Here is a 230686-nt window from a genome sequence, read left to right as displayed (position 1 = left end):
GCTCAGCCCCGTCCTTACAAGCCCCGGACGAGGCCTCCGCTCCGTCCAGACGAGAAACAGGTACGAGAAGTGGTTTACGCAGTTGTGCGCGCCGGCGGTCGGCAGGAGAAGGTCGAGGTCGGCACCATCGTGACGATGGACCGCGTCAAGGCCGACGAGAACGGCACCGTGCAGCTTCCTGCCGTGCTGCTCGTCGACGGTGAGTCGATCACCTCGGACGCGGCGACCCTCGCGGGCGTCACCGTCACCGCCGAGGTGCTCGAGGACCTCCGCGGTCCGAAGATCATCATCCAGAAGTTCAAGAACAAGACCGGTTACAAGAAGCGCCAGGGGCACCGTCAGGACCTCACGCGCGTCAAGGTCACTGGCATCAAGTAGTCCTGCAAAGGAATTGAGCTGACCTGCGGAGCGAGCCATCGCCCTGCAGGGCAACAGCACGGGGCTGCGGCCCCCCGGTCTCGAGGAGATGAGAAATGGCACACAAGAAGGGCGCGAGCTCCACTCGCAACGGTCGCGACTCGAACGCGCAGCGTCTCGGCGTCAAGCGCTTCGGCGGCCAGGTCGTGAACGCGGGCGAGATCATCGTCCGCCAGCGCGGCACCCACTTCCACCCCGGTGCGAACGTCGGACGCGGTGGCGACGACACCCTGTTCGCCCTCTCGGCGGGCGCTGTCGAGTTCGGCAGCAAGGGCGGCCGCAAGGTCGTCAACATCGTGGCGGCCGCCCAGTAGGGTCGACCTCCTCGGCCGCACAGGCACAGGACGCAAGGGGCGGGCTTCGGCTCGCCCCTTGCGCGTTTACCGGGGCACAGCCCCCCGGCGCCGGCATCCCGGCGCCGCACGCACTCACGGACGGATTCACACCATGGTCACCTTCGTCGACAACGTCACGCTGCATCTGCGTGCCGGCCACGGCGGCAACGGCTGCGTCTCCGTCCGTCGCGAGAAGTTCAAGCCGCTCGCCGGCCCCGACGGCGGCAACGGCGGGCACGGGGGCGACATCGTCCTCGTCGCCGACCCGCAGACGACGACGCTGCTCGCCTACCACCGCCACCCGCACCGCAGCTCCGAGAACGGCGGTCCCGGCATGGGCGACCACCGCGCGGGCGGGAACGGCGAGCTCATGGAGCTCCCCGTCCCGGTCGGCACGGTCGTCAAGTCGCCGGACGGCGACCAGCTGATCGACATGGACGAGCCCGGCCTCCGGTTCGTCATCGCTCCGGGCGGGCAGGGCGGGCTCGGCAACGCCTCTCTCGCCACCACGAAGCGCAAGGCGCCCGGCTTCGCGCTGCTCGGCACGCCGGGCTGGGAGGGCGACGTCGTCCTCGAGCTGAAGACCGTCGCGGACGTCGCGCTCGTCGGATTCCCCTCGGCGGGCAAGTCGAGCCTCGTCGCGGCGATCTCGGCGGCCAAGCCGAAGATCGCGGACTACCCGTTCACGACCCTCGCGCCCAACCTCGGCGTCGTGCAGGCGGGGGAGTCGCGGTTCACCGTCGCCGACGTGCCCGGTCTCATCGAGGGCGCGAGCGAGGGCAAGGGCCTGGGTCTGGAGTTCCTCCGCCACGTCGAGCGCTGCACCGCGCTCGTCCACGTGCTCGACTGCGCCACGCTCGAGCCCGGCCGCGACCCGCTGACCGACCTCGACATCATCCTCGGGGAGCTGGCGGCGTACCCCGTCGGCGACGGACAGGTGCCGCTGATCGAGCGCCCGCAGCTGATCGCGCTCAACAAGGTCGACGTGCCCGAGGCCCAGGAGCTGGCCGACTTCGTCCGGGCCGACCTCGAGGGCCACGGCTACCGCGTCTTCGAGATCTCGACGGTCAGCCACTCGGGACTCCGCCAGCTGACGTTCGCCCTCGCCGAGATCGTCGAGAAGCACCGCCTCGAGCTCGCCGCTGTGCCGCGGGTGGAGCGCATCACCATCCGCCCCCGCGCCGTGGACGAGAAGGACTTCGAGATCCGGGTCGAGGGCGGCTCGTACGGCAACGTCTACCGGGTCCTGGGCACCAAGCCCGTGCGCTGGGTGGCGCAGACCGACTTCACGAACGACGAGGCCGTCGGCTTCCTCGCCGACCGCCTGGCCAAGCTCGGAGTCGAGAACGGCCTCTTCTCGGCCGGAGCGGTCGCCGGCTCCACCGTCGTCATCGGCCCCGGCGACGGCGTCGTCTTCGACTGGGAGCCGACCCTCACCTCGACGGCCGAGCTCATCACCGCGCCCCGCGGAACGGACCTCCGCCTCGAGGACAACCGGCGCAAGACCCGCAACGAGCGTCGCGAGGACTACTTCGAGCGGATGGACGCCAAGGCCGAGGCGCGCGCGGAGCTCGAGCGCGAGCGCCAGGGCGGCGTCTGGCGCGTCGCTGACGAGGGCGACAGCACGGAGGCCGGCGAGGAGAGCTGACTCCCGCCGCCGGGGTCGTCTGCCTCTACACTGGCCGGATGCCGCAGACGACCCCCGACAGCAGTGCGCTGACCGAGCGGTTCGCCGCTTCCCGTGCCGCGTCGCGCTCCCTCCGCAGTGCGACCACCGACCTCAAGAACCGGGCTCTGCTCGCCATCGCCGACGCGGTGCGCTCGAGCGCCGAGCGCGTCGTCCCGGCGAACGAGCTCGACCTCCAGCGGGGTCGCGAGAGCGGGATGAGCGCGGGCCTGCAGGACCGCCTCCGCCTCGATGCGGCGCGCCTGGGGTCCCTCGCCGACGCCGTCGTCGCGGTCGTCGGGCTCACCGATCCGGTCGGGCAGACGGTGCGGGGATCGAACCTGCCCAACGGCGCCTCCCTCACCCAGGTGCGGGTCCCGTTCGGCGTGGTCGGAGCGATCTACGAGGCGCGCCCGAACGTCACCATCGACATCGCGGCGCTCTCCCTCAAGAGCGGGAACGCCGTGATCCTGCGCGGAGGCACGGCCGCGGAGAACACGAACCGCGTCCTGGTGGAACTGCTGCAGGAGGCCGTCGCCTCCGTCGGCCTGCCCGCCGAGCTGGTGCAGACGGTCGACGACCACGGCCGCGAGGGCGCGAAGGCCCTCATGCGAGCGCGCGGCTACGTCGACGTCCTGGTGCCGCGGGGGAGCGCGGGCCTCATCGAGTCGGTCGTGACGGAGTCGACGGTCCCTGTGATCGAGACGGGCGCCGGAGTCGTCCACGTCTTCCTCGACGCCAGTGCCGACGAGCAGTGGGCCGTGGACATCGTCCACAACGCCAAGGTGCAGCGTCCGAGCACCTGCAACGCCCTCGAGACCCTCCTCGTCCACCGCGACGCCGCCGAGCGCCTCCTCCCGCCCGTCCTCGGCCGGCTCGCGGAAGCGGGAGTGACCGTGCACGGCGACGAGCGCGTCGCGGCGCTCTGGCCCGACGCGGTGCCCGCCACCGATGAGGACTGGTCCGCGGAGTACTACTCGCTCGACGTCGCCGTCGCTATCGTCGACGACCTCGACGCCGCGATGGCCCACATCGACCGGTACTCCACCCACCACACCGAGTCGATCGTGACGAACGACCTCCGGAGCGCCGAGCGCTTCCTCGCCGAGGTCGACTCCGCGGTCGTGATGGTCAACGCCTCCACCCGCTTCACCGACGGCGGGGAGTTCGGGTTCGGCGCCGAGGTCGGCATCTCGACGCAGAAGCTGCACGCTCGGGGCCCCATGGGCCTTCCCGAGCTGACCAGCACGAAGTGGCTGCTGCGCGGCGCGGGACAGGTCCGCGCCTAGCGCCCGGACCGGCGATCCGGCGTCGAGCGGCGTCCGGGTAGACTCGTCGGAGCCCCGCCGGGGCGACCACGACCTCCAAGGAGCACTGCATGTCCCTCGCGACGACCGTCCTCGCCGAAGCAGCGGCCCACACGGAGCTGCCGTTCCCCCCGATCGTCTTCGGCCTGATCGCCGCCGTCGCTTTCACGGCCCTCGGCTTCGTCACCTGGAGCTACCGCGACGTGGCGAACCGCCACTCGCACAAGACCGGCGCCGGCTCCCACGACCAGCACGGTCACGGACACTAGGCGGGGAGCCCAGCGATCGTGACGTCCGCCGCGAGCGGAGGCCCGCGGCGTCCGCGCATCGGCGTGATGGGCGGCACCTTCGACCCGATCCACCACGGTCACCTGGTCGCCGCCTCCGAGGTGGCCCAGTCGTTCGACCTGGACGAGGTCGTCTTCGTGCCCACCGGCCAGCCGTGGCACAAGAAGACGGTGACCTCCGCCGAGCACCGGTACCTGATGACGGTGATCGCGACGGCGTCGAACCCGCGCTTCACCGTCAGCCGCGTCGACGTGGACCGGATCGGCACGACCTACACGATCGACACCCTGCGCGACATCCACGCCGCGCACCCCGACGCCGAGCTGTTCTTCATCACCGGCGCGGACGCGGTCGCTCAGATCCTGAGCTGGAAGGACTACGACGAGCTGTGGGAGCTGGCCCACTTCGTCGCCGTCAGCCGGCCGGGGCACGTCCTCAACGTTTCGGGATTGCCGGCCCAGGACGTATCCTTGTTGGAGATTCCGGCACTGGCGATCTCCTCGACCGACTGTCGGAGCCGCGTCAACCGGGGTCATCCGGTCTGGTACCTGGTTCCCGACGGTGTCGTCCAGTACATCTCGAAGCACCACCTGTATCGGAGCACGTCATGACAGTTCAGCCCGAGGAGAAGCCGCTCACCCGGCGCGAGATCCGCGAGCGCGAGAGGCGCGAGGCCGGTGCGGCCACGTCCGCCGCCGTTCCGACGACGTCCCGCCGAGCTGCCACCGCGACCGCCACCACCGCCGGCGACATGCCGGTGCTGACCCCCACCCAGGCCCTGCGGATCACCCCCGTCGAGCCGAGCCCCGCGAGCGAGCCCGACCTGCGCACCTCCTCGATGGAGATCGTCGCCACCGAGAACGCCACGGGCCGCCAGCTGACCCGTCGGGAGCTGCGCGCACTGCTGGCGCAGCAGCAGGCGGAGAAGGTCGCCGCCGCACCGGAGGCGGAGCCGCCCGCCGACGAGGAGCGGTCCGACGACGAGCGCTCCGACGACGTCGAGGGCGCCCTCGAGCGCGCCTCGGCGCTCCCGCCGACCGGGGCGGTCCCCGTGATCGAGGCGGCCGACGAGTCCCGTGATGCGGAGCCGGTGCCCGAGGGCGCAGCGGAGCAGGAGCCGGAGGGCGACGAGGACGTCGTCACCGAGGACGCCCCCGAGGCGTCCGAGGAGGAGGCGGACGAGTCCGCCACCGATGCGACCGCGGACGCCGACGAGGCCGAGGTGCACGAGGCCGAGATCGAGAGCTCCTCCTCCGACGACGAGACGCCGTCCGCGGACGCCTCCGACGAGCGGGACGCGGACGACGAGCAGCCGACGGCCGGCGAGCAGCCCGAGCAGCCGCACCTGAACACCGCGCTCTTCGCGTCGGTGGGCGGATCCCTCGATATCGCCGACGAGAAGGCCACCGAGATCACCGGGAGCTTCGAGCCGCCGATCGAGCACCTCGCCATCACCGAGGAACTCGACAGCAAGTCGAAGGAGGAGGTGGACGCCTCGTTCGACTCCCTCATTGCGAGCGGAGTCGCCGCCACCGGTGCCGTCACCACCACCAACGCGCTGATCCTGCCGACCACGGGCCCCGGCGCGACCGTCGGCACGGACACGGGGGAGATCCTCGTCACCGGCTCGTTCGACCTCCCGCGCAGCCTCGGCTCCACGGGCCAGCACCCGAACCTCTACGACTCGCCCGATGTGGACCGCTACGTCGACCGCATCGACCGCGAGCAGCCCGTCGGCGAGTCCGAGCCGGTCCGGGCGTCCAGCGCCGTCTCCACCCACGCCGCCGGCACTTCGATGATCGCGCCGCAGAAGCGCGCCGGCGTGAGCGTCCCGGTGGTCCTCGCGATCACCGCGGCCGTCCTGCTGGTCGGCGCGATCGCGCTGTTCATCGGCGGCTTCGTGCTCAACATCTTCTGATCTCCACCACCGACACTGAAGGCTTCATGACTGCGACCGATTCCGCCCGCGCCCTGCTCCAGCTCGCGGCCACCGCCGCCGACTCCAAGGGCGGTGAGGACCTCGTCGCCCTCGACGTCTCGGGGCCGCTGCCGCTGGTCGACATCTTCCTCCTCGCCACCGGCCGCTCCGAGCGCAACGTGGTCGCGATCGCGAACGAGGTGGAGGACCGCCTGAACGACTCCGGCGCCAAGCTGCTGCGCCGCGAGGGCCGTGCGGAGGGCCGCTGGATCCTCCTCGACTTCGGCGACCTCGTCGTGCACGTCTTCCACGAGGAGGACCGCATGTACTACTCGCTCGAGCGCCTCTGGAAGGACTGCCCGACGGTGCCGTTCACCCTCGAGCAGCCCGTCGCCGTCGACTCGTCGACGTCCTCGAACTGACGAACACGCCCGGCGACAGCGCTCGATTTCACTTCACGCGAATCGTGTTGTAGTTTATTCGAGTTGCTTCCGCCGGGCGGAGACAGCGCAGGACAGCACGAAGCAAGACAGAACACAACATGGGTCCGTGGCGCAGCTGGTAGCGCACCTGCATGGCATGCAGGGGGTCAGGGGTTCGAATCCCCTCGGATCCACCGAACAGGTCCGCACTCCTCCGGGAGTGCGGACCTTCGTCGTTCCCGGCGATACAGGGTCCGGCGCCGTCCTGTCCGGCGCCGTCCTGTCCGGCTCAGGCCGGTCAGGCCAGCCAGGACCGTGCCCGTCCGGCCGCCAGGTCCCCCTGCTGGTCACGCACGCGTCGGCCCGACCGGCTCCACATGGCCGCCGCATCCGGCGAGGAATCCGGAGAGCTCGCCCCAGGCGTCCTCCCCGATCGTGGTGCTCGGGCGTCGTGCGAGGTCGGCCAGAGCGTCCGTCAGCTCGTCGACTCCCGTCATGATCCTCGTCCGTGCCGCTCCCGTACCCTGCCATCCGGGCGCGTACGTCCTGACGTCGGGGTGGCTGTAGAGCACGGCCGTCTCGAACCACGGCGTGGGCAGTCCGTGCAGGGCCAGGTGCTCCTTGAACCTCGCGGCCTGGATCCGGACCTGCCGGGCCGGGACGTGCTGCTCGACATGGGTGCGCACCGTCCAGCGCGACGCCGTCCCCGGTGCGATCTGAACCGCGAAGGCCTCGGGCAGGGCGTCCTCGTCGAGGAGGACGCCGTAGGAGGGGTGGACGGTACCGGGTCGCACGCCGTCGAAGACGACCCCCTGCCAGTACTTGGCCTCGATGATGAGCGCGCCGTGCCGGGTGAGCAGCAGATGGTCGATCTGCGCGAGGAAGCGGCGCGTCGTGCGCGGGTCGACCGGTACGAAGACGACGTTCGTGGCGAGGACGCCGGACAGCCCCGCCGAGGCGCACGCCTCCCGGATCAGGGTGTGCGAGACGGCCTCGCTGCTCCAGGTCCTGGCAAGCGCGTCACGGGTCTGCTCGGCCTCCTCCTGCGCCGTCTCGAGCTCGGTCCGACTGAGGTCGCGCTCGGCGTCGCGCGCGCCCGTCAGTGCCTTCAGCGCCGCCTCGTGGCTCCGGTCGCGCTCGGTGATCGTTCGCTGGTGCTCCTCCGAGGCCTCCTTCGCGGCCTGCTCCGCCGCCGCTCCCGCCGCAGTGCGCCGTCGGCGGCCGACGACGACCGTGATGAGGAGGGCCAGGAGCAGGGCGGCCGCGACGGCCCAGGGCAGGTACTCGTTCATGGTCCCCAGGCAAGCACGGACCACCGACCGTGCGCCGCGACGGCTCCCGATCGCGCCGCTCGGCAGACTGGCCGCAGTGCGCTCGCTCGTGCCAACTCCGGACGTCTTCGTCGGCGTCCGCCTGCGCGCGCGGGCGGAGACCCCGACCCTGCGCCGGCCGATCGCGCGGGCGGAGCCCTACCGCCGCCCGGCGGACGCGATGCGTGACCAGCACGAGGTCCGGCGGACCGGCGTCGAGGGCACGCTGCTGGGCATCGTCGGCCCGCAGCCGTTCCAGGGGATCAGCGTCGCCGGCCTGCACACGCATGTCGTCGACACCACCGGCGGGATCGGCGGTCACGTGCTCGCCGCCTCCGGAGTCGCGGGCCTGATCGAGATCGAGCAATACGGCGGCATCACCGTCCGCCTGCCGGAGTCGGACGACCACCTGCGAGCCGACCTCGACGCGGCGGCCGACGCAGACGCCGCGATCCGCGCCGTGGAGACCGACCACCCGCGCTGAGCGGCCCTACCCTGGACGCATGCCCTCACTGCGCGACGTCCATGCCGTCATCGACCGTCTCTGGCCGGAGGCGGCCGCCGAGAGCTGGGACGCGCCCGGCCTGGTCACCGGCGACCCCGACGCCGCGGTGGAGCGGATCCTGCTCACGGTCGACGTGGTCTCCGACACCGTCGCGGAGGCCGTCGACGGCGGATACCAGCTCCTGGTCGCGCACCACCCGCTGCTGCTGCGCGGCGTCACCTCGATCGCCGAGGACGGCTACAAGGGCCGCCTGCTCGCGGACCTCATCCGGGGCGGCTGCGCACTGATCTCGGCCCACACGAACGCCGACATCGTCGCGGACGGGGTCTCGGACGTGATCGCCACCCGCCTCGGCCTGACCGGCGCGACTCCGCTCGTCCCGGGCGCCGACCCGTCGGTCGGGCTCGGCCGAGTGGGCGACCTGCCCGAGGAGGTGACGCTCGGACGCCTGGCCGGAGCCGTGGCCGAGCTCCTGCCGGCCACCGCAGGGGGAGTGCGGGCCGCGGGCGCCTACGAGACGCCCGTGCGCCGCGTGTCGCTCTGCGGGGGAGCGGGGGACTCCCTCCTGGACGCCCCCGCCGTCCGCACGAGCGATGTCTTCATCACCGCCGACCTCCGGCACCACCCGGCCTCCGAGGCGCGCGAGAAGGCCCTGCACGGCACCGGCCCCGCCCTCATCGACGTCTCGCACTGGGCGAGCGAGTGGCTGTGGCTCGACGTCGCCGCGACCGCGCTGCGGGAGGCCCTGCCCACGGTCACCGTCGAGGTGAGCGAGACCCGCACCGACCCGTGGGATTTCGCGATCGTGCACTGACCCGCCGCGGGCACGGGAGAATGGACGCGGCGCGCCCGTACTGCGCGCCGGGAACGAGGACCGCCACGTGAAAGCCAGCCCCGCACACCAGCGCGAACTCCTGACTCTGGCGAGTCTGGACACGAGGGGCGCGCAGCTGCGCCACGCCCTCGCGACGCTCCCGCAGATCGCGCGGATCCAGGCGATGCAGGCCCGCGACAACGAGACCCGCCGCTCCCTCGCCGAGCGCACAGGGCGCCTCGAGGACGTGCGCACCGAGCTCGGGCGCATCGAGTCCGACGTCGGCGTGGTCGAGAAGCGGCTCACCCGCGATCGCGACCGCCTGCAGACCGCATCCGCGGCCAAGGACATCGCCGCGCTCGAGAGCGAGATCACCTCCCTCGTGAAGCGGCGGGGAGACCTCGAGGACATCGAGCTGACCCTGATGGAGCGGATCGAGGGCATCGAGTCCGAGGTCGCCGCGGCTCAGGCCGAGCGCGACGAGGTCGTCGCCTCGCTCGGGACCCTCGCCGAGGAGCGCGACGCGCAGGCCGAGAAGCTCCGCGACAAGCAGGAGGCGCTCGCCCGGGACCGGGCGGACCTGGTGACGACCCTTCCGGAGGACCTGGTCGAGCTGTACGAGAAGCAGCGCGCCCGCTACGGAGTCGGCGCGGCCCTCCTCCGCGGGAAGGTGTCGGAGGGGAGCGGCGTGGCCCTCACCGAGTCGGACCTCTCCTGGATCCGCGCCTCCGCTCCCGACGAGGTCGTCCTCTGCCCCGACAGCGGCTGCATCCTGGTGCGCGGCGAGGAGTCCACCCTCGCCTGAGACGTACACTGGACGGGCGAACGGGCCGGCAAGACGGTCGCGTCACCGCGGCGAGAGTCGTGGTGCCGAGGAACGTCCGGGCTCCGCAGAGCAGGGCGGTGGGCAACACCCACCCGGGGCGACCCGCGAGACAGTGCCACAGAGAACAGACCGCCGTCGGCTCCGGCCGGCGGTAAGGGTGAAACGGTGGTGTAAGAGACCACCAGGGGCCGGAGTGATCCGGTCCGCTCGGTAAACCTCGCCCGGAGCAAGGTCAGACAGAGGACGATGCGGCTGCTCGTCGGGTCCTCGGGTAGACCGCTGGAGGGTCACGGCGACGTGGCTCCGAGAGAGATGGCCGTCCAGCGCCCGCCGAGAGGCGCGGCGTGAACAGAACCCGGCGTATCAGCCGACCCCTTCGCCACGAGATGCCCCGCCCCGGCGGGGCATCTCGCGTCTCCGCCGGTTTCTTCGCGCTCCCGCCCGCAGTCAGCGCGACGGCCTGCGGGGGCGGTTCCCGGGTCTCGATACACCCTTGCGCGGCTACTCGCTGAGACTGGCGCAGTCCATCTCTCCCGCTGCCTCCTGCGGACGAAGCGGTGCATCACGACGTCCGGCAGGCGACGATCCCGGAGGACGGTCCCGAGACGCCGCTGCGGATCGACCGCCGAGGACCAGGTGCCCCGCCCCGTCGTGGCTCACCGCGACGACTGGACCCCGAAGGTCCGATCACGCCCGTGCTCCACGGCGCCACGCACGAGGCGAACCGGCGAAACGCGTGCCGGCGTTTCGCCGTAGCCGTCCGCACCCCGCTCCCCGGAACGCGTCACCTCCCGAGGCCGACCGCGCCTCGGCGGGCGGGGACCGCCGAGGAAGAAGACTCAGCCCCGCCCTGCGAGCGCGGCCGCGCCGAGGATGCCGGCGTTGTTGCGGAGCGCCGCCGGGATGATCGGGGTGCGCAGGTCGAGCAGCGGGAGGAACTCGTCGTGGTGCTTGGAGATGCCGCCGCCGACGATGAAGAGATCGGGCCAGAGCAGCGCCTCGAGGTGGGAGTAGTAGCGCTGCAGGCGCTTCGCCCAGTGCTTGTAGTCGAGGTCGTCGCGCTCCTTGGCGGCGAACGAGGCCTTCTTCTCGTAGTCGCCGCCGTGGATCTCGAGGTGGCCGAGCTCAGCGTTGGGGATGAGGATCCCGTCGTGGATCTGCGCCGTCCCGATGCCGGTGCCGAGGGTGGTCATGATGACCAGGCCCTCCTTGTCCTTCGCCGCTCCGAAGCGCGACTCGGCGTAGCCCGCCGCATCGGCGTCGTTGACGAAGAAGATGTTCCGGCCGATCGCGTCCTCGAACAGCTTCTCGGCCTCGAGGCCGATCCACTCGTCCGACACGTTCGCCGCCGACATCGTCCGTCCGTGGACGACGACGGCGGGGAAGCAGATGCCGACCGGGGTGTCCGAGGGCAGGTCCGGGATCTTCTCGAGGATCTGCTGGACGGTGGCGACGATGTCCTTCGGCGTGCCGCCCGGGGGAGTGGCGAGCTTCATCCGGTCGCTGAGCAGAGTGCCCGCGGCCAGGTCCACCGAGGCCCCCTTGATGCCCGTTCCCCCGATGTCGATTCCGATGGCGGTCGCCGCAGCAGTCATAGCGGCCATGCTAGCGAAGGGCGGGGGTGCGGACCGACGCGGGCTGCGGCGTAGGATCGCGGCATGGCTGACGGCGACGCGAACTCCTGGTGGTACAACCTCAAGGCCGGCACGGTGGAGCAGGGATTCGTGTCCCCCTCCGTCGACCGGGTGGGACCCTTCTCCTCTCGCGAGGAGGCGGAGCACGCCCTCGAGCGGCTGCACGAGAACAGCCGCAAGTGGGCCGAGGAGGACGCCGCCGAGGACCGCTGACCGCGGCTACTCGTAGCTGTGCTCGGCGCCGGGGTAGGCGCCGGACTCCACGTCGTCCCGGTACGCGGTGACCGCTCCGGTGAGCACGCCGCGCAGATCCGCGTACTGCTTCACGAAGCGGGGGATGCGGCCGGTGGTGAATCCGGCGAAGTCCGTCCACACGAGCAGCTGTCCGTCGACGTGCGGTCCCGCTCCGACTCCGATCGTCGGGATGCGCAGCTCCTCCGTCACCTGACGTGCCGCGTCCGCGGGCACCATCTCGAGGACGACGGCGAACGCCCCGGCCTCCTGGACGGCTCGCGCGTCGGCGAGCAGCTGCTCGATGCCCTCGCCGCGCCCCTGGACCATGTGGCCGCCGAGCCCGTGCTCGCTCTGCGGCGTGAAGCCGATGTGCGCCATCACGGGGATGCCCGCCTCGACGATGCGCCGGATCTGCTCGGCGGAGCGGACCCCGCCCTCGAGCTTCACCGCGTGCGCGTGCGTCTCCTTCATGAAGCGGAACGCCGTGTGCAGCGCGTCGTCGGCACCCGACTCGTAGGAGCCGAAGGGCATGTCGGCGACGACGAAGGCGCGCTCGACGGCTCCGGCGACGGCACGCGCCAGCGGGATGAGCTCGTCGACGGTGACGGGCAGAGTGGTGTCGTAGCCGAGCACCGTGTTGCCGGCGGAGTCGCCCACGAGGAGGAAGTCGATCCCGGCGTCGTCGAAGATCTTCGCCGTCAGCTGGTCGTAGCTGGTCAGCCCGGTGATGCGGACACCGGAGTCCTTCGCGTTCTGGAAGTGGCGGGTTCGAACGCGTTTCACGGGCTGCGCTGACATGGGCGCCAGTCTACGGCGCGCCTCGGGCGCCCCGCGGGCCCCGGTCGGAGGCAGTAGCCTGAGGGTCGAAACAGGAGGGGTCTGGATGGACAAGCAACGGGACTTCGTTCTTCGCACCATTGAAGAGCGAGGGATCAAATTCGTTCGCCTCTGGTTCACCGACGTCGTCGGCACGCTGAAGTCGGTCGCGATCGCGCCGGCCGAGGTGGAGGGCGCGTTCGCGGAGGGGCTCGGCTTCGACGGCTCCGCCATCGAGGGCCTCACCCGCTCCTTCGAGGCCGACGTCCTCGCGCATCCGGACCCGTCGACCTTCCAGATCCTCCCGTGGCGCGGAGAGATCGACCCGACGGCGCGGATGTTCTGCGACATCACCACGCCGGACGGCCAGCCCGCCGTCGCCGACCCGCGTAACGTGCTCAAGCGCACGCTGGCGAAGGCGGCCGAGCGCGGGTTCACCTTCTACACGCACCCCGAGATCGAGTTCTACCTCCTCAAGTCGTCGTCCTTCGGCGCCGAGGGTCCGGAACCGGTCGACTCCGCCGGGTACTTCGACAACGTCCCCGGAGGCACGGCGCACGACTTCCGCCGCCGCTCCGTGCGCATGCTGGAGGATCTGGGCATCTCGGTCGAGTTCAGCCACCACGAGGCGGGCCCCGGCCAGAACGAGATCGACCTCCGCTACGCGGATGCGCTCACGACGGCCGACAACATCATGACCTTCCGCACCGTGATCAAGGAGGTGGCGATCGAGCAGGGCGTCTACGCGACGTTCATGCCGAAGCCGCTCTCCGGGCACCCCGGCTCGGGCATGCACACGCATCTCTCGCTCTTCGAGGGCGACGTGAACGTGTTCTACGAGCAGGGCGCCCAGTACCAGCTCTCGAAGCTCGGCCGTCAGTTCATCGCGGGCCTGCTCAAGCACGCCCCCGAGATCACCGCCGTGACGAACCAGTTCGTCAACTCCTACAAGCGGCTCTGGGGCGGCGACGAGGCGCCCAGCTACGTCTCGTGGGGCCACAACAACCGGTCCGCCCTCGTGCGCGTCCCGCTCTACAAGCCCAACAAGGGGCAGTCGTCGCGCATCGAGTACCGGGCGCTGGACTCCGCGGCGAACCCCTACCTTGCGTACTCGCTGCTCCTGGCGGCCGGGCTGAAGGGCATCGAGGAGGGCTACGAGCTCCCGGCCGAGGCCGAGGACAACGTGTGGGCCCTGTCGGACGCGGAGCGCCGGGCGCTCGGCTACGGCGCCCTGCCCGCCAGCCTCGACCGCGCCATCTCGCTGATGGAGGAGTCCGAGCTCGTGGCCGAGACGCTCGGCGAGCAGGTGTTCAACTTCGTGCTGCTCAACAAGCGGAAGGACTGGGCCGAGTACCGCGCCCAGGTCACGCCGTACGAGCTGCGCAGCAACCTCGAGATGCTCTGACGCCTCGGCCATGCCCCGCGAACGCTCCCTCCGCGATGTCGCACGCCTCGGCTTCGCCGCGCTCGGCGAGACCGGGGCGCGGCTGGCCGAGGCGGAGGAGCTCGCCGGGCGGCAGCTCGAGTCGGTGCTGCCCTCCTTCGCCCGGGTGGCGGATCCGGACGAGGCGCTGCTCGCTCTGATCGACCTGCTGCGACGGCACCGCGACAGCATGGACGCGGTCCTCGCCGACGACGAGGCCCTGACCCGGCTGCTTCTGGTGGTGGGGGCCTCCTCCGGCCTCGCCGACTTCCTCCAGCGCCGGCCCGACGAGCTGGCCAGCGTGCTCGAGCCGGTGCGCACGCTCCCCGGGCGCGCCGAGATGAAGGCCGAGCTGCTCGAGTCGGTCGGCGCCGTCGACGGCTTCTCGTCGGTCCGGGAGGAGGCGGGCTGGACGGCGCTGCGCGTGCGGTACCGCCGCCTCCTCACCAGGATCGTCGTCCACGACCTGAGCCAGGCCGACCCCGTCGCGGCCATCGACCGGGTGACGAGGGCGCTGGCCGACCTCGCCGGAGCCACGCTGGAGGCGTCCCTCGCCGTGGCGCGGACCGAGCTGGTCGAGGGCACGGGCCCGGGCCGCTTCGGCCGGGACGAGGTCGCCGCCACCCGCTTCGCCGTCATCGGCATGGGCAAGGCGGGAGCGTCCGAGCTCAACTACGTCAGCGACGTCGACGTGATCTTCGTCGCCGAGGGCGACCCGGAGAAGGAGCTGACGAACGCCCGTGCGATCGACGTCGCCACCCGGCTCGCCGTGCTCCTCATGCGCGGAACCTCTGCGCTGGCGATGGAGCCGGAGCTCTGGGAGGTCGACCCGAACCTGCGCCCGGAGGGCAAGCAGGGCGCGCTCGTGCGCACCCTCGAGTCGCACATCACTTACTACGACCGGTGGGCGAAGAGCTGGGAGTTCCAGGCGCTGCTCAAGGCGCGTCCGCTCGCCGGCGACCAGGAGCTGGGGCGGGCGTACGTCGACGCGGTCGCGCCCAAGGTCTGGTCGAGCGCCTCCCGCGAGAACTTCGTCGAGTCGGTGCAGCGGATGCGGGAGCGGGTCACCGAGAACATCCCGCAGAACGACGTCCACTACCAGATCAAGCTCGGGCCCGGCGGCCTGCGCGACATCGAGTTCACGGTGCAGCTGCTCCAGCTCGTCCACGGGCAGACCGACGACGAGATCCGCATGCCCGGGACTCTGCTCGCCCTGGGCGCCCTCGCCGACCGCGGGTACATCGGCCGCTCCGCCGCGGAGGAGTTCGCGCAGGACTACCGAGCACTCCGGCTGCTCGAGCACCGCCTCCAGCTGCGGCGCCTGCGACGCACGCACCTGATGCCGCGGGACGAGCACGAGCTGCGGACCCTCGCCCGCTCCAGCGGGCTCGCCCGCACGGCGGAGGAGCTGCTGAGCGTCTGGAACGGGATCAAGCACCGCGTCCGGGGCCTGCACGAGCGCCTGTTCTACCGTCCGCTGCTCTCCGCGGTCGCCGCGCTCTCCGACGGCGGCGCCGAGCTGTCCACCGGCCAGGCGGAGGCGCGCCTCGCCGCCATCGGCTTCGCGGACGCCCGCGGGGCGCTCGGCCACATCGCCGCGATGACCTCGGGCGTCTCGCGTCGCGCGAGCATCCAGCGCCACCTCGTGCCGGTGATGCTGCAGTGGTTCGCCGACGGACCGGACCCCGACTACGGCCTGCTCGCGTTCCGGCGCCTCAGCGACGCACTGGGCGGGACGCCCTGGTTCCTCCGGATGCTGCGCGACTCGTCCGGAGCCGCCAAGCGGCTCACCACGGTGCTCTCCGGATCGCGCTTCGTCGGCGAGCTGCTCGACCGCATCCCGGAGTCGGCGGCCTGGCTCGAGGACGACGACGCCCTCCGCCCCCGTAGCGCCGCCCAGCTCGCCGAGGAGGTGCGCGCCGTGCTCGCCCGGCACGAGACGCCCGACGCGGTCGCCTCGGTCCTCCGCTCGATGCGCCGGCGCGAGGTGCTGCGGACCGCCATGGGGGGCGTGCTCGGTCTCAGCTCGATCGAGGAGATCGCGACCAGCCTCACCGACATCATCAGCGCACTGCTGGGCGGCGTGCTCGCCGCCATCCGGCGCGGCAGTGCGACCCGGCCCGGCGCCGACGCGGAGTTCGCGATCATCGGCATGGGCCGGTACGGGGGAGCGGAGCTGGGCTTCGGCTCCGACGCCGACGTGATGTACGTCCAGCGCCCCGGAACCGCCGAGCCGCACCAGGCACAGCTCTACTCGCAGTTCGTCGTCGCCGAGCTGGTCCGGCTCACGGAGGACTCCCGCCTGCCGCTCGACCTCGACGCCGACCTGCGGCCCGAGGGCAAGAACGGGCCTCTCGTGCGCTCCCTCGACTCCTACCGCGCCTACTACGCCCGCTGGTCGCTGACCTGGGAGGCTCAGGCGCTGCTCCGGGCGCGGGGAGTGGCGGGGGACCAGGCGCTCATCGAGGACTTCGAGGAGCTGGCCGACGGGGTCCGCTACCCGGGAGCGGTCTCCGACCGCGACATCCGCGAGGTGAAGCGGATCAAGGCACGGGTCGAGAGCGAGCGCCTGCCGCAGGGCGCCGACCCCCGCCGTCACCTCAAGCTCGGCCGTGGATCGCTGAGCGACGTCGAGTGGCTGGTGCAGCTCCTCCAGCTGCAGCACGCGCGGCGGACCCCGGCGCTGCGGACCACCTCGACCCTCACCGCCCTCGCGGTCGCGGAGGAGGAGGGCATGGTCGGCCCGCAGGACGCGGAGCGGCTGCGCGCCGCGTGGATCCTCGCGTCCCGTGTCCGCTCGGGCACCACGCTCTGGGGCAACCGCACCAGCGACGTCCTCCCGACCGACCGCCGGCAGCTCGAGGGCGTCGCGCGCCTGCTGGAGTACCCGGCCGGGTCCGCGACGGCGCTCGAGGACGACTACCTCGGCGTGACCCGCCGCTCCCGCGCGGTCTTCGAGCGCCTGTTCTACGGGCCGGCCGCGGGAGACGCTCCCTCCTACCGCTGACGCCCGCGCGCCGGAGACGGCGAAGGGCCGCCCCTCCGAGGAGGAACGGCCCTTCGGCAGTGCTGCGGGATCAGACCCCGTAGTACAGCTCGAACTCGAACGGGTGAGGACGCTGCGCGAGGGGCTTGATCTCCTTCTCGCGCTTGTACTCGATCCAGGTGTCGATGAGCTCCTGAGTGAACACGCCGCCCTGGAGGAGGAAGTCGTGGTCGGCCTCGAGGGCGTCGAGCGCCTCGCCCAGGGTCGCGGGGACCTGCGGGATGAGCTTCGCCTCCTCGGGGGGCAGCTCGTAGAGGTCCTTGTCGACCGGCTCGTGCGGCTCGATGCGGTTCTTGATGCCGTCGAGGCCCGCCATCAGCTGGGCGGCGAACGCGAGGTACGGGTTGCCGGAGGCGTCGGGCGCACGGAACTCGATGCGCTTGGCCTTCGGGTTCGTGCCCGTGATCGGGATGCGGATGGACGCGGAGCGGTTGCCGGCCGAGTAGACCAGGTTGACCGGCGCCTCGAAGCCCGGGATCAGGCGGTGGTACGAGTTGACCGTCGGGTTCGTGAACGCGAGGACGGCGGGGGCGTGCTTGAGCAGGCCGCCGATGTACCAGCGCGCGAGGTCCGAGAGACCGCCGTAGCCGTTCTCGTCGTAGAAGAGCGGCGTGCCGTCGTTCCACAGCGACTGGTGGGTGTGCATGCCCGAGCCGTTGTCGCCGAAGAGCGGCTTCGGCATGAACGTGGCGGTCTTGCCCCACTGCTCGGCCGTGTTCTTGACGATGTACTTGAACTTCAGGATGTCGTCCGCCGCGTGGACCATCGTGTCGAAGCGGTAGTTGATCTCGGCCTGGCCGCCGGTACCCACCTCGTGGTGCGAGCGCTCGAGGATGAGGCCGGCGTCGATCAGCTTGAGGCAGATGTCGTCGCGGAGGTCGGCCTGCTTGTCGACGGGGCTCACCGGGAAGTAGCCGCCCTTGTAGGGCGTCTTGTTGCCGAGGTTGCCGCCCTCCTCGACGCGTCCCGAGTTCCAGGCGCCCTCGACCGAGTCGACGGAGTGGAACGCGGAGTTCTGCGTGATCTCGTAGCGGACGTCGTCGAAGATGTAGAACTCCGCCTCGGGAGCGAAGAACGCGGTGTCGGCGATGCCGGTCGACGCGAGGTACTTCTCGGCCTTCTTCGCGACCTGACGCGGGTCCTTGGAGTAGATCTCGCCGTTGCGCGGGTTGTAGATGTCGAAGACGAGGATCAGCGTGCGCTCGACGCGGAACGGGTCCACGTAGGCGGTGGTCACGTCAGGGATCAGCTGCATGTCCGATTCGTGGATGTTCGCGAATCCGCGGATCGAGGACCCGTCGAAGAGCTGACCGACGGAGAAGAACTCCTCATCGACAGTCGAGGCGGGGATGTTGAAGTGCTGCTGGACACCGGGGAGATCGGTGAACCGGATGTCGAGGAACTTGACGTCCGTGTCCTTGATGAACGAGAGCACCTCGGAAGAATCTTTAAACATGCAAAGGTCTCCAATGGCGTAACGGGGTGCTGCAGAGCGCAGCCGTTCCAGGGTAGTGACGGGGGGTTTCCCCACCGTGTCCCTGTTGTTTCCGACATGTTACGGGGCCCGTCCGGGGTCGGGCTCCACGTCGCCTGCCGGACCACCCGCTCCTCGGTCCGCTCCGAGACGCCGCGGATAGGATCGGAGGATGCCAGCCGCCGACCGCAGGACCTTCGCCGACGCCGCCCCGAGCTCGTACCCGGGAGAGCGTCTCGGCCTCCCCCGAGAGGGTCGCCTCTCGGTCGGACGGTCCGGCCGCCGCATCGCCGCCCTGGCCGTCGACTTCGCCGTCGCCGCTCTGCTGTCGCTCGCGTTCTTCGACTACGACCGCTGGGCGAGCCTGCTGCTGTTCGTCCTGCTGCAGGTCGTCTTCATCCCCACCATCGGCGGCAGCATCGGGCACCGCCTGCTCGGGATGCGCGTCATCCGTCTCGGCGGGGGCTGGGTCGGCGTGTGGCGCCCGATCGTGCGCTCGGTGCTGCTGGCCGTGCTGGTGTCGGCGCTCGTCTGGGACTCGGATCAGCGCGGCTTCCACGACAAGGTGGCCGGGACGGTTCTCGTCCGCTACTGACGGGCGCCGCCGACGGAGCAGGCCGGCCGGGAGAGATCCCGACCGGCCTGTCGCCTCGTGCGTCAGCGCGATCGCTGAGGGCGCACCTTGAAGGGGTCGACGCCCTTCGGGATGGGCAGCGACGTGTTGAGCGAGGAGAGCCGGTTCTTCACCGCGAGGACCTCGGCCTTGGTGAGGACCTTCTTCGTCTTCGAGAGGCGGCTCGGCACCTTGTGCAGCGGAGTCGCATCGGCGTCGGAGCCGACGTGCACGAAGGTGACGGGGACGTTCGGCAGGATCCGCGACACCTTGCGCCGCTCGTCCTCGAGCATGCGCTTGGTCCGGGAGGCGGGGCCCTCCGCGATCAGCACGACGCCTCCGCGGCCGACGGCGCGGTAGACGGCGTCCTGGGTCTTGCCGTTGACGGCGACGGGCATCTCGCCGCCGGTCCAGGTGCCGCGCAGTCCGCTGCGCAGGACGGCGCCGACCGCGCCGGGCTGCCCGGCGATCTGCCCGTAGGCGGCGCGCTCGGCGCGGCGCGAGAGCACGGCGAGTCCGGCGACCAGGCCGGCCATCACGCCCACGATGATCCACAGCGCGATCACGAAGCCGTTGCCGTTGCCGAGCAGGATGCCGAGGAGCACGCCGAGCAGGATCGGGAGCAGGAGCGCGAGGAGGATGATCCAGACGGCGCTGCTGTCGTAGCGGCGGGTCATCTGGAACACCTGCCACATCTGCTTGAGACGTCCGGGTTCCTTGACCGCCTTCGTCGACGGTTCCGTGCTGCGTGCCATGACGTCAAGGATACCGAGCGGGAGCGCGGCGGCGGACCCCGGACGCGGATCCGACTCCTCCACAGAGGGCACGTGCGCCGATCCCTCCACCGATCGGGATCGGCGGGCGTCCTCCGCCCCGACCTGCGGTCAGGCTCGCCTCATGACGAGCAGCGGGACGGTCCAGGGCCGGAGGATCGGCGGAGCGCGGACGGGGAGGCGGCGGACGCCTGCGCCGGACGCCGCACCGTCGGCCGAGCGGACGATGCGGCCGCGGGAGGCCGAGGCGCTGCAGGCGTCGCCGGTGGCTCGGCTCGCCGAGCACCGCCACCGCGAGAGCATCGTCCGGGTGGAGTCGTCTCCAAGGAGGTGCATCGTGTCGACCGCCCCTCCCGTCGTCGCCACGCTCGAGAGGTTCCTGCGGGTCGAGCGGGGGATCGGACTCGGCGCCGCGGTCACCCTCCTCGCCCCCGTGGTGGGCGCGGTCCGCTCGGCCGCGCTCGAGGGAGCATGGCTGGCTCCGACGACGGACGACATCGGCTTGACGGAGGAGGGTCGGCCCCTGCTGCTGCTGACGACGCCCGCCGTCGACACCCCGCGTGCGGCGCGCGACGCGCTGCAGCGGGTCCTGGAGCGCCTCGGGATGCTCTGCCCGGAGCTGCCGGTCGCCGCCCTCGCGCGGCACCGCGACCTTCTGGCGCTGGAAGGCAACCTCTACGGACTCGCGGATCCGCAGGGGATAGGCGAGGCGGTGCGGGCCCTGCCGACGTCCGGCGCGGATGCACGGGGTCGGGAGGCGGTGCCTGCTCCGACTGCCCGGCACCGGCGGGTCCACCCGCTCGACGGCTGGCAGGACCGCCTCCGGGCGTTCGTCGTCCGGCGTCGGGGACCGCTCTCGGTCGGGACGGCGATCGTGCTGGGAGCGGTGCTCGCCGGTTCGCTCGCGGGCGGGCCCGATCGGCAGGTGCAGGATGCGGAGGCGTCGACCGCAGCCGCGCCCGTTCCGGCTCGGTCGGCTCCGCCGGCGGTGGCGACCGCGGCACCGCCGGCTCCGGTCGCGGCGACCTCACTCGACGCCGAGCAGGCGGCGGAGGTGCTGATCGACGCGGTGCGCGCGTGCGGGGACCGGGAGTGCGCCCGCGGTCTGGTCACGGCGGACTCGCCGCTCGGCGACGAAGCGGACGGCCCCGCCTCCGCTGTCCCGGCGACGGGGGAGGCGTCGGCCGTCCTCGTCGACGTGAACGGGGCATCGGCGGTCGTGCAACTCAGGACGGCCCCGGGGACGACAGCGGCCTCCGTCCTGATCATCAGGACGGAGGCCGGCTGGCTCATCCGCGACGTCTACACCGGAGCGGCCTCGTGAGAGGCGCGCTCAAGGGGAGCGCCTCAGATGCCGAGGTCGTTCTCGAACGAGCCCTCCTCGAGGCGCTCCTTGATCGCGACCAGGAAGCGCGCCGCGTCGGCTCCGTCGACCGTGCGGTGGTCGTACGAGAGCGCGAGGAAGACGGTCGAGCGGATCGCGATGGCGTCAGCACCGTCCACCTGCACGACGGCCGGCTTCTTGGTGACGATGCCGGTGCCGAGGATCGCGGTCTGCGGCAGGAACACGACGGGAGTGTCGAACAGGGCCCCGCGTGAACCGGTGTTGGTCAGCGTGAAGGTGCCGCCGGCGAGCTCATCGGGCTTCAGCTTGTTGTTGCGGGTGCGCTCGGCCAGGTCTCCGATGGTGGAGGCGATCTGCGCGAGGTTCAGCTCGGACGCGTTCTTGAGGACCGGGGTCAGCAGGCCGCGCTCGGTGTCGACGGCGATGCTGATGTTCTCGTGGTCCGGGTAGACGATCGACTCGCCGTCGAGGGTCGAGTTGATCACCGGGTAGGCCTTGAGCGCCTCGGCCGCCGCGAGGGCGAAGAACGGGAGGAAGGACAGCTTGGCGCCGGTCTTCTCCTGGAAGCTCTTCTTGACCGAGTCGCGGAAGCGGGCGACCGCCGTGACGTCGACCTCGATGACCGAGGTGAGCTGGGCGCTCGTCTGCATCGACTCGACGGCGCGCTGCGCGAGGACCTTGCGCAGGCGCGACATCGGCTGCGTGGTGCCGCGGAGGGGCGACGTCTCGAGCGGGGTGCGCGCGGCCTTGGCGGCTGCGGCGGCGGGCGCCGAGACCGGGGCGGGAGCCTCGGCGTCGCTCTCGGCGTCCACCGACGGGGTCGCCTCGTCAGTGGCCTCGGTCTCGGCGGCCTGGACCTCGGGGGCCTCCTCGGCGGGAGCCTCGGGCTCGGACGCCGACGCGGCTCCGGAGCCGTTTCCGATGCGCACCAGCTCGGCGCCGACCTCGACGGTCTCGTCCTCCTGGACGAGGATCTCCTCGATCACTCCCGCGACGGGCGACGGGATCTCGGTGTCGACCTTGTCGGTCGAGACCTCGAGCAGGGGCTCGTCCACCTCGACGCGGTCCCCGACGTTCTTCAGCCAGCGGGTGACCGTTCCTTCCGTGACACTCTCTCCGAGTGCCGGGAGGCTGACGGATTCGCTCATGAGCCTGTCTCCTTAAGACGCTTGTGTTTCGATGTCCAGCTTACTGATGCGGAAGCGGCGGGTCGCCGCACCGCAGTGGTTCTACAGGGCGTGCAGCGGCTTCCCGGCCAGAGCGAGGTGCGCCTCGCCGAGCGCCTCGTTCTGAGTGGGGTGCGCGTGCACGAGGGGCGCGACGTCCTCGGGGTGCGCCTCCCAGTTCACGATGAGCTGAGCCTCGCCGATCAGCTCGCCGACGCGGGCTCCGACCATGTGCACGCCGACGACGGGGCCGTCGACCAGGCGCACGACCTTCACGGAGCCGGTGGTCCCGATGATCGTGCTCCGGGCGTTGCCGCCGAGGCCGTAGTCGTACACGGCGACGCGCTCGGCGCCGTACTCGGCGATCGCGCGGGCCTCGCCGAGGCCGACGGAGGCCACTTCGGGGTCGCTGTAGGTCACCTTCGGGACGTTGACGTCCCTGACGACCTGCGGCCCCAGACCGGCGATCTCCTCCGCGACGAAGATCCCCTGCTGGAAGCTCCGGTGCGCGAGCTGGAGCCCCGGCACGATGTCGCCCACGGCGTACACGCCGGGGACGGAGGTCTGCAGGCGCTCGTCGGTCAGCACGTAGCCGCGGTCGAGGCGGACCCCGGCCTCCTCGAGGCCGATGCCCGCGGTCACCGGGCCGCGGCCGACGGCGACCAGCAGGATCTCGCCCTCCACCGTGGCGCCGCTCTCGAGCGACACGGAGACGCCGCCCTCGCTCTGCGAGACCGACGCGACGCGGGATCCCAGCTGGAAGGCGATGCCCCGCTTGCGGAAGGCGCGCTCCAGCTGCTTGCTGACGCTCTCGTCCTCGTTGGGGACGAGGTGGGGGAGGGCCTCGACGATCGTGACCTCGGCGCCGAACGAGCGCCAGACGCTCGCGAACTCGACGCCGATCACTCCGCCGCCCAGGACGACGACGCTCGCGGGCACGTGGTCGAGCTCGAGAGCCTGGTCGCTCGTCAGGATGCGGCCGCCGATCTCGATCCCGGGGAGGGTGCGGGAGGCGGACCCGGTGGCGACGACGACCGACGCGCCGTGGAGCACGTGCTCACCGACCGTCACGGTGCCCGGCGCGGTGAGGCGGCCCTCGCCCGTGACGACCGTGATGCCGCGCGAGGACACGAGGCTCTGGAGCCCCTTGTACTTGCCGGCGACGACGCCTTCGCGGTAGCGCGTGACGCCAGCCATGTCGATCCCGGTGAAGCTCGAGAGCACGCCGTACTTCTCTCCCTCGCGGGCGCCGTCCGCCAGCTCGGCGGCGTGCAGCAGGGCCTTGGTGGGCACGCACCCGCGGTGCAGGCAGGTGCCGCCGAGCTTGTCGCGCTCCACGAGCGCGACGCTCATCCCGAGCTGCGTCGCCCGGAGGGCCGCCGCGTACCCGCCGCTGCCACCTCCGAGCACGACCAGGTCGTAGCGCTCTTCCGACACCCAGTGACTCCCTCGCGACGTGCGGTCCCGCTTCCCGGCCGACCGGCTCCGGCGCTGAGCGCCGAGCGGATCGGGAGGGGGGACGAGGCGGGATCTCCCGCCCCGTCGACCCTACTACGCGCTCGCGAAGCGCTCGGCCAGGGCGATCAGCGCGCGCACCGAGACCCCCGTGGCGCCGGCTCCGGTGAAGCCGTAGCCGCCGCCTCCGTTGCTCGAGGGGCCGGCGATGTCGAGGTGCGCCCACGGGATCGTGGTCGCGTCCTCGCCCTCGCCGCGCTTCCCGACGAACTCGCGGAGGAAGTGGCCGGCGAGGAGCATGCCGCCGGCGGTGTTGCCCGGCTTGACGTTCGCGATGTCGGCGATGTCCGAGTTGAGCAGCGGTCGCAGCTCCGCGGGGAGGGGCATCTGCCAGAAGGGCTCTCCCGCCGCGCGGGCGGCGTCGAGGACGCGGGAGACCAGCTCGTCGTCGCCCAGAGCGCCGACGGTCCGGTTGCCGAGGGCGACCACGGAGGCGCCGGTCAGCGTCGCGACGTCGATGATCGCATCGGGCTGCTCCTCGCTGGCGGCGACGAGGCCGTCGGCGAGCACCAGCCGGCCCTCGGCGTCGGTGTTCAGCACCTCCACCGTGGTCCCGCCGCGCACGGTGAGCACGTCGTCCGGGCGGATCGCGGTCCCGGAGGGGAGGTTCTCGGCGATGCAGAGCCAGGCGGTCGCGCGGAGCGGGAGGCCGAGCTCCGCGATGGCGCGCACGACGGCGTACACGGTCGCCGCGCCCGCCATGTCGGTCTTCATCCCGATCATCGAGGCCGGCGGCTTGAGCGAGAGTCCGCCGCTGTCGAAGGTGATGCCCTTGCCGACCAGGGCGAGGTGGGTGCTCGCGCCCTCGGGCGCGTAGGCGACCTTCACGAGGCGGGGTGGGCGGGAGGATCCGCTGCCGACTCCGAGGATGCCGCCGAACCCCTCCTCCGCGAGGGCCTCCTCGTCCCAGACGGTGACCTCGAGGGGCAGTCCCTCTGCGCCGGTCTGCACGGCCTCGGCCAGCGTCTGCGGGTAGAGGTGCGACGGGGGAGTGTTGACGAGGTCCTTCACCGTGCCGACCGCGCGGCCGAGCACGAGCGCCCGGTCCAGGACGGCGGGGTCGGCCGACTCGCCGCCGCCCAGCAGGACGACGTGCTCGACGGGCGCCTTCGCCGTGGCGGCGGTGCTGCCGCGGAAGGCGGTGAAGGAGTAGGAGCCGAGCGCGGCGCCCTCGGCGACCGCGGCGAGCGTGCCGTCGGAGCCGGCGGGGAGGGAGAGGGCCACGGAGGCGGACCCCGCGAGCAGGCGGACGGCGGCGCCCGCGGCGTTCCGCAGCGCGGTGTCGTCGGGCTCCGCCGAGCCGAGTCCGGCGAGCACGATCACTCCGGCACGGACCGAGGACGGCACGCGCACGAGCGTCTCGGCCGCGCCGGTCGCGCCGAGCGCGCTCAGCGCGGGGGCCAGCTCCTCGAAGCCCTCCGCACCGACGAGCCGGGGACCGTCGGGTCCCGGGGCGACGCCGAGGACGAGGGCGTCGGTGTCGATGTCGGAGGCGGGAACGGTCGAGTACTCGAGAGAGGAGAGGGGCATGGCGGCAATGCTAGGCGCTGTTCGCTGAGGGCTCAGCGGACCCGGCCGGGGCGCCGGGACCCCCGTTTAGACTGGACGCATGCTGGATCCGGAAGACCTGTTCGAGATCGAGGGCGACCTCTCCGAGATCCCGCGCGGGCTGCACCTCGTCGCGGGCCTGACCGGCTCGGCCGACGCCGGGGGAGCGGTGGGGCAGCTGGGGGAGTACCTCTTCGAGACCCTCGAGCACCGCGGGGTCGCGGTCTTCGACCAGGATCAGCTGCTCGACTACCGGGCCCGCCGCCCCATCATCACGTTCGACCAGGACCACCTGACGGACTACCGTCCTGCGATGCTCCGGCTCTCGCTCGCGCACGACGAGCTGCACCAGCCGTTCCTCCTGCTCACCGGCTTCGAGCCCGACTTCCAGTGGGAGCGGTTCACCCGCGCGGTGGTCTCCCTCCTCGAGCGGCTCGACGTCGCCTCGACCACGTGGGTCCAGGCGATCCCGATGCCCGTGCCGCACACCCGGCCCGTAGGCGTCACCGTGAGCGGCAACCGCGAGGACCTGATCGAGGCGATGTCGGTCTGGAAGCCGCACACGCAGGTGCCCTCGAACGTCCTCCACCTGCTCGAGCTGCGCCTCTACGAGCGCGGTCTGACCGTGGTCGGCTTCGCGCTGCTCATCCCCCACTACCTGTCGGACACCGAGTACCCGCAGGCGGCGGTCGCGGCGCTCGAGAGCATCTCGGCGTCGACCGGCCTCATCTTCCCGACGGACCGCCTGCGCGAGAGCGGGCGGGAGTTCCTCGGCAAGGTCGACGAGCAGGTCGGCGGCAACGACGAGCTGCAGAAGCTGGTCTCGGCCCTCGAGGCGCGGCACGACACCTACATGGAGGGGACGAGCCTCCGCTCGCCGCTCACCGACGAGGACGGCTTCGTGCCCAGCGCCGACGCGATCGCCGCCGAGCTCGAGAAGTTCCTCGCGATCCGCCGCCCGGGCGAGGAGCCCACCGCCTCCTGAGCGGCCGTAGGATCGGACGAGTGCGTGATCGTCGAGCCTGGTTCGTCTTCGGTGCCGGAGCGTTCGCCTACCTCGTCGCGGTCCTGGACCGCACGACGCTGGGCGTCGCAGGAGTGGACGCCGCGGAGCGGTTCGGGGTGGCCGCCGCCGTCCTCTCGTCGCTCGCCGTCGTCCAGCTGATCGTCTACGCCGGGATGCAGATCCCGGTCGGGATCCTCATCGACCGGTTCGGCCCGCGGACCCTGATCCTCTCGGGCACGGCCCTGATGATGGCGGGCCAGGTCGTGGTCGCGATCGCGCCGGGCATCGGCGTCGCGATCGTCGGGCGGATCCTGCTGGGAGCGGGGGACGCCGCGATCTTCACCTCCGTGATCCGCCTCACGGTCACCTGGTTCAGCGGACCGATCGTGCCGCAGCTCTCGCAGTGGATCGGCAACATCGGCCAGGTGGGCCAGATCCTCTCCGCACTCCCGTTCGCGGCGATCCTCCACACGTTCGGCTGGGAGCCCGCGTTCCTCAGCGCCGCCGGCCTCGGGGCCGTGTCCTTCCTCGGCGTGCTCCTCCTGGTCGCCGACGTCCCGCCGCGCACCGAGCCGATCACCCTGGTGCCGCCGACGCTCCGGGCGACGATCGCGCAGCTCGGAGTGAGCCTGCGCCGGCCGGGGACGCAGCTCGGCTTCTGGTCGCACTTCGTCACGCAGTCCTCCGGCACGGTCTTCACGCTCCTCTGGGGCTACCCCTTCCTCGTCTACGCGATCGGCCTGCCGCCGACCGTCGCCGCGCCGACCCTCACGATCGTCGTGATCGCGGGGATCGTCGTCGGGCCCGTGCTCGGCGTCCTGACCGCCCGCCACCCCATGCGCCGCAGCAACCTCGTGCTCGGGATCGTCTCGGCGATGGCGGTCGCCTGGACCGTCGTGCTGCTCTGGCCCGGCGTCCCGCCGTACTGGCTCGTGGTGCTGCTCCTGATCGTCGTCGGAGCGGGCGGCCCCGGCTCCATGATCGGGTTCGACTTCGCCCGCACGTTCAACCCCTCGCGGAGCCTCGGCGCGGCGAACGGAGTCGTCAACGTGGGCGGGTTCCTGGCCAGCTTCACGATGATGTTCGCGATCGGCCTGATCCTCGACGCACTGGCCGGTCCCGGTGCCTCCTCCGAGCAGACCTACTCGCTCGAGCACTTCCGCCTGGCGTGGTGCGTGCAGTACGTGGTGGTCGGCGCCGGAGTCGTCGGACTCGTCGTCGCGCGCCGCCGGACCCGCCGCCGCCTGGCCGAGGACGAGGGAATAACCGTGGCCCCTCTCTGGGTTGCACTGAGTGACCGGATGCGCCGCGGCCGCGCGGGGCGCTGACGGTCGTCCCCGTCGATCCGCCCTTCTGCAGACGCGATGTCCCAGCGGAACGGCCCGGATCCCGCCGGATCGAGCCCCACTCGCACCGCACCGCACGGCTGCACTACTCAGACGTGCAATAATTGTCAATAGGACCCGTTCGGGTCGAGGAGCACCAGGCCCACGTCGGGCGTGCGACGTCCTCGACTTGACATGGGTCCTCGTAATGCCCACCGACGGACGACGCCCTCCCGCGCCGCCCGCCCCCGGGACGCAACGGATGGAGAGGTGCCGCCATGGCCACCAGAGCTACCAAGACCGCAACGCTCGACGCCGTCGACGACGACGTGACGACGACCACCAAGAAGCCCGCGACGCGCAAGCCCGCGGCGAAGACCACGGCGGCCAAGACCACCGCGGCCAAGACGACCCGCTCGCGCGCCACGACCAAGGCCGCCGCTCCCGCCGACACCGAGGAGGAGCCGACCGACGCCGTCGAGCCCGACGAGGCAGCGGAGGAGGAGGAGACCGAGGTCGTCGCCGAGGACACCGAGACCGACGCCAAGGACGACGCGGAGACGCCGGAGGCCCCGGCCGCCGCTGCCGTCGCCGCTCCGGCCGAGCCGCTCCCGAGCGGTGCGCTCGTCCTGTCGTTCGGCGGAGAGGACGACGAGGTCCCGGTCTACTCGACCGCGATCACCGGTGCCACCGCCGACCCGGTCAAGGACTACCTGAAGCAGATCGGCAAGGTCGCGCTCCTGAACGCGGCCGAGGAGGTCGAGCTCGCGATGCGCATCGAGGCCGGCCTGTTCGCCGAGGACAAGCTCGCCAACTCGACCGACCTCAGCCCGGAGCTCGTCCGCGAGCTGCGCTGGGTCGCGAAGGACGGCCAGCGCGCGAAGAGCCACCTGCTCGGAGCGAACCTCCGGCTCGTCGTCAGCCTCGCGAAGCGCTACACCGGTCGCGGGATGCAGTTCCTCGACCTCATCCAGGAGGGCAACCTGGGCCTCATCCGTGCGGTCGAGAAGTTCGACTACACCAAGGGCTTCAAGTTCTCGACCTACGCCACGTGGTGGATCCGCCAGGCGATCACCCGCGCGATGGCCGACCAGGCCCGCACCATCCGCATCCCGGTGCACATGGTCGAGGTCATCAACAAGCTGGCCCGCGTGCAGCGCCAGATGCTCCAGGACCTGGGCCGCGAGCCCACGCCCGAGGAGCTCTCGCGCGAGCTCGACATGACTCCCGAGAAGGTCATCGAGGTGCAGAAGTACGGGCGCGAGCCGATCTCGCTGCACACGCCCCTGGGTGAGGACGGCGACAGCGAGTTCGGCGACCTCATCGAGGACACCGAGGCGGTCGTCCCGGCCGACGCCGTGGGCTTCACCATGCTGCAGAAGCAGCTGGAGTCGCTGCTCGACTCGCTCTCGGAGCGCGAGGCCGGCGTGATCCGCATGCGCTTCGGCCTCGGCGACGGCATGCCGAAGACGCTCGACCAGATCGGCGACACCTTCGGCGTGACGCGCGAGCGCATCCGCCAGATCGAGTCCAAGACGATGGCCAAGCTCCGCCACCCGTCCCGCTCGCAGTCGCTCCGCGACTACCTCGAGTAGGCCGGTGATCCGCTACGCGCCGGCGGTCCTCCTCGGGAGGGCCGCCCGGTTCGCCGCGCGGGTCCGGAAGCCCGGCGGGGGATCCGCCGTGCCCGGACTCGTGGTGAACCGCGTCGCGCCCGGATTCCTGCCCGCGGTGCTCGACGGATTCCGGGACGGCCTCGTGGTCGTCACGGGATCGGCGGGCAAGTCGACCACGACCAAGATGCTGGTCGCGGTGCTCCGCGCGCACGGGCTCCGGGTCTTCACCAACCCCTCGACGGCCAACATCGCCCAGGGGCTGACCTCCGCGCTCCTGGAGCAGGCGGACCTCCGCGGACGGATCGACGCCGACATCGCCGTCCTCGAGATGGACGAGGGTCACGGCGCGCGCCTCGCGCCCCGGATGCGCCCCCGCGTCGTCCTGCTGACGAACGTGGTGGTCGACCAGATCGACCGCTTCTTCGATCCGGCCATGGTCGCCCGGATGCTCGGCACCATCGCCTCCCGCGCGACCGGTCCCGTCGTGCTGAACGCCGACGACCGCCACGTCGCCGATGTCGCGACCTCCCTCCCCGGCGAGCGGATCCGCTGGTACGGCGTCTCCTCCTCCGTCCGCGACTCCGCGTCCGGCGGTCTCGGCTACGCCGCAGAGGCGGAGGCCGGGACCGACCGTGCGACCACCGTCGTCGAGAGCACGACGGGAGCGGCCGCGCGCATCATCAGCGACGGCGACCCGCTCGAGGTCCGGCTCCCCGCACGGGGCGTCCACTACGCGGTGGACGCCGCGGCGGCCGTCTCCACGGCCCGCGCCGTGCTCGCTGAGCGCTTCGACCCGGCCCTCGCCGCCTCCGCGCTCTCGAGCATCGACCCCGTCTTCGGGCGGGGCGAGATCGTCACCGTGCGCGGCCACGAGGTCGAGTTCGTCCTGGTCCAGAACCCGGCGAGCTACCGCCTGAACATCGCGGAGATCCCCGAGGGGACCGAGCAGATCATGCTCGCGATCGGCTCCGACGTCCGAGACCCCTCCTACTTCTGGCCCGTGGACACCTCCGTGCTCGGGCACGTCAGAGTCGTCTCGGGGTCGAAGGCGCACGAGGCGGCGCTGCACCTGCGCTACGACGGCGTGCGCGTCGACTCCGTCGACGAGGACCTGGGTCGCGCGCTCGACGCGTTCCTCGCTCTGCCGACCCCCGCCTCCGGCCGGAAGACCATCGTCTTCTCGGCCGATTCGATGCGCCGCACCCGTGCGCACCTGCAGCTCGTCACCAACCGCGAGGAGACCGCGTGACCACCCTCCGCATCGCCGTGCTCGCTCCCGACGTCCTGGACAGCAACGGCGACGCGGCGAACGCCCGGGTCCTCGCGGCTCGGGCGCGCTGGTCGGGCGTCGAGGCGGAGGTGGTGCCGCTGGCGACCGCCTCCGACGCCGAGGTCCGTCCGGACGTCCTTGTCGCCGGGACGGGAGCGGACGAGGACCTCCCGGGCGTCCTGGCATTCCTCCACGAGATCGCGCCGACGCTGCGGGCCTGGGTCGACCAGGGCACCCAGGTGGTCGCGGTCGGGGCCGGCTGGGAGATGCTGGCCGGTTCGATCAGCACGGCCGCGGGCGGCGCCCGGGGGATCGGACTGTTCCCCGGAGACTCGGTCACGGGCGAGCGCGCGACCGACGACCTCCTCGTCGAGACGCCGGGCGGTGTCCTCGTCGGCTTCGAGAACCACGAGCGCCGGATGACCGGGATCCCGCTCGAGCACGCGCTCGGCCGAGTGCTGCACGGCACCGGCGACGGCGCCGGCCACGAGGGCTACGCGGTGGGAGGCCTTCTGGGCACGCACCTGCACGGCCCCGTCCTCGCGAAGAACCCCTCGCTCGCGGACGCGATCCTGCGGCGCGCCCTCGGCGACGCCTACTCCCCGTCGGACGAGCGTCTCCGCCTGGTCGATGAAACGGCACGAGCCGCTCGCGATGTGATCGCGAAGCGGCTCGGTGTCGGTCGGTAGGGCGCTGACGCGCCGTCCGGGCTGATCGGGGACGCGCTAGGGGCGCTGCTCCTCGAAGAGTCGGGCGGACTCGTCGTGCCAGCTCTGGGCGATGCTGGAGAGCTTCTCCTGGTACTTCTTCCCGTGGTGTGCGCAGAACAGCAGTTCTCCGTTGTTCACGACCACTCGGATGTACGCCTGGGCACCGCAGCTGTCGCAGCGGTCGGCGGCGGAGAGCTGGTGGGCACCGGCGAGCTCGTCCACGCCGTTCTGGGTTGCTGTGGTCGACATGACTTGGCCTCCTGCACTCGGTCTTCGATCTCTGCTTAGTGGAACCCATCCAAGCACGCGATTGTTTCCGCACGGAGTCGATCGGTCGGCATTTCGCTCTGCGCGTAGGGGCCCCGCGCCGAGCGGCCATCGTGCTGTCGCCGGGTGCCGCGCCACCGCGGCCGGAGCGGTTCCCGAAAGTAGACTGGGCGGATGGCCTCCACCGACTACAACGCCCGCCACCTCTCCGTCCTCGAGGGTCTCGAGGCGGTCCGGAAGCGGCCCGGCATGTACATCGGATCGACCGACTCGCGCGGCCTCATGCACTGCCTCTGGGAGGTCATCGACAACTCCGTCGACGAGGCGCTGGCCGGGCACGGGACCGAGATCAGCGTGCTCCTGCACGCCGACGGCAGCGTCGAGGTGCGCGACCGCGCGCGCGGGATCCCGGTCGACATCGAGCCGAAGACGGGGCTCTCCGGAGTCGAGGTCGTGTTCACCAAGCTGCACGCGGGCGGCAAGTTCGGCTCGGGATCCTACGCGGCGTCCGGCGGTCTGCACGGCGTCGGCGCCTCCGTGGTCAACGCGCTCTCGGAGCGCCTGGACGTCGAGGTCGACCGCAACGGCCGCACCTACCGGATGTCGTTCCACCGGGGGGAGCCCGGGCGCTTCGCCGACGCGGGCGAGCCCACCCCCGACGCTCCGTTCACGCCGTTCGAGAACGGGTCGGAGCTGACGGTCGTCGGGAAGGTCGCCAAGGGCGTCACCGGAACGCGCGTGCGCTACTGGGCCGACCGCCAGATCTTCACGAAGGGCGCCTCGTTCCAGACGGACGACCTGGTGACGCGTGCCCGGCAGACCGCGTTCCTCGTCCCCGGCCTGACGATCGACATCGTCGACGACCGGGCGGACGAGCGCCGCGCCGAGATGTTCCGCTACGACGGTGGCATCTCGGAGTTCGTCGAGTTCCTCGCCCCCGACGCTCCCGTGACCGAGGTGCTGCGCCTCACCGGCTCCGGCACCTTCACCGAGACCGTGCCGGTGCTGACCCCCGGCGGCGCCATGGTGCCCACCGAGGTGGAGCGCACCTGCGAGGTCGACATCGCCCTGCGCTGGGGCACCGGCTACGAGACGGTGATGCGCAGCTTCGTGAACATCATCTCGACGCCCAAGGGCGGGACGCACCAGACCGGCTTCGAGCAGGGCCTGCTGAAGCTGCTCCGCTCCCAGGTGGAGGCGAACGCCCGCCGCCTCAAGGTCGGCTCGGACAAGCTCGAGAAGGACGACGTCCTCGCCGGGCTCAGCGCCGTGCTGACCGTGCGGCTCCCTGAGCCGCAGTTCGAAGGCCAGACGAAGGAGGTGCTGGGCACGCCCGCCGTCCGCGCGATCGTCGCCTCCACCATCGCCTCGACGCTGGGCGCGGTGGTCTCCTCGACGCGCCGCGAGGACAAAGCGCAGACCTCCCAGCTCCTCGAGAAGGTCGTCGCCGAGATGAAGTCGCGGATCTCGGCCCGCGCGCACAAGGAGACGCAGCGCCGCAAGAACGCGCTGGAGTCCTCCTCCCTTCCGGCGAAGCTGGTCGACTGCCGCAGCAGCGACGTCGAGAACAGCGAGCTCTTCATCGTCGAGGGCGACTCCGCCCTCGGCACCGCCAAGCTCGCCCGAAACAGCGAGTACCAGGCCCTGCTGCCGATCCGGGGGAAGATCCTCAACACGCAGAAGGCGAGCATCGCCGACATGCTCTCGAACGCCGAGTGCGCCTCGATGATCCAGGTGATCGGAGCCGGCTCCGGCCGCTCCTTCGACCTCTCGGCCGCCCGCTACGGGAAGATCATCCTGATGAGCGACGCCGACGTCGACGGGGCCCACATCCGCACCCTGCTGCTCACGCTCTTCTTCCGCTACATGCGGCCGCTCGTCGAGGCGGGGCGCGTCTTCGCCGCCGTGCCTCCGCTGCATCGGCTCGTGGTGATGAACGCGGGGAAGAAGCCGAACGAGACGATCTACACCTACTCCGAGAAGGAGCTGCAGAGCGTGCTCGCGGCCCTCGGCAAGGCGGGCCGCCGCTACCAGGACCCGATCCAGCGCTACAAGGGGCTCGGCGAGATGGACGCGGACCAGCTGGCCACGACGACCATGGACCGCTCCCGCCGCACCCTCCGCCGGGTGCGGGTCGCCGACGCGGAGAACGCCGGCCGGGTGTTCGAGCTGCTGATGGGCAACGACGTGGCACCCCGCAAGGAGTTCATCGTCCGCGGGTCCGAGTCGCTGTCGCGGGACCGCATCGACGTCTGAGCCGCGGGGCTCAGAACACCTCGGGCGCCGCTCCGATCGTCGCGATCGGCGCCGCGAGCGCCACGCCGGAGCCGTCGCGCTTCATCCCGGAGTCGGGCAGCGCGGCGACCGAGCCGTCGGCCTCGAGCGCGTGCGCGGGACCGGGGCCGACCCACGCCACTCCGAGGGCGGTCTCACCCTTGAGGAAGCGCTGCGCACGGACTCCGCCGGTGGCCCTGCCCTTGGCGGGGAACTCCGAGAACGGCGAGACCTTCGCACTGCCGGTGTCGGTCCCCGAGAGGGCCCAGCTGTCGACGGCGACCGTCGCGACGACGGCCTCGTCCCGGTCCTCGGCGGCGACGACGGCGAAGTGCACGACGTCGTCGGTCTCGGCCAGCTTGACCCCGGCCATCCCCGCGGCGGTCCGGCCCTGAGGGCGGACGGCGGACGCGGGGAAGCGCAGCAGCTGGGCCTCGCCGGTGACGAAGACCAGCTCGTCCTCCTCCGCCGACGCGGCCGCGCCCACGACGGCGTCCTTCGGCTTCAGGGCGATGAGCTCGATGTCCGGGCGGTTGGGCAGCTCGCCCGGCGCGACGCGCTTGACGACGCCCTGCTGGGTGCCGAGCGCGATCGGCCGCTCGTCGTCGAGGGCGACGAGCGCGAGCACCCGCTCGTCCTTCGCCAGGTGCGGGAGGTAGTCGCTCATGCGCACGCCCGCGCCCAGCTGCACCGAGGAGGAGGGGACGGCGGGCACGTCGACCGGCGAGAAGCGGAGGAGCCGACCGGCGCTGGTGACCGCGCCGATCTCCGTCCGGCTGGTCGTGTCGAGCACGCTGAGGACGGCGTCGTGCTTCGAGCGGCGCGTGGCGCGCTCGGGGTGGGGAGCGGCCTCGGGGTCGCGGTCGACCCGCACCATGCGGCCGGTGGTGCTCAGCAGCACCCGGCAGGGCACGTCCGCGATCTCGAGCACCGCGGCGGCCTTTCGCCCGGTGGTGGCGACGGAGGGACGCGCCTCGGTGAGCAGGGTGCGCCGCGGGGTCCCGAGGCGCTGGGCGACCTCGTCGAGCTCGTCCGAGACCAGCTCGTCGATCCGTGAGCGGCTGGCGAGGAGGGCCTCGAGCTCGGCGATCTCGGCGAGGAGGGTGTCGCGCTCGGTCTCGAGCTCGATGCGCGAGAACTTCGTGAGGCGGCGGAGCTGGAGCTCGAGGATGTAGTCGGCCTGCAGGGTGCTGAGGTCGAAGACCTCGATCAGCCGGGCCCGCGCCGCCGCGGTGTCGTCGCTCCCGCGGATCAGCTGGATGACCTCGTCGATGTCGAGGATCGCGATGAGCAGGCCCTCGACCAGGTGCAGCCGCTCCTGGCGCTTGCGCAGTCGGTAGCGGGTCCGCCGGGTGACGACCTGCACCCGGTGGCCGATGTAGACCTGCAGCAGCTCCTTCAGGCCGAGGGTGCGCGGGCCGCCGTCGACCAGCGCGACGTTGTTGATCGAGAACGCGTCCTCGAGGGGCGTGTAGCGGTAGAGCTGCTCGAGGACGGCCTCCGGGCTGAAGCCGGTCTTGATCCCGATGACGAGCCGGAGGCCGTTGTCCCGGTCCGTCAGGTCGGTGACGTCCGAGATGCCGCTGAGCTTCTTGTTCTGGACGCCGTCCTTGATCTTGTCGATGACCTTCTCGGCGCCGACGAGGTAGGGCAGCTCGGTGACGACCAGGCCGGACTTGCGCGCGGTGATGCTCTCGACCGAGACGCGGGCGCGGGTCTTGAAGCCGCCCCGGCCGGTCGCGTAGGCGTCGCGCACGCCGGCGAGGCCGACGATCGTGCCACCGCTCGGGAAGTCCGGTCCGGGGACGAACGACATCAGGTCGTCCAGGGACGCGTCGGGATGGGCGATCAGGTGCCGGGCCGCCCCGATCACCTCCACGAGGTTGTGGGGCGCCATGTTCGTCGCCATGCCGACGGCGATGCCGCTGGCCCCGTTGACCAGCAGGTTCGGGAACGCGGAGGGGAGGACCTCGGGCTGGTCGTGCGAGTTGTCGTAGTTCGGGACGAAGTCGACGACGTCCTCGCCGAGGTGCTCGGTCATGGCCGTGGCGGCCGGGGCGAGGCGGGCCTCGGTGTAGCGGGCCGCGGCCGGGCCGTCGTCGAGGGAGCCGAAGTTGCCGTGCCCGTCGACGAGGGCGACCCTCATCGTGAACGGCTGGGCGAGGCGGACGAGTGAGTCGTAGATCGAGGCGTCGCCGTGCGGGTGCAGCTTGCCCATCACCTCGCCGACCACCCGCGCCGACTTCACGTGGCCGTGATCGGGCCGCAGCCCCATCTCGCTCATCATGTAGAGGATCCGGCGCTGCACCGGCTTGAGGCCGTCGCGGGCGTCGGGCAGGGCCCGCGAGTAGATGACCGAGTACGCGTACTCGAGGAAGGACCCCTCCATCTCGGCCGAGACGTCGACGTCCTCGATGCGCTCGGTGAGCGAGGATCCGGAGGAGGGGGCTGCAGCGTTCATGACTCGATTCGGTGGCGGGCGCGGGGCGGCGGCGGGGGACTGCACCGCCCTGCGACGCTCGACGGGACGGGCGGAGCGGAGACGGCGCCTCGCGGACGGGACCGGCCCTCCCGTTCCCGCGGACTCTCCGCCGCACCGGCCCGGCGGGGACGGCGGCGCTGTGCGAAACTGGGCGCGATGACCCACATGCTACCGCCAGCCCCCGACGGGCGGCGGAGCCTCGCCGACGTCCTGCCGGGCGCCCTCGACGCGCTCCTGGGCCGCCCCGGCCTCTTCGGCTCGCCCCGCGTCGAGCGGATCGTGGTCGTCCTCGTCGACGGCCTGGGTGCCGCGAACCTCCGCCAGCGCGGGGGCCACTCGCGCACACTCGCTCCGGCCCTCAACCGCGGCACCACGCTCGTCTCGGGCTTCCCGACGACCACCGCGGCGGCCCTGGCGAGCCTGACGACGGGCCTGCGCCCGGGCGGGCACGGGATGGTCGGCTACCGCGTGCTCGACCGCGCCTCCGACCGCCTGGTCAACCAGCTCTCCGGCTGGGACGAGGGCATGGTGCCCGAGACGTGGCAGCCCCACCCCACGGTCTTCGAGCAGGCCTCGGCCGCCGGTGTCCGGGCCGGAGTGATCGGCCCCGCGCGGTACGCCCGCTCCGGTCTCACGCGGGCTATCCTGCGCGGCGCCGAGTACCACTCCGCCGGCGGCGTCGCCGAGCGCTTCACGGCGGCGCGCGCCCTGCTCGACGAGGGCGGCCGGCAGCTCGTGTACCTCTACGTCCCCGAGCTCGACCAGGCGGCGCACGCGCGCGGCTGGGAGTCGCCGGAGTGGACGGCAGCGCTCGAGCTCCTGGACGGCGAGGTCGGCGGAGCGGTCCGCGGGCTCTCCGCCCGCGAGAGCGTGCTGGTCACCGCCGACCACGGCATCGTGGACGTTCCGGCGTCCTCGCACGTGCTCGTCGAGCGGGGACCGCTGCTCGAGGGCGTCCGGCACCTCGGCGGAGAGCCCCGCTGCCTGCAGCTGCACCTCGAGCCGGGTGTGGACCCCGACGAGGTGGCGCGGCGCTGGATCGAGGCGGAGGGCGCACGCGCCTGGATCGCGACGCGCGACGAGGTCGCCGTGAGCGGCTGGTTCGGCGAGGTCTCTCCGGCGGCGGCCGAGCGGATGGGCGACGTGTTCGTCGCGGCGCGGAGGACCATCGCCTACTACGCGGCGGACGACTCCTCCGGCCGCTCCATGATCGGGCAGCACGGGTCGCTCACGCCGGAGGAGACGAAGGTGCCGCTCCTCCGCTTCGGCGCGCTGGCCTGAGCCGGGCCGGAGGGACGGGGGGCACCGTCCGCCCCGGCGGAGCCGCGCCGGCGGAGGATCAGTCGTCGCTGCGCGCTCCGAAGACGATCTCGTCCCAGCTCGGCATCGACGCCCGCCCCCTGCGGAGGCTCCCGCGCACGCCCGACGGCTGCTCGGGGACCGGGGGAGCGGTGCGCGGCGGCTCCGGTGCCTTCTCGACGGGAGGAGCGGCCTCGGCCTCGGGCTCCGGCTCCTCGCGGACGCGGAGGCTCGAGGCGTGATCGCGCTCGCCCCGGCGGCGCCGCAGGGCGTCGAGCAGGTCGGCGGTGTCGTTGAGGTTGCGCTCGCGCTGCTCCGTCGTGCTCGTGACGGGGCGGGGGAGCGTCGAGATCGGGCGCGGGGTCTCGGAGAGGGCCGGCTGCGGCTCCGTGTCGGAGGGGCGGACGGCGGCCGGCCGGGCGTGCGGCATCGCGGCGGGGCGGCCGGCGGTGGGGTGGTCGGCCCGGGCGGAGCGGCTCGGCGCCTCCGCGGACTCCGTGTCGAAGCGCGTGGCGAGCTCGTCGACGGCTGCGGGGATGACGGCGCGCAGGCGCGGGATGAGGGTCGGCCGGATCTCGCCCTGCTGCGAGAGCGTGATCGCCTCGGAGGTCAGCGGCGACAGCAGCGCCTTCCGCGGGTCGAAGCGCCAGCGGGCGTCGTGGTCGATCTCGTCCGAGCGGAAGAGGAGCTTGACGACCCAGCCCTCCTCCTCCTTCCAGCTCGACCACTGCTCGCCCTCGGCGCCGAGCGACGCGAGGCGGTCGCGGATGACGTCGCCGAAGGGCGTGCCCTCCTCGAGGGGATCGGGGTCGGTGGTCGTGTAGACGCGCACGGCGAGGGCGGACGCGACGATGTGCTCGCGCTCGGCCGTGACGGGTCCCTCGAAGCGCTGGACGTAGCCCAGGTCGGCGCCCGTGAGCTCGGCGACCTCCTCGGCGGAGAGCCCGGAGCGGATGTGGGCCTGGATCTCACGGGGGGAGACGCGCTTCTCGCGCGGCGGGAGGGTGTGGACCCGCGGCCGCAGCTGGCTCTGCAGCGTCTCGTCGATGCGGACCGAGAAGCGCTCGCCGCCCTCGGACACGAGGACGAGCGATCCGCCCTCGACGCCGATCACCTTCAGTTCCATCATCGTGGGGACCCTCCTTCTGGACGCGGACCGGGCAAGGATGCCACGCGCCCGGGCGATCGGCCGGGAATACCCCGGGCGGGTCGAAAGTTGGTGCGGAAGGAGGCGGGGCGAGCGGGTGTCAAGAGCCGTTCGAGGTGGTTTGCGAATCGATGCGTCGTGATGCACACTGACCCCGCCGATTTGTTGAACAGCAGAAATAAGAAGTGGATGGGAATGGCTACGGACTACGACGCCCCCCGCAAGACCGATGACGACTCCGAGTCGATCGAGGCCCTGAAGGAGCGAGTCCCCGACAAGATGTCCGGAGTCGTCGACGTCGATGACGCCGACAACCCGGGCGGATTCGAACTGCCCGGTGCCGATCTGTCCGACCTCGATCTGGACGTCGTGGTCCTTCCGCCCCAGGCGGACGAGTTCACGTGCGTGAGCTGCTTCCTCGTGAAGCACCGCTCGCAGATCGACCACGAGGAGAAGCTCGGACCGATCTGCCTGGAGTGCGCCGCTTAAGCGCCTCCCGGCTCCGAAGGACGACCGCTCCGTCGCCGTGATCCCCGGATCGCGGCGACGATGTCGTCCGGGCGGCGAGTGGAGACCAGCCAGTACGGCGTCGGGTCGGCCGGATCCTCGATCGGGACCCGCACCACCTCCTTCACCCAGCCGCGGATGACCAGGTACGCCCGCGCGTCCAGGCGCGTCCCGCGCTCGGCGAACGCCTGGTCCCCCGAGTAGGAGGACGGCTCGCCCACGAGGTCCAGCGGGATGTGCGCGCGGCCGGCGCGCAGCTCCCCCTCCGCCACCTCGATCACGGGGGAGAGGGCCAGCAGCGACAGCACGCAGCCCGCGTACAGAACGACCGCGACGATCACCCCCACCGCGAGGTCGATGGGCGCGAACACCAGGATGCTGGCGGGGATCACGAGGGCGGTGGCGACGAAGAGCCAGGGCGCGGGCCACAGCCTCTCTCGGTAGGACGGCATGACCCTATTGGATCAGACGTTTGGTCTACCCTCGTCACGTGCCTGCAACCGTCGACGTCCCGATCACCGCGGACCGGCTCCCCTCCTACGCCCGTCCGGGCGACGCGGGAGCCGATCTCCACTCGACGGAGGACGTGGTGCTCGCCCCCGGCGAGCGCGCCTCCGTCGGCACAGGGGTGGCCGTCGCCCTCCCGGAGGGCCACGCCGGCTTCGTCGTCCCCCGCAGCGGGCTGGCCTTCAGGCACGGCATCACCGTCGTCAACGCCCCCGGAACGATCGACGCGGGCTACCGCGGCGAGATCCGGGTGGCGCTGCTGAACACCGACAGCCGCGAGACGTACCGCGTCTCGGCGGGGGACCGGATCGCGCAGCTCGTGATCGTCCCCGTCGTCCAGGCGAGGTTCACGGCCGTCGACGAGCTTCCCGAGTCGGTCCGCGGCACGGGCGGCTTCGGATCCACCGGGTACGCCGCCGGCGCCCAGGAGACCAGAATCCACGAGGAGAGCGCATGAGCGACATCCAGCCCACGGCCGGCGAGGCCGCCGAGCCCGTCCAGCAGGACTTCGAGAAGTCGGCGCCGGAGGACCGCGCGGAGGCCGGGCCCCTGGACGAGCGCGAGGCCAACCCGGTCCGCCCCTACATCGACCTCGGCGGGGTGAAGGTGCTTCCCCGCGAGGGCATGCACATCCGCCTCGAGGTCGAGGAGGGGACCAAGCGCGTCATCGCCGTCGGCCTCGACTACGCCGGGTCGACGCTGCAGGTGCAGCCCTTCTCCGCGCCGCGCTCCTCGGGCCTCTGGCACGAGATCCGCGGCCAGATCGCCGAGCAGATCGGCCGTCAGGGCGGATCGACGACGGAGCGCGACGGCGTCTTCGGTCCGGAGCTCGTCGCCGAGCTCCCGATCGCCGGCGGCCAGACCCGCGTCGCCCGGTTCGTCGGCGTCGACGGTCCGCGCTGGTTCCTCCGCGGCGTGATCGCCGGAGCCGGAGCCGTCGACGAGCAGGCGGCCGCCTCGGTCGAGGAGCTCTTCCGCAGCATCGTCGTGGTCCGCGGCAGCGGCCCGATGCCTCCGCGCGACCTGATCCCGCTGAAGGTGCCGACCGGCAGCCAGACCCAGCAGAGCGCGAGCTGACCGGCATGGAGCCGGTGCGGCCCGAGGACCCGGCCCGATCGGAGGAGCCGGTCCGGCCCGAGGTGGGCGACGCGATCGCGCAGGCCGCCCGCCGCTCGGGACTCGGCGCGGTCGCCGACGGCGAGCCGTTCGACGGGAAGGCGCTGCTGCGCACCATGGGCGGCGTCCGGGGGATCCTCGAGGCCGTCGTGCCCGGCATCGCCTTCGTCCTGCTCTACACGGTCACCTCGGAGCTGGTGCTCTCGCTGGTCGCATCCGTCGGGCTCGCCGTGGCGTTCACGGTGGCGCGGGTGCTCGGCCGGACGCCGGTGATTCAGGCCGTCGGCGGGCTGCTCGCCGTGGTGGTCTCGGCCGCACTGGCGCTGTTCACCGGGCGGGGCGTCGACAACTTCGCCCTGGGGCTGCTCACCAACCTCGTCTACGGGCTCGTCTTCCTCCTCTCCGTCCTCGTGCGCTGGCCCCTGATCGGCGTCGCCGCCGGCTTCCTGATGGGGGACGGCACCTCCTGGCGGTCCGATCGGCGCAAGCGCCGCCTCTTCGGCGCCCTGACCCTCGCGTGGGCGGGGCTCTTCCTCCTGCGCCTGGCCGTGCAGTACCCGCTGTTCCTCGCCGAGGACACCACGGCGCTGGGCATCTGGAAGCTGGCGCTGGGCCTGCCCCTGTACGCGCCGCTGCTGGTGCTCACCGTGCTCGCCGTCCGGGCCGAGTACCGCGGAGCCGGCGAGCGCGCCGATGCGGGCGATGCTCCGGATCGTGCATAGAATTGTCTCGACGTCGAGATAAATAGCGCTCGCCTCCCCGCACCGTCGCGGCGAGGTCGACCGGGCGCCTCGGCGTCGAGGAGTTAGGTCCTCCTTGGTGGCAGGCCGCTGTGCGCGGTCGTCAAGATGAGGACGGAGAGCGGCTCCGCCCGTCGGCGGACGCTGCAGTCAGCGAAGGAGAGGGCGACGTGTCCGCGGTAGACAGCTTTGGATCGAAAGACACCCTGAAGGTCGGCTCGACCGACTACGAGGTGTTCCGCATCGACCGGGTCCCCGGTCACGAGAAGCTCCCGTTCAGCCTCAAGGTGCTGCTCGAGAACCTCCTCCGCACTGAGGACGGCGCGAACATCACCGCCGACCACATCCGCGCCCTCGGCGAGTGGGTCCCGGAGTCGGAGCCCGACACCGAGATCCAGTTCACGCCGGCCCGCGTGGTCATGCAGGACTTCACCGGCGTGCCCTGCATCGTCGACCTCGCCACCATGCGCGAGGCCGTCGCTGCCCTGGGCGGCGACGCGAACCGGATCAACCCGCTCGCGCCCGCCGAGATGGTCATCGACCACTCCGTCATCGCCGACCTCTTCGGCACCGAGGACGCGCTCGAGCGCAACGTCGAGCTCGAGTACGAGCGCAACGGCGAGCGGTACCAGTTCCTCCGCTGGGGCCAGACCGCCTTCGACGACTTCAAGGTCGTCCCGCCCGGAACCGGCATCGTGCACCAGGTCAACATCGAGTACCTGGCCCGCGTCACCATGACCCGCGAGGTGGGCGGCGCGCTGCGCGCCTACCCCGACACCTGCGTCGGCACCGACTCGCACACGACGATGGTCAACGGCCTCGGCGTGCTCGGCTGGGGCGTCGGCGGCATCGAGGCCGAGGCCGCGATGCTCGGCCAGCCCGTCTCGATGCTCATCCCGAAGGTCGTCGGCTTCAAGCTCACCGGCTCGATCCCGACCGGCGTGACCGCGACGGACGTCGTGCTCACCATCACGCAGATGCTGCGCAAGCACGGCGTGGTCGGCAAGTTCGTCGAGTTCTACGGGGCCGGCGTCGCCGCGGTGCCGCTCGCCAACCGCGCCACCATCGGCAACATGAGCCCCGAGTTCGGCTCCACCGCCGCGATGTTCCCCATCGACGACGTGACCCTCGACTACCTGCGCCTCACCGGCCGCAGCGACGAGCAGATCGCCCTCGTCGAGCAGTACTCCAAGCTGCAGAAGCTCTGGCACGACCCCGCGGTCGAGCCGGTCTTCAGCGAGTACCTCGAGCTCGACCTCGGCACCGTCGTCCCCTCGATCGCCGGCCCGAAGCGCCCGCAGGACCGGATCGAGCTCTCGTCCGCCAAGACGCAGTTCGAGTCGGACCTCACCAACTACGCGGACGTCTCGCACGACATCGTCGACCTGACCATCGCGGAGTCGTTCCCCGCCTCCGACCCCGGAGAGCTGCAGCCGCAGGACGAGCACAGCAGCCACGAGCACACCCACCGCTCGCACGCGCCGGCGACCGCCTCCAAGCCGACCACGGTCGAGCTCGGCGAGGGCGGGACCTTCACGATCGATCACGGCGCCGTCGCGATCGCGGCGATCACCTCGTGCACGAACACGTCGAACCCGTCCGTCATGCTCGCGGCCGGCCTGCTGGCCCGCAACGCGGCGCAGAAGGGCCTGAAGGCCAAGCCGTGGGTCAAGACCACGCTGGCGCCCGGATCGAAGGTCGTCACCGACTACTACGAGAAGGCCGGCCTGACCGAGTCGCTCGAGGCGCTCGGCTTCTACACGGTCGGCTACGGCTGCACGACCTGCATCGGCAACTCCGGCCCGCTGCTCGAGGAGATCTCGGCCGCGGTGCAGGACAACGACCTCGCCGTGACCGCCGTGCTCTCGGGCAACCGCAACTTCGAGGGCCGCATCAACCCGGACGTGAAGATGAACTACCTGGCGAGCCCCCCGCTCGTCATCGCCTACGCGCTCGCCGGCTCGATGAACTTCGACTTCGAGGTCGACGCGCTCGGCACCGACTCCGACGGCAACGACGTGTTCCTCAAGGACATCTGGCCCGACGCGGCCGAGGTACAGGCGACGATCGACTCGTCGATCGACAAGTCGATGTTCGACACGCAGTACGCGGGCGTGTTCGACGGTGACGAGCGCTGGCGCGCGCTGCAGACCCCCGAGGGCTCGATCTTCGAGTGGGACGAGTCGTCGACCTACGTGCGGAAGCCCCCGTACTTCGACGGCATGACGATGGAGACGACCCCGGTCACCGACATCGCCGGTGCCCGCGTGCTCGCCAAGCTCGGCGACTCCGTCACGACCGACCACATCAGCCCCGCCGGCTCGATCAAGGCCGACAGCCCCGCCGGCCGCTACCTCGACGAGCACGGCATCGACCGCAAGGACTACAACTCCTACGGCTCGCGCCGCGGCAACCACGAGGTGATGATCCGCGGCACGTTCGCGAACATCCGCCTGCGCAACCAGCTGCTCGACGGCGTGGAGGGCGGCTACACCCGCGACTTCACTCAGCCGGACGCCCCGCAGTCGTTCATCTACGACGCGTCGCAGAACTACCAGGCCGAGGGAACTCCGCTCGTCATCCTGGGCGGCAAGGAGTACGGCTCCGGCTCGTCGCGCGACTGGGCGGCCAAGGGCACGAGCCTGCTGGGCGTCAAGGCGGTCATCGTCGAGAGCTTCGAGCGGATCCACCGCTCGAACCTCATCGGCATGGGCGTCGTCCCGCTGCAGTTCCCCGCGGGCGAGAGCTGGGAGTCGCTGGGCCTGGACGGCACCGAGTCGATCAGCATCTCGGGCATCGAGGAGCTGAACGAGGGCGTCACCCCCAAGACGGTCCACGTCGTCGCCGAGCCGACCGAGCACTCGGCCGAGGGCAAGCGGACCGTCGAGTTCGACGCGGTCGTCCGCATCGACACCCCCGGTGAGGCGGACTACTACCGCAACGGCGGCATCCTGCAGTACGTGCTGCGCTCGCTCGTCTAGATCAGCCGCAGAGCGTGTGCGCCTTCCCTGCGGGGGAGGCGCACACGCGTTCCCGGGGGCCCCGTGCGTAGACTCGGGAGACGTCCCCACCTCGCTCACGACCCCGGAAGGCGGCGCGCATGGCTGTTCTCGAGACCATCGGCGGTCCTCGCGATCTCGATCGCCTGACCGCGGCCGAGCTCGAGACGCTGGCGCAGGAGATCCGCGACTTCCTCGTGCGAGAGGTCTCGAAGACCGGCGGCCACCTGGGGCCGAATCTCGGCGTCGTCGAGACGACCATCGCGATCCACCGGGTCTTCGACTCGCCGCACGACGCGATCGTGTTCGACACCGGTCACCAGTCCTACGTCCACAAGCTGCTCACCGGTCGCCAGGACTTCTCGAAGCTCCGGCAGCGCGGCGGCCTCGCCGGCTACCCGCAGCGGAGGGAGTCGCCGCACGACATCGTCGAGAGCTCGCACGCCTCCAGCTCGCTGTCCTGGGCGGACGGCATCTCCCGCGCCTTCACGATGACCGGCCAGACCGACCGCCACGTCGTCGCGGTCGTGGGCGACGGCGCCCTCACCGGCGGCATGACCTGGGAGGCGCTGAACAACATCAGCGACGACAACTCCCGCGGGCTGGTCATCGTGGTCAACGACAACGGGCGCTCCTACGCCCCGACCATCGGCGGCATGGCCCGCTTCCTCAACGGCGTCCGCACGCGGCCCACCTACCGCACGATGCACCGCGGCTCCCGGGCCGTCTCGGAGCGGCTGGGCGGCCCCGCCGCCGCCGTCTACCGCGGCGTGCGCGGCGGGCTCCACGGCTTCCTCAGCCGCTTCATCAACAACGAGGCGCTCTACTCCAACCTCGACATCAAGTACCTGGGGCCGATCGACGGACACGACCTGACGGCGATGGAGGAGGCCCTCCAGCAGGCGAAGGACTACGGCCAGCCGGTCATCGTCCACGCGATCACCCAGAAGGGCAAGGGCTTCGGTCCGGCCGTGCACGACCTCGCCGACCAGTTCCACGCCGTCGGGCAGATCGACCCCGAGACGGGCGAGCCGCTGAGCGCGGCCGGGGCCCGATCGTGGACCTCGGTGTTCGCCGAGGAGATCGTCACCCTGGCCGACGAGGACCCGACGATCGTCGGCATCACGGCCGCCATGCTCCGGCCCGTCGGTCTCGACCAACTCGCCGAGAAGTACCCGGAGCGCGTCTTCGACGTCGGCATCGCGGAGCAGCACGCCGTGACCTCGGCCGCCGGTCTCGCCTTCGGCGGGCTGCATCCGGTCGTCGCGCTGTACGCCACCTTCGTGAACCGCGCCTTCGACCAGGTCTTGATGGACGTCGCACTGCACCGCGCGGGCGTCACCTTCGTACTGGACCGCGCCGGAGTCACCGGGCCCGACGGTCCGAGCCACCACGGCATGTGGGATCTGGCGATCCTGCAGGTCGTCCCGAACATCCGCCTCGCCGCTCCGCGCGACTCCGTGCGCCTGCGCGAGGAGCTGCGCGAGGCCGTCGGCGTCACCGACGCGCCGACCGTGGTGCGCTTCTCGAAGGGGAGCGTCGGTGACGAGATCGACGCCGTCGAGCGTCTCGGCGACGGGGTCGACGTGCTCGCCCGCGCAGAGCGCAAGGACGTGCTGCTGGTCACGGTCGGGCCGATGGCCGCGATGGGTCTCGAGGTCGCTCAGCGGCTCGCGGCCCAGGGTATCGGAGCCACCGTCGTGGACCCCCGCTGGGTCGTGCCCGTGCCCACCAGCATCATCGAGCTCGCCCGCGAGCACCGCATCGTCGTCTCGATCGAGGACGGGGTGCGCGTCGGCGGGATCGGCACACGCATCCGCCAGGACCTGCGCGAGGCCGGCGTGGACACCGCGGTGACCGAGCTCGGGCTGCCCGACCAGTTCCTCGACCACGCCAAGCGCGAGGAGATCCTCGAGGACGTCGGGCTCACTCCCCAGCACATCGCCCGCGACGTCGTCGCGCAGGTGCTGGGCAGCAAGATCCCGGTCGCCCGCCCGCTCCCGGACGAGGTCGAGGCCCGGGACGACGCCCGCAGCGACTGATCGTCCGTCGGGACCCGTCCCGCAGGCGACGCGCGGAAGGGGCACCGGATCCGATCCGGCGCCCCTTCCGCGTCACTGCACTCCGCGTCAGTCGACGCCGCGGATCGCGGGGTGGTGGAACGTGTCCCCGAACGCCCGCTCGCTCGCGCCGACCCGGTCGAGGTAGGGCGTGAGCCCGCCCATCTGGAACGGGTAGCCCGCGCCGAGGATCAGGCAGAGGTCGATGTCCTCGGCGGCGTGCACGACGTCGTCGTCCAGCATCCGCTTGACCTCGTCCGCGAGACCCGTCTCGACGCGCAGCCGCAGCTGCTCGGCCGTCATCGGCTCCGTGCCGCCGGAGACGATCGCGACCGCGCGCTTGTCGACGCCCTTCACCCGCCCCTTCGCGTCGCGCTCGAAGACGCGGCCGAGCTCGGCGAGGCGGTGCAGGTTGGGGCTGTCGAAGAAGCGGTCGGGGAACGCGGCGTGATGGGTGTCGAGCACGTGCGCGCCGACCTTGAGGCCCACCAGCTCGAGCAGCTCGAACGGGGTCATCGGCAGGCCGAACGGAGCCAGCGACTGCTCGACGACCTCGAAGGGAGTGCCCGTGTCGACCGCGTGCATCGCCTCGCCCAGGACCTTCGCCAGCACGCGGTTCACCACGAAGCCCGGGGTGTCGCGCGTGATGACGGCGTTCTTCTTGAGCTTCGCGGCGGTGACCATCGCCGTCGAGAGGGTCTCGTCGTCGGTGTGCGGCGTCCGGACCACCTCGATCAGCGGCATGACCGCGACCGGGTTGAAGAAGTGGAAGCCGACGAGGCGCTCCGGGTGCTCCAGCCGCTCGCCGATGCGCTCGACGGAGAGGGACGAGGTGTTGGTCGCGAGCACCGCCGTGGGCGAGACGTAGCGCTCGATATCGGCGAACACCTCCTGCTTCACCGACAGCTCCTCGAAGACCGCCTCGATCACCCAGTCGGCGTCGGCGAAGTCGGAGCGATCGGTCGTGCCGGTGATCAGCGCGCGGAGGCGGTTCGCGTCGTCGGGGGAGACGCGTCCCTTCGCCAGCAGCGCGTCGATCTCGGCGCGGATGCCCGCGACGCCCTTGTCGACCCGCTCCTGGTCGAGGTCGGTGATGACCACCGGCACCTGGAGGCGGCGGAGGAAGAGCAGCGCGAACTGCGAGGCCATGAGGCCCGCGCCGACCACCCCGACCTTGGTGACGGGCTTGGCCAGCGCCCTGTCGGGCGCTCCCGCGGGACGCTTGGCGCGCTTCTGCACCAGATCGAACGCGTAGATGCTCGCGCGGAACTGGTCGCCCGAGATCAGGTCGGCCAGTGCCTCGTCCTCGGCGGCGAAGCCCTCCTCGCGGGTGGTGTTCTTCGCGGCCTTGAGCAGCTCCAGCGCGCGGTACGGAGACGCCGCGACCGTGCCGATCCGCGACTCCAGCTGCTTGCGCGCGATCGAGATCGCGACGTCCCACTTGACCAGCCGCTCCAGCTTGCCGGGCGCGTTCGGCCGCTCCACCTTCACGGAGCCGCCGATCACACCGTCGGCCCAGCGGAGCGAGTCCTCGAGGAAGGCGGCGGGCGGGAAGATCGCGTCGGCGATGCCGAGGTCGAACACCTCCTGGCCCTTGAGCGTGCGGTTGTTCTTCAGCGGGTTCTCGACGACGACCTTGAGGGCGTTCTCGATGCCGATCAGGTTCGGCAGGAGCCACGCGCCGCCCCAGCCGGGGATGATGCCGAGGAAGACCTCGGGGAGCCCGAGCGCGGGGATGGAGGAGTCGACGGTGCGGTAGTCGGCGTTCAGGCCGATCTCGGTGCCGCCGCCCAGGGCGAGGCCGTTGATGAAGGCGAAGGACGGCACGCCCAGCTCGGCCAGCATCCCCAGCGTGCGGTGGCCCAGGCGCGCCAGCTGGCGGCCGAGCTCACGGCTCGGGATGGCCCCGACCTTGCTGAGGTCGGCTCCCGCGGCGAGGATGAACGGCTTGCCGGTGATGCCGACCGCCTGGATCTCGCCGCGCGAGGCGCGCTCCTTCTGCGTGAGGAGGACGTCCGCCAGCTCGAAGAGCGACGCCGGCCCGAAGGTGTTGGGGCGGGTGTGGTCGCGGTCGTTGTCGAGCGTGATCAGGGCGAGCGTGCGGCCGCTGGGCAGCGGCACGTCGCGGACGTAGGAGTGGGTGACGACCTCGCCCTCGGCGAGGTCCACGAGGTTCTCGAATCCGTCGAGCATGGGTCAGCGTCCCTTCCGTCGTCCGCGCTTGCCGTCGTAGTGCGGGTTCTCCCAGATCACCGTGCCGCCCTGGCCGAGGCCGACGCAGAGGGCCGTCACGCCGTAGCGGACCTCGGGGTGCGACTCGAACTGCCGGGCCAGCTGGATCATCAGCCGGACCCCGGAGGAGGCGAGCGGGTGGCCGATCGCGATCGCTCCGCCGTACTCGTTGACGCGCGGGTCGTCGTCGTCGAGGCCGAAATGGTCGAGGAAGGAGAGCACCTGCACGGCGAACGCCTCGTTGAGCTCGAAGAGCCCGATGTCCTCGATGCCCAGGCCCGCCTTGCGGAGCGCCTTCTCGGTCGAGGGGACCGGGCCGATGCCCATGATCTCGGGCTCGACGCCGGCGTACGCGAAGCTCACCATCCGCATCTTCGCGGACAGGCCCAGCTCCTGCGCGGCGTCGGCGCTGGCCAGGAGCGACACCGTCGCTCCGTCGTTGAGCCCGGAGGAGTTGCCCGCGGTCACCCGGCCATGGGGGCGGAACGGGGTCCGCAGGCCCGCGAGGCCCTCGAGGGTCGTCTCGGGGCGCGGTGCCTCATCGGCGGTCGCGAGGCCCCAGCCCGCGGCACTGCGCGTGGCGACGGGGACGAGGTCCGGCTGGATGCTGCCGGCGGCGTACGCGGCGGCGAGCTTCTGCTGGCTCCGCAGGGCGTAGTGGTCGGCGCGCTCCTTCGTCAGGTGCGGGAAGCGGTCGTGGATCCGCTCCGCCGTGCGGCCCATGTTGAGCGCGTCCTCGCCGACGAGGCGCTCGGAGAGGAAGCGCGGGTTGGGGTCGGCGCCGAAGCCCATCGGGTGCCGGCCCATGTGCTCCACGCCGCCGGCGAGGACCACGTCGTAGGCGCCGAACGCGATGCCGCCCGCGGTCGCGGTGACCGAGGTCATCGCTCCGGCGCACATGCGGTCGATGGCGAAGCCGGGCACCGACTTCGGCAGCCCTGCGAGCAGCGCGGCCGTGCGGCCGAGGGTCAGGCCCTGGTCGCCCTGCTGGGTGGTGGCGGCGATCGCCACCTCGTCCACCCGCTCCTTCGGCAGCGCGCCGTTGCGCTCCAGCAGACCGATCATCGCCTTGACGACGAGGTCGTCGGCTCGGGTCTGCCAGTACATGCCCTTCTCGCCGGCACGCCCGAACGGAGTACGGACTCCGTCGACGAACACGACTTCGGATCTCTCGGCCACAATGCCTCCCAGGAACTCACGGTCGCCGTCGATCGTAGGAACCGGCACCGCGCAGCCGGAATCCTTTGCCGCTTCCTACGAAGGGGTTTCGGTGCCCTCGGCCGGCGCTTGGGCCGCTTCGACAAACGCGGTGGCGATCGAGCCCGACGTGGCCTCGACCTGCCAGGCGCGGGCGCCGGCACGGGTGAGCTCCGCGGCGACCGACTCCGCGGTCAGCGGCTCGGGCGGGTTCCAGGCCACCCGGCGCAGCAGCTCCGGCGTGAGCAGGTTCTCGACCGGGAGCGAGAGCAGCTCGGCGATCTCGGTGACCACGGCGCGTCCCGCCTTCAGGCGCGCGTCGGCGGCCGGGTTGCGATCGCCCCACGCGCGGGGAGGGGGGAGCGTGTCGGCGGCCGGGCGGGTCGGGCTCGGCAGGTCCTCGGTCGTCGTCCCGCGCTCGATCGCGGCCCACCAGCGCTCGACCTCGCCGCGGCTGGCGCGGCCGGTGAAATCGCGGCGGCCCGAGAGCTGGCCGATGCTGGTCGGGATGTTGCGGGCGACCGCGATGATCGAGGAGTCGGGGATCAGGCGGCCGGGAGCGATGTCGCGCTCGCGGGCGAACGCGTCCCGGGCCAGCCAGAGCTCGCGCGCCACGGCGAGGGGGCGCGGGCCGCGGAGCGAGTGCATGCCGGAGAGGCGGCGCCACGGATCCGGCGGGACCGCCTTCGGGGCGCGCGCGAGCGTCGCCTCGAACTCCTCGCGGGCGATGCGCGTCTTCCGCGCGGCGATGAGCATCTCCTCCATGCGGTCGCGGAGGTCCACGAGGAGCTCCACGTCCTTCGCGGCGTAGACGAGCCAGCTCTGGGGGAGGGGGCGGGTCGACCAGTCGGCGGCCGAGTGCTCCTTGGCCAGGTGGATGCCGAGGAGGTCCTCGACGACGGCGCCGAGGCCCACCTTGGGCAGTCCGAGGAGCCGGGCGGCGAGCTCGGTGTCGAAGATCCGCACCGGGTCCAGGCCCACCTCGCGCAGGCAGGCGAGATCCTGGCTGGCGGCGTGGAGGACCCACTCCTCCTGGCCGATGACCGCCTGCAGGGCGTCCATCCGGCCGATGGCGGGGGGATCGAAGAGGAACGCGCCGGCACCGCGCCGGTAGACCTGGATCAGGTACGCGCGCTGCGAGTAGGTGAAGCCGGAGGCGCGCTCGGCGTCGACGGCGACGGGGCCCTCGCCGGCGGCGAGGGCGTCGACCGCGGCGAGGAACTCGTCGGGCGTGGAGAGGACACGGTAATCAGTCACGGTTGTTCCGTCGGAAGGCGAGCGGGGTCACACCGTCGCTCGATACGGGCGGGAGACCCGCGAGCATGCACAACAGCTCCCCCCACCCTTCCACGTGAGCGGCGAGCTGCGCATCATCCGGGCTCCAGGAGGCGCGGATCTCGATCTGCGCACCGTCCCCCTGAGCGGCCAGCTCGCCGAAACCGGTGGAGAGCACCTTGGTGGCCGTGCCGGACGCGGCGGAATAGGAGGCGCCCCGCGCCCCGAGGGCGTCGATGAGCCAGGACCAGGCGACCTCGGCGAGGAACGGATCGGTGCCGATCTCGACCTCGAGCGGGGCCTGGGCGAAGCAGACGACACGGAAGGGGCCGCCCCACTGCTCGGGCTCCTCGGGGTCGTAGAGCAGGATGAAGCGCCCCGTGCCCAGCTCGGAGTCGCGTCCGTGCGCGTGCGGCGCGACGTCGCCCGACAGGGCGAGGGCCCAGGGCGCGAGACCCGACGGCGAGGCGATCTCGGACACGGTGAGCTCGGCGCGCGTGGCAGCGGCGCGGATCGACTCCGTCGCGACCCGGAACTCCTCGGGGAGCTGGGACGACGCTGGGAATTCGGGCACGGTCGCAGACTAGGGTTCCGACGCGCCCGGGACGCGGAGGCACGCCGGGTGGGCGGCTCTCAGCGCGTGCGGCTCCAGCGGGCGTAGACGGCCCCGGAATCGTCCGCGGCCAGGAGCGTCAGGGCGTAGGCGTCGTCGACGACGGCCGTGCCCGTCGCGACCGGGAGGCCCGGCAGGACGACGCGCGGCGAGGTGGTGAGGCACAGCTCGTCGACCCGGCCCGAGGCGAGGAACTGGCCCGAGAGCGAGGCGCCGCCCTCGCAGACGACGCGGTGCAGGCCGAGCCCGGCGAGAGCCTCCAGGAGCTCGTCGACGCCGATCCGCTCCGAGGAGGACGGGATCGGGACGACCTCGACGCCGGCGGGGAGCCCCTCCACCGCGCCGCGCGACTCCGGCACCAGGAGCAGGACCCGGGAGCCCTCCTGCAGCTCCAGGCGGTGCCCGGCGAGATCGCCCGAGGCGGAGACGACGGCGAGCGGGACCCGCCGGGGGACGCGGTAGCCCTCGGCGCGGACGCTGGCGGCTCCGACGAGGACGACGTCGGCCTGCTCGCGGACGACTCCGAGGATCGTGCGGTCGACGCGGTTGGTGAGCGTCTCGCTGGTTCCGTCGGAGCCGGTGCTGGAGCCGGTGACGCTCGCGATCATGTTCAGGCGCACGCGCACCGCCTCGTCGGGACGCCAGGCGTCTGCGACCGCCGCTCGCGCGCCCTCCTCGCCGATCACGATCGGCGGACCGGCGGGGACGAGCGGCCGGAGGATCATGCGGCCAGGTGCGCGCGGACCTGCCGCTTGGTGCGGCCGAGCAGCGCGGTCATGCCGCGCAGGCGCAGCGGCGAGACCGCCTCCGAGAGGCCGATGGTCTGCGGGAAGTCGTCGGGGACGGCGAGCACCTGCTCGGGGGTGAGCCCGGCCAGGCCCTGCGCCAGGATCGACGCGAAGCCGCGCGTCGTGGGCGCCTCGCGGGGCGCCGTGGCGTGCAGGTGCACGATCCCGCCCTCGACGTCGACGACGATGAAGACGGGCGCCTGGCACTCCTCCACACGCTCGAAGAGGTCCGGGTGGTCGCGGTAGCGCTCGGGCAGGTCGGGGAGCTCGTTCGAGAACTCGAGCAGGAGCTGCAGGCGCTCCGGCTTCTCGAGGGCGAGGAACTCCTCGCGGATGTCGCGCAGAGCGTCGGGGAGCGTGGTGTCGGTCATCCGGTCCAGTGTCTCATCGGGGGAGGGGCGGCGGGCGGTCGCAGCGGAGGCCGGGAGCCCGGATCCGGCCCGTCGACGGGCGGATCGGCGCTCCCGGCCTCCGTCGTGACGCGTCAGCGGGCCGCGGGGGCCTCGCCGGGCTCGGCGCCCTGCACGATCGGGACGCGGACGGCGCTGCCCCACTCGGTCCAGGAGCCGTCGTAGTTGCGGACGCCCTCGAAGCCGAGGAGGTGGGTCAGCACGAACCAGGTGTGGGCGGAGCGCTCGCCGATCCGGCAGTAGGCGATGACGGAGTCGCCGTCCTTCAGCCCCGCGCCCTCGCGGTAGATGCCGTTCAGCTCGTCGAGGGGGCGGAAGGTGCCGTCCTCGGCGGCGGCCCTGCCCCACGGCACGTTCTGCGCGCTCGGGATGTGACCGGCGCGCAGGGCGCCCTCCTCCGGGTAGGCCGGCGCCGTGGTGCGCTGCCCGGTGAACTCCTCCGGGGAGCGGACGTCGATCAGCGGGTTGCCGAAGTGCGCGAGGACGTCGTCCTTGAAGGCGCGGATCTCGGCGTCGCTGCGCTCGACGACGGGGTACTCGGCGGACTCCGGGGAGGAGGCGTCCGTGGTCGTCGGGCGGCCCTCCGCGAGCCACTTGTCGCGGCCGCCGTCGAGCAGACGGACGTCCTCGTGACCGAAGAGGGTGAAGACCCAGAGCGCGTAGGCGGCCCACCAGTTGTTCTTGTCGCCGTAGACGACGACGGTGGTGTCGCGGGCGATGCCCTTGCCGCCGACCAGCGCGGCGAACGCGGCGCCGTCGATGTAGTCGCGCTGCACCGGGTCGTTGAGGTCGGTGTGCCAGTCGATCTTGACGGAGCCGGGGATGTGGCCGGTCTCGTAGAGCAGGACGTCCTCGTCGGACTCGACGACGACGAGACCGGGAGTGCCGAGGCGCTGCTCGAGCCAGTCGGCGCTGACGAGCCGTTCGGGGTGCGCGTAGGAGGCGAACTTCGGCGACGGATCGGTTTCGACGGACAAGGAGGACCTCCAGGATGGTGCGCGGAGCGCGGGCGTGATTCCACGGCGGGCTACGCTGGAGCCCGCCCTTCAGCGACAGTACGCGTCCGCGGACGACGCCGCACGGAGGGCGCCGTAAGAGTTCGACACAGAACCGCGGCGGCTCCGTGCCCGGTGCGGCCGCCGCCACTGAGCGCACGGACCCCGCCGTGCGCAGGATGCGAGACGCGAGTGAGCCCCGACGACGTCCGATCGACGAGCAGCCTGACCGCCCGCTCGCCCCAGATCAGCGGGCACGAGATCGCGTCGACGCTGGTGCCCCCGCGCCAGTTCGAGGGCGCCACCTTCGAGAGCTACCGTCCCGACCCGGAGTACCCCTCGCAGGCCGACGCGGTGGAGGCTCTCCGCGCGTTCGCCGCCGGCGGCGGATCCAAGGGAGGCGGAGGCGGCTTCCTGGGCTTCGGCCGGAAGAAGGCCCCCGCGGTCAAGCCGGGCGTGTACCTCGACGGCGGCTTCGGCGTCGGCAAGACCCACCTGCTCGCGGCGATCTGGCACGCGGTGCCGGGCCGCACCTACTTCGGGACGTTCATCGAGTACACCGCACTCGTCGGCGCGCTCGGCTACGCGGCGACCGTCTCGCTCCTCAAGGGCTCGGCGCTCCTGTGCATCGACGAGTTCGAGCTGGACGACCCGGGCGACACGATGCTGATGACGCGGCTCCTCGGCGAGCTCGTCGCCTCCGGGACCCGCATCGCCGCGACCTCGAACACCCCGCCCAACGCGCTGGGCGAGGGGCGCTTCGCCGCGGCGGACTTCCTCCGCGAGATCCAGTCGATGGCCGCCCACTTCGAGACGATGCGGATCGACGGCACCGACTACCGGCGCCGCGACATCGAGGGCCACGCCGTGGTGCGCACCGACGAGGAGATCGACGCTCTCGTCGCGGCCGCCCCCGCAGGCTCCGTCGTCACCGACGACCCGTTCGCGGACGCCGTGCACCACCTGGGCACCGTGCACCCCTCCCGCTACATCAAGGTGATCGACGGCGTCGACACCATCGTGCTCCGGGGCGTCACCGCTCTGACCGACCAGACCGACGCCCTGCGCCTCGTGGCCTTCATCGACCGGGTCTACGACGCGCAGATCCCGGTCCTCGCCTCCGGGACGCCCCTCGACGAGGTCTTCGGCGGCGACATGCTGAGCGGCGGCTACCGCAAGAAGTACCTGCGCTCGATGTCGCGGCTCATCGCGCTCACCTCGATGGCGCCCCGCTCCTAGGGGCGGATCCGCTCTCCTCCCAGCGTTCCCGGGGTCGTCGTCGTGCCGTCCGCCAGCGCGCCGTAACGCGCTTTTTACACAGGGGCCTCGGCCGTAACCTCCGCGAAACGCGGTGCCTCACGGGACGAAACCTCGCGCCACCAGACTGTCGGCTACCCGAGGTGACCCGACACCCGCGTGTCTCCAGGCCGTGCTCCGACGCAGCGTCCTCGCTCCGGGCTTTTCTCTGCACACTCACGAGAGGTTCAACAATGGATCAAGGCAATACCGCGTTCCTGCTCATCGCAGCCGCGCTGGTCCTGCTCATGACCCCCGGGCTCGCCTTCTTCTACGGCGGCCTGGTGCGTGCGAAGAGCGTCATCAGCATGATGATGCTCAGCTTCGGAGCCATGGGCCTCATCGGGGTCCTCTGGGTCCTGTACGGCTACGCGATCGCGTTCGGCAACGGCCCGTCCGGCCCCGCAGGGACCGACACCTTCGTCGGCATCGACGGCGTCCTCGGCATCGACACCGCCCAGATCGGCCTGCAGGGCATCTACAACGACGCGCTCGGCGAGCAGACGTCGGCCTACCCGACGCTGGCCTTCGCCGCGTTCCAGGCGACGTTCGCGATCATCACCGTCGCGCTCATCTCCGGCGCCATCGCGGACCGCGCGAAGTTCGGCGCCTGGATGGTCTTCGCCGGCGTCTGGGCCACCGTCGTCTACTTCCCGGTCGCCTCGTGGGTCTTCAACTTCACCCTCGGCGACGACGCCACCGTCGTCGACGGCGGCTGGATCGCCTACGGCGTCGGCGCGATCGACTTCGCGGGCGGCACCGCCGTCCACATCAACGCCGGAGCGGCGGCCCTCGCCCTCGCCCTGGTGCTCGGCAAGCGCGTCAACTTCACCAAGGGCGCGCACCAGCCGCACAACCCGCCGTTCGTGCTCCTGGGCGCCGGACTGCTGTGGTTCGGCTGGTTCGGCTTCAACGCCGGCTCCGAGCTCGCCGCCGACGGCATCGCGGCCGTCGCCTTCCTGAACACCATCGCCGCTCCGGCCGCCGCGATCCTCGGCTGGCTCGTCGTCGAGAAGATCAAGGACGGCAAGCCCACCTCGATCGGCGCCGCCTCGGGCGCGGTCGCGGGCCTCGTCGCGATCACCCCGGCGTGCGCCAGCCTGTCGCCGTTCTGGGCGATCGTCCTGGGCGTCATCACCGGCGCCGTCTGCGCCCTGGCGATCGACCTCAAGTACCGCCTCGGCTACGACGACTCGCTCGACGTGGTCGGCGTGCACCTAGTCGGCGGCCTCATCGGAACGCTCTACATCGGCTTCTTCGGCACCGGCGTGGGCCTGTTCCTCACCGGCGACGCGAGCCAGCTCGGCAAGCAGGCCCTCGCGGCCTTCACCGTCCTCGCCTACTCCTTCGTCATGACGCTCCTCATCGGCTGGATCATCCAGAAGACGATGGGCTTCCGCGTGAAGAACGAGGACGAGATCGCCGGCATCGACACGGCCATCCACGGCGAGGCGGGCTACGTCCTGGCGGACTGACCCCCTCCTCCGCAGCACCCGACGGGGTGCCGGCTCTCCGGAGCCGGCACCCCGTCGGCGCGTCCGCGACGGGCGACCGCCGGGCGCGCCCCCGCGGGCGGGCGGCCGCGGATCCGGGCTAGGGTTCCGGGGTGCCCTCCTCGCGCTCGGTCGTGTCCCTGCTCCTCCGACTCCTCGGCCGCGCGGTCGCCCCGCGGCCGGACGCCGGGCCCCGCCCGCAGCGCCCGTACCTGAGCACGACGGCGCCGACGCCGGGCGCGAGCGGAGTGGGCCGCACCGTCGAGGTCGACCCGTCGCGGCTCCGCGGGGTCCGCCTGGGCTACGCGCCCACGCCCGACGGCGACCCGGACCCGGGCGAGGTCGTCTGGACCTGGGTCCCCTACGAGGAGGACGACGGCCGCGGCAAGGACCGCCCGGTGCTCGTGCTCGCGGTCGAGAAGTCGGGGACGGTTCTCGCCGTGCGGCTGAGCTCGAAGGAGCACTCCGACTACCTGGCCGTCGGCACCGGCGGCTGGGACCCGGACGGGCGCCCCAGCTGGGTCGACCCGGAGCGCGTGTTCCGCGTGCACCCCGCCGGGATGCGCCGCGAAGGAGCAGCTCTGGAGCGCGCTCGGTACGACGCCGTCGCCCGGGTGCTCTCGGCGCGGTACGGCTGGCACTGAGCGCTAGAAGCCGTCGAGCGGCCACGAGTGGTCGCCGCTGACCGCCTCACGGGGCGATCCCTGCGCGTCGAACGAGGGCCGTGCTCCTCGGGGGAGGCGTCAGACCGGGTCGATCGGCACGAAGCCCGCGTACTTCGCGGCGCGGCCGTCGCCGGAGGACGTGCCGGTGAGCCTGCGCTGCACCCACGGCGCGACGTGCTGCCGGTAGTACTGCACGGTTCCGCCGCGCCGGAGTGCGGCCTCGGGAGCGTCGGGCAGCGCGGCGGGCGGTGTGAGCCCGAGCGCCTGCAGGACCCGGTCGGCCACCCGCCGGTGTCCCCGCGGGCCGAGGTGCAGGCGGTCCTCCGACCACAGCTCCGGATCGGCGAAAGCGGGGTCGTGCCAGTTGTCGGCGACGACGACGTCGGTCCGGTGGCTCGTCCGGCGCAGGACGGCGTCGGTCAGCGCGTCCCCGCGGCGGCGGATGAGAGAGCCGAGCGGGAGCCGCGGCGACGGGTCGGCGCCGGCCAGGGCGATCAGCACGACGCCCTGCTCGTCGCAGCGCTCGAGGACGCGGAGGTAGGCGTCGGCGATCCGCTCGATGTCGGCGCGCGGGCGCAGCATGTCGTTGCCGCCTCCGTTGAAGGAGAGGTGGGTCGGGCCCAGGGCGAGCGCGGGCTCGAGCTGCTCGGCGAGGATCGGCGCGATGAGCCGGCCCCGGATCGCGAGATTGGCGTACTCGATCCGCTCGCCCGTGGCCGCCGCCCATCCCGCGGCCGTCAGATCGGCCCAGCCGCGCGGGGTGCCGTCCGGCCGCTCGTCGCCGACGCCCTCGGTGAAGGAATCGCCGATCGCGACGTAGCGGACGGCCGTCATCGGCGGGTTCCGGAGGTGCGCATCGTGGCACTGTACCGCTCCGCGGCCGGGCTCAGGCGCGGCGCCTCAGCGGGGTGACAGGTGCCGAGCGGATGCTGCTGGGGCGGGCCGGCGTCGCGGCGCCCGGCGCTGCGGCGAGCAGCTCCTCCTCGGGCCGGGTGCCGGGCCGGTGCTCGCGCTCGGGACGCGGGGCGGCCCGGAACCAGGCGGCCAGCGCGGAGGACCGGCGGTGCCTCCGGTGGTCGCGGTCCAGCTCGGCGGTGCCCCGGTAGCCGGAGCCCCGGGCGATGCGGTCGAGGCCGCCGAGAGCGACGGGGGTGCTCGCCATCAGAACGGCGGCCAGCTCGAGTCGGCGGAGGGCGAGGTGCTCGTCGAGGCCGAGCCCGTAGCAGCGGCGGAACCGCAGCCGCAGCAGCAGGGCGGGCATCCGCAGCTCGGCGGCGAGGTGGTGGACGGTGAAGCGCCGATCGAGGTAGCGCTCGTTGACGAGGGCGGCCGCCGCGATGGCGACGACGTCGAGCGGCCGGCGGGAGGCGGCGAGGCGGGGGGCGGGGGTTCGGGTGTCCAGGGGAGGCATGCACAGGAGACGCGCGAGGTCCCTGTTCGTGACGCGGAGGCGCGGATTGCGTTCGGGTGGCGCAGTGATCGGTGTCGGACCGGCTCGACCGGCAGGGGCTGTGCCATCGTCGGGAGGGGGCGGAGTCCCCGACGATCCGGAACCGACACCCAGGAGACGACCGCATGGCGCACGCCGCGCTGATCATCCACAGCGCACGGAAGGTCGACGCGGCCGGGACGGTGGAGGACCACTGGCTCCGCGCGCGGGACGGCGCGATCACGGCGACCGGCACCGGCACCGGCTGGCAGGCGCAGGCGGAGGGGGCGCAGCTGCACGACGCGCGGGGCCTCACCGCTGTCCCGGGCTTCCTCGACCTCCACGTGCACGGAGGGGGCGGTCACGGCTTCGACGGAGGAGCGGAGGCGATCCGCGCGGGCCTCGCGCTGCACCGCTCCCGTGGCACCACGCGCTCGCTGGTCAGCCTGGTCTCGGCGCCGCTGGAGCAGCTGGAGTCCTCTCTGGACGCGGTCTCGGCTCTCGCGGCCGCCGACCCGCTCGTGCTCGGCGCGCACCTCGAGGGCCCGTTCCTCGCGCCCTCGCGCAGGGGAGCGCACGACCCCGCGGCTCTCGTGCACCCCTCCTCCGGCGCGGTCGACCGGCTGCTGGACGCCGCCCGCGGACGCCTCGCGCAGATCACGCTCGCGCCCGAGCTGCCGGGAGCCCTCGCGGCGGTGGAGCGGCTCGCCGGCGCCGGCACGGTGGTCGCGGTGGGCCACACCGAGGCGGACGCCGACCAGGCGCGGGCCGCGTTCGACCGCGGAGCCCGGCTGGTCACGCACGCGTTCAACGCCATGCCCGGGATCGGCCACCGCTCCCCGGGCCCGATCCCGGTGGCCCTGGGAGACGAGCGGGTCGCGCTCGAGCTGATCCTCGACGGCCGGCACGTGGACGTCGAGGTGGTGCGGCTCGCGTTCGCGGCGGCTCCCGCGCGGATCGCGCTCGTCACCGACGCGATGGCGGCGGCCGGGGCGGGCGACGGAGCGCACCGCCTCGGCCCGCTCGACGTCGAGGTGCTCGGCGGAGTCGCCCGGCTCGCGGGCACCGCTGTGCTCGCCGGATCCACGCTCACGCAGGACGAGGCCCTGCGGCGCGCCGTCGGGCCCGGCCGGCTCGGGCTGGAGGCGTCCGTCGCCGCCCTCACCGCCGTTCCCGCCCGCGTGCTCGGCCGTGGCGACCTCGGCCTGCTGGCCCCCGGGTACCGCGCCGACGTCGTCCTGCTCGACGCGTCGCTCCGCGTGCAGCGGGTCTGGGCCGAGGGGCGCCCGTTCCCCGACTCCGCGGCCGGCGCGTCGCGACCCCGGGTCAGGGCGTCGGCGTGACGGTCCAGGTCCCCTCGGTCTGGACGGCCATGACGCCGGGCAGGTCGGCCTCGAACACCTCGGAGAAGGCGACGGAGTCGCCGAACAGCTGCGGCTGATCGGAGGTCGTGAACACGCGGCCGGAGAACGAGTCGTCCGGACCCGCGGGCGTGTAGTCGACCGTCACGCGCGGGACGTCGTCGGAGAAGAACAGGACGGCCGGGCCGGTGCCGGACTGCGCACCGCTCACCGTCGCGAGATCGTTCCAGCTCTGCAGGCCGAGCGTCCACGGCCCGTCGGCTCGGACGATCACCTGCTGCTCGACGGGGTCGTCGCGGAAGATCCCGGTCAGGAACGACCCCGTCATCGGGGCGGCGGCCTCGCCGAAGGGCGTCATCCGGCCCGCGGCGGTGACGATCGCCGTGCCGGTGCAGGCCGAGCAGTCCAGGCTCAGGACGACCGCGAACTCGCCCTGCCGCTGGAACGACACGTCGGCCGGGCCGGTGCCCGAGACGGTGGCGGGGACTCCCTCGCCGACCGGCCCGGCGTCGACGACGGTTCCGACCGGCTCGGCGGTCGCCGGAGCGGAGGGGGTCGGGCTCGGAGTGATCAGGTCGGTGATGGCGGGTCTCGGCGTCCGCGAGGCGGGCGCGGACGCCGTGGCGACCGCCTCGGCCCCGCCGCCGGCGGTGCACCCGCCCAGCAGCAGGAGCCCCGCCGCTGCCGTCGTCGCCACTGCTGCTGTCGTCCCCCGAGCCCTCATGCGTCCAGACTGCCAGGGCTGGTCCGGATCGTCGTCCCCGGAGGGAGTCAGAGGAGCAGGGTGCCGAGGCCCGCGGCGGCGAGGACGACGATCCACGGGGGCACGGTCCAGCGCGTCAGCGCCACGAAGGCGCCGATCGCGAGCGCCAGGGCGCCGGTCGAGCCGATGCCCTCCGTCAGCACCGGGTCGTAGAGGGCGGCGCCGAGCAGTCCCACCACGCCGGCGTTCACGCCGGCCAGCGCCCTCTGCGCGACCGGCAGGTGCCGCAGCCGCTGCCAGAACGGGAGCACGCCGACCACGAGCAGAGCGCCCGGCAGGAAGATCGCGACCAGCGCGATCGCCGCCCCCGCAACGCCGTCCGGCGTCCCCGCGCCCACCGCGCCGAGGAACGCGGAGAAGGTGAAGAGCGGGCCCGGCACCGCCTGCGCCGCGCCGTAGCCGGCCAGGAACTCGCTCTGCCCGACCGTGCCGGCGCCGACCGTCTGCGCCTCCAGCAGAGGCAGCACGACGTGGCCGCCCCCGAACACCAGAGCGCCCGCGCGGTAGAAGACGGAGGCGAGACCCGCCGCTCCCTCGCCCGTGAGAGCGGCCAGCAGGGGGAGGCCGGCCAGGAGGAGCCCCCAGAGGGCGAGGGCCGAGACCGCGAGCGCCGTCGGGATCCGGACCGCGAAGCCCGGGCCCTCGTCCGGAGCCGCCTCCTCGCCGCGCAGCCACAGGACGCCGGCCAGGCCCGCCGCCGCGATCACCGCCACCTGCAGCGCGGGCTCCGGGGCGAGGAGGACGGCGACAGCCGCTGCGCCGGCGATCGTCGCGCGGCGGCGGTCCGGTGCGAGCGAGCGCGCCATCCCGAGCACGGCCTGCGCGACGACCGCGGCCGCCGCCGCCTGGAGGCCCAGGAGCCAGCCGGCGGAGGCGACATCGCCCGCACCGGCGACGAGACCGGCGACGAGGACCAGGGCGATCGCCGAGGGGAGCGTGAATCCGCACCACGCGGCGACCAGTCCGGCGAGTCCCGCGCGCTGCAGGCCGACAGCCATCCCGACCTGGCTGGACGCGGGTCCGGGGAGGAACTGGCACAGCGCGACGAGGTCGGCGTACGCGCGATCGGTCAGCCAGCCGCGGCGCACCACGAACTCCTCGCGGAAGTAGCCGAGGTGCGCGATCGGCCCGCCGAACGAGGTCAGCCCGAGGCGGAGGAACACGAGGAGCACGGGGAGGGCGCCGCCCCGCTGCAGCCGACCCGTCTCCGACACGGGGGCATCCTGCCAGACGGCGGTGTCCGGCACGCGTCGTGTCACCGGAAAAGGGACGATAAGCGGCCGGATAAGCGATTCCTGGTGCGTTCTCTTCCGGTTGATAAAGCGGTGGGTAGAAATACTGAACCCTTTCTCATCCCCTCTGTTAGCCTGATCCGGCTTCCCTTTCCTTCTCGAGGAGAAGGTGATCCGCATCAGCAGCGCGAGCACTGCCGCTCGTTCACTGAACGCCTTCTCCTCCTCTTTCGATCGGTGTACCCGGAACGGTGACGATCGGAAAGGCTCTCTCTTCCGTGACTCCTCAGGACACTGCCGTAGGCGACTCCGCCGACTCCTCCCGCACCGGCTCCCGGTCGGGCGTCAAGGCCCTCTCCGCTCTCTCCCGCCGCACGATCCTCGCCGGATCCGTCGCCGGCGCGGGCGCGATCGCGTTCGCGACGCCGGCCCTCGCGGCCGGCGACCTCACCGCGGTGCCCCGACTGCCCGGCGAGGTCTCGCGCCTGTCCACCGCCACGTCGAAGACGGGCGGGAAGCGCTACGAGATCATCGACGTCGTCGTCGCGGGGGACCGGGCGCGCCTGTTCGTGCCGCACGCGACGCCTCCGTCGCAGACCAGGGGCGCATCGATGCTCTGGTACTACCACGCCCGCAACGGCACCCACACGGCGCTCTCGAGCGCGTTCGCCTACTCCGCCGACCTCGCCGTGGACCGCGGCATCGTCAGCATCTGCCCGACCTACGGCGGCAGCATCTGGTCGAGCCCGCGGGCGATCGAGATCCAGGCCGCTGTCGCCGCCTGGGCCTCGTCGGTGTGGCGGATCGACGCGAGCCTCCTGCGCTCCGACTCCGGAGGCGGGCCGCTCCTGGCCTGGGCCTACGGGAAGCGGATGGTGCCGAACATCCGGGGCGCGTACCTCTGCAGCAGCTCCTACGACATGGAGGAGCGCGCGGCGAGCGAGCCGGACAAGATCGGCCCCGAGTACGCGGATGCGGCGGCGATCGCCGCCACCAACCCGGCGCGGCTGCCCGCGTCGGTGTGGCGCGGCGCCCGGCTGAGGATCACCGGATCTCCCGACGACGTCATGGTGCCGCTCGCCCTGCACGGCGCCGCCCTGCACGCCGCGGCCCTGCCCCTGGCGAAGGAGGCGACGCTGCGCACCCACCCGGGGGAGGGCACCGACGGCCACAAGGTCCCGAGCTTCACCAACAAGGAGATGATCGACACCTTCCAGCGCTGGATCGCCGAGGGCCCCGTGCCGCAGACGGAGCCCGTGCCCGAGACGCCGCCCGTGTCCACGCTGCCCGGCGCGGGCACCTACGAGAACGGCGCCGCGCAGATCGTCACCACCGGCACCTGGACGACGCTGAAGGCCACCGCGGACAGCGGCGGGAGCATCGCCTACTCGACCAGCTCCGGCGCCTCCGCGACGCTCGCCTTCACCGGCACGAGCATCGCCTGGATCAGCCGACTCACGTCGTCCTCCGGGATCAACGACGTCGAGCTCGACGGCGTGAAGGTCGCCTCCGTCGACCGCTACAGCGCGTCCGCCCGCTCGAAGCAGACGGTGTGGAGCAGCGGACAGCTCGCGGCCGGGCCGCACACGCTGACGATCCGCCGGGGGAGCAGCCGCAATCCGGCCTCGACCGGCAGCAATCTGCTGCTCGACTCCTTCGTGGTCGGCGACGCGACGCCTCCGCCGGCGACGACCCTGCCCGGAGCGGGCACCTACGAGAACGGCGCCGCCCCGATCGTCACGACCGGCACGTGGTCGACGCTGAAGGCGAGCACGGACAGCGGCGGCAGCATCGCCTACTCGACGACCGCGGGCGCCTCCGCCACCCTCGCCTTCACGGGCACCAGCGTGAGCTGGATCAGCCGCCTCACCGGCTCGTCCGGCATCAACGACGTCGAGCTCGACGGAGTCAAGGTCGCGTCCGTCGACCGCTACAGCGCCGCGACGCGGTCCAAGCAGACGGTCTGGAGCAGCGGACAGCTCGCGGCCGGGCCGCACACGGTGACCATCCGCCGCGGAAGCGGCCGCAATCCCTCCTCGAGCGGCACCAACCTGATCCTCGACGCGTTCGTGGTCGGCGACGCCGCTCCGGTCCCCACGGTCACCGTGCCCACGCCGATCGCGGAGTGGTCCTTCGCCGAGAGCGCCGCCCCCTTCGCCTCGGCCGTCGCGGGCGCTCCGGCTCTCCGGCAGGGTGCGGGCTCCTCCGCCCGCGCCGTCGCCACGCCGTTCGGCACCGGAGTCGCCCTCAACGGGACGACGGACCACCTGGTCGTCCCCAAGGGCGAGGTCGGCCCGCTCAACCTGGGCGCCTCGACCGGCCAGGTGACGATCGCGGTGTGGGTGCTCAACTCCGACGCGGACGGCGCCTGCATCGCGGGCGTCTGGGAGGAGTCGACGGTCGGGCCGCTGCGCTCCTACGCGCTGTTCAACAACCTTCCCGAGTACGGCGGCTGGGAGCGAGTGTGCATGCACGTCTCGAAGCTCGGCGGGCCGACGCCCGGCTACCCGTACTCGCGCGACTACTCGGTGGAGCCCCGCCGGATCACGCGCGGCGTGTGGCAGCTGCACGTCGGGACGTACGACGGCGCAGTCGCGGTCTCGTACCTCGACGGCGCCGCCACCGCGTACCCGGTGTACACCGACAAGCTCGGCGCGACCTACGCCAAGAACCCCTACGTCTACCCCGACGGCCTCAACGCGGCTCCGGGCGACTTCGTGGTCGGAGCGGTCGGCCGGGACGGCACGATGATCAACCGCTTCGCCGGCTCCCTCGCCCGACTGCGGGTGTGGGACCGGGCGCTGACCGCGGAGCAGGTGAAGCAGCTCTACTCGGCCGAGAAGGGCGCTCTCGGCTGACGACCCGAGGGCGGTGACACGAGTCCGAGAAGCGGATGATCCGCTTCTCGGACAAGGCCGTGTGAGCGATAGCGGGCGTCCCTCTTTCGAGGGTGGTGTTATCGGTTGAATACAGATCGGCGGGCGTCCGCTTCACGGCTGCTCCGCCGTTCTCCGCCGCCTGGATCCGCTGCGCGGGATTCCGTACTCAGGCGGACGTGCGCTCCCGGAGGGCCGTACGGCGGGGGATCATCGCCCGGCGGCCGCGCAGCCCTGTCCCGGATCTCGGAGTGCGGCCCCGCGCCAGATGCGCACCGGCGCGACCACCTCCCAGCCGAGGGTGAGGTAGAGGGCGCGGCCGTCCGTGCTGGCGACGAGGAGACCGCTCCGTGCACCCTCGGACCGGGCCCAGGCGGTGAGGGCGTCGACGACCCGCCGTCCCAGCCCGCGTCGGCGGAACCGCGCATCGGTCTCGATCCGGTCCAGGACCGCGACCGTCTCGTGCACGGCGGAGGTGCCCTGAGCGGCGACGACTCCGTCGACCAGCAGCCGGACGCTCGCCACTCCGTCGGCGGCCTCGAGCACGGCTCCCTCGAGCAGGGCACCCTCGGCGGTGCGGCCCGGGCCGAGGAGCGCCGCCATCAGGCTCTCGTCGCCCGCGACGAGCTCCAGCCCGGCGGCGGGTGCGAGGCGGGCGTCGTCGCCCCGGCCGATGACCGTCAGCCACTCCTGAGGCCCGGCCATCCGCTCGGCGCCCGCCTGCAGCGCGGAGGGCGACGGATCGACCAGGATCCGCTCCCGCGTGCGCGACTCCGCTCCGACCTCGACCAGCCAGGCCCCGTCCTCGCGGACGCGCTGCACGCCGCGTGCACGGCACCAGCCCTCGATCCAGTCGTCCACCCGCTCCGTCGTCGTGATCACGCCCCGAGAGTAGCCGCGACCGGACGGGCGCGATCGTGGGAAGCGGGCTCTCCCGGCGGTGGCCGTCGATCCCCAGCAGGACCGCGCTCGCCCGGATCGCACCCCGCGCACCGCGAACCGCCGGGTCCTCCCGTTGTCAACCTCAGTGCCACGGCGCCGTCCCCGGCCCTACCGTCGGCGCGAGACATCCGCTGCACCGCCGGGACCCTGACGGCCGTGCCGAGAGTGAGGGGCCGATCCGATGCCCAGGCAGGACGGCGACCCGCGGAGCACCACCCGAGTGCTGCGCGAGCTGGTCGCCGCGTTCGAGGATCCGGGGGCCGTGCACCCGGCGCTGGCCCGGCAGGTGCGGAGCGCCGCCCGCGAGCTGCTCGGCGCGTCGGAGCGGGAGCCGCTGCGCCTGCGCGTGCGGATGCCGACCCTGATGGTTCCGCGCTCGGTCGTGGACGAGGTGCCCGATCCGCCCCCGGTGCCGCCCGCCACGCTCTGACCCGACGGCGCTCGTACACTCGGACGATGCGACACGGCATCGTCATCCTCCCGCAGGACCCGTGGGCCGAGGCCCGCCGGAAGTGGCAGTCGGCCGAGGGCCTGGGCTTCGACCACGCGTGGACCTACGACCACCTCTCCTGGCGCTCCCTCGCCGACCAGCCGTGGCACGCGACCGTCCCCACCCTCACCGCTGCCGCGATGGTGACCGAGACGCTCCGCCTGGGCACGTTCGTGGCCTCCCCGAACTTCCGCCACCCGGTGCCGTTCGCGAAGGAGATCGCGACGCTGGACGAGATCTCGGGCGGTCGGACCATCCTCGGGGTCGGCTCGGGCGGCACGGGCTTCGACGCGCGCGTGCTCGGGCAGCCCGACTACTCGCCCCGGCAGCGGCACGAGCGCTTCACCGAGTTCGTCACGGCCCTCGACGCGCTGCTGCGCTTCGAGGAGCCCGGCTCGGGCGGAGTGGACCTCGAGGGGGAGTGGTTCACCGCCCGCTCGGCGCGCATGGTGGGCGAGCCCGTGCAGGGCCCCCGCGTCCCGTTCGTCCTCGCCGCGAACGGGCCGAAGGGCCTCGCGCTCGTCGCCGATCGCGGGCAGGGCTGGGTCACCACCGGCCCGGAGGGAGTGTCGAGCGAGGAGTGGTGGCGGGCGGTCGCGTCCCTCTCCCGGCGGCTCGACGCGGCGCTCGAGGCGGCCGGGCGCGACCCGCGCACCGTCGAGCGCCACCTCTCGCTCGACTCCGGGAGCGACTACTCCCTCGAGAGCGTCGCCCGGTTCGAGGACATGGCCGGCCGGGCGGAGGAGCTCGGCTTCACGGACGTGATCGCGCACTGGCCGCGGCGCGACGGCGTCTACGCGGGCGACGACGAGGTCCTCTACGAGGTCGCCTCGCGCTTCTGACCGGGCCTCGGGGGCTCTGGAGCGGCCCTCAGACCGCGCGGGCGCTCCCGCGGTCGACGAGACGCGCGGGCAGGAGGCGGATCGACGGCTCCTCGCCGCGGGACGGCTGCTCGATCCGCTCGACGAGCGTGTCGACCAGGTGCGCACCGAGCTCGGCGGCTCCTGTCTCGACGTAGCTGTAGGGGAGCGAGAAGTCGCGGGCGAACTCGGCCGAGTACAGGCTCACGACGGACAGCTGCCCGGGCACGGCGACAGCGCGTCGGCCCAGGATCGCGGGAAGCATCGCGATGGTCCGGTCGCTGTGGACGACCAGCGCGGTGACACCGGGGTTGTCGTCGAGGAACGCCGTGATCATCGGCTCGACGGCGTCGGCGGCGGTGGCGGCCGCGCGCAGCACCAGCTCGATCCCGAGCCGACCGGCGGTCTCGAGAGCCGACTCGCGGAACCGGAGCCCGTAGGTCCCTCCACGGTCGAAGACGCGCTCAGGAGGGGTGACGAGACCGATGCTCCGATGCCCGAGGGCGCCCAGGTGCTCGATCAGCAGGCGGGCCGCGTCGCCGAAGTCGAGGTCGAAGACGTCCACCCCGGAGGCGTCCGCGGGCACGCCGAGGGCGGCACCGGGCCGCCGCGAGGCGCGCAGGACGGGCAGCCGGTCGTCGTCGTCCGCGACGCTCAGGAGGATCAGTCCGTCGACCTGACCGGAGCGCGTGAGCCGGCGGACGGCAGCCGCCCCGTCGGCCTCGGTGGCCAGCAGCACGTCGTAGCCGAGCTCGCGGGCGCGGGCCGTGATGGGGAGCACGTACTCGACCATCGCGGGCGCGAACTCGTCCGGGTCGAAGTGGACGAGCAGGCCGAGCGCCATGGTGCGGCGCGTCGCGAGCGCCCGTGCTCCGGCGTTGACCGTGAAGTCGAGCTCGGCGATCGCGTCCTCGATGCGCTTGCGCGTCTCGGGGGAGATGCTGCGCTTGCCGGAGAGGACGTACGACACCGTGCTGCGCGAGACCCCTGCCGCTTTCGCGACGTCTCCGATCGTGGCCATCTCCACCCCCGCTCGAACCGTGTCGAGAGTGGCAGTGCGGCGCGGCGCACGCAACTCGGGCGCCGCGTCCCCGGAGCGAGGACCGGACGCTGCGGCTCCGGCGCTCTGCTCGTCCACGGCGCGCTCGTCCCCGTCGGGGAACGTCCGGTCCCGACGACACGCCGACGCGGCCGGGCGCACGAGGTGCCCGGCCGCGTCAGGGCGTTCTGGACGGATCAGCCGCAGCGCGCCGCACCGTAGGTCGGTGCCGTGGATCCGCTCGCCGCAGCGCCGTCGACCGTCCCCGCGATCCGCACGTCGAGAGCGCCGGCTCCGACACTCGCAGCGCGGGTGCTGAAGGCGGCTGAGACCGTCTTGCCGGGAGCGACCCCGGTGAAGGTCTTCGTGCCCCAGGCCGAGCCGATCGTGACGTCAGCGGCGACCGCGCTGGTGTTGGTCGCCGTCCCCGTGATCGTGACCTTCCCCGCGGTGCAGCGCGAGGCCGCCGTGCCGCTCACCGTCAGGCCCGTGGTCCGCCCGACGAAGGGCGTGACCGAGATCCTGTCGATGTTGGGCGCGTACTGCGAGGTGAGCAGGACGCCGGGGAAGGTGTCGGAGAGGTAGGTCGTCCCGTCGAAGCCCGGGAGCTCCTTCGAGGTGATCGCGATGGTGTTCGAGCCCTTCCTGAGCGTGACCGGCACGCTCAGGTCCCACAGCTGGTTCTGGTGGAACGTGTGCGGGAAGAGCACGCGCTGCGTCACTCCGTTGACCGTGATGTCCGCGTGGCGGGCGAGCGGGTCGGGGTTGTAGTGCGTCGCGGGGGACTGCTCCTCGTTGGAGTAGCGCAGCGTGAGCGCGTACGTCCCGTCCTGCTCGGCCTTCACGTCGCCGAAGGTCAGGGTCGAGTCGCCGTCGCGTCCGCCCCCGATGTTCCCGACGGCCTTGCCGCCCGACGCGAAGGACAGGTCGCGGACCGTGGCGGGGCCGGTGATCGTGGCCGCCTCCGCCTCATAGCTCGTCGTCGCGGGCGGGTTCGCGCTCGCTCCGACGACGATCCGATCGACGAGGAGCGTGCCGCTCGTGCCGACGACCTCGATCTTGTTCACGCCGCCCGAGAGGAAGACCTGACGGGTCGAGCTCGCGCCCACCGGCCCGACCTTCACATCGTTCACGTAGACGTCGCCGGTGCCGCCGCCCAGGGTGTCCACCGTCACGGAGGACGGCGCGTCCTTCGCGGAGTAGCCCCAGACGGTGGTGGAGGCGCCGCTGGTGAGCTTCGCCGTGCCCGAGCCGGAGACGCCGGCGCGGGAGTAGTCGGCCGTCGCTCCCTTGTCGAGCGTGCCGGTCTCGGCCTCGTGGATCGAGGTCGCGGCGGCCGCGCTGGGGAGGGAGAGCTCGATCTTGTCGACGATCGCGTCGCCCACGGTCGACTTCGTGCCGGCGAGGTTCTTCGCGGCGAGCGAGATCGTGTGGGTGCCGGCGGTCAGCTTCACCTTGGTGTCCGCGTGGTCCCAGACCACGAACTTGTAGGCCAGCGGAAGGAGGATCTCCTGCTCCGCAGCGCCGTCGACGCTCAGGAACGCGTTGATCGGACCCTGCTGGGCGTTGGCGGCGTAGGTGTTGAGGGAGTTGGCGAAGACGCTGAGGTCGTAGTCGCCGTCCTTCGGGACGGTGACCGCGAAGTCGAGCTTCAGGTCGCCGCCGGTGCGGATCCCGCCGACGTTGCGTCCGCCCGAGGTGTAGAAGCCGCCGACGTTGGTCGGCGAGCCCTCGGGTCCGTTGAGGTTCCGCGATCCGGTGTAGCGGGCGTCCTCGGCCTCGTACTTCTGGCGGAAGTCGACGGGCGAGGCGGACGGCGACGACGCGTTGGCGCCCGGGGTCAGGACGACCTCGTAGGCGGAGTCGACGTCGAGCGCGGGCAGGGATCCGCCGAAGTCGAGCGAGAGGGCGCCGTCCACGACGGACGCGTCGAACTCCTTCACCGTCTGCGGGGCTCCCGAGTCGCCGACCTGACCGGTCCAGCGGATCTCGCTGACCTCCACGTGGACCTTCGAGCCGAAGGTGGCGGCTGGGATGCGCTCGAACGCGACCTTCTGCGAGCCGCCGACGCCTCCGAAGAGGGCTCTCGCCTGCTTGGCCGCGGTGTCGAGGGTCGCGACGCCCTGGAGGGTGTAGCTCTGGCCGGGCTTGGGCGGCGTGACCGCGACGGTGTCGCCGGTCATCGAGGCGTAGGCGTTGAGGAGCCACCACTGGCCGTTGGCGCGGTTGGCCTGCACCGCGGAGTCGGAGAGGTTGCCGTCGATGTTCCAGTAGGCGATGTCGCCGTCGACCTTCTTGTCCTCGAGCGCGCTGATCCACTGGACCATCTGGCCGGGCACGGAGGTGTGGTAGTTGAAGGCGTACTCGTTGAGGTTCACCGGCAGGTGCTTCCCGGCGTAGGACGTGCCCGCGTACAGCTCGTCCTCCCAGGCCCGGAAGCGGTCGACATTGGTGCGGATCTCACCCGGGGCGCTCAGCTCGTGCCAGGTCATCACGTCGGGGACGGTGTCCTGCTCGAGCGTGTGGGTCATGAACCCGCGGACCTGGTCGTAGAGGACGCTGGTGTTCGGTCCGGCGATGCGGGCGTCGGGCATCCGGTCGCGGATCAGCGCGTAGGTGCTGTCCCAGGCCGCGAAGAACGCGGTCGGGTCCTCCAGCCAGCTCTTCCCGTCGTAGCTCCACTTCCCGTTGCCGAACATGTTGCCCTCGGGCTCGTTGAACGGCACGAACACGATGTTGTCCTGGTACTCCTCGGGGAGCGCGAGCACCTGGTCGACCTGCGTGGCGATCTTCGCCTGGTAGTCGGCCAGCTTCTCCTGGGGAGTGCTGCCCGGCCACTCGTAGGGGAAGCCGCGGTAGATGTCCGTCATGTAGATGTAGGTGTCGCCGTCCGAGGTGTCCGCGACGGCCTTCGCGACGCTGAGCGCGTCGGCGCCCGGATGCTGCGGCCCGTCCTGCGCCTTGGTCGAGACCGTGCGCAGGTCGATCCCCTCGAGGAGGTTGTCGGAGGGGAGGCCCTCGCCGTAGACCCCGTAGAGGGTGCCGGACGCGCCGCCCATGAACTCCCCGGTGCTCGCGCCGAGGTCGATGGTCATCTCGTCGAGTGCGCGCACCGTGACGGTCGCCGTGACCGCGGTGCCGAGGCCGGTGACGGTGCCCTTCACGGTGAAGGTGCCGCGCTTCGCGTACGCGGAGGCGGGGACGCTCTCCCAGGTGACCGGGGCGTCGCGGTTCACGCCGTCGGAGTAGGTGGCGGGGACCCCCGGCAGGGCCGGCGCGACGCCGATGCCGGTGGTGACCGCGACGCTCGTCGAGAGAACGCCGGTGACGGCCGGCGCGGCGTCGCCCGCCAGACCCCGGACCTGAGCGGCGGTCAGAGCCCGGTCGTAGACGCGGAAGTCGTCGATCGCTCCGTCGAAGTAGGGGTGCACGTTCCAGAGCGCCCGGCCGATGTTGCCGCTCTTGGAGGCGGAGGCGGAGTAGAGCTGCTTCGCGAGGTCGACGGAGGCGGGAGCCGTCGCGACCTGCAGACCGTTGAGGTACAGGGTCACGGTCGTGCCGTCCATCGTCGCGGTGACGTTGACCCACTGGTCCTTCTGCAGCGGCGAGGAGCTGGAGACTCCGGTCTCGCCGCCGTCCTTCAGCTGCTTGATGATCGCGCGGGCGCTGCCGCCGTCGAACGACGGAGCGAAAGCCGACGCGGCGTCGGGGCTGATGCCCAGGCACCACAGCCACTGGAAGCCTCCGGTGCCGGACCACTTCGTCCAGGCGGAGACGGTGGTCTGCGTCACGCCCTGGAAGAGCCCGTTCGGCACGGTCAGGTACGGCGCGGAGGTCGAGTCCGCCGCGCCCCCGGGAAGGTCGATCGCGGTCGTACCGGCCTTCCGACCCGCGACGTACGTCGCTCTCGCGCTGTTGACGACGGTGCCGTCGAGCTTCTTCGACGAGAGGTCGGCGACCGTGGATCCGGACACCTGCCCCTGCTCGAAGTCGTACTGGAGGATGAGCGCGTCGGCGGGGACGGTGGTGTCGGCCGCGGAGGCGGACTCGGCGCTCGGGAGAGCGACGGCGAGAGCCGCGAGTGTCGCGGCACTCAGCGCGAGGGCGAGGGAGCGGGTGCCGCGCCTCGGGGAGGACATCGTTGTCACGCTGGTCACTTTCTGTGGGGACAGCCGGCCGGACGACGGCGGGCGTCGGTCCGGGCTCGGAGCAACAGTGCTTCGAACCGGTTCGACAAAACTAGGTTCCGCGCCTCCGACACGCAAGAGGACCTGAGAAGTTCCTCGTCCGGCTCGCAGGTGCCGGCAGTCGCTCCGGGCTCTCGACGGGACTCGTCAGCCCGCCGGAGCAGCCGTCGCCGCGACGCTCGACAGCGGGCGGACGGGTTCGAGAGGGGCGCGCATCGCCGGGGGAGTGCTGCTGATCGGGATGCTCGCCGGATGCACGGCGGGTCCTTCCGCTCCCGTCGACGACCGGATCATCGTCGCCGCGGAGAACGGCTACCGGCACGCAGGAGGACGGCCTGGACGCGGTCGAGGGGAGCCGCCCGGACTGGCTGAGCCCCGACGGCGTCCTCGCGCGGCGACCCGCGGGACCGCGGCGGCGTGTACCGCGTGCGGGAGGATGAGGGCATGACGCTCCCTCCGCCGACGCTCCTCTCCCCGCCGCTCCAGGACCGGCTGGCCCGGTGGTTCGACGAGGAGGCGCCTCCGGCCCCCTCGGTGAGCTGGGCCCTGTTCGACCGCAGCGGGCTCCTCGTCCACCACGGCCGCGGCGAGCACCGCCTCGACGGCGACGCTCCCGGGCCCGGGACCGTGCACCGCATCGCCTCCATGTCGAAGAGCTTCGAGGCGGTGGCGGTGCTGATCCTGCGCGACCGCGGGCTGCTCCGCCTCGACGACCGCGTCGCCGACCACGTGCCGGAGTTCACCGACCCGCTCGACACCGCGGGCCGGTCGCTGCCCGTGACGGTCAGGATGCTCCTCAGCAACTGCTCGGGGCTCCCGGAGGACAACGGCTGGGCCGACGACGTCATGGCTCTGACGCGGGAGGAGTTCCTCGAGGTCGTCGGCCGCGGGCTGACCTTCACGGAGCGGCCGGGTGAGGTCTACCAGTACTCCAACATCGGCTTCTGGCTGCTCGGCGTGCTCGTCGAGAACGTGACCGGGGAGGACTTCCCGTCCTTCGCGACGCGGACGATCCTCGAGCCGCTCGGCCTCCACGACACCCGCTACGACAGCGGCGACTACCCCGACGGCACCGACCTCGCGGCCGGCTTCAGCACCTTCGACGACGGAGCGACCTGGGTGCCCCGCCCCGTCACCGGCACCGGAGCGGGCGCCTGCGCCGCGAGCATGTTCAGCACGGTCGGCGACATCGCCCGCTGGAGCGGCTGGCTCTCCTCCGCGTTCGAGGGCGAGGACGGCGCGGACGACGACCCGGTGCTGAGCCGCGCCTCCCGCCGCGAGATGCAGCGCGGCTGGACGCCGGTCCCCGCGCTGAGCCCTCGCGCCGTCGAGAGCACGCTCGACGGCTCCGCCTACGGGTTCGGCCTCGTCGTCGAGCACGACGTCCGCTTCGGCGGGATCGCCCACCACTCCGGCGGCCTGCCGGGCTGGTCGTCGAACATGCGGTGGCATCTGGAGTCGGGCCTGGGGGCCGTGGTCTTCGCGACCGCGAACGGGGCGAAGCTCGCCGCCGCCGCGACGGGACTGCTCCGCGCCGCCCTCGAGGACACCGCTCCTCCGGCGCGGACCATCACCCTCCTCCCGTCGACGCTCGCCGCGGCCGCCGCCGTCGAGGCCGCGATCGTCGCGGGAGACGTCACCCGGGCGGGGGAGCCGGGCAGCGGCGCCCTGTTCAGCCCCAACCTGCTGAGCGATGTGCCGGCCGACGTGCGCGCCCGCCGCCTCGCCACGGCGATCGCGGAGATCGGCGGGCTCGCCGAGGACCCGACCGCGAGGCCGCTGGTGGAGCGGCTGCTCTGGAGCGCCTCCGCAGCGCAGGCGGCCTTCCTCCTGCCGGGCCGCGACGGAGAGCTCGAGTGCCGGCTCGAGACCACGCCGACCGTCCCGGCCCTGATCCAGCGCCTCGAGATCGTCGTGCGCGAGGCTCCGACGGCTGCCCTCCCGGTCGTGCGCTTCTACCGCCCTCGGGCCGGCTAGCGGTCGAAGACGAGGCGCGGACGCGGCGGACCTCGACGCTCCCGCACCGAGAACGGCGGGCGGCCCGCGAGGGACCGCCCGCCGTCACGCTCCCGCGGTCAGCGGATCGTCGTGCTCGCCGTGTCCGTGTTGCTGCGGATGGACGGGTCGGGCGTCTTCGTCGAGAACGCCGCCGCCAGCGCGGTCGCCGTGCCCGAGACGGCCGCCCTCACCGTGATCTTCTCCGACACGGTCCGCCCGTCCGCCAGGCCGGCCCGCTGGAACACCACGACGTTCCCGACCCTGGTGTACGAGCCTGTCGCCGAGACGAACTGCACACCCGCGGGCAGGACGACCTGCGAGAAGACCGACCCAGACGCAGCCGGACCGGCGTTCGTCGTGATGAGGGTGTAGGTGAGCGTCCTCCCCTTCACCGCCGAGGCCGGCCCGGAGAGGTCGACGCGCAGATCGGCCTTCGTCGCGACCTGCTTCGGCGAGACCGTCAGCGTGCTCGTCGCCCGAGCCGTGCCCGCCGAGTTCGCGGCCTGGATGCTGAAGGTGGTGGTCCCGGCCGTGGTCGGCGTCCCGGAGAGGCGCCCGGTCGCGTCGAGGGTGAGTCCGGCGGGCAGTGTGCCGGAGACCAGGGAGACCGACGGAGCGGGCGTGCCGCTCACCGCGTAGCGGAAGTCGTAGGCCGAGCCGACGACGCCGGCCGCGACCGTCCCGGAGAGGGTCGGCGCGACCGTCGGCGACGAGACGGTGAGGGTGCTGGTGGTCTCCGCGGAGGCGGTGCCGGCGCGGGCCGCCAGCGTGAACGTGAAGGTGCCCGGCGCGGACGGAGTCCCGGTCAGGCGCCCGGCCGGAGTCAGGGTGAGGCCGGACGGGAGCGCACCGGAGGAGACGGCCACCGACGGCGCGGGGAAGCCCGAGACGGTGTAGCCGAAGTCGTAGGGGGTGCCGACGACGCCCGGCCCGGGGGTACCGGAGATCCCCGGTGCAGCGACGGCGGGGGAGACGACGACGGTGCTGGTGGTCTCCGCGCTCCCCGCAGCGCTCGAGGCCCGCAGAGTGAAGGTGGAGCGTCCGTCGGCGGTCGGCGTCCCGGTCAGGCCGCCACGATCATCGAGGCTCAGGCCGGCGGGGAGCGTTCCGGAGACGAGCGAGACCGTCGGCGCCGGTGTGCCCGTCACGCTGTAGTCGAAGTCGTACGGGGTGCCCACCGTCGCGGCGGGCGGGTCGCCGGCCAGGGTCGGCGCGACCGTCGTCTCCGCCACGGCGAACGTGTGCGGGGCCCCGACGGTGGCGCCGAAGGGGTTCCGCGCGGAGACGGCGAAGGTGGACGTGCCCGCGGTCGTCGGCGTGCCGGAGAGGACCCCGGACGCGCTGAGGGACAGGCCGTCGGGGAGGGAGCCGGAGGCGACCGCGAACGAGGCGGGGCGGTCGGCCGCGAAGGTGTACGAGGCGGCCGCTCCGAGCGGCCCGGACGCGGGAGGAGCATCCGCCGTCAGGACCGGACGCGGGCCCCGCGCGAGCACGTGATCGGGTCCGGCTGCGAGAGCCGTCGTGCCGGCGAGGCCGGCGGGGAACTGCAGCTGCCCGGCCGAGCTCCGGCCCCAGCCGACGATCGTGCCGTCGCCCTTCAGCGCGAGGCTGTAGTCGGACGCGGCGGCGATCGCCACGACCCCGGACAGGCCTTCCGGCACCGTGGTCTGGCCGTAGTCGACGACGACCGAGTCGGAGCTCGCGCCCCAGGCGACGACGGTGCCGTCCTCCTTCAGCGCGAGGCTGTGGGTCTCTCCCGCCGCGACGGCCACCACGCCCTCGAGCCCCGCGGGGACGTCGGTCTGCCCGTAGAGGTCCCAGCCCCAGGCGATCACCCTCCCGCCGGACACGGCGAGGCTGTGGCGCCGGCCCGCGGCGATGGCCGTGACGCCTCCGAGGCCGGCCGGGACCAGGCCCTCGCCCAGCCCGTTGCTGCCCCACGACGTGACGGTGCCGTCGTTGCCGAGCGCGAGGCTGTTGTCGCGGGAGGACGAGATCGCGACGATCCCGGTCAGCGCGGCACTCCTCGAGACCTGCCCGTCGCCGTCGTAGCCCCAGGAGACGACGGTCCCGTCGCTCTTCAGCGCATGGCTGCTGTAGTCGCCGGCGGAGACCGCGACGACCCCCGTGAGACCGTCGGGGACGCTGGTCTGCCCGTACGACCCGCGGCCCCAGGCGACGACCCCGCCGTCGCCGTTCGCGGCGAGGCTGTGGGTCCGGCCCGCGGCGAGGGAGAGGACGCCCTCGACCCCGGCCGGGACCGTGGTCTTCCCGTCGGTGCTGCTTCCCCAGGCCGCCACCCCGAGGACCGGGGCGGACGGAGCGGCGACCGCCGCGAGAGGAACGGCGGTGCCGACGAGGAGCGCGACGGCCGCGATCAGCCCGAGCAGACCCCGCCGGAGCCGCCGCGCCACTCCTGGATCCCGCGGCTGCGACGTGCCGTCCTCGACGGCGGGCGGACGAGGGACGGTGCTGGAGCGCATGTGCTGCCTTCGATCGGGACGGCCCTCATCGGCCGTCCTCGAACCGTGGCACGGCCGTCCCGCCGCTGACAATGTCCTCTAGCGGCCCTGTCCGGAAGAGGGCGCCGCGGAGCTCCGCGGAGGGGACGTAGGCCCGGTCTCACTGCGGCCGAGCGCTCCCGCCGCGGGCCCGTGACGGTCAGCGCATCCCGAGGGACGCCGTCGCGTCCTGTCAGCTCAGCGGGGTCGGAACGGGGACCCCGACCCTCCCTCGTACGGGGCGTCCGCCTGGTCGAAGTCCCAGCGGCCCGCGGTGGACGGGCGGACGACGGGGGTCTTCGTCGGGGTCGGCGTCGCCGACGGCGCCGGCGCGGCGGCCGGCCCGGCGTGCCAGCGGAAGATCGCGTCGATGCCGTCCTGGTTCACCCACGACGGCGCGTTGTGGCCGAGCGCGTGCGTCCGGACGGTCGCCTCCCTGGCCGTGGCCGTCGCCTTCTTCACGAGGGCGAGCCCGTGCAGTGCCGGCGGCACGCTCGGGTCCGGGTGGGCCGTGTCGGACACCACCGCGCGGATGTTCGCGCCGGCCCAGGCGGAGGCGGGCAGCCGCTTCGGGTTGTGGGAGTCGATCTGAGCGGTGCTGCCGCCGAAGGCACCGCCGATCGAGAAGCGGCCCCGCGTCGTGCGGTCGTGGGTGTCGCGGAGGTCGTAGACGCCGTTGACCAGGTAGACGCCGTTGATGCCGGGGAAGACCCGTGCGCCGTAGTTTTCGCAGGCGAGCGCGCCGCCGGCCGACATCGCCCAGAGGTAGCTGGCGGCGATCGGGAACTGGCCGGAGAGGTAGGCGTAGCCGTTCCGCTGGTGCTTCTGCGCAGTGTCGTTGGTCCAGATCGTGCCGCCGAGCGTCTGGCAGATCGCGATGGCGCCCCGCTCGACGGCGAGCTCGGCCGGGTACGCGAAGACGCTGGACAGCGAGGTGTGGTCGGCCTGCGCGGAGTGGATGAACCAGATCACCGGTACCGCCGCGGCCTGCCGCGGCTTCACCGTCTGCGGCACGAAGATCCGCGCGAGGTCGCCCGCGATCGAGACCGTGAGGACGTCGTAGAGCACGCCCCGGTTCTTCGTCCTCACGTTGATCGTGCGGGTCTTCTCCCCGGGCAGGCCGGGCACGGGGGAGGCTGAGGCTGAGGCTGAGGCTGAGGCGGCCGGGAGCGTCGCCGCGCCCAGAGCGAGAGCACCCGTGAGGGCGCCGCCGACGACGGTGCGCCGCCGGAGGCCGGGAGTTCGAGAGGGGGGTCCTGCGGAATCGTCGGGGGACACGGAAGCTCCTCGTGCAGGGACCGCGGGCCGACGAGGTCGGCGGAGCGGTCCGGGTCGGCGGGGGGTGTGCCCACAACGGTAGCCGGAGGACCGGCCGGACGACCCGTCGATGCGCGCCAGTCGCGGGACGGCGGAGGGACGACGCCGCAGGGGCGGAACGGTCGGCGGCTCGGCGACCGCATCGGCGGCGGATCGAGGCGCTCCGGAAGCGAAGGAGAGGCCCGTTCCTGATCGCCCGCCCCGGCGATTCCGACCCTTTCGCTCCGTTCGGGAGCACTTCCCCACCCGGTCCGGCCCCCCGGTGTGAAGGCTCCCGGCTTCCTCGCGCTCGCCGGCTGTCCGGAACGACCACGCCGTCCGAGCCGTCCTCCCGCCGACCCGCCCGCGGATCACTCCAGCACAGGCCCCAGCTCCGCCAGGACCTCCGCGACCCGGGCCCGCGCCCGTGCACCGAGCCCGCGGACCGGACGCGGGAGGCAGCGCGCCTCGGCGAGACCGAGCTGCTCCGCCATCGCCGCGACCACGCGGTAGCTGCCGCCGTGCTCCGCGAAGAGGTCCCAGACGGGCTGCAGGCGTGCCGATCCCGCGATCGCCGCCGCCTCATCGCCCGACTGCGCCGCCCGGGCGATCGACAGCGCCGTCCGCGGGAAGAGGCCGCCGATCACCGAGTACCAGGCGTCGCAGCCGCCGAGCAGCCCGCGCGCACCCGCGGCGTCCCCCGAGACCCCGACAGTGACCCCCTCCGGCACCCGCGCCCGGATCTCGCGGACGCGCGCCGCCGCGGCACCCGGTCCCTCCGGCACGCCGGGGATCTTGAGGGAGGCGACCTGCGGCAGCCGGGCGACGGCCCCGTAGAGGTCGTCGGAGAAGGAGAAGCGCGTCGTCCCGGGGTTGTCGTACACGACGAGCGGCACCGAGAGCTGAGCCGTCACGTCCTCGTAGAGCCCGAGCACGTCCTCGTCCGTCAGCGGCTGGTAGCCGAGCGGCGCCAGGAGCACCGCGCTCGCTCCGGCGCTCTGCGCGTCCTCGGCGAGCGCCAGCACCTGCGAGGTGCGCAGCGCCCCGATCCCGACCACGACCGGCACCGGGCCGGCGCTGCGGACGGCGATCTCGGCGGCGCGCCGGCGCTCGCCGCGGTCCAGGTACGGAGCCGAGCCGGTCGAGCCCAGTGCGCCGATCGAGTCGACTCCCGCCCCCAGCGAACGGACCGACGTGCTCACCGGACTCAGCGCCTTCCCCCTCACTCCGCGTCGAGCACCACTCGGGAGTGGAGTCCGAGCCGGTCGAGGAACGCCTCGTCGTGGCTGACGACGACCAGGCCGCCCCGCCAGGCGGCGAGAACGTCGACGAGGTGGTCGGTCGTGGCGAGATCGAGATCGTTCGTCGGCTCGTCGAGCACGAGCAGCTGCGGAGCGGGCTGCGCCAGCACGAGCCCGGCGAGCGCGACGCGGAACCGCTCGCCGCCCGAGAGCGACGCGATCCTCCGATCGACCACGTCGCCGCGCACCAGGAGCCGCGCGAGGGCGTTCCGCAGCTCGACCGCCGGACGATCCGGCGCGGCCCGGGAGACGTGCTCCCGCACGGTGGCCTCCTCGTCGAGGAGTCCCTCGCGGCGCTGGGGGAGCCAGCCGACCCGCTCCGTCAGCGCTCGGGCCGTGGTGCCGGCGAGCGGATGCTCCCGCGCACCCGGCGCCCCGACGAGGTGCTCGAGCAGGGTCGTCTTCCCCGTCCCGTTCGCGCCGACCACGGCGATCCGCTCCGGCCCCTGGAGCACCGTCGTCCGGCCGCGCACCGTCACCTCCGCCAGACGGCGCCCGGCCGCGACCCCGGGGTCCGGCAGGTCGAGGCGGACCCGGTCGTCGTCCCGGACTGCTCGCGACGCTGCGTCGACCTGCTCGCGCGCCCGCGCCTCCGCGGCCCCGTGCCCGGAGCGCAGCCGTCCCGCGGTCGCCTCGGCTCGTCCTCTCCGCGCGTTCGCGAGGATCGCGGGCATCGACTCCGCCGATCGCGCCCCCGCCCGCGCCCGGCGGGCGATGGTCGTCTCGGCCTCGATGCGCTGCCGCCGCTCGGCGCGGAGAAGCCGGTCGGCGTCGCGCAGATCGCGCTCCGCGGCCGCCTGCTCGAGGGCGAGCCGCTCCTCGAACGCCGAGAACGTCCCGCCCGAGGTGCGGACCGCCCCGTCGCGCAGCTCCGCGATCTCGTCGACGTGCTCGAGCAGCTCCCGGTCGTGGCTGACGAGCACGAGCGTCCCGCGCCACCGGTCGACCAGGTCGAGCAGAAGCCCTCGGGAGCGCCGGTCGAGGTCGTTCGTCGGCTCGTCGAGCACGGCGATCGGCAGGCCGCGCAGCCGGACGCCGGTCACGGCCGTGAGGACGGCCTGCCCTCCGGAGAGGGCCGCGACCGGCCGCAGCAGGTCCGCCTCCTCCAGGTCGAGACCGGCGTCGCCGAGTGCGGCGAGCGCCCGGGCCTCGAGGTCCCAGTCGTCCGCGAGCACCTCGAAGTGCCTCGGATCCGCGTCGCCGCGGAGGATCGCGTGCAGAGCGTCCAGGCGCTGCCGGATCCCGAGGAGATCGGCGACGGTGTCGTCGGGCCCTCGCCGGAGGCGCTGGGGCAGCAGGTCGACGGGTCCCGTCGTCGAGACGCTCCCGGCGGTCGGGGAGAGGCCGCCGGTGACGAGGCGGACGAGGGTCGACTTGCCGGCGCCGTTCGCGCCGACGAGACCGGTGCGCCCGCGTCCGAACGCAGCGGTGACGCGGTCGAGGACGACGGAGCCGTCGGGCCAGGCGAACGTGCAGTCGTGGAGGACGACGGCGGGCGGGGTGGTGCGGGAAGAGGAGGGCACGGTGCTCCAGTGGTCGGTGTCGGCGCACGACGACCACCGGGCTCCGAGGGAGCAGGAGCTCGCCCCTGAGGGGCGGGCACGGGGGACGTCAGTGCGAGAGCAGCTGCTGCGTCGTGGACGCAGTACCGGTGCTGGAGCGCAGGAGTCCGTCTTCCGTGCGGGGAGCCCCCGTGACCGCGAGCCGCTGGATCGGCCGGTGTGGCGGCCGCACCGACGTCGCGGCTCGCGACGAGGTACCCGACGACCGTACGTGCCCGTCGATACACGCGCAACCGTGACCGACTGCTCGTCCGCGGCCTGCGCCCGTCGGCGCCGTCGCGCGGCTCGCGGCGGACGGCTCTCCACCCACGGCGGGACGGCCGGACCGCACTGGTATGCACGCTGCTGACCACCGGTCGAGGGGGTCGCCGGCGGGCCCTCCCGTCGCCGGGCCCTCACTACGCTGAGCCCATGGTGACCATTCGCGACGTCGCGGCCGATGCGGGGGTGGCCCGCAGCACGGTGTCCTACGTGCTCTCCGGCAACAAGAAGCTCCCGGAGGCGACCCGCCTGCGCGTGCTCGCGAGCGTGGAGCGGCTCGGCTACCGGCCCGACCCGATGGCGCGGGCCCTGGCGCTGCGGCGCACGAACATCCTCGGCTTCTTCGCCTCCGTCGATCCGGAGTCGCGGCAGACCGATGTCGACGTCTTCATGCGCTTCGTGCGGGCGGCGATGTACGCGGCCCGCGCCCGCGGCTTCGACCTGCTGATGATGGGCACGGGCGAGGGGGAGCTCGCGCGCGACGTCCTCGCCGATGCGCTCGTCGTGATGGACATCCGCCGGGACGACCCCCGGCTGCCGGTCCTCGCGAGCATCGGCCTGCCGACCGCGCTGGTCGGCTACCCGGGCGAGGGCAGCCCGTTCAGCGCGATCGACCTCGACTTCGACGGCGCGGCGCGGGTCGCCGTCGACCACCTCGCCGACCTCGGGCACGTCGAGATCGCGGTCCTCGGGATGGGCCCCGACGCCTACGAGAGCGGCTACGCCTTCGCCCTGCGGTTCCGCGAGGGCTTCCTCGACCAGTGCCGCCTGCGCGGCGTGCGGGGCGCCGTCATCCCCAGCACCGACGACGTCGACGACTGGTTCGAGCAGGCGCAGGAGCAGCTCCCCGGCCTGAGCGCCGTGGTCACGCACGGGCCGGGCGTGCTCGAGCCGTTCCTGCAGCGCCTCAGCGGTCTGGGCCTGCGCGTCCCGGAGGACTGCTCGATCATGACCATCGCCCCGGAGGCGGTGATGCGGCACGCCGACCAGCCGGTCACCGTGGTGGACCTGCCCGGCGACGAGATGGTCTCGCGGGCGGTCGACCTGGTGCTCGACGAGCTCGCCGGCACCGCGACTCCGGGAGTGACGGAGCTGCTGCCCGCGGTGGTCGTGGACCTCGGCACCACCGCGCCCTTCTCGCCGGGCACCAGCCGGGGCGTCGTCCCCTCGTGGCGGCGGGCGCGCGGCTGACGTCGCCGGGTCGTCCGGAGCGTTCCCCGGGCGATCGGTGAACCGGTTCTCCGAAATCTATTGAACCGGTTCTCCGACTCGGTTAGGCTCGCCACGACTTCCGGACGGACCGCCCCAGCGGGCGCCCCCGGAGGGTCTTCCCGGCGCGAGCGCTCCGCTCGTTCCGACCGTATTCAGAGAGGAATACCGTGAAGAACAGCATCCGACGGGCCGCAGGCGCCGCCTCCCTCGTCCTCATCGCCGGAGTCGCCCTCAGCGCGTGCAGCGCACAGGGAGCGGGCGACGACTCGTCGAAGTCGCTCACCCTCTGGGACAGCTTCACCCAGTACGACGCGTCCTCCCCCTACGGCCAGCTCCTGGCCGGCTGCGAGGCCTCGACCGGGATCACCCTCGAGCGCACCTCCGACCCCGACCTCACCACCAAGCTCCTGCAGTCGGCCGCGTCGAAGACGACGCCGAACCTGGTCGTCCTCGACAACCCCAACGTCGCGAAGTTCGCCGACACCGGCCTGCTCGTCGACAACGCCGCCTCCGGGCTCGACACCAGCGACGTCCTCCCGAACGTGCTCGCCGCCGGCCAGCTGGACGGGAAGACCTACGGCTCGTCGATCGGCTCGAACACCCTCGCGCTCTTCTACAACAAGGCGCTCTTCGAGGCCGCCGGCGTCACTCCGCCGACGACCTGGGACGAGCTGACCACCGCTGCGAAGGCCCTCACCGCGGGCGACGTCACCGGGCTCGGCTTCTCCGCGATCGGCACCGAGGAGGGCACCTTCCAGTTCCTGCCCTTCTTCTGGGGCTCCGGTGCGACCCTCGAGGACATCTCCTCCGACGACGCCGTCTCGGCGCTCGCGCTCTGGACCGACCTGGTGAAGAGCGGCTCGGCCTCGCAGGCGAACGTCAACGCCAACCAGCAGGACGTCCGCGACCAGTTCCTCGCGGGCAAGCTCGGGATGATGGTCAACGGCACCTGGCAGCTCTCCGCCCTCGACGAGGCGGGCATCGACTACGGCGTCGTGCCGATCCCGGCGAAGGACGGGGGAGCGGCACCGAGCCCGCTCGGCGGCGAGTTCGTCGAGGTGGTCGCCTCCGACGCCGCGAAGCAGACCCTCGCCACGGAGTTCGCGCAGTGCGTCATCCAGCCCGACAGCCTGAAGGCCTGGGCGGCCGGCCAGTCGTACATCATGCCGTACGCCGACGCGGCCGCCGAGCAGGCGACCGAGGACCCCGCGCTCCAGCCGTGGGTCGAGGCCATCTCGGTCGCGCAGGGACGCACCAGCGACCTCGGCGTCGCCTACCCGGACACCTCGAAGGCGCTCTGGACCGCGATCCAGGAGTCGCTGACCGGCTCGAAGACGCCGCAGGCGGCCCTCGACGACGCCGCGGCGAGCCTGAAGTAGCGGCCGCATGACCGACCCCGCCGTGCTCACGGCGCCGGTCGCGGGCGGGGCGGCCACCAGGCCGCCCGCCCGCCGCCGACCCCGCTCCCACCTCCGCCTCGCCGCCGCCGCCTTCATGGCGCCCGTGGTGATCTTCCTCGCCGTCTTCTTCGTCTACCCGATCATCCGCGGCGTCGTCCTCAGCCTCCAGGACTTCGGACCGTCGTCCTTCGTGACCGGGATCGCCCCCTTCGTCGGCTTCGACAACTACGTCACGGTCGTCACCGACCCGATCTTCGCGAGCATCGCCTGGCACACCGTGGTCTTCACCGTGGTCTCGCTGGTGGGCCAGTTCACGATCGGCATGGCCCTGGCGCTGTTCTTCAGCCGCCGCTTCCCGCTCTCGGCGACGTTCCGCTCCCTCATCCTGCTGCCGTGGCTCCTGCCGCTGATCGTCTCGGCGACGGCCTGGCGCTGGATCTTCGACCAGCAGTTCGGCATCCTGAACGCCGCGATCGGCACGCCGGTCGGCTGGCTGACCGATCCGTCCGTCTCGCTGTGGGCGGTCATCATCGCCAACATCTGGCTGGGCATCCCGTTCAACATGGTGCTGCTGCACGGAGGCCTGCAGGGCATCCCCGAGAGCCTCTACGAGGCCGCGGCACTGGACGGCGCCTCGCGCTGGCGGTCCTTCTGGAGCATCACCTGGCCGCTGCTGCGACCGGTGACCTCCGTCACGCTCCTCCTCGGCCTCGTCTACACGATCAAGGTGTTCGACGTCATCTGGATCCTCACCAAGGGAGGCCCGGCCAACAGCTCGCACACCCTCGCGACCTGGGCCTACGAGCAGTCCTTCACCGACCTGCAGTTCGGAGTCGGTGCGGCGGCCGGCCAGATCCTCGTGATCGTCGCCCTCGTCTTCGGCGTGATCTACATCCGCGCCCAGCGCAAGGAGGACCTCGGATGAACCGGCACACCACAGGGCTGCGCCGCGGGATCGACGTGGTCATCGCGATCGTGCTCTGCGGCTTCCTCCTCTTCCCGCTCTACTGGATGGTCAACGTCTCGCTGACCAAGCCGCAGAACCTGATCCAGACCCCGCCGAGCCTGTTCCCCGGCGACCCGACCCTCGACGGGTACGTGCAGGCGTTCTCGACGCAGCTGCCGAACCTGATCACAAGCCTCGTGATCTCGATCGGCTGCGTGATCCTGACCCTGGCGATCGCTCTGCCCGCCGCCTTCGCGATGGCGAAGTTCCGGGTGCGGGGGACCGGCGTCGTGATGTTCGTGTTCCTCCTCGCCCAGATGATCCCCGGGATCGTCCTGGTCACCGCGCTGTTCGCGATCTACAACGCGCTGGGGCTGCTCAACACCTATCCGGGCCTGATCCTCGCCGACGCGACCGCCTCCGTGCCGTTCGCGGTGATCATCCTCCGGGCCTTCATGCTCGGCATCCCCGACGAGCTGATCGAGGCCGCGCGGATCGACGGTGCGAGCAACTGGCGCTCCTTCGTCTCGATCGTCATCCCGCTGAGCCGGAACTCGATCGTGACCGCGGGCCTGTTCTCGTTCCTGTTCGCCTGGGCCGACTTCCTCAACGCGAACTCGCTCACCTCGGGCAACAGCATCGTGCCGTTCACCCTCGGCCTCTACCGCTACATCGGATCGACCACCACCAACTGGAACGGGATCATGGCGACCGCCGTGATCGCCTCCATCCCGGCCGCCGTGCTGCTGATCGTGGCCCAGCGCTACGTCGCCGCCGGGGTCACCGCCGGCGCGGTCAAGGACTGAGCGCCGTGCCCGACTCGAGGAAGCAGGAGCACATGGACACCGACGCGTTCGCGCTCGAGGGGGACCGCCTCGTCTGGCGCGGCGACGGCGAGACCGTCGTCGTCGAGCCGTGGGGGAGGGACAGCGTCCGGGTCCGCGCCCGCCGGTCCGGGGAGGTCCTCGACACCGACTGGGCGCTGATCGCCCCCGAGCGCCACGCGCCGGAGGTCTCGATCGAGGGACCGCGGGCGACGCTGCGCGCCGGCGGCATCACCGTCGTCCTCGAGCAGCAGGAGGGCCACGGGTACCAGACCGGCTACCACGAGCTCTCCTGCTCCCTCTCCTTCTACGACCGTCGGGGGGAGCTGCTCTTCCGGGAGCTCGGGAGCGGGGGAGCGCTCAAGCTGCGCGCCCGCGAGCAGCGTCCGCACCTGGGCGGCGACTTCCGGCTGACCGCGCTGTTCGAGACGTCCCCCGACGAGAAGCTGTACGGGATGGGGCAGTACCAGCAGGACCTCCTCGACCTGAAGGGCTGCACGCTCGAGCTCGCGCACCGCAACTCCCAGTCGAGCGTCCCGTTCGTGCTGTCGAGCCGCGGCTACGGGTTCCTCTGGCACAACCCCGCGATCGGCCGCGCGACCTTCGCGGCCAACCGCACGGAGTGGTCCGCCGAGTCCTCCCAGCAGCTCGACTACTGGGTGACCGCGGGGGAGACCCCGGCCGACATCACCCGGGCCTACGCCGACGCGACCGGGCACGTCCCGATGATGCCCGAGCACGGCCTCGGCTTCTGGCAGTGCAAGCTGCGCTACTGGAACCAGGAGCAGCTGCTCGAGGTCGCCCGCGAGCACCGGCGCCGCGGCCTGCCGATGGACGTGATCGTGGCCGACTTCTTCCACTGGCCGCACATGGGCGACTTCCGCTTCGAGGAGGAGTTCTGGCCGGATCCGTCCGCCATGGTCGCCGAGCTGCGCGAGCTCGGGATCGAGCTGATGGTCTCGGTCTGGCCGCAGGTGTCGGTCGAGTCCGAGAACTACATCGCGATGAAGAAGGGGAACCTCCTCGTCAAGGCCGAGCGGGGCCTGGACCTGCACATGCAGTTCGAGGGTCCGAGCGCGTTCTACGACGCGACGAGCCCCGCCGCCCGGAGGTTCGTCTGGGAGGCGTGCCGGCGCAACTACGGCGAGCACGGGATCCGGCTCTTCTGGCTCGACGAGGCCGAGCCCGAGTACGGCGTCTACGACTTCGACAACTACCGCTACGCCGCCGGCCCCGCCGTCCAGGTCGGCAACCTCTACCCGCAGGCGTTCTCCCGCGGCTTCTTCGAGGGGCAGAGCGAGGGCGGGGAGACCGCGATCGTGAACCTCGTCCGCACCGCGTGGGCGGGCAGCCAGCGCTACGGCGCGCTCGTGTGGTCGGGCGACATCCACTCGACCTTCGCGGACCTGCGCCACCAGATCACGGCCGGCATCCACATGGGCGTCGCGGGGATCCCGTGGTTCACGACCGACATCGGAGGATTCGCCGGGGGAGACCCGTCGGATCCGGAGTTCCGTGAGCTCCTCGTGCGCTGGTTCCAGTTCGGCGCGTTCAGCCCGGTGATGCGCCTCCACGGCGACCGTGCGCCGTCGGCCCCGGTCACGGCCGCCGACGGGAGCCGCCGCGCCGCGACCGGAGCCGCGAACGAGGTGTGGAGCTTCGGCGAGGAGGCGACGCCGATCCTCACCCGCCTGCTGCATCTGCGCGAGACCCTGCGCCCGTACACGCGCGAGGCGATGCGGGAGGCGCACGAGCTGGGCCAGCCCGTGCTGCGCGCGGTGTTCCACGAGTTCCCGGGGGACCCGGAGGCCTGGGATCTGGCCGACCAGTACCTCTTCGGCTCGGACCTGCTGGTGGCTCCGGTCACGCACGCCGGAGCCGTCTCCCGACGGGTCTACCTGCCCGCCGGGGCGCGCTGGACGGAGCTCTCGACGGGCGCCGAGCACGAGGGCGGGCAGTGGATCGTCGCCGACGCGCCCCTGGCCGTCATCCCGGTCTTCGCGCGCGACGGTCGGCAGGCGCACCTCGTCGGGCAGCTCTGAGCGGAGGCTCCCCGCTGTCCGGAGGTTCCGCCGCGAGGAGCGCCCCCGCGTCAGCCCGTCCCCTCGAGCCAGAAGTCGACCGCGTCGGGGGACGGGCGTTCGGCGACCCGGACGACGTCGCCGAACTCGAGCACGCTGTCCGGATCCTCCTGGACGGCCGACCACCGCTCGCGGCCGGCGGCGTCCGGATCGCCGTGGGAGACGAATGCGAGCCAGCGCGCGGTCATCTCCTGCTCGAGCCGGCGGTCGACGTCCGTGTAGTCGGCGTCGCCGTCCGCCCCGAGGTTCCCGTACGCGTACATCACCTCGGCGCCGTGGTACGCGCCGAACCGCTCGAGTCCGCTCTCCGGGGGAGTGCGCGTGAAGATGTAGGCGTGGACGCCCGCCCGCCCGGTCCGGGCGGCCGTCAGCGCCCAGAGCCGCATCGGGGCGGTCATCGTCCGGTCGCTGCCGGCGCGCAGCCGGGAGTCGACGACCTGGTCCTCGACGGCACCCGGGTACAGCGCGAGGAATCGGTCCGCGTCGTCTCCGTGCTCCCGGCGCACCTCCTGCTCGTAGGCGTTCGGATCCGGGTCGACGCCTCCCAGCAGATCGAGCGAGGTCTCGTCGGAGTTGCTGCCGAGCAGGAGGGGGACGTCGTTCTGCCGACCGGCCTCGTAGACGGCGAGCGGCGTGTCGGGGAGGACGACGCCGTCGATCGAGGGCCACCAGTGCTGCGAGAGGCCCGCGGCGGCCGCGACGATGCGCTCGGCCGGCAGGGCTCTCATCTCGGCGAGGCTCGCCCCGCCGAGGGCCTCGCTCAGGCGCGCAGCCGCCTCCCGTGCGGTGGCGGCGTCGTCGTAGAGGTCGCCGGCCTCGCGGTCTCCCGCCGACCCCAGGCATCCTCCGCTCTCCCCGATGATCCCGTGGAGGAGGCCGGCCGCGAGGGGCGAGGCCCCGAGGATGCAGGCGCTGCCGGAGCCGGCGGACTGGCCGGCGACCGTCACCCGCCCCGGGTCCCCGCCGAAAGCGGCGATGTTGTCCTGCACCCACTGCAGAGCGGCGACCTGGTCGAGCAGTCCCTGGTTCCCCGGGGTGCCGCCGCCGAGCACATCACCGGCGAGGAAACCGAGGACGCCCAGACGGTAGGCGACGGTGACGACCACCGCGCCCCGGGAGGCGAGCGCCGCGCCGTCGTAGGCGGGGAGGGCGCCGGACCCCGAGACGAACGCGCCGCCGTGGAGGTAGACGAGGACCGGGCTGGAGTCGCCCGCCCCGCCGGCCGGCGTCCAGATGTTCAGGCGGAGGCTGTCCTCGTCCGTCGCGTACCCGCCGAGGAGCGTCTCCTCCAGCGGCAGGTCGAGCACGCGGGTCGCCGCTCGGGAGAGGAACGTCGGCTCCGGCTGAACGGCGGAGGGGCCGAAGTCGTCGGCCACGAGGGTCGCCGACCGCTGCGGGGCCGGGCGGGGCGCCTCCCAACGCAGCGGGCCGACCGGGGGAGCGGCGTAGGGGATCCCCGCGAAGGCGTCGACCCCGGCCGCGGCGTCGTGCACACCGACGACGTCGCCCTGCCGGGTCGTGACCGGGGCGGTGTGCGGACCGGCGAGCGTCCGCGTCGCCGGGAGAGGACCCGCGGCGAGGGCGACGGCTCCGATGAGCCCTGCGGACGCGACCCAGGCCGCCGTACGCAGCATCCAGTGCCGGTGCCGCCAGCTCCTCGAGACGGCCGCGATCAGGACCGCGGCCGCCGCGACGACGAGCCACCCCCACCACTCCACCCGGTTCAGCCAGGCGAGGACCGCCCCGATGAGCACGACGGTCGCGGTCGGCAGCCACCGGGACCGTCCTCGTCGAGATTCGGGCGTTCCAGTTCTCGATACGGTATGCATTGGAAACGAAACGTACTGGAAACGCCCATCCAGCGCAAGGATCCGAATAGGCTGGGGGCGTGGTCACAGGCGAGCAGGCTCCGGTCCGGCGGAGGAGCGAGACGCGACGACGTCTCCTCGCCGCGGCCGCCGAGCTCTTCGAGAGCACGGGCACCATCGGCCAGCGCGTCGAGGACATCTGCGCGCAGGCGGGCTTCACCCGCGGCGCGTTCTACTCAAACTTCGCCGGTGTCGACCAGCTCTTCCTCGCACTCCACGAGGAGCAGGCCGCGAGAGTGTGGGGGAGCCTGCAGGAGGCCCTCGACGTCCAGCTGCAGGAGGAGCACCGCGCGGCGACCCTCGACGGCGCCGTACGCTCCCTCCTCGACGCGCTCCCGTCCAGCCGCGAGTGGTTCTCCCTGCGGTCGGTGCTCCTGGCACGCGCTGCCGCGGACCCGGAGTTCGCCGAGCGGATGATGATCGACGACGACCGCGTCTCGCGCGAGCTGGGCGAGCGCTTCGCCGCCCTCGCCGCCGTGCACGGCCGCGTCCCCGCCGTCGAGTCCGCCGTCCTGGCGAAGGCGGTCGTCGCGGCGCACGTCGGGTCGGTGAGCCAGTGGCCCGTGGACACCAGCGCCGAACTCACGCAGCGCATGGTCGTCGCCGCGGTGATCCGAGGCCTCACCGTCGAAGCGCCCGGTCTGCCATCGGAGCGCAGCGGCGATCGATGACGTCCTGTCGCAGGAGCGTCGAGGGGAGCCGATCGCCATCCCTGCAGAACGGGACTTCGGTCGAACTGACATAATCTCGCTTATGAGAAGCGGCAGTGGGAAGCGCCCGGGGGAGCGCGCAAGCCCTATACCGCCTTCGACGGGCTTGCGTACCGTCGCTGACGACCCGCACCACTCCTCGAGGCACCGGACCGGTGCAGAACAGGTGACAGCACATGACTCGCGAGCAGAACATCGCCTCCCAGCAGGCCTTCGGTGAGGCGGTCAACGCCGGCAACTTCGCCGCGTTCGACGCACTCGTCGCGCCCGACTCGGTCGATCACGACCCGGCGCCCGGCCAGGCACCCGGTCCAGAGGGATACGCCGCGTTCTTCGGCGACCTGCGGACCGCGTTCCCCGACATGGCACTCGAGGTCGAGAAGCTCGTCGCGGACGACGACAGCGTCGCGTTCGCCTACACGCTGACCGGCACGCAGACCGGTGTGTTCCAGGGCCACGCGCCGACGGGCAAGTCCGTGAAGATCCGCGGCATGCAGATCAGCACCTTCGTCGACGGCAAACTCGCCGAGCGCTGGGGAAGCAGCGACGAGCTCGGCATCCTCACGCAGCTCGGCCTCGCACCCGGCGCCTAGCCGGCGGGACTCCGACGGGTTCCGACGCTCGGGTGCAACCACACCTCGGAGCCCGTCGAGTGGAGTGTGTGCGAACAAACTGACATAATGTGCATTATCGGATAACGGCGGAAGGGCCGGACGGACCGTAACCGAGGCCGCCCGACGGTCCGGCACGTCATCAGCGGACAGGCGAATGCTCCACCCACGGCTCGACGTCCTCGTACCACCACGTTTCGGTCGGAGTGTCGAAGTGCGTGACCACCCGCAGCCGCGGATCGACGGTCATCGTGCCGCGGACGCGGCCGTCGCCTCGATCCTCCCGGGCGCCCGCCGCAACGCGCGTCGGCGTTCCTGCGAGCGCTCCCGCCGGTTCACCATCACCGCGACGGCATCGAGAAGGATGCTCACGCCGCCCGGCGTCCGCCGGCGGACGGACTGCGCCCACGACGGCGTCGGACTCCCCCGATGCCGGTCCGCTGCCGTCCATCGGAGTCATCCGTCAAGGCTCGCAGAACCGTGCGCCGGCGTCAGCCCCTGGTGAGGATCAGGCGAAGTCGGAGATGTCGCCGACGAGGCGGGTGTTGTCCGCGGGGATCGGCTCGGCGGCCGCCAGAGCGACCTCGGCCGCGAACTCCTGCACGTTGTAGAGCTTGCCGGCCGACTCGCGACGCGAGCTGATCGCGCCCGGGTTCGCGCGCTCCAGCAGGGTCGCGGTGATGGTGCCCTCGATCATGTCGCCCGAGACGACGACGAACTCGATCCCGCGCTCGGCGAGCTCACCGATCCGCTCGCGCAGGGCGTCCTCGCCGGCGCGCTTGGAGAGCGCGACGGGCTCGTACTCGGGCATCGTGGGCGTGGTCCGGATGAAGTGCGCCTGGTGGCTCGTGACGAACACGACACGGGAGCCCTCGGAGAGCAGCGGCAGCGCCGCGTAGAGCACGGCGACCTGCGAGTCGCGGTTGAGGACCATCGCGTAGTCCTCCCCCATGTTGCTCTCCATGCCGCCGGAGGCGTTCAGGACGAGCACGTCCAGTCCTCCGTACTCCTTCTCGATGCGGGAGAAGAGCTCGGCGCGCGAGTCGGCGTCGGTGAGATCGGCGCCGACGGCGATGGCGGTGCCGCCGGCCTCGACGATCTGCGCGACGAGCTTGTCGGCGCGCGGCGCCTTCGAGCGGTAGTTGACGACGACGCGGGCTCCGGCCTCGGCCAGGTAGCGGACCGTGTCGGCGCCGATGCCGCGGGACGACCCGGTGACGAGAGCGCGCTTGCCGTCGAAGGAGCCGGGGGCGAGGGGATTGGACACGGGTATTCCTCCAGAACGCCGGCTCGGAGACCGGATCGGGCACGATGACGGGCCACGGCCCGACGGAGGAGTCTACCAAGAGCCTCGAGATCGTCGGCGCACCCCCTCTCCCAGCCCTCGTCCGGGGGGCGTTGATAGCCTGGGAATGCTCATCGAGGGGAAGGAGCACACAGCATGGACGCTGTCACCCAGTACGCGTGGATCCTCTGGCTCGCGCTGATCCTCATCTTCGTGATCGTCGAGATGATCACGCTCGAGTTCACGTTCCTGATGCTCGCCGTCGGCAGCATAGGCGGACTGCTGACCGGGCTGATCGGGGCTCCCTTCTGGGTCCAGGTCCCCGTCGCGGCCGTCCTCGCCGCCCTCCTGCTGTTCACCGTCCGTCCGCCGCTGCTGCAGCTGCTGAAACGGGGCGGCGATCCCACCCCCAGCGGAGCGGACGCTCTCCTCGGGCTCTCCGGCAGCGTCGTCCTCGCCCGCCCCGGAGCCGGCCAGGTCAAGCTCGCCAACGGCGAGACCTGGACCGTCCGCCTGTCCCCGCTCGTCGAGGACCGCACACTCGGAGTCGGCGAGAGAGTCGTCGTCACCGCCATCGAGGGCGCGACCGCGGTCATCGTCCCCGCCGAAAGGAGCACACCGTGACACCGTCCTCCGTCGTGACGATCGTCGTCGTCGCCGCCGTCGTCCTCTTCGCCCTGGTCGTCCTCTTCCGAGCGGTCCGCATCATCCCCCAGGCCACCGCCGGGGTCGTGGAGCGCCTCGGCAAGTACCACAAGACCCTGCTGCCGGGCCTCAATCTCGTCGTGCCGTTCATCGACCGGGTCCGCCCGCTGATCGATCTGCGCGAGCAGGTCGTCTCGTTCCCGCCCCAGCCCGTGATCACGGAGGACAACCTCGTCGTCTCGATCGACACGGTCGTCTACTTCCAGGTGACGGACGCCCGCGCGGCGACCTACGAGATCGCCAACTACCTCGGCGCGGTCGAGCAGCTGACCACCACCACGCTCCGCAACGTCGTCGGCGGCCTGAACCTCGAGGAGGCGCTGACCTCCCGCGACAACATCAACGGGCAGCTGCGCATCGTCCTCGACGAGGCCACCGGCAAGTGGGGCATCCGCGTCGGACGCGTGGAGCTCAAGGCCATCGACCCGCCCCTCTCCATCCAGGACTCGATGGAGAAGCAGATGCGCGCCGAGCGCGACCGTCGAGCCGTGATCCTCACCGCCGAGGGCACCAAGCAGTCCCAGATCCTGAACGCCGAGGGTCAGCGCCAGGCCGCGATCCTCGCTGCGGAGGGCCAGGCGAAGGCGGCGGTCCTGCGGGCCGAGGGTGAGGCCAAGGCGATCACCACCGTCTTCCACGCCATCCACGAGGGCCGCCCCGACAGCGAGCTCCTCGCGTACCAGTACCTCCAGACACTCCCCAAGATCGCCGAGGGCAGCGCGAACAAGCTCTGGGTCATCCCGAGCGAGCTCACCGAGGCGTTGAAGGGCATCGGAGGCGCGCTCGGCCAGCGCGGCCAGTCCGCCCCGGCGGTCCGCCCGCAGGATGCGGCACCCCCGTCGGCGCCTGCGGCGTCCGCGCCTGCCGCATCCGGGCCCGTCGGCTCCACTCCTGTCGAGCCCGGATCCGACACGTCCGCCCCCGCGGCGCCCGCGACGACCGACGGAGCCCCCGGCTCAGCGCCCACTCCCCCGCCGCCGGCCGTCTAGCCGCGGACCCGGTCCGCGATGCGCACCCCTGAGCGACCCCTCGCCCTGAGCGGGCCGACCCCCCGGGTGATCGCGCATCGCGGGTTCGGCCCGCAGGCCGAGGGCAACACGCTCGCCGCCTTCGAACGCGCCCTCGCCGCGGGTGCGGACCTCCTCGAGACGGACGCGCGCGCCTCCCTCGACGGGGTCGCCGTGCTCGTCCACGACGCCGAGGTGATCGACCGCTCCGGCCGCCGCCACGTCGTCGCCGCGACCCGGTGGGAGGAGCTCGCCGACCTCCGACTGGCGGGCGGCGCCCGGCTCGCCTCTCTCGAGCAGGCCCTCGCCGCACTCCCCCGCGCGCGCTTCAACATCGACGTGAAGTCGCGGGACGCGATCGACCCGGTCGTCGCGGCGGTGTACGGCGCCGCCGCCGCGGAGCGCGTCCTGATCACCTCGTTCTCCGAGATCCGTCGAGCAGCGGCCCTCCGCCGTCTTCCCGGCGCCGCGACCTCGGCGTCGGCGGTCCGCTTCGTCTTCGCCCTGGTCGCCGCCCACCTCGGCGCCGCCCTCCCCGTGCGTCTCGCTCTCCGCGGCATCGACGCGCTCCAGGTGCCCGAGCGCGCGCTCGGCCTCCGCGTCGCCGAGCCGCGGATCCTCGCCCGGCTGCGGGTGACCGGCTGCGAGATCCACCTCTGGACCATCGACGATCCGGAGCGGATGGAGCAGCTCCTCGCGCTCGGGATCGACGGGCTCGTGACCGACCGCACCGACCTCGCCCGAGCGGCCGTCGACGCCTTCCTCAGCGCCCGTCAGCCACGCCCTCAGGAACCGCGGAATACGCCTCCGACCTGAGGATTCTCTGGCAATGGCAGGGACGGGAAGACCACCTCCAGGTACGACGTTGACACTGGGGAAGCACAGCGAGAGGAGACCACACAATGGCAGATCGAAGCTTGCGAGGAATGCGGCTCGGATCCCAGAGCCTGCAGAGCGAAGAAGGCGTCGTCTTCTCCCCGCGATCGACGTACGAGTACCACTGCGCGAACTGCGGCCACGACACCGACATGGTGTTCTCGGCCGATGCGGAAGCACCGGAGACCTGGGAGTGCCGCTCCTGCGGTCACGAGGCCACTCTGATGGTGAACTCGAAGCCGGTCGTCGTGGACAAGGGCGAGCAGAAGGCTCCGCGCACCCACTGGGACATGCTGCTCGAGCGTCGGACCCGCGCGGAGCTGGAGGAGCTGCTCGAGGAGCGGCTCGCCTATCTGCGCGCCAGGCGCGGCGAGCACAAGATCGGCGCGTAGCGCCGGTCAGCGGTTACGGCGTCGCGGCTCGCGCGTCCTGAAGACGAACGAGACCATGCCGATGAGACCGGCGGCCAGGAAGTACCAGCCGAGGTCTCGCGCCCACACCAGAGCCGGGGTCGTGGTGGAGCTGAGGGGGACCTCGTCCACCATGGCACCCGGCTCGAACCATGTCAGGGAGTCGATCGTCGCGCCGTCCGGCCCGATGATCGCACTCGTCCCGACGGTCGAGATGTTGACCACGCTGCGCCCGGTCTCGATGGCCCGCAGGCGAGCGATGGCGAGCTGCTGGACGCTCTCGTCGGTCCGGCCGAAGTCGGCGTTGTTGGTCTGCCCGAGGATGACCTGGGCTCCCCCGTCGACCATCGCGTTCGTCAGCGCGTCGTCCGAGATGTCGAAGCAGATCGCGATGCCTGCGAGGACGCCGTTCACGTCGAAGACGTTGGGACGGGTGCCGATCGAGTAGTCGCGGCTCACCAAGTCGACCAGGTCCGGAGCGAACATCCGCCAGAACGCCCGGTCCGGCATGTACTCGGCGAACGGGACGGGATGCACCTTGTCGTAGACCTGCGTCGCCCCCTCCCCCGCCTTCCAGAGCAGCGAGCTGTTGTAGAAGACGTCGTCGGAGGGGTTCGTGATCGTGCCCACGACGAACGGCGCGTCCATCGTCCGGCTGAGGTAGTCGAGGACGGCGGCCGACTGGGCGTTCCGGGTCGGATCGATGTCGACGCCGTTCTCGGGCCACACCACCATGTCGACGTCCTGGTCGAGGATCGGCAGCGTCGCCGAGGTGTGGTCCTCGAGGATCTGCCCGCGGTAGCTCTGCGAGAAGAGGCCCGCATCGGAGTCGCCCTGGACGGCGGCGATCCGGGTCGTGCCCTCCGTCGGTGCCGGCCAGGCGGGGAACACCAGCGCCACGATCGCGAAGCCCGCGAGAGCGCTGACCCGGGCGGAGGCCGGGACGGACATCTCGCGGACGGCCTGCGCGAGCACGGCCGCGAGGAACGCCACCACGAAGCCGAGGCCGGCGAAGCCGATCCACGCCGCGAGACCGGCGAGCGGGCCGAGGGACTGCGAGATCGCGAGGCGGCCCCAGGCGAAGCCGCCGTAGGGCCAGACGCTGGTGATCGACTCGCGCCCGATCCAGAGCGCCCCCAGGAGGGCGGGGAGGCCGACCATCCGGCCGAGCGGTCCCGTCCAGACGCGGTGGCCGCGCGTGGAGACGACCGCCATCAGTCCCGCGGAGAGCGCGAAGAAGATCGCCTGCAGGCCGGCGAGGGCCGCCCACGGGACCGGGCCGAGGTAGAGGGTCAGCCACTCGATGTGGACGCCCCAGAATACCGCTCCGCCGACGAGGCCGACAAGGCTCCCGCTCCAGAAGCCGCGCCCCGCCAGCGCGAACAGGATCGCAGCGGAGCCCACGATCGCCAGCGGCCAGACGTCGGAGTCGGGGAAGCCGCGGTCGAGCACGGCGCCGCCGAGGGCGGCGAGGGGCAGCGCCACCCACAGCGGAACGGTCCGCCCGTCGGGCGGAGGAGCGATCGGCGTCATGCGACCGTCGAGTACGCGACGATGCCGCGGCGGACCAGGTCGAGGGCGGTCCGGGCCGCGCGGCCGACCTTGCCCTCGGCGACGACGGAGAGCTGGTCGAGGAGGTCGATGGTCTGCTTCGCCAAGCGCACGAAGTCGCCGGCGGCCATGTCGGACTCGCGGAGCACCATGTCGAGCGGCATGCCCTTGGCCCACATGTTCATCGACAGCGCCAGGCTCGTCGAGATCGGGTTGCTGCCCGGCAGGCGGTGCTCCCGCTCGACGTCGTCGAGCCGGGCCCACAGCAGCTGGGTCTTCTCCAGCGCCTCGGGGAACACGCCGCGGGGCAGGAACTGCTCGCCGAGCGTCCCCTCCTCACGTCGCGGCTCGAAGACCAGGCAGCACGCCATCGCCGCGAGGCCGGCCGGATCGAGCTCCGTCCACGCCTGCTTCCGGAGGCACTCGGCGACGAGCAGGTCCCGCTCCCCGTAGATCCGGCGGAGCGTGCGACCGTTGGGCGTCAGCGAGAGCTCGCCGACCTCGTCCCGGCGGAAGTAGCCGAGCTCGAGCAGCACGTCCGTGATGTGGTCGAAGATGCGGGCGACGGCGCCGGTGCGCGAGCGGATCTGGCGCTCGATCTCGTCGGTCTCGCGGCGCAGCTTCCACCAGCGCTCGGCCCAGCGCGCGTGCTGCTCGCGGTCGGAGCAGGCGTGGCACGGGTGCGCCTTCATCCGACGCCGCAGGCTCGTGAGCTGTCCCTGGCGCTTCTCGCGCTCGGCGTGGGAGGCCGACTCGCCGCGCACCGCGCCCCGGCGCTCGAGGTCGCCGATCTCACGGCGGATCGCCGCGTACTGCTCGAAGTCGCCCAGGTGGCACTGCATCGCCGTGACGTAGCCCGCCATCGACTCCTCCTGCTGGCGGACCCGGCGGGCGAGATCGACGACGGACCGGTCGGCCTGGAACTGCGCGAACGACGACTCGAGGATCTCGCGCGTGCGCGACCGCCCGAACTGCTCGATCAGGTTCGCGGCCATGTTGTAGCTGGGGCGGAAGCTGGAGTTGAGCGGGTAGGTCCGCCGGGAGGCGAGGGACGCGACCGCCTGAGGGTCCATCCCGCCGCGCCACTGGATCACCGAGTGGCCCTCGACGTCGATGCCGCGTCGGCCCGCCCGGCCGGTGAGCTGGGTGTACTCCCCCGGTGTGATCGGGACGCGCGCCTCGCCGTTGAACTTCTCGAGCTTCTCGAGGACGACCGTGCGGGCCGGCATGTTGATGCCGAGCGCGAGCGTCTCGGTCGCGAAGACCACGCGCACGAGCCGGCGCAGGAACAGCTCCTCGACGACCTCCTTGAAGGCGGGGAGCATCCCGGCGTGGTGCGCGGCGACGCCCCGCTGGAGTCCGTCGAGCCACTCCCAGTAGCCGAGCACCGCGAGGTCCTCGTCGCGGATCGTCCGGCACCGCTCCTCGACGATCGCGCGGATCTCGTCGCGCTCGTGGCGCTCGGTGAGGCGCACGCCCGACCGCAGCACCTGGCGCACGGCCTGGTCGCAGCCCGCACGGCTGAAGACGAAGAAGATCGCGGGGAGGAGGTTCTTGCCGCGGAGGATCTCGACGACCTCCGAGCGCAGCACGAGCTCCTCGGTGCGCTGCTCCGGGTAGCGGCCGCGACCGCCTCGGCCGTTGCGGCCGCCCCTGCCGCCGCGCTCGACCCGGGAGCCGCCCTGGGCCATGCGGGCGAGCTCGGGGTTCACCCGGTTCGTCGCCGCCCGACCGGAGGAGTCGAAGAGGTCGACCAGCTTGCCGCCCACCAGGACGTGCTGGTCGAGCGGGACGGGCCGCTCCTCGGAGACGATGACCTCGGTCTCGCCCCGGACGGTCTGGAGCCAGTCGCCGAACTCCTCGGCGTTCGACACGGTCGCGCTGAGCGAGACCAACCGCACGCGCTGCGGGAGGTGGATGATGACCTCCTCCCAGACGGCGCCGCGGAAGCGGTCGGCGAGGTAGTGCACCTCGTCCATCACGACGTAGGCGAGGTCGCGCAGAAGGTCCGAGTCGGCGTACAGCATGTTGCGCAGCACCTCGGTCGTCATCACGACGATGCGGGCGCGCGCGTTGACGTTCGAGTCGCCGGTCAGCAGGCCGACCTCGGAGGCTCCGTAGTCCTCGACGAACTCCTGGAACTTCTGGTTGCTCAGCGCCTTCATCGGCGTCGTGTAGAAGACCTTGGCCGTCGGGTCCTGCATGGCCAGGTGGATCGCGAACTCGGCCACCGCGGTCTTGCCGGCGCCGGTGGGCGCGGCGACGAGGACGCTGTGGCCGTCGTCGAGCGCGCTGCAGGCCTCGTACTGGAAGGGGTCGAGGTCGAACGCGAGGGTCGAGCGGAACGCTTCGACCCTCGCGTGGCCCTGGCGCGTCCGGAACGCGGCGAACCGCTCGGCGGGAGACGGTCCGGTCACGCGGGCAGGTCGGAGGGGCTGCCGTCGAACACCAGCTGGCGCTTGGCGGCGCGCCGGTCGTGCAGGATCGCGATCCCGCAGGCGAGGAAGAACAGGAAGATGATCGGGATGGCCAGGAGGAACATCGAGATCGGGTCGGCCGCGGGGGTCGCGATAGCCGTGAAGAGCACGATCGCCATGATCGCGATGCGCCACGACTTGAGGATCAGCATGCCGGGGAGGATGCCGAGGAAGTTGAGGAGCACCAGGAAGACGGGCAGCACGAAGGCGATGCCGACGACCAGCACGAGCTTGAGAACGAACTCGTAGTAGATCTTGGCGTCGAGGAAGCTCGCCGCGTTGCTGCCGGTGAAGCTCGTCAGGAGCTCCACGATGTGCGGGAACACGAACCAGCCGGCCGCACAGCCCGCGAAGAACAGCGGGATGGCGGTGAGGATGAAGCCGAGGCCGTACCGCATCTCCTTGCGGGTCAGGCCGGGGACGAGGAACGCCCAGATCTGGTAGAGCCAGACCGGGCTCGCCAGGACGATGCCCACCGTGATGGCGATCTGCAGCCGCAGGTCGAAGGCACCGGCGATCGTCGGGAAGTTGAGGATCGCCTCCTTGCCTTGGGTGGAGGCCACCTCGGAGATCGGAGCCTTGAGGGCCTCGAAGACCCACTCCGAGACGAACCACCCCGCGACGCACGCGATGACGATCGCGATCGCCGACTTGAAGAGCCTGTTGCGAAGCTCGACGAGATGCGCCCCGAGCGACATGCGCCCGTCGGGGTTCTTCGTCCGCTTCGTCCGTGGCTTCTTCGGTGCCACGGACGTCATTACTTGAGCGGGGACTCGGGCGGCGTGGTGGTGCCGGTGCCGGTGGTCGTGCCGGTGGATCCGGCGACGGTGCCGGTGGTCCCCTCGGTCGACTCACGGCGCTCGGTGCCGTCCTCGTCCTTCATGGTCTTGACCTCGCTCTTGAAGATCCGCATCGACTGCCCGACACTGCGGGCCAGCTGCGGGAGCTTGGGCGCACCGAACAGGAGGAGGATCACGGCGAGGATGATGAGGAGGTGCCACCCCTGGAGGCCAGCGAACATTGCAGACTCACTTCACTTGTCGGTTGCGGTGTACGAGGAGCTTACCCCGTTCGACCCGTCCTGACCGGCGGAGATCGATCCTGTCGCGACGTGCGTCACGCCGGCCCTCGTGCGCACGCCTCACGTCGTCGCGATCGGCGAACAGCGACGAGGGCGGCCGGGGCGGCAGGTCGTCCGCCACTCCAGGACTCAGTGTCTCGAGTTTCGCGGTGACCTCGGACAGCTGTCCGAGGAGCACCTTCCCCTTGCGCCAGTAGGAGAGGGCGAAGAGGACCAGCATCGCCAGAGCGCCCAGCGCGAGGCCGAGCCAGATCAGGATCCACGACCACCAGGTCACGACGGCTCCCCCTCGTTCGCGGCGAGCGCGGAGGCCGCCCAGTGCGCGACCGCGGTGCGCGCCTCGGGGGGTGCCACCACGGTGACGAGACCCGCCAACGACGCCACCAGGCGCGTCAGTCCCTCCAGATGGGCGACGCGGAGACGGACGAGGACACCGTGGTCCTCCTCCCCCGGCACGGGACCGGGGAACTCGGCGTCGGCCGCGTAGTCGCCCAGCAGCACGACGGCGCTGGGAGCGACGCGCAGGTCCACGACGAGATCGGAGGCGGAGGCCTCGAAGAGCCGTTCCGAGAGGGTCACCTCGTTGCGGCGCCGGACGATCGGCGTCCCCGTGTCGCGGAGGGAGCGCATCCTGTCGACCCGGAACGTCCTGACGCCCTCGCGGAGGTGGTCCCATCCGCGCAGGTACCAGTCCCGGTCGACCGATTCGAGCACGAAGGGGTCGACGAGCCGGGACTCGGTCTCGCCGCGGGCGCTGCGGTAGTCGAAAGCGACCTGCGTCGCCGAGCCCATCGCTGTCCGCAGGAGCGCCACAGCGCTGTCCGCGCCCGTGCCGCGCGAGACCGCCACCGCGCTCGGGGCCGAGGAGGCGCCGCGCGCGAGCTTCCCCATCAGCGAGGCGATCCTGTCGTTGCCCTGGTTCTCGGGCAGCGCTGCGAGGTACTGCATGCCGGCGATGAGGGCGGCGGCCTCCCGCGCCGAGAACCTCGGCGAGTCGTCGATCGCGACCTGGTGGGTGAGGACGACGTGGTCGTTCTCCTCGAAGTCGTCCCAGCCGATGTCGAAGAGATCGTTCGCCTGGTACTGCGCGGTCTCGCCGGGGATGCCCGAGACGGCGATGAGGCGCACCGCGCGCCGCACCTCCTCCTCCGGGATCTCGAAGTGCGCGGCGACCTCGGCGACGGAGACGCGGCCCCGGTCGAGGAGGTAGGGAACGAGGGAGAGGAGGACGGCCAGGCGGTCGCGCGCCTGCAGGGAGCGGGGTCTAGCCACGGGGATACCCTCCATGGTCGTCCAGGGTGCGGCGGAGGCGGTCGAGGACGCGGCGGCGGAGCTCCTCCGGCTCGAGCACCCGCACCTCGGGACCGTGACCGGCGAGCTCGTCCGCGAGCACGTCCGGGTCGGTGTAGTGCAGGCGCAGCAGGCCCTGGCCCTCGCCCTCGGCCTCGGCACGCCCGCCGAGACGGAGGGCGGCGTCGGAGTCGGTGGCGACGCGCAGGAGCGCGCTGTTGCGCTGCAGGATCTCGTCGAGCTGGGCGAGAGCGGTCGCCGCGTGGTCCCCCTCCGCGGGAGGCGCGGTGCGGCCGGTGGACGCGACCGGCCCGACGATCCGCGACAGGAGGAAGGTCCGCGTGCCCTCGGCGCCCTCGTCCCAGCCGTGGAGGTGCCAGCGCCCCTGGTGGTTCACCAGGGCGCGGGGCTGCACGGTGCGCACGCGCGGCTCCTCGCCGCCGGGCTTCAGGTAGGGGAAGCGGACGACCTGGCCGCGGTCGAGCGCGGCGTTGAGCGGCTCGAACGAGGCCTCGCGGACCCGGATCGAGGGGCTGATGCCGATGACGGGGTCGACGGACTCGACCCCGATCGAGCGCAGCTTGATCAGCGCGCGCCGCGACTCCGCCGAGAGCGTCCCCTCGCGCCAGACCGCCCCGGCCAGGCGGAGCAGCGCGAGCTCCTCCGGGTCGAAGGTCAGGTCGGCCGGGAGGTCGTAGCTGCGCTTCGCGATGCGGTACCGGACGGTCTGGGTGTTGCCCGGGTCGCCCGGGGCGTCGACCGTCTCGATCGGGATGCCCAGCTCGCGCAGGTCGTCCTTGTCGCGCTCGAACTGGCGCTCGAGCGAGGTCCGGTCGCCCCGACCCACTCGCTGCCGGTAGCCCTGCACCGTGGAGAGGACGTCGGCCTTCGTCAGTCCGTTCTCGGCCGCGACGAGCGCGAGCACGAGGTTGAACAGACGCTCCTCGGCCGGGACGCGGCTCGAGGACGGGGCGTCGGAAGGCACGCCCTCCAGTCTAGGGCCGGGCCCGGTCAGACCTTTCCGAGGATGTCGGCGACGAAGATCAGCGTCGCGCCGCCGGGGATCCCGCCCTGAGGCGAGCCCTGGTCGCCGTAGCCCTGGTCCGGCGGGATGACCGCGATGACCTGGGATCCGACGGGCTGGCCGATGAGGGCATCGGCGAATCCGGCGATGACTCCGCCCTGGGTGGTCGAGCCGTCGGCGGCCGTGAACACGGCGGGAGCGCCCTTCTCCCAGCTGGAGTCGAACACCTTCCCGTCGCTCCACTGCCAGCCGGTGTAGGCCACGACGACCTGGTCGCCCTCGGCGACGACGTCGCCGTCGCCCTTCTTGAGCTGGGCGATGCGGAGGTCGGACGGTGCGTCGCCCGAGGGCTTCGCGAGCCCCGGGCGTCCGTCGTCGCCGAGCGTCACCGTCGGGAAGCCGTCGGGCGCGGGCTGGGCGGCGCCGTTCGCGCGGGCCAGCGAGGCCTCGCGGACGTCCGCGACGAGCACGAGCGTGTCGTCCTCCGAGATGCCGAGCTGCGACGAGGACTGGCCGAAGCCGTCCTCGGGGGCGATCGCGATGGCGACGCGCGAGCCGACCTGCGTGCAGAGGAGGCCCTCGTTCAGGCCGACGAGCCCGGCTCCGCCGACGCCGAAGCGGGCGGTGCTCGACCCGTCGTAGGGCGAGGTCTCGAGGACGGTGCCGTCCGCGCCGTTGACCAGGGTGTAGTCGATGGTGACGAGCTGGCCCTTCTCGAGCGGTGCGCCCGAGCCCTCGATGAGGGTGCTGACCTGCGTGCCGTCCGCCTTCAGCGGCGTCGGGACGCTGACGTCCGGCTTCGCTCCGAAGTCGCCCGTGGCGCTGACCGCCGCCGAGGAGTCGCCGGAGGAGAACGGAGCGTCGCAGTCCGCCTGCGAGGAGGACGCGGTGCATCCGGTGAGAGCGGCGACGATGCCGATGCCGGCGATGAGCGCGGTGGTCCTGCGCACGGGTCCTCGATTCGAGAGAAGGGGAGCGGTGACGCCCGGGGTGGAGACGGCCCGGAGGCCGGGAACAGCTTAGAGGATGCCCTCGTCGTCGGGCTCCGCGGTCTCCTCGCCGAACCCGCGGGCCCGGGAGAGCTCGGCGCTGGTGGCGGACTCGCGGACCCGCTGGCGCAGGCTCTTGGGGCTCACGGCGCGCTCGCCGAGCGCACCGGGGGTCCAGGCCTCCACGTCCTCGTCGCTGAAGTCCGTCTTCGACGGGCGCCGCTTGAGCTCGGGGAGCACGGTGTCCGGAGCGAGTCGGCGCGCGGTGATGAGGAAGCCGGTGTGGCCGATCATCCGGTGGTCCGGCCGGACCGCGAGGCCCTCGACGTGCCAGCCGCGGACCATGGTCTCGTTCGACGACGGGTTCGTGAACAGGCCCGAGGCGCGGATCGCCTCCGCCGTCCGCGAGAGCTGCGTGACGGTGGCCACGTAGCAGAGGAGCACTCCCCCGGGCGTGAGAGCCTCGGCGGCGACGTCGAGGCACTCCCACGGCGCGAGCATGTCGAGCACGACGCGGTCGGCTTCGCCGGACGGGACCGTGCCGGGCAGCGCCTCGACGAGGTCGCCGACGGTGACGCTCCAGTTGTCGGGCGTGTAGCCGAGGAAGGTCTCGATGTTCGCCCGTGCGACATCCGCGAACTCCTCGCGCCGCTCGAACGACGACAGCCGGCCGGTCGGACCCACCGCCCGCAGCAGCCAGAGCGAGAGCGCGCCGGAGCCGACACCGGCCTCGACCACGCGGGCGCCGGGGAAGACGTCGGCGAGGGCGAGGATCTGGGCCGCGTCCTTCGGGTACACGATCGCCGCGCCGCGGGGCATCGACATCACGAAGTCGGCGAGGAGGGGTCGCAGCGCGAGGTGCTCGACGCCGACGGTGTTGGTCACCACCGAGCCGTCGGACAGCCCGATCACCGTGTCGTGCTCGATGCCGCCCCGGTGCGTGTGGAACACCTTGCCGGGAACGAGCGTGATGGTGTTCATCCGCCCCTTGGGTCCCGTCAGCTGGACGCGGTCCCCCGCGCGGAAGGGTCCGGAATGCTGCAGTGCCTCACCGGTCATCGGCGGGCCTCCGTCTCGGTCGTGGCCGGGCCGGAGCCGCGGTGCTCGGAGGACACCGTCGCGAGGTCCGCGACGGTGCGGCCCGCGAGAGTGGGCCAGAGGGCGTAGGGGGCGGCGGGGTCCAGCTCCAGCTGGTGCGGGACGCCGATCGCCGCGGCTCCGGAGGCGACGGCCGCGCCGAGGCCCGTGAGGGAGTCCTCGATCGCGACGCAGGCGGCGATGTCGACACCGAGGGTGCTCGCGGCGAGGAGGTACGCCTCGGGGTGGGGCTTGCTGCGCTCGACCATGTCGCCGCTGACGACGGCGGCGAAGGCGGGGAACGGGATCCGGTCCACGACGGCCGCGGCCATCCGCGAGATCGACATCGTGACCAGCGCCTGCGGCACTCCCGCCTCGGACACCGCGCGCAGCAGCTCGAGCGCGCCCGGTCGCCACGGGATGCTCACGGCCAGCTGGTCGACGACCTCGTCGGTCATCCGGTCGATGATCGCGTCGACGGAGAGGTCGACGCCCTTGCCCTGCAGGATGCGGGCGGCGGCGGGCAGGCCCGAGCCGACGAGTCCCATCGCGTCCTCGTGGGTCCACACTCCGCCGAAGGAGGAGACGAGCGCGTGCTCCGACGCCATCCAGTACGGCTCGGTGTCGACGAGCGTCCCGTCCATGTCCCAGAGGACGGCGGCGGGGGCGGACGCTCCTCCGAGCGACTCGGAGGACAGCGGCCGGGCGGAGGTCTCGGGAGTCACGAGCGACCATGGTACCGGCAGGGCCGCGCCCCTCCCCGGCCGCGGCCGAGAGCGAACAGCGCGGCCGATCCCGCCGGACGGGACGGGCGCGGCCGGGGGCGGTCCTATCCTGGACGGAGGGACAGGCGCGGTGTGCGCTCCCCGCACATCGAGCCGAACGCGGAGATCCTGCCTATGAACGTGATCACGGGGAACGTCCTGGTCGTGGCCTTCGAGGGCTGGAACGACGCCGGGGACGCCGCCAGCGGCGCGCTGCGGCTGGTCAAGGACGCCGGGGAGTACGTGCCCCTCTTCGCCGTCGACGCCGAGCAGTACTACGACTTCCAGTACACCCGCCCCATGCTCTCGATCGGCGAGGACGGCCGCCGCAGCCTCGCCTGGCCCGGCACCCAGATCTTCGGCCCGGCCGACACCTCGGTCGACGCCGAGAGCGCGCTGTACCTCATGATCGGCACCGAGCCCTCGCGCAGCTGGAAGAGCTTCGCGGCCGAGGTCGTCGACGCCATGCTCGCGATCGACATCTCTGCCGTCGTCTTCCTCGGCGCGATGCTCGCCGACGTCCCGCACACCCGGCCGATCTCCATCTTCGCCTCGAGCGAGAACGCGGAGCTGCGGAGCTCCTTCGAGCTCGAGCGCTCCAGCTACGAGGGGCCGGTCGGCATCCTCAGCGTGATCGGCGAGGCCGCACAGAAGGTCGGCATCCCCGCCGTCTCGATCTGGGCCTCCGTCCCGCACTACGTGCACAACGCGCCCTCGCCCAAGGCGATGCTGGCGCTGCTCGAGAAGCTCGAGGAGGTCGTCGGCCTGGCGATCCCCCGCGGCGACCTCGTCGAGGAGGCGGAGGAGTGGGAGCGCGGCATCGACGCCCTCGCCGCCGAGGACGAGGAGATGGCGTCGTACATCGCCCAGCTCGAGCAGGCGCGCGACACCGTCGACTCGCCCGAGGCGAGCGGCGAGGCGATCGCCCAGGAGTTCGAGCGCTACCTGCGCCGCCGCGGCGACGGCCGCTCCGGCGAGGAGCCCTGGCGGCCGTAGCCTCCGCCGGCGCCCGCTCGTCCGAGACGGTCGTCGATCACGGGACCGCTCCGGCCGATGACCCTCCCGGCCGCCCTGACGGGACCCGCCCCTGACAGGACTCGAGCCGTCCGGCACTCGAGGCTTACGGGACTCGAGCCTGACGGGGTTCAGGCCGGGCGCACCCCGAGCAGGGCGTCGACCGAGTCGCGCAGGAGCGACGGGTCGTCCACGCCCTCGGTCAGTGCGGCGTCGACGACGGCGAGGGCGGCCGGAGTGCCGAGGTCGTCGGCCAGCGCCTCGCGCAGCTGCGCCAGCACCTCGAGCGCCGAGCGCGGTCCGACGGCGGCGAGGGCCGACTCCCAGCGCGCCAGGCGCGCCTCGGCCGACGGCAGGTCCTCGGGCAGCCACTCCCAGTCGGAGCGGTAGTGGTGCGCGAGGAGCGCGAGGCGGATCGCCCGCGGGTCCGCGCCCTCGCTCCGCAGACGGGAGACCAGCACCAGGTTCCCGAGCGACTTGCTCATCTTCTCGCCCTGGTAGGCGACCATCCCGGCGTGCGCGTAGGCGCGGGCCAGAGGACGACCGGACAGCGAAGCGGCGTGGCCGGCGCTGAACTCGTGGTGCGGGAAGACCAGGTCGCTCCCGCCGCCCTGCAGGGTGAACTCGGGTCCGAGCCGGTCGAGGGCGATCACCGAGCACTCGATGTGCCAGCCCGGACGGCCGCGGCCGACCTCGGCGTCCCAGGCGGGCTCGCCGGCGCGCTCGGCCCGCCAGAGCAGCGGATCGAGGGGGTCGCGCTTGCCGGCGCGCTCCGGGTCGCCCCCGCGCAGCGCCGAGAAGCGGGCCATCGACTCCGCGTCGAGCCGGCTCTCGCTGCCCAGGTGCCAGACGGCGCTCTCGGCCGCGGCGATGTCGTAGTAGAGGTCGCTCGCGCCCTCCTCCGCCGCGTCCGGAGCAGCGACGCGGTAGGCGACGCCGTCGCGCTCCAGGCGGGCGACCGCCTCCGCGATGGGATCCACAGTCTCGGTGACTCCGACGTAGTGCTGCGGAGGCAGGACGCGCAGGGCGGCCATGTCGCCGCGGAACAGCTCGACCTGCTCCTCGGCGAGGTCGCGCCAGTCGACACCGGTGGCCGTCGCACGCTCGAGCAGCGGGTCGTCGACGTCGGTCACGTTCTGGGCGTACTCGACCGTGTAGCCCGCGTCGAGCCAGACGCGCTGGACCGTGTCGAAGGCGAGGTAGGTCGACGCGTGCCCGAGGTGGGTGGCGTCGTAGGGCGTGATGCCGCAGACGTAGAGGCTCGCGACTCCGCTGGGCGCGTCGAGCTCGACGGGGCCGGCGGTCGCGGTGTCGTGCAGGCGCGGTGCGCTCCCCCGGCCGGGCAGGGCGGGGACGTCGGCGGCGGTCCAGGCGCGCATCTAGGCGGCGATCAGGCCGGTGGCGAGCGCGACCATGAGGACGACGCCGAGGACGATGCGGTACACGACGAACGGGAGGAAGCTGCGGCGGGAGATGTAGCTCATGAAGAACGCGATCACGACGAAGCCGACCACGAACGCGACGATGGTCGCCACGAGGGTCTCGAGCCCGCCGACCTGGACCTGGTTCGGGAGCACGACCGGGTCGCTGATGCTCTTGTACAGCTGGTAGAGACCGCTGCCGAACACCGCGGGGATCGCGAGGAGGAAGGAGTAGCGCGCCGCCGCCTTGCGCTCGTAGCCGAGGAAGAGGCCGGCGGTGATGGTGCCTCCCGAGCGCGAGACGCCGGGGATCAGGGCGAGTGCCTGCGCGCCTCCGAAGATCAGGCCGTCGCGGACGCCCAGGTCGCGCAGGCGGCGCTTCTTCGCGCCGACCGCGTCGGCGATGCCGAGCAGGATGCCGAAGAGGATGAGGGTGGTGGCCACCACCCACAGAGAGCGGAGGGTCGTCTCGATCGCGTCCTGGAAGACGAGGCCGAGGACGATGATCGGAAGGCTGCCCAGGATGATGAGCCAGCCCATGCGGGCGTCCGGGTCCGAGCGCGGGATCCGGCCGACGAGGGAGCGCGCCCAGTGCGACACGATCCGCACGATGTCGCGCCAGAAGTAGATGATGACGGCGGTCTCGGTGCCCAGCTGCGTGATCGCGGTGAAAGCGGCTCCGGTGTCGCGGCCGCCGAGACCGGGCAGCAGCTCGCTGACGATCCGGAGGTGGGCGCTGGAGGAGATGGGGAGGAATTCGGTCAGACCCTGGACGAGTCCCAGGATCAGCGCGTCGAGCAGGCCCATGCGTCACTTTCGAGGAGGGCTGGGGCGTCGTCGGCCAGCAGTCGGTCGGGATCGGTCGGTGCTGACCCGGTCCGCGGCGCCGTCAGGAGCTCAGCAGGAGATCGGTCAGGACCTTCCTGCCAAACACTAGTGCGTCCAGTGGAACGCGCTCGTCGACCCCGTGGAACAGCGCCGGGAAGTCCAGGGACGACGGCAGCTGGAGCGGCGCGAACCCGTATCCGGTGATGCCGAGCGTCGAGAGCGCCTTGTTGTCGGTGCCTCCGGAGAGCAGGTACGGGAGGACCTCGGCGCCCGGATCGAACCGGCGGATCGAGGCGGCCATGCTCTCGACGAGGGGGCCGGCGAAGGGCACCTCGAGTCCGATGTCGCGGTGCTGGACGAGGATCTCGACGTGCTCGCCCGCGAGGACCTTCAGCCGCTCGAGCACCGAATCCTCCTCGCCGGGGAGGACGCGCACGTCGATGGTGGCCTCCGCGGTGTCCGGGATGACGTTGGCCTTGTAGCCGGCCGACAGCATCGACGGATTGGCGGTGGTGCGCAGCGTCGCGGCGATGAAGCGCGAGGCGGTGCCAGTGGCGAGTGCCAGCTCCTCCGGAGTGCTGCGCTGGGGGTCGTGGCCGAGCAGGCGGGCGACCTCGTCGAGCAGCTCGCGCGTGGTGTCGGTGAGGCGCGTGGGCCACTCCTCGCTGCCGATGCGGGCGATCGCCTGCGCCAGCCGGGTGACGGCGTTCTCGGAGTTGATCTGCGAGCCGTGCCCCGCCGTTCCGTGCGCGCGGAGGGTCAGCCACATCAGCGCCTTCTCGCCCGTCTGCACGAGGTAGGCGCGCTTGCCGGCCAGCTCGATCGAGTAGCCGCCGACCTCGCTGATCGCCTCGGTCGCTCCGGCGAACAGCTCGGGCCGCTCACGGGCCAGGAATCCCGATCCCCGCACGCCGCCCGCCTCCTCGTCGGCGAAGAAGGCGATGACGAGGTCGCGGGAGGGGCGCCGCCCCTCGCGGAGGATGTCGCCGAGCGAGGCGAGGATCATCGCGTCCATGTTCTTCATGTCGACCGCGCCGCGGCCCCAGAGCATGCCGTCCTTGATCTCGCCGCCGAACGGGTCGACGCTCCAGTTGTCGGCGATGGCGGGCACCACGTCGAGGTGCCCGTGGACGACGAGGGCGCCGCGCTCGCGGTCCTCCCCCGCGACCCGCGCCACGACGCTCGTGCGTCCCGGGTCGGAGTCGATCAGCTCCGGCTCGAGGCCGAGGTCGCGCAGCTTCGCCGCGACGTACTCCGCGGCCGGGCGCTCCGGCTCCGCCTTCCCGTCACCGTAGTTGCTGGTGTCGAAGCGGATGAGATCGCGCGCGATGAGCGCCGTCTCGTCGAGGGTGCTGTCGGTCACGGGCGCGCTGTCGATGCTGTCGGACATGCGGGCAACGGTACCGGCGCGGGCTCGACGGCGCGGGGAGGCCGGTGGGCCGCGAGGTGGCGTGAGAGGCTCCGGAACCGTGCTAATGTCTTCTTCGGCCGCGGAAACGCAGGTCGAAGGAAACACTCGTCCGGGTGGCGGAAATGGCAGACGCGCTAGCTTGAGGTGCTAGTGCCCGTATAGGGCGTGGGGGTTCAAGTCCCCCCTCGGACACACTGATCGGAACCCCTCGTCTCTCCTCGGAGAGGCGGGGGGTTCCGTCGTTCCCGGCACCTCCCTCCTCGTGTCGGTGGGAGGGATGCGGCGGGCGGAGAGAGCAGACGCCCCGCTCTTTCCCGAAGAGGCGGGGCGTCTCCTGCAGTAAACGGGCGCTCCTGCACCGCAGGGCCCTCCTGCACAGACCGTGCCTCGGCGTCAGACGCCTGCTGTCGCCGGCGACCAGCCGAGAGCCGGAGCGATCGATTCCACGACAGTGCGCAGGAGCCGCGCGTTGTACTCGACCCCGAGCTGGTTGGGAACGGTGAGCAGCAGCGTGTCCGCCTCCTGCACGGCGGCGTCCGCAGCGAGCTCGGCGGCGACGGCGTCCGGCTCGCCCGTGTAGCTGCGGCCGAATCGGGCGCGGACGCCCTCGAGGGTGGCGACCTGGTCCTGCTCACCGCGGCCGCCGAAGTACAGGCGGTCGAGATCGCTCGTGATCGGGAGGACGCTGCGCGAGACGGAGACGCGCGGGGTGCGCGCCCAGCCCGCCTCGCTCCACGCGGCGCGGTACTCGCGGATCTGGCGGGCCTGCAGCTCGTCGAAGGGCACGCCCTCCTCCTCCAGCAGCAGGGTCGACGACTGCAGGTTCATGCCCTGCTCGGCCGCCCAGCGCGCGGTCGCGAAGCTGCCGGCACCCCACCAGATCCGGTCCTCGAGGCCGGGCGAGCGCGGCTCGATCGAGAGCGGGAGCGACTGGCGCGTCATCGCCGGATCCGACTGCGCGACGGGTGCCCCGGCGAGCGCCTCCCGGAGGATGCGCACCTTCTGCCGGGCGAGGTCGGCGTCGGTCATCCCCTCCGGGGGGACGAAGCCGAACGTTTCGGACCCGCGCAGGGCGGTCTCGGGCGATCCCCGGCTGACCCCGAGCTCGAGCCGGCCGTCGGAGATCAGGTCGGTGGCGGCCGCCTCCTCCGCCATGTAGAGCGGGTTCTCGTAGCGCATGTCGATGACCCCGGTGCCGATCTCGATGCGGCGGGTGCGCGCGGCGATCGCCGCCAGCAGCGGGAACGGCGAGGCGAGCTGCGGCGCGAAGTGGTGCACGCGGACGTAGGCGCCGTCGATGCCGATCTCCTCCGCCGCCTCCGCGAGCTCGATCGTCTGGAGGAGGACGTCGCGAGCCGAGCGGGTCTGAGACCCGGGGACCGACTGGTAGTGGCCGAAGGAGAGGAAGCCGATGCGCGAGACCATGCCTGCCTCAGCGCTCGGGGGTCCCCCGCTATTCCCGGGTGGTGTGCACGGCGGACCCCGAACCGCGACAGCGCTCCCGAGGAGTTCTCAATACACGTATGGTGGTCGCGTGCCCGCTGATCGGGGCGGAGAGGGGTCGTCGTGGAGCCGATGGTCGGTCGCCTCGGGGCGACTCTCGGGGTCGCCATGCAGACGATCAGCGGGTCGCAGGTGCAGGCAGGCGCTCTCCGTCCGCAGCGGAACCGGTCGCCCGGTCGCGTCTCCGCGTCAGTGCGCCTCGAAGTCGGCGGAGACCGAGGCGGTGACCTCGATGTCCTCCGGCTTGAGGGCCAACGGCTCCTCAGGAGAGGAGAACGCCTTGGCGCGGCTCATCATCGCCGAGCCCCCCTCGATGCGCGTGTGCGGCCGCAGTCCCGGCTCGAAGAGGGTCAGCACCCGCACCTCGGTCAGGCCGAGAGCCGCCGCATAGGCCTCGGCCCGCTCGCGCGCGTCGCGGACGGCAGCGGTGCGGACCTCGCGCTCGATGCCCGCCCGTCGCGCCGCCGTCACGTCCCAGTCGACCCCCGAGATCTGGATCCCCGGCACCTCCGAGATCGAGCCGACCCAGCGCCCGAGAGCCGCGAAGTCCCGGTACTTCACCCGGACCCCGGCGGCCGCGACGTGGAACAGCTGCGTGACGTCCGAGTCCTTGATGTACCGGCGGATCGAGGAGACCGAGATCTGATCGGAGGACCACCAGGTGGCGGCGCCGGACGCCTGCTCGGCGGCCGCCTCCTCACGGACCCGCGCGTGCAGGGCGGTGACCTCGGCGAGCGCCTGGGGTCGGGATCGCGACTCGCGCCGGATCTCGAGGCGGACGGTTCCCCGCTCGGCGGGGTGGAAGTGCTGGGCGAGACCGGCGACGGTGATGGTGACCATGGCCCCATGGTGCCGTACGCACCCCGTCAGCTCCGAGCGGCGAGCATCTCCCGGATGCGGTCGGCGAGGGCCCGCTCCGTCGTCAGGTTGCTGACCAGCTGGGCTCGGTGCCCCCCGCAGGCGCCTGGGAGGGGATCTCCGGTGCTCGGGTCGACCCGGCCCAGCAGTGCCCGCTCCCCCTGGGCGATCGAGGCCTCGAGCAGGGCGAGCCGCCGCTCGAGCCGCTCGGTCTCGAAGCTCTCGGGCGTGATGTCGGACTCGCGGAAGTGGCCGGCTGTGGAAGTGGGGACGCTCATCGATGATCCGTTCCGTCGGGGGCGCCCAGGAGCGGCGCCATCACCAGGAAGACACCGGAGAACGGCGATCATGACGCGAAGGCGCGAAATGCTCTGAGACGTGGCGCGCCACCGGCGGTCAGGAGCGGAAGACGGCCAGGTTCTCGTTCTCCACGATGGCGAGGGTGCGGACGAGGCGGGTGTAGCGCTCGACGAGCTCGCCCTCCCCCGCGCCCTGTCCCAGCAGGGCCGAGATGCTCTCGGCAGGGAAGAGGGAGACGATCTCCATCGCGACGGCCCGCGCGTGCTCGGAGGAGAGAGTGCGCGCGTACTCCAGAGCGCGGGTCAGCTGCGGCCTCTCCTCCCCCTCCGGACTCGCCGACGGCGCCGTCGTGGCGGCATGCCCGAGGACCGCCACGAAGACGCGGGCGATCTCGTCGACCCGGAGTGCGCGGACCAGGGTCAGCAGACGCGAGGAGACGCGGGAGACGCCGCGCGCGAGGAGCTCTCCGCTGAGGGCGCGCACCTCGATCACGTCGCCGCCGCCGAACTCGCCGGAGACGCGCTTGATGCCCGAGGCGAACAGGCTCGAGCCGGCTCCGATGCTCCGCTCGGCCTCGAGGTTGATCTCGACGCGACCGCGGCCGGTGGCCACTCCGGAGATCCAGCGCTGCTCCACGGGCGGATGCGCGTGCACGGCGCGGACGAGGGTGCCCGGGCCCGGCCCTCCCAGGGTGCCCAGGATGACCTCGGGGGTGCGCGCCCCGGCGATCCTGGTCGAGACGCCGTTGTGCGCGGCGAGCTCGGCGGCCCGCAGCTTGGAGCGGATGCCCCCTCGGCCGGTACCGCCCTTCTGCACGCCGATGCGGCGCAGCTCCGAGATGCCCAGCTCCTCGAGGTGCACGCCCTCGGCGATGCTGCCGGCGAAGACGCCGGGGACGTCGGTGAGCAGCAGCAGAAGGTCCGCGCCGAGGAGCATCGCCAGTCCGCCGGCGACGCCGTCGTTGTCCGAGCCGGCGGAGTCGATCGTGTCGTTGCCGTTGACCACGGGCACGACTCCGGCGTCGAGGGCGTGGCGTATCGCCTCGGCGACGTGCGCCATCTGCCGGGGAGAGGCGAGGTCGGACTCGCCGATGAGGATCTGCGCGACCAGGGCGCCCGAGAGCTCGGCCACCGAGCGGTAGAAGCCCATCAGGACGGTCTGGCCCACCGCTGCCGCCAGGCGGGCGCTGATCGGCTCCTCCTGCGAGCGGGCGAAGAGCGCCCGGCCCGAGGAGACGGCGCCGGAGGAGACCAGCACGACGTCCCAGCCCAGCGCGCGGGCGGCGAAGGCGCTCTCGAGCGCGCTGGCCAGGAGAACGGGATCCGGACCCGACTGCTTGGTGACCGAGCTGGACCCCATCTTGACCACGAGGGTCCGCCTGCGCGGCGCGGCCGGGGCGGTGGCGTCGGAGTCGGCGGGGTCGGGCAGGGCGTCGGACATGGCTCCCATGGTAGAGGCGCGGGAGGAGGCCCTTCCTCGCCGAGACCCGGTGGAGAACGCCCCAGGACGGGGATGTCGGGGGCGGATGCGAGACTGCCCGGGACGTCTGGTACCTCCTCCTCAGTGCGCCTCGCCGGGCGGTCGCGGAGGGGTCCGATCGGATCGCCGGTGGATGTCGGTGGCGATTGACATACTCGAACACATGTTCGAACATGGGCAGATGAGCCCCCCTTCACCCCTCGTCTCCGCGGAGACGGCCGAGGCCGCAGAGCCCCTTCTGCGGCAGCTCGCGTCGGTGAAGGAGCTGCAGTCCCGCATCCGGGACATGCAGGCGACCACTCTCGAGACCAGGAGCCTCGCCACCCTGCCGGCCTTCTCCTCCGTGCTCCCGGGCGGCTCGCTCAAGCAGGGTGCCGCCTACTCGGTGGAGGGCTCGATGAGTCTGGCGATGGGGCTGCTCGCCGGCCCGTCCGCCGAGGGCTCGTGGTGCGGCGTGGTGGGCGTCCCGGAGTTCGGGGCCGAGGCCGCGGCCGGCATGGGGATCGACCTCGAGCGCCTGGTGCTCGTGCCCGCACCGGCCGAGCACTGGCTCACCGTCACCGCCGCTCTGGTCGATGTGCTGACCGTCGTGCTCACCCGTCCGCCCGCCTCCGTCTCCTCGGCCGACGTCTCGCGTCTGGGAGCACGACTGCGCCAGCGGGGTGCCGCGCTCGTGGTCCTCGGCGAGTGGCCCCAGGCCGAGGCGCGGCTCAGCATCCGCAGCAGCCGCTGGGAGGGGCTCGGCGACGGCCACGGCTACCTGCGCTCCCGGGAGGCGATGGTCGATGTGGTCGGCCGGGCCGGCACCCGGGTGCGCACGGTGCGGATGAGCATGCCCGGCGTCGAGAGCGCCTTCGGCTCCCGGGTCGAGCACGGCCGCCTGCACGAGCGGGCGGTCTGAGATGGCGAGCGCACCCGAGCTGCGGCGGACGATCCTCGTCTGGTGCCCCGACTGGCCCCTCCTCGCGGCCGCCGCCGACGCCGGCCTCGGCGACGAGCACCCCCTGGCCCTCACGGAGAAGAGCCTGGTCTTCGCCTCCTCCCCCGCTGCCCGGGCGGAGGGGGTCCGGCGGGGCATGCGCGTGCGCGAGGCGCAGTCCCGTTGCACGGGTCTCGCCGTCCTCCCGTACGACCCGGTGCTCGACCACCGGGCGTTCGAGCCGCTCATCCAGGCGCTCGAGGAGATCACCCCGGGCGTCCAGCTGATCCGGCCCGGTCTGTGCGCGATCCGCGCCCGCGGTCCGCGCCGCTACTACGGGAGCGAGCAGAGCGCGGCCGAGGCGATCCTGCAGCGGCTGGCCGAGCTGGGTCTCCCCGACGCCCGCATCGGGATCGCCGACGGGCTCTTCGCCTCCGAGCTCGCCGCGAAGCACTCCGGCCGCCCTGTCGCCGTCGTGCCCCCAGGAGCAGCGGCAGGCTTCCTCGCTCCTCTCCCGCTCGACGCCCTCGAGACCGAGTCCGTCGCAGCCCCTGCCCGTGCTCCCCGCCGGGGGGACGACCTGGTGGCGCTCCTGCGCAGACTCGGCGTCCGCACCCTCGGCGCCTTCGCCGCCCTCCCTCGCGAGGACGTCGCCGCCCGGTTCGGACCGGAGGGCGCCCACGCGCACCTCCTCGCCGCCGGTGCGGAGTCGGAGACGGTGGTGCCCCGGCTCCCGCCGGAGCGCCTCGACCGGGCGATGGAGTTCGAGCCCCCTCTGGACCGCATCGACCAGGCCGCCTTCGCCTTCCGCGTCCCCGCGGAGGAGTTCGTCGCCGGGCTCACCCGCGCACAGCTGGTCGCGACCGCCATCCGCATCGAGGTTGTCAGCGAGCGCGGTGAGGTCTCCTCCCGGAGCTGGCTGCACCCGAGATGGTTCACCCCGGGCGACGTGCTCGACCGGGTCCGCTGGCAGCTGCAGGGCAGCGGGGAGATCGACACCGGTCTCGGAGCGCCGATCTCGCGGCTGTGCGTCGAGCCCGAGGCGGTCGACGCGATCGGCAACCACGAGCAGGGTCTCTGGGGCACCGCTCCGGAGGAACGCGTCCACCACGGGCTGAGCCGCGTGCAGAGCATGCTCGGGCACGAGGCCGTGATGACCGCGTCGATCGGAGGGGGTCGATCCCTCCGCGACCGCCAGCACCTGATCCCCTGGGGCGACCGGGAGCCGGGCGACGCACGGCCGAGGACCCTGCCCTGGCCCGGCTCCCTGCCGCCGCCCCTCCCGCCGACGGTCTTCGCGGAGCCCGCGGCCGTGCTCGTCCGCGGACCGAGGGGCGAACCCGTCGCGGTCGACGAGCGCGGCGCCCTCAGCTCCGTGCCCGCCTACTTCACCCCCGGGACCTCTCAGGCACGCCTGGAGCCCCTCGCCGGATGGGCGGGTCCCTGGCCGATCGACGAGCGCTGGTGGGATCCGAGCACCGCCGTCCGCTACGACCGCTTCCAGGTGGTCGACGCCGCCGGTGTCGCCTGGCTGCTGCTCTGCCTCGACGGGGTCTGGGCAGCAGAGGCCCGCTACGACTGAACCGGAGCATCCCTCCACCACCGCGAACGAGCACCGAAGGAGCCCCGATGGGCTGGAACAACCCGCCGATCCCCTGGTCGGAGTTCGAGCGCCGCCTCTCCAGCGGCAAGCGCGCCGACGGCACGGTCGTCCGGGGCGACGGCGGCGACAGTCCGGCCTGGTCGCACAAGCGCCCCGCCTACGTGGCAGGGGACGACGTCCGGCCGCCGGCTCATCCGGTGCCCTACGCCGAGCTGCACGCCCACTCCCACTTCAGCTTCCTCGACGGGGCGAGCAAGCCGGAGCAGCTGGTCGAGGAAGCGGTCCGGCTCGGCATCGACACTCTCGCGCTCACCGACCACGACGGGCTCTACGGCATCGTGAGGATGGCCGAGGCAGCGCAGGGGCACGCCGTCCGCACGGCCTTCGGAGCCGAGCTCTCGATCGGGCTCACCTCGCCTCAGAACGGGGTCGCCGATCCGGAGGGGACCCACCTGCTCGTCCTCGCGCGCCGCGAGGAGGGCTACCACCGCCTCGCCCGCGCGATCACCACCGCTCAGCTCGCCGGAGCCGAGAAGGGCAAGCCGAGCTACGACCTCGAGGAGCTCGCGCGCGCCGCCGACGGCCACTGGATCGTGCTGACGGGCTGCCGCAAGGGAGCGGTCCGTCACGCGCTCGCCGCCGCAGGAATGGCCGCGGCCGAGCAGGAGGTCCGCGAGCTCGTCCGGCTCTTCGGTCCCGCCAACGTCCTCGTGGAGCTGTACGACCACGGAGATCCCCTCGCCTCGCGCGCCAACGACCAGCTGGCGGCGATCGCCGAGAAGCTCCGGCTGCGGACGGTCGCCACCGGGAACGTGCACTACGCCCGGCCGGAGGAGCGCCCCCTCCAGACGGCCCTCGCCGCGGTCAGAGCACGCCGGAGCCTCGACGAGATGGACGGCTGGCTCCCCGCAGCGGGCGGCGCCCACCTGCGCTCCGGCGCCGAGATGGCCGAGCGCTTCGGCCGCTACCCCGGCTCCGTGGAGAACACGGTGCGCGTCGCCGACGAGATCGCCTTCGAGCTCGGCCGAGTCCGGCCCCGGCTGCCGCGCCAGGAGGTCCCCGAGGGGCACACCTCGATGAGCTGGCTGCGCGAGCTCGTGCGCGAGGCCGTGCCGGCCAAGTACCCCCGCGCCGACGCCGACGTCCTCGCGCGCCTCGAGAAGGAGCTCGCGGTGATCGAGCAGAAGGACTTCCCGGGCTACTTCCTGATCGTCCACGACATCGTCCACTACGCCAAGCGGAACGGCATCCTCTGCCAGGGACGCGGCTCGGCCGCCAACTCGGCGGTCTGCTACGTCCTGGGCATCACGGCGGTCGACTCGATCTTCTACGACCTGCCGTTCGAGCGGTTCCTCTCCAGCATCCGCGACGAGGAGCCCGACATCGACGTCGACTTCGACTCGGAGCGACGCGAGGAGGTGATCCAGTACGTCTACCGGAAGTACGGACGTCTGAACGCGGCCCAGGTCGCCAACGTCATCACCTACCGGCCCAAGTTCGCCGTGCGCGACATGGCCAAGGCCCTCGGATACAGCGCCGGGCAGCAGGACGGCTGGTCGAAGCAGGTCGAGCGGTGGGGGTCCGTCACCGAGAGCACCGACCACGACATCCCCGAGGACGTGGTCGCCCTGACCACCCGAGTGCTGGGCACGCCCCGGCACCTGGGCATCCACTCCGGCGGCATGGTGCTGACAGACCGGCCCGTGGGCGAGGTCTGCCCGATCGAGCCCGCTCGGATGGAGGACCGCACCGTCCTGCAGTGGGACAAGGACGACTGCGCCTGGATGGGCCTGGTCAAGTTCGACCTCCTCGGGCTCGGGATGCTCGCCGCCCTGCAGTACACGTTCGACCTCGTCGCCGAGCACGTCGGCGAGCAGTGGGACCTCTCCACCCTTCCCCGGGAGGAGAAGGGCGTCTACGACCAGCTCTGCCGCGCCGATTCGATCGGGGTGTTCCAGGTCGAGAGCCGGGCGCAGATGGGCACCCTCCCCCGGCTGCAGCCGCGCCGCTTCTACGATCTGGTGATCGAGGTAGCGCTCATCCGCCCCGGCCCCATCCAGGGCGGTGCGGTCCACCCCTACATCCGCCGCAAGCTCGGCGAGGAGCCGGTGACGTACCAGCACCCCCTCCTCGTGACGCCGCTCAAGCGCACCCTCGGCGTGCCGCTCTTCCAGGAGCAGCTCATGCAGGTGGCCGTGGCCGTCGGCGACTGCAACGCGGAGGACGCCGACCTGCTGCGCCGGGCCATGGGGTCCAAGCGCGGGACCGAGAAGATCGAGACCCTCCGCGAGCGGCTCTACCAGGGGATGGCCCGCAACGGCATCACGGGCGAGGTCGCGGACGACATCTACCTCCGGATCCAGGCCTTCGCGAACTTCGGCTTCGCCGAGAGCCATGCGATCAGCTTCGCCCTGCTGGTCTACGCGAGCGCCTGGCTGCGCCTGCACTACCCCGCCGCGTTCACCGCCGCGCTGCTGAGGGCGCAGCCCATGGGCTTCTACGCCCCGCACACCCTGGTCGCCGATGCCCGTCGTCACGGAGTGGAGGTCGTCTCGCCCGACGTCAACCGCTCGCTGGCGCCTCCCGGGCTCGAGGCGAAGGAGGACACCCCCGCACGCCGGAGAGGCGGCGCCGCCTACGGGAGCGACGACTGCCTCCGCGCCGATCAGCCGCCCACGGGGCTGTTCGACCGCACCGAGCACTTCCACACGGACGACCACAGGCGCGACAGCGGCTTCGTGATCAGGCTCGGGCTGGCCGGGGTGAAGGGCATCGGCACCGCGCTCGCCGAGCACATCGTCGCGGAGCGCGAACGCGGCGGACCCTACGCGAGCATGTCCGACCTCTCGCGTCGGGTCGGCACGACCGCGGCTCAGCTGGAGGCCCTCGGCGCCGCGGGCGCCTTCGACTCGCTCGGTCTGCAGCGTCGGCAGGCGCTCTGGGAGGCCGGCACCGCCGCAGGCGACCGCGAGGAGTTCCTCGCCGGCTCCACTGTCGTCGTGCAGCCCCCGCTCCTGCCGATGCTCTCCCCTCAGGAGCGCGTGGTCTTCGACTTCTGGGCCACCGGCATCTCGCCCGACGACCATCCGCTGCGCCACCTCCGCGAGGGGCTCGCTCGCCGCGGCGCCCGCTCCTCGGCCGATCTCCCCGGCATCCCCTCGGGGACCCGGATCGAGGTCGGCGGGGTCGTGATCCACCGCCAACGTCCCTCCACAGCCGGTGGAGTGACCTTCCTCAACCTCGAGGACGAGCACGGGATCCTCAACGTGATCTGCTCCGTCGGAGTATGGAACCGCTACCGCCGCGTGGCCCGCGAGGCACCCGCCCTGCTGGTCAGGGGGATCCTCGAGCGCTCCGACGAGGGGGTGACGAACCTCCTCGCCGACAGGTTCGAGACCCTCACGGTCGGCGCTCGCACCATCTCCCGCAACTTCCGATGACCCCTCAGCGGCACCGCCCGCTCGCCCCACGAGAAAGCGACACCATGACCACTCTCGACCACGCCGCTCCCGCTCCGCACCTCGATGCGCCGCTCCTGAACGACCGCGAGCTGCGCGAGCGCGTCTCCTCGCTGATCGGACCGGCCTACCGCCGGGCCCTGTGGCCGATCTTCCTCGACCGCGACGGCGTGCAGCTGCCGATCCTCTACCCGGTGGACGGACTCCCCGTGCACCCCGACGAGGAGAAGACCGAGCGGATCGTCGCCACCCTCGCCAAGGCCGTGGCGCACCAGGACGTGGGCTCTCTCGCCTTCGCCCTGGAACGTCCCGGGCGCGCCTTCCTCGGCGAGACCGACCGGGTCCTCGCCCGTCACCTGGCGGCGGCGTGCCACAAGCGGGCCATCCCCCTCCGCGCGCTCCTGCTCGTCCACGACGAGGGAGTGCGGGTCGTGACCGCGACGGAGTACGCCGCGGTCACGCTCTGAGCGCTCGGGCCCGAGGCGGCCGTTCAGGACAGCGGCGGCCGGCCACCTGAACAGCCGGCCGCCACGGAGCTCAGGCGCTCAGCGTCACCAGCAGCGAGGAACCGCCGAGATCCACCTCGGTGTCCCCGGGCTGCACCGCGTACTCCCCGACGCCGAGCAGCGTCTCCGCCACCTCCGGCAGGGCGATGCGGGCGGCGGACTCGCCGACGTTGATCGCCGCGGTCACCCGACCGCGGCCGAGAGTCAGCCAGCGGGCCTCCTCGTCGAACTCCACGCGGAGCGACCCGAAGCGCGGGTCCGTCAGCTCGGGGTAGCGGCGGCGGATCGCCGCCAGCTCGCGGTACACCTCGAGGGTGCGGGCGTGACGCCCCTCCCCGACCTCGGACCAGTCGAGCCGCGAGCGCAGGAACGTCTCCGGGTCCTGCGGATCGGGCACGACCTCCGGGTCCCAGCCCATCTTCGCGAACTCCTCGATGCGGCCCTTCGCCGTCGCCTCGCCCAGATCCTTCTCCGGGTGCGAGGTGAAGAACTGCCACGGGGTCGACGCCGCCCACTCCTCCCCCATGAACAGCATGGGAGTGAAAGGGCCCAGCAGCGTCAGAGCCGCGGCGATCGCGAGGCGCCCCTCGTCGAGGGTCGCCGTCAGACGGTCGCCGACCGCCCGGTTGCCGATCTGGTCGTGGTTCTGGCTGCAGACCACCAGGCGCCAGGTCGGCATGTGCTCGGTGTCCACCGGACGGCCGTGGTGGCGGCCGCGGAACGTCGAGAGGGTGCCGTCGTGGAAGAAGCCCCGCGTCAGCACCTTCGCGAGGGCGCCGAGCGGCGCGAAGTCCTCGTAGTAGCCCGTGGTCTCCCCGGTCAGCGCGACGTGGACCGCGTGGTGGAAGTCGTCGCTCCACTGCGCGTCGAGCCCGTAGCCGTGCGCCTCCCGCGGAGTGATCAGCGTCGGGTCGTTGAGGTCGGACTCGGCGATCAGCGTCAGAGGGCGCCCGACGTGGGCCGACAGCACGGCCACCTCGCTCGCCATCTCCTCGAGCACGTGCACGGCCCGCTCGTCCGAGAGGGCGTGCACCGCGTCCAGGCGCAGGGCGTCGACGTGGTAGTCGCGCAGCCACATCAGAGCGTTGTCGATGATGTACCCGCGAACGGTGTCCGAACCCTCGCCGTCCAGGTTGATCGAGCTGCCCCAGGTGTTGGCCTTCTCGTTCTTGAGGTACGGGCCGAACTCCGGCAGGTAGTTGCCGCTCGGGCCGAGGTGGTTGTAGACGACGTCCTGAACCACGCCGAGGCCGGCACGGTGGGCGGCGTCCACGAAGCGCTGGTACGCCTCGGGTCCGCCGTACGGCTCGTGCACGGCGTACCAGAGGACGCCGTCGTAGCCCCAGTTGTGCGTTCCGTTCACCGCGTTGACCGGCAGCAGCTCGATGAAGTCCACGCCGATCGAGCGCAGGTGATCGAAGCGCTCCGCCGCCGCGTCCAGGGTGCCCTCGGGTGTGAACGTGCCGAGGTGCAGCTCGTAGATGACGGCGCCGGCGAGCTCGCGCCCGGTCCAGGCGGAGTCGCCCCACTCGTGCGCCGAGGGGTCGAACGTGCGCGAGAGCTCGTGCACGCCCTTCGGCTGGCGACGCGAGCGGGGGTCCGGCAGCGGACCGCTGCCGTCCACCCGGTACCCGTAGTCGACCTCGCCGGTGGCCGGGGCCGACGCGGGCGCCCGCCACCATCCGTCGTCTCCGTGGCGGGTCATCGTCAGCGACGAGTCGTCACCGAGAAGGAGCTCGACCGTCGAGGCCTCGGGGGCCCAGACGTCGAACCGCTCGGGCCCGGTCGTCGGGAGTGCGTAGCGGTAGGGAGTCGTGCTGATCACTGCTGTCTCCAGGAGGGGTCGTATCGGTCTGCGGTGCGGTGGCGGAACCGGTCAGGAGACCGGGGCGAGCAGTGCCACGGGGTAGTCGGCGAGGATCTCGGCGACCGGAGTCACTCCTCCCGCGAAGGTGCGGCCGGTGAGGACGTCCTCCATCGGGTGCCCGGGCAGGACCACGACCGTGCCGTTCCACCCGCCCGAAGCGGCGAGGCCCTCGGGGAGCCTGGTCGCGACGGTCAGCGCGCCGCCGCGGTCGAAGGCGATCGCGTGCTCGGCGGCGGGCCCGATCGCGGGGACGGCGGCGTAGCGGGTGAACAGCTCGGGGCGGTCGCGGCGGAGCCGGAGGGCGCGTGAGGTGACGAGGAGCTTCGCGGCTCCCTCGGCGTCGATCGCGGGCTTCCAGCCGCCGTCGATCCGCTCCAGCAGCGCTCGACGCTGCCCGAAGTCGACCTCGCGGCGGTTGTCCGGGTCGACGAGGGAGGTCTCCCAGAGCTCGCTGCCCTGGTAGACGTCCGGGATGCCCGGGGCGGTGATCTGCACGAGCTTCGCGGCGAGGCCGTTCGACCAGCCGGCGGCAGACACCCGCTCGACGGTCTGCTCGACCAGCCGGCGGACGGCGGGCTCGTCGAACGCCGCGTCGATCGCCGCGTGCATCCGCTTCTCGAACTGCTCGTCAGGAGCGGTCCAGTGCGTCGAGTCGTCGGCCTCGCGCGACGCCTTCTCGGCGTAGGCGTGCAGGCGCTCGCGGCTCGCGGGCCAGGTCCCCACGACGGCCTCCCAGAGCAGGTGCTCGATCGGGCCGTCGCCGAAGCCGACGAGGTCGTGGAGCTCGCGGAGCGTCGCCGCCCACGCCTCCGGGTCCTCGGCCAGTGCGGTGATGCGGGCACGGGTGTCCTCGCCGCGCTTCGTGTCGTGGGTCGAGAGCGTGGTGAGCGAGGCGGGGAACGAGGCCTGGCGCACGGCCTGGCGGCGGTGGAACTCGACCAGGTCGATCGCGAACTCGTCCGGGTCCGCTCCGACCTCGTTCAGCGAGGTGAGGCGGCTGAAGCGGTAGAACGCCGTGTCCTCGACGCCCTTCGCCATCACCATGCCGGAGGTCTGCTGGAAGCGCACGGACACCGGCGTGCCGGTCTCGCCGAGCGCCGCGGCGACCTCGTCGATGGTCGCGCGGATCTCGGGGCGGCGGCGCACGGCGTCGACGCGGGCGTGCTCGAGGTGCTCCGCTCCGTAGGGGAGGTAGCTGCGGTAGACCGGGTAGGTCGCCAGGAGCTCCGCCAGCGCGTCGTCCGCTCCCTCGATGCCGGGGATCAGGCGGGCCAGCCGCAGGACCTCGGAGCGGAGGATGCCGTCAGCGATGCCGCGCTTGGTGTCGTGGATGAGGTCGGCCCACTGCAGCGGGGCGCCCTTCCCCGTGAGCTCGGCGTCGAGGCCCTCCAGCACGGGGCGGGCGTCGGGGTCGACCAGGATGCGGTCGACGTCGGCCAGGGCGTCGTAGCCCGTGGTGCCGACGGTCGCCCAGTGCGGCGGGAGCTCCTCGTCGCCCTCGAGGATCTTCTCGACCCAGACCGGCGCGCCGCCGATCGCGCGGGCCAGGTCGTCGAGGTATCCGCCCGGGTCGGCCAGGCCGTCCGGGTGGTCGACGCGCAGGCCGTCTGCGAGCCCCTCGGTGAACCAGCGGACGATCTCGGCGTGCGAGGCGTCGAACACCTCGGGCCGCTCGACCGTGATGGCGGCGAGGGTGTTCACCGCGAAGAAGCGGCGGTAGTTCAGCGCGGCGTCGGCGCGGCGCCAGTTCACGAGCTCGTAGCTCTGGCGCTCGTGCACCGTGCGGCCGGAGTCGCCGGGTTCGGCGGTGCCGGGCGCGATCGGCAGGCGGTTCTCGTAGTAGTGCAGCTCGTCGCCGACGACCTCGAGCGCGTCGAGCTCGCTGTCGCTGTCTCCCTCGCTCGCACCGTCGCCGAGGATCGGCACGCGCAGCTTCCCGCCCCCTGCCTCCCAGTCGATGTCGAAGGCGGTGGCGTAGCGGGAGGACTTCCCGTTCCTCAGCAGGTCCCACCACCACGAGTTCTCGCTCGGGGTCGCGACGCCCATGTGGTTGGGGACGATGTCGATGAGGACGCCGAGGCCCTCCGCCCGCGCCGCGGCCGAGGCGTTCGCCAGGCCGGCCGCGCCACCGCGGTCGGGATCGACCTCGGTGTGGTCCACCACGTCGTAGCCGTGGTCCGAGCCGGGCTCGGCCTTCAGCAGCGGCGAGAAGTACAGCCAGTCCGCTCCGAGCGCGCGCACGTAGTCGGCGACGCGGGCGGCGTCGTCGAGGTCGAACGCCGACCGGATCTGGAGGCGGTAGGTGGAGGCGGGCAGACGCACGTCAGGCTCCTGTCGAGGGTGCGGTCGCGGAGTCGGTCGACTCGGCGTGGGGGCTGGTGGGTCCCGTCGAGGAGACGATCGGGATGGCCGAGGTGGCGGCCAGGGACGCGAGCGAGGCGGCGACCGAGTGGTCGACCTCGGGCTCGGGCGTGCTGTGCTCCTGGAGGATGACGAGCGACTTCGCCTGGACGGTGAGCATCGCCCCCGCCGGACGCGGGATCGAGTCCGCCTCGGCGCCGGCGGTGTCGACGAGGACGCTCCACTCGAGCGCGTACTCGTCGCTCGGGATCGCGAACTCGACGTCGACGTCGTCGGCGTTGAAGTACAGGAGGAAGCTGTCGTCGGTGACGGGGCGTCCGCGCTGGTCGCGCTCGCGGATCCCGTTGCCGTTGAGGTAGATGCCCACCGATCGGCCGAGACCGGAGTCCCAGTCGGACGGGGACATCTCGGTGCCGGCAGCGGTGAACCAGACGATGTCGGGCAGGGGCTCGCCGTCGCCGCGCAGGACGGGGCGGCCGTCGAAGAAGCGCATGCGTCGGAAGGTCGGGTGCTCGGCGCGCAGGCGGATGAGCGCCGCGGTGAACTCGAGCAGCGGCCGGTCGGCGTGCGCCCAGTCGATCCAGGTCAGCTCGCTGTCCTGGGCGTAGGTGTTGTTGTTGCCGTTCTGGGTCCGGCCCAGCTCGTCGCCGTGGAGGATCATCGGGACGCCCTGGGAGATCAGCATCGTCGCGAGGAAGTTCCGCTGCTGGCGTGCCCGGAGCGCGAGCACCCGCGGGTCGTCCGTGGGCCCCTCCACGCCGTGGTTCCAGGAGCGGTTGTGCGACTCGCCGTCGTTGCCGTCCTCGCCGTTGGCGTCGTTGTGCTTCTCGTTGTACGAGACCAGGTCCCGGAGGGTGAAGCCGTCGTGCGCCGTGACGAAGTTGATCGAGGCGACCGGGTAGCGGCCCGAGTGCGCGTAGAGGTCGGCCGAGCCGGTGAGGCGCGAGGCGAACTCCCCCAGCGTCGACGGCTCGCCGCGCCAGAAGTCGCGGACCGTGTCGCGGTACTTGCCGTTCCACTCCGTCCACTGGGGCGGGAAGTTGCCCACCTGGTAGCCGCCGGGCCCGACGTCCCACGGCTCGGCGATCAGCTTCACCTGCGAGACCACCGGGTCCTGCTGGACGAGCTCGAAGAAGGTGGAGAGCCGGTCGACGTCGTAGAACTCGCGTGCCAGCGCCGAGGCGAGGTCGAAGCGGAAGCCGTCGACGCGCATCTCCGTCACCCAGTAGCGCAGCGAGTCCATGATCAGCTGGAGCGAGTGCGGGTGGCGCACGTTCAGGGTGTTCCCTGTGCCGGTGTAGTCCATGTAGTAGCGCTTGTCGTCGTCGACGAGGCGGTAGTAGGCCTCGTTGTCGATGCCGCGGAACGACAGGGTGGGGCCGAGGTGGTTGCCCTCCGCCGTGTGGTTGTAGACCACGTCGAGGATGACCTCGATGCCGGCCGCGTGGAGCGCCTTCACCATGCTCTTGAACTCCTGGACCTGCTGGCCCTGGTCGCCCGTGGAGGAGTAGGTGTTCTGCGGTGCGAAGAAGCCGATCGTGTTGTAGCCCCAGTAGTTCGAGAGGCCCTTGTCCATCAGCGTGGAGTCGTTCACGAACTGGTGCACGGGCATGAGCTCGATCGCCGAGACGCCCAGGTGCTTGAGGTGGTCGATCACCGCGGGGTGGGCGACTCCGGCGTAGGTGCCGCGGAGCTCCTCCGGCACGTCGGGGTGCATCTTGGTGAGCCCCTTCACGTGCGCCTCGTAGATCACGGTGCTGTCGTAGGAGGTGCGCGGGCGGCGGTCACCGGCCCAGTCGAAGAAGGGGTTGATGACGACGCCCATCATCATGTGCGGCGCCGAGTCCTTGTCGTTCGTCGAGTCCGGGTCGCCGAAGGTGTACGAGAAGAGGGACTGGTCCCAGTCGATCTCCCCCGAGATCGCCTTCGCGTAGGGGTCCAGCAGCAGCTTGTTCGGGTTGCAGCGGTGGCCGGCATCGGGGTCGTACGGTCCGTGGATGCGGAAGCCGTAGCGCTGGCCCGGCTGGACCTGCGGGAGGTAGCAGTGCCAGACGTAGGCGTCCGACTCCTGGATCTCGACGCGCGTCTCGGTGCCGTCCTCCTCGAAGAGGCACAGCTCGACGCGCTCGGCGATCTCGCTGAACAGGGCGAAGTTCGTGCCGCTTCCGTCGAACGTCGCGCCCAACGGGTAGGCGGTTCCGGGCCAGGTCTCCACGAGACTCCTCAGGGGATTGTTCTCGGGCAGTCCGGGAGACGCCGATGTGCGGTCTGCGGATGCCCGACGTCGGGGGTGATGGTCCGTCACTTCCGCGACGGACCGACTGCTCAGCTTAGCGAGCGTGTCTCGAGCATTCCCCTGACGGTCAGCGCTCATCGCGCGGTCCTCCTCCGGTGGTCACGACCGGCGGCCGGAACCGCCGTCCGGTTCGTCCTGCGGGCGCGTGAGCGGGCAGGTCGTTCCGGTGGGTCACGCTCGAACAGTACGGTCGCGCCCGGTCCGCCGGGGAGGGCTGGCGCCGCGCCGGGTGCATCGGCTAGAACGCGCCGGAGGGACTGTCCGGCGCACGCGGAGGGGCCGGTCGGGCTGGGCAGGAGCAGCGATCGGCTCCGTCGTCGAGAGCGCGGCGCCACGTACCGGGGCGCCTCACCGCGATCAGTGCGAGCCGAGCCTTCGCCGCAGGAGGTCGATCCGCGCCTGCAGCTGGGTCACGCTCGCCTGCGCCACCGCGGGTCCGCCGCAGAGCCGGCGCAGCTCGGTGTGCACCTGGCCGTGCGACTCGCCCGTCCCCCGTGCCCACAGGCCGACCAGGGAGTTGAGCAGGCTGCGCTGCTCCTTGAGCGTGCGGTAGAGCGGTGCCGGGATCTCGCTCACCGGCTCGGCCGGGGCCGCAGCCCCCGCGCGGCTGCCGGCGCGCTTGGCCTGCCGCTGCTGCCGGTGCTGGAGGAGCTCCCGCACCTGGTCGGGCTCGAGGAGCCCCGGCAGGCCGATGAAGTCGAGCTCCTCCTCGCTCTCGACCTCGACCTCCATCCCGAACTCGGCGCCCTCGTAGACGACGCGGTCGAAGGTGGCGGCCGAGCCGATCGACTCGAAGCGGCCCTCCTCCAGGAGATCGGAGGACGCCTTCTCGCTGCGCTCGGCGTCGGCCATCAAATCGGCCTCGGGGTACTCCTCGTCGTCGGAGGTCCTGCGGTCGAGGGCGTGATCGCGCTGCAGCTCCATCGAGCCCGCCAGCGCGAGCAGGCCGGGCACGTTCGGGAGGAACACCGAGGCGGTCTCGCCGCGGCGCCGCGCGCGCACGAAGCGGCCGATCGCCTGGGCGAAGAACAGCGGAGTCGACGCCGAGGTCGCGTAGACGCCGACGGCGAGCCTCGGCACGTCGACGCCCTCGGAGACCATGCGGACCGCGACCATCCAGCGACTGGTGTCCTTCGCGAACTCCTCGATCCGGTCGCTCGCCTCCTTCTCGTCGGAGAGCACGACGGTGACGGTCTCGCCGCTGATCTCGCGGAGCATCGCGGCGTAGGCGCGCGCGGTGTAGTGGTCGGTCGCGATGACCAGGCCGCCGGCGTCGGGCACGGCGCGCCGCACCTCGGTGAGGCGGGTGTTGGCGGCGCGGAGGACCGAGGGGATCCAGTCGCCCTTCGGGTCCAGCGCGGTCCGCCAGGCCTGCGAGGTGATGTCCTTGGTGTTGCCCTCGCCGAGCCGCGCCTCCATCTCGTCGCCGGCCTTCGACTTCCAGCGCATCTGCCCGGCGTAGACCATGAACAGCACCGGCCGGACGACGCCGTCCGCGAGCGCGCGGCCGTAGCCGTAGGCGTAGTCGGTGAGCGAGGTGCGGATGCCCTCCTCGTCCGGCAGGTAGCTGACGAACGGGATCGCCGCCGTGTCCGAGCGGAACGGCGTCCCGGTCAGCGAGAGCCGGCGGACCGCGGGCTCAAAGGCCTCGCGCACCGCGTCGCCCCAGCTGAGGGCGTCGCCGGCGTGGTGCACCTCGTCGAGGATGACGAGGGTGCGGCCGGACAGGGTGAGCTCGCGGTGGAGCTCGGCGCGGACGGCGACCTGCGCGTAGGTGACGGCGACGCCGTGGTAGTGGCGGGCGTGGCGGCCCATGCGGTTGGTGAAGGTCGGGTCCAGGCGGATGCCGACGCGGTGCGCGGCCTCGGCCCACTGGCGCTTGAGGTGCTCCGTCGGAGCGACCACGGTGATCCGGTCGACCGTGCGGTTGTGCAGCAGCTCGGCGGCCAGCCGCAGCGCGAAGGTGGTCTTGCCCGCGCCCGGGGTCGCGGCGGCCAGGAAGTCGCGCGGCTCGTGCTGGAAGTAGGCCTCGAGCGCCTCCGCCTGCCAGGCGCGGAGCTTGTTCGCGGTACCCCACGGTGCCCTGCCCGGGAACGACGGGGACAGGTGCTCAGCGGCGGAGGTGCCGACCTGATGACCGAAGCTCGAGGGACTGTTCACGTGGACCGAATCTAGCCGACGCCTCCGACAGCGGCTCGGTCTCCGCGGCCCGCCGGGAGGCGCACGGCGTGTCGCGCCGTGCCACCGGCGGCCGGGTGCGGAGCATGATGGAGGGATGGTCGAGCAGCGTCATCCGTGGTCCCGCTACGTCGCCCTGGGCGACTCCTTCACCGAGGGGATCGGCGATCCCGAGCCCGGCAGCCCCGGCGGGCACCGCGGCTGGGCGGACCGCGTGGCGGAGGTCCTGGGCAGCCAGAACGAGGACTTCGCCTACGCCAACCTGGCGGTCCGCGGCCGCCTCCTGCAGCAGATCGTCGACGAGCAGGTCGAGCCCGCCCTGGAGCTGCGCCCCGACCTCATCACCATCTCCGCGGGCGGGAACGACGTCATCCGCCCGGGGACCGACCCCGACGACATCGCGTCCCGCTTCGAGTCGGGCCTCGCCCGGCTCCGCTCCGACGGGGCGACCGTCGTCCTCTTCACCGGAGTGGATGTGGGCTTCTCCCCCGTGTTCGGGCGGATCCGCGGGAAGGTCGCGATCTACAACGAGAACCTGCGGGCGCTGGCCAAGCGGTACGACTGCATCGTCGCCGACCAGTGGTCCCTCCAGGAGATCCAGGACGTGCGGATGTGGGCGCCGGACCGCCTGCACCTCAACCCGCACGGCCACCACGAGGTCGCGCGCATGGTCCTCGAGTCGCTGAACGTCGAGAACGACCTGCGCCCCCTGGCCCCGGAGCCGCTGCACGCCCGCACCTGGCGTGCCGCCCGCACGGAGGACATCCAGTGGGCGCGGGAGTACCTCGTGCCGTGGGTGCTGCGCCGCGTCCGCCACCAGTCCTCCGGCGACTTCATCACCGCCAAGCGGCCCTCCGCCGAGCGCTGGAGCACCGATCCCGCGGCCTCGGAGCCGGGCTCGGTCGTGCCGGGCAACGCGACGCCGGAGGAGGTCGCCGAGGACATCGCGACCGCGGGCGTGCGGATCATCGACGACCGGGCCGCGGATCCCCTGGCCTGATCCGCTCCCGGGAGGCGGCGGCTCGCCCCGCGCTCAGCCGAACAGCTCGGCCGGGTGGCCGAGGCGCCAGGCGAAGCCCGGGTCCTCGATCGACCCGTCGGCGACGAGGGGAAGCTCGTACGGGGTGCCGTTGACGTCGACGGTCGCGGTCCCCACGCGCTCGCCGTCGGCGACGGTCTCGAGCGGATCGAGGGCGACCGTGGTCGTCGTCGAGACCGCACCCCACACCAGCACGGACCGCGCCTCCGCGGTCTCGGCCGTCGCCGTCTCCCCCCAGGCGCTCGTGAGGGTGCCGTAGTCCTGGCCCTCGACGGTCAGCGGGACGGTCCGGAAGCCCGCCTCGACGGTCGGGACGAGGGTCAGCACGTCCGCGGCGAGCTGCGGGTGCGTGCGCGCGCCCACCACCACGCCGACGAGGGTGACCGGCCGGCCCTCGACGGTCGCGTCGAGCGAGAACAGCAGGCACGAGCCCGCCTCGTCGGTCGTCCCCGTCTTGATACCGTCCACTCCCGAGCGGCCGAGGAGCGAGTTGGTGTTGTCGACCTCGCCGACCCCCGGGATGACCGCGGTCGGCGTCGCGACGATCGGAGCGAGCACCGGGTCCGCGATCAGCAGCTCGCCCAGGCGCACCATCTCGGCCGTCGTGCTGACCGTCGCCGGCGAGAGCCCGCTGGTGTCGGCGAGGGAGGTCCGCTCGAGCCCCTGCCCGTCGAGCCAGCCGCGCGCCGCGGCGAGGAAGGCGTCCTCCGAGCCGTACGCCCAGATCGCGAGGGACTTCGCGTAGTTGTTCGCGGACGGGAGCATCATGGCGGTCAGCGCCTCCCGCTCGGTCAGCTGCAGACCCGCGGTGACCGGAGCGTTCGAGCCGTTCTCGGCCAGGGTGTCGTTGTAGTACTGCACGTCCGCGCTCGTGAAGGTGATGGTCTCCCCGTCCGTCCCCGCCGCGATCGGCTTCGCCGCGAGGACGACGAGAGCGGTGACGACCTTGGCGATGCTCCCCGTCGGCACGGTTCCGGTGGAGCCGTAGCGGGCGAGCAGCCCGTCCTCCTCCGTCCCGTCGATGCCCACGGCCGCCACGGCGCCGGAGCCGTAGGCCGGCCAGGCCGGAGCGGGCGCGTCGACGGTGCTCGAGACGGGGTCCACCGCGACGGCGCTCGCCGTCGGCAGCTCCGCGGTCGCCGCGTTGGTCGCGTAGGCACCGCCTCCACCGACCAGCACGGTCGCAGCGACGAGACCGGCGACGACCGCCCCGCGCCGTCGACGGGGTCGCGGCTCCGGCGCGGCGGGCTCCCCGAACAGGTCGAGGGCGTCGTCGGATCGGGTCGGGGAGGTCACCCCGTCATCGTACGGGCGGGCCTCTCACCCGTCCCGGACGCCGCCCCGTCGTCGGACGCGGCGGGTGACGCGCGGCACCGACCCCGATCCCGCGTCGCGAGCGTCAGCGGCGGGTCACCGCCGGGCCGCCGAGCGCCGGAGCCCGGCGGTCAGCGCCCGCGGGTCAGCGCCCACAGTGCGACGGCGCTCGCCGAGGCCACGTTGAGCGAGTCGACGCCGTGCAGCATCGGGATGGTGACGACGGTGTCCGAGGCGTCCAGCGCCGCGCGGCTGAGCCCGTCCCCCTCGGCGCCCAGGACGATCGCGACGCGCTCGGGGCGAGCCGCCGCGTACTCGTCGAGCGGCACCGCGTCCGGAGCGAGCGCCAGCGCGGCGACCGAGAACCCGGCCTCCTCCAGAGCGCGGCGAGCCGGTGCCCACTCGGGGGTGCGCGTCCACGGCACCTGCAGGACCGTGCCCATGCTCACCCGGACGCTGCGCCGGTACAGGGGGTCCGCGCAGCGCGGCGTCACGAGGACCGCGTCCGCGCCCATGCCGGCCGCGGCGCGGAAGACGGCGCCGACGTTGGTGTGGTCGACCAGGTCCTCCAGGATCACGACGAGGCGCGCGCCCTCCAGCAGCTCGGCCATCGGCCGCAGCGGCGGACGGTGCATCGAGGCGAGCGCTCCGCGGTGGAGGTGGAACCCGGTCAGCTCCTCGATCAGCGGATCCGGCGCCACGAAGACCGGCACCTCGGGGTGACGCTCGAGCACCCCGGCCGCGTCCGGCAGCCGCTTCTCCTGCACCAGGACCGAGCGGGGGCGGTGCCCGGCGTCGAGCGCCCGCTCGATCACCTTGGCCGACTCGGCGATGTACAGACCGCCCTCCGGCTCCAGCACCCGCCGCAGCGCCACGTCGGTGAGGCGGTGGTAGTCGGCGAGGAGCGGGTGGTCGAGGTCGGTGATGTGCACGATCGGCATCCCGGCAATCTAGGGCACGGCGCGGACTAAACTCGTCCAGGGGCCGCTCGAACGGCCCTCGAAGGAGGCGCGGATGGAGTCGAGTCCGACACCGGTCGCCGAGGGCCCCGAGGCGCTCGCGGTCGAGCAGGCCGTCGAACTCCTCAGCGGGCGCCGCATCGCCGCCGTCACCGGCGCGGGCATGAGCACCGACTCGGGCATCCCCGACTACCGCGGAGCCGGGGCACCGGTGCGCAGCCCGATGACCTACTCCCAGTTCGTCGCCGATCCCGACTACCGCCGCCGGTACTGGGCCGGCAGCCAGCTCGGCTGGCGCCGCTTCACCAGCACGCTCCCCAACGACGGCCACCGGGCCCTGGCCCGGCTCGAGGAGCGCGGCCTGCTCACGGGCGTCGTCACCCAGAACGTCGACGGCCTGCACGTCCGGGCCGGCTCGCGCCGCGTCGTGGATCTGCACGGCTCGGCGGACCGTGTGCGCTGCATGACCTGCGGCCAGTACTTCGCCCGCGACGCGGTGGCCGAGCGGATCGAGGCGCTCAACCCCTGGCTCGACGACCCCGACGTCTCCTCCCTCAACCCCGACGGCGACGCCGAGGTCCACGACGTCTCGGCGATGACCGTCCCCGAGTGCACGGTCTGCGGCGGGATCCTGAAGCCGGACATCGTCTTCTTCGGCGAGTTCATCCCGACCGAGCGGTTCGAGGAGGCGCGCGCCATCGTCGCGGGCGCCGACGCCCTGCTCGTCGCCGGCTCGTCGCTCGTGGTCAACTCCGGCATCCGCTTCCTCGAGATCGCCCGTCGCGCCCGGATGCCGATCGTGATCGTCAACCGCGGCACCACCAAGGGCGACTCGCGCGCGAGCATCAAGATCGACGGCGGCACCAGCGAGGTGCTCCGCGAGCTCGCCGAGCGCCTGCCCGCGCGCCGCACCGCCGCCCTCTGAGCTCCCGCCCGCTCCGCACCCGACCTCCCGAGAGGCCCCTGTGACCCAGCTCACCCTCGTCCGCCACGGCCAGACCGACTGGAACGCCGCCCGGCGCATCCAGGGCAGGAGCGACATCCCGCTCAACGCGACCGGGCGCGCCCAGGCGCGGGCGGCGGCGCGGCTGCTCGCCGACCGGCGCTTCGACGCGGTGGTCGCCAGTCCGCTGCAGCGCGCCTTCGACACCGGAGCGATCATCGCGCGCGGTCTCGGACTCGACGAGCCGCTGGCGGTGCCGGGCCTGGCCGAGCGCGCCTACGGCGAGGCGGAGGGGATGACCGGTCCCGAGCTCGCCGAGCGCTTCCCCGGAGGCATCGAGCGCGCGCCGATCCCCGGCTGCGAGACCCGCGCCGAGGTCGTCGAGCGGGCGACCGCCGCGCTGCTCGAGGTGGCCGAGCGCTTCCCCGACGCGTCCGTCGTCGTCGCCACGCACGGTGCGGTCATCGGCAGCCTGATCCGCGCGCTCAGCAGCGAGGACCTCCCCGTGCACGGCGTCTCGGTCGGCAACGGCTCCCGGCACGACTTCGCGATCGTCGACGGGGCACTGCGCATCGTCGGCGTCGACGACTCCGGCGACGTGGTCGTGGCGGACGTCGACCTCGACGACGTGCTCAGCCCGGCCCCGGGAGCCTGACGGCCCGCCTCCGGAGGCGGTCCGATCGCCGGACCGCGTCAGCGCCGGCCGAGGTCCTGCAGGAGCCCGAAGAGCACCCGGGCGGAGTCGCGCCAGGAGAAGGCCGCGGCCCGCTCCCTGGCCCGGGCCGAGTGCGTCCGCCACACGGCGCCGTCCTCGAGCGACCGCACACCGTCCGCGATGCCCTTCGCGCTCGACGGGTCGACGTACACGGCGGCGTCCTGGGCGATCTCGCGGAAGATCGGGATGTCGCTCACCACGACCGGCGTCCCGAGCGCCATCGCCTCGACCAGCGGGATCCCGAAGCCCTCGTCCCTGCTCGCCGTCACGAGAGCGGTCGCCCGCGCGAGCACCGCACGGTACTCCGCGTCCGGCGCCCCCTGGTGGAACACCAGCTCCGCGGTCGGCGCCAGGGCCCGGAGCGTCTCGACGGTCTCGTCGCTCGCCCGGCTCATCAGGTGCAGCTCGTAGTCGGGCAGCAGCCGCATCGCGCGCGCGAGCGTCTCGACGTTCTTGTAGGGCATGAACGAGCCCATGTAGACGAGCGAGCGCGCGGCCGACCGGTCGGGCAGAGATCCCGCCAGGGCGGCGCTCGCCTCGTCGGGCTCGGTCGCCGCGTTCGGGACGACGACCACCGGCCGGGTGGTGAGGCGGTGGGAGCGGATCAGGTCGCGGGTCGTCTCCGAGACGGTGACCACCGCGTCGGCGCGCTGGAGGAGCCTCCGCTGCGGCCACCAGGCGAGGTGGTAGAGCCGCCAGAGCGCGCGCACGGGAGCGGCCAGGTCGCGCGGCGGGGTGCGGTGGCGGTAGTAGATGAGGTCGTGCACGGTCAGGACGAGCCGGTAGCGGCGGCCGAGCGAGCCCATGGTCTGCATCGGCGAGAAGACCACGTCGGGCCGCAGCCGGTTCACCAGCAGCGCGACGAACGGCTCGAACAGGCTGGTCGGCCCGGTCACGCGCTCCCACGGGAGCGACGGGAGCATCGCGAGCTGGCGGCGGTCGCTGATCAGCATGGTCACGTCGTGCAGCTTCGCGAGCTCGCGGACGAGCTCCGCGGTGTAGCGGCTGATCCCGTCGTGCCGCTCGAGCCGGGTGTACCGGCAGTCGACGACGATCCTCATCGGTCGATCCCCTCCTCGAGGGCCGTCCGCAGCACGGCGGCGGCCTCGTCCGGCGTCTCGTAGTGGATCAGGTGGCCGACTCCGTCGATGACGTGCAGGCGGGCGTGCGGCAGCCTCTCGAGCAGGCGGTACTGCGCCGGGAGCGGAGTGATGTCGTCCTGCGCCGCGGCGATCAGCTGGGTCGGCACGCCGATCCGGGAGGCGTACTCGCCGACGTCGTGCGAGACGGAGGCGCGGAACGCCTCGAGGACCGTGTCGCGGGAGGCGAAGGCGCTGAAGTACCGGTCGTGCTGGTCGTGCACGAAGCGTCGCAGCGCCGGCTCCTTCGTCTTCACCATCGCCAGGCTCATCACCCGCACGATCAGCGGGTCGCTGAGCAGGCGGCGTCCGAGGGGCCCCGGCAGGAGCGCGCCGAGCCGGTAGTAGAGGACGGCGAGCCTGGTCAGGACTCCGCGGGGACCCTGCAGGGCGGGCGCGCCGATCGGGTTGACCAGCACCAGGAGCGGAGCGGGCAGCCCGTCGGCGACGGCCGCGGCCGCGACGATCGAGCCGAAGGAGTGGCCGAGGACGGCCGCCTCGCCGCGGAGCCCCAGCGTGTCGAGGAAGGAGCCGAGCCAGGAGGCGTAGCCGTCCACGTCGTGCGGCAGGCGCGTCATCGGGGTCGAGGCGCCGAAGCCGGGCAGGTCGGGAGCGACGACCCGCACGTCCGCTCCCCCGGCGAGCAGACGGGCGACGACGGGCTCGAGGCCGTGGTGCTCGCCGCGGAACCCGTGCACCAGCACGAGGACGGTCGAGGCGTCCGGAGCGCCGTAGGTCCAGTAGGCGGTGCGGGATCCGGCGACGTCCACCGCGGCCTCGCGGACGGGGACACGGCCGAGATCGGAGGCGTAGGGGGAGGGAGTGGTCATCGCGTTCCTTATCGTAGGGAAAGCCCGTCGAAGATCTGGCCGCAACGCCTTGCGTGGCCTCGATCCGAGCCGGGAGCATGATCACGCGCTCGCAACACGGCGCACCGCCCACCCGTCTCGCGAGACGGTCATCCGCTCAGGCAGCAGCAGAAGGAGCACCGTGAGCTTCACGTCGCCGATCCAACTCCCCGGACTCGCCCTCGACCCCCAGTGGTACCGCCGGGCGGTGTTCTACGAGGTGATGATCCGGTCGTACTACGACTCCAACGGCGACGGCGCCGGCGACATCAACGGGCTCGCCTCCAAGCTCGACTACCTGCAGTGGCTCGGGATCGACGCCCTCTGGCTCCCGCCGTTCTACATGTCGCCTCTGCGCGACGGCGGCTACGACGTCTCCGACTTCAAGGCGATCCTCCCCGAGTTCGGCACGATGGAGGACTTCCGCGACCTCGTGCGGAAGGCCCACGAGCGCAACATGCGCATCGTGATGGACTTCCCGCTCAACCACACCAGCGACCAGCACGAGTGGTTCCAGCAGTCCCGGTCCGACCCCGAGGGCCCCTACGGCGACTTCTACGTCTGGAACGACACCGACGACAAGTGGCCGGACATCCGCATCATCTTCGTCGACACCGAGGACTCGAACTGGGCCTTCGACGCCGAGCGCCGCCAGTTCTACTTCCACCGCTTCTTCTCGCACCAGCCGGATCTCAACTTCGAGAACCCCGCCGTGCACGAGGCGATCCACGACGTGGTCAAGTTCTGGCTCGACCTCGGCGTCGACGGCATCCGGCTCGACGCGATCCCCTACCTCTACGAGTCCGACGAGGGCAACGGAGAGGGCGAGCCGCCCACCCACGAGTTCATCAAGAACCTCCGCACCATGGTCGACCGCGACTACCCCGGCCGCATCCTGATCGCCGAGGCGAACCAGTGGCCGCGAGAGGTCGCCGCGTTCTTCGGCACGGAGGAGGAGCCCGAGTGCCACATGGCGTTCGACTTCCCGGTCATGCCGCGCATCTTCTACTCCCTCCGCGCGCAGACGGCGAACGAGCTGAAGAAGGTGCTCTCCGAGACGTTCGACATCCCCAGCGGCGCCGCCTGGGGCGTGTTCCTCCGCAACCACGACGAGCTCACGCTCGAGATGGTGTCCGAGGAGTACCGCCAGGCCATGTACGGCTGGTACGCCTACGACCCGCGGATGCGCTCCAACATCGGCATCCGCCGCAGGCTCGCGCCGCTTCTGGACAACTCGCGCGCCGAGCTCGAGCTGATCAACGCCCTGCTCTTCTCCCTCGCCGGCAGCCCGTTCCTGTACTACGGCGACGAGATCGGCATGGGCGACAACATCTGGCTCAACGACCGCGACGCGTCGCGCACGCCGATGCAGTGGACGCCCGACCGCAACGCCGGCTTCTCGGCCGCCGACCCCGGCAAGCTCGTGCAGCCGATCGTCCAGTCGCTCGTCTACCACTACAACCAGGTCAACGTGGAGGCGCAGCTGGCGCAGTCCCGCTCCCTGCTGCACTGGATGCGGAACGTCCTGCACGTGCGCCGCGGCCACCCGGCGTTCGGCCTGGGGTCGATGCGCGTCCTCGAGACGGACCACGAGTCGGTGCTCGCCTTCGTGCGGGACTACGCCGGCTCGGGCTCCGAGATGGGCGACCAGCCCGAGGAGGTGCTCTGCGTCTTCAGCTTCAACCACAACCCGGTCTCGGTGACGATCACCGACCCCGAGAACCCCGGATCGACGCTGAGCGACCTGTTCGGCGGCGGCCGCTTCCCCGGATTCTCGGACGACGGCACGCTGACGATGACGCTCGGCACGCAGGGCTTCTTCTGGCTCCACGTCGCCAAGGCGCACGAGGCCCGCTGACCCGGCAGCACGCCGAGGGGCCTCCGGCCGATGTCGGAGGCCCCCTTTAGGCTGTCGGCGTGAGCACCACCGGAACGACCGAGACGCAGACCGAGCCGATGCTGTTCGACGACGCCGAGCGGGCGCTCGTCCCCTCCGAGGGGGCGCGGTGGTTCGACCTGCTGGCCGTGTTCGACCTCGAGACCACCGGCATCGACGTCCGCACGAGCCGCATCGTCACCGCGCACGTCGGCGTGATCGACGCGGCGGGCGAGCCGATTGAGGGCACGACCTGGCTCGCCGATCCCGGCGTGGAGATCCCGGCGGGCGCCTCCGCCGTCCACGGGATCAGCACCGAGCACGCCCGCGCGCACGGCCGCCCCGCCGGCGAGGTCGTGGCCGAGATCTCCGAGGCGCTGCGCTCGCTCCTCGCCCGCGGCATCCCGGTCGTCGTCTACAACGCCCCCTACGACCTCTCGCTCCTCGCCCACGAGGCGCGCCGCTGGGGCGTGCCCGTGCTGCTCGACCCGAGCCCCGTCGTCGATCCGCTCGTGATCGACAAGGCGGTGGACCGCTACCGCAAGGGCAAGCGCACCCTGACCCTCGCCGCCGAGCACTACGGCGTCGCCCTCACCGAGGCGCACGACGCGGGCGCGGACGCGATCGCGGCGGGTCGGGTCGCCCAGGCGCTGGGCCGCGCCTTCGCCGACGAGCTCGGAGTCGGCGCGGAGGCCCTGCACGCGCTCCAGGTCGACTGGTGCCGCACCCAGGCCGAGTCCTTCCAGGAGTACATGCGCCGCGTCCGCGACGAGTCCTTCGTCGCCGACGGGGGCTGGCCGGTCCGCCACTGACCCCTCAAGTCAACGTGCGCCCCTCGCGCAGGAGCGCCACGTACTCCGCGATCCGCCGCTCCCGCGTCGCCGCCCGCTTCAGCTGCGAGAGGCGGAAGAGGAACGCGAAGCGCTTCTGCCCGCCGACGGTCGCGAAGAAGGCCAGGGCCTGCGGATCCGCGTCGAGCGCCCGCTGGAAGTCGTCCGGCACCTCCGGATCGCACTGCCGGTAGGCCGCGTCCCAGCGCCCGTCGGCGCGTGCCCGCTCGACCTCGGCCAACCCGCCCGGCAGCATCCGGCCCTCCGCCAGCAGCCGTGCGACGTGATCGCGATTGACCTTGGACCACGGGCTAGCGCGACGCCGCGGGGTGAAGGCCTGGAGCTTGAACTGCTCGTCGAAGGCTCCCGCCTGACCGTCGATCCAGCCGTGGCAGAGCGCGATGTCGAGCGCCTCGGCGTAGGTGATCCCCGGATCGACGGCGGCCTTCTTCCGCAGCTTCAGCCGGACTCCGTCCGGGTCGGGCTCGCCGCGGAGGTAGGCGTCCCACTCTTCAGGAGTCGTGAACGGCAGGATCGGCTTGTCGGCGAAGGACACCATGCCGGGACGCTACCGCGCCGGCTCCCCGACGGCCACGGCCCGCCCGTCGGCGCAAGCCCTCGCTCCGCGGACCGCGGCGCTGTGGGATCGGGTGAGCACGTGTTCCCCCTCCCCCCCCTCTCGCAAGGAGAAGTCATGCCCACGATCCGCACGGTCACCGTCCTCGGCAGCGGAGTGCTCGGCTCCCAGATCGCCTTCCAGTCGTCCTTCCACGGCTTCGCCGTCACCGTCTACGACCTCTCCGACGACATCCTCGAGTCGGCGCGCGAGCGGCTCCGCGGTCTCGCGGGCGTCTACGAGTCGGTGCCCGGCGGCGTCGCCGGCGGACCGCAGGAGGCGCTCGACTCCCTCCGCCTCACCTCCGACCTCGCGGAGGCTGTCGCCGACGCCGACCTCGTGATCGAGGCCGTCCCCGAGGACCTGGGCCTGAAGCAGGAGCTGTACGGCCGCCTGGGTGCGCTCGCTCCCGAGCGCACGGTCTTCGCGACCAACTCGTCCACGCTGCTCCCCAGCGACCTGAAGGCCTCGACCGGCCGACCCGACCGGTTCCTCGCGCTGCACTACGCCAACCACGTCTGGGCGCAGAACACGGCCGAGATCATGGGGACGGCGGACACGGACCCCGCCGTGGTCGACGCCGTCGTGGAGTTCGCCGTCTCCAGCGGCCTCGAGCCCATCAGGCTGCAGAAGGAGAAGGCCGGCTACGTCCTGAACTCGCTGCTGGTGCCGCTCCTCAACGCCGCGTCGGGTCTGCTCATGGGCGGCTACGCCGACCACGAGACCATCGACAAGACCTGGAGGATCGGCACCGGCGCCCCTCTCGGACCCTTCCAGATCTTCGACGTCGTCGGTCTGCGGACCGCCTACAACATCGCCGCCGCGGCCCCGGACGAGGCCTCCCAGGCCTTCGCCGCCCACCTGAAGACGGAGTACCTCGATCGCGGCCGCCTCGGAACGGCCACCGGAGAGGGCTTCTACCGCTACTGAGGACCGCCCCGCGGGAACGACGAAGGGCCCCCGACCGCGAGGTCGAGGGCCCTTCGAGGAGTGCTACTTGCCGAAGTTCTTGTAGCGGCTGTTGAACTTCTCGACGCGGCCGGCCGAGTCCATGATGCGCTGCTTGCCCGTGTAGAACGGGTGCGAGGCGGAGGAGATCTCGACGTCGATGACGGGGTAGGTCACGCCGTCGAGCTCGATCGTCTTGCTGCTCTTCGCGGTCGAACGGGTGAGGAAGGTCTCACCGGACGCGAGGTCGCGGAAGACGATCGCGGAGTACTCGGGGTGGATATCGGTCTTCATGGTCGTGTCCTGTCGTCGATGGTCCTGAACCGCACCTGTCGTCGACGGGAACGGGTGGATGAGGGCGGGCGCACCGCGAACGGGCCCGAACCAGCTACCGAGAATACCAGACCGGCAGCGCGCGCAGAAGTCGCGCCGCGCCCGGACCCCGGAGCCGGGGTCAGCCGCGGGCGCGGGCCGAGAAGCGCCCGTTCTCGCGGGTGAGAGCGATGTCGAGCCCGAAGGTCTCGGCGAGCGTCGCCTCGGTCAGGGACTCGGCCAGCGGGCCCGCCGCCACCACCGCTCCGTCGCGGAGGAGCAGGGCGTGGGTGAAGCCGTCGGGGATCTCCTCGACGTGGTGGGTCACCATCACGATCGCGGGCGACGCCGGGTCCTTCGCGAAGCCGCCCAGCAGCTGGACGAGCTCCTCGCGGGCGCCGAGGTCGAGGCTCGCGGCCGGCTCGTCGAGCAGGAGCAGCTCGGGGTCGGTCATGATCGCGCGGGCGATCTGGACGCGCTTCTGCTCGCCGTCCGAGAGCGTCCCGAAGGTGCGCTCGGCGAGGTGCTCGAGCTTCCACTCGGACAGCACGCGGCGGGCGCGGCGCTCGTCGATCGCGTCGTAGCCCTCGTTCCAGCGGCCGGTGACGGCGTAGGCGGCGGTCATCACGACGTCGAGCACGCTCTCGCCCGCCGGGAGGCGGCGGGCCATCGCGGTCGAGGCGTAGCCGATGCGCGGGCGCAGCTCGAACACGTCGACCCGGCCGAGGGTCTCCTCGAGCAGGTGCGCGGCACCGGTCGAGGGGTAGTTCTGCGCGGCCGCGATCTGCAGGATCGAGGTCTTGCCCGCCCCGTTGGGGCCGAGGATCACCCAGCGCTCGTCCTCGGCCACGTCCCACGACACGTGGTCGAGGATCCGCTTGCCGTTCCGGACGAAGGACACATCGACGAACGAGACAACGCTGGGCATGGGAGCCATTCTAAAGGAGGCGGCCGGGAGGCTCAGACGAGCGAGTCGTAGATCGCCCGGGTGTCCCGCGCGATCTGCGTCCAGCTGAAGTGGCTCTGCGCGCGCTCGCGGCCCGCGGCGCCCATCCGCTTCGCCGTCTCCGGGTCGGCGACGACCTCGGCGAGGGCGGCGGCCAGGTCGGCGACGTAGCGCTCCGGGTCCACGGGGGTGCCGGTGCCGTCGGTGACCTGCTCGATCGGGACCAGACGGCCGGTCACGCCGTCGTCGACGACCTCCGGGATGCCGCCGGTCGCCGTCCCGACGACCGCCGCACCGCAGGCCATCGCCTCGAGGTTGACGATGCCGAGGGGCTCGTAGATCGAGGGGCAGACGAACGTGGTCGCGTTCGTCAGGACCGCGGAGAGCTGGTGGCGCGGCAGGTGCCGGTCGATCCAGACGACGCCGGTGCGCTCCTCCTGGAGGCTGCGGACGAGGGAGGTGACCTCGGCCATGATCTCGGGGGTGTCGGGGGCGCCCGCGCAGAGCACGAGCTGCACCTCGGGAGGCAGGGTCGCCGCGGCGCGGAGCAGGTAGGGCAGGCCCTTCTGCCGGGTGATGCGGCCGACGAAGACCACGGAGGGGCGCGAGGGGTCGATGCCCAGCTCGGCGAGGACGGCCTCGTCCTCGACCGGGTGCCAGGCGTCGAGGTCGATGCCGTTGTAGACCACGTGGACCTTCGCCGGGTCCAGGGCCGGGTAGGAGCGGAGGATGTCCTCGCGCATGCCGCCGGACACCGCGATCACGGCGTCGGCGTTCTCGTACGCCTCCCGCTCGATCCAGCTCGAGACGCGGTAGCCGCCGCCGAGCTGCTCGGCCTTCCACGGACGCAGCGGCTCGAGGCTGTGCGCCGAGACCACGTGCGGGATGCCGTGCAGGAGCTGGGCGAGACGCCCCGCGGCGTTGGCGTACCAGGTGTGGGAGTGGACCAGGTCGGCCCCCGCCGCGTCCTGCGCGATCTGCAGGTCGACCCCGAGGGTCTGCAGCGCGCCGTTCGCCTCGGCGAGCTCCGCGGGGACGGAGTACGCGAACGTGCCCTCCTCCTCGCGCGGCGCGCCGAAGCAGCGCACCACGACCTCCAGGTCGCTGCGCAGCGCCTTGGTGAGCTCGGCCACGTGGACACCGGCTCCCCCGTACACCTCGGGCGGGTATTCCTTGGTCAGCAGATCGACTCGCACCCCCGAACCGTAGTACAGGGCGCTCCCCCGGCGACAGCCGGGGTCCACGGGGAAGCCCGAGCCCCTACTGTGGTGCCATGCAGTCAAAGAAGATCTTCGGCATCGTCCTCGCCGGCGGCGAGGGAAAGCGCCTCATGCCCCTCACGGCGGACCGGGCCAAGCCCGCGGTGCCGTTCGGCGGGCAGTACCGGCTGATCGACTTCGCGCTGTCCAACCTGATCAACTCCGGTCTCACCCAGATCGTCGTGCTGACGCAGTACAAGTCGCACTCGCTCGACCGCCACGTCTCGCAGACCTGGCGCCTCTCCGGGCTCCTGAACTCCTACGTCGCCTCGGTCCCCGCGCAGCAGCGCCTGGGCAAGCGCTGGTTCAGCGGCTCGGCCGACGCGATCCTGCAGAGCCTCAACCTGATCCGCGACGAGAAGCCCGACATCGTCGTCGTGGTCGGCGCCGACCACGTCTACCGCATGGACTTCTCGCAGATGATCGACGCGCACATCACGTCCGGTGCGAAGGCGACCGTCGCGGCCATCCGCCAGCCGATCGAGCTCGCGGACCAGTTCGGCGTCATCCAGCTCGCCGGTGACGAGGCGGGCGACGGCATCGTCCCGACGATGATCTCCGAGTTCCTCGAGAAGCCCAAGGACGCCGTCGGCCTGGCCGACTCCCCGCACGAGGTCCTCGCCTCGATGGGCAACTACGTCTTCGACGCGGACGCCCTGATCGACGCGGTCATCCGCGACGGCGAGTCCTCCACGTCGGACCACGACATGGGCGGCGACATCATCCCCGACTTCGTCGCGCGCGGCGAGGCCGGCGTCTACGACCTCAAGCTCAACGACGTCCCCGGCTCGACCGACCGCGACCGCTACTACTGGCGGGACGTCGGCACCATCGACTCCTTCTTCGAGGCCCACCAGGACCTCATCTCGGCGCTGCCGGTCTTCAACCTCTACAACCAGCAGTGGCCGATCTTCTCGTCGCAGCTGAACTCCCCTCCGGCCAAGATCGTCCGCGACGGCAAGGGCAACATGGGATCGACGGTCGACTCGGTCGTCTCGCTCGGCACCGTGATCTCGGGCGCGCACATCGAGCGCAGCGTCGTCGGGCCCTGGACGGTCATCGAGTCGAACGCGACGGTCACCGACTCGGTGGTCTTCGACAAGGTCCGCATCGGCCCGGACGCGCTGGTCGTCCGCGCTATCCTCGACAAGGACGTCGTCGTCGAGCCCGGTGCTCGAGTCGGCGTGGACCACGACCGCGATCGCGAGCGCGGGTTCACCGTCACCGAGTCGGGCATCACCGTCGTCGGCAAGGGCGTCGTCGTCCACCCGTAGCACCCCCGCGGGTCGAGCTCTGCGCCCCGGCGCGCCCACCCGACCGATCGGACCGGCCCATGAGTGAGCGTCCTGCGACGCCTGCCCGCTTCCTCGTCGTCCTCGACGCGGACTCCACCCTCCTCCAGGACGAGGTGATCGAGCTCCTCGCGGTGCACGCCGGCTCCGAGGAGCGCGTCGCCGCCGTCACGGAGCGGGCGATGCGCGGCGAGCTCGACTTCGGCGAGAGTCTCCGCGAGCGGGTCGCCACTCTCGCCGGGGTCCCGGAGTCGGTGCTCCCCGGTGTGAGCTCGGGCGTCCGCGTCACGCCCGGCGCCGCCGAGCTCGTGGCCGGCGTCCACGCCGCCGGCGGCCGCATCGGTGTGGTGTCCGGAGGGTTCCACGAGGTCCTCGACCCGGTCGCCGGTGCGCTCGGCCTCGACTTCGTCCGGGCCAACCGCCTCTGCTGCGGGGACGGCCTGCTGACCGGAGCGGTCGACGGGGCGGTCATCGACGCCGCGGCCAAGGCGGAGGCGCTCCGCGAGTGGGCGGCGGTCTCGGGCGTCCCGCCGCAGCGCACGATCGCCGTCGGCGACGGTGCGAACGACCTGGAGATGATGGCGGTCGCCTCCCTCGCGGTCGCCTTCAACGCCAAGCCCCTGGTGCGCGAGCGCGCCGACCTCGTCATCGGCGGCCTCGACCTGTCGCAGCTGCTGCCTGTCCTCGGCCTCCGCGGCTGAGACCCGCCTCCCCCGGCCTCAGGAAGGTCAGCGGCCCGCGATCGCGACGAGTCCGGCGCAGCCGAGCGCCAGCGCCCAGCTGACGAGCGAGCCCACCAGGAAGTACTCCGCCTTCTCGCCGCTGCCGCCGTCGCGGGAGATCTCGGGGAAGCGCACGATCCCCTTGGCCGCGAGCACGGCACCGGCGAGGCCGATCGCTCCGGCGAGCGTGAGACCGGCGATCAGCAGCCGCTCCAGCGGTCCGATCGTGCGCCCGCCCTGGAGGTCCGGCAGGCGGGCGTCGGCCGGCTCCCGACGCGCGAACCGCTCGCTCCAGCGCGGACGCGGCGCGGGCTCGGCCTGCGGGAGCTCGCGGAACAGCGCCGCCCGCACGATCACGTTGCCGCTCTCCAGCAGGAAGAGCCCGGCTCCGACCGCCAGAGCGAGCTGCTCGATCGGAGGGAGCGTGCTCGCGACGGTGGTCGGCGCGAGCGGCCCCGTCGGGACGCCGACTGCGCGGTCGACAGCGGTCAGCACCAGGACCGCCGCGACGAGGGCGACGGCCGGACGCAGACCCCCTGGCGGCCGCGCGTTCTCGACGGTCGTGGTCGTCAGCAGCCAGGCTCCGGCCAGGACGACGACGATCGCCGCACCGAGCGGCGGGGCTCCGACGAGGAGCGCTGCGGTCACGGCTGCGGCGGCGAGCACGGGGATCGCGAGGAGGGCCGCACGGCGGCGGAGGTGCGTGCGCGCGAGGTCGCCGAGGCCGATCACGGCGAGCAGCAGCGCCGTCAGCACGTCTCCTCCAGCAGGCGCGCGCCGGCGAGGAGGGCGCCCGCTCCCGCGCGCCGCAGCGCCTGCGAGACGGCGGGCTGCGAGATCGACTCCTGCTCACCCAGCTCCTTCTGCGACGCTCCGCGCAGGCTCCCCAGCACGAGTCGGCGATCGCGCGCGCTGAGCGCTCCGACCAGCGCGTCGCGGGAGAGGAGGTAGGCGTTGACGGCCGCCTCGCCGGAGTCCCCGTCGGCGTCCCCGGCGACGAACCATCCGCGGGCCGTGGGCACGGCACCGTCCTCGAGCGCGTGGGCGCGATCGATGGCCTCGCGCGCGCGCCACCAGCCGGACCCGTCCTCGAGGTCCCCGGCGATCCCCGACCCGACCACCCGCACCTCACCCAGGCCGATGCCCGCGCGGCAGTCGACGCCGGCCGGGAGCGAGAGGCGCGCCTGCAGCGTCGCCCGGAGCGCGGCGTGGACGGAGGGGTAGATCGCCTGGAACTCGTCGCCGACCGTCGGGTGCAGGGGCTGGATCGCCGGGACCGCGGCCTCCACCTCGGCGAAGCCCCGCTCGATCTCGCGCTGAGCACCCGCCCGGTCGACGAGGGAGCGGGAGGTCACCAGGTCCAGGAGCACGGCGACGACATCAGAGGAGGTCATCGCATAAGCCTAGAGCTTATATCCGTCGGATATAAGCCCAGGGCTTATCGGTCAGTGGCCCATCCCGAGGCCGCCGTCGACCGGGATCACGGCACCCGAGATGTACGCCGCCTCGTCGCCGGCCAGCCAGCGCGTGACCTTCGCGACCTCGGCAGCGGTGCCGTAGCGGGCGAGCGGGATGCTCTTCCGGTACTCCGCCTGCTGCTCCGGCGAGAGCTCGGCGGTCATGTCGGTCTCGATGAAGCCGGGAGCGACGACGTTGGCGGTGATGTTGCGGGCGCCGAGCTCGCGGGTCAGCGAGCGGGCGAAGCCCACGAGGGCGGCCTTCGACGAGGAGTAGTTGATCTGGCCCGGCGACCCGTAGAGGCCGACCACGCTGGAGATGAGGACGACGCGGCCGAAGCGCTGCTTGAGCATCCCCTTCGATGCGCGCTTGACGACGCGGAACGCCCCGGTGAGGTTCGTGTCGACGACGGACGTGAAGTCCTCCTCCGTCATGCGCAGCAGCAGGGTGTCGCGGGTGATGCCCGCGTTCGCCACCAGGATCTCGACCGGGCCCAGCTCCGCCTCGACCTGCGTGAACGCGGCGTCGATGGAGGCGGCGTCGGTCACGTCCGCGACGACGGTGAGAGAGCCCTCCGGACCGGATCCCGAGCGCGCGGTCACGGCGACCCGGTGACCGGCGGCCACGAACTCCTGGGCGATGGCGAAGCCGATCCCCCGGTTGCCCCCGGTGACGAGGACGGTGCGCGGCGTGGTCATGGTGTCCCTCCTGCCGGCGCTCGTGCGGCGCCGGGCGACCCGTACATCCTAGAGGCGCGTCGCGCAACAGATTCCGGGATGAGGCCCTCCCGGCCTGCACCCGCCCGCCGCGACGTAGGCTTGCAGCGCTGTGAAACCACGCGAGACACTCACCTCCCTACCGCCGTCGCCGAGCGCCGAGCGGCGCTCCCGCGCGATCAAGTACTCGATCGCGATGGGCATCAGAATGCTCTGCGTCATCTGCCTGCTCTTCGCCCACGGCTGGTGGCTGCTGTTCTTCGCCATCGGCGCCGTGGTCCTGCCCTACTTCGCCGTCGTGCTGGCCAACGTCGGCAGTGCGGGCGAGCGCGGCAACGTCGAGCGGCCGGGTGCGATCGTCCTCTCCCGGCCGGTCCCGCCGCCCCCCGCCCCCGACTCCGAGGCGCCGACCGGCCCCGAGGGCGGCGACCCGCGGGGAGACCGGCCGTGATCCCGCTCGGCCGGGTCCCCGACGCGCACGCCTGCTCCCGAGCGGGCTGCCCGCGGACGGCGACATTCGCGATCGAGTGGCGGAACCCGAGGATCCACGTGGAGGACCGTCGGAAGACCTGGCTGGCCTGCGGCGAGCACCTGGAGTTCCTGCGCGAGTTCCTCCTCGCCCGCGACTTCCCGCTCGAGGTGAAGCCGCTCTACACGGTCGATCGCGGAGCGGAACGATGAGCGGCGACGCGCCCCGTCCCTCCTGGCGCTTCGTCTTCTCGCGACGCTGGTTCGGCTACCTCGCTCTCGCGATCGTCTTCGCCGTCGCCTGCGTGCTGCTCTCGCGCTGGCAGGTCGCGCGGCTCGACCAGGCCGCCTCGACCAACCGGCTGGTCACCGCGAACTGGACCGCCGACCCGGTGGCGCTCGACGGGCTGCTCCCCGCCGGCTCCACGTGGGACGACGCCCTCGAGTACCGCCCGGTCGAGATCACCGGCGTCTACGAGACGCAGGGGCAGACCCTCGTCCGCAACCGGCCCTACAACGGCAACCCCGGCTTCGAGATCCTGACGCCGCTGCGGCTCGACGACGGCAGCGTGTTCGTCGTCGACCGCGGCTGGGTCCCCGTCGGCTCGACCCAGGACTCCCCCGACGCGATCCCCGCGCCGCCCGAGGGAGAGGTGACCGTCGTCGCCCGCCTGAAGCCCGCGGAGGGACGGATCGACGGACGCTCCGCACCGGCCGGCCAGATCGCCACGATCCAGCTCGATGACCTGTCGACGCAGCTGGACGAGCCCCTGCGGACCTCGGCGTACGGCCTGCTGGTCGCCGAGGCGCCGGCGCCGGTCGACGCTCCCCCGCTGGCCGCGATCAAGCCGGTCGCCGACGAGGGCCTGCACATCAGCTACGCGATCCAGTGGGTGCTGTTCGCCGTCATGGGCTTCGGCGGGCTCGGCTGGGCGATCCGCCACGAGTACCGAATCCGCAACGCAGACGACCCCGAGGTCGTGGCGGCCGAGGAGCGGCGCGAGGAGCGCCGCCGACGCCGCGGCCGCAGCGACTCCGAGGTCGAGGACGAGCTGCTCGACGCCCGCTAGGCGAGCGTGATCAGGTCGAGGTAGTCGGCCGCCCAGTGGTCCTCGGTGCCCTCCGGCATGATCAGGACGCGCTCGGGGTTCAGCGCCTCGACGGCTCCCTCGTCGTGGCTGACCAGGACGACCGCGCCCTCGTAGTGCGCGAGCGCGTCGAGGATCTCCTCGCGGCTCGCGGGGTCGAGGTTGTTGGTGGGCTCGTCGAGCAGGAGAACGTTCGCGCCCGAGACCACGATCATCGCCAGGGCGAGACGGGTCTTCTCCCCGCCGGAGAGGACCCCGGCCGGCTTGTGCGAGTCGTCCCCGGTGAACAGGAACGAGCCCAGGACCCGGCGCGCCTCGGTCTCGGTGAGGTTCGGGCTGGAGGAGACCATGTTCTCAAGCACCGAGCGCTTGACGTCGATCGTCTCGTGCTCCTGCGCGTAGTAGCCGATCCGGAGGCCGTGCCCGGCCTCGATCACTCCGGTGTCGGGCTGGTCGACACCGCCCAGGATGCGCAGGAGCGTCGTCTTGCCCGCTCCGTTGAGCCCCAGGATGACGACCTTGGAGCCGCGGTCGATCGCGAGGTCGACGGCGGTGAAGATCTCGAGCGAGCCGTAGCTCTTCGACAGGTTCTGAGCCTGCAGAGGGGTGCGACCGCAGGCGGACGGGGTCGGGAACCGGAGCTTCGCGACGCGGTCGACCGCGCGGACCTCCTCGAGCCCGCTGAGCATGCGCTCGGCACGCGCGACCATCTGGTGCGCCGCTGCGGCCTTCGAGGCCTTCGCGCCGAACTTGGCGGCCTGCAGCTGGAGGGCGCCGGCCTTCTTCTCGACGTTGACCCGCTCCTTCTTGCGGCGCTCCTCGTCGGCGGCGCGCTGGCGCTGGTAGTTCTTCCAGTTCATGTTGTAGACGTCGATGACCTGGCGGTTGGCGTCGAGGTAGAAGACGCGGTTCACGGTCTCGCCGACCAGCTCGATGTCGTGGCTGATCACGATGAAGCCGCCGCGGTAGTTCTTGAGGAACTCGCGGAGCCAGACGACGGAGTCGGCGTCGAGGTGGTTCGTCGGCTCGTCGAGGATCAGCGTGCTCGCGTCGGAGAAGAGGATGCGCGCGAGCTCGATGCGGCGCCGCTGGCCACCGGAGAGCGTCTTGAGCGGCTGGTCGAGGATCCGGTCGGGGAGGTTGAGGTTGCTCGCGATCGACGCGGCCTCCGCCTCAGCCGCGTATCCGCCCAGGGAGAGGAAGCGATCCGTGAGGTTGCCGTACTTCTTCATGCCGGCCTCGCTCACGGAGGTGTCGCTGCTCGACATCGCGACCGTCGCCTCCTGCATGCCGAGCACCAGCTGCCCCAGCCCGCGGGCGTCGAGGATGCGGGTGCGCGCGAGCTCCTCCGGGTCGCCGGAGCGCGGGTCCTGGGGGAGGTAGCCGATCTCGCCGCCGCGGTCGACCGTGCCCTTCGAGGCGATGAGGTCGCCCGCGAGGACCTTGGTCAGCGTCGTCTTCCCCGCCCCGTTGCGGCCGACGAGGCCGACCTTGTCGCCGTCGCCCACCCGGAAGGAGACGTTCTCCATCAGGAGTCGGGCGCCGACTCGGAGTTCGAGGTCGTGCACGCTGAGCACAGTGCTGTCCGTTCCCGCCAAGAAATGGCGTTCGGTTCGGGAGGAGTGGGGCAAGGGGCCGCGATGCGGCAGCCCCCTAGTATATTTCCTGAGCCGCGGGGCGGATCCACGTCCGCTCACCGCGGACGCGCTCGCTCCTCGCTCTCGGGCGACCAGGACTCTCGGAGATCACCCATGTCCCCTTCCTCTTCCGCCCTCCCGCGCCCGGTCCTCGCCGACCGGCTCGTCACCCGCTCCGTCGCGACCGACGCCCTGCTGGTGCTCGCGGGTGCGGGTCTCACCGCGGCGATGGCGCAGCTGTTCATCCCGATGTGGCCGGTCCCCTTCACGGGCCAGACCTTCGCGGTCCTCCTGGTCGGCACGACGCTCGGCGCACTCCGCGGCGCGCTGTCCATGCTCGTGTACGCGCTCGTCGGCGCTCTCGGCGCCCCGGTCTTCACCGAGGGCTCGCACGGCTGGTCGGTCCTCGCGGGTCCCACCGGCGGCTACATCGTCGGCTTCGTCCTCGCGTCGATAGTCACCGGGTGGCTCGCTCAGCGGCAGTGGGACCGTCGCGTCGTCGGCACGCTGGTGACCTTCCTCGCCGGCACCGCCACCATCTACCTCGTCGGCCTGCCCTGGCTGGCCGCCGCCCTCGCCTCGCTGGGGCTGCCCGCCGACCTCGGCTCCGTCCTCTCCGCGGGACTCGTGCCCTTCCTGGTCGGCGACGCGCTCAAGGCGCTGGTCGCCGCCGCGCTGCTCCCCACCACCTGGGCGATGCTCTCGCGCCGCTCGCGCTGAGCGGTCGCACGGACGCCGAAGGGCCGGGAGGACGATTCCTCCCGGCCCTTCGGGCGTCCGGCAGAGGTCGCGCCGCCCGGTCCTCCTGCTCGACCTCGGTGGGCACCTCCACCGACTCGACCGGCGGGGGCGACGACGGCCCTCGACGCCGGAGTCGACCCGTCCGGCCGTTCCGACTCCGCGACGGACTGCGACCGGCTGGAGACGACAGAGACGCCGAAGGGCCGGGAGGACGACTCCTCCCGGCCCTTCGGCGTCGGTGTGCAGCGGCTAGATCGAGAAGCCGAGTGCGCGCATCATGTCGCGCCCGTCCTCGGTGATCCGGTCGGGACCCCACGGCGGCATCCAGACCCAGTTGATCCGGAACGCCTCGACGATGCCGTCGAGCGACTCGGCGGTCTGCTCCTCGAGCACGTCGGTCAGCGGGCAGCCCGCCGAGGTGAGGGTCATGTGGATGACGAGGGCGTCGTTCTCGTCGTCCCAGCCCAGGTCGTAGATGAGTCCCAGGTCGACCACGTTGACCCCGAGCTCGGGGTCCATGACGTCCTTGAGGGCCTCCTCGACCTGGTCGAAGAGCTTCGGCTCGAGAGTGGTGACCGCCATGATCAGACCGTCGCCGAGGTCAGGAAGCGGTCGTAGCCCTCGTCCTCGAGCCGGGTGGCGAGCTCCTTGCCGCCCTGCTCGGCGACGCGGCCGGCGACGAAGACGTGGACGAAGTCGGGCTGGATGTAGCGCAGGATCCGCGTGTAGTGCGTGATCAGCAGCACGCCGAGACCGGTGCTCTGGTGGGCGCGGTTGACTCCCTCCGACACGATCTTGAGCGCGTCGACGTCGAGGCCGGAGTCGGTCTCGTCGAGGACGGCGAACCGCGGGGCGAGCAGCTCGAGCTGGAGGATCTCGTTGCGCTTCTTCTCGCCGCCCGAGAAGCCCTCGTTGACGTTGCGCGCCGCGAAGGACGAGTCCATGCGGAGGTTCGCCATCGCCGACTTGACGTCCTTCGTCCACGTGCGGATCGCGGGCGCCTCTCCGGCGATCGCGGTCTTGGCGGTGCGGAGGAAGTTGGTGTTGGTCACACCGGGGATCTCGACCGGGTACTGCATGGCGAGGAAGAGGCCCGCGCGGGCGCGCTCGTCGACGGACATGTCGAGGACCTCGACGCCGTCGAGGGTGATCGAGCCGCCGTCGACGTGGTACTTGGGGTGTCCCGCGATCGTGTACGCGAGGGTGGACTTGCCGGACCCGTTGGGGCCCATGATCGCGTGGATCTCACCCTGGTTGATGGTGAGATCGACACCGCGGAGGATCTGCTTGGTCCCCTGCTCGGTCTCGACACTGACGTGGAGATCGCTGATCTGGAGAACGGACATTCAGACTTCCTTCGTGACGGTCGGGTCGATGTAGACGTCGCCGTCGATGATCTCGACGACGAAGACGGGGACCGGCTCGTAGGCCGGGAGGTTCAGCGGGGTGCCGGTGCGGAGGGAGAACTGGGAGCCGTGCGCCCAGCACTCGAGGCTGTCGCCCTCGACGAAGCCCTCGGAGAGCGAGATCTCGCCGTGGGTGCAGGTGTCGCCGATGGCGTGGATCTCGCCGGCGGAGTCCTGCACGACCGCGATCGCGACTCCGTCGACCTCGACACGCATGGCCTGGTTGGGGATCAGCTCGGAGACCGAGCAGATCATCGCGGCGTTGCTCATGCGGTGACCGCCGCTCCGCGGGAGGAGCCGGTCTGGCCGGCGCTGCCGGCGAGCTCCGCCTCGATCGCGAGCTGCAGTCGGTCCTCGAGCTCGGCGACCTTGATCTGCTGCACGATCTCGCTGAGGAACCCGCGCACGACCAGGCGTCGCGCCTCGTCCTCGCGGATCCCGCGGGACTGCAGGTAGAAGAGCTGCTCGTCGTCGAAGCGGCCGGTCGCCGAGGCGTGCCCCGCTCCGGCGATGTCACCGGTCTCGATCTCGAGGTTCGGGATGGAGTCGGCGCGCGTGCCGTCCGAGAGGACCAGGTTGCGGTTCTGCTCGTAGCTGTCGGTGCCGGTGGCGCTGTTGCGGATCAGGACGTCGCCGATCCAGACGGTGCGCGCGCCCTCGCCCTGCAGCGCGCCCTTGTAGGTCACGCGGCTGCGGGTGTCGGGGGCGTCGTGGTCGACGTACACCTGCTGCTCGAGGTGCTGGCCGCCGTCGGCGAAGTACAGGCCGAAGAGCTCGCCGTCCGCTCCGCGCTCGACGAGGTGCGCCGAGGGGTTCACCCGGACGATGGAGCCGCCGAGGGTGACCACGATGTGCTTCACCTTCGCGTCGCGTCCGACCCGCACGAAGTGGTTGGCCAGGTGCCGGGCGTCGTCCGCCCACTCCTGCACGGTGACGACGGTGAGCTGCGCGCCCTCGCCGACGAGGATCTCCACGTTCTCCGCGAGGGAGGCCTCCCCCTCGTTCTGCAGCACGACGACGGCGCGGGCGTAGGGCGCCGCCTCGATGATCGTGTGCGCGGCGCGGGGTCCGGAGCCGAGGCCCGAGCGGACGAGGGTGGCGACCTTCTCGTCCTCGCCCGTCACGCGGACGGCGAGGGCCTTCTCGAAGCTCGACCAGGCGTTCGCGGCGGCGCGGTCCTCGGGGAGGCCGGCGGTGCCGATCCGCTGGTCGTCGCGTCCGACCCACGAGACGTCCACACCGTCCACCGCCGCGTGCTCGAGGGGGGCGGGCGAGCCGTCCAGCGCGCCGTCGATGAGATCGCCGAGGCGCGCGACGGGCGTCAGCTTCCAGGCGATCTCGCGGCCGGTGACGGCCTCGAAGGCCTCGACGTCGGCCGACGCGAAGCGCTCGGAGCGCGTCTGCACGGGCGTGAACGCCCCGTCGGAGTGGGCGCTGATGCCCAGGCGCTCAGCGGCGGCCGTGCCGTCGATCTCGGGGGTCGCGGCGCTCGTGGGGACCGTCATCTGGCGGTGGTTCCTTTCGATGGGTGCGGGGCGCCCCGTCCGGGCGCCCCTTCGAGGGGGGAGGCGGGCGTCAACCGACGCTGCCCTCCATCCCCATCTCGATGAGCTTGTTCAGCTCGAGGGCGTACTCCATGGGCAGCTCGCGCGCGATCGGCTCGATGAAGCCGCGGACGATCATGGCCATCGCCTCGTCCTCCGGCAGGCCGCGCGACATCAGGTAGAAGAGCTGCTCCTCGCTGACCTTCGACACCGTCGCCTCGTGGCCGAGCTGCACGTCGTCGACACGGATGTCGATCGCCGGGTAGGTGTCGGAGCGCGAGATGGTGTCGACCAGGAGGGCGTCGCAGCGCACGGTGTTCGCCGAGTGGTGCGCGTTCGCGTCCACCCGGACCTCGCCGCGGTATCCGGCGCGACCGCCGCCGCGGGCGATCGACTTCGAGACGATCGACGACTGCGTGTACGGCGCCATGTGGACCATCTTCGCGCCGGCGTCCTGGTGCTGGCCGGGGCCCGCGAACGCGACGGAGAGGGTCTCGCCCTTGGCGTGCTCGCCGACCAGGAAGATCGACGGGTACTTCATCGTGACCTTCGAGCCGATGTTGCCGTCGATCCACTCCATCGTCGCGCCCTCGTGCGCGATCGCGCGCTTGGTGACGAGGTTGTAGACGTTGTTCGACCAGTTCTGGATCGTCGTGTAGCGCACGCGGGCGTTCTTCTTCACGATGATCTCGACCACGGCCGAGTGCAGCGAGTCCGACTTGTAGATCGGAGCCGTGCAGCCCTCGATGTAGTGGACGTAGCTGTCCTCGTCCGCGATGATCAGGGTCCGCTCGAACTGGCCCATGTTCTCGGTGTTGATCCGGAAGTAGGCCTGCAGCGGGATGTCGACGTGGACGCCCTTGGGGACGTACACGAAGGAGCCGCCGGACCAGACCGCGGTGTTCAGCGCCGCGAACTTGTTGTCGCCCGCGGGGATGACGGTGCCGAAGTACTCCTCGAAGATCTCGGGGTGCTCGCGCAGCGCCGTGTCGGTGTCCATGAAGATGACGCCCTGCTCCTCCAGGTCCTCGCGGATCTGGTGGTAGACGACCTCGGACTCGTACTGGGCCGCGACACCGCCGACGAGGCGCTGGCGCTCCGCCTCCGGGATGCCGAGCTTCTCGTACGTGTTCTTGATGTCGTCCGGGAGGTCGTCCCAGGTCTGCGCCTGCTTCTCGGTGGAGCGGACGAAGTACTTGATGTTGTCGAAGTCGATGTCCGACAGGTCGGCGCCCCACGTCGGCATGGGCTTGCGCTCGAAGAGCTTCAGGGCCTTCATGCGGCGGTCGCGCATCCAGGCGGGCTCGTTCTTGAGCGCGGAGATGTCGGAGACGACCTCGGGCGAGATGCCGCGTCGTGCGGAGGCTCCGGCGGAGTCCGAGTCGGACCAGCCGAACTCGTAGACGCCCAGGCTCTCGAGCTCGGGGCGGTCGATCAGGATGTCTGACATGTGTACCTCGTTTCCTACCCACTGCTAACCGGTCGGGTCCCGGAGTCATTCCCCCGGGGGTGGCCCGCGGGTGCTCTCCGGCCGGTCGCGCGATCGATCTGATGCGCGGAGCGGATGATGTGCGTCCCTGGATTCCGGAGGTGTGCGTCGGCGCTCCATCGGGCCGTGTGCGGATCACGTGCGCAGGGTGCGTCGAACCGTGACCAGCTTCTCATTCTACCGGCGTCCGCCGTTCAGCGGAACCTCCTCACCTGGGTGTCGGCCGGGCGCCGGCGGCGCACCTCCACACGCGCATGGCCATACCGGTGTCGGTGGTCCGTGATTCGGTTCCGCCATGACGAACGACGCATCGACCCCGATCCCCGCCCGACTCGTGACCGCACTGGTGGGCGCCCGCCTGCCGGCCGGACCCGCACGGGCGTTCGGCCCTCTCGCCCGCGCGATCGCGGCCGACCTCCCGCTGCGGGCGCTCCCCCGCGTGCTCCTGCGCCTCCGGCGGCACCTGCTCTCCGCCGAGCCGGAGCCCGCGGTCAGGCGGCGGGCTGGAGCTCCTGGGCGGCGTCCCGGCGCTGGGCGCGCACGGTGAACAGCCTCGGGTTCACGTCGAGCAGCACGCGGACCGCGCCGACCCAGATGAGCGCCGAGCCGAGGAGGTGCACCGCGACGAGCGTCTCGGGCAGCGCGGTGAGCGACTGCGCGACCCCGACCAGCGCCTGCAGCACGACGACCACGAGGAAGGCGATCACGCGCCGCCGGGCGAGCTCCGAGCCCGCCGCCCGCGACAGGCGCAGGAGCAGCGCGGCGCCCACGACGAGCACCGCTGTGCCGAGCACGCCGTGCACGACGGTCACGCTCTCCCAGTGGAACTGCATGCGGGGCACCTCCGCGGAGTCGCCGGCGTGCGGGCCGGTCCCCGTCACGAGGGTCCCCACGAGGATCACGAGGAGCGTCAGGCCGACGAGCCCGATGCTGAGCGCCCGCGTCGCGCGGTCCGGCTCGAAGGCCACGGACTGCGAGCGGTGGGCGCGGTGCCACGTCAGTGCGGTGGTGGTGAGGAGGGCGATGGCGAGAGCGAAGTGCCCGGCCACGATGTACGGATTGAGGCCCGAGTGCACGGTCGCGCCGCCCGCGAGGGCGTTCGCGACGACGAGCCAGAACTGCGACCAGGCGAGCCGGGTCATGGTGCGGTCGCGCGGCTTCTGCAGGCGCGCGGCCGTGATCGCCCAGCCCACCGCGACCACGAGGACGCCGGTGAACGCGCGGTTCGTGAACTCGATGAAGCCGTGGATCCCGAGCTCTGGGGTCGAGGTGAGCGAGCCCGGCTCGCACGCCGGCCAGGTGGGGCAGCCGAGGCCCGAGCCGGTCAGCCGGACGACGCCCCCGAAGAAGATGATCAGGATGCTCGCGACGAGCGCCGCGGTGGTCCCCCAGCGCAGTGCGCGCGGACCGAGGGTCACCCGCTCGGCGAGCAAGGAGAACGGCGTCACCATCAGAAGGGCAGCAGCGGGTCGATGCCGACGGCGAGGAAGAGCAGGGTGAGGTATCCGATGGACCCGTGGAACACCCGCATCGGCGAGACGTGCTCGTGGCGGATCGCGAGGCTGTAGAGGCGGTGCGTCTCGGCGATGAACCAGACTCCGCTGCCGAGCGCGACCACCGTGTAGAGCACCCCCATGCCGGCGACGGGGATCAGCAGGAGCGAGCAGGCGACGGTGGCCCAGGCGTAGAGGATGACCTGGAGCCCGACGATCGTTCGTCCGCGCACGACGGCCAGCATCGGCACGCCGGCGGCCTGGTAGTCGTCCCGGTACTTCATCGACAGCGGCCAGTAGTGCGGCGGCGTCCAGAGGAAGATGACGGAGAAGAGGATGACGGGGGCCCAGTCGAGCGAGCCGGTGACCGCCGCCCAGCCGATCAGCACCGGCATGCAGCCCGCGATGCCGCCCCACACGATGTTCTGAGGCGTCCGGCGCTTGAGGAAGAGCGTGTAGAACACGACGTAGATCAGGATCGCGGCGAGCGAGAGGCCCGCGGAGAGCCAGTTGGCCGTGAGACCGAGCCAGACGATCGACAGGACGCCGATCGTGGTCGCGAAGACGAGCGCGGACCGGTCCGAGATCTCCCCGGTCACGAGCGGCCGGTTCTTCGTCCGGTTCATGATCCGGTCGATGTCGCGGTCGAAGTAGCAGTTGAACGCGCCCGCCGACCCGGCGCTCAGGGCGCCGCCGATCAGGACGTTGAGGACCAGCAGCAGGTTCGGGATCCCGCCCTGCGCCAGGATCATCGTCGGAGCGGTCACCACGAGGAGCAGCTCGATCACGCGCGGCTTCGTCAGAGCGACGAAAGCCTTCACCTTGCGCGAGAGGGTCGTCGGCGACGCCCCGTCCCGCTCGACGGCGGTGGTCTCCACGACTGCGTCCATTGCTCCTCTAACGATTCGATGATCCCGAACGAGTGTAATGCGCCCGTCCGGGAGCCGGGCCCGGCGTGCACGCTTGTCCAATCGGACGCAGACATATGCGACCACGCAACCCCCGGTCGGCGGCGCACCCCCCTCCGTATACTCGGGACTGCTCGCCAGAGCGCCCGGCACGCACCCGAGCCCGCCCGACGATCGTCGGCACGGGGCCGAGAGGGCCGTCGCCGGAGCATCGTGTCGAAGTCGTCATGCGGCGTGCTCCACCATGCGAGAGGGCGGACGGTCCCCGTCTGCCCCACGTCTCGAGAAGGGTCAGTACCAAGTGTCAGAACTGCAATGGGAATCCATTGACGAGAAGGCAGTCGACACGGCGAGGGTTCTCGCCGCGGATGCGGTCGAGAAGGTCGGCAACGGCCATCCCGGGACCGCCATGAGCCTCGCGCCCGCCGCCTACCTCCTGTTCCAGAAGGTCATGCGCCGCGATCCGTCCGACGCGACCTGGATCGGCCGCGACCGGTTCATCCTGTCGGTCGGCCACTCCTCGCTGACGCAGTACGTCCAGTTCTACCTGGGCGGCTACGGTCTCGAGCTCGACGACCTCAAGGCGCTGCGCACCTGGGGCTCGAAGACCCCGGGCCACCCGGAGTACGGCCACACCGACGGCGTCGAGATCACCACCGGACCGCTCGGCCAGGGCCTCGCCTCCGCCGTGGGCTTCGCCTACGCCTCGCGCTTCGAGCGCGACCTGTTCGACCCGGAGGCCGCCGCGGGCACCTCCCCGTTCGACCACTTCGTCTACGTGATCGCCGGCGACGGCGACCTGCAGGAGGGCGTCACCAGCGAGGCCTCCTCGCTGGCCGGCCACCAGAAGCTCGGCAACCTGGTCGTCATCTACGACTCCAACCAGATCTCGATCGAGGACGACACCAACATCGCCTTCACCGAGGACGTCAAGGCGCGCTACGAGGCCTACGACTGGCAGGTCCAGGTCGTCGACTGGAAGAAGACCGGCGAGTACCACGAGGACGTCGCCGAGCTGCACGCCGCGATCGAGGCCGCGAAGGGCGAGACCGACAAGCCGTCGCTCATCATCCTGCGCACCATCATCGGCTGGCCGTCGCCGAAGAAGCAGAACACCGGCAAGATCCACGGCTCCGCCCTGGGCGCCGACGAGCTCCGCGGACTCAAGGAGGTGCTCGGCTTCGACCCCGAGAAGACCTTCGACGTCGCCGACGAGGTCATCGAGCACACCCGCAAGGCCGTCGAGCGCGGCCAGGCCCAGCACGCCGAGTGGGACGAGCAGCTCGCCGCCTGGGCGTCCGCGAACCCCGAGAAGAAGGAGCTGCTCGACCGGGTCCTCTCGGGCGAGCTGCCCGAGGGCGTCCAGGAGGCGCTCCCCGTCTTCGAGCCCGGCAAGGAGGTCTCGACCCGCGCCGCGTCCGGCAAGGTCATCAACGCCCTCGCCGGCGTGATCCCCGAGCTGTGGGGCGGCTCCGCCGACCTCGCCGAGTCGAACAACACGACGATCGAGGGAGCCGGCTCCTTCGTCCCGACGGAGTTCTCGACCCACGAGTGGACCGGGAAGAAGGGCGGCCGCGTGCTGCACTTCGGCATCCGCGAGCACGCCATGGGCGCGATCCTCAACGGGATCGTCCTGCACGGCAACACCCGCCCCTTCGGCGGCACCTTCCTGATCTTCTCCGACTACATGCGCCCGGCGGTCCGTCTCGCCGCGCTCATGAAGGCGCCGGCCATCTACGTCTGGACCCACGACTCCGTGGCGCTCGGCGAGGACGGCCCGACGCACCAGCCGGTCGAGCAGCTGTCGACCCTCCGCGCGATCCCGGGCCTGGACGTGGTCCGCCCCGGCGACGCGAACGAGGTCGCCTACGCCTGGAAGACCATCCTCGAGCGCCGCGAGGGCCCCGCCGGCCTCGCGCTCACCCGTCAGAACATCCCGGTGTTCGAGCGCGGCGAGGGCGACGCGGAGGGCGAGACCTTCGCCTCCGCCGCGAACGTCGCCCGCGGTGCCTACATCCTGGCCGAGGCGCCGGGCGGCACCCCGGACGTGATCTTCATCGCGACCGGCTCCGAGGTCCAGATCGCCGTCGAGGCGCGCGAGGCCCTGAGGAGCGAGGGCGTCAACGCCCGCGTCGTCTCGGCTCCGTCCCTCGAGTGGTTCGAGGAGCAGGACGCCGAGTACCGCGAGAAGGTCCTGCCCTCCTCGGTGAAGGCGCGCGTCTCGATCGAGGCCGGCCTGAGCCTGGGCTGGCAGAAGTACGTCGGCGACGCCGGCCGCTCCGTCTCGATCGAGCACTTCGGCGCCTCGGCCGACTACAAGACCCTGTTCCGCGAGTTCGGGATCACCACCGAGGCGGCACTGTCCGCCGCCAAGGAGTCGCTCGCAGCCTCCTGACCCGAAGGCCGCGTCCAGCACGGACGCGGCCTTCGCCGTCGGAGCAGCGGCTCCCCCTCACACCACGCACCACCTACGCAGAAGAAGAAGAGACATGACCGAGAACACCCCCACCGCAGAGCTCTCCGCCGCCGGCGTCAGCATCTGGCTCGACGACCTCTCCCGCTCGCGCATCTCCACCGGAGGGCTGCAGAAGCTCATCGAGGAGAAGAACGTCGTCGGAGTCACCACGAACCCCACGATCTTCGCCGCGGCCCTGACCAACGGCGAGTCCTACGACGCCCAGGTGCGCGAGCTCGCCTCCGCCGGCACCTCGGTGACCGACGCGGTCTTCGAGATCACCACCGACGACGTCGCCGCGGCGTCCGACATCTTCCGCCCGATCTACGACGCGACCAACGGCTACGACGGCCGCGTGTCGATCGAGGTCGAGCCCGGCCTGGCGCACGACGCCCAGGGCACCATCGAGCAGGCCAAGGCCCTCTGGGCCAAGGTCGACCGCCCCAACGCGATGATCAAGATCCCCGCGACCGTCGAGGGCCTCGAGGCCATCACGGAGGTCATCGGCTCCGGCATCTCGGTGAACGTCACCCTGATCTTCTCGCTCGCCCGCTACCGCGCCGTCATCAACGCGTACCTGGCCGGCCTCGAGAAGGCCAAAGACGCCGGCATCGACCTGTCGACCATCCACTCCGTCGCCTCGTTCTTCGTCTCGCGCGTCGACACCGAGATCGACAAGCGCCTCGAGGCCGTCGGCACCGATGAGGCCCGCGCCCTCACGAGCAAGTCCGGCGTCGCCAACGCGCAGCTGGCCTACGAGGTCTTCGTCGAGGCGTTCGCCACCGAGCGCGCCCTGCTGCTCCAGGAGTCCGGCGCCAACCGCCAGCGCCCCCTCTGGGCCTCGACCGGCGTCAAGTCGACCGACCTCCCCGACACCCTCTACGTGACCGAGCTCGTCGCGGCCGGCGTGGTCAACACGATGCCCGAGAAGACCCTCGAGGCGACCTTCGACCACGGCGTCATCACCGGCGACACCGTCACGGGCTCGTACGCCGACGCGAACGCCGTCCTCGACGCCGTCGCGGCGCAGGGCGTCTCGTACGCCGACGTCACCGAGCTGCTCGAGAAGGAGGGCGTGGAGAAGTTCATCGTCTCCTGGAACGAGCTGCTCGACACCGTCACCGCGGCGCTCGAGGGCGCGAAGGCGCAGGCCTGATCATGGCCATCCAGATCCACGTCAGCGGAGACGCCGAGAAGGCCGTCGACCGCGTCGTCCCGGAGCTCGTCGCCGACGAGGTCGCGTCCGGCATCACCGCCCAGGTCCCCACCCTGTGGGTCGCCGCGGCGGAGGAGGAGGCGGCCAAGCGCCTCGGGTGGACCGAGTCGACCACCGTCTCCCGCCCCCTGATCCCCCAGATCCTCGCCCTGCGCGAGGAGTTCCAGGCCAAGGGCGTCGACCACATCGTCCTCGGCGGCATGGGCGGCTCCTCGCTCGCGCCCGAGGTCATCACCCGCACCGCCGGCGTCGAGCTCACCGTGCTCGACTCGACGGCGCCCGGCCAGGTGCTCGCGGCCCTGAACGACCGGCTCGCGTCGACCGCGGTCGTCATCTCCTCGAAGTCCGGCTCGACCGTCGAGACCGCGAGCCAGAAGAAGGCCTACGAGAAGGCGTTCACGGAGGCGGGCATCGATCCGCTCGACCGCATCGTCATCGTGACCGACCCGGGCTCGCCCCTGGACACCTCCTCCCGCGAGGCCGGCTACCGCGTGTTCAACGCCGACCCGAACATCGGCGGGCGCTTCTCGGCGCTCTCCGCGTTCGGCCTCGTGCCGTCCGGGCTCGCCGGCGCCGACATCGAGGCCCTCCTCGACGAGGCGGCCGAGGCCTCCCTCGGGCTCGCCGTGGACTCCCCCGAGAACCCGGGCCTGATCCTCGGAGCGGCGATCGCCGCGACCAGCCCGCGCCGCGACAAGCTCGCGATCGTCGCCGACGGGACCGACATCGTCGGCTTCGCCGACTGGGCGGAGCAGCTCATCGCCGAGTCCACCGGCAAGGACGGCACGGGCATCCTCCCCGTCGTCCTCGGCACGCTGGCCCCCGAGCTCTCGGAGGACCTGCCCGACGTGCAGGTCGTCCGCCTGGTCGAGGACGCCACGGCGCTGCACCTGTTCCCGCGCGACCGCCACGAGGGCGAGATCCTCCTCTCCGGCTCGCTCGGCGCTCAGATGCTGACGTGGGAGTACGCCGTCGCCGTCGCGGGTCGCCTCCTGGGCATCAACCCGTTCGACCAGCCCGACGTCGAGTCGGCGAAGGTCGCGACCCGGGCCCTGCTCGAGAAGCGCCCCGAGCCCGAGGCGCCCGCGTTCACCGACGCGGGCATCGAGGTCACCGGCAGCAGCAGCGTCACCGAGGGCGTCTCGACCGTCGCCGCCGCTGTCGACCGCCTCCTCGCGCAGCTGGGCGACGGCGGCTACGTCTCGATCCAGGCGTACGTCGACCGCCTCGCGCTCCCGCAGCTCGAGGGCGTGCGCGACCTCCTCGCCGCGCAGGCCCAGCGCCCCGTCACCTTCGGGTGGGGCCCGCGCTTCCTGCACTCGACCGGGCAGTACCACAAGGGCGGGGCGCCGACCGGCGTGTTCCTCCAGATCACCGAGCGCTCCGACGTGGACCTCGAGATCCCGGACAGCCCGTTCACCTTCGGCCAGCTCATCCTGGCCCAGGCCGCCGGCGACGCGAGCGTGCTCGCCGAGCACGGCCGGCCGGTGCTGACCCTCACGCTGACCGACCCCGAGGCCGACCTCGAGGCGCTCTTCGAGGCCCTCAACACCTGATCCGACGGGCACGCCGCCGCTGCGCTCTCGAGCGCGCGGCGGCGTGCCCGCGGTCGTCCCGCGACCACTTCCCGGGGCAGCAGCCGGGTCCGCCCGCTCCTCCCCCTCCCTCACCGATAGCAGTGCGCCGGTCCCACCGGCACACAGAAGGACACTGCACATGTCTGTGGACATCACCCCCGAGTTCAACCCGCTGAGGTTGAGCTTCGACCGCCGGTTGAACCGGATCGCCGGGCCCAGCGGCCTCGTCATCTTCGGCGTGACCGGCGACCTCTCCCGCAAGAAGCTCATGCCCGCGGTCTACGATCTCGCCAACCGCGGCCTCCTGCCTCCCGGCTTCGCCCTCGTCGGATTCGCCCGGCGCGACTGGGACGACCAGGACTTCGAGCAGGTCGTCCACGACTCCGTGAAGAAGCACGCCCGCACCGAGTTCCACGAGGAGGTCTGGGCGCAGCTCGCGCAGGGCATCCGGTTCGTGCAGGGCGAGTTCGACGACCCCGAGGCGTTCGCCCGCCTGAAGACGACCGTCGACGACCTCGACCGCGAGCGCGGCACGAACGGCAACTTCGCCTTCTACCTCTCGATCCCCCCGAAGTCCTTCCCGCAGGTCACCGAGCAGCTGCGCAGCTCCGGCCTCGCCGAGCAGAAGGACGGCCAGTGGCGCCGCGTCGTCATCGAGAAGCCGTTCGGCAGCGACCTGAAGACGGCCCGCGAGCTGAACGACGTCGTCGAGTCGGTCTTCCCGCCCGACTCCGTCTTCCGGATCGACCACTACCTCGGCAAGGAGACGGTCCAGAACATCCTGGCCCTCCGCTTCGCCAACATGATGTACGAGCCGCTCTGGAACTCGAACTACGTCGACCACGTGCAGATCACCATGGCCGAGGACATCGGCGTGGGCGGGCGCGCGGGCTACTACGACGGCATCGGAGCGGCGCGCGACGTCATCCAGAACCACCTGCTGCAGCTGCTCGCCCTGACTGCCATGGAGGAGCCGATCTCGTTCGACGCGGCCGACCTCCGTGCGGAGAAGGAGAAGGTCCTCGCGGCCGTCCGCCTCCCCGCCGACCTCTCCACTTCTACCGCCCGCGGACAGTACGCCGGCGGCTGGCAGGGCGGCGAGAAGGTGCTCGGCTTCCTCGAGGAGGACGGCATGAGCCCCACCTCGACCACCGAGACCTACGCCGCCATGCGCCTGGACATCGGCACCCGACGCTGGGCCGGCGTGCCGTTCTACCTGCGGGCCGGCAAGCGCCTCGGCCGCCGCGTCACCGAGATCGCGGTCGTGTTCAAGCGGGCACCGAAGCAGCTCTTCGCCGAGAGCCAGACCACGTCGCTGGGCCAGAACGCGCTCGTCATCCGCGTCCAGCCCGACGAGGGCGTCACCATGCGATTCGGCTCGAAGGTGCCCGGCGCCGGCATGCAGGTGCGCGACGTGACGATGGACTTCGGCTACGGTCACGCGTTCACCGAGGCGAGCCCCGAGGCCTACGAGCGCCTCATCCTCGACGTCCTCCTGGGCGAGCCGCCGCTCTTCCCACGGCACGAGGAGGTCGAGCTGTCCTGGAAGATCCTCGACCCGATCGAGGAGTTCTGGGCCACGCAGGGCCAGCCCGAGCAGTACCGCCCCGGAACCTGGGGCCCCGATTCCGCCGACGAGCTCCTCGCCCGCGACGGCCGCACCTGGAGGCGTCCATGATCGTCGATCTGCCCGACACCACGACGAGCGAGGTCTCGAAGACCCTCGTCAAGATCCGCGAGGAGGGCGGCGCCGTCGCCCTCGGCCGCGTCCTCACCCTCATCATCGCGACCTCGCGGGGTCACGAGGAGGAGGCCATCGAGGCCGCGAACGACGCGTCCCGCGAGCACCCGATGCGCGTCATCGTGGTCTCGAAGGACGACGGCACCACCACGGTCCCGGTCGACGCGACGGCGCGCGTCGACGCGCAGATCCGGGTCGGAGGCGACGCCGGCGCGAGCGAGGTCGTCGTGCTCCGTCCCTACGGGGACGCGGCCGAGGACGAGGAGAGCCTGGTCACGGGCCTGCTCCTCCCCGACGCCCCCGTCGTGGCCTGGTGGCCGAACAGCGCTCCGGACAACGCCTCGGCGTCCCCGATCGGCCGGATCGCCACCCGGCGGATCACCGACGCGTCGGCCCAGTCGAACCCGGCGGAGGCGCTGCACCACCTCGCGTCCACCTACGCCCCCGGCGACACCGACTTCGCCTGGACCCGCCTCACCCTCTGGCGCGCGCAGCTCGCCGCCGTGCTCGACCAGCCGCCCTACGAGCCGATCACGGCCGTCGAGGTCTCGGGCGCGCCCGACTCCCCCTCCACGATCCTGCTCGCCGCCTGGCTGCAGCTCGAGCTCGACATCCCCGTCGACCACGAGCTCACGATCAGCGCGACCGGGTCCAGCGGGATCCACGGCGTCCGGCTCATCCGAGACTCCGGAGTGATCGAGCTCGAGCGCTCGGTGCCCAACGTCGCGACGCTCACGCAGCCCGATCAGCCGGTCCACGACATCTCGCTCCCCCGCCGCAGCCTCCGGGACTGCCTGGCGGAGGAGCTGCGCCGGCTCGACCCGGATGACCTGTACGGTGAAGTGATCTCGCGCGGGGTCGACATGCTCACTGAGAAGGCCGAGGCCCGCAGCGCCTCCTGAGGTGTGGGCGCCCGTCCAGGGCGCCCGCACCTCAGAGCTTCCCGACACGGAGCCGAACCCCGCCGATCGGCACCCGAACCCGAAGGAGTCCCCTGAGATGACCACCGAACGCCGCGTGCTGGTCCACCGCGACAAGCAGACCCTCGCCGGCTCGGTCGCCGCCCGGTTCCTCACCAAGACGATCGACGTCCTCGACGACCTGGGTTCGGCGAACGTCGTGCTCACCGGAGGGACGATGGGAGCCGCCACGCTCAAGGAGATCGGCTCCTCCTCCGCCGCCGGCAACGTGGACTGGTCGCGCGTGCACTTCTGGTGGGGCGACGAGCGCTGGGTACCCCGCGGCCACGAGGACCGCAACGACGTCCAGGCCGAGGACCTCTTCAGCGTCCTCGATGTGCCGGCGGCGAACGTGCACTCCTACCCGGCCTCGGACGAGGGCCTGGACCTCGACGGCGCCGCCTCTGCCTACGACGCGGAGCTGCGCGAGCACGCCTCCGAGGGGCGCGACTACCCGCGCTTCGACATCACCTTCCTCGGCGTCGGGCCGGACGGGCACATCGCGTCGCTGTTCCCCGAGCGCTCCGCGATCCGCTCCACGACGCCCGGCGTCCTCGCCGTCCGCAACTCGCCGAAGCCGCCGCCGGAGCGCCTCACCCTCACGCTGCCGCTGATCAACCAATCGGACCGCATCTGGATGGTGCTCGCCGGCGCGGACAAGGCCTCGGCCCTGGGCCTCGCGCTCGCGGGTGCCAGCACGAACGAGGTGCCCGCGTCGGGCGCGTTCGGTCGCAAGCGCACGGTGTTCTTCGTCGACCAGGAGGCTGCCGCCGAGGTCCCCGAGTCGCTCATCGCTCCGAGCTACTGAGCCCGGTCCGGAAACGACGGAAGGCCCGTCCCCTGAGGGGGCGGGCCTTCCGTCGTTCGTCGTGCGGTGACGATCAGGACGGGGTCGCGGTGCCTCGTCGGGCGCGCAGCTGCTGCAGCGCCTCCTCGAGGAGCTGAGCCGCCTCGGCCTCGGTGCGGCGCTCCTTCACGTAGGCGAGGTGCGTCTTGTAGGGCTCGGTCTTCGCGACCTGGGGCGGGTTCGCCCGGTCGCGGCCCGCGGGGAGACCGGACTGCGGGGAGTCGATCACCTCGGGGATCTCGTCCTCGGGGAGGGCCGCCGAGAAGTGGCGCACCGTCTCATTGCCGAGAGCGTCCCAGTAGGAGACCGCGACGCGCTCCGCGTGGAAGCCCCGGTCCTGCTCGCCCATGGGTCCTGCGCCGACGCGCGAACCGCGGATTGCACTGCCGCCTGATGCCATTGCGAGTACCCCTATGCTCCGGTAGTGAACTTGGTGATGAGTCCGAGCACCACGATGCAGGCCAGCCAGACGACGCCCAGGATCACGGTGATGCGGTTCAGGTTGCGCTCGGCGACGCCCGACGCGCCGAGGTTGGAGGTGACTCCGCCCCCGAACATGTCGGACAGACCGCCGCCGCGCCCCTTGTGGAGCAGGATCAGCATGGTGAGCAGGAGGCTCGTGATGCCCAGGATGACCTGGAGCACGACCTGGAGGATGTCCACGCGGTACCTTTCGAAGTTCTGGCGCGTTGCGCGCCCCGACGAGTATAACGGCGCCTGCGAATCCGCGAGGAATGCGTCGTCCCGTGTTCGGGGCGATGTATACGAGTGTCCGTCGAGGGGGCGGAGCGGGTGGCCTCGTCGCGGTGCCCTCGACAACCTCTCCAGTCGCCGGACCGCGAGCCTGTGATCCACGTACCAGCGGACCGATCGAGCCGAACGCGACACGCTCTCGGAGGGCACCCCGCGACGAGCCGACAGCACCGGACCGGCCAACGCGTGAAGCCGGTGTGGGATCTCCGAGGCGAACCGGCGATCCGCGTCCCAGCGGATCGACGGAGCCGACCGCGCCACACCGCGCAGGGAGCGGCGTGGACGACAGCGAGGCGAACCGGTGATCCGCGTCCCAGCGGATCGACGTAGCCGAACGCATCCCGCTCTCGGAACCGCGCCCCGTCGCGAAGCCGACCGCGCCACGCCGTGCAGGGAGCGGCGTGGACGACGAAAGGGCGGGCCCGATGGGCCCGCCCTCTCGTCGCAGCAGCTCAGACCCCGACGTGGTTCCGGAATCGTGCGATCGCCGCGAACTCGTCGACCTGGAGGCTGGCGCCTCCGACGAGTGCTCCGTCGACGTCGGGCTCGCGCATGAAGCCGGCGATGTTGCCGGACTTCACGGAGCCGCCGTAGAGGATGCGGGTCTTCGCGGCGGTGTCGGCGCCGAGGACGTCGGCGACGACTCCGCGGAGCGCCTTGCAGACCTGCTGGGCCTGCTCGGGCGTCGCGGCCTGTCCGGAGCCGATGGCCCAGACCGGCTCGTAGGCGACGACGAGGTCGGCGTCCGCGGGCAGGCCGGTGAGGGCCTCCTTCAACTGGGCGACCGGCACGGCCGACGGGCCGTGCTTCTCGAGGTCCTCCGCGGTCTCGCCGACGCAGATGATCGGAGCGACGCCGTGATTGACGGCCGCAGCCGACTTGGCGGCGATGTCCGCGTCCGTCTCGCCGTGGAGCGTGCGACGCTCCGAGTGGCCGACGATCACGTAGTCGCAGTCGAGCTGCTTCAGGAACTGACCCGAGATCTCACCGGTGTAGGCGCCGCTGTCGAACTTCGAGACGTCCTGCGCGCCGTACTTGAGCGGCAGCTTGTCCGAGTCGACGAGGATCTGCACGGGCCGGAGGTCCGTGAAGGGCGGGAACACCGCGACCTCGACGCCGTCGAAGTCGTGATCGGCGTCCTTGAGGCTCCACGCCAGCTTCTGCACGAAGGCGATGGCCTGGAGGTGGTCCAGGTTCATCTTCCAGTTGCCGGCGATGAGCGGGGTGCGGGCGGCGGTGTCTACCATCCGAGGACTTCCAGTCCGGGGAGGCGCTTGCCCTCGAGGAATTCGAGGCTCGCTCCGCCTCCCGTCGAGATGTGGCCGAACTGGTCGTCGCGGAACCCGAGGGCGCGGACGGCCGCGGCGGAGTCGCCTCCGCCGACGACGCTGAGACCGTCGACCTCGGTGAGCGCCTGCGCGACGGTCTTGGTGCCCGCCGCGAACGGCTCGAGCTCGAAGACGCCCATGGGGCCGTTCCAGAACACCGTCTCGGACGCCGCGATGATCTCGGCGAAGTGCGCGGCGGTGTCCGGTCCGATGTCCAGGCCGAGGCCCTTCTCACCGAAGGGCGTGCCCTCGATCGCGTCGGCCGAGGCGACCTGGTGCTCGGCGTCGGGGCCGAACTCCGACGCCACGACGACGTCCGTCGGCAGGACGATCTCCACGCCCAGCTCCTTCGCCTTCGCGAGGTAGCCGAGAACGATGTCGACCTGGTCCGCCTCCAGCAGGCTGGCGCCGACCTCGTGGCCCTGGGCCTTGAGGAAGGTGAACAGCATTCCGCCGCCGATGAGGATCGAGTCGACCTTCGGCAGCAGGTGCTCGATCACGCCGAGCTTGTCCGAGACCTTCGAGCCGCCGAGGACGACCGCGTAGGGGCGCTCGGGCTTCTCGGTGAGCCGCTCCAGCACCTCGAGCTCGGCCGCGATCAGCGTGCCGGCGGCGCTGGGGAGAAGCTCGGCGAGCTCGTAGACGCTCGCCTGCTTGCGGTGCACGACGCCGAACCCGTCGGAGACGAAGGCGTCACCGTAGGCGGCCAGCTTCTCGGCGAAGGTGCGGCGCTCGGCCTCGTCCTTGCTCGTCTCGCCAGCGTTGAACCGGAGGTTCTCGAGGACGACGACCTGGCCGTCCTCGAGGGCGTCGACGGCGGCCGAGGCCGCCTCCCCGACGGTGTCCTCGGCGAAGGCCACCGGAGCGTCGAGCAGCTCGCCGAGGCGGGCGGCGACGGGAGCGAGGCTGTACTTCGCCTCGGGCTTCCCCTCGGGGCGCCCGAGGTGGCTCACGACCACGACTCGGGCGCCCTCGGAGACCAGACGCTGGAGCGTGGGCACCGACGCGCGCACGCGGCCGTCGTCCGTGATCGTTCCGTCCTTCAGGGGGACGTTCAGATCGCAGCGGACGACGACGCGCTTGCCTGCGAGGGAGCCCAGTGAGTCCAGAGTGCGGAGCGTCACTGCGCGCAGCCCTTAGAGCTTGCCGGCGACGAACTCGGTGACGTCGACGAGGCGGTTGGAGTAGCCCCACTCGTTGTCGTACCAGGAGGCGACCTTGACCTGGCTGCCGATGACCTTCGTGAGGCCCGCGTCGAAGATCGACGAGTGCGGGTCGGTCACGATGTCGCTCGAGACGATCGGGTCCTCGGTGTACTTGAGGATGCCCTTGAGGTCTCCCTCGGAGGCCGCCTTGTACGCCGCGTTGATCTCCTCGACGGTGGCGGGCTTGGTCAGCTCGACGGTGAGGTCGGTGATCGAGCCGGTCGGGACCGGGACGCGGAGGGCGTAGCCGTCGAGCTTGCCGACGAGCTCCGGGATGACCAGGCCGAGCGCCTTGGCGGCACCGGTCGAGGTCGGGATGATGTTGACGGCGGCGGCGCGGGCGCGACGCAGGTCGCTGTGCGGGCCGTCCTGGAGGTTCTGGTCGGCGGTGTACGCGTGGACCGTGGTCATCAGGCCGCGCTCGATGCCGAAGTTGTCGAGCAGCACCTTGGCGAGCGGCGCGAGGCAGTTCGTGGTGCAGGACGCGTTCGAGATGATGTCGTGCGTCGCGGGGTCGTAGGTGTTCTCGTTCACGCCGAGGACCAGGGTCGCGACGTCGCTGCCGGTGGCGGGAGCGGAGACGATGACCTTCTTGGCACCCGCGGTGATGTGCTTGCGCGCGTCCTCCGACTTGGTGAAGCGGCCGGTCGACTCGATGACGACGTCGACTCCCAGCTCGCCCCAGGGGAGGTTCGCGGGGTCGCGCTCCTCGAGGACGATGATCGGCTTGCCGTTGACGACGATGCGGTCGCCGTCGAGCTCGACGGTCGCGTCGAGGCGGCCCGTGATGGAGTCGTACTTCAGGAGGTGCGCGAGGGCCTTGTTGTCGGTGAGGTCGTTGACCGCGACGATCTCGAGGTCGCTGCCCTTTGCGAGGGCTGCACGGAAGAAGTTACGGCCGATACGGCCGAAGCCGTTGATGCCGATCTTGACGGACACAGATATCTCCTGGTGAGGAAAGGCACCTCGACGGTGCAGTGGAGGGGTGGAAGCCGACGACAGGGCGTCCCGGACGCGGGGCCCGGGACGCCGAGATCGCTACGACAGTAGCAGCAGGCCCGAAGTCTTCTCGCGGGCCTTCTCGAAGCGCGCGGAGACGTCGGCCCAGTTCACGATGTTCCAGAACGCCTTGACGTAGTCGGCCTTCACGTTGACGTAGTCGAGGTAGAAGGCGTGCTCCCACATGTCGAGGAGGAGGACCGGGACGGTCGCCGCGGCGAGGTTGCCCTGGTGGTCGTAGAGCTGCTCGATGATGAGCTTCTCGCCGAGCGAGTCCCAGGCGAGGATCGACCAGCCGGAGCCCTGGATGCCGAGGGCCGAGGCGGTGAAGTGGGCGCGGAACTTGTCGAACGACCCGAAGTTGTCGTCGATGGCCGCGGCGAGCTCGCCGACGGGCTTGTCGCCGCCGTCCGGCGAGAGGTTGTTCCAGAACACGGTGTGGTTCACGTGACCGGCGAGGTTGAAGGCGAGGTCCTTCTGGAGCTTGTTCACGTTCGCGAGGTTCTCGCTGTCGCGAGCCTCCTGCAGCGAGGCGAGGGCGGTGTTCGCCCCGGCCACGTACGTCGCGTGGTGCTTGTCGTGGTGGAGCTCCATGATCCGCCCACTGATGTTCGGCTCGAGGGCCGAGTAGTCGTAGGGCAGTTCGGCGAGCGTGTAGTCAGCCATGTGCGATCTCCTGTTCGTGGTCGTCGCTCCCGTGCGACCCGCCGGCGTCTCGGCGTCCTCCGCGAGGCGGAGGAGGAGGGCCGGGAGTATCCTGAGCGACCCCATCAGTCTAGCGAGGGGGCCCCTCCGCGTTCGGAGGGCTTGCGTTGTTCGACCAGGAGACACTCAGCGTTCGCCGGGCGGGGCGCGCCGTGCGGCCGGGCCTACAGGTCCTGCAGCTCTGCCGGGAGGTTCGCGTCGGTGCCCGGGATGTCGAGGTCGGACGCGCGCTTGTCGGCCATCGCGAGGAGGCGGCGGATGCGGCCGGCGACGGCGTCCTTCGTCATCGGCGGATCGGCGTGGTGGCCGAGCTCGTCGAGGCTCGCGTCGCGGTGCGCGAGGCGCAGGCGCCCGGCGTAGCGGAGGTGCTCGGGGATGTCGTCGCCCAGGATCTCCATCGCGCGCTCGACGCGGGCGCACGCCGCGACGGCGGCCTGGGCGGAGCGGCGGAGGTTCGCGTCGTCGAAGTTGACGAGGCGGTTCGCGGTCGCCCGCACCTCGCGGCGCTGGCGCAGCTCCTCCCAGCTCGCGACGGTCGCGGTCGCGCCCATCAGGGTGAGCATCGCGCTGATGCTCTCGCCGTCGCGGATGACGACCCGGTGGACGCCGCGCACCTCGCGGGACTTGGCCTGGACTCCCAGGCGTCCGGCGGCTCCGACGATCGCCATGGCCGCCTCGTTGCCGGGGCAGATGATCTCGAGCGCCGCGGAGCGGCCCGGGTCGGTCAGCGAGCCCTGGGCGAGGAAGGCGCCGCGCCACAGGGCGGCGAGCTCCTCGCGGGAGCCGGTCGTGAGGCGGTTGGGCAGGCCGCGGACGGGCCGGCCCCGCTGGTCGAGGAGGCCGGTCTGCCGGGCGAGGGTGTCCCCGCCCTCGACGACGCGCACCAGCCAGCTCGTGGTCCTCCGGGATCCGCCGGCCGAGACGATGCTGCCCTCGCTGCGGACGCCGTACAGCTCGGCGAGGTCGCGGCGCACGCGGGTCGCGAGCGGGGCGGAGTCGAGCTCGACCTCGACCGCGAGGCGGTTGGAGATGATGTGCAGTCCTCCGGAGAAGCGGAGGATGGTCGCCAGTTCGGCGGCACGGACGGTGTTCTTGCGCGAGACGATCGCGACCAGTTCGCCCTTGACGTCTGCGGTGAGGGCCACGGAGTCTTCCTTACGTCGGGTGCGCGGCTGAGCGCGCGGGGATCATTCTCGGCCGAGGTCGCGGTGCGCCACGTTGACGGCGACGCCCGGCAGCTCGGCCAGACGGGCCGCGACACGGCCCGCGACCGCGACGGAGCGGTGCTTGCCTCCCGTGCAGCCGATCGCGATGGTCGCGTGGCGCTTGTTCTCGCGCTGGTAGCCGTCGAGCACGGGGCGCAGGGCCCGGGAGTAGGAGTCGATGAACTCCTCGGCGCCCTGCTGGGCCAGCACGTAGTCTCTCACCTCTTCGTCGAGACCCGTGTGCGGACGCAGCTCCGGGATCCAGTACGGGTTCGGCAGGAACCGCGCGTCGGCCACCATGTCGGCGTCGGTCGGCAGCCCGTACTTGAAGCCGAAGCTCATCACCGTGACCTGGAGGCCCGCGCGGCCGGCCTCGGCGAAGCGCTCGGTGATGCTGGTGGCCAGCTGGTGGATGTTGAGGTCCGAGGTGTCGATGACGATGTCGGCCGACTCCCGCAGCTGAGCGAGGCGCGTCCGCTCGGCGGAGATGCCGTCGAGGAGGGTCCCCCGGCCCTGCAGCGGGTGCGGACGGCGCACCTGCTCGAAGCGGCGGACGAGCGCGGCGTCGGTGGCCTCGAGGAACACCACTCGGAGGTCGACCCCGGCGCGCAGCTCGCGGACGATGTCGCCGAGGTCCTCGAAGAAGTCGCGTCCGCGGACGTCGACGACCGCCGCGATCTTCGGCAGCGTGTCCCCTGCACGCTGCGCCAGGTCGACCAGCGGGCGCAGCATCTGCGGCGGCAGGTTGTCGACGACGTACCAGCCGAGGTCCTCCAGCGCGTTCGCGGCCGTGGACCGGCCCGCTCCGGACATCCCCGTGACGATCAGCACGTCCTGCTGCTCGCTCTCCGTGCTCATGCGCTCTCCGTGCTCGTGTCTGCTCGTGTCCTCGGTGCCGGGCACCGGCCGCTCTCCCCCGGAGCGCGGGCCTCCAGCCTAGGGCGTGCCCCCGACGGCGGACCCGTCCGGATGCAGGTGCGCGTGGATCGCGCCCGCCAGCGTCGGGCCGATGCCCTTGACCTCGGCGATCTCGGCCTCGCCCGCCTCGCGGAGCCGGGCGACGGATCCGAAGTGCTTCAGCAGGTCGCGGACGCGCGTGCCTCCGAGCCCGGGCACCTCGGCCAGCTGCGACGAGATGTCGCGCTTGCGACGCGTCCTCTGGTGGGTGATCGCGAAGCGGTGCGCCTCGTCGCGGATGCGCTGGAAGAGGAAGAGCGCATCGCTGTTGCGCGGCAGGATGACGGGGAAGTCGGAGTCCGGCAGCCAGATCTCCTCGAGGCGCTTGGCGATCCCGCAGAGGGTGATGCCGGTCACCCCGGACTCGTCGAGCGCGCGCTGCGCGGCTGCGACCTGCGGCTGGCCGCCGTCGACGATCAGCAGCTGCGGGGGGTACGAGAACTTGCGCCGCTTGGCCTCGCCGGTCTCGGGGTCGACCGCCGCGGGCTCGACCGGCTCGCGGAGGTAGGCGAGGCGGCGGGTGAGCACCTGGTGCAGCGACTCGGTGTCGTCCGTCGACTCCGCGATGGAGAACCGCCGGTACTGGTCCTTCCGCGCGAGCCCGTCCTCGAAGACCACCATCGAGGCGACGATGTTGGTGCCGCTGAGGTGGGAGACGTCGTAGCACTCCATCCGGAGCGGCGCCTCGCTCATGCCGAGGGCGTCGCGGATGTCCTCCAGGGCCTGCGTCCGAGCGGTGAAGTCGGCGGAGCGGCGGGTCTTGTAGAGCATCAGCGAGTGCTTCGCGTTCTGCGTCGCCGTCTCGAGGAGGGCGGCCTTGTCTCCGCGCTGGGCCGCTCGGAGGCGCACGTTCGTGCCGCGCAGTCCGCTCAGCCACTCCTCGAGCGCCTCGGTGTCCTCGGGCAGCTCCGGCACGACGACCTCCCGGGGCGGGACGTCGCCGGTCTCGTAGGCGGCCTGGAGTGCCGTGTCGACGAGCTCCGCCGTGCTCATGTCGAGCTCCTTGTCGACGACCCAGCCCCGCTCGCCGCGGATGCGCCCGCCGCGGACCCGGAACTGCTGCACGGAGGCGGCGAGCTCGTCGTGGACGATCGCGTAGAGGTCGACGTCCACGTTGTCCTTGAGCACGACCGCGCTCTTGGCGAGGACCGCGTCGAGTGCGGCGGCCTGATCGCGCAGCTTCCCCGCGCGCTCGTACTCCATCGCCGCCGCGGCCTCGCGCATCTCCTTCTCGAGCTCGCCGATCATCCGGCGGTCGTGGCTGCCCATGAAGGCGACGAAGCGGTCGACCATCTCGCGGTGCTCGGCGAAGGTGACGCGGTGGGAGCAGGGCCCGCCGCAGCGGCCGATCTGCGACGCGAAGCAGGGCTTGCCGCTCTGCATGGCGCGCTTGTAGTTGGAGTCGTTGCAGGTCCTGATCGGGAACGCCTTGATCATCAGGTCGATCGTCTCGTGGATCGCCCAGATCTTGGGGTAGGGCCCGAAGTAGCGGGCCTTCCTGATCTTGGCGTTCCGCGTGACCATCACCCGCGGGGCCTCGTCGCCGAGCGTCACCGCCATGTAGGGGTAGGACTTGTCGTCGCGGAACTTGACGTTGAAGGGTGGATCGAACTCGTTGATCCAGGTGAACTCGAGCTGCAGGGCCTCGACGTCGGTGCCGACGACGGTCCACTCGACGCCGGAGGCCGAGGTGACCATCCGCCGGGTGCGCTCGTGCAGGCTCGGCAGCGGGGCGAAGTAGTTGCTCAGCCGCGCGCGGAGGTTCTTGGCCTTGCCCACGTAGAGCACCCGCCCCCGGGCGTCCGTGAAGCGGTACACGCCCGGTAGGGTCGGGATCTCACCCGGCTTCGGCCGGAAGTCGACTGTCTGCGCCATGCCTCTCGCTCGCGTCAGCCGAGGATCTCGGCGAGGAACATGCCGGTGTGGCTGCCCTCGACCTTCGCCACGTGCTCGGGGGTGCCCACCGCGACCACCTGTCCGCCGCCGGCGCCGCCCTCGGGACCCATGTCGATCAGCCAGTCGGCGGACTTGATGACGTCGAGGTTGTGCTCGATGGTGATCACCGTGTTGCCCTTGTCGACCAGGCCGTTGAGGACGAGGAGGAGCTTGCGGACGTCCTCGAAGTGCAGGCCCGTCGTCGGCTCGTCGAGCACGTAGACGCTGCGGCCGTTGGAGCGGCGCTGGAGCTCGGTGGCCAGCTTGACGCGCTGCGCCTCGCCGCCGGAGAGCGTGGTCGCGCTCTGCCCGAGGCGGACGTAGCCGAGCCCCACCTCCACCAGCGTGCGGAGGAAGCGGTGGATCGCCGTGATCGGCTCGAAGAAGTCGGCCGCCTCGGCGATCGGCATGTCGAGCACCTCGGCGATGTTCTTGCCCTTGTAGTGCACGGTCAGGGTGTCGCGGTTGTAGCGCGCTCCCCCGCAGACCTCGCACGCCACGTAGACGTCGGGCAGGAAGTTCATCTCGATCTTGATGGTGCCGTCGCCCGAGCAGGCCTCGCAGCGGCCGCCCTTGACGTTGAAGCTGAAGCGGCCGGGCAGGTACCCCCGCGCCTTCGCCTCGGTGGTCTCGGCGAAGAGGTTGCGGATGCGGTCGAACACGCCCGTGTAGGTGGCGGGGTTCGAGCGCGGCGTGCGGCCGATCGGGTTCTGGTCGACGTGCACGACCTTGTCGAGGTTCTCGAGCCCGGTGACGCGCGTGTGCTTGCCCGGCACCTTGCGGGCGCCGTTGAGCTGGTTGGCGAGCACGCGGTAGAGGATGTCGTTCACGAGGGTGCTCTTGCCGGAGCCGGAGACCCCTGTGACCGCGACGAACGTGCCGAGCGGGAACTCCGCGTCGACCTTGCGGAGGTTGTTGGCGTTCGCCCCGACGACCTTGATCATCCGCTTGCGGTCGATCTTCCGCCGCTTCTTCGGGACCTCGATCGCCTTGCGGCCCGAGACGTAGTCGCCGGTCAGCGAGTGGGTGTTCTCGAGCAGCGACTCGTAGGAGCCGGAGTGCACGACCTTGCCGCCGTTGACCCCGGCGCCCGGGCCGATGTCGACGATCCAGTCGGCGGTGCGGATGGTGTCCTCGTCGTGCTCGACCACGATCAGCGTGTTGCCCAGGTCGCGCAGCTTGATGAGGGTGTCGATCAGGCGGCGGTTGTCGCGCTGGTGCAGGCCGATGCTCGGCTCGTCGAGCACGTAGAGCACGCCGGTCAGCCCGGAGCCGATCTGGGTCGCCAGGCGGATGCGCTGCGCCTCGCCGCCCGACAGGGACGCAGCGGCGCGCGAGAGGTTGAGGTAGTTGAGCCCGACCTCGATGAGGAAGTCGATGCGCGCGCGGATCTCGCGCAGCACCTGCGCGGCGATGTGCGCCTCGCGGTCGGTCAGCTCGAGCCGGCTCATGAAGTCCTGGGCGTCGCCGAGGCTGAGGTCGGCCACGTCCGCGATGCTCGCCCCGTGCACGAGCACGGCGAGCACCTCGGGCTTCAGGCGGGAGCCCTTGCACACGGGGCAGGGCACCTCGCGGAGGAACTCGGACCAGCGGGTGCGCTGGACGTCGGTCTCGGCCTGGACGAACTGGCGCTCGATGTAGGGCACGACGCCCTCGAAGCCCGAGGTGTAGCTCATCTCGCGGCCGTAGCGGTTCTTCCACTTGACCTTGACCTCGAAGTTGTCGCCGTGGAGGACGGCCTGCTGCACCTCGGTGCTGAGGCGCTTCCACGGGGTGGTGAGCGTGAAGCCGAGGTCGCGGGAGAGGCCGTCGAGCAGCTTCTCGTAGTACTGGAACAGGCCCTTGCCCTGGGTGGTCCAGGGGATGATGACGCCCTCGGCGATGCTCAGGTCGGGGTCGCCGAGCAGCAGCTCGTCGTCGACCGACATGCGCGTGCCGAGGCCCGAGCACTCCGGGCAGGCGCCGAAGGGCGCGTTGAAGGAGAAGGTCCGCGGCTCGATCTCGGTCAGCGAGATCGGGTGGTTGTTGGGGCAGGACAGCTTCTCGGAGTAGGTGGTCCAGGCGCCGTCGCCCTCGCCGTCGACGTAGTTGATCTGCACGATGCCGTCGGTGAGCCGCAGGGCCGTCTCGAGGGAGTCGGTGAGGCGTCCGAGGATGTCGGGGCCGGCGACGAGCCGGTCGACCACGACGGAGATGTCGTGCTTGTACTGCTTCTTGAGCACCGGCGGCTCGCTCAGCTGGACGAGCTTCCCGTCCACCATGGCGCGGGAGTAGCCGCCCGCGGTCAGCTCCTTGAACAGGTCGACGAACTCGCCCTTCTTCTGCGAGACGACGGGGCTGAGGATCTGGTAGCGGGTACCGGTCTCGAGCTCCATCAGCTGGTCGGCGATCTGCTGCACGGTCTGCGCGGAGATCCGCTCGCTGCAGATGGGGCAGTGCGGGACGCCGATGCGCGCCCACAGCAGGCGCATGTAGTCGAAGATCTCGGTGATCGTGCCGACGGTGGAGCGCGGGTTGCGGTTCGTCGACTTCTGGTCGATCGAGACCGCGGGGCTGAGGCCCTCGATGAAGTCGACGTCCGGCCGGTCCACCTGCCCGAGGAACTGGCGGGCGTACGCGGAGAGGGACTCGACGTAGCGCCGCTGGCCCTCCGCGAAGATCGTGTCGAAGGCCAGAGAGGACTTGCCCGAGCCCGAGAGACCGGTGAACACCACCATCGAGTCGCGCGGGATCTCGAGGTCGACGTTCTGCAGGTTGTGCACCCGCGCGCCGCTCACCACCAGCTTCGAGGACGACTCGTCGAGCGAGGAGACGAAGCGGTGGAAGGAGGGAGAGGGGGTGGAGGAGGGGTCCGTAACGGCGTTCAGGATCGACACTCCGAAAGTGTATGCGGAGCCACCGACATCGCCCGTGGCGTTCGCTGGGCGCTGATCCGCGGGCCCCTCCCCTTGCGGATCAGCGCCCCCGATCAGGACAGGTGCCCGGCCTTCTCCATCTGGCGGAGCTCGCGCTTGAGATCCTGGACCTCGTCCCGCAGCCGGGCCGCGAGCTCGAACTTGAGCTCGCCCGCCGCCTGGAGCATCTGCCCGTTGAGGTCGGAGATGATCGCCTCGAGGTCGTTGCCGCCGTTCGCGGCGAGACCCTGACGGCGCAGGTTCGGCGTCGGGCTCTTCTTCTTGGCGTCGCGCCCGGCGAGCAGCTTGGCGGTGTCGGCCCCCTCGCGGGCGAGGGCGTCGGTGATATCGGCGATCTTCTTCCGAAGCGGCGTCGGGTCGATGCCGTGGTCGAGGTTGTAGGCGACCTGCTTCTCGCGTCGGCGGTCGGTCTCGTCGATCGCGAGCCGCATCGAGTCCGTCACCTTGTCGGCGTACATGTGGACCTCGCCCGAGACGTTGCGCGCCGCACGGCCGATCGTCTGGATGAGCGACGTGGACGAGCGGAGGAAGCCCTCCTTGTCGGCGTCGAGGATCGCCACGAGCGAGACCTCGGGCAGGTCGAGCCCCTCGCGCAGCAGGTTGATGCCGACCAGGACGTCGTATACGCCCGCCCGCAGCTCCGAGAGGAGCTCGACGCGGCGCAGGGTGTCGACATCGGAGTGCAGGTAGCGGACGCGGACGCCCGCCTCCGTGAGGAAGTCGGTGAGCTCCTCGGCCATGCGCTTCGTCAGCGTCGTGACGAGCACGCGCTCGTCGCGCTCGGTGCGGCGCTTGATCTCCTCGAGCAGGTCGTCGATCTGGCCCTTCGTCGGCTTGACGACGATCTCGGGGTCGATCAGGCCGGTCGGGCGGATGATCTGCTCGACGATGCCGTCGGCGATGCCCATCTCGTAGCGGCCCGGGGTCGCCGAGAGGTAGACGGTCTGACCGACGCGCGACTTGAACTCCTCCCACTTCAGGGGCCGGTTGTCCATCGCCGAGGGCAGGCGGAAGCCGTGCTCGACCAGCGTGCGCTTGCGGGACGCGTCGCCCTCGTACATCGCACCGATCTGCGGCACCGTCACGTGCGACTCGTCGATCACGACGAGGAAGTCGTCCGGGAAGTAGTCGAGCAGGCAGTGCGGGGCCTCGCCCGACTCGCGGCCGTCGATGTGGCGGGAGTAGTTCTCGATGCCGGAGCAGAATCCGATCTGCTGCATCATCTCGAGATCGAAGGTCGTGCGCATCCGCAGGCGCTGCGCTTCGAGGAGCTTGTTCTGCTTCTCGAGGTCGGCCAGGCGCACCTCGAGCTCCTGCTGGATGGTGTCGATCGCACGGTGCATGACGTCCTGGCTGGCGACGTAGTGCGAGCCGGGGAAGACCGACACGGAGTCGAGCTTCCGGACGATGTCGCCGGTGAGCGGGTGGAGCGTGTAGAGCGCCTCGATCTCGTCGCCGAACATCTCGATCCGGATCGCGAGCTCCTCGTACATCGGGATGATCTCGATCGTGTCGCCCCGCACCCGGAAGGTGCCGCGGGCGAAGTCGACGTCGTTGCGCGCGTACTGCATGGACACGAACTTGCGGATGAGGCGGTCCCGGTCGACCCGCTGGCCGACCTGGAGCGCCACCATCGCCTCGAGGTACTGCTCGGGCTGGCCGAGGCCGTAGATGCACGAGACGGTCGACACCACGATCACGTCGCGGCGGCTCAGGAGCGAGTTCGTGGTGGAGTGGCGCAGCCGCTCGACCTCGGCGTTGACCGAGCTGTCCTTCTCGATGAAGGTGTCGGTCTGCGGGACGTAGGCCTCGGGCTGGTAGTAGTCGTAGTACGAGACGAAGTACTCGACGGCGTTGTTGGGGAACAGCTCGCGGAACTCGTTGGCGAGCTGCGCGGCGAGGGTCTTGTTGTGCGCGAGCACGAGCGTGGGGCGCTGCACGGCCTCGACGAGCCAGGCCGTGGTCGCGGACTTGCCGGTTCCGGTGGCGCCCAGCAGGACGACATCGGTCTCGCCGGCGTTGATGCGGGCGCTCAGATCGGCGATCGCGCCGGGCTGGTCACCGCTCGGCTTGTACTCGCTGATGACCTCGAACGGGTGCACGGCACGGGTTGGCTCCATGGTTCGAAGCGTAGCCGCGACCACCGACACCGGACGGCGCGTGCGCTGGCGGCGAACGGGGGTGCGCTCCCCGGCCGGGCCGCTCGGCCACGAGGGCGGGTGTCCGGGACGGACCGTCAGCGGGCGAGACGCTCCCACAGCGCGTCGGTCCGAGCGAGCGTCTCCTCCAGCGTGCCGGAGGAGTCGATCACGACGTCGGCGAGGGCGAGGCGCTCCTCGTCGCTCGCCTGAGACGAGACCCGCGCACGAGCCTCCTCCTCGGTCAGTCCCCGGAGGGCGACGAGACGCTCGATGCGGAGGTGCTGCGGCGCGTGCACGACGACCACCTCGTCGAACTCCCCCGCTCCACGGCCCTCGGCGAGGAGGGGGACGTCGTAGACGACCACCGCGGCCGGGTCCGCCTCGGCGGCCTCCGCGAACAGCCGCTGCGAACGGAGGGTCACCGCCGGATGGGTGATCGCATTGAGGTCGGCGCGGGCCGCCGCGTCCGAGAAGACGATCGCGCCGAGCGCCGGGCGGTCCAGCGCGCCGTCCGCGCGAATCACGGACGGGCCGAAGCGCCCGGCGATCGCAGCCAGCGCCGGCTCCCCCGGCTCGACGACCTCGCGCGCGAGGACGTCGGCGTCGACCACCACCGCTCCGTGCTCGGCGAGACGGCGGGCGACGGTGGACTTGCCCGAGGCGATGCCTCCGGTGAGGGCGACGAGATGCACCCGGCCACCCTACCCAGCGCCGTCGCCCGGAACGCCGAACGGCCGGCCCCCGAGGGGACCGGCCGTTCGATGCGATGTGCTCGCGATCAGTTGTTCGAGGACAGCTTCTCGCGGAGCGCGGCGAGCGACTCGTCGTCGGCGAGGGTGCCGCCGGTGGTCGACTCGCTGGTGAAGCCGGCGCCGACCGAGACGCCCTCGGAGACGGTGGCCGCCTCCTCCTGCGACTTGGCCACCTGGGCCTTGTGGGCCTCCCAGCGCGCCTGAGCAGCGGCGTACTCCTGCTCCCAGGCCTCGCGCTGCGACTCGAAGCCCTCGCGCCACTCGTTGGTCTCGGGGTCGAAGCCCTCGGGGTACTTGTAGTTCCCCTGGTCGTCGTACTCCGTGGCCATGCCGTAGAGCGCCGGGTCGAACTCGGTGCCCTCGGGGTCGACGTTCTCGTTCGCCTGCTTGAGCGAGAGGGAGATGCGGCGACGGTCGAGGTCGATGTCGATGACCTTGACGAACACCTCTTCGCCGACCGACACGACCTGCTCGGCGAGCTCGACGTGCTTGCCCGACAGCTCGGAGATGTGGACGAGGCCCTCGATGCCGTCCGCGACGCGGACGAAGGCACCGAACGGGACCAGCTTCGTGACCTTGCCCGGCGCGACCTGTCCGATCGCGTGGGTGCGGGCGAAGACCTGCCACGGGTCCTCCTGGGTCGCCTTGAGCGAGAGCGACACGCGCTCGCGGTCGAGGTCGACCTCGAGGATCTCGACGGTGACCTCCTGGCCCACCTCGACGACCTCGGAGGCGTGCTCGATGTGCTTCCAGGAGAGCTCGGAGACGTGGACGAGACCGTCGACGCCGCCGAGGTCGACGAACGCACCGAAGTTGACGATCGACGACACGACGCCCTTGCGGACCTGACCCTTGTGCAGGTTGTTCAGGAACGTGGTGCGGCTCTCGGACTGGGTCTGCTCGAGGAGCGCGCGACGCGACAGGACCACGTTGTTGCGGTTCTTGTCGAGCTCGAGGATCTTCGCCTCGATCTCCTGGCCGAGGTACGGCGTGAGGTCGCGGACGCGGCGCAGCTCGATGAGCGAGGCCGGGAGGAAGCCGCGGAGGCCGATGTCGACGATGAGACCGCCCTTGACGACCTCGATGACCGAGCCGGTGACGACGCCGTCCGACTCCTTGATCTTCTCGACGTCGCCCCACGCGCGCTCGTACTGCGCACGCTTCTTGGACAGGATCAGGCGACCCTCCTTGTCCTCCTTCTGGAGGACGAGGGCCTCGACGCTGTCGCCCACGTTGACGACCTCGGAGGGGTCGACGTCGTGCTTGATGGAGAGCTCGCGCGAGGGGATGACGCCCTCGGTCTTGTAGCCGACGTCGAGGAGGACCTCGTCGCGGTCGATCTTCACGACGGTGCCTTCGATGAGGTCTCCGTCGTTGAAGAACTTCAGAGTCTTTTCGACCGCGGCAAGAAAGTCTTCAGCAGACCCGATGTCGTTGATCGCGACCTGCTTGGTTGCCTTGTCGGTCGTTGCGGTTGTCATTAAGGGATGCTCCAGGATGGATGGGTCTCGGGCGGCGGCCGCCTGCGGGCCTCGCGGCTCGGCGGAGTGGTGACCACTGCGGTGGTGAGGGATGTGCCTCCGGCCCGGGAGCCGCGCTCGGCCGGCCGGAGGACCGGCCTTCCTCGCGCGCCGCGGGCACGGCGGCGCCACAGATGTGACACCCCAGCTTAGACGCCCCGGGAGGCGCACGGCAATCTCGCCGCGCCCGTCCAGGCGCGGGTTCCGGAGTCAGCCGGCGAGGGAGGAGCGGAGGGTGTCGAGACCGACGCCGCCGAGGTCGAGCGCCCTCCGGTGGAAGGCCGCGAGCGAGAACGCGGCGCCCTCGCGCACCTCCGCCTCGTCGCGCAGCTGCTCCCAGATCCGCTGCCCGATCTTGTAGGACGGAGCCTGCCCCGGCCAGCCGAGGTACCGGTTCACCTCGAAGCGCACGAACGCGTCGTCCATGTTCACGTTGGCCCGCATGAAGTCGAGGGCCGAGTCGGCGGTCCAGACGGTGCCGGAGCCCGGCATCGGCTTCTGGAGGTGCACGCCGATGTCCAGCACGACGCGCGCCGCGCGCATCCGCTGGCCGTCGAGCATGCCCAGGCGGTCGGCCGGGTCGTCGAGGTAGCCGAAGCGCTCCATCAGCCGCTCCGCGTAGAGCGCCCAGCCCTCGGCGTGGCCGGAGGTCCCGGCGAGCTGACGGCGCCAGGTGTTGAGGCGGGCGCGGTTGTGGACGGCCTGGCCGATCTGCAGGTGGTGGCCCGGGACGCCCTCGTGGTAGACCGTGGTCAGCTCCCGCCAGGTGGCGAACTCGGTGACTCCGGCCGGGACCGACCACCACATCCGCCCCGGGCGCGAGAAGTCGTCGCTCGGACCGGTGTAGTAGATGCCGCCCTCCTGGGTCGGCGCGATCCTGCACTCGAGGCGGCGCACCTCCTCCGGGATGTCGAAGGCGGTGCCGGCGAGCTCGCGGACGGAGCGGTCGCTGGTCTCCTGCATCCAGGCCTGCAGAGCGTCGACGCCGTGCAGAGTGCGGGCCGGGTCCGCCTCGAGGTGGGCGATCGCCTCGGCGACGGAGGCGCCGGGCAGGATCTCGCGCGCGATCGCCTCCTGCTCGGACGTCATGCGGGCCAGCTCCTCGATCCCCCACTCGTAGGTCTCGTCGAGGTCGACGACAGCGCCGAGGAAGCGGCGGGAGTGCAGCGCGTACAGCTCCCGGCCGACGGCGTCCTGCTCGGTCGCGGCGGGGGCGAGCTCGCCCCGGAGGAACTGCGCGAGCGACCCGTAGGCGGCCGAGGCACGGCGGGCGCCGTCCTCCAGTCGCTGGGCGAGCGACGCGGGCAGGGATCCGGCGGCGGGAGCGGCCTCCGCGGCCAGCTCGGCGAAGAACCCGCGGGGAGCGGCGATCTTCCGCGCCTGCTCGGCGACGAGCTCGACCTGGCGGCGGGCGGGGACCACGCCGGTGCGGATCCCCTCGCGCAGGGTCTCCGCGTAGCCCTCGAGGGCGGCCGGCACGGCCAGCAGCCGCTCGGCGACCGCCTCCCAATCGGCGACCTCGTCCGTCGGCATCAGGTCGAAGACGTCGCGCAGCTCCTGCGCCGGGGACGCGATCACGTTGAGGTCCCGCAGCGGCAGACCGGCGTCGTGCCCCTCCAGGGAGAGCCGGAGCTCGGCGCCGAGGTCGGCGGCCGTGACGCGGTCGACGTCGTCCACGGGGTCGGCGGCCTCGAGCTCGGCGAGGGCCGAGGCGGTCGCCGCCCGGGCCTGCTCGAGACCGGCCGGCGAGTAGTCGCCCAGACGGCCGTTCGCGCCGCTGCGTCCGATCGCGGTGCCGAGGGTGGGGTCGAGGTCGACGAGCGTGTCGACCCAGCGCTCGGCGACGGCGTCGACGGCGGTGGGCTCGCGGGGGGTGTCGGTGCTCATGCCTCCGAGCCTAGCCAGGCCCTGCGGCCGGCTCAGTGCGCGGCGACGTCCCAGTCGGACCCGTGGCCCACCTGCACCTCGAGCGGGACGCTCAGGTCGGCGGCACCCGCCATCCGGCCGCGGACGACCGCCTCGAGCGGCTCCTCCTCGCCGGGGGCGACGTCGAAGATCAGCTCGTCGTGCACCTGGAGGAGCATCCGCGAGCCGAGCCCCTGCTCGTCGAGGTCGGCCTGCACGCCGATCATCGCGCGCTTCATGATGTCGGCGGCCGAGCCCTGGATCGGCGAGTTGAGTGCCGCCCTCTCGGCGTTGTCGCGGAGGACGCGGTTCGCGCTCTGCAGGTCGGGGAACGGACGCCGGCGTCCGAAGATCGTCTCGGTGTAGCCGGTCTCGCGGGCCTGCTCGACGACGCTGCGGAGGTAGTCGCGCACCGCGCCGAAGCGGACGAAGTAGTCGGTCATCAGCTGCTTGGCCTCGGCGCTCGAGATGCGCAGCTGCTTCGACAGGCCGAAGGCGCTCAGGCCGTAGGCGAGGCCGTACGACATCGCCTTGACCTTGTTGCGCATGGCCGAGGTGACGTCGCCCGGATCGACGCCGAAGATCCGCGATCCGACGAAGCGGTGCAGGTCCTCGCCGGAGTGGAAGGCCTCGATCAGCCCGGCGTCCCCGGAGAGGTGCGCCATGATCCGCATCTCGATCTGCGAGTAGTCGGCGGTGAGGAGGGTGCTCGCCTCCGCTCCGTGGACGAAGGCGGTGCGGATGCGGCGGCCCACCTCGCTGCGGACGGGGATGTTCTGCAGGTTCGGGTCGTTGGAGGAGATCCGGCCGGTGGCCGTGCCGGTCTGGTCGTAGCTGGTGTGGATCCGGCCGTCGGCGGTGACCGACTTCTCGAGCGTCTCGATGATCTGCTTGAGCTTGGTCGCGTCGCGGTGCTCGAGGAGCAGCCCGAGGAACGGGTGCGGGTGGGACTCCTGCAGGTCGGCGAGGGCGGAGGCGTCGGTGGTGTAGCCCGTCTTCGTGGCCCGGGTGCGCGGCATGTCGAGCTCCTCGAAGAGGACCTGCTGCAGCTGCTTGGGCGAGCCGAGGTTCATCTCGTGGCCGATCTCGGCGAACGCGCGGCTCGCGAGGTCGGCGGCCGAGACGGTCAGCTCGGCGCGGAGGCGCGCCAGCACGTCGGCGTCGATCGCGACGCCGGTGAGCTCCATCGTCGCGAGGACCTGGACGATCGGCAGCTCGATGTCGACGAGCACCGAGAGCATCCCCTCGCCCAGCCGCTCGCGCAGCGGAGCGACGAGCCGGTACGCGTACCAGGCCTCGGTGGCGGGCCCCATCGGCTCGACGGTGGGGACCAGCTGGTTCGGGTCGCCCTGCGCCATGGTCTCGTCGAGGTGCTGCGCGACCTGCGCCGCGAGCGTGGCCGGATGCCCGGTGGGCTGCACCAGCCAGGAGGCGACGCGGGTGTCGAACGCGAGCCCCGCGACGGGGAGTCCGGCCCTCCGCAGCGCCTTGATCTGGGGCTTCGCGTCGGCGAGGTACTTGGGGGCGGGCCCGGCCAGCCACTGCTCGAGCGCGGTGTAGTCGGGCCGCTCGGCGGCCCACGGGACGAACGCCGTCTCCTTCTCGACCGCGAGGCCGACGCCCTCGAGCCCGCCGGCTCCGAGCAGGACCTGCACGGCGACGGGCGCGGTGCCCTTCGCCGACACGCGGTCGAGCCAGTGCGCGAGCTCCTCGTCGACCAGGGTGCGGACGGCGGGCGCTGAGGTCGTGACCACGTCGCCCGCCAGGGCCGCGGCGGCACCGTCGACGCCCTCCTCCGCGGCGATCGTGAGGACCCGCTCCTGCAGGGTCTTGAACTCGAGGCGGCTGAAGATCTCGCGGACCGCGTCGGGATCGATCGGACGGCGCGTCAGATCGTGCGGCCCGAGGGGGAGCTCGACGTCCGTCACCAGCCGGTTGAGGCGGCGGTTGCGGAGCGCGTTCTCCTTCTGCTCGCGCAGCTTCTCGCCGACCACGCCCTTGATCTCGTCGGCGTGGGCGATGATGTCGGCGACCGTGCCGTACTGGTTGACCCACTTCGCGGCCGTCTTGGGGCCGACCTTGTCGACGCCGGGCAGGTTGTCGCTGGTCTCGCCGACGAGCGCGGCGATCTCGGGGTACTGGTGCGGCTCGACGCCGTACTTCTCGAAGACCTTGTCGCGGTCGTAGCGGGTGAGCTGCGAGACGCCCTGGGTGGAGGGGTAGAGCAGGGTGACGTCCGGAGTCACCAGCTGGATGGTGTCGCGATCGCCCGAGACGACCAGCACGCGGAAGCCGGCCTCGGCCCCCTGGCGGGCGAGCGTCGCGAGGATGTCGTCGGCCTCGAAGTCCTCCTTCGAGACGGTCCGGATGTTCATGGCGTGCAGCGCCTCCTCGAGGAGGGGGACCTGGCCCTTGAACTCGGGCGGCGTCTCGCCGCGGGTGCCCTTGTACTCCGGGTACTCGCGCGTGCGGAACGAGTAGCGGGAGATGTCGAACGCGACGCCGAGGTGGGTCGGCTTCTCGTTCTTCAGCAGCAGGATCAGCATCGAGAGGAAGCCGTGGATGGCGTTCGTGTGCTGGCCCTCGCGGGTCTGGAAGCTGTCGACCGGGAGCGCGTAGAACGCCCGGAACGCCAGGGAATGGCCGTCGACGAGCAGGAGGGTAGGCTGTTCCGGATCTGACACAGGGCCAGACTACACAGCGCCTCCGACACCGGATCGGCCCGCTCGCGCCCGCCGGTCAGGGCCGCTCCGAGGCTCCAGCGCGAGGAGCGACGTGACCGAGCCGACCCCCACCACGACCGCCTGGATCCGCCCGCCCGCGCTCGACCTGGTCGCCGGGATCGGCCGCGGCATGGGCGAGCTCGCCGAGCGGATGGGGATCCTCTGGCACGAGCTCACCCCGCAGCACTCGGTGGCCTCGATGCCCGTCGAGGGCAACCGGCAGCCGGTCGGCATCCTGCACGGCGGCGCGCACGTCGTGCTCGCCGAGTCGATGGGCTCGATCGCGGCGAACGTGCACGCCGGCGCGGGCCGCCTGGCGATGGGCATCGAGCTGAACGCGAGCCACAGCCGGTCGGTCCACTCGGGCTTCGTGATCGCCACCTGCGACGCGATCCACCTGGGCTCCACCCTCACCACCCACGAGATCGTCGTGCGCGACCAGGAGGGGCGCCGCCTCTCCACCGTGCGGATCACCAACATCATCCGAGACGCCCGCTGACGGGAGCGGACGGGTCCCCCTCGCGGGAGCGTAGGGCGACGACCAGGCCCAGGACCGCGACCGCCGTCGGGACCGCCCGTGCCTGCGAGCGACGGGGGATCGACCGGTCGGCCGCGCCGCTCGGGGACCCGGCACCGCGGCGAGCGGCACTGTCAAGCGACGGCGCGCGACTGTGCCCGGTGGCGCCCGAAGGGCGACACTGAGCGGATGAGCCTTCGCCATCTCCTCAAGAGCCTCCCGTCCATGCCCTCCGAGCTGCCCTCGTTCGATGCGGAGGCGGCTCCGGCCGATCCTCTCGAGCTGTTCGCGCAGTGGCTCGAGGAGGCGAAGGACGCGGGCCAGCTCCTCCCCCACGGCGCCACGCTCTCCACCGCCTCCGACGACGGCACCGTCTCGGCGCGCGTGCTCGTGCTGCGCGAGATCGACGAGGCGGGCTGGGCGTTCTCCACCCATGCCACCAGCCCCAAGGGACGCGCCATGGAGGAGAACCCGCACGCCGCGCTGACCTTCTTCTGGCCGGTCCAGGGCCGTCAGGTCCGGGTCGAGGGCCGGGTGGAGCGCGCCTCCGCGCAGGAGTCGGCCGACGACTTCCGCCGCCGCTCCGAGGCCGCTCGCACCGCCCTGCTCATCGGACGCCAGAGCGAGCCGATGCGCAGCGCGCAGGACTTCGGCCTCGTCACGCTCCAGACCAGCGTCGCCGTGGGCTGCTCGCCCGCGACGCTCGACCGGGAGTGGGCCGTCTACCGCGTCGTGCCCGAGCGCATCGAGTTCTGGCAGGGCTCGACCGCGCCGGAGCAGGATCACACCCGTCTCGAGTACCGCCCGGGAACGACGGAGGCGGGCGGCTCCCCGTGGGAGCGCACCCGCCTCTGGCCCTGAGGCCGTGGACCCTCGGGCCCGGCCTCGCGCTAGGCCTTCTTCGTGCTCAGCTGCTCGATGATCGCCTGCGCGACGTCGTGCATGGTGAGCCGGCGGTCCATGGAGGCCTTCTGGATCCAGCGGAACGCCTCGGGCTCGGTGAGCCCCATCTTCTCGTTGAGCAGGCCCTTGGCGCGGTCGACGAGCTTGCGGGTCTCGAAGCGCTCGACCATGTCGGCGACCTCGGCCTCGAGGGTGAGGATCTGGGCGTACCGCGAGAGGGCGATCTCGATGGCGGGCAGCAGGTCGTTGGGCGTGAAGGGCTTCACGACGTAGGCGAGCGCTCCGGCCTCGCTGGCGCGCTCGACGAGCTCCTTCTGGCTGAAGGCGGTGAGCAGGACGACGGGCGCGATGTGCGCCTTCGAGAGGCGCTCGGCCGCCGAGATGCCGTCGAGCTGGGGCATCTTGACGTCCATGATGACGAGATCGGGGCGCAGCTCGGTGGCGAGGGCCACAGCGGTCTCTCCGTCGCCGGCCTCGCCGACGACCTCGAAGCCGTTGTCGCGGAGGATCTCCACGATGTCGAGGCGGATGAGGGATTCGTCTTCGGCGACGACGACCCGACGGGGTGCGGTCGACGAGGGTTCCTGGTCAGTCACGCCGATGAGCCTACGGTATTCTCGACGGGCTGGTGATGAGCCGGTGTGGCGGAATGGCAGACGCGGGGCACTCAAAATGCTCTGTCCGAGAGGGCTTGTGGGTTCGAGTCCCACCACCGGTACCCGCCTGGTCGCGCGGTGCGCGCCTCCGCTCGCTAGCGTCGTCGGATGAGCACCGACCCCTGGCCCCTGTTCTCGCTGGAGCTGCGCACGCCGCGGCTCGAGTTGCATCCGGTCCGCGACGCCGACCTCGGCCCTCTCGCCGAGGCAGCCCTCGCGGGCGTGCACGAGAGCGGCCGCTCGCCGTTCCCCTCCCCCTGGGCCGAGGCGCCGGCGGAGCGCCTGCCCGGCGAGCTCGCCCGCTTCCACTGGTCGCAGCGCGCGCAGACGACGCGGGAGTCGTGGCGCGTCGCGTTCGCCGTGGTCGAGGACGGCCGGGTCGTCGGCTGCCAGGACGTGGTCGCCGAGTCCTTCGCCGCCACCCGCACCCTGACCTCGGGCTCGTGGCTCACCCGCTCGGCGCAGGGCCGCGGCCTCGGGCAGGAGATGCGCGCCGCCGTGCTCCTCCTCGCCTTCGACCACCTCGGAGCCGAGGTCGCCGAGAGCGCCGCTCTCGCCTGGAACACCCGCTCGATCCGGGTCTCGGAGGCCCTCGGCTACCGGCCGAACGGGACGCACCGGATCGTCGGTCCGGACGGTGCGCCGGTCGAGGAGCTGCGGTTCCGCGTCACACCGGAGACCCTGGTGCGGCCGGAATGGACGCTGGAGGCCTCGGGGGTCGACGCCGCACGAGCGGTCCTCGTCCAGGATCCGCTCGGTCCGCCCTCCCCCGTCTGATTCACCAGAACATCGTGCCCGGCGAGCCCTTGAACGGACCGACCACGCGCGAGGTGATCCAGCCGCCGTAGAAGTCGCCCGGCTGCGGCTGGACCGTCTCGCCGTCGACGGTGCAGGAGTCCATCCGGCCGGGGTAGAGGGCGACGGTGTCGACGAGGGCCTCGAAGCCGGCCATCGGCTCGGGGTACGTCCAGCCCGCCGCCTTCGCGACCGCTCCTCCTCCCCCGCGCACGGTCAGGTAGGAGGCCGCGCCCTTGAACTCGCAGATGCTGCGGCCGGGCGCGGGCTCGAGCGCCCCGGGCGCGAACGAGGACACGGGGAGGTAGTAGACGGGAGGGTGGCTCGTCTCGAGGACGCGGAGAGCGTCGCGAGTCTCGGCGACGACGACGCCGCCCAGCCGCACGACCACGTGCTCGGCGGTGGTCTCGACCCTCGGGGGTCGCGGGTAGTCCCAGACGGATTCCTGGCCCTCGGCGGGCGGCACGCGCTTCATCCCGCTCACGCTACGCGGCGGGGAGCGGTGCTCCGGCGCCTCCCAGAGGATGCCCGGGCGGACGCCGCGGCTCCGCAGATCCCCGCCGCCGGGACGCGCGGGGGCCCCGGTCGCGTAACGTCGTCCCTGCGGCGGAACCCCGAGCCCGCGCGCAGAAGGAATCCAGAGTGCCCACCGAATGCATCCACGGCCTCGACATCGCGCTCTGCGACGTCTGCACCCCGAAGAAGCTCCCCGAGCAGGTCGGCCGTGCCACCCGCGCCCCCGCGCGCGTGCCCGGGACCTCCCGTGCGGCCACCGCCCGCGCCGCCGCCCGCGGCACGGCGCGCGAGAAGCCCCTGCCGAAGGTCGACATCGCCGCGCAGCGGATCTACCACGTCACCCACCTCGACAACCTCGAGGCGATCGTCGCCGCCGGCGCGATCCTGGCGGACCAGCAGCTCCAGGAGCGCCCCGCGATCGACGTCAGCGCCGAGACCACCCGCGAGCACCGCCGTGCCGTGCAGGTGAAGGACGGCGTGAGCGTCGCCGGCTTCGTGCCCTTCTTCCTCTCCCCCGACGCCGCGCTCTGGGCCGACCTGCGCGGCGAGCGGGTCGCTCCGCACTGGTCGCCGAGCGCTCACGAGACCACCGCTTCGCAGTACGTCGTCCTGGTGGGCTCGCTCGCCTCCGCCCCGGTCCTGAGCGACGGCGACGCCTCCCACGTCCTCACGCGCTTCACCGAGGGCGACGCGCTCGTGCGCACCTTCGCGCGCCTCCTGGTCGACGAGCCGGCCCTGCGCAGCGCCGAGGCGCTCGTGCCCGAGCGCTTCCCGCTCGAGGGCGTCGCGACGGTCGGCGTGGCGTCGGTCGCCGCCCGCAACCGCGTCAAGGCTCTCTTCGAGGGCATCGACGCCTCTCCCCGCGTCGCCGTCTACCCGCCGTGGTTCCACCCGGTGGCCGAGGAGGAGTGACCCGGCGCTAGTCGGCCTCGAGGAGGTCGAGGCGGTCGGCCAGGTACCGGCGCAGCGGCATCAGTCCCTGCTCTCCCAGACCGGGCGCCCAGCGCACGAGCACCTCGGAGCCGCGCAGTGCCAGCGGCTCCTGGCCCGACTCGAGCGCTGCGGCGTCCAGTGCGAGGCGCCGCCAGCCGTAGTTGACGATCTCGCCCTCCTGGAACGGACCGTCGAAGGCGGCGCGCCGGATCTCGCGGCGCGCCTCCTGCGACTCGGACTGGTTGTTGGCGTGCAGCGGAGCGACGGCACGCGTGACCGATCCCGTCGCGAGGAGCTCGCCCTCGCGTCCGAGGAGCACCACGCCGAGGCGCCACGCGCGGGTCACCGGCGCCATCACCGGCTTGCGGCGGAAGCCGAGGATCGCGCGCGGCGTCCGCAGCTCGGCGACGGCCTGGTCGGCGATGCCGCGGGCGTCGAGCTCGGCGGAGACCTCGCGCAGGAGCGCGGCCAGATCGGCGGCGGCCTGCTCGGCCCCGGGTGCTGCGGGCATCGCTCCTCCTCGGCTCGTCCCGCCAGCCTACGGGCGCGGTGTGCACCGGCCACCCCGCTCCGCACCGCTAGCATCGCCTGACGACACCGAGGAGGACGAGCGATGCGCGTCATCATGATGGGCCCGCCCGGCGTGGGCAAGGGCACCCAGGCGGCCGTGCTGTCGCGCGAGCTGGGGGTGCCGGCGATCTCCACCGGCGATCTGTTCCGCGCGCACGTCGCCGACGGCACCGACCTCGGACGGCGTCTGCGGGCGCTCGTGGAGGCCGGCGAGTACGTGCCGGACGAGCTGACGAACGCCCTGGTCGCCGAGCGCATCGCCGAGGAGGACGCCCGGGACGGGTTCATCCTCGACGGCTACCCGCGCACGCTCGCCCAGGTGGACGCGCTGGCGGAGCTCCTCGAGGAGCGGGGCACGCCGCTCTCGTGCGTCGTGCTGCTGACAGCCGACGCGGACGTGGTCCTCGAACGGCTGCACGTGCGGGCGCAGGAGCAGGACCGCGCCGACGACGACCCCGAGGTGGTGCGGAACCGGATCGAGGTCTACGAGCGCGAGACGGCTCCTCTGGCGGAGGTCTACGACGAGCGCGAGCTCCTGGTGCGGATCGACGGCTCCGCCTCGCAGGACGAGGTCGCCGCGAGGATCATCGCGGCGTGCCGGCCCGAGTGAGCCGACCCGCCGCGACGCGGGGTCAGATCGCCGAGGCGAGGACCTCGTCGAGCTTGGCCGAGGCCTCCTCGTCGGTGCCCTTCAGGGCGAGCGAGAGCTCCGACACGAGGATCTGACGCGCCTTGAGGAGCATCCGCTTCTCGCCGGCCGAGACGCCGCCCGCCTGCTCGCGGCGCCACAGGTCGCGGACGACCTCGCTGACGCGGTACACGCTGCCGCTGGCCATCTTCTCCTGGTTGGCCTTGAAGCGGCGGGACCAGTTGCTGGCCTCCTCCGCGACGTCGCTGCGCAGGACGTCGTAGACCGCCTGGACTCCGGCGTCGTCGATGATCTCGCGGACGCCGACGAGCTCGGCGTTCTCGACGGGGAGGGTGATGGTGAGCTCGCTGGTGTGCACGTTCATCGTCATGAACGTCTTCTCGACGCCCTTGACCGAGCGCTTCTCGAGCCCGGTGATCGTCACCGCTCCGTGGTGCGGGTAGACCAGGGTCTCGCCGACCTCGAATGTCATCATGTCGTGCCTTTCGTCGTGGGGCGTGGTGGGAGTGTGGAGTCCAGGGGGCGCAGCGGCGCCGCGGCGAGCCAGGCCGGGAGCAGCGCGACGAGGTGCTCGACCAGCTCCTCGTCGGTGCCGTCGAGGGAGCCGGCGAGCCAGGCGCCGACCACGGAGAGGACGCCGCCGGCCGCGAAGACCGCGGTGAGCTCGGGGTCGACCGCTGCGGGGACGTCGACCCGGGCGAGCACCTCGCGGTGCAGGGCGAGCGCCGTGTCGAGCACGGCGTCGTCGGAGGCGACCCGGGCGGAGGCCCGCGCGCGGAGCCGGGCATGGAAGGCGTGGCGGTCGACCAGCCGCTCGACGAGCCGCGAGTAGCCGCGCTGCAGGGCGTCGGCTCCGGAGCGGTCGGCGGGATCGCCCTCGGCGACGTCGGCGACCACGAGGTCCTGGCGGAGCAGCGCGGAGGCGACTCCCGCCGCGTCGTCGAAGTGGGCGTAGAACGAGCTGCGGCTGATCCCGGCCTCGCGCACGATGTCACTCACCGCGATGCCCTCGGCCCTCTCGCCGTCGCTCTGCATGACGAGCCGCTCGACCGCGTCGAACACGCGGCGGCGGGTGCGCCGGGCTCGCGGATCGGCGGAGCCGAGCGCCGAGGGGGACTCCGCCGCGGGCACGGAGGCGAGGCGGGCGGGAGTCATCGACGTCAGTCTACCACTTCCCGGACAGGTGTACGGGAAGAGCGTCAGGCGCCGGTGCGCACCTGGTCGAGGCCGGCGATGCGGTCGATCGCGGCCTGCTCGCTCGGCGAGACCCGGCCGAGATACCGGCCCAGGAACACGAACAGCAGGCGGTTCGCCGTGATCGCGGGCCACCACGGGCGCCGGAGGCCCAGGAGCCTCCGCACCTCGGGGCTGAGCGAGGCGACCGCGCCGGCGAACAGCAGCGGGTAGACCACGCCCGCCTCGCCCGGCAGCCGGATGTCGCGGAGGAAGCCGACCGCCTCGTGCACGCGTGCGTCGGGCTTGAGCTCGCCCGCGAATCCGGCGAGCTGCGCGCGGAGCTCCGCGACGCTCTCGGGCGGATCCTGCACTCCGAGCAGCCGGCCGGAGGCGGCCCACTCGCGCACGTAGGCGTCGGGGCCGCCGGGGATCCGTCCGCCCCAGATCTCGTGGGCGCCGAGGAACGCGTCGGTGAAGGCATCGTGCACCCAGAGCAGCAGGCGGGGGTCCTGCGCCGAGTAGGAGCGCTCACGCCCGCCGGCGTCCTCGTAGGAGCCGACGATCCGCTCGTGCACGCCGGTCACCCAGCGCGCCGCTCCGCTCGCCGCGGCGGTGTCGCCGAAGCTGGTGGTCAGGACCCAGCGGACCGTGTTGTCGAGCCGGCCCATCGGGTCCTCGCGGTAGCGGGAGTGGTCGTGGACACCGGCCATCGCTCCGGCGTGGAGGGTCTGCATGAGCAGAGCCCGCACTCCGGCGATCATCGTGGGCAGGCCGCCGTTGACCGCCCAGACCGCGCTGCCCGGTCCGAAGAGCCCGGCATCGTCGCCCTTCTCGAGGGCCACGATCCAGTCGGCGCGGGGGCGGGGGCGGCGGCGTCTCATCCGCTCAGTGTGCGCTCGGATCCTGGGCCGCGCCTGGCCGTTCTGTCACCCTTCGTGGGGCCGTGGTCACTCGGCCAGCAGTTCGCGGACGTCGTCGGCCGACAGCGCCCGGGCGAAGAGCTCGCCCTCGTCGAGCACCGCCGTGCTGAGGCGGCCCTTGCGCTCCTGGAGGCGCACGATCTTCTCCTCGATCGTGTCCGTCGCCACCAGCCGGTACACGTTCACCCGCCGCTCCTGGCCGATGCGGTGCGCGCGGTCGACGGCCTGCGCCTCGGCCGCCGGGTTCCACCACGGGTCGAGGATGAAGACGTGGTCGGCCTCGGTGAGGGTGAGCCCTGTGCCGCCCGCCTTCAGGCTGATCAGGAAGACGGGCGCGGCTCCGGAGCGGAACTCCTCGATCACTCCCGCGCGGTCCCGCGTGGAGCCGTCGAGCTGCACGAACGGGATGCCGCGCCGACGCAGCCGCTCCCCCGCCCGATCCAGGTACGAGGTGAAGGTGCTGAAGACGAGGGCCCGACGGCCTTCCGCGATCACGTCGTCGAGCTGCTCGACGAGCACGTCGAGCTTCGCGGACGGGACGTGCCGGTAGGCCGGGTCGACCAGGGACGCGTCGAGCGCGAGCAGGCGCAGGAGGGTGAGCGATCGGAACACCGTGAAGCGCTGCCGGTCGAGGTCGTCGACCAGACCCAGGAGCTTCCGCCGCTCGCGCTGGAGGTAGCCGTCGTAGAGCACCCGGTGGGCGGGGGTCAGCGCGACCTCGATCGTCTGCTCCTGCTTCTCGGGGAGCTCCGGCGCCACCGCCTCCTTGGTGCGGCGGAGCAGGAACGGACGCAGTCGTCGGCGCAGTCTCTCGAGGCGGCGGCGCGCACCCTCGGTGTGGCTGACGGTCCGTCCCTCGGACAGATCGGGCGAGGCGATGCCGACGGGCGCCTCCGCGTGCAGGATCGGCCGGGTGTACTCCTCGCGGAAGCGGCGCAGCGGCGGCAGGAGCCCGGGCGCCACCAGGGCGAGGACCGCCCAGAGCTCGTCGAGCGAGTTCTCCAGCGGTGTGCCGGTGAGCGCGAGCGTGACGGGCGCGCCGACCCCGCGGGCGGCCCGGTGCGTCTGCGAGGCGGGGTTCTTGACGAACTGGGCCTCGTCGAGGATCAGCGCCGACCACGTCCTCGACGCCCAGCGCTCGCCGCCGAGGCGCAGGACCGCGTAGCTGGTGAGGACCACGTCCGCGTCGGCCGGGATCGCGTCGAGCGCGCCCTCCCGCGAGCTCGCGACGACGTGGACGCGCAGGGCGGGCGCGAAGCGCTCGGCCTCCGAGCGCCAGCCCGGCACGACCGAGGTGGGGGCGACCACGAGGAACGGCGCACGGCGGATTCCGGCGCGGCCCGCCTCCTCGACCGCGTCGAGCATCATGGCCAGCGCCTGCAGGGTCTTGCCGAGACCCATGTCGTCGGCCAGGATCCCGCCGAGCCCGTGACGGAGGCGGTGCACGAGCCAGGCGTAGCCCGCCCGCTGGTACGGACGCAGCCGGGCGGTCAGGCCCTCCGGTGGCTCCACGTCCTCCGGCGACCCGGCGGCCAGCGCGGAGTCGAGCACGGCGCGCCACGCGTCGGAGGGGACGCTCTCGTCGGCGAGCTCCTCCAGCTCGTTCCACAGCCCGGTCTGGTGCCGGCCGAGCCGCGGTCCCGTCTCCCACTCCTCGAGCTCGTCCGCCCGGGTCAGCAGCTCCCGGAGCCGGTCGAGGCCGGGGTGCGCGAGCGAGAGGTAGGAGTGGTCGACCAGGCGGATGCGGTCGCCGCCCGCGGCCAGAGCGCGGAAGAGGGGCAGGAACGGCACGGTCGCGTCGCCGATGGTCACGACGACGCCGAGGTCGAACCAGTCGGCGCTCTCGGTGTCGACCGCGGTGATGGTGAGCGTGAGCGGTCCGGTCAGCAGGCGGTAGTCCGGGGCCGCGCCCTCGCGCTCGATCCGGACACCGCCGATCCCCTCCAGCTGCGGGAGCTGCTCCACCACGAACACCGCCGCCTCGGCCCCGCGCAGGACCGCGCTCGTCCCCGGCTCCGGCACGAGAGCGGACCCGGCCTCGCCGAGCACCGAGCGCACCCGGCGGAGCACCGCGCGCTCGAGAGCCGCGTCGGCCGTGCCGTCGAGCTCGCCCGCGCGATCGGGCGAGCGGCGCCAGTGCCAGCCCACCCTGACGGCGCGCCGCGGCTCGAACGAGACCGTGCAGACCAGACGCGGGGGCTCCGGATCGTCCAGGACGAGGTCGACGCCCTCCTCGCGGACCGCGACGCGGCCGCGGAGGGCGGGGAGGTGCTCGCCGACGAACTCGGGCACGTCCTCCGCCGGGACCTCCGTCTCCTCGGGGTGGTCGAGGAGCCGCAGCTCCTCGTCGTCGAAGGGCAGGGACGCGGGCGCGAGCAGGAGCGAGGACGGATCGCCGCCCTCGACCGCGTAGACGCCGTGCCGGGCGACCGGACGCGCCGACTCGGGCGCGTGCTCCGCGCCGTCGATCCGCAGGACGGGCCGCAGCCGGAGCGCTCCCTCCTCCGCCGAGACCGTCACCGCCACATGCGCGGGACCGGCGAGACGGACCGCGCCCTTCTCCGGGGCGAGCAGCGGGATCCCGACGGCCTGCGCCTGCTCGAGCAGCCGCCAGAGCAGCGGGCTCTCGTAGTCGTCGAGGTGGATCCAGTCGGGGTCCTGCCCGAGGTGGACGGTGCGCGTCGCGCGGTGCAGGGCCGCGAACTCGGCGAACCAGCGCTGGTGAGCGGGGTCGAGCGAGAGCCGGTGGGTCTGGAAGTTCAGCGACTTCCAGGTCAGGGTGGTGCGGTTCCAGGCGGCCCCGCGCCCGCGGACGACGGGGCGGGTGGCCAGACGGTGGTCGCGGCGCTCGTCGGCGTCGTAGGTCTTCGCCGTGACGCGCTCGCTCGCCGGCGCCCGCCACGGATCGTCGGCCCGGCGCACCAGCCGGCGCAACTCGAACTGCAGCCCGATCGGAGTGAGGACGGTCGGCGACTCGGCCTCGGGGGGTCCGCTGAGCTCGCCGACGCGGGCGCGCCAGGAGGAGGGGGTCGACTCGGGAGGCACCGCCCCATGCTGCCACGCGCCGCCGCCACCCCCGCCCGCACCGCGTGACGGGCAGAATCGGAGGATGACCAGCAGCGACTCCCCCGCGCCCACCGTCCTCACCCTCGGCAGCGAGAGCCTGCGCCTCGCCCTGACGACCGCCGGGGCCGAGATGACGTCCCTCCGCGACGACGAGGGCCGCGAGTACCTGTGGCAGGCCGGCCCGGAGTGGCGCCGGCACGCTCCCGTCCTGTTCCCGATCATCGGGCGCCTCCCCGGCGACACGCTGCACCACGACGGCGCGGACCACCGGATGGGGCAGCACGGCTTCGCGCGGGACCGCGTCTTCGAGCTCGCGGGCGTCTCGGCGGACGAGGCGGTGTTCCGGCTCCGGAGCGACGACGCCACGCGCGCGGTGTTCCCCTTCGACTGGACGCTCCTCATCGCCTACGCCGTGACCGGCGCCTCGCTCCGGATCACCCAGACCGTCGAGAACAGGGGTCCCTCTCCGCTGGGCTTCTCGCTCGGCAACCACCCGGCCTTCGCGCTGCCCCTGCCCGAGGGCCGCGGCGAGCACCGCATCCGCTTCGCGCAGCCCGAGCCGGAGGGGTACCGCCGCGCTCCGGAGAACCTGCTGCTCGAGGCCCGTCACCCGGCGCCGCTCGAGGACGGGGTCCTGACAGTGGGCGACGCGCACTTCGAGGAGGGCGTGATGATCTTCGACGAGCCGTGCCGGCGGACCCTCCGGCTCGAGGCCGACGGCGCCGCCCGCGCGATCGTCGTCGACACCGGGGACTTCGACGTGGTCGGCGTGTGGAAGCCCGTCGGGGCCCCGTTCGTCTGCCTCGAGCCGTGGCGGAGCGTCCCGACCCCCGAGGGCTGGGACGGCGACATCGTCGACAAGCCGCGCCAGATCGTCCTCGAGCCGGGCGGCCGACGGTCGCTGTCCTACAGCATCGCGCTGAGCTGAACGTCCTCGCGCTGGATCTGCGCGTCGAGCAGCTCGAAGCGGCGGATGATCAGCCCCTCGCGGGTGGCCCAGGGGCAGATCACCAGCGTCTCGATGCCGAGGGCGTCCATCGCCGCCTCCGCGACGAGAGCGCCCGCGAGCAGCTGCGGAGCCCGCAGAGCGGAGACGCCGGGCAGCGCTGAGCGGTCGGCCGCGCTGATCGCGGCGAGGCGGGCGGACCACAGCCGGAGGTCGACCAGGTGCAGCTCGCGGCGCACCAGCGGACCGGCGGCGCTCGGAGCGGCGCCGGTGATCCGCGCCAGGGAGCGGAACGTCTTCGACGTGCCCGCGACCAGGTCGGGGCGCCCCAGGGCGAGGAAGCCGCGGACGGGCTCCGCGAGCACCTCGCGGGCGTGACGCCGGGCGGCCTTCACGCTCGTGGCCGAGGCGGGATCGCCGACCAGCAGGTCCCGCGTCACCCGCCCCGCTCCGAGCGGGACCGACACGGCGAGCTCGGGCACCTCGTCCACGCCCATCGAGAGCTCGAACGAGCCACCGCCGATGTCGAGGTCCAGGATCGAGCCCGCGCCCCAGCCGAACCAGCGGCGCACGGCGAGGAAGGTGGCCGACGCCTCCGCCTCGCCGCCGAGCTCCTGGAGGTGCACTCCCGTCTCGGCGCGGACCCGGTCGAGGACCGCCGCGCCGTTGCCGGCCTCGCGGATCGCCGAGGTCGCGAACGCCAGCAGGTCCTCCGCGCGGTGCTCGCGGGCGACCTCCGCGGCCTCGGTCACGAACGCGATCAGCTCGCGCTGGCCCCGCTCGGTGATCTCCCCCGCCTCGTCGAGGTGCGCCACGAGAGCGAGGCTCCGCTTGTGCGAGCGGTAGGGCACCGGGCGGGCGCCGGGGTGCGCGTCGACGAGGAGCAGGTGGACCGTGTTGGAGCCGATGTCGAGCACGCCGAGTCGCATGGGTCCACGGTATCCGCCCGCGGAGGCGCGTCCCGCCACGCGGACCGCCGGGGAACGCCGGAGGGCCCGGCCGCTCGCGCGACCGGGCCCTCCGGGGGTGCTGGACTCAGTGGTCCCAGTTCTCGGCCCTGTCGGCCGAGCTGGACGAGCCGACGATGTGCACCCGCATGTCGTTCGTCGTGCCGGCGCGCCCGGGGGGCGATCCGGAGACGACGACCACGGTCTCGCCCGCCTGGGCGAGGCCCTCGCGGAGCAGCACCGCGTCCACCTGCGCGAACATCGCGTCGGTGTGGTTGACGCGCGGCGTGACGAAGGACTGGACGCCCCAGTTCAGCGCCATGCGGCGGCGGACGGCCGGCTCGGGAGTGAAGCCGATGATCGGGATGCCGTGGCGCAGGCGCGTCATGCGGCGGACCGAGTCGCCCGACTCCGTGAACACGCAGAGGAACTTCGCCTCGACGAACTCCGCGACCTCGGCGGCGGCCAGCGTGACCGATCCGCCCTGGGTGCGGGGCTTGCTGCCCAGCGGGGGGATGCGCTCCAGGCCGTGCTCCTCGGTGGACTCGACGATGCGGGCCATGGTCTGCACGGTGACGACGGGCCAGGCTCCGACGCTGGTCTCGCCCGAGAGCATGACCGCGTCCGCGCCGTCGAGGATGGCGTTCGCGACGTCCGAGGCCTCGGCCCGCGTGGGGCGGGGGCTCTCGATCATCGACTCGAGCATCTGGGTCGCGACGATGACCGGCTTCGCCCAGCGGCGGGCGAGCTCGACGGCGTGCTTCTGCACGATCGGCACCGCCTCGAGGGGCAGCTCGACGCCGAGGTCGCCGCGGGCGACCATGATGCCGTCGAAGACGTCGATGATCTCCTGCAGGTTGTCGACCGCCTGCGGCTTCTCGATCTTGGCGATGACGGGAGCCTTGCGGCCCTCCTCCGCCATGATCTCGTGCACGCGCTCGATGTCGCTGGCGTTGCGCACGAAGGAGAGTGCGATGATGTCGGCGCCGAGGCGGATCGCCCAGCGGAGGTCGTCCTCGTCTTTCTGGGAGAGGGCGGGGACGTTGACCGCGACACCGGGCAGGTTGATGCCCTTGTTGTTCGAGACGTTGCCGGGGACGACGACCTCGGTGACGACCCGGGGGCCCTCGACGGCGGTGACGCGGACAGCGACCTTGCCGTCGTCGATGAGGAGCATGTCGCCCGGGTTCACGTCGTCCGGGAGGCCCTTGAACGTGGTGCCCGAGAGCTCGCGCGTGCCGAGGACGTCCTCGGTGGTGATGGTGAAGACGTCGCCCTCGGCGAGGGCGTACGGGCCGCCCTCGAACTTGCCGAGGCGGATCTTCGGACCCTGCAGGTCGACGAGGATCGCGACCGCGCGCCCGGCGTCGTCCGCGGCCTTCCGCACGATGCGGTAGATGCCTTCGTGGACGTCGTAGCTTCCGTGACTGAGGTTCATGCGGGCCACGTCCACGCCGGCGTCGATGATCGCACGAATGGTCTCGTACGACGACGTTGCCGGGCCGAGGGTGGCGACGATTTTCGCTCGTCTCATTGAGGGGGTGCTCCGTTGTTCTGCGCCCGGAGGCGCGTCGTTAGCGGGGAGGGTGAGCTGATTGCTGGCGGGCCGAGACTATCGCGTCCCGGGGACTAGAGCGTGAAGCCCCGGTCGTTGGGGCCGACCGGCGCCGGCAGCTGGGTCGTGCCCTCGAGGTAGCGGTCGACCTCGGCCGCGACGGAGCGGCCCTCGGCGATCGCCCAGACGATCAGGGACTGGCCGCGCCCGGCGTCGCCGGCCACGAAGACGCCGGGGACGGTCGTCTCGAAGGCGTCGCCGCGCGCGACGTTGCCGCGCTCGGTGAAGGGGACGTCGAGCTGGCGGCCGAGGTGGTCCGCCTCCGGGCCGGTGAAGCCGAGGGCGAGCAGGACCAGGTCGGCCGGGATCTCGCGCTCGGTGCCCGCCTTGGGGACGCGGCGCCCGTCGAGGTACTCGGTCTCGGCCACGCGCACCGCGCGGACCTCGCCGCCCTCGTTCGCGAGGAACTCCACGGTCGACGCGAGGAACATCCGCTCCCCGCCCTCCTCGTGGGCGCTCGAGACCTCGAACACGGTCGGGTCCATCGGCCAGGGCTGGCTGTCCGGGCGCTGCGACGGCGGCTGCTGCCCGATCGCCAGGTTCGTGACCGACGCGGCCTTCTGGCGGTGGGCGGTGCCGATGCAGTCCGCTCCGGTGTCGCCTCCGCCCAGGACGACGACGTGCTTGCCCTCGGCCGAGATCTGCTCGAAGACGCGGTCGCCCGCGATCGCGCGGTTCGACTGCACGAGGTACTCCATGGCGAAGTGCACGCCGTCGAGGTCGCGACCCGGGATCGGCAGGTCGCGCGGCACGAGAGCACCGGTGGCGACCACGACCGCGTCGTAGCGCGCCCGCAGGTCGTCCCAGGTGATGTCGGAGCCGATGTCGACGCCCGCGCGGAACCGGGTGCCCTCGGCCTTCATCTGGTTCAGGCGGAGCTCGAGGTGCTTCTTCTCCATCTTGAAGTCCGGGATCCCGTAGCGCAGGAGGCCGCCGATGCGGTCGTCGCGCTCGTAGACCGCGACGGTGTGCCCGGCGCGGGTGAGCTGCTGAGCGGCGGCGAGCCCCGCCGGGCCGGATCCGACGACCGCGACGGTCTTGCCGGTCAGGCGCTCCGGCGGGTGCGGCTGCACCCAGTCGTTGCCGAAGGCCTGATCGATGATCGAGACCTCGATCTGCTTGATCGTGACGGCGGGCTGATTGATGCCGAGCACGCAGGACGACTCGCACGGCGCCGGGCAGAGCCGGCCCGTGAACTCCGGGAAGTTGTTCGTCGCGTGCAGGCGCTCGATCGCCTGGCGGCCCTCGCCGCGCCACATCAGGTCGTTCCACTCGGGGATCAGGTTCCCCAGCGGGCAGCCCTTGTGGCAGAACGGGATGCCGCAGTCCATGCAGCGGCCCGCCTGCCGGCGCAGCACGGCGGAGTCGCCCTGCTCGTAGACCTCTTTCCAGTCCATCAGGCGGACGGACACGGGACGCCGCTTGGGCAGCTCCCGGTCCTGCACCTTCAGGAACCCCTTGGGATCAGCCACCGGTCACCTCCAGAATCCGTCCCCAGACGACGTCGCCGTCGGGGTCGAGCCCCTCCTCCACAGCGGATGCGCGCGTCGCGAGCACCGCGGCGAAGTCGCGGGGCAGTACCTTGACGAAACGCGAGACCGTTCCGTCGAAATCGTCGAGCATCCCCTGGGCCAGGGTCGACTCGGTCTCCGCGACGTGCCGCTCGAGCAGATCGCGCAGGATCTCCACGTCGGCGCTGCCGAGCTCGGAGAGGGTCAGCTCGCCGGAGGCGATCGCGTCGCGGTTCACGAGCTCGCGGCGCAGGCCGTGGATGTAGGCCGTGCCGCCCGACATGCCGGCGCCGAGGTTCCGACCGGTCTCGCCGAGGATCACCGCCAGGCCGCCGGTCATGTACTCGAGCGCGTGGTCGCCCACTCCCTCGACCACCGCGGTGGCGCCGGAGTTGCGGACCAGGAAGCGCTCGCCGACCATCCCGCGGATGAACATCGTGCCCTGGGTCGCCCCGTAGCCGATCACATTGCCCGCGATCACGTTCGTCGAGGCGTCGAAGGTGCTGCGGCGGTCCGGCCGCACCACGATCTGGCCGCCCGAGAGGCCCTTGCCGACGTAGTCGTTGGAGTCGCCCTCGAGCCGCAGCGTGATGCCGGCGGGGAGGAACGCTCCGAGCGACTGCCCGGCCGAGCCGCGGAGCGACACGACGATGGAGTCGGCCGGCAGGCCGTTCTCGCCGAATCGGACGGTGACCTCGTGGCCCAGCATGGTGCCGACGGCGCGCTCGGTGTTCTTGATCTCGCGCTCGATCCGAACGGTGCCGCGGTGGTCGAGCACGTTCGCCGCGAGGCGGATCAGCTCGTTGTCGAAGTGGTGCTCGAGCTCGTGCTCCTGCGCGCGGCCGTGGCGGCGCGGCTCCTCCGCCGTGAAGACCGGTCCGACGAGGATCGGCGTCAGGTCGAGCCCGCTCGCCTTCCAGTGCTCGATCGCCTGGTCGACGTCGAGCAGCTCGCGGTGGCCGACGATCTCGTCGACGCTCCGGAAGCCGAGCTGCGCGAGGTACTCGCGCACCTCCTGGGCGATGAACTCGAAGAAGTTGACGACGAACTCGGGCTTGCCGGAGAACCGCTGGCGCAGCTCCGGGTTCTGCGTCGCGACGCCCACCGGGCAGGTGTCGAGGTGGCAGACGCGCATCATGATGCAGCCCTCGACGATCAGCGGAGCCGTCGCGAAGCCGAACTCCTCGGCTCCGAGCAGCGCGCCGATGACGACGTCGCGACCGGTCTTCATCTGGCCGTCGACCTGCACGACCACGCGGTCGCGCATGCCGTTGAGCATCAGCGTCTGCTGGGTCTCGGCCAGGCCGAGCTCCCAGGGCGTGCCCGCGTGCTTGAGCGAGTTCACCGGGCTCGCGCCGGTGCCGCCGTCGTGACCCGAGACGAGGATCACGTCGGCGAGGGCCTTCGCGGTGCCGGCGGCGACCGCTCCGATGCCCGACTGGCTGACCAGCTTCGCGTGGATGCGCGCCGACGGGTTCGCCCGCTTGAGGTCGAAGATCAGCTGCTTGAGGTCCTCGATCGAGTAGATGTCGTGGTGCGGCGGCGGCGAGATCAGGCCGACGCCGGCGGTCGCGTGCCGGGTGCGCGCGATCCACGGGTACACCTTCGTCGGCGGCAGCTGACCGCCCTCGCCGGGCTTGGCGCCCTGGGCGAGCTTGATCTGGATGTCGTCGGCGTGGGTGAGGTACATGCTCGTGACGCCGAAGCGGCCCGAGGCGACCTGCTTGATCGCGGAGCGGCGCTCCGGGTCGAGCAGCCGCTCGGTGTCCTCGCCGCCCTCGCCCGTGTTCGACTTGGCGCCGAGGCGGTTCATCGCGATGGCGAGCGTCTCGTGCGCCTCCGGCGAGATGGAGCCGTAGCTCATCGCGCCCGTCGAGAAGCGCTTCACGATCGCCTCGACCGGCTCGACCTCGTCGATCGGGATCGGCGTGCGCCCCGCCGTGTCGAGCTTGAACATGCCGCGGAGGGTCATCAGCGAGCTCGCCTGGTCGTCGACCATCTTCGTGTACTCGCGGAAGACGTCGTAGCGGCGGTTGCGCGTCGAATGCTGCAGGCGGAACACCGTGTCCGGGTTGAACAGGTGCGGGGCGCCGTCGCGGCGCCACTGGTACTCGCCGCCGACCGCCAGGCGCTCATGCGCGACGATCGCGCCGTCCTCGGGATAGGCGGCGCGGTGACGCGCGGCGTTCTCCTCGGCGACGACGTCGATGCCGATGCCGCCGAGCTTCGAGACGGTGCCGGTGAAGTACTGGTCGACGAACGCCTGGCTGAGGCCGACGGCCTCGAAGGTCTGCGCCCCGGCGTAGCTCGACACGGTGGAGATGCCCATCTTGGACATGATCTTCAGCACGCCCTTGCCGAGCGCCTTGATCACGTTCTTCACGGCCTTCTCCGGCGAGACGTCCGACAGCATGCCGCTGCGGACGAGGTCCTCGCAGGTCTCCATCGCCAGGTACGGGTTGACCGCGGAGGCGCCGTAGCCGATGAGCGTCGCCACGTGGTGCACCTCGCGGACGTCGCCCGCCTCGACCACGAGCCCCACTCGCATCCGGTTCTCGGTGCGGATGAGGTGGTGGTGCACGGCGGCGAGCATCAGCAGCGAGGGGATCGGGGCGAGGTCCTTGGTGGAGTCGCGGTCCGAGAGCACCAGGAACTGCGCTCCCGCGGCGATGGCCTCGTCGGCCTCGTCGCACATCTCGTCGATGCGGTCCTGCATCGCGCGGGGTCCCGCGTCGACGCGGTACAGGCCGCGGATCGTCGTGGTGATGTGGCTCAGCGGGCGCGGCGCGATGTGCTGGATCTTCGCGAGCTCGTCGTTGTCGATGACCGGGAAGTCGAGGACGACCTGGCGCGCGTGCTCGGCACCGGCGGTCAGCAGGTTGCGCTCGGGGCCGAGGCCCAGGCGGAGCGAGGTCACGACCTCCTCGCGGATCGAGTCCAGCGGCGGGTTCGTCACCTGCGCGAAGGCCTGCGTGAAGTAGTCGAAGAGCAGGCGGGGGCGCTTGGACAGGACGGCCACGGGGGTGTCCGAGCCCATCGCTCCGAGCGGCTCCGCACCGGCGCGCGCCATCGGCAGCAGGAGGAGGCGGACCTCCTCCTCGGTGTAGCCGAAGGTGCGCTGGCGGCGGTTGACCGAGGCGGGCGTGTGCACGATGTGCTCGCGCTCGGGGAGGTCCTTGAGGTTGATGCGGCCCTTCTCGAGCCACTCCTCGAACGGACCGGAGGCGGCGAGCTGCCCCTTGATCTCCTCGTCCTCGACGATGCGGCCCTGCTCGGTGTCGACCAGGAACATGCGGCCGGGCTGCAGGCGTCCCTTGCGGACCACCTTCGCGGGATCGATGTCGAGCACGCCGATCTCGCTGGCGAGCACCACGAGCCCGTCGTCGGTGACGACGTAGCGGCCGGGGCGGAGCCCGTTGCGGTCGAGGGTGGCGCCGACGAGCTCGCCGTCGGTGAAGACGATCGCGGCCGGGCCGTCCCACGGCTCCATGAGCATCGAGTGGTACTCGTAGAACGCGCGGCGCTTCGGGTCGAGCGCGCCGTCCTGGTTCTCCCAGGCCTCCGGCACCATCATCATGACCGCGTGCGGGAGCGACCGGCCGGCCAGGTTGAGCAGCTCGACGGTCTCGTCGAACGAGGCGGAGTCGCTGCGGCCGGGCGAGACGATCGGGAACAGCGGGGCCAGGTCGCCCAGCTCGCGGCTCTTCAGCTGCGACTGGCGTGCGCGCATCCAGTTGCGGTTGCCCTGCACCGTGTTGATCTCGCCGTTGTGCGCGATCATCCGGAACGGCTGAGCGAGCGGCCACGAGGGGAAGGTGTTGGTGGAGTACCGGGAGTGCACCAGCGCGAGCTTCGACGCGAAGCGCTCGTCGGACAGGTCCGGGTAGAACGGCTCCAGCTGGAGCGTCGTCACCATGCCCTTGTAGACGAGCGTGCGGCTCGAGAGCGACATGAAGTAGACCTCGAGCTCGCGCTCGACGCGCTTGCGCAGGCGGAAGGTCAGGCGGTCGAGGCGCACGGAGGAGAGGGGCGTGCCGCTCTCGTCGGTCAGCTCGCTCCGGATGAACAGCTGCTCGATCGCCGGCATGGCGGCCCGGGCGAGCGTGCCGATCTCGTCGGGCTGCACGGGCACGGAGCGCCAGCCGACCACGGCGAGGTTCTCCTCGCGGGCGATGTCGGCGATCGTCGACTTGACCCGCTCGCGCTCGAACACGTCCACCGGGAGGAAGGCGTTGCCCACCGCGTACTGGCCCAGCGGCGGGAGCTCGAAGGGAGCGACCGCGCGGAGGAACTCGTCCGGGATCTGCGTGATGATCCCCGCGCCGTCGCCCGTTCCCGCGTCGGAGCCGACGGCGCCGCGGTGCTCGAGGTTGCGCAGCGCGTTCAGCGCGGCGTCGATGATGTCGTGGCCGGCGGTGCCGCGCATGGTGGCGACCATCGCGAGACCGCACGCGTCCTTCTCGGCGGCCGGGTCGTACATCCCCTGCGCCGGCGGCATGCCCAGGAAGGGCACGGCGCGGGCCGGGGTCGAGGGCTGGGCGGAGGCCATGGGAACCGTCCTCACGGGGGTGATGGCTGATCGGGACGTCACTGGCCCGCGGTGGTGGAGGAGGAGCGGCTCCCCGATCGGGAGGGCCGCAGGGTTCTGCCGTGGCGCGAGCGTCGCGCGCCGTCGGCGGTGCCTGCACGACGACCCGCCCGCGGCAGCGCTCGTGGCTGCGCCGCGATGGGGCGGTCGTGGAGGTGTCGGGCACCCGGGAGGCGGTCGCGGAGGCTCCGCGACCTCCGTCAGGTGCGGGAGACCGTCGGCTTCTCGGCGTCGGTGCCGGAAGCAGGGGTGGTGGTGTCGTCGGAGTCGGACTCGACGTCCTCGAATTCTACCGCAGCCGGGGCGGGCGTCCACTCGCGACCCGGCCGGTAGGCCGAGGGCTCGGCGCCCGGGTGCTCGCGCTTCTGGATGACCACGAGGACCAGGCCGATGACCACGGCGATGAGCGCGGCCCAGACGTTGGTGCGGATGCCCCAGAAGAACTCGCTCGGGTCGATCCGGATGGACTCGAACCAGACGCGGCCGATCCCGTACCAGATCAGGTAGGCGGCGAAGACGGTGCCCCACTGCAGCTTGAGACGGCGCTCGAGCAGGAGGATGACCGCGATGCCGACGACGTTCCAGAGGATCTCGTAGAGGAAGGTCGGGTGGAAGAGCGTGCCCGCCGAGAGGCCGACGGGGAAGGCCGGGTTGGTGGTCTCGATCTCGAGGCCCCAGGGCAGGGTCGTGGGCAGGCCGAAGAGCTCGTGGTTGAACCAGTTGCCCAGACGCCCGAGCGCCTGCGCGGCGAGCATGCCGGGGGCGAGGGCGTCGGCGAAGGTCCAGAACCGCACTCCTGTCCAGCGGCAGCCGATGAACGCGCCGACCGCGCCTCCGATCAGCCCGCCGAAGATGGCGTTGCCGCCGTTCCAGATGCGGACGACCTCCCACGGGTCGGCGCCGTCGTAGAAGTAGTCGCCGGGGTGGGTGAGCACGTGGTAGGCGCGGGCGCCGACGATGCCGAGCGGCACCGCCCAGATGATGATGTCGAGCACGACCCACGGCTCCGCGCCGCGGCGCTTGAGCCGCTGGTTCGTCATGATCGTCGCCACGATGATCCCCGCGAGGATGCAGAGCGCGTAGGTGTGGATCGCGAGCGTGAAGGTGCCGATCGTGAGGTCGTACTGACTCCACGCGTCGGGGGGGCTCGGAATGCTCAGCGGTACGGACACCGGTACTCGACCTTTCGAAGGAGGGGGTCCCCCGGGCACGGCTCGGCCGCGCCCCGGTGGGCATCCCGATTGTAGCGGGAGGGTGTCAGCGCGCGGAGCGCAGGCGGGTGCCCTCGGCGAGGCCGCGGGAGGTCTCGGCGACCGCGTCGACCCCGCCGGACGCCAGCGCCCGCACCAGGGCGGATCCGACGATGGCGCCGTCCGCGTAGGCGAGGATCTCGGCGACCTGCTCGCCGGTCGAGATGCCCAGGCCGACGCACGCGCTCTCGGAGCCGGCGGCGCGGAGGCGGTCGACCAGGGTGCGGGCCGCGGAGTCGACGTCGGTGCGCGCGCCGGTGATGCCCATCGTCGAGACCGCGTAGACGAATCCACGGCTCGAGTCGACGGCCTGGCGCAGGCGCGTGTCCGTCGAGGACGGCGCCGCGAGGAACACGCGGTCGAGTCCGAGCCGCTCGGAGACGGCGAGCCACTCGGCGCCCTCGTCCGGGATCAGGTCGGGCGTGATGAGGCCGGACCCGCCGGCCTCGGCCAGATCGGTGGCGAAGCGCTCGACCCCGTACTGCAGGACGGGGTTGTAGTAGGTCATCACCAGGACCGGCACGTCGACGCGCGCCCGGATCTCGCGGACGGCCTCGAAGCCGTGGCGGAGGCGGAAGCCGCCCGCGATGGCGGCCTGGGTCGCCTCCTGGATGACGGGTCCGTCCATCACCGGATCGGAGTAGGGCAGACCGAGCTCGATCGCGTCGACGCCGTTCTCGGCCATGGCCACGGCGGCGTCGATGCTGGTCGGCAGGTCGGGGAAGCCGACGGGGAGGTAGCCGATCAGGGCGCCCGCCGCCTCCTCGTTCCGGCGCCGGACGGTCTCGGCGACGCTCGGTCCGCGGCCGCTCACGACTGCACCGCGCCCTGGTCCATGAGGCCGAAGTAGTGCGCAGCGGTCGTCATGTCCTTGTCGCCGCGGCCCGAGAGGTTGACCAGGATGGTGGCCTCGGGGCCGAGCTCGCGCCCGAGCTCCAGCGTGCCGGCCAGCGCGTGCGCGGACTCGATCGCCGGGATGATCCCCTCGGTGCGGCTGAGCAGCATGAGCGCGTCCATCGCGGCCGAGTCGGTGACCGCGCGGTAGTCGGCGCGGCCGATGCTCGAGAGCCACGCGTGCTCCGGGCCGATGCCCGGGTAGTCGAGGCCGGCCGAGATCGAGTGCGACTCGACGGTCTGGCCGTCCTCGTCCTGGAGGAGGAAGCTGCGGGCGCCGTGCAGGACGCCGGGGCGGCCCTTGCTGATGGTCGCCGCGTGGCGGGGGGTCTCGATCCCGTCGCCGCCGGCCTCGAAGCCGACGAGGCGGACGTCGGGGTCGTCGAGGAAGGCGTGGAAGATCCCCATCGCGTTGGAGCCGCCGCCGACGCAGGCGGTGACCGCGGTGGGCAGCGAGCCGGTCAGCTCGAGGACCTGCTCGCGCGCCTCCTCGCCGATGATCTTCTGGAAGTCGCGGACGAGGGCCGGGAACGGGTGCGGGCCCGCGACGGTGCCGAAGATGTAGTTCGTGGTGCCCACGTTCGTCACCCAGTCGCGCATCGCGTCGTTGATCGCGTCCTTGAGGGTGCGCGAGCCGGTCGTCACGGGGATCACCTCGGCGCCGAGCAGGCGCATGCGGGCGACGTTGAGGGCCTGGCGCTCGGTGTCGACCTCGCCCATGTAGACCACGCAGTCGAGGCCGAACAGGGCGGCGGCCGTGGCGGTCGCGACGCCGTGCTGGCCCGCTCCCGTCTCGGCGATGACGCGGGTCTTGCCGATCCGCTTGGTGAGCAGCGCCTGGCCCAGCACGTTGTTGATCTTGTGCGAGCCGGTGTGGTTGAGGTCCTCGCGCTTGAGGATGATCCGTGCTCCGCCGGCGTGCTCGGCGAACCGCGGCACCTCGGTGATGATCGACGGACGACCGGTGTAGCTGCGGTGCAGCTCCATCAGCTCGGCCGCGAACGCGGGGTCGACCTTCGTGCGCTCGTACTCGGCGCTCAGCTCGTCGAGGGCCTCGACGAGGGACTCGGGGACGTAGCGTCCGCCGAACTCGCCGAAGTAGGGGCCGAGTTCATCCCGGAGTGCCATGGGGGTACCGCCTATCGGTGTGGTCAGTGCGCCAGGAAGCCGGCGAGGGTGGAGACGGGGTCGCCGCCGGTGACGAGAGCCTCGCCCACGAGGACGACGTCGGCTCCGGAGCCGCGGTAGTGCGCGACGTCGTCGGCGGTGAGGACGGCCGACTCGGCCACCTTCACCGCGTCGTCGGGGAAGCGCTCGGAGAGGCGGCCGAAGAGGTCGCGGTCGAGCTGGAAGGTGGAGAGGTCGCGGGCGTTCACGCCGATGAGCCGCGCGCCGAGGTCGGCGGCCCGCTCGAGCTCGTCGGCCGAGTGCGTCTCGACGAGCGGGGTCATCCCCAGCTCGAGCACGAGGGCGTGCAGCTCGGCGAGCAGGGGCTGCTCGAGCGCGGCGACGATGAGGAGGACCAGATCGGCTCCGGCCGCGCGGGCCTCGAGGACCTGGTACGGCTCGGCGACGAAGTCCTTGCGCAGGACGGGGATCGACACGCGCTCGCGGACCGCCTCGAGGTCCGCGAGGGACCCCTTGAAGCGGCGCTCCTCGGTGAGGACGCTGATCGCGCTCGCTCCCCCGAGCTCGTACTGTCCGGCCAGATCGGCGGGGACGGGGATGTCGGCGAGGGCTCCGCGCGACGGACTGGCGCGCTTCACCTCGGCGATGATCCTGACGCGCTCGGCGGGGGCCAGTGCGGCCAGGGCGTCGAGGGCGGGCGCCTGGGCGAGCGCGCGGCGCTCGACGGCTTCGAGCGGGGCGCTCTCGCGGCGCCGGGCCGCGTCGGCCAGGGCGCCGGCGGTGAGGTCGGCGAGCACCTAGGCGCGCGCCTTCGGGTTAGCCTTCGCGCCGTTGACGCCGTAGCCCGCCTTGGCCATGCCCATGCCGACGAGCAGACCCACCACGACCAGGCCGGCCGAGAGCCAGACCACCAGGGGCACGTCGAACCAGAACGCGATCGTGCCGATCGTGAATCCGACCAGCATGATGACGACGGCCGTCCACGCTGCGGGCGAGTGGCCGTGGTTGTCGTCGTCGTGCTCGGTGCTCATGGGTCTCCTCCTGGGGGTGCATCGGGACCAGAGCAGTCTAGCGTGAGGCGCCTGAGCGCCCGGCCCCGGACTCGCCTGCGCAGCCGCCTGCAGGAGGCGGGGATGCCGGACCGCCGGACACGACCGCGGCCGGTGTCAGCGGCCCGAGGTGGGGTCGTCGCCGCGCGAGAGCTCGTCCCACGAGACGACCGGGTCGATGTCGCCGTCGTCCGTCTGCACGGTCGACGCGCCGTGGCCGTAGCCGTCGGCGGGCTCGAAGCGGGAGGCGCGCTTCCGCGCCGCTCCCGGCCAGCGGCCCGAGGTCACGAGGACGCCGATCCCGAGCAGCGCTGTGAGCACGCCGCAGACCAGGGCGACGACGGGCCAGGCCGTCGCGGAGGACGAGGCCACGAGCGCCGCGACGGACTGCTCCCCCGCGATGGCGGTCGCCTCGGTGACGAGCGAAGCGCCGGCGCGCACGGGGTCGCCCAGTGCCGTCGCGGCCGCGAGCACCACCGAGGCGCCGAGGACGGCCTGGAGCACACCGAGCACGATCCGGAAGACGGGGCCGGCGATGGCGAGGGCCGCAGCGAGGGCGAGGCCCGCGAGCGCCAGGGCGGAGAGCGCGGGCGCGGCGACGGTCCCGGCCACGTCGATCCGCTGACCCTCCCCCTCGATCGCGGCCAGGGTCAGCGTGGACCAGGTCTGGGTGGAGGAGGTCAGCTCGAGCGCGGCGAGCAGCACGACCCCGAGGATCGCCGTGTACTTCAGCCGCCGTCCGCTCATGCTCACTCCGCCGGGCCGAGGCCGGTGAACGGCACGAGGGGGTCGACGTCGAAGCAGGCGTGCTCGCCCGTGTGGCAGGCTGCGCCGATCTGCTCGACCTGGACCAGCAGGGTGTCGGCGTCGCAGTCGAGGGCGGCACCCCGCACGTACTGCGCGTGACCGGACGTGTCGCCTTTGCGCCAGTACTCCTGACGCGAGCGCGACCAGAAGGTGACGCGGCCCTCGGTGAGGGTCCGCCGGAGAGCCTCGCGGTCCATCCAGCCCATCATGAGCACCTCGCGGGTGTCGTGCTGCTGGATGATCGCGGGCAGGAGCCCGGTCGGATCGAAGGCGGCGCGGTCCAGGACGGCGTCGAGCTCGGCGGGGGTCATCGGATCTCGATCCCGGAGGCGGCGAGCGAGCGCTTGACGTCGCCGATCGTCAGCTCGCGGTTGTGGAAGACGGAGGCGGCGAGCACGGCGTCGGCTCCCGCGTCGACGGCCGGAGCGAAGTGCTCGACGGCGCCGGCGCCTCCGGAGGCGATGACCGGCACGGAGCTCAGCTCGCGCATCGCGGCGATCAGCTCGAGGTCGAAGCCCTGCTTGGTGCCGTCGGCGTCGATGGAGTTGACCAGCAGCTCCCCGGCGCCGCGCTCGACGGCCTCGGCCGCCCAGGCCAGGGCGTCGAGCTCGGTCTCGCGGCGTCCGCCGTGAGTGGTGACGACGAAGCCGGACGCCGTGGCGTCGCTCCGCTTGACGTCGAGCGAGAGCACGAGCACCTGCGCGCCGAAGACGTCGGCGATCTCGCCGAGGAGCTCGGGCCGGGCGATCGCGGCGGAATTGACGCCCACCTTGTCGGCGCCGTGCGCGAGCAGTCGCGAGACGTCCTCGGCGCTGCGCACGCCTCCGCCGACCGTGAGCGGGATGAAGACCTGCTCGGCGGTCGCCCGCACCACGTCGTAGGTGGTCGAGCGGTCGTCGACCGTGGCGGTGACGTCGAGGAAGGTCAGCTCGTCGGCGCCCTGCTCGAAGTAGAGGCGGGCGAGCTCGACGGGGTCGCCCGCATCGCGCAGGTTCTGGAAGTTGACGCCCTTCACGACGCGGCCGGCGGCGACGTCGAGGCAGGGGATGACGCGGACGGCGAGACTCATCGGCTCCCCCTCTACAGGCGCGCGGCGTGGATCGAGGTGACCAGGATCGCGCGGGCGCCCAGGTCGTACAGGCGGTCCATCACCTGGTTCATGTCCGAGCGCGGCACCATCACGCGGACGGCCACCCACTCGGCGTCGTGCAGCGGCGAGACCGTCGGGGACTCGAAGCCCGGGGCGATCGCCGTGGCGCTCTCCAGGAGCGCGACGGGGCAGTCGTAGTCGAGCAGCACGTACTCGCGGGCGACCAGCACGCCCTGCAGGCGGCGCAGCAGCACCGGGATGCCCTCGGGCTCCCCCGCGGCGGAGACCAGGACGGCGGTCGAGTCCAGGATGACCGGGCCGAAGATCTCGAGGCCGGCCTTGCGGAGCGTGGTGCCGGTCTCGACGACATCGGCGATGACGTCGGCGACGCCGAGCTGGATCGCGGACTCGACCGCGCCGTCGAGGCGGATCAGCGTCACCTCGACGCCGTGCTCCCGGAGGAAGCGGCCCACGAGGCCCGGGTAGCTGGTCGCCACGCGGAGGCCGTCGATCTGCGCGAGCTCGTCGTAGCGGCCGGCGGGCCCGGCGAAGCGGAAGGTGGAGTTCGCGAAGCCGAGGCTCGCGATCTCGCGCGCCTCGGAGCCGGAGTCGATCAGGAGGTCGCGGCCGGTGACCCCGACGTCGAGAGCGCCGGAGCCGACGTAGGTGGCGATGTCGCGCGGGCGCAGGTAGAAGAACTCCACCCCGTTGCGCTCGTCGACGACGTGCAGCTCCTTCGGGTCGCGACGGCCGGTGTAGCCGGCCTCCGCGAGCATCTGACCGGCGGTCTCCGAGAGGGAGCCCTTGTTGGGGACGGCGACGCGCAGGAGCGCCGGGGCGGGGGTGGTGGTCACGGGACGTCCTTCATGACTCGACGGCTGTTCAGGGGGCGGCACGGCTCCTCGGGGAGCGTGCGGGCGCGACGGCGCGGAGCGGAGGCGCACCCCGGCGAGCGGGGCGGGGCTCACAGATGCCGGTAGACGTCGGCCGTCGTCAGTCCCTTGGCGAGCATGAGCACCTGCAGGTGGTAGAGCAGCTGCGAGATCTCCTCGGCGGTGCGCTCGTCGCCCTCGTACTCGGCGGCCATCCACACCTCGGCGGCCTCCTCGACGATCTTCTTGCCGATGAAGTGCACGCCGGCGTCGAGCTCGCGGACGGTACCCGAACCCTCGGGACGGGCGGCGGCCTTCTCGCCCAGCTCAGCGAAGAGGTCGTCGAAAGTTTTCACCGGGGAAGTCTATACGGCGGCCGGGCGCGGGCCGCCTCAGTGCCGGTGCAGGTGAGCGGTCGCCGTCTCGCGCAGCGACGCGATCGCGGCCTCCGGGTCGTCCGCGCCGAAGACCGCGGAGCCCGCGACGAAGGTGTCGGCTCCCGCCTCCGCTGCGATCTCGATCGTGCCGGGAGCGATCCCGCCGTCGACCTGGAGCCAGACGTCGAGCCCGGTGCGGTCCACCACGTTCCGGAGGGTGCGCAGCTTGGGCATCGTCTCCTCCATGAAGGACTGGCCCCCGAAGCCGGGCTCGACCGTCATCACGAGGACCTGGTCGAACTCGGGCAGGAGGTCGAGGTAGTCGTCCACCATCGTGCCCGGCTTGAGCGCGATCCCCGCCCGCGAGCCGATCTCGCGCAGGCGCCGCGCGAGTGCCACGGCGTCGCGCGCGGCCTCGGCGTGGAAGGTCACGGAGTAGGCGCCGGTCTCGGCGTAGTCGGGGGCCCACCGGTCGGGGTCGTCGATCATCAGGTGCAGGTCGAGCGGCCGGGGCGAGACGTCCTGGAGGCGCTGGACCATGGTCAGCCCGAACGTGAGGTTCGGCACGAAGTGGTTGTCCATCACGTCGACGTGCACCAGGTCGGCTCCGGCGATGCGCTGCAGCTCGGCCTCGAAGTTCACGAAGTCGGCGGAGAGGATGCTGGGGTTGATCCGTGCGGGCATGCCTTCAGCCTAGATCGGAGCGTCCTCCGCGTCCGCCCGGCCGAGCACGCTCCCGCTCCGGAGGGGTCAGGCGTCTCCGGACGCCGCCTCGAGGGGCCGGCGGCGGCGGAGGAGCTGGACGAACATGGCGTCGGTGCCGTGCCGGTGCGGCCAGAGCTGCACGTGGAGGGGGCCGTCCGGCAGCGGGAGCGGGTCCGCCGTCACCGCGCGCAGCACGGCCGGCGTGTCGACGAGCTCGAGCTCGTGCCGCTCCTGCGCGAGGGCGAGCACGCGCCGGGTCTCGCCGAGGTGCGGCGAGCAGGTCACGTAGGCCAGCAGGCCGTCGGGAGCGAGAGCCCTCACCGCGGAGTCGAGCAGCTCGCCCTGGAGTGCGGCCAGCGGCTCCACGTCGGCCGCGGACTTGCGCCAGCGCGCCTCGGGCCGACGCCGCAGCGCACCGAGACCGGTGCACGGCGCGTCGAGGAGGATGCGGTCGAACGATCCCGGCTGCTCGTCGCCCAGGTCGCGCCCGTCGCCGGTGCGCACCTCGACCGACGGGTCGACGGCGGCCAGCGCCTGCCGCACCAGGCCCGCGCGGCCCGGGACCACCTCGTTGGCGAGCAGCGCCGCCCCTCCTGCGCGCGCCTCCGCCGCGAGCAGCGCCGCCTTGCCGCCGGGTCCCGCGCACAGGTCGAGCCAGCGCTCGCCCGGGCGGACCGGCCGTGCCCGGGAGAGCGCCAGAGCGGCGAGCTGGGAGCCCTCGTCCTGCACGCGCACGCGGCCCTCGTGCACCGCGGGGAACGCCTCCGGGTCGCCGCCGGTGCTGGTCATGCCGACCGGCGAGAACCGGTCGGGTTCGGCGTCGGCGATCTCGCCGGGAGACGCCAGGCCCGGCAGAGCCACCAGGTTCACCCGCGGAGCCGCGTTGTCGGCGGCGAGCAGCGCGTCGAGTTCGTCGGCCGCCCCCTCCGCCGCCAACGCCCGTCGCAGGGCGCGCACGATCCACACGGGGTGGGAGCTCAGCGCAGCGATCCGGTCGTCCCCGGAGACCGCGGCCGCGGAGACCCGCTCGCGCCACTCGCCGGCGCTCGAGCGCGAGACCGCGCGCAGCACGGCGTTGGCGAAGGCCACCGCTCCCCGCGAGGAGCCGGCCGCGACGAGCGCGACGCTCTCGTTCACCGCGGCGTGCGGGGCCACGCGGGTCGCGAGCAGCTGGTGCACGCCCAGGCGCAGCGCGTCGAGCACGGGCGCATCGATGCTCTCGACGGACCGGCCGGCCGCGAGGGCGATCACGCGGTCGTAGTAGCCGGACATCCGCAGGGTGCCGTAGCAGAGCTCGGTGGCCAGTCCCGCGTCGGCGGGCGAGAGGCCGGCGGCGCTGATCCGCGCGGGCAGGACCAGGTTGGCGTAGGCGTCCGACCCGCTCACCGCGAGCAGGACGTCGTAGGCGACCCGGCGGGCGGGAGCGGCCTCGCGCCGGGCGCTCACGCGAGCACCGTGCTCTCGCGCAGGCCGCGGGCCCAGGCGGCGCCGGCCATCGGGGTCCTGCCGGCGGGCTGGACGGTGACCAGCTCCACCGCTCCGTCCGCGGTGCCGACGAGGGCGCGCCCCGAGTCGAGGCGGACGACGCCGGGAGCGAGGTCCCCCTCGGCCGCGCGGACCGCGAGCACCTTGAGGCGCGCGTCCCCCACCGCGGTCGAGGCTCCGGGCTCGGGAGTCGTTCCGCGCACGAGCGCGAGGACCCGCGCGGTCGGGAGGCTCCAGTCGATCCGGCCGTCGGCGGCGTCGAGCTTGGGAGCGGGGGTCGCCTCTCCGGTCTGCGGAGTCGCGACGGCCGTGCCCTCCTCCAGCGCGTCGACCACGCCGAGGGTGAGGCCGGCGCCGCTCCCGGCCAGCTCCGTCAGCAGCTCGCCCGCGGTGCGCTCCCCCGCGTCGACGGCGAGCTCGGCGTACACGTCACCGGCGTCGAGCTCGGCGACCAGCTGGAAGACGCTCGCGCCGATCCGCGTGTCGCCCGCCATCAGCGCCCGCTGGACGGGAGCCGCCCCGCGCCAGCGCGGCAGCAGGGAGAAGTGCAGGTTGATCCAGCCCAGGCGCGGCACCGCCAGCAGGCGCTGCCGGACGAGGCCGCCGTAGGCCACGATCACGCCGAGGTCGGGGGCGAGCTCCGCGATCCGGTCGGTCACGTCCTCGTCGAGGCGGTTCGCCCGGATCACCGGGATCCCCAGCTCCTCGGCCGCGACGGCGACCGGCGAGGGGGTGAGCACGCGCTTGCGGCCCACCGGGGCGTCCTCCCGGGTGACCACGGCGACGACCTCGTGCGCGGAGGCGGCGAGGTCGCGGAGGGTCGGAACGGCGGCGGCGGGCGTGCCGGCGAAGACGAGGCGCACGGGGGTCTCCTGGGGAGTCAGAGGATGTCGGGGTCGTCGAGACGGACCCGGAGCCGGGGGGCCGGCCGGAAGCGGCCGGGCGTGGTCGGCGGGCGACGACGGCGCGTGGCGTTGCGGATCACGGCGGAGCGGAGGCGCGCGGCCACATCCGCACCGCGAGCGTAGTCGAACCGGACGATCGCCCGGACGGAGCCGTCCTCGAGCCCGACAGGACCGAGGACCTCGTGCCGGTCGTCCTCGTCGAGCGCGTCGAGCGCCTCCTCCACCGCGTGCGCGTCGCCGCTCACCGTGGCCAGGCGCACCGCGGGCGGGAAGCGCAGAGCGCGCCGCTCCTGGAGCTCGGCCCGGAGGTACTCGGCCTGCCGCCAGGTCGCCAGGGCGGTCGCGAGCCGGCCGCCGACCCCGACCAGGAGGACCGGCGCGCCCGGGCGGGCCAGCGCCGCGGCGTTCGACCAGGTGCGGAGCGCGTCGTCGGCGACCCGCAGACTCTCGCGGGCCAGCATCCGCTCGCCGTCCAGCAGCAGGACGGCGTGGTAGCCGCCGTCGGCCCGCGGCTCCGCCCCGCGCGTGGCCACGACGAGCGCGGGCTCGTCGGGAAGGGTGAGCACGGGGCGCTGCCCGTCGGCGACGATCACCTTGGCACCCGGGAAGGCGCGTCCGAGCTCCTCCGCGGTGCGGCCCGCGCCGAGGGAGACGAGGCGCAGAGCCGTCGCCTCGCAGATGGAGCAGGTCCAGTCGGCCGCGATCAGGCCGCACCAGCCGCAGCTCGGCCGCCCGCCCTCGGAGTGCACGCCGAGCGGACCCTGGCAGCGGTTGCAGCGTGCGACGGTCCGGCAGCGGGCGCAGGCGACCACCGGCGCGTAGCCGGGGCGCGCGACCTGGACGAGCACGGGACCGGAGTCGAGGGCCTTCCGCGCCTCCCGCCAGGCGGAGGAGGGGATGCGCGCTGCCGCGTCGTGCTCGTCGGCCGCCCACTGCTGGGCGGTCGGCACGACGTGCGGGCGGCGGCTCGGCCGCGGCTCCACCTCGGTCGCGAAGCCGATCTCGACGAGCCGCTCGACCTCGACCGTGCGCGTGTTGCCGAGCAGGACGAGGCCGGCGCCGCTCTGCTCCTGCCGCACCAGGGCGACGTCGCGGGCGTGCGCGTAGGGCGCGAGCGGCTCGGCGAAGAGCGGATCGCCGTCGTCCCAGAGCGCGATCAGGCCGAGGGCGGAGGAGGGCGCGTAGAGGACGGAGCGGTTGCCGACGACGACCCGCGGCCCGGGATCGAGGCAGCGGACGAAGGCGGAGTAGCGCTCGGCGCCCTTCTGCCGCGCATCGAGGCGCACCACCGCCTCCGCGGGGACGAGGGCGGCGAGAGCGAGCTCCAGCTGCTCCTGGTCGCGGTAGTCGGGGACGGCCAGGATCGCGTCGCGGCCCGCGGCGAGCGTGTCCCGGGCGAGCTCGGCGAGCGTGACGGCCCAGCCGCCGACCCACGCGCCCGAGTCGAGCCTCACCGGAGCCGGCACGGCGCCGACCGCCAGCCGGGCCCCTTCGGCGAGTCCCGCGAAGGAGGCGTCGGGGTAGCCCGTCACGCCGCCCGCCTCGACCGCGGGCGCCGCAGGAGCGGGACCCGCGGCGAGTCGCGCCTTCTCGACGCGGACGTGGCGGCGCGGCACGGCCAGGCGCAGCACGTCGCTCGCGCCTCCGGAGGCGCGGTCGGCCACCCGGCGGGCGAGGGCCCAGACCTCCGGGGTCAGCACGACGAGCGGCGAGACCAGCTCCTCGATGCCGCTGAGCGCTCCGGCGTGCTCGGTCCCCTCCCCCGTCTCGACGACGAACGCGTCGGCGATCCGGCCTCCGGTCCGCAACGGCACCCGCACGCGCACGCCGGGGACCACCTCGCCGCGCAGCGCCTCCGGCACCGCGTAGTCCAGGAGCCGGTCGAGCTGCGGGAGGGGCGAGTCCAGGAGCACGCGCGCGACGGCTCCGCTCGTCGCCATCGCCGCCGCGCCCGCTACGAGAGGCCCGCGGCGGAGCGCAGGTCGTCGACCCGGTCGAGGCGCTCCCAGGTGAAGTCGGGGAGCTCCCGGCCGAAGTGGCCGTAGGCCGCGGTCTGCGCGTAGATCGGGCGGAGCAGGTCGAGTGCGTGGATGATCGCGGCCGGGCGCAGGTCGAAGACCGAGCGGATCGCCTCGGTGATCGTCTCGTCGGAGACGGTGCCGGTGCCGAAGGTCTCGACGTAGAGGCCGACCGGGGCCGCCTTGCCGATGGCGTAGGCGACCTGCACCTCCAGCCGCGAGGCGAGCCCCGCGGCGACCGCGTTCTTGGCGACCCACCGCATGGCGTAGGCGGCCGAGCGGTCCACCTTCGACGGGTCCTTGCCCGAGAACGCGCCGCCGCCGTGGCGGGACGCTCCGCCGTAGGTGTCGACGATGATCTTGCGGCCGGTGAGCCCGGCGTCGCCCTGAGGGCCGCCGATCTCGAAGCGGCCGGTCGGGTTGATCAGCAGGCGCACGGCGGAGGAGTCGAGGTCGACCGTCTCGAGGACGGGGCGGATGACGTGCGCCGCGATGTCCGCGTGGATCGTCTCGGTGCTGACGTGCTCGGCGTGCTGGGTGGACAGGACGACGGTGTCGATGGTGGACGGCGTCGTGCCGTCGTAGCCGATGGTGACCTGGGTCTTGCCGTCGGGTCGGAGGTAGTCGAGCTCGCCCGACTTGCGGACGGCGGCCAGGCGCTCGGCGAGGCGGTGCGAGAGCCAGCTCGGGAGCGGCATGTACTCGGGGGTCTCGTCGGTCGCGAAGCCGAACATCAGGCCCTGGTCGCCCGCGCCCTGGCGGTCGAAGGCGTCCTCGCCCGCCTCGGAGGAGCGGACCTCGAGCGCCGTGTCGACGCCGGCCGCGATCTCGGGCGACTGCTGGCCGATCGAGACCGAGACGCCGCAGGAGCGGCCGTCGAAGCCCTTCTCCGAGGAGTCGTAGCCGATCTCGACGATCGTGTCGCGCACGATCTTGGGGATCTCGACGTAGCCGCTCGTGGAGACCTCGCCCGCGACGTGCACGAGCCCCGTCGTGACCAGCGTCTCGACGGCGACCCGGCTGCGCGGGTCCTCGCGGAGCAGGGCGTCGAGGATGCGGTCCGAGATCTGGTCGCAGATCTTGTCCGGGTGGCCCTCGGTGACGGACTCGGAGGTGAACAGGCGGAGGGGACCGGAGGTCATGCTTCTCTTCTCGTCCCGGCTCGTGCGGACCGGGGTCGTTCGTACCGGGAGTGGCCTGGCGGGCGCGATGCCGGGCGGCAGGCGATCGGCGCCTGGGCGGGCGGACCGGCGGGGCTAGCGCACGACCGCGTCGAGGACGCGATCGGCCACCTCCGCCTTGCTGCCCGAGGCCTCGCCAACTATATCGCCGGCCCGATCGAGGACCACGACGGCGTTGCTGTCGCTCTGGAAACCCTCGGCCCAGCCCACCCTGTTGAGGACGAGCAGGTCGCAGCCCTTGCGGGCGATCTTGGCGCGGCCGAGCGCGAGCATCGCGTCCCGGTCCGGCTCGGTCTCCGCGGCGAAGCCGACGACGATCTGCCCCTCCCGCCGGGAGGCGGAGATCTCGGCGAGGACGTCCGGGTTCTTGACGAGCTCGAGGACGAGACGGTCGCCCTGCTGCTCCTTCTTGATCTTCGCGTCGGCGACCGCGGCGGGCCGGTAGTCGGCGACGGCCGCGGCCATGATCACGACGTCCGCGCCGGTGGCCGCGGCGAGGGCGGCCTCGCGCAGCTCGAGCGCGGTGCCCACCGGGAGGACCGTGACGCCCTCCGGCGCCGGCACGTCGAGGTTCGCGGCAAGGAGGGTGACCTCCGCGCCCCGGGCCGCAGCGGCCAGCGCGAGCGCGACGCCCTGCCTGCCGCTGGAGCGGTTGCCGACGAAGCGCACCGGGTCGAGGGGCTCGCGGGTGCCGCCGGCGGTCACGAGGACGCGCACGCCCGCGAGGTCGCGGCGGGCGGAGGCGGAGCGGGCGTGGACGGCGAGGGCCTCCGCCACGATCGTCTCGGGCTCCTCCATGCGGCCGGGGCCCGAGTCGGCGCCGGTGAGGCGGCCGACCGCGGGGCCGACGACGTGCACGCCGCGGGAGCGGAGCACCGCCATGTTCGCGACGGTGGCGGCGTTCGCCCACATCTCGGTGTGCATCGCGGGGGCGACCACGAGCGGGGCGGTGCTCGCGAGCACCGTGTTGCCGAGCAGGTCGTCGGCGAGGCCGGCGGCGAGCTTGGCGAGCGTGTGCGCCGTCGCGGGCGCGATCACGATGAGGTCGGCGGCCTGGCCGATGGCCACGTGCCGGACCTCGGCGACGCCCTCGTAGAGCTCGGTGTGCACCGGGTTCCGCGAGATGGCCTCGAGGGTGGGCTTGCCGACGAAGCGCAGCGCGGCCTCGGTCGCGACGACGTGCACGTCGTGCTCCGCGAGGACCAGCGCGCGGACGACTCCGACGGCCTTGTACGCGGCGATGCCGCCGGTGATGCCGACGACGACGTTGAGCCGTCGGCCGGCCTCGAGAGAGGAGCCCACCCGGAGGGGACTACTCGGCGAGGGGCTTGGCGACGAGCTTGTCCTCGTTGATCTCGTGCAGTGCGACCGAGAGGGGCTTGTCGTCGATGGTGGAGTCGACCAGCGGGCCGACGTTGTCGAACAGGCTGCCCTCGTGGAGGTCGGCGTAGTAGTCGTTGATCTGGCGGGCGCGCTTGGAGGCGAAGATCACCAGCGCGTACTTGGAGTCGACCTTCGAGAGGAGCTCGTCGATGGGCGGGTCGATGATGCCGAGGTTGTTGGCCATGGGTGTCTCCTTGCAGGCGCATCAGCGCCGATCTGCGGCTCCGGAGCAACACGGCGCGCGGGCTCCGAGGGGCGTGTGCCCGGTGGGACCCGGGGCGTCGGCCCGGAGGTGGTCGGTGGCCCGGTGTCAGCGGCCCGGGTCAGCGGGCGCGCCGTCGGCACGAGGCGACATCAATTCTACGACCTCGCGGGCCGCTTCGGGCACGGTGCTGTTGACGACGGCGAAATCGAACTCGTCCTGCGCGGCCAGCTCCACCTTCGCGGTGGCCAGGCGGCGCTCCTGCTCCTCCGCGCTCTCGGTGCCGCGGCCGACCAGGCGGCGGACCAGCTCGTCCCAGCTCGGCGGCAGGAGGAAGACCAGCCGCGCGTCCGGCATCCGCTCGCGCACCTGGCGGGCACCCTGGATGTCGATCTCGAGCATCACCTGGCGGCCCTGCTCCAGTGCGGCGTCGATGGGGCCGCGGGGCGTCCCGTAGCGGTGCGCGTTGTGGACGACGGCGTACTCGAGGAACTCCCCCGCCGCGACCATCCGGTCGAACTCGGCGTCGTCGACGAAGTAGTAGCTGACGCCGTCCACCTCGCCCGGACGCGGGGCCCGGGTGGTGGCCGAGACCGAGAGCAGGACGTCCGGGTAGTTCTCGCGGATGTAGGTCGACACGGTGCCCTTGCCAACCGCAGTCGGACCGGCGAGGACGAGCAGGCGGTTGCGGCCGGGGCGGCGCTGCCGCGACTCCCGCTCCTCGAGGAACGACGCCAGGCCCTCGACCTGGCGCCGGCCGAGGCCGCCGAGGCGCTTCGACTCGGCGATCCGCAGCTGGTCCATCACCCGGGGCGTCTTCACCACGCCGAGTGCGGGCACCGCGCGGAGCAACTCGCTGACGCGCATCCGCCCCTCGACTCCGAGAGGCTCGGCCTGGGCCGCCGCGAGCACGGCGGTCGCGGGGCGGCGTCCGGCGGCGACGGCCTTCTTGACGGCGGCGCGGGCACGGCGCGCCGCGATCGCGGCCTCGGAGGCGGCGCGCCGGTCGACCTCGGGCGGCGAGGGACGGCGCACGGCCTCCGGGCGCGAGGAGGCGCCGGGATCGGGGCTGACGGTTTCAGCGGACAAGGGTCTCCTGGATGTCGGTCGCGCGGCGGGTGATCTCGGCCGCGATCCCCGAGGGGCCGGCGCCGAGCACGCTGCGCGACTCACTGACGATGGTGGCGGCGCTCAGCGCGCCGAACAGCCGCTGCGCGTCCGCGACGGCTGCGCCCTGGTGGCCGAAGCCGGGCGCGAGCACCGGGAGTGCGGGGTGCAGCGGCTCGTCGATGCCGATGCCGAAGTCGCCCAGGGCGACAGTGGCGCCGAGCACCACGCCGACCGAGCCGATCGACGCGCGAGCGTGAGCGTCGTTCCAGGATGCCACGTCCGCCACGACCGCGCGTGCCACGGTGGATCCCGCCCGGCCGCCGTCCTGCACGAGGGCGCGCTGCACGGGGCGGGCCTCGGGGTTGGAGGTGGCTGCGAGGACGAACACGCCCTTGCCCGCCTCCTCGGCGAGGGTCAGCATCCCCTCGAGGGAGCCGAGCCCCTGGTAGGCCGCCGCGGTCATGGCGTCCGCCTCGAGCGACGAGCCGGGCCGGAGCCACGCCTCGGCGTAGGCGGTGACGCTCGTGCCGATGTCGCCGCGCTTGACGTCGGCGATCACCAGCAGTCCGGCCTCGCGCGCGTCGGCGAGCACGCGCTCGAGCGCGGCGTAGCCCGCCGAGCCGTGCCGCTCGAAGAACGCGATCTGCGGCTTCACCACGCCCACACGGCCGGCCGCCGCCTCGACGACCGTTCGGCCGAAGCTCTCGAGCCCGGCCGCGTCGTCGGCGAGGCCCCACGCGTCGAGCAGGTACGCGTGCGGGTCGATTCCGACGCAGAGCCGGCCGTGCGCGGCGAACGCCGCCTCGAGGCGCGAGCCGAAGGAGGCGGTGCCCGCCGCGCCGCCGCTCACGCGGTGCGCTCCGCGCGGCGCAGGGCGTAGTCCTGCAGGCTCGTCACCTCGAAGGGCTCGTTCGCCGCGTCGAGCGAGGCGACCGCCGCCGCGAGCTGGGCGATCGTGGTGAACAGCGGCTTGTCCGCGGCGACCGCGGCCGCGCGGATCTCGTAGCCGTCGGCGCGGGTCGCTCCTCCGCTGGGCGTGTTGATCACCACGTCGACCTCGTCGCGGGCGATCAGCTCGACGATGGAGGGCGCGTCGCCCTCGGCGGTCTCGCTGTACTTGCGGACCACGCGGGCCTGGATCCCGTTGCGGTTCAGCACCTCGGCCGTGCCTTCGGTCGCGAGGATGTCGAAGCCGAGCTGGCGCAGGCGCAGCGCGGGCAGGACGATCGAGCGCTTGTCGCGGTCGGCGACCGAGATGAAGACGGTCCCGCTCGCCGGCATGCCTCCGTACGCGGCGTCCTGGCTCTTCGCGAAGGCGCGCGGGAAGTCGCGGTCGATCCCCATGACCTCGCCGGTGGAGCGCATCTCGGGCCCGAGCAGCGAGTCGACGATCTGGCCCTCCTTGGTGCGGAAGCGCTTGAACGGCAGGACCGCCTCCTTCACCGCGATGGGAGAGTCCATCGGGACGTCGGAGCCGTCGCGCTCGGGCAGCAGGCCCTCGGCCTTCAGCGCGGCGATGGTCTCGCCCACCATCAGGCGCGACGCGGCCTTCGCGAGCGGGATGCCCAGCGCCTTCGACACGAACGGCACGGTGCGCGAGGCCCGGGGGTTCGCCTCGAGCACATAGAGCACGCCCTGGCCGATCGCGAACTGGACGTTCAGCAGTCCTCGGACGCCGACGCCCTGCGCGATCGCGAGGGTCGCCTCCCGCACCTGGCCGATCTGGCGGCGGCCGAGCGTCACCGGCGGGAGCGTGCACGCCGAGTCGCCGGAGTGGATGCCGGCCTCCTCGATGTGCTCCATCACTCCTCCGATGTAGAGCTGCTCGCCGTCGAAGAGCGCGTCGACGTCGATCTCGATCGCGTCGTCGAGGAAGCGGTCCACCAGCAGCGGGTGCGCCTCGTCGATGATCCCCTCGCCGGCCATCCGCTCGAAGTAGTCCTCGAGCTGGGGCGTGCCGTAGACGATCTCCATGCCGCGCCCGCCGAGGACGAACGACGGACGGACGAGGACCGGGTAGCCGATCTCCACCGCGACCTCGCGGGCGCCGTCGAGGTCGGTCGCGGTGCCGTTGCGCGGAGCGAGAAGCCCCGCCTCGTCGAGGATCCGCGAGAACGCGCCGCGCTCCTCCGCGAGGTCGATGTTCGCGGGGGTAGTGCCGAGGATGGGCACGCCGGCCGCCTCGAGGCCCGCGGCGAGCCCGAGCGCCGTCTGGCCGCCCAGCTGCACGACGACGCCGACGAGCTCGCCGGACTGCGACTCCGCGTGGATGACCTCGAGCACGTCCTCGAGAGTCAGCGGCTCGAAGTAGAGGCGGTCCGAGGTGTCGTAGTCGGTCGAGACCGTCTCGGGGTTGCAGTTGATCATGATCGTCTCGAAGCCCGCGTCCGAGAGCGCGAACGAGGCGTGCACGCAGGAGTAGTCGAACTCGACCCCCTGGCCGATGCGGTTGGGACCGGAGCCCAGGATGACGACCTTGCGGCGGTCGGCGGCGACGACCTCCGTCTCCTCGTCGTACGAGGAGTAGTGGTACGGCGTGAGCGCCGGGAACTCGCCCGCGCAGGTGTCGACGGTCTTGTAGACCGGGCGCACGTCCAGCGCGTAGCGGGTGCGGCGGACCTCCGCCTCGTCGAGACCGCGGAGCTCGGCGATCTGCGCGTCCGAGAAGCCGTGGTCCTTCGCCAGGCGGAGGAGTCCGGCGTCGAGGCCGTCGTGCTCGTGCACCAGGTCGGCGATCTCGTTGATCAGAACGATCTGGTCGAGGAACCAGGGGTCGATCTTCGTGGACTCGAACGCCTGCTCGACCGTGGCTCCCAGGCGCAGCGCCTGCTGCACGGTGACGATGCGGCCATCGGTCGGGGTCCTCGCGATCTCGAGGAGCTCCTCGACCGAGCGCTCCTGCGCCCCCCAGTGGAACGACGAGCCGCGCTTCTCGAGCGAGCGGAGCGCCTTCTGCAGCGCCTGCGCGTAGTTGCGGCCGATCGCCATCGCCTCGCCCACCGACTTCATGGTCGTGGTCAGCGTCTTGTCGGCGGCCGGGAACTTCTCGAACGCGAACCGCGGGACCTTCACGACCACGTAGTCCAGCGTCGGCTCGAAGCTCGCCGGCGTCACCTTGGTGATGTCGTTCGGGATCTCGTCCAGGCGGTAGCCGATGGCGAGCTTCGCGGCGATCTTGGCGATCGGGAAGCCGGTCGCCTTGGAGGCGAGGGCGGAGGAGCGGGAGACGCGCGGGTTCATCTCGATCACGATGATCCGGCCGTCCGCCGGGTCGATCGCGAACTGGATGTTGCAGCCGCCGGTGTCCACGCCAACGTCGCGGATGATCCGGATGCCGATGTCGCGCAGCTTCTGGTACTCGCGGTCGGTGAGGGTCAGCGCCGGTGCGACGGTGATCGAGTCGCCCGTGTGCACGCCGACGGGGTCGACGTTCTCGATCGAGCAGACGACGACCGTGTTGTCGGCCGTGTCGCGCATGAGCTCGAGCTCGTACTCCTTCCAGCCGAGGATCGACTCCTCCAGGAGAACCTCGGTGGTGGGGCTCTGGTGCAGGCCGTCGCCGACCATCCGCACCAGCTCCTCGCGGGTGTAGGCGAAGCCGGAGCCCAGGCCGCCCATGGTGAACGACGGGCGGATGACGAGGGGGTAGCCCAGGTCCTCGGCGTACTCGATCGCCTCGTCGACGGTGTGCGCGATGTAGGACTTCGCGACGTCGGCGCCCGCGTCCAGCACCAGCTGCTTGAAGATCTGGCGGTCCTCGCCGCGGTTGATCGCCTCGAAGCTCGCGCCGATGAGCTCGACGCCGTACTTCTCGAGGATCCCGAGGTCGTGCAGCTGGATGGCCGCGTTCAGGGCCGTCTGCCCGCCGAGGGTCGGCAGGATCGCGTCCGGCTTCTCCTTGGCGATGATCGCCTCGATCGCCTTGGGCGTGATCGGCTCCACGTAGGTGGCGTCGGCGAAGTCGGGGTCGGTCATGATCGTCGCCGGGTTGGAGTTGACGAGGATCACGCGCACCCCCTCGGCGCGCAGCACGCGGCAGGCCTGGGTGCCGGAGTAGTCGAACTCGACGGCCTGTCCGATGACGATCGGGCCGGAGCCGATGACCAGGACGCTCTGGATGTCTTCCCTGCGCGGCATTACTTCTGCTCTCCGATGCTGCTGGTCGTGGGGATGTCGGTGGGCTCCGAGGCCCCGCGCCCGGCCGTGCGCTGCACGACCATCTCGCGGAAGCGGTCGAAGAGGTGGTTGGAGTCGTGCGGGCCGGCCGCCGCCTCCGGGTGGTACTGCACCGAGAAGGCGGGGATGTCGAGGCAGCGCAGGCCCTCGACGACCGAGTCGTTGAGGGAGTAGTGGCTGACCTCGACGCGGCCGAAGCCCTCGGGCGAGTCCAGCTCGCCCTCGATCGGCGCGTCCACGGCGAACCCGTGGTTCTGCGAGGTGATCTCCACGCGACCGGTGAGCTTGTCGAGCACGGGCTGGTTGATCCCGCGGTGGCCGAACGGGAGCTTGTAGGTGCCGAAGCCGAGAGCGCGCCCCAGCAGCTGGTTGCCGAAGCAGATGCCGAAGAACGGCAGGTCGGCGCGCAGGGTGGTGCGCAGCAGCTCGACGTGGCGGTCCGAGGCCTCGGGGTCGCCGGGGCCGTTGGAGAAGAAGAGCGCGGACGGGTCGAGCGCGAGCACCTGCTCGGCGGTCACCGACTCGGGCAGCACGTGGACGTCGAAGCCGCGCTCCGCGAGGTAGTCGACCGTCGAGGTCTTCACCCCCAGGTCGATGACCGCGACCGAGCCGACGCGCTCGCCGCGGGCGGGCACCGTGTACTGCTCGTCGGTCGAGACCGAGGAGGACAGGTTGAGCCCCTGCATCTGCCGGCCGCCGAGGACCAGCGCGAGCTGCTCCTCCTCGGGGAGGGCGAGGTCCTCGCCGGAGAACACGCCGGCGCGCATCGAGCCGGCCGAGCGGATGTGGCGGGTGATCGCCCGGGTGTCGACGCCGGAGATCCCGACGATGCCGTCGGTCTCCAGGTCGTCGCCGAGGGAGCGCTGCGCGCGGAAGTTGGAGACGACGCGGGAGGGGTCGCGGACGACGTAGCCGGCGACCCAGATGCGGCGCGACTCCATGTCCTCGTCGTTGGTCCCGGTGTTGCCGATGTGGGGCGCGGTCTGCACGACGATCTGGCCGGCGTAGCTCGGGTCGGTCAGCGTCTCCTGGTACCCGGTCATGCCGGTGGCGAAGACGATCTCGCCCAGGGTGCGGCCTCGGGCGCCGTAGGCCTGTCCCCGGAATCGTCGTCCGTCCTCGAGGACGAGGACGGCGGTGGGTTCGGTGCTGAGGCGTGTCGTTGGCACGGACTAGGAGCCCTTCTGGGTCGTGTCGGGGCCGCCGTCGGCGACTCCGGGGTGGGAGGGG

General features: G+C 72.1%; 197 protein-coding genes, 3 tRNA genes and 1 other RNA gene. 81 read left to right on the top strand and 120 right to left on the bottom strand.

Going from position 1 to position 230686, the window contains the following annotated elements; translation table 11 throughout:
- The first annotated feature begins 69 nt into the window (after positions 1–69).
- The 9 genes from rplU to C5C49_RS00965 all read left to right on the top strand — a co-directional run bounded on the left by rplU (position 70) and on the right by C5C49_RS00965 (position 6547).
- Entirely contained in the window at positions 70–378 is a 309-nt protein-coding gene (rplU, locus tag C5C49_RS01005) for a 50S ribosomal protein L21 (RefSeq protein WP_104223682.1), read from the top strand.
- Positions 379–473: 95 nt separating this feature from the next.
- Positions 474–731 (top strand): 50S ribosomal protein L27, encoded by a 258-nt coding sequence (rpmA, locus tag C5C49_RS01000; RefSeq protein ID WP_068209107.1) that lies wholly within the window; start codon positions 474–476, stop codon positions 729–731.
- A 133-nt stretch (positions 732–864) separates the two neighbouring features.
- Complete coding sequence (obgE, locus tag C5C49_RS00995; protein ID WP_104345210.1) at positions 865–2400, top strand: GTPase ObgE; 1536 nt, start codon at positions 865–867, stop codon at positions 2398–2400.
- Between the two features lie 38 nt (positions 2401–2438).
- Positions 2439–3707, top strand: coding sequence for a glutamate-5-semialdehyde dehydrogenase (locus C5C49_RS00990; RefSeq protein ID WP_104345209.1), 1269 nt, complete (start codon positions 2439–2441; stop codon positions 3705–3707).
- Positions 3708–3796: 89 nt separating this feature from the next.
- Positions 3797–3994 carry a hypothetical protein gene (locus C5C49_RS00985; protein WP_104223679.1) on the top strand — a complete coding sequence of 66 codons (198 nt, stop codon included), beginning with the start codon at positions 3797–3799 and terminating at the stop codon, positions 3992–3994.
- A gap of 18 nt (positions 3995–4012) precedes the next feature.
- Positions 4013–4624, top strand: coding sequence for a nicotinate-nucleotide adenylyltransferase (nadD, locus tag C5C49_RS00980; RefSeq protein WP_104223678.1), 612 nt, complete (start codon positions 4013–4015; stop codon positions 4622–4624).
- Complete coding sequence (locus C5C49_RS00975; protein ID WP_104345208.1) at positions 4621–5931, top strand: hypothetical protein; 1311 nt, start codon at positions 4621–4623, stop codon at positions 5929–5931. Before nadD ends, C5C49_RS00975 begins: the two co-directional genes overlap by 4 nt.
- A gap of 26 nt (positions 5932–5957) precedes the next feature.
- Positions 5958–6353, top strand: a complete 396-nt coding sequence (gene rsfS, locus C5C49_RS00970; protein ID WP_104223676.1) for a ribosome silencing factor — start codon at positions 5958–5960, stop codon at positions 6351–6353.
- 121 nt (positions 6354–6474) lie between these two features.
- Positions 6475–6547: transfer RNA gene (locus C5C49_RS00965), tRNA-Ala, on the top strand.
- A 153-nt stretch (positions 6548–6700) separates the two neighbouring features.
- Here the strand turns inward: C5C49_RS00965 and C5C49_RS00960 are convergent.
- On the bottom strand, positions 6701–7645 hold the full coding sequence (locus tag C5C49_RS00960; protein ID WP_104345207.1) for a nuclease-related domain-containing protein: 945 nt from the start codon (positions 7643–7645) through the stop codon (positions 6701–6703).
- A 76-nt stretch (positions 7646–7721) separates the two neighbouring features.
- Between C5C49_RS00960 and C5C49_RS16810 the strand changes: the two genes are divergently transcribed.
- From C5C49_RS16810 to rnpB, 4 genes are all read left to right on the top strand, one after another.
- Positions 7722–8147 carry an acetolactate decarboxylase gene (locus C5C49_RS16810; RefSeq protein WP_181135678.1) on the top strand — a complete coding sequence of 142 codons (426 nt, stop codon included), beginning with the start codon at positions 7722–7724 and terminating at the stop codon, positions 8145–8147.
- Positions 8148–8166: 19 nt separating this feature from the next.
- Entirely contained in the window at positions 8167–8982 is an 816-nt protein-coding gene (locus C5C49_RS00950; protein ID WP_104223674.1) for a Nif3-like dinuclear metal center hexameric protein, read from the top strand.
- A gap of 67 nt (positions 8983–9049) precedes the next feature.
- The gene (locus C5C49_RS00945; RefSeq protein ID WP_104239181.1) at positions 9050–9787 is read left to right on the top strand and encodes a zinc ribbon domain-containing protein; all 738 of its coding nucleotides are present in this window, start codon (positions 9050–9052) and stop codon (positions 9785–9787) included.
- A gap of 21 nt (positions 9788–9808) precedes the next feature.
- An RNA gene (rnpB, locus tag C5C49_RS00940) (RNase P RNA component class A) lies at positions 9809–10187 on the top strand.
- Positions 10188–10647: 460 nt separating this feature from the next.
- On the opposite strand, the gene ppgK is transcribed toward rnpB, so the two are convergent.
- Positions 10648–11403, bottom strand: coding sequence for a polyphosphate--glucose phosphotransferase (ppgK, locus tag C5C49_RS00935; protein ID WP_104239180.1), 756 nt, complete (start codon positions 11401–11403; stop codon positions 10648–10650).
- Between the two features lie 63 nt (positions 11404–11466).
- Between ppgK and C5C49_RS00930 the strand changes: the two genes are divergently transcribed.
- Positions 11467–11655: an SPOR domain-containing protein gene (locus C5C49_RS00930; protein ID WP_104223671.1), complete on the top strand. Its 189-nt coding sequence runs from the start codon at positions 11467–11469 to the stop codon at positions 11653–11655.
- Between the two features lie 6 nt (positions 11656–11661).
- On the opposite strand, the gene panB is transcribed toward C5C49_RS00930, so the two are convergent.
- Positions 11662–12474 (bottom strand): 3-methyl-2-oxobutanoate hydroxymethyltransferase, encoded by an 813-nt coding sequence (gene panB, locus C5C49_RS00925; RefSeq protein WP_104226711.1) that lies wholly within the window; start codon positions 12472–12474, stop codon positions 11662–11664.
- Positions 12475–12559: 85 nt separating this feature from the next.
- Here panB and C5C49_RS00920 point away from each other — a divergent pair, with 85 nt between their 5' ends.
- Positions 12560–13897, top strand: coding sequence for a glutamine synthetase family protein (locus C5C49_RS00920; RefSeq protein ID WP_068253236.1), 1338 nt, complete (start codon positions 12560–12562; stop codon positions 13895–13897).
- Positions 13898–13907: 10 nt separating this feature from the next.
- A complete protein-coding gene (locus tag C5C49_RS00915) occupies positions 13908–16922 on the top strand; it encodes a bifunctional [glutamine synthetase] adenylyltransferase/[glutamine synthetase]-adenylyl-L-tyrosine phosphorylase (RefSeq protein WP_104345206.1) in 3015 nt (1004 codons plus the stop codon).
- A gap of 70 nt (positions 16923–16992) precedes the next feature.
- Here the strand turns inward: C5C49_RS00915 and glnA are convergent, their stop codons facing one another.
- Entirely contained in the window at positions 16993–18417 is a 1425-nt protein-coding gene (glnA, locus tag C5C49_RS00910; protein ID WP_104223668.1) for a type I glutamate--ammonia ligase, read from the bottom strand.
- 190 nt (positions 18418–18607) lie between these two features.
- On the opposite strand from glnA, the gene C5C49_RS00905 reads away from it, so the two are divergent.
- Entirely contained in the window at positions 18608–19030 is a 423-nt protein-coding gene (locus C5C49_RS00905; RefSeq protein ID WP_104345205.1) for an RDD family protein, read from the top strand.
- Between the two features lie 62 nt (positions 19031–19092).
- Here C5C49_RS00905 and C5C49_RS00900 read toward each other — a convergent pair whose 3' ends face one another.
- Positions 19093–19803, bottom strand: a complete 711-nt coding sequence (locus C5C49_RS00900) for a DUF4191 domain-containing protein (RefSeq protein ID WP_104223728.1) — start codon at positions 19801–19803, stop codon at positions 19093–19095.
- Positions 19804–20158: 355 nt separating this feature from the next.
- Here C5C49_RS00900 and C5C49_RS00890 point away from each other — a divergent pair, with 355 nt between their 5' ends.
- Complete coding sequence (locus C5C49_RS00890; protein WP_104345203.1) at positions 20159–21145, top strand: hypothetical protein; 987 nt, start codon at positions 20159–20161, stop codon at positions 21143–21145.
- Positions 21146–21168: 23 nt separating this feature from the next.
- Here C5C49_RS00890 and C5C49_RS00885 read toward each other — a convergent pair whose 3' ends face one another.
- From C5C49_RS00885 to C5C49_RS00875, 3 genes are all read right to left on the bottom strand, one after another.
- A complete protein-coding gene (locus C5C49_RS00885) occupies positions 21169–22314 on the bottom strand; it encodes a 2-oxo acid dehydrogenase subunit E2 (protein ID WP_104345202.1) in 1146 nt (381 codons plus the stop codon).
- A gap of 81 nt (positions 22315–22395) precedes the next feature.
- Complete coding sequence (gene lpdA, locus C5C49_RS00880; RefSeq protein ID WP_104345201.1) at positions 22396–23769, bottom strand: dihydrolipoyl dehydrogenase; 1374 nt, start codon at positions 23767–23769, stop codon at positions 22396–22398.
- 114 nt (positions 23770–23883) lie between these two features.
- A complete protein-coding gene (locus tag C5C49_RS00875; RefSeq protein WP_104345200.1) occupies positions 23884–25377 on the bottom strand; it encodes a leucyl aminopeptidase in 1494 nt (497 codons plus the stop codon).
- Between the two features lie 79 nt (positions 25378–25456).
- Between C5C49_RS00875 and C5C49_RS00870 the strand changes: the two genes are divergently transcribed.
- The 5 genes from C5C49_RS00870 to C5C49_RS00850 all read left to right on the top strand — a co-directional run bounded on the left by C5C49_RS00870 (position 25457) and on the right by C5C49_RS00850 (position 31301).
- The gene (locus C5C49_RS00870) at positions 25457–26380 is read left to right on the top strand and encodes a proteasome assembly chaperone family protein (protein ID WP_104225227.1); all 924 of its coding nucleotides are present in this window, start codon (positions 25457–25459) and stop codon (positions 26378–26380) included.
- Between the two features lie 20 nt (positions 26381–26400).
- Positions 26401–27729 carry a nitrate/nitrite transporter gene (locus C5C49_RS00865; protein ID WP_104345199.1) on the top strand — a complete coding sequence of 443 codons (1329 nt, stop codon included), beginning with the start codon at positions 26401–26403 and terminating at the stop codon, positions 27727–27729.
- Positions 27730–28004: 275 nt separating this feature from the next.
- Positions 28005–29321, top strand: coding sequence for an RNA polymerase sigma factor (locus C5C49_RS00860; RefSeq protein ID WP_104232561.1), 1317 nt, complete (start codon positions 28005–28007; stop codon positions 29319–29321).
- A 4-nt stretch (positions 29322–29325) separates the two neighbouring features.
- The gene (locus C5C49_RS00855) at positions 29326–30591 is read left to right on the top strand and encodes a Mur ligase family protein (protein ID WP_104345198.1); all 1266 of its coding nucleotides are present in this window, start codon (positions 29326–29328) and stop codon (positions 30589–30591) included.
- Positions 30588–31301 carry a type 1 glutamine amidotransferase gene (locus tag C5C49_RS00850; protein WP_146084816.1) on the top strand — a complete coding sequence of 238 codons (714 nt, stop codon included), beginning with the start codon at positions 30588–30590 and terminating at the stop codon, positions 31299–31301. The genes C5C49_RS00855 and C5C49_RS00850 overlap by 4 nt, the downstream gene beginning before the upstream one ends.
- A gap of 36 nt (positions 31302–31337) precedes the next feature.
- Here the strand turns inward: C5C49_RS00850 and C5C49_RS00845 are convergent, their stop codons facing one another.
- Positions 31338–31571, bottom strand: coding sequence for a hypothetical protein (locus tag C5C49_RS00845; protein ID WP_068212876.1), 234 nt, complete (start codon positions 31569–31571; stop codon positions 31338–31340).
- Between the two features lie 192 nt (positions 31572–31763).
- Here C5C49_RS00845 and C5C49_RS00840 point away from each other — a divergent pair, with 192 nt between their 5' ends.
- Positions 31764–33845, top strand: coding sequence for a type IIA DNA topoisomerase subunit B (locus tag C5C49_RS00840; RefSeq protein WP_104345196.1), 2082 nt, complete (start codon positions 31764–31766; stop codon positions 33843–33845).
- A gap of 10 nt (positions 33846–33855) precedes the next feature.
- Here C5C49_RS00840 and C5C49_RS00835 read toward each other — a convergent pair whose 3' ends face one another.
- Complete coding sequence (locus tag C5C49_RS00835) at positions 33856–36324, bottom strand: DNA topoisomerase (ATP-hydrolyzing) subunit A (protein WP_104222110.1); 2469 nt, start codon at positions 36322–36324, stop codon at positions 33856–33858.
- Positions 36325–36501: 177 nt separating this feature from the next.
- On the opposite strand from C5C49_RS00835, the gene C5C49_RS00830 reads away from it, so the two are divergent.
- The gene (locus tag C5C49_RS00830) at positions 36502–37626 is read left to right on the top strand and encodes an alkaline phosphatase family protein (protein ID WP_258068335.1); all 1125 of its coding nucleotides are present in this window, start codon (positions 36502–36504) and stop codon (positions 37624–37626) included.
- 58 nt (positions 37627–37684) lie between these two features.
- On the opposite strand, the gene sepH is transcribed toward C5C49_RS00830, so the two are convergent.
- Positions 37685–38773: a septation protein SepH gene (sepH, locus tag C5C49_RS00825; protein WP_104232567.1), complete on the bottom strand. Its 1089-nt coding sequence runs from the start codon at positions 38771–38773 to the stop codon at positions 37685–37687.
- A gap of 213 nt (positions 38774–38986) precedes the next feature.
- Here sepH and C5C49_RS00820 point away from each other — a divergent pair, with 213 nt between their 5' ends.
- Positions 38987–39280, top strand: a complete 294-nt coding sequence (locus tag C5C49_RS00820; RefSeq protein WP_055792269.1) for a DUF4193 domain-containing protein — start codon at positions 38987–38989, stop codon at positions 39278–39280.
- On the opposite strand, the gene C5C49_RS00815 is transcribed toward C5C49_RS00820, so the two are convergent.
- Positions 39277–39750 (bottom strand): DUF3093 domain-containing protein, encoded by a 474-nt coding sequence (locus C5C49_RS00815; RefSeq protein ID WP_104232568.1) that lies wholly within the window; start codon positions 39748–39750, stop codon positions 39277–39279. The two genes, C5C49_RS00820 and C5C49_RS00815, sit on opposite strands and share 4 nt — an antisense overlap.
- A gap of 38 nt (positions 39751–39788) precedes the next feature.
- On the opposite strand from C5C49_RS00815, the gene dut reads away from it, so the two are divergent.
- The 5 genes from dut (at position 39789) to dxs (ending at position 46702) form a co-directional block, all read left to right on the top strand.
- Complete coding sequence (gene dut, locus C5C49_RS00810; protein ID WP_104222105.1) at positions 39789–40262, top strand: dUTP diphosphatase; 474 nt, start codon at positions 39789–39791, stop codon at positions 40260–40262.
- Positions 40259–40882, top strand: coding sequence for a DUF3710 domain-containing protein (locus C5C49_RS00805; protein ID WP_104248032.1), 624 nt, complete (start codon positions 40259–40261; stop codon positions 40880–40882). Before dut ends, C5C49_RS00805 begins: the two co-directional genes overlap by 4 nt.
- Positions 40883–40887: 5 nt before the next feature.
- Positions 40888–41643 carry a DUF3159 domain-containing protein gene (locus C5C49_RS00800; RefSeq protein WP_104273659.1) on the top strand — a complete coding sequence of 252 codons (756 nt, stop codon included), beginning with the start codon at positions 40888–40890 and terminating at the stop codon, positions 41641–41643.
- A gap of 188 nt (positions 41644–41831) precedes the next feature.
- Positions 41832–44642 (top strand): aconitate hydratase AcnA, encoded by a 2811-nt coding sequence (acnA, locus tag C5C49_RS00795; protein ID WP_104222099.1) that lies wholly within the window; start codon positions 41832–41834, stop codon positions 44640–44642.
- Positions 44643–44761: 119 nt separating this feature from the next.
- Positions 44762–46702 (top strand): 1-deoxy-D-xylulose-5-phosphate synthase, encoded by a 1941-nt coding sequence (dxs, locus tag C5C49_RS00790; RefSeq protein ID WP_104345194.1) that lies wholly within the window; start codon positions 44762–44764, stop codon positions 46700–46702.
- A gap of 87 nt (positions 46703–46789) precedes the next feature.
- Here dxs and C5C49_RS00785 read toward each other — a convergent pair whose 3' ends face one another.
- The 7 genes from C5C49_RS00785 to C5C49_RS00755 form a co-directional block, all read right to left on the bottom strand.
- The gene (locus tag C5C49_RS00785; protein ID WP_104345193.1) at positions 46790–48913 is read right to left on the bottom strand and encodes a 3-hydroxyacyl-CoA dehydrogenase NAD-binding domain-containing protein; all 2124 of its coding nucleotides are present in this window, start codon (positions 48911–48913) and stop codon (positions 46790–46792) included.
- Between the two features lie 3 nt (positions 48914–48916).
- Entirely contained in the window at positions 48917–50131 is a 1215-nt protein-coding gene (locus C5C49_RS00780; protein ID WP_104250321.1) for a thiolase family protein, read from the bottom strand.
- Positions 50132–50206: 75 nt separating this feature from the next.
- Positions 50207–51406 carry a ribonuclease D gene (locus C5C49_RS00775; RefSeq protein ID WP_104222092.1) on the bottom strand — a complete coding sequence of 400 codons (1200 nt, stop codon included), beginning with the start codon at positions 51404–51406 and terminating at the stop codon, positions 50207–50209.
- A complete protein-coding gene (locus C5C49_RS00770) occupies positions 51399–51998 on the bottom strand; it encodes a DUF3000 domain-containing protein (RefSeq protein ID WP_104222090.1) in 600 nt (199 codons plus the stop codon). The genes C5C49_RS00775 and C5C49_RS00770 overlap by 8 nt, the downstream gene beginning before the upstream one ends.
- A gap of 59 nt (positions 51999–52057) precedes the next feature.
- Positions 52058–52762, bottom strand: coding sequence for a dihydrofolate reductase family protein (locus C5C49_RS00765; RefSeq protein WP_104345192.1), 705 nt, complete (start codon positions 52760–52762; stop codon positions 52058–52060).
- Positions 52759–53196: a SufE family protein gene (locus C5C49_RS00760; protein ID WP_104222086.1), complete on the bottom strand. Its 438-nt coding sequence runs from the start codon at positions 53194–53196 to the stop codon at positions 52759–52761. The genes C5C49_RS00765 and C5C49_RS00760 overlap by 4 nt, the downstream gene beginning before the upstream one ends.
- A 113-nt stretch (positions 53197–53309) precedes the next feature.
- Positions 53310–54212 (bottom strand): sulfurtransferase, encoded by a 903-nt coding sequence (locus C5C49_RS00755; protein ID WP_104345191.1) that lies wholly within the window; start codon positions 54210–54212, stop codon positions 53310–53312.
- Between the two features lie 210 nt (positions 54213–54422).
- On the opposite strand from C5C49_RS00755, the gene zapE reads away from it, so the two are divergent.
- From zapE to C5C49_RS00740, 3 genes are all read left to right on the top strand, one after another.
- Positions 54423–55469, top strand: a complete 1047-nt coding sequence (gene zapE, locus C5C49_RS00750) for a cell division protein ZapE (RefSeq protein ID WP_104222082.1) — start codon at positions 54423–54425, stop codon at positions 55467–55469.
- A 251-nt stretch (positions 55470–55720) separates the two neighbouring features.
- Entirely contained in the window at positions 55721–57001 is a 1281-nt protein-coding gene (locus C5C49_RS00745; protein WP_104222080.1) for an ammonium transporter, read from the top strand.
- Between the two features lie 131 nt (positions 57002–57132).
- Positions 57133–57663: a type II toxin-antitoxin system PemK/MazF family toxin gene (locus C5C49_RS00740; protein WP_167299028.1), complete on the top strand. Its 531-nt coding sequence runs from the start codon at positions 57133–57135 to the stop codon at positions 57661–57663.
- Positions 57664–57762: 99 nt separating this feature from the next.
- Here the strand turns inward: C5C49_RS00740 and C5C49_RS00735 are convergent, their stop codons facing one another.
- Both C5C49_RS00735 and C5C49_RS00730 read right to left on the bottom strand, forming a co-directional pair.
- Positions 57763–58518 carry an SGNH/GDSL hydrolase family protein gene (locus tag C5C49_RS00735; RefSeq protein ID WP_104345190.1) on the bottom strand — a complete coding sequence of 252 codons (756 nt, stop codon included), beginning with the start codon at positions 58516–58518 and terminating at the stop codon, positions 57763–57765.
- A 52-nt stretch (positions 58519–58570) separates the two neighbouring features.
- Positions 58571–59095, bottom strand: a complete 525-nt coding sequence (locus tag C5C49_RS00730) for a hypothetical protein (RefSeq protein WP_104345189.1) — start codon at positions 59093–59095, stop codon at positions 58571–58573.
- A 164-nt stretch (positions 59096–59259) separates the two neighbouring features.
- Here C5C49_RS00730 and C5C49_RS00725 point away from each other — a divergent pair, with 164 nt between their 5' ends.
- Positions 59260–60456 (top strand): N-acetylglucosamine-6-phosphate deacetylase, encoded by a 1197-nt coding sequence (locus C5C49_RS00725; protein ID WP_104345188.1) that lies wholly within the window; start codon positions 59260–59262, stop codon positions 60454–60456.
- Here C5C49_RS00725 and C5C49_RS00720 read toward each other — a convergent pair.
- Positions 60440–61198, bottom strand: coding sequence for a hypothetical protein (locus tag C5C49_RS00720; RefSeq protein WP_146084815.1), 759 nt, complete (start codon positions 61196–61198; stop codon positions 60440–60442). The two genes, C5C49_RS00725 and C5C49_RS00720, sit on opposite strands and share 17 nt — an antisense overlap.
- Before the next feature lie 47 nt (positions 61199–61245).
- Positions 61246–62451: a chromate efflux transporter gene (chrA, locus tag C5C49_RS00715; RefSeq protein ID WP_258061244.1), complete on the bottom strand. Its 1206-nt coding sequence runs from the start codon at positions 62449–62451 to the stop codon at positions 61246–61248.
- A gap of 296 nt (positions 62452–62747) precedes the next feature.
- Here chrA and C5C49_RS00710 point away from each other — a divergent pair, with 296 nt between their 5' ends.
- The gene (locus C5C49_RS00710) at positions 62748–65327 is read left to right on the top strand and encodes a LamG-like jellyroll fold domain-containing protein (protein ID WP_104328703.1); all 2580 of its coding nucleotides are present in this window, start codon (positions 62748–62750) and stop codon (positions 65325–65327) included.
- A 228-nt stretch (positions 65328–65555) separates the two neighbouring features.
- On the opposite strand, the gene C5C49_RS00705 is transcribed toward C5C49_RS00710, so the two are convergent.
- The gene (locus C5C49_RS00705) at positions 65556–66227 is read right to left on the bottom strand and encodes a GNAT family N-acetyltransferase (RefSeq protein WP_219814561.1); all 672 of its coding nucleotides are present in this window, start codon (positions 66225–66227) and stop codon (positions 65556–65558) included.
- A 241-nt stretch (positions 66228–66468) separates the two neighbouring features.
- On the opposite strand from C5C49_RS00705, the gene C5C49_RS00700 reads away from it, so the two are divergent.
- Together C5C49_RS00700 and C5C49_RS00695 are read left to right on the top strand one after the other, a co-directional pair.
- Positions 66469–66717, top strand: coding sequence for a hypothetical protein (locus tag C5C49_RS00700; protein WP_146084814.1), 249 nt, complete (start codon positions 66469–66471; stop codon positions 66715–66717).
- Between the two features lie 26 nt (positions 66718–66743).
- Positions 66744–67619 carry an LLM class flavin-dependent oxidoreductase gene (locus tag C5C49_RS00695; RefSeq protein ID WP_104345185.1) on the top strand — a complete coding sequence of 292 codons (876 nt, stop codon included), beginning with the start codon at positions 66744–66746 and terminating at the stop codon, positions 67617–67619.
- Between the two features lie 28 nt (positions 67620–67647).
- On the opposite strand, the gene C5C49_RS00690 is transcribed toward C5C49_RS00695, so the two are convergent.
- Both C5C49_RS00690 and C5C49_RS00685 read right to left on the bottom strand, forming a co-directional pair.
- Positions 67648–68658, bottom strand: a complete 1011-nt coding sequence (locus tag C5C49_RS00690; protein WP_104345295.1) for a LacI family DNA-binding transcriptional regulator — start codon at positions 68656–68658, stop codon at positions 67648–67650.
- A gap of 215 nt (positions 68659–68873) precedes the next feature.
- Entirely contained in the window at positions 68874–72815 is a 3942-nt protein-coding gene (locus tag C5C49_RS00685) for a LamG-like jellyroll fold domain-containing protein (protein WP_104345184.1), read from the bottom strand.
- 492 nt (positions 72816–73307) lie between these two features.
- On the opposite strand from C5C49_RS00685, the gene C5C49_RS00680 reads away from it, so the two are divergent.
- Positions 73308–74840: a serine hydrolase gene (locus C5C49_RS00680; RefSeq protein WP_104345183.1), complete on the top strand. Its 1533-nt coding sequence runs from the start codon at positions 73308–73310 to the stop codon at positions 74838–74840.
- Between the two features lie 98 nt (positions 74841–74938).
- Here the strand turns inward: C5C49_RS00680 and C5C49_RS00675 are convergent, their stop codons facing one another.
- The 4 genes from C5C49_RS00675 to C5C49_RS00660 all read right to left on the bottom strand — a co-directional run bounded on the left by C5C49_RS00675 (position 74939) and on the right by C5C49_RS00660 (position 81482).
- The gene (locus C5C49_RS00675; protein WP_146084813.1) at positions 74939–77344 is read right to left on the bottom strand and encodes a putative Ig domain-containing protein; all 2406 of its coding nucleotides are present in this window, start codon (positions 77342–77344) and stop codon (positions 74939–74941) included.
- Between the two features lie 216 nt (positions 77345–77560).
- Positions 77561–78490 carry a hypothetical protein gene (locus C5C49_RS00670; RefSeq protein WP_146084812.1) on the bottom strand — a complete coding sequence of 310 codons (930 nt, stop codon included), beginning with the start codon at positions 78488–78490 and terminating at the stop codon, positions 77561–77563.
- Between the two features lie 539 nt (positions 78491–79029).
- A complete protein-coding gene (locus C5C49_RS00665) occupies positions 79030–79860 on the bottom strand; it encodes a dihydrodipicolinate synthase family protein (protein WP_258068334.1) in 831 nt (276 codons plus the stop codon).
- A gap of 20 nt (positions 79861–79880) precedes the next feature.
- The gene (locus C5C49_RS00660) at positions 79881–81482 is read right to left on the bottom strand and encodes an ABC-F family ATP-binding cassette domain-containing protein (protein ID WP_104345179.1); all 1602 of its coding nucleotides are present in this window, start codon (positions 81480–81482) and stop codon (positions 79881–79883) included.
- 450 nt (positions 81483–81932) lie between these two features.
- Between C5C49_RS00660 and C5C49_RS00655 the strand changes: the two genes are divergently transcribed.
- The 5 genes from C5C49_RS00655 to C5C49_RS00635 all read left to right on the top strand — a co-directional run bounded on the left by C5C49_RS00655 (position 81933) and on the right by C5C49_RS00635 (position 88206).
- Positions 81933–82973 (top strand): LacI family DNA-binding transcriptional regulator, encoded by a 1041-nt coding sequence (locus C5C49_RS00655; protein ID WP_104222050.1) that lies wholly within the window; start codon positions 81933–81935, stop codon positions 82971–82973.
- A 188-nt stretch (positions 82974–83161) separates the two neighbouring features.
- On the top strand, positions 83162–84373 hold the full coding sequence (locus C5C49_RS00650) for an extracellular solute-binding protein (protein WP_104222048.1): 1212 nt from the start codon (positions 83162–83164) through the stop codon (positions 84371–84373).
- 7 nt (positions 84374–84380) lie between these two features.
- Positions 84381–85319 carry a carbohydrate ABC transporter permease gene (locus C5C49_RS00645; RefSeq protein ID WP_104225253.1) on the top strand — a complete coding sequence of 313 codons (939 nt, stop codon included), beginning with the start codon at positions 84381–84383 and terminating at the stop codon, positions 85317–85319.
- The gene (locus tag C5C49_RS00640; protein ID WP_104222044.1) at positions 85316–86146 is read left to right on the top strand and encodes a carbohydrate ABC transporter permease; all 831 of its coding nucleotides are present in this window, start codon (positions 85316–85318) and stop codon (positions 86144–86146) included. The genes C5C49_RS00645 and C5C49_RS00640 overlap by 4 nt, the downstream gene beginning before the upstream one ends.
- 32 nt (positions 86147–86178) lie before the next feature.
- Complete coding sequence (locus tag C5C49_RS00635) at positions 86179–88206, top strand: TIM-barrel domain-containing protein (protein WP_104345178.1); 2028 nt, start codon at positions 86179–86181, stop codon at positions 88204–88206.
- A 50-nt stretch (positions 88207–88256) separates the two neighbouring features.
- On the opposite strand, the gene C5C49_RS00630 is transcribed toward C5C49_RS00635, so the two are convergent.
- Complete coding sequence (locus tag C5C49_RS00630) at positions 88257–89999, bottom strand: carboxylesterase/lipase family protein (RefSeq protein WP_181135677.1); 1743 nt, start codon at positions 89997–89999, stop codon at positions 88257–88259.
- A gap of 134 nt (positions 90000–90133) precedes the next feature.
- Here C5C49_RS00630 and C5C49_RS00625 point away from each other — a divergent pair, with 134 nt between their 5' ends.
- Both C5C49_RS00625 and C5C49_RS00620 read left to right on the top strand, forming a co-directional pair.
- Positions 90134–90784 carry a TetR/AcrR family transcriptional regulator gene (locus C5C49_RS00625; protein ID WP_104345176.1) on the top strand — a complete coding sequence of 217 codons (651 nt, stop codon included), beginning with the start codon at positions 90134–90136 and terminating at the stop codon, positions 90782–90784.
- A 215-nt stretch (positions 90785–90999) separates the two neighbouring features.
- Positions 91000–91416, top strand: coding sequence for an ester cyclase (locus tag C5C49_RS00620; RefSeq protein ID WP_104345175.1), 417 nt, complete (start codon positions 91000–91002; stop codon positions 91414–91416).
- Between the two features lie 160 nt (positions 91417–91576).
- On the opposite strand, the gene C5C49_RS16680 is transcribed toward C5C49_RS00620, so the two are convergent.
- Positions 91577–91894, bottom strand: a complete 318-nt coding sequence (locus C5C49_RS16680; RefSeq protein ID WP_146084811.1) for a hypothetical protein — start codon at positions 91892–91894, stop codon at positions 91577–91579.
- 48 nt (positions 91895–91942) lie between these two features.
- Complete coding sequence (locus C5C49_RS00615) at positions 91943–92701, bottom strand: SDR family oxidoreductase (protein WP_104345174.1); 759 nt, start codon at positions 92699–92701, stop codon at positions 91943–91945.
- A gap of 174 nt (positions 92702–92875) precedes the next feature.
- Between C5C49_RS00615 and C5C49_RS00610 the strand changes: the two genes are divergently transcribed.
- The 4 genes from C5C49_RS00610 to C5C49_RS00595 all read left to right on the top strand — a co-directional run bounded on the left by C5C49_RS00610 (position 92876) and on the right by C5C49_RS00595 (position 95699).
- Complete coding sequence (locus C5C49_RS00610) at positions 92876–93343, top strand: NfeD family protein (RefSeq protein WP_104345173.1); 468 nt, start codon at positions 92876–92878, stop codon at positions 93341–93343.
- A 14-nt stretch (positions 93344–93357) separates the two neighbouring features.
- Positions 93358–94413, top strand: a complete 1056-nt coding sequence (locus C5C49_RS00605) for an SPFH domain-containing protein (protein WP_374953840.1) — start codon at positions 93358–93360, stop codon at positions 94411–94413.
- Between the two features lie 18 nt (positions 94414–94431).
- A complete protein-coding gene (locus C5C49_RS00600) occupies positions 94432–95247 on the top strand; it encodes a glycerophosphodiester phosphodiesterase family protein (protein WP_104345171.1) in 816 nt (271 codons plus the stop codon).
- An 86-nt stretch (positions 95248–95333) separates the two neighbouring features.
- On the top strand, positions 95334–95699 hold the full coding sequence (locus C5C49_RS00595; protein WP_104345170.1) for an RNA polymerase-binding protein RbpA: 366 nt from the start codon (positions 95334–95336) through the stop codon (positions 95697–95699).
- A 6-nt stretch (positions 95700–95705) separates the two neighbouring features.
- Here C5C49_RS00595 and lnt read toward each other — a convergent pair whose 3' ends face one another.
- The 10 genes from lnt to C5C49_RS00545 form a co-directional block, all read right to left on the bottom strand.
- Complete coding sequence (gene lnt / locus C5C49_RS00590; protein ID WP_104345169.1) at positions 95706–97250, bottom strand: apolipoprotein N-acyltransferase; 1545 nt, start codon at positions 97248–97250, stop codon at positions 95706–95708.
- Positions 97247–99685, bottom strand: a complete 2439-nt coding sequence (locus C5C49_RS00585; RefSeq protein WP_104345168.1) for an RNA helicase — start codon at positions 99683–99685, stop codon at positions 97247–97249. The genes lnt and C5C49_RS00585 overlap by 4 nt, the downstream gene beginning before the upstream one ends.
- Positions 99682–100494 (bottom strand): twin-arginine translocase subunit TatC, encoded by an 813-nt coding sequence (tatC, locus tag C5C49_RS00580; RefSeq protein WP_374953280.1) that lies wholly within the window; start codon positions 100492–100494, stop codon positions 99682–99684. Before tatC ends, C5C49_RS00585 begins: the two co-directional genes overlap by 4 nt.
- A gap of 8 nt (positions 100495–100502) precedes the next feature.
- On the bottom strand, positions 100503–100766 hold the full coding sequence (gene tatA / locus C5C49_RS00575; RefSeq protein ID WP_104222022.1) for a Sec-independent protein translocase subunit TatA: 264 nt from the start codon (positions 100764–100766) through the stop codon (positions 100503–100505).
- A gap of 7 nt (positions 100767–100773) precedes the next feature.
- Positions 100774–101103, bottom strand: coding sequence for a hypothetical protein (locus C5C49_RS00570; RefSeq protein ID WP_104345167.1), 330 nt, complete (start codon positions 101101–101103; stop codon positions 100774–100776).
- Entirely contained in the window at positions 101100–102098 is a 999-nt protein-coding gene (locus C5C49_RS00565) for a YafY family protein (protein WP_258068332.1), read from the bottom strand. The genes C5C49_RS00570 and C5C49_RS00565 overlap by 4 nt, the downstream gene beginning before the upstream one ends.
- Positions 102091–103101 (bottom strand): YafY family protein, encoded by a 1011-nt coding sequence (locus C5C49_RS00560; RefSeq protein ID WP_104345165.1) that lies wholly within the window; start codon positions 103099–103101, stop codon positions 102091–102093. Before C5C49_RS00560 ends, C5C49_RS00565 begins: the two co-directional genes overlap by 8 nt.
- 26 nt (positions 103102–103127) lie before the next feature.
- Positions 103128–104090 (bottom strand): FKBP-type peptidyl-prolyl cis-trans isomerase, encoded by a 963-nt coding sequence (locus C5C49_RS00555; protein ID WP_104237455.1) that lies wholly within the window; start codon positions 104088–104090, stop codon positions 103128–103130.
- A 69-nt stretch (positions 104091–104159) separates the two neighbouring features.
- Positions 104160–105188: a tRNA (adenine-N1)-methyltransferase gene (locus tag C5C49_RS00550; protein WP_104345164.1), complete on the bottom strand. Its 1029-nt coding sequence runs from the start codon at positions 105186–105188 to the stop codon at positions 104160–104162.
- The gene (locus C5C49_RS00545; RefSeq protein WP_258068331.1) at positions 105185–105931 is read right to left on the bottom strand and encodes an HAD family phosphatase; all 747 of its coding nucleotides are present in this window, start codon (positions 105929–105931) and stop codon (positions 105185–105187) included. Before C5C49_RS00545 ends, C5C49_RS00550 begins: the two co-directional genes overlap by 4 nt.
- A 174-nt stretch (positions 105932–106105) precedes the next feature.
- Here C5C49_RS00545 and C5C49_RS00540 point away from each other — a divergent pair, with 174 nt between their 5' ends.
- A complete protein-coding gene (locus tag C5C49_RS00540) occupies positions 106106–106966 on the top strand; it encodes a proteasome assembly chaperone family protein (protein ID WP_104222142.1) in 861 nt (286 codons plus the stop codon).
- Between the two features lie 149 nt (positions 106967–107115).
- Here C5C49_RS00540 and mshC read toward each other — a convergent pair whose 3' ends face one another.
- From mshC to C5C49_RS00525, 3 genes are all read right to left on the bottom strand, one after another.
- On the bottom strand, positions 107116–108363 hold the full coding sequence (gene mshC / locus C5C49_RS00535) for a cysteine--1-D-myo-inosityl 2-amino-2-deoxy-alpha-D-glucopyranoside ligase (protein WP_104345163.1): 1248 nt from the start codon (positions 108361–108363) through the stop codon (positions 107116–107118).
- Positions 108364–109212, bottom strand: a complete 849-nt coding sequence (locus C5C49_RS00530; RefSeq protein ID WP_104222008.1) for an undecaprenyl-diphosphate phosphatase — start codon at positions 109210–109212, stop codon at positions 108364–108366. It abuts the gene before it with no gap.
- Between the two features lie 82 nt (positions 109213–109294).
- Entirely contained in the window at positions 109295–110623 is a 1329-nt protein-coding gene (locus C5C49_RS00525; RefSeq protein ID WP_181027105.1) for a M20/M25/M40 family metallo-hydrolase, read from the bottom strand.
- Between the two features lie 128 nt (positions 110624–110751).
- Here C5C49_RS00525 and C5C49_RS00520 point away from each other — a divergent pair.
- Positions 110752–110836: transfer RNA gene (locus C5C49_RS00520), tRNA-Leu, on the top strand.
- A 201-nt stretch (positions 110837–111037) separates the two neighbouring features.
- Here the strand turns inward: C5C49_RS00520 and C5C49_RS00515 are convergent.
- The 4 genes from C5C49_RS00515 to proB form a co-directional block, all read right to left on the bottom strand.
- On the bottom strand, positions 111038–112069 hold the full coding sequence (locus C5C49_RS00515; protein ID WP_104345162.1) for an LLM class flavin-dependent oxidoreductase: 1032 nt from the start codon (positions 112067–112069) through the stop codon (positions 111038–111040).
- 267 nt (positions 112070–112336) lie between these two features.
- Complete coding sequence (locus tag C5C49_RS00510) at positions 112337–112987, bottom strand: SIMPL domain-containing protein (protein ID WP_104225267.1); 651 nt, start codon at positions 112985–112987, stop codon at positions 112337–112339.
- Between the two features lie 26 nt (positions 112988–113013).
- Positions 113014–113283: a hypothetical protein gene (locus tag C5C49_RS00505; protein WP_104345161.1), complete on the bottom strand. Its 270-nt coding sequence runs from the start codon at positions 113281–113283 to the stop codon at positions 113014–113016.
- A gap of 118 nt (positions 113284–113401) precedes the next feature.
- A complete protein-coding gene (gene proB / locus C5C49_RS00500) occupies positions 113402–114745 on the bottom strand; it encodes a glutamate 5-kinase (RefSeq protein WP_181135676.1) in 1344 nt (447 codons plus the stop codon).
- A 220-nt stretch (positions 114746–114965) separates the two neighbouring features.
- On the opposite strand from proB, the gene C5C49_RS00495 reads away from it, so the two are divergent.
- The 4 genes from C5C49_RS00495 to C5C49_RS00480 are packed head-to-tail and all read left to right on the top strand — an operon-like array spanning position 114966 to position 121231.
- Positions 114966–115685: a hypothetical protein gene (locus C5C49_RS00495; protein WP_104225270.1), complete on the top strand. Its 720-nt coding sequence runs from the start codon at positions 114966–114968 to the stop codon at positions 115683–115685.
- A 1-nt stretch (position 115686) separates the two neighbouring features.
- On the top strand, positions 115687–117285 hold the full coding sequence (locus C5C49_RS00490) for a DNA polymerase Y family protein (protein WP_104225271.1): 1599 nt from the start codon (positions 115687–115689) through the stop codon (positions 117283–117285).
- A 47-nt stretch (positions 117286–117332) separates the two neighbouring features.
- Complete coding sequence (locus C5C49_RS00485; RefSeq protein WP_104345159.1) at positions 117333–120746, top strand: error-prone DNA polymerase; 3414 nt, start codon at positions 117333–117335, stop codon at positions 120744–120746.
- A gap of 44 nt (positions 120747–120790) precedes the next feature.
- Positions 120791–121231, top strand: coding sequence for a hypothetical protein (locus C5C49_RS00480; protein WP_104221992.1), 441 nt, complete (start codon positions 120791–120793; stop codon positions 121229–121231).
- Between the two features lie 70 nt (positions 121232–121301).
- Here C5C49_RS00480 and treZ read toward each other — a convergent pair whose 3' ends face one another.
- The 4 genes from treZ to C5C49_RS00460 form a co-directional block, all read right to left on the bottom strand.
- Positions 121302–123095: a malto-oligosyltrehalose trehalohydrolase gene (gene treZ, locus C5C49_RS00475; protein WP_258068330.1), complete on the bottom strand. Its 1794-nt coding sequence runs from the start codon at positions 123093–123095 to the stop codon at positions 121302–121304.
- Between the two features lie 51 nt (positions 123096–123146).
- Complete coding sequence (gene treY / locus C5C49_RS00470; protein WP_104345158.1) at positions 123147–125459, bottom strand: malto-oligosyltrehalose synthase; 2313 nt, start codon at positions 125457–125459, stop codon at positions 123147–123149.
- Between the two features lies 1 nt (position 125460).
- Positions 125461–127713, bottom strand: coding sequence for a glycogen debranching protein GlgX (glgX, locus tag C5C49_RS00465; RefSeq protein WP_104345157.1), 2253 nt, complete (start codon positions 127711–127713; stop codon positions 125461–125463).
- A gap of 438 nt (positions 127714–128151) precedes the next feature.
- Positions 128152–129954: a DEAD/DEAH box helicase gene (locus C5C49_RS00460; RefSeq protein ID WP_104292102.1), complete on the bottom strand. Its 1803-nt coding sequence runs from the start codon at positions 129952–129954 to the stop codon at positions 128152–128154.
- Positions 129955–130069: 115 nt separating this feature from the next.
- On the opposite strand from C5C49_RS00460, the gene C5C49_RS00455 reads away from it, so the two are divergent.
- The gene (locus C5C49_RS00455) at positions 130070–130972 is read left to right on the top strand and encodes an SGNH/GDSL hydrolase family protein (protein ID WP_104262936.1); all 903 of its coding nucleotides are present in this window, start codon (positions 130070–130072) and stop codon (positions 130970–130972) included.
- Positions 130973–131005: 33 nt separating this feature from the next.
- Here the strand turns inward: C5C49_RS00455 and C5C49_RS00450 are convergent, their stop codons facing one another.
- Both C5C49_RS00450 and C5C49_RS00445 read right to left on the bottom strand, forming a co-directional pair.
- A complete protein-coding gene (locus tag C5C49_RS00450; protein WP_104345156.1) occupies positions 131006–132307 on the bottom strand; it encodes a D-alanyl-D-alanine carboxypeptidase family protein in 1302 nt (433 codons plus the stop codon).
- Positions 132308–132456: 149 nt separating this feature from the next.
- On the bottom strand, positions 132457–133266 hold the full coding sequence (locus tag C5C49_RS00445; protein WP_104232619.1) for an RNA methyltransferase: 810 nt from the start codon (positions 133264–133266) through the stop codon (positions 132457–132459).
- 73 nt (positions 133267–133339) lie between these two features.
- Here C5C49_RS00445 and C5C49_RS00440 point away from each other — a divergent pair, with 73 nt between their 5' ends.
- Positions 133340–134209 (top strand): Sir2 family NAD-dependent protein deacetylase, encoded by an 870-nt coding sequence (locus C5C49_RS00440; RefSeq protein WP_104250355.1) that lies wholly within the window; start codon positions 133340–133342, stop codon positions 134207–134209.
- 40 nt (positions 134210–134249) lie between these two features.
- On the top strand, positions 134250–134882 hold the full coding sequence (locus C5C49_RS00435; RefSeq protein ID WP_104232621.1) for a histidine phosphatase family protein: 633 nt from the start codon (positions 134250–134252) through the stop codon (positions 134880–134882).
- A gap of 38 nt (positions 134883–134920) precedes the next feature.
- Here the strand turns inward: C5C49_RS00435 and C5C49_RS00430 are convergent, their stop codons facing one another.
- Positions 134921–136003, bottom strand: a complete 1083-nt coding sequence (locus C5C49_RS00430; protein ID WP_104345155.1) for a glycosyltransferase family 1 protein — start codon at positions 136001–136003, stop codon at positions 134921–134923.
- Positions 136000–136911 carry an alpha/beta fold hydrolase gene (locus tag C5C49_RS00425; protein ID WP_104267330.1) on the bottom strand — a complete coding sequence of 304 codons (912 nt, stop codon included), beginning with the start codon at positions 136909–136911 and terminating at the stop codon, positions 136000–136002. Before C5C49_RS00425 ends, C5C49_RS00430 begins: the two co-directional genes overlap by 4 nt.
- Positions 136912–137071: 160 nt before the next feature.
- On the opposite strand from C5C49_RS00425, the gene treS reads away from it, so the two are divergent.
- The gene (gene treS / locus C5C49_RS00420; protein ID WP_104221970.1) at positions 137072–138787 is read left to right on the top strand and encodes a maltose alpha-D-glucosyltransferase; all 1716 of its coding nucleotides are present in this window, start codon (positions 137072–137074) and stop codon (positions 138785–138787) included.
- Positions 138788–138885: 98 nt separating this feature from the next.
- Positions 138886–139617, top strand: a complete 732-nt coding sequence (locus tag C5C49_RS00415; protein ID WP_104262946.1) for a 3'-5' exonuclease — start codon at positions 138886–138888, stop codon at positions 139615–139617.
- Between the two features lie 4 nt (positions 139618–139621).
- On the opposite strand, the gene C5C49_RS00410 is transcribed toward C5C49_RS00415, so the two are convergent.
- Complete coding sequence (locus C5C49_RS00410) at positions 139622–140194, bottom strand: YdeI family protein (RefSeq protein ID WP_104345154.1); 573 nt, start codon at positions 140192–140194, stop codon at positions 139622–139624.
- Positions 140195–140329: 135 nt separating this feature from the next.
- Here C5C49_RS00410 and C5C49_RS00405 point away from each other — a divergent pair, with 135 nt between their 5' ends.
- The gene (locus C5C49_RS00405) at positions 140330–141181 is read left to right on the top strand and encodes a 3-hydroxyacyl-CoA dehydrogenase (protein ID WP_104345153.1); all 852 of its coding nucleotides are present in this window, start codon (positions 140330–140332) and stop codon (positions 141179–141181) included.
- Between the two features lie 63 nt (positions 141182–141244).
- On the opposite strand, the gene C5C49_RS00400 is transcribed toward C5C49_RS00405, so the two are convergent.
- The 3 genes from C5C49_RS00400 to glgA form a co-directional block, all read right to left on the bottom strand.
- Entirely contained in the window at positions 141245–141493 is a 249-nt protein-coding gene (locus tag C5C49_RS00400; protein ID WP_068253003.1) for a type B 50S ribosomal protein L31, read from the bottom strand.
- Between the two features lie 160 nt (positions 141494–141653).
- On the bottom strand, positions 141654–142439 hold the full coding sequence (locus tag C5C49_RS00395; protein ID WP_104221964.1) for an ABC transporter ATP-binding protein: 786 nt from the start codon (positions 142437–142439) through the stop codon (positions 141654–141656).
- Positions 142440–142471: 32 nt separating this feature from the next.
- Positions 142472–143653, bottom strand: coding sequence for a glycogen synthase (gene glgA / locus C5C49_RS00390; protein ID WP_104225282.1), 1182 nt, complete (start codon positions 143651–143653; stop codon positions 142472–142474).
- Between the two features lie 77 nt (positions 143654–143730).
- On the opposite strand from glgA, the gene C5C49_RS00385 reads away from it, so the two are divergent.
- The gene (locus tag C5C49_RS00385; protein WP_104221960.1) at positions 143731–144990 is read left to right on the top strand and encodes a glucose-1-phosphate adenylyltransferase; all 1260 of its coding nucleotides are present in this window, start codon (positions 143731–143733) and stop codon (positions 144988–144990) included.
- A 59-nt stretch (positions 144991–145049) separates the two neighbouring features.
- Positions 145050–145709, top strand: coding sequence for a phosphoserine phosphatase SerB (serB, locus tag C5C49_RS00380; RefSeq protein ID WP_104345152.1), 660 nt, complete (start codon positions 145050–145052; stop codon positions 145707–145709).
- A gap of 27 nt (positions 145710–145736) precedes the next feature.
- On the opposite strand, the gene C5C49_RS00375 is transcribed toward serB, so the two are convergent.
- Genes C5C49_RS00375 through C5C49_RS00365 form a run of 3 tightly spaced genes read right to left on the bottom strand, consistent with a single transcriptional unit; the run spans position 145737 to position 147886 of the window.
- Positions 145737–146486: a hypothetical protein gene (locus tag C5C49_RS00375; RefSeq protein ID WP_104345151.1), complete on the bottom strand. Its 750-nt coding sequence runs from the start codon at positions 146484–146486 to the stop codon at positions 145737–145739.
- Positions 146480–147124, bottom strand: coding sequence for a SatD family protein (locus C5C49_RS00370; RefSeq protein ID WP_104221954.1), 645 nt, complete (start codon positions 147122–147124; stop codon positions 146480–146482). Before C5C49_RS00370 ends, C5C49_RS00375 begins: the two co-directional genes overlap by 7 nt.
- Before the next feature lie 51 nt (positions 147125–147175).
- On the bottom strand, positions 147176–147886 hold the full coding sequence (locus C5C49_RS00365) for a beta-ketoacyl-ACP reductase (protein WP_104225284.1): 711 nt from the start codon (positions 147884–147886) through the stop codon (positions 147176–147178).
- 130 nt (positions 147887–148016) lie between these two features.
- On the opposite strand from C5C49_RS00365, the gene C5C49_RS00360 reads away from it, so the two are divergent.
- The 3 genes from C5C49_RS00360 to C5C49_RS00350 all read left to right on the top strand — a co-directional run bounded on the left by C5C49_RS00360 (position 148017) and on the right by C5C49_RS00350 (position 149442).
- Positions 148017–148355, top strand: coding sequence for a DUF3099 domain-containing protein (locus C5C49_RS00360; protein ID WP_104221949.1), 339 nt, complete (start codon positions 148017–148019; stop codon positions 148353–148355).
- Between the two features lie 98 nt (positions 148356–148453).
- Positions 148454–148585: a hypothetical protein gene (locus C5C49_RS17480; RefSeq protein ID WP_374953837.1), complete on the top strand. Its 132-nt coding sequence runs from the start codon at positions 148454–148456 to the stop codon at positions 148583–148585.
- Positions 148582–149442 carry an SURF1 family protein gene (locus C5C49_RS00350; protein WP_104345149.1) on the top strand — a complete coding sequence of 287 codons (861 nt, stop codon included), beginning with the start codon at positions 148582–148584 and terminating at the stop codon, positions 149440–149442. The genes C5C49_RS17480 and C5C49_RS00350 overlap by 4 nt, the downstream gene beginning before the upstream one ends.
- On the opposite strand, the gene C5C49_RS00345 is transcribed toward C5C49_RS00350, so the two are convergent.
- Entirely contained in the window at positions 149439–151037 is a 1599-nt protein-coding gene (locus tag C5C49_RS00345; RefSeq protein WP_104221943.1) for an ABC-F family ATP-binding cassette domain-containing protein, read from the bottom strand. The genes C5C49_RS00350 and C5C49_RS00345 overlap by 4 nt on opposite strands.
- A gap of 174 nt (positions 151038–151211) precedes the next feature.
- On the opposite strand from C5C49_RS00345, the gene C5C49_RS00340 reads away from it, so the two are divergent.
- Positions 151212–151817 carry a biotin transporter BioY gene (locus C5C49_RS00340; RefSeq protein ID WP_104345148.1) on the top strand — a complete coding sequence of 202 codons (606 nt, stop codon included), beginning with the start codon at positions 151212–151214 and terminating at the stop codon, positions 151815–151817.
- A gap of 270 nt (positions 151818–152087) precedes the next feature.
- Here C5C49_RS00340 and C5C49_RS00335 read toward each other — a convergent pair whose 3' ends face one another.
- The 7 genes from C5C49_RS00335 to C5C49_RS00305 form a co-directional block, all read right to left on the bottom strand.
- Positions 152088–152420 carry a metal-sulfur cluster assembly factor gene (locus tag C5C49_RS00335; protein ID WP_104221939.1) on the bottom strand — a complete coding sequence of 111 codons (333 nt, stop codon included), beginning with the start codon at positions 152418–152420 and terminating at the stop codon, positions 152088–152090.
- A 2-nt stretch (positions 152421–152422) separates the two neighbouring features.
- Complete coding sequence (sufC, locus tag C5C49_RS00330; RefSeq protein ID WP_104345147.1) at positions 152423–153184, bottom strand: Fe-S cluster assembly ATPase SufC; 762 nt, start codon at positions 153182–153184, stop codon at positions 152423–152425.
- Complete coding sequence (locus tag C5C49_RS00325; RefSeq protein ID WP_077222834.1) at positions 153185–153514, bottom strand: non-heme iron oxygenase ferredoxin subunit; 330 nt, start codon at positions 153512–153514, stop codon at positions 153185–153187. It lies immediately after the preceding gene.
- The gene (gene sufD, locus C5C49_RS00320; RefSeq protein ID WP_104345146.1) at positions 153511–154749 is read right to left on the bottom strand and encodes a Fe-S cluster assembly protein SufD; all 1239 of its coding nucleotides are present in this window, start codon (positions 154747–154749) and stop codon (positions 153511–153513) included. The genes C5C49_RS00325 and sufD overlap by 4 nt, the downstream gene beginning before the upstream one ends.
- A gap of 70 nt (positions 154750–154819) precedes the next feature.
- Positions 154820–156238 carry a Fe-S cluster assembly protein SufB gene (sufB, locus tag C5C49_RS00315; protein WP_104221933.1) on the bottom strand — a complete coding sequence of 473 codons (1419 nt, stop codon included), beginning with the start codon at positions 156236–156238 and terminating at the stop codon, positions 154820–154822.
- A 530-nt stretch (positions 156239–156768) separates the two neighbouring features.
- Positions 156769–157728 carry a heme A synthase gene (locus tag C5C49_RS00310; RefSeq protein ID WP_104345145.1) on the bottom strand — a complete coding sequence of 320 codons (960 nt, stop codon included), beginning with the start codon at positions 157726–157728 and terminating at the stop codon, positions 156769–156771.
- Complete coding sequence (locus C5C49_RS00305) at positions 157728–158660, bottom strand: heme o synthase (RefSeq protein WP_104232635.1); 933 nt, start codon at positions 158658–158660, stop codon at positions 157728–157730. The genes C5C49_RS00310 and C5C49_RS00305 overlap by 1 nt, the downstream gene beginning before the upstream one ends.
- 319 nt (positions 158661–158979) lie before the next feature.
- Between C5C49_RS00305 and tkt the strand changes: the two genes are divergently transcribed.
- The 6 genes from tkt (at position 158980) to pgl (ending at position 167434) form a co-directional block, all read left to right on the top strand.
- The gene (tkt, locus tag C5C49_RS00300) at positions 158980–161073 is read left to right on the top strand and encodes a transketolase (protein ID WP_104255364.1); all 2094 of its coding nucleotides are present in this window, start codon (positions 158980–158982) and stop codon (positions 161071–161073) included.
- A gap of 94 nt (positions 161074–161167) precedes the next feature.
- On the top strand, positions 161168–162289 hold the full coding sequence (tal, locus tag C5C49_RS00295; protein ID WP_104345144.1) for a transaldolase: 1122 nt from the start codon (positions 161168–161170) through the stop codon (positions 162287–162289).
- Positions 162290–162291: 2 nt separating this feature from the next.
- Positions 162292–163905 (top strand): glucose-6-phosphate isomerase, encoded by a 1614-nt coding sequence (locus C5C49_RS00290; RefSeq protein ID WP_104345143.1) that lies wholly within the window; start codon positions 162292–162294, stop codon positions 163903–163905.
- Positions 163906–164065: 160 nt separating this feature from the next.
- Positions 164066–165604: a glucose-6-phosphate dehydrogenase gene (gene zwf / locus C5C49_RS00285; protein WP_104225293.1), complete on the top strand. Its 1539-nt coding sequence runs from the start codon at positions 164066–164068 to the stop codon at positions 165602–165604.
- On the top strand, positions 165601–166569 hold the full coding sequence (locus C5C49_RS00280; protein WP_104232638.1) for a glucose-6-phosphate dehydrogenase assembly protein OpcA: 969 nt from the start codon (positions 165601–165603) through the stop codon (positions 166567–166569). The genes zwf and C5C49_RS00280 overlap by 4 nt, the downstream gene beginning before the upstream one ends.
- 97 nt (positions 166570–166666) lie before the next feature.
- On the top strand, positions 166667–167434 hold the full coding sequence (pgl, locus tag C5C49_RS00275) for a 6-phosphogluconolactonase (RefSeq protein WP_104345142.1): 768 nt from the start codon (positions 166667–166669) through the stop codon (positions 167432–167434).
- Positions 167435–167507: 73 nt separating this feature from the next.
- On the opposite strand, the gene C5C49_RS00270 is transcribed toward pgl, so the two are convergent.
- The 15 genes from C5C49_RS00270 to polA all read right to left on the bottom strand — a co-directional run bounded on the left by C5C49_RS00270 (position 167508) and on the right by polA (position 188477).
- On the bottom strand, positions 167508–167873 hold the full coding sequence (locus C5C49_RS00270) for an RNA polymerase-binding protein RbpA (RefSeq protein ID WP_055791968.1): 366 nt from the start codon (positions 167871–167873) through the stop codon (positions 167508–167510).
- Positions 167874–167884: 11 nt separating this feature from the next.
- Complete coding sequence (secG, locus tag C5C49_RS00265) at positions 167885–168136, bottom strand: preprotein translocase subunit SecG (protein ID WP_104221915.1); 252 nt, start codon at positions 168134–168136, stop codon at positions 167885–167887.
- A gap of 542 nt (positions 168137–168678) precedes the next feature.
- The gene (tpiA, locus tag C5C49_RS00260; protein WP_104221913.1) at positions 168679–169473 is read right to left on the bottom strand and encodes a triose-phosphate isomerase; all 795 of its coding nucleotides are present in this window, start codon (positions 169471–169473) and stop codon (positions 168679–168681) included.
- Positions 169467–170678 carry a phosphoglycerate kinase gene (locus tag C5C49_RS00255; RefSeq protein WP_104345141.1) on the bottom strand — a complete coding sequence of 404 codons (1212 nt, stop codon included), beginning with the start codon at positions 170676–170678 and terminating at the stop codon, positions 169467–169469. Before C5C49_RS00255 ends, tpiA begins: the two co-directional genes overlap by 7 nt.
- Before the next feature lie 12 nt (positions 170679–170690).
- Positions 170691–171698 carry a type I glyceraldehyde-3-phosphate dehydrogenase gene (gap, locus tag C5C49_RS00250; protein ID WP_104221909.1) on the bottom strand — a complete coding sequence of 336 codons (1008 nt, stop codon included), beginning with the start codon at positions 171696–171698 and terminating at the stop codon, positions 170691–170693.
- Between the two features lie 99 nt (positions 171699–171797).
- A complete protein-coding gene (locus C5C49_RS00245; RefSeq protein ID WP_104221907.1) occupies positions 171798–172424 on the bottom strand; it encodes a superoxide dismutase in 627 nt (208 codons plus the stop codon).
- A gap of 203 nt (positions 172425–172627) precedes the next feature.
- The gene (whiA, locus tag C5C49_RS00240; RefSeq protein ID WP_104221905.1) at positions 172628–173608 is read right to left on the bottom strand and encodes a DNA-binding protein WhiA; all 981 of its coding nucleotides are present in this window, start codon (positions 173606–173608) and stop codon (positions 172628–172630) included.
- A 42-nt stretch (positions 173609–173650) separates the two neighbouring features.
- The gene (gene rapZ / locus C5C49_RS00235; RefSeq protein ID WP_097166020.1) at positions 173651–174526 is read right to left on the bottom strand and encodes an RNase adapter RapZ; all 876 of its coding nucleotides are present in this window, start codon (positions 174524–174526) and stop codon (positions 173651–173653) included.
- Positions 174527–174604: 78 nt separating this feature from the next.
- Complete coding sequence (uvrC, locus tag C5C49_RS00230) at positions 174605–176500, bottom strand: excinuclease ABC subunit UvrC (protein WP_104268633.1); 1896 nt, start codon at positions 176498–176500, stop codon at positions 174605–174607.
- 14 nt (positions 176501–176514) lie between these two features.
- Positions 176515–179340, bottom strand: a complete 2826-nt coding sequence (uvrA, locus tag C5C49_RS00225; RefSeq protein WP_244229661.1) for an excinuclease ABC subunit UvrA — start codon at positions 179338–179340, stop codon at positions 176515–176517.
- Positions 179341–179528: 188 nt separating this feature from the next.
- Entirely contained in the window at positions 179529–181595 is a 2067-nt protein-coding gene (gene uvrB, locus C5C49_RS00220; protein ID WP_104345140.1) for an excinuclease ABC subunit UvrB, read from the bottom strand.
- Positions 181596–181711: 116 nt separating this feature from the next.
- Positions 181712–182308: a dephospho-CoA kinase gene (gene coaE / locus C5C49_RS00215; RefSeq protein WP_104345139.1), complete on the bottom strand. Its 597-nt coding sequence runs from the start codon at positions 182306–182308 to the stop codon at positions 181712–181714.
- An 86-nt stretch (positions 182309–182394) separates the two neighbouring features.
- The gene (gene rpsA / locus C5C49_RS00210; RefSeq protein ID WP_104221897.1) at positions 182395–183849 is read right to left on the bottom strand and encodes a 30S ribosomal protein S1; all 1455 of its coding nucleotides are present in this window, start codon (positions 183847–183849) and stop codon (positions 182395–182397) included.
- A gap of 249 nt (positions 183850–184098) precedes the next feature.
- Positions 184099–185775 (bottom strand): DUF885 domain-containing protein, encoded by a 1677-nt coding sequence (locus C5C49_RS00205; RefSeq protein ID WP_104345138.1) that lies wholly within the window; start codon positions 185773–185775, stop codon positions 184099–184101.
- 32 nt (positions 185776–185807) lie between these two features.
- Positions 185808–188477 carry a DNA polymerase I gene (gene polA, locus C5C49_RS00200; RefSeq protein WP_104345137.1) on the bottom strand — a complete coding sequence of 890 codons (2670 nt, stop codon included), beginning with the start codon at positions 188475–188477 and terminating at the stop codon, positions 185808–185810.
- 91 nt (positions 188478–188568) lie between these two features.
- On the opposite strand from polA, the gene C5C49_RS00195 reads away from it, so the two are divergent.
- Complete coding sequence (locus C5C49_RS00195) at positions 188569–189015, top strand: PaaI family thioesterase (protein ID WP_374953047.1); 447 nt, start codon at positions 188569–188571, stop codon at positions 189013–189015.
- 207 nt (positions 189016–189222) lie between these two features.
- A complete protein-coding gene (locus C5C49_RS00190; protein ID WP_104345136.1) occupies positions 189223–189894 on the top strand; it encodes a pyridoxal 5'-phosphate synthase in 672 nt (223 codons plus the stop codon).
- A 29-nt stretch (positions 189895–189923) separates the two neighbouring features.
- On the opposite strand, the gene C5C49_RS00185 is transcribed toward C5C49_RS00190, so the two are convergent.
- The gene (locus C5C49_RS00185; protein WP_104221889.1) at positions 189924–190532 is read right to left on the bottom strand and encodes an ANTAR domain-containing response regulator; all 609 of its coding nucleotides are present in this window, start codon (positions 190530–190532) and stop codon (positions 189924–189926) included.
- A gap of 39 nt (positions 190533–190571) precedes the next feature.
- Here C5C49_RS00185 and C5C49_RS00180 point away from each other — a divergent pair.
- Both C5C49_RS00180 and C5C49_RS00175 read left to right on the top strand, forming a co-directional pair.
- A tRNA-Leu gene (locus C5C49_RS00180) sits at positions 190572–190654 on the top strand.
- Positions 190655–190700: 46 nt separating this feature from the next.
- Entirely contained in the window at positions 190701–191369 is a 669-nt protein-coding gene (locus C5C49_RS00175; RefSeq protein WP_104345135.1) for a GNAT family N-acetyltransferase, read from the top strand.
- 1 nt (position 191370) lies between these two features.
- On the opposite strand, the gene C5C49_RS00170 is transcribed toward C5C49_RS00175, so the two are convergent.
- A complete protein-coding gene (locus tag C5C49_RS00170; RefSeq protein ID WP_104345134.1) occupies positions 191371–191862 on the bottom strand; it encodes a DUF427 domain-containing protein in 492 nt (163 codons plus the stop codon).
- 167 nt (positions 191863–192029) lie between these two features.
- Here C5C49_RS00170 and C5C49_RS00165 point away from each other — a divergent pair, with 167 nt between their 5' ends.
- Positions 192030–192815: a DarT ssDNA thymidine ADP-ribosyltransferase family protein gene (locus C5C49_RS00165; RefSeq protein ID WP_104221883.1), complete on the top strand. Its 786-nt coding sequence runs from the start codon at positions 192030–192032 to the stop codon at positions 192813–192815.
- A 7-nt stretch (positions 192816–192822) separates the two neighbouring features.
- On the opposite strand, the gene C5C49_RS00160 is transcribed toward C5C49_RS00165, so the two are convergent.
- Complete coding sequence (locus tag C5C49_RS00160; RefSeq protein WP_104232649.1) at positions 192823–193347, bottom strand: hypothetical protein; 525 nt, start codon at positions 193345–193347, stop codon at positions 192823–192825.
- Positions 193348–193449: 102 nt separating this feature from the next.
- Here C5C49_RS00160 and C5C49_RS00155 point away from each other — a divergent pair, with 102 nt between their 5' ends.
- Positions 193450–194016, top strand: a complete 567-nt coding sequence (locus C5C49_RS00155; protein WP_104221879.1) for an adenylate kinase — start codon at positions 193450–193452, stop codon at positions 194014–194016.
- Positions 194017–194038: 22 nt separating this feature from the next.
- On the opposite strand, the gene C5C49_RS00150 is transcribed toward C5C49_RS00155, so the two are convergent.
- From C5C49_RS00150 to C5C49_RS00135, 4 genes are all read right to left on the bottom strand, one after another.
- Positions 194039–194527, bottom strand: a complete 489-nt coding sequence (locus tag C5C49_RS00150) for a CarD family transcriptional regulator (RefSeq protein ID WP_068257183.1) — start codon at positions 194525–194527, stop codon at positions 194039–194041.
- Positions 194527–195210 carry a TetR/AcrR family transcriptional regulator gene (locus tag C5C49_RS00145; protein WP_104345133.1) on the bottom strand — a complete coding sequence of 228 codons (684 nt, stop codon included), beginning with the start codon at positions 195208–195210 and terminating at the stop codon, positions 194527–194529. Before C5C49_RS00145 ends, C5C49_RS00150 begins: the two co-directional genes overlap by 1 nt.
- A gap of 44 nt (positions 195211–195254) precedes the next feature.
- The gene (locus tag C5C49_RS00140) at positions 195255–196112 is read right to left on the bottom strand and encodes an oxygenase MpaB family protein (RefSeq protein ID WP_104221875.1); all 858 of its coding nucleotides are present in this window, start codon (positions 196110–196112) and stop codon (positions 195255–195257) included.
- Between the two features lie 66 nt (positions 196113–196178).
- Positions 196179–199196: a DEAD/DEAH box helicase gene (locus C5C49_RS00135; protein WP_104345132.1), complete on the bottom strand. Its 3018-nt coding sequence runs from the start codon at positions 199194–199196 to the stop codon at positions 196179–196181.
- A 64-nt stretch (positions 199197–199260) separates the two neighbouring features.
- Between C5C49_RS00135 and C5C49_RS00130 the strand changes: the two genes are divergently transcribed.
- Positions 199261–200145 (top strand): aldose 1-epimerase family protein, encoded by an 885-nt coding sequence (locus tag C5C49_RS00130; protein ID WP_104345131.1) that lies wholly within the window; start codon positions 199261–199263, stop codon positions 200143–200145.
- On the opposite strand, the gene C5C49_RS00125 is transcribed toward C5C49_RS00130, so the two are convergent.
- The 25 genes from C5C49_RS00125 to carA all read right to left on the bottom strand — a co-directional run bounded on the left by C5C49_RS00125 (position 200124) and on the right by carA (position 230625).
- Positions 200124–201092, bottom strand: a complete 969-nt coding sequence (locus tag C5C49_RS00125; protein ID WP_104232654.1) for an exopolyphosphatase — start codon at positions 201090–201092, stop codon at positions 200124–200126. The two genes, C5C49_RS00130 and C5C49_RS00125, sit on opposite strands and share 22 nt — an antisense overlap.
- Positions 201093–201198: 106 nt before the next feature.
- Positions 201199–202644, bottom strand: coding sequence for a pyruvate kinase (pyk, locus tag C5C49_RS00120; RefSeq protein ID WP_104221869.1), 1446 nt, complete (start codon positions 202642–202644; stop codon positions 201199–201201).
- Positions 202645–202739: 95 nt separating this feature from the next.
- A complete protein-coding gene (locus tag C5C49_RS00115) occupies positions 202740–204197 on the bottom strand; it encodes a glutamate synthase subunit beta (protein ID WP_104246790.1) in 1458 nt (485 codons plus the stop codon).
- On the bottom strand, positions 204190–208785 hold the full coding sequence (gltB, locus tag C5C49_RS00110; RefSeq protein ID WP_104232656.1) for a glutamate synthase large subunit: 4596 nt from the start codon (positions 208783–208785) through the stop codon (positions 204190–204192). Before gltB ends, C5C49_RS00115 begins: the two co-directional genes overlap by 8 nt.
- Before the next feature lie 239 nt (positions 208786–209024).
- Positions 209025–209996: a prolipoprotein diacylglyceryl transferase gene (gene lgt, locus C5C49_RS00105; protein ID WP_258068328.1), complete on the bottom strand. Its 972-nt coding sequence runs from the start codon at positions 209994–209996 to the stop codon at positions 209025–209027.
- Positions 209997–210081: 85 nt separating this feature from the next.
- Positions 210082–210888 (bottom strand): tryptophan synthase subunit alpha, encoded by an 807-nt coding sequence (gene trpA / locus C5C49_RS00100; RefSeq protein ID WP_104232657.1) that lies wholly within the window; start codon positions 210886–210888, stop codon positions 210082–210084.
- A complete protein-coding gene (trpB, locus tag C5C49_RS00095) occupies positions 210885–212096 on the bottom strand; it encodes a tryptophan synthase subunit beta (protein WP_104295337.1) in 1212 nt (403 codons plus the stop codon). Before trpB ends, trpA begins: the two co-directional genes overlap by 4 nt.
- Positions 212097–212119: 23 nt before the next feature.
- On the bottom strand, positions 212120–212893 hold the full coding sequence (trpC, locus tag C5C49_RS00090) for an indole-3-glycerol phosphate synthase TrpC (protein ID WP_104345130.1): 774 nt from the start codon (positions 212891–212893) through the stop codon (positions 212120–212122).
- Positions 212894–213127, bottom strand: a complete 234-nt coding sequence (locus C5C49_RS00085; protein ID WP_104221860.1) for a DUF6704 family protein — start codon at positions 213125–213127, stop codon at positions 212894–212896. It abuts the gene before it with no gap.
- A gap of 135 nt (positions 213128–213262) precedes the next feature.
- Positions 213263–213892 carry a Trp biosynthesis-associated membrane protein gene (locus C5C49_RS00080; protein WP_104260723.1) on the bottom strand — a complete coding sequence of 210 codons (630 nt, stop codon included), beginning with the start codon at positions 213890–213892 and terminating at the stop codon, positions 213263–213265.
- Between the two features lie 2 nt (positions 213893–213894).
- Entirely contained in the window at positions 213895–214263 is a 369-nt protein-coding gene (gene hisI / locus C5C49_RS00075; protein WP_104221855.1) for a phosphoribosyl-AMP cyclohydrolase, read from the bottom strand.
- Positions 214260–215021, bottom strand: a complete 762-nt coding sequence (gene hisF, locus C5C49_RS00070) for an imidazole glycerol phosphate synthase subunit HisF (protein ID WP_104246786.1) — start codon at positions 215019–215021, stop codon at positions 214260–214262. Before hisF ends, hisI begins: the two co-directional genes overlap by 4 nt.
- Before the next feature lie 11 nt (positions 215022–215032).
- Positions 215033–215896 carry an ATP phosphoribosyltransferase gene (gene hisG, locus C5C49_RS00065; RefSeq protein WP_104221851.1) on the bottom strand — a complete coding sequence of 288 codons (864 nt, stop codon included), beginning with the start codon at positions 215894–215896 and terminating at the stop codon, positions 215033–215035.
- Between the two features lie 110 nt (positions 215897–216006).
- A complete protein-coding gene (locus C5C49_RS00060) occupies positions 216007–216270 on the bottom strand; it encodes a phosphoribosyl-ATP diphosphatase (protein ID WP_055791842.1) in 264 nt (87 codons plus the stop codon).
- Positions 216271–216306: 36 nt separating this feature from the next.
- Positions 216307–216975: a ribulose-phosphate 3-epimerase gene (gene rpe, locus C5C49_RS00055; protein ID WP_104232661.1), complete on the bottom strand. Its 669-nt coding sequence runs from the start codon at positions 216973–216975 to the stop codon at positions 216307–216309.
- A 66-nt stretch (positions 216976–217041) separates the two neighbouring features.
- Entirely contained in the window at positions 217042–218442 is a 1401-nt protein-coding gene (locus C5C49_RS00050; protein ID WP_104257837.1) for an RsmB/NOP family class I SAM-dependent RNA methyltransferase, read from the bottom strand.
- Entirely contained in the window at positions 218439–219344 is a 906-nt protein-coding gene (locus C5C49_RS16805) for a methionyl-tRNA formyltransferase (RefSeq protein ID WP_104250384.1), read from the bottom strand. Before C5C49_RS16805 ends, C5C49_RS00050 begins: the two co-directional genes overlap by 4 nt.
- Before the next feature lie 17 nt (positions 219345–219361).
- Positions 219362–221326 carry a hypothetical protein gene (locus C5C49_RS00040; protein WP_104345128.1) on the bottom strand — a complete coding sequence of 655 codons (1965 nt, stop codon included), beginning with the start codon at positions 221324–221326 and terminating at the stop codon, positions 219362–219364.
- Between the two features lie 14 nt (positions 221327–221340).
- Entirely contained in the window at positions 221341–222546 is a 1206-nt protein-coding gene (gene metK / locus C5C49_RS00035; RefSeq protein WP_104257840.1) for a methionine adenosyltransferase, read from the bottom strand.
- A gap of 114 nt (positions 222547–222660) precedes the next feature.
- Positions 222661–223887 carry a bifunctional phosphopantothenoylcysteine decarboxylase/phosphopantothenate--cysteine ligase CoaBC gene (gene coaBC, locus C5C49_RS00030; protein ID WP_104345127.1) on the bottom strand — a complete coding sequence of 409 codons (1227 nt, stop codon included), beginning with the start codon at positions 223885–223887 and terminating at the stop codon, positions 222661–222663.
- Between the two features lie 10 nt (positions 223888–223897).
- Positions 223898–224152: a DNA-directed RNA polymerase subunit omega gene (gene rpoZ / locus C5C49_RS00025; RefSeq protein WP_104221835.1), complete on the bottom strand. Its 255-nt coding sequence runs from the start codon at positions 224150–224152 to the stop codon at positions 223898–223900.
- A 126-nt stretch (positions 224153–224278) separates the two neighbouring features.
- Positions 224279–225205 carry a guanylate kinase gene (gene gmk, locus C5C49_RS00020; protein WP_104354723.1) on the bottom strand — a complete coding sequence of 309 codons (927 nt, stop codon included), beginning with the start codon at positions 225203–225205 and terminating at the stop codon, positions 224279–224281.
- A 43-nt stretch (positions 225206–225248) separates the two neighbouring features.
- The gene (pyrF, locus tag C5C49_RS00015; protein ID WP_104345126.1) at positions 225249–226130 is read right to left on the bottom strand and encodes an orotidine-5'-phosphate decarboxylase; all 882 of its coding nucleotides are present in this window, start codon (positions 226128–226130) and stop codon (positions 225249–225251) included.
- Positions 226127–229417, bottom strand: a complete 3291-nt coding sequence (gene carB, locus C5C49_RS00010) for a carbamoyl-phosphate synthase large subunit (protein ID WP_104345125.1) — start codon at positions 229415–229417, stop codon at positions 226127–226129. Before carB ends, pyrF begins: the two co-directional genes overlap by 4 nt.
- Positions 229417–230625, bottom strand: a complete 1209-nt coding sequence (gene carA / locus C5C49_RS00005; protein WP_104250389.1) for a glutamine-hydrolyzing carbamoyl-phosphate synthase small subunit — start codon at positions 230623–230625, stop codon at positions 229417–229419. Before carA ends, carB begins: the two co-directional genes overlap by 1 nt.
- Positions 230626–230686 lie beyond the last annotated feature (61 nt).

The organism is Rathayibacter sp. AY1E2 (assembly GCF_002932325.1).
GTDB lineage: Bacteria > Actinomycetota > Actinomycetes > Actinomycetales > Microbacteriaceae > Rathayibacter.
This window is presented reverse-complemented; position numbering and strand designations above follow the sequence as displayed.

Bases quoted from the DNA above. Each gene is read 5' to 3' on its own strand.
- C5C49_RS00905 (WP_104345205.1), top strand. From the start codon at position 18,608: ATGCCAGCCGCCGACCGCAGGACCTTCGCCGACGCCGCCCCGAGCTCG.
- C5C49_RS00245 (WP_104221907.1), bottom strand. From the start codon at position 172,424: ATGGCTGACTACACGCTCGCCGAACTGCCCTACGACTACTCGGCCCTC.
- mshC (WP_104345163.1), bottom strand. From the start codon at position 108,363: ATGCGCGCCTGGACCGCCGCCGACGTCCCCGCCCTGCCCGGCCGGGGG.
- C5C49_RS00280 (WP_104232638.1), top strand. From the start codon at position 165,601: ATGATCGTCGATCTGCCCGACACCACGACGAGCGAGGTCTCGAAGACC.
- lnt (WP_104345169.1), bottom strand. From the start codon at position 97,250: ATGACGCCGATCGCTCCTCCGCCCGACGGGCGGACCGTTCCGCTGTGG.
- C5C49_RS00155 (WP_104221879.1), top strand. From the start codon at position 193,450: ATGCGCGTCATCATGATGGGCCCGCCCGGCGTGGGCAAGGGCACCCAG.
- C5C49_RS00675 (WP_146084813.1), bottom strand. From the start codon at position 77,344: ATGCGCTCCAGCACCGTCCCTCGTCCGCCCGCCGTCGAGGACGGCACG.
- hisI (WP_104221855.1), bottom strand. From the start codon at position 214,263: ATGACCCCCGCCGAGCTCGACGCCGTCCTGGACCGCGCCGCCTTCGAT.
- C5C49_RS00480 (WP_104221992.1), top strand. From the start codon at position 120,791: ATGACCACTCTCGACCACGCCGCTCCCGCTCCGCACCTCGATGCGCCG.
- C5C49_RS00805 (WP_104248032.1), top strand. From the start codon at position 40,259: ATGAGCGACATCCAGCCCACGGCCGGCGAGGCCGCCGAGCCCGTCCAG.
- C5C49_RS00680 (WP_104345183.1), top strand. From the start codon at position 73,308: ATGACGCTCCCTCCGCCGACGCTCCTCTCCCCGCCGCTCCAGGACCGG.
- C5C49_RS00040 (WP_104345128.1), bottom strand. From the start codon at position 221,326: ATGGCGACGAGCGGAGCCGTCGCGCGCGTGCTCCTGGACTCGCCCCTC.
- serB (WP_104345152.1), top strand. From the start codon at position 145,050: ATGAGTGAGCGTCCTGCGACGCCTGCCCGCTTCCTCGTCGTCCTCGAC.
- C5C49_RS00325 (WP_077222834.1), bottom strand. From the start codon at position 153,514: ATGAGCAACGCCGCGATGATCTGCTCGGTCTCCGAGCTGATCCCCAAC.
- C5C49_RS00490 (WP_104225271.1), top strand. From the start codon at position 115,687: ATGGCGAGCGCACCCGAGCTGCGGCGGACGATCCTCGTCTGGTGCCCC.
- C5C49_RS00960 (WP_104345207.1), bottom strand. From the start codon at position 7,645: ATGAACGAGTACCTGCCCTGGGCCGTCGCGGCCGCCCTGCTCCTGGCC.
- zwf (WP_104225293.1), top strand. From the start codon at position 164,066: ATGTCTGTGGACATCACCCCCGAGTTCAACCCGCTGAGGTTGAGCTTC.
- C5C49_RS00515 (WP_104345162.1), bottom strand. From the start codon at position 112,069: ATGGTCTCGCGCATCGGCTTCCTCTCCTTCGGCCACTACCAGTCGGTC.
- C5C49_RS00370 (WP_104221954.1), bottom strand. From the start codon at position 147,124: ATGACCTCCTCTGATGTCGTCGCCGTGCTCCTGGACCTGGTGACCTCC.
- C5C49_RS00305 (WP_104232635.1), bottom strand. From the start codon at position 158,660: ATGGACGCAGTCGTGGAGACCACCGCCGTCGAGCGGGACGGGGCGTCG.
- C5C49_RS00870 (WP_104225227.1), top strand. From the start codon at position 25,457: ATGCTGGATCCGGAAGACCTGTTCGAGATCGAGGGCGACCTCTCCGAG.
- rapZ (WP_097166020.1), bottom strand. From the start codon at position 174,526: ATGAGCACGGAGAGCGAGCAGCAGGACGTGCTGATCGTCACGGGGATG.
- C5C49_RS00685 (WP_104345184.1), bottom strand. From the start codon at position 72,815: ATGTCCTCCCCGAGGCGCGGCACCCGCTCCCTCGCCCTCGCGCTGAGT.
- C5C49_RS00835 (WP_104222110.1), bottom strand. From the start codon at position 36,324: ATGAACGCTGCAGCCCCCTCCTCCGGATCCTCGCTCACCGAGCGCATC.
- sufC (WP_104345147.1), bottom strand. From the start codon at position 153,184: ATGTCCGTTCTCCAGATCAGCGATCTCCACGTCAGTGTCGAGACCGAG.
- C5C49_RS00690 (WP_104345295.1), bottom strand. From the start codon at position 68,658: ATGGCCACGATCGGAGACGTCGCGAAAGCGGCAGGGGTCTCGCGCAGC.
- C5C49_RS00430 (WP_104345155.1), bottom strand. From the start codon at position 136,003: ATGAGGATCGTCGTCGACTGCCGGTACACCCGGCTCGAGCGGCACGAC.
- C5C49_RS00080 (WP_104260723.1), bottom strand. From the start codon at position 213,892: ATGAGCGGACGGCGGCTGAAGTACACGGCGATCCTCGGGGTCGTGCTG.
- C5C49_RS00455 (WP_104262936.1), top strand. From the start codon at position 130,070: ATGGTCGAGCAGCGTCATCCGTGGTCCCGCTACGTCGCCCTGGGCGAC.
- C5C49_RS00845 (WP_068212876.1), bottom strand. From the start codon at position 31,571: ATGTCGACCACAGCAACCCAGAACGGCGTGGACGAGCTCGCCGGTGCC.
- sufB (WP_104221933.1), bottom strand. From the start codon at position 156,238: ATGTCAGACATCCTGATCGACCGCCCCGAGCTCGAGAGCCTGGGCGTC.
- C5C49_RS00595 (WP_104345170.1), top strand. From the start codon at position 95,334: ATGGCAGATCGAAGCTTGCGAGGAATGCGGCTCGGATCCCAGAGCCTG.
- rpe (WP_104232661.1), bottom strand. From the start codon at position 216,975: ATGCCCGCACGGATCAACCCCAGCATCCTCTCCGCCGACTTCGTGAAC.
- C5C49_RS00425 (WP_104267330.1), bottom strand. From the start codon at position 136,911: ATGACCACTCCCTCCCCCTACGCCTCCGATCTCGGCCGTGTCCCCGTC.
- C5C49_RS00270 (WP_055791968.1), bottom strand. From the start codon at position 167,873: ATGGCATCAGGCGGCAGTGCAATCCGCGGTTCGCGCGTCGGCGCAGGA.
- C5C49_RS00205 (WP_104345138.1), bottom strand. From the start codon at position 185,775: ATGAGCACCGACACCCCCCGCGAGCCCACCGCCGTCGACGCCGTCGCC.
- C5C49_RS00365 (WP_104225284.1), bottom strand. From the start codon at position 147,886: ATGACCACGCCGCGCACCGTCCTCGTCACCGGGGGCAACCGGGGGATC.
- C5C49_RS00860 (WP_104232561.1), top strand. From the start codon at position 28,005: ATGGCCACCAGAGCTACCAAGACCGCAACGCTCGACGCCGTCGACGAC.
- C5C49_RS00395 (WP_104221964.1), bottom strand. From the start codon at position 142,439: ATGCCCAGCGTTGTCTCGTTCGTCGATGTGTCCTTCGTCCGGAACGGC.
- C5C49_RS00915 (WP_104345206.1), top strand. From the start codon at position 13,908: ATGCCCCGCGAACGCTCCCTCCGCGATGTCGCACGCCTCGGCTTCGCC.
- C5C49_RS00495 (WP_104225270.1), top strand. From the start codon at position 114,966: ATGAGCCCCCCTTCACCCCTCGTCTCCGCGGAGACGGCCGAGGCCGCA.
- C5C49_RS00635 (WP_104345178.1), top strand. From the start codon at position 86,179: ATGGACACCGACGCGTTCGCGCTCGAGGGGGACCGCCTCGTCTGGCGC.
- C5C49_RS00540 (WP_104222142.1), top strand. From the start codon at position 106,106: ATGAACGTGATCACGGGGAACGTCCTGGTCGTGGCCTTCGAGGGCTGG.
- glnA (WP_104223668.1), bottom strand. From the start codon at position 18,417: ATGTTTAAAGATTCTTCCGAGGTGCTCTCGTTCATCAAGGACACGGAC.
- C5C49_RS00875 (WP_104345200.1), bottom strand. From the start codon at position 25,377: ATGCCCCTCTCCTCTCTCGAGTACTCGACCGTTCCCGCCTCCGACATC.
- C5C49_RS00400 (WP_068253003.1), bottom strand. From the start codon at position 141,493: ATGAAGACCGATATCCACCCCGAGTACTCCGCGATCGTCTTCCGCGAC.
- hisF (WP_104246786.1), bottom strand. From the start codon at position 215,021: ATGAGTCTCGCCGTCCGCGTCATCCCCTGCCTCGACGTCGCCGCCGGC.
- C5C49_RS00550 (WP_104345164.1), bottom strand. From the start codon at position 105,188: ATGACCGGTGAGGCACTGCAGCATTCCGGACCCTTCCGCGCGGGGGAC.
- C5C49_RS00525 (WP_181027105.1), bottom strand. From the start codon at position 110,623: ATGTCCGACAGCATCGACAGCGCGCCCGTGACCGACAGCACCCTCGAC.
- C5C49_RS00745 (WP_104222080.1), top strand. From the start codon at position 55,721: ATGGATCAAGGCAATACCGCGTTCCTGCTCATCGCAGCCGCGCTGGTC.
- rsfS (WP_104223676.1), top strand. From the start codon at position 5,958: ATGACTGCGACCGATTCCGCCCGCGCCCTGCTCCAGCTCGCGGCCACC.
- C5C49_RS00720 (WP_146084815.1), bottom strand. From the start codon at position 61,198: ATGAGGGCTCGGGGGACGACAGCAGCAGTGGCGACGACGGCAGCGGCG.
- C5C49_RS00530 (WP_104222008.1), bottom strand. From the start codon at position 109,212: ATGGGCCTGCTCGACGCGCTGATCCTGGGACTCGTCCAGGGTCTGACC.
- sufD (WP_104345146.1), bottom strand. From the start codon at position 154,749: ATGACGGTCCCCACGAGCGCCGCGACCCCCGAGATCGACGGCACGGCC.
- C5C49_RS00930 (WP_104223671.1), top strand. From the start codon at position 11,467: ATGGCTGACGGCGACGCGAACTCCTGGTGGTACAACCTCAAGGCCGGC.
- rpmA (WP_068209107.1), top strand. From the start codon at position 474: ATGGCACACAAGAAGGGCGCGAGCTCCACTCGCAACGGTCGCGACTCG.
- C5C49_RS00785 (WP_104345193.1), bottom strand. From the start codon at position 48,913: ATGCTCGACGGATTCGAGAACCTCGTGGACCTCGCCGAGGGCGAGGTC.
- C5C49_RS00800 (WP_104273659.1), top strand. From the start codon at position 40,888: ATGGAGCCGGTGCGGCCCGAGGACCCGGCCCGATCGGAGGAGCCGGTC.
- C5C49_RS00920 (WP_068253236.1), top strand. From the start codon at position 12,560: ATGGACAAGCAACGGGACTTCGTTCTTCGCACCATTGAAGAGCGAGGG.
- C5C49_RS00145 (WP_104345133.1), bottom strand. From the start codon at position 195,210: ATGACTCCCGCCCGCCTCGCCTCCGTGCCCGCGGCGGAGTCCCCCTCG.
- C5C49_RS00510 (WP_104225267.1), bottom strand. From the start codon at position 112,987: ATGGTCACCATCACCGTCGCCGGTCTCGCCCAGCACTTCCACCCCGCC.
- C5C49_RS00385 (WP_104221960.1), top strand. From the start codon at position 143,731: ATGCAGTCAAAGAAGATCTTCGGCATCGTCCTCGCCGGCGGCGAGGGA.
- C5C49_RS00885 (WP_104345202.1), bottom strand. From the start codon at position 22,314: ATGAGCGAATCCGTCAGCCTCCCGGCACTCGGAGAGAGTGTCACGGAA.
- C5C49_RS00655 (WP_104222050.1), top strand. From the start codon at position 81,933: ATGGTGACCATTCGCGACGTCGCGGCCGATGCGGGGGTGGCCCGCAGC.
- C5C49_RS00410 (WP_104345154.1), bottom strand. From the start codon at position 140,194: ATGGTGTCCTTCGCCGACAAGCCGATCCTGCCGTTCACGACTCCTGAA.
- C5C49_RS00445 (WP_104232619.1), bottom strand. From the start codon at position 133,266: ATGCCGATCGTGCACATCACCGACCTCGACCACCCGCTCCTCGCCGAC.
- C5C49_RS00405 (WP_104345153.1), top strand. From the start codon at position 140,330: ATGCCCACGATCCGCACGGTCACCGTCCTCGGCAGCGGAGTGCTCGGC.
- C5C49_RS00975 (WP_104345208.1), top strand. From the start codon at position 4,621: ATGACAGTTCAGCCCGAGGAGAAGCCGCTCACCCGGCGCGAGATCCGC.
- obgE (WP_104345210.1), top strand. From the start codon at position 865: ATGGTCACCTTCGTCGACAACGTCACGCTGCATCTGCGTGCCGGCCAC.
- C5C49_RS00990 (WP_104345209.1), top strand. From the start codon at position 2,439: ATGCCGCAGACGACCCCCGACAGCAGTGCGCTGACCGAGCGGTTCGCC.
- C5C49_RS00125 (WP_104232654.1), bottom strand. From the start codon at position 201,092: ATGCGACTCGGCGTGCTCGACATCGGCTCCAACACGGTCCACCTGCTC.
- trpB (WP_104295337.1), bottom strand. From the start codon at position 212,096: ATGGCACTCCGGGATGAACTCGGCCCCTACTTCGGCGAGTTCGGCGGA.
- tpiA (WP_104221913.1), bottom strand. From the start codon at position 169,473: ATGGTAGACACCGCCGCCCGCACCCCGCTCATCGCCGGCAACTGGAAG.
- C5C49_RS00440 (WP_104250355.1), top strand. From the start codon at position 133,340: ATGGAGTCGAGTCCGACACCGGTCGCCGAGGGCCCCGAGGCGCTCGCG.
- uvrB (WP_104345140.1), bottom strand. From the start codon at position 181,595: ATGGAGCCAACCCGTGCCGTGCACCCGTTCGAGGTCATCAGCGAGTAC.
- C5C49_RS00175 (WP_104345135.1), top strand. From the start codon at position 190,701: ATGAGCACCGACCCCTGGCCCCTGTTCTCGCTGGAGCTGCGCACGCCG.
- uvrC (WP_104268633.1), bottom strand. From the start codon at position 176,500: ATGGCGCAGACAGTCGACTTCCGGCCGAAGCCGGGTGAGATCCCGACC.
- C5C49_RS00600 (WP_104345171.1), top strand. From the start codon at position 94,432: ATGCGCACCCCTGAGCGACCCCTCGCCCTGAGCGGGCCGACCCCCCGG.
- C5C49_RS00820 (WP_055792269.1), top strand. From the start codon at position 38,987: ATGGCTACGGACTACGACGCCCCCCGCAAGACCGATGACGACTCCGAG.
- ppgK (WP_104239180.1), bottom strand. From the start codon at position 11,403: ATGACTGCTGCGGCGACCGCCATCGGAATCGACATCGGGGGAACGGGC.
- C5C49_RS00150 (WP_068257183.1), bottom strand. From the start codon at position 194,527: ATGACATTCGAGGTCGGCGAGACCCTGGTCTACCCGCACCACGGAGCG.
- gltB (WP_104232656.1), bottom strand. From the start codon at position 208,785: ATGGCCTCCGCCCAGCCCTCGACCCCGGCCCGCGCCGTGCCCTTCCTG.
- C5C49_RS00620 (WP_104345175.1), top strand. From the start codon at position 91,000: ATGACTCGCGAGCAGAACATCGCCTCCCAGCAGGCCTTCGGTGAGGCG.
- C5C49_RS00170 (WP_104345134.1), bottom strand. From the start codon at position 191,862: ATGAAGCGCGTGCCGCCCGCCGAGGGCCAGGAATCCGTCTGGGACTAC.
- C5C49_RS00725 (WP_104345188.1), top strand. From the start codon at position 59,260: ATGGCGCACGCCGCGCTGATCATCCACAGCGCACGGAAGGTCGACGCG.
- C5C49_RS00815 (WP_104232568.1), bottom strand. From the start codon at position 39,750: ATGCCGTCCTACCGAGAGAGGCTGTGGCCCGCGCCCTGGCTCTTCGTC.
- C5C49_RS00310 (WP_104345145.1), bottom strand. From the start codon at position 157,728: ATGGTGACGCCGTTCTCCTTGCTCGCCGAGCGGGTGACCCTCGGTCCG.
- proB (WP_181135676.1), bottom strand. From the start codon at position 114,745: ATGTCCGACGCCCTGCCCGACCCCGCCGACTCCGACGCCACCGCCCCG.
- rpoZ (WP_104221835.1), bottom strand. From the start codon at position 224,152: ATGGCCAACAACCTCGGCATCATCGACCCGCCCATCGACGAGCTCCTC.
- C5C49_RS00290 (WP_104345143.1), top strand. From the start codon at position 162,292: ATGGCCATCCAGATCCACGTCAGCGGAGACGCCGAGAAGGCCGTCGAC.
- C5C49_RS00735 (WP_104345190.1), bottom strand. From the start codon at position 58,518: ATGACGGCCGTCCGCTACGTCGCGATCGGCGATTCCTTCACCGAGGGC.
- C5C49_RS00415 (WP_104262946.1), top strand. From the start codon at position 138,886: ATGCTGTTCGACGACGCCGAGCGGGCGCTCGTCCCCTCCGAGGGGGCG.
- sepH (WP_104232567.1), bottom strand. From the start codon at position 38,773: ATGATGGAACTGAAGGTGATCGGCGTCGAGGGCGGATCGCTCGTCCTC.
- rpsA (WP_104221897.1), bottom strand. From the start codon at position 183,849: ATGACAACCGCAACGACCGACAAGGCAACCAAGCAGGTCGCGATCAAC.
- C5C49_RS00610 (WP_104345173.1), top strand. From the start codon at position 92,876: ATGGACGCTGTCACCCAGTACGCGTGGATCCTCTGGCTCGCGCTGATC.
- C5C49_RS00830 (WP_258068335.1), top strand. From the start codon at position 36,502: ATGACCCACATGCTACCGCCAGCCCCCGACGGGCGGCGGAGCCTCGCC.
- metK (WP_104257840.1), bottom strand. From the start codon at position 222,546: ATGACCTCCGGTCCCCTCCGCCTGTTCACCTCCGAGTCCGTCACCGAG.
- pgl (WP_104345142.1), top strand. From the start codon at position 166,667: ATGACCACCGAACGCCGCGTGCTGGTCCACCGCGACAAGCAGACCCTC.
- carB (WP_104345125.1), bottom strand. From the start codon at position 229,417: ATGCCGCGCAGGGAAGACATCCAGAGCGTCCTGGTCATCGGCTCCGGC.
- C5C49_RS00760 (WP_104222086.1), bottom strand. From the start codon at position 53,196: ATGACCGACACCACGCTCCCCGACGCTCTGCGCGACATCCGCGAGGAG.
- C5C49_RS00640 (WP_104222044.1), top strand. From the start codon at position 85,316: ATGAACCGGCACACCACAGGGCTGCGCCGCGGGATCGACGTGGTCATC.
- C5C49_RS00160 (WP_104232649.1), bottom strand. From the start codon at position 193,347: ATGCCCGCAGCACCCGGGGCCGAGCAGGCCGCCGCCGATCTGGCCGCG.
- panB (WP_104226711.1), bottom strand. From the start codon at position 12,474: ATGTCAGCGCAGCCCGTGAAACGCGTTCGAACCCGCCACTTCCAGAAC.
- C5C49_RS00485 (WP_104345159.1), top strand. From the start codon at position 117,333: ATGGGCTGGAACAACCCGCCGATCCCCTGGTCGGAGTTCGAGCGCCGC.
- C5C49_RS00130 (WP_104345131.1), top strand. From the start codon at position 199,261: ATGACCAGCAGCGACTCCCCCGCGCCCACCGTCCTCACCCTCGGCAGC.
- C5C49_RS00700 (WP_146084814.1), top strand. From the start codon at position 66,469: ATGCCCAGGCAGGACGGCGACCCGCGGAGCACCACCCGAGTGCTGCGC.
- C5C49_RS00695 (WP_104345185.1), top strand. From the start codon at position 66,744: ATGCGACACGGCATCGTCATCCTCCCGCAGGACCCGTGGGCCGAGGCC.
- C5C49_RS16680 (WP_146084811.1), bottom strand. From the start codon at position 91,894: ATGACTCCGATGGACGGCAGCGGACCGGCATCGGGGGAGTCCGACGCC.
- C5C49_RS00085 (WP_104221860.1), bottom strand. From the start codon at position 213,127: ATGAGCACCGAGCACGACGACGACAACCACGGCCACTCGCCCGCAGCG.
- C5C49_RS00505 (WP_104345161.1), bottom strand. From the start codon at position 113,283: ATGAGCGTCCCCACTTCCACAGCCGGCCACTTCCGCGAGTCCGACATC.
- C5C49_RS00730 (WP_104345189.1), bottom strand. From the start codon at position 59,095: ATGCCTCCCCTGGACACCCGAACCCCCGCCCCCCGCCTCGCCGCCTCC.
- pyk (WP_104221869.1), bottom strand. From the start codon at position 202,644: ATGAGACGAGCGAAAATCGTCGCCACCCTCGGCCCGGCAACGTCGTCG.
- tal (WP_104345144.1), top strand. From the start codon at position 161,168: ATGACCGAGAACACCCCCACCGCAGAGCTCTCCGCCGCCGGCGTCAGC.
- C5C49_RS00335 (WP_104221939.1), bottom strand. From the start codon at position 152,420: ATGGCGGTCACCACTCTCGAGCCGAAGCTCTTCGACCAGGTCGAGGAG.
- C5C49_RS00340 (WP_104345148.1), top strand. From the start codon at position 151,212: ATGTCCCCTTCCTCTTCCGCCCTCCCGCGCCCGGTCCTCGCCGACCGG.
- C5C49_RS00765 (WP_104345192.1), bottom strand. From the start codon at position 52,762: ATGATCCTCCGGCCGCTCGTCCCCGCCGGTCCGCCGATCGTGATCGGC.
- C5C49_RS00950 (WP_104223674.1), top strand. From the start codon at position 8,167: ATGCCCTCACTGCGCGACGTCCATGCCGTCATCGACCGTCTCTGGCCG.
- C5C49_RS00350 (WP_104345149.1), top strand. From the start codon at position 148,582: ATGAGCGGCGACGCGCCCCGTCCCTCCTGGCGCTTCGTCTTCTCGCGA.
- dxs (WP_104345194.1), top strand. From the start codon at position 44,762: ATGGCTGTTCTCGAGACCATCGGCGGTCCTCGCGATCTCGATCGCCTG.
- C5C49_RS00645 (WP_104225253.1), top strand. From the start codon at position 84,381: ATGACCGACCCCGCCGTGCTCACGGCGCCGGTCGCGGGCGGGGCGGCC.
- tatA (WP_104222022.1), bottom strand. From the start codon at position 100,766: ATGTTCGCTGGCCTCCAGGGGTGGCACCTCCTCATCATCCTCGCCGTG.
- C5C49_RS00190 (WP_104345136.1), top strand. From the start codon at position 189,223: ATGAGCCTTCGCCATCTCCTCAAGAGCCTCCCGTCCATGCCCTCCGAG.
- C5C49_RS00900 (WP_104223728.1), bottom strand. From the start codon at position 19,803: ATGGCACGCAGCACGGAACCGTCGACGAAGGCGGTCAAGGAACCCGGA.
- C5C49_RS00840 (WP_104345196.1), top strand. From the start codon at position 31,764: ATGGCCTCCACCGACTACAACGCCCGCCACCTCTCCGTCCTCGAGGGT.
- C5C49_RS00140 (WP_104221875.1), bottom strand. From the start codon at position 196,112: ATGAGACGCCGCCGCCCCCGCCCCCGCGCCGACTGGATCGTGGCCCTC.
- C5C49_RS00985 (WP_104223679.1), top strand. From the start codon at position 3,797: ATGTCCCTCGCGACGACCGTCCTCGCCGAAGCAGCGGCCCACACGGAG.